This window comes from Paraburkholderia sp. MM5482-R2 (genome assembly GCF_050436125.1).
GTDB classification, from domain to species: domain Bacteria; phylum Pseudomonadota; class Gammaproteobacteria; order Burkholderiales; family Burkholderiaceae; genus Paraburkholderia; species Paraburkholderia tuberum.
The window spans coordinates 3668782-3895019 of record NZ_JBNDLP010000002.1 but is presented as its reverse complement, the minus strand read 5'-3'; the positions used below and the strand labels follow the sequence as shown (position 1 = coordinate 3895019).

The following is a 226238-nucleotide window of genomic DNA, read 5'->3' as shown; positions in this document are numbered from 1 at the left end:
CACGTCGTACTGGATGTTTGCATTGAGCATGTAGATCGCGACTTCCTTAGGGTTGTCGCAAAACACCTGCAGATGCACATCCGAATGCTCGCCGGCCGTACCGCCGAGCACCGCGCCCGTCAGATACGGATTGAACGGCGCGAGCCGCTCCATCCAGTCGACCGCGATCATGCGCAGGCGCCGCAGCAGCGCCGGCTGGCTGTCGCTCTGGAACAGCGACTGATATTCGCGGATTTCTTCTTCGATCTGATCGTTGTCCGGCAGCCATTCGCCGGCAACGCGAGTCTCGCCGACGACCTGCCGGGCCGCCTTGCGCTTCGCGCTGGCGTAATCCAGGCCGTCTTCGGCAATCAGGCGTGCCGCCGCGATTGCGATTTCCTCGCGCACGCGCTGCGGATCGAAATGTGATTTGCGGACCATCCTCGCATGATACTCGATCGAGCCTGCGACGCGGTTCGGCGGCCCGCACGGAGCGGCGCCGGGCGTGGTCGGCACGGGGCAGCGCGCGTCGCGTCGGTTACAATAGGCGTCCTTTGCAGACGGACGTTCCGACCGTCCTGTGGCTCTCTCATCCCTCGCAAGAAATGCCCCCGCGGCACGACAGGCTTATGCATATCCACATCCTCGGCATCTGCGGCACCTTCATGGGCGGTCTCGCGGTGCTCGCGCGCAATGCGGGCCACACGGTGACCGGCTGCGACGCCGGCGTCTATCCGCCGATGAGCACGCAGCTCGAGGCGCAAGGCATCGGTCTGATCGAGGGTTATGACGCGGACCAACTGAACGGCCTGAACGCGGATCTATTCGTGATCGGCAACGTGGTCACGCGCGGCAACCCGCTGATGGAAGCGATTCTGGACCGCGGCCTGCCGTACGTGTCCGGTCCGCAGTGGCTCGGCGAGCACGTGCTGAACGGCAAATGGGTGCTGGCCGTGGCCGGCACGCACGGCAAGACCACCACGAGCTCGATGCTGACCTGGCTGCTCGAAGACGCGGGCCTGAACCCCGGCTTCCTGATCGGCGGTGTGCCGCTCAATTTCGGCGTGTCGGCGCGGCTCACCGATTCGAGCTTCTTCGTGATCGAAGCCGACGAATACGACACCGCATTCTTCGACAAACGCTCGAAGTTCGTCCATTACCGCCCGAAAACGGCGGTGCTGAACAATCTCGAATTCGATCACGCCGACATCTTCCCTGATCTCGCCGCGATCGAAACGCAGTTCCATCATCTGATCCGCACGGTGCCGCGCTTGGGGCGCGTCGTCACGAACGGCCGCGAGGACGCGCTCGAGCGCGTACTGACGCGCGGCTGCTGGAGCGAGGTCGAGCGCTTCGGCGTCCAGGGCGGCTGGGAGATCCAGGCGGCGGAGCAGGGCGTTCCCGTCGACGAACGCTTCGCCGTCTATCACAACGGCGAGCGCGTCGGCGTGGTCGACTGGCAGGTGCAGGGCGAGCATAACCGCCTGAACGCGCTCGCCGCGATCGCCGCCGCGCGCCATGTCGGCGTGCCGCCCGCGCAGGCCGCGAAGTCGCTGTCCGGCTTTCGCAACGTGAAGCGCCGCATGGAAGTGCGTGGCAGCGTCGAGGGTGTGACCGTGTACGACGACTTCGCGCATCACCCCACCGCGATCGAGACGACGGTGGCCGGCCTGCGCGCGCGGGTCGGCCGCGACAACACGCGAATCCTTGCGGTGCTGGAACCACGCTCGAACACAATGAAGCTCGGCATGATGAAAGCGCAACTGCCGGCGAGCCTCGCCGACGCCGATCTCGTGTTCGGCTACGGCGCGCCGGGCGGGCGCGACGCGCTCGGCTGGAACCTCGGCGAAGCGCTCGCGCCGCTCGACGGCAAGGCGCAGGCGTTCGACAACCTCGACGCGCTCGTGAAGGCGGTGGTCCACGCGGCGCGCCCCGGCGACCAGATTCTGGTGATGAGCAACGGCGGCTTCGGCGGCGTGCATCAGAAACTGCTCGACGGTCTTTCGACGCGAGGCGCGTCGTGATTCTGTATCTGCACGGTTTCCGTTCGTCGCCGAATTCGTTCAAGGCGCGCCTGCTCGCGGCGCGTCTCGCCGAGCTGGGCCGCGCCGACGAGTGGTGCTGCCCGATGCTGCCGGTGTCGCCGTTCGAGACCGTGTCGCTCGCCGAATCGCTGGTCGCCGAGGCACGCGCGAAGGGCGATGCGCGGCAGGTGACCGTGATCGGCAGTTCGCTCGGCGGCTACTTCGCCACCCATCTTGCTGAGAAACACGGCTGGCCGGCCGTGCTGCTGAACCCGGCGGTCGTGCCGCAGCGCGACCTGAGCGCGTATCTCGGCGAGCAGCCGTTGTGGCACGGTGGCGGCAGCATCGTCGTCGAGCCGCATCATCTGGATGAATTGCGCGCGCTCGGCGTGGCGTCGATCACGCAGCCCGAACGCTATTATTTGATGGCAGCCACCGGCGACGAAGTGCTCGACTACCGCGAAATGCTCGCGCACTATCCGGGCGCGCGCACCACGCTGATCGAGGGCAGCGACCACGCGATCAGCGAGTTTGCGCAGTATCTCGGCGACGTGCTGGCCTTTTGCGACGCCGAACATGTCGAGCCGCCGGCGCCGCGCGCGGCGGCCTGACGGCACGCAAGGGCGGTGGCATCGAACCCTGCCAGGACGTCAGTCAGAAAGACCCACCGACCGCCACCGCTGGTCGCAAGATTCAACCCGCTGGCACGCGCAGTGCGCGCCGCGGATTCACTATCACGAACAGGTTGCCGTGCCGCGCATGCAGTGATCGATCGCCACAAGGCGTCGGGCGCGACGGCAGATGCAAGTCAGAACGAGAGTATTGAGTGAACGTTTTCTTCGAGGAATCGGGCAGTTTCAAGGCCGGCAGCGTGCTGTCGCGCCAGGGCGACGCGTTTCAGGTCGAGTTGCCGGGCGGGCGGCGCGCGAAGGTGCGCGCGAAGGATGTGCTGATCGAATTCGAGAAGCCCACCGCGGCCGAACTGATGCAGCAGGCCGACGCGTTGGCGCAAGAGATCGATCTGGACTTCCTGTGGGAATGCGCGCCGGACGATGAATTCCCGTTCGCGACGCTGGGCGCCGAGTACTTCGGCGCGAGCTTCGGCGCGATCGAGCGCGCGGCGCTGGTGCTGCGCATGCACGGCTCGCCGGTGTACTTCCGCCGCAAGGGCCGCGGCATGTACCAGCGCGCGCCGCAGGAGCAGCTGAAGATGGCGCTCGCGGGCCTCGAGCGCAAGCGTCAGCAGGCGCTCGTGCAGGCGCAGTACGAGGAAGAGCTGAAGGCAGGCCGTCTGCCTGAAGCGTTCGCGGGCGGCAAGGGGCTCGCGCTCCTGACGAAGCCCGACAAGAACACGATCGAGTACAAGGCGCTCGAGGGCGCCGCGGCCGCGCGCGGCATCTCGCAGGCGCGGCTGATGCTCGAATGCGGCGCGATCGCGTCGCCGCGCGCGCTGCACGAAGCGAAATTCCTGTCCGAGTTCTTCCCGCACGGCACCGGCTTCCCGTCCGTCGCGGCCGCGAACGTGCCCGACGATCTGCCGCAGGCGGACGTCGAGGCGTTCTCGATCGACGACATCACCACGACCGAAATCGACGACGCGTTCTCGGTCGAGCATCTGGGCGACGGCCGTGTGCGCATCGGCGTGCACATCGCCGCGCCGGCGCTCGGCATCCAGCGTGGCGACGACGTCGATGCGATTGCGCGCGCGCGTCTGTCGACGGTCTACATGCCCGGCGACAAGATCACGATGCTGCCCGACAGCGTCGTCGACACCTTCACGCTTGCCGAGGGTGGGTATCGGCCGGCGCTGTCGCTGTACGTGATCGTCAATCGCGAGACGCAGGAGATCGTCGCGAGCGAAACGCGCGCCGAGCGCGTGTTCGTGAAGAACAATCTGCGCCACAACACGCTCGACGAAATCGTCACCGAGAAGGCGCTCGCCGAGGGCACCGGCGAGTATCCCCACAAGGACGATATCGCCGTGCTGTGGCCGTTCGCGCAAGCGCTGTTCGAAAAGCGCCAGACCGCGCGCGCCGGCTACGGCCTGCGCCGCGAAGTGCAGCGCAATACCGACTTCAATTTCTACGTCGACGGCGAGCACGTCACGATTACGCCGCGCCGGCGCGGCTCGCCGCTCGACACGATCGTCGCCGAGCTGGCGATTCTCGCGAACTCGTCGTGGGGCGGGTTCCTGCACGATCACGGCGTGCCGGGCATCTATCGCACGCAGCGCGCGTTCGGCGTGCCGAGCGGCCCGAAGCGCACGCGCATGCAGACCAATGCCGCGCCGCACGAAGGGCTCGGCGTCACGCAGTACGCGTGGAGCACGTCGCCGCTGCGCCGCTACGTCGACCTCGTGAATCAGTGGCAACTGATCGCGTGCGTGCAGCATGGCGTGACCGCCAAGCTCGCCGCGCCGTTCAAGCCGAAGGACGCCGATCTGTTCGCGGTCGTGCAAGGCTTCGACGACACCTACACCGCGTACGCCGACCATCAGCGTCGCATGGAGTACTTCTGGTGTCTGCGCTGGCTCACGCAGGAAAACCGCAAGCAGGTGGTCGCGTCGGTCGTGAAGGGCGATCTCGTGCGTCTCGAGGAAATTCCGCTGCTGCTGCACGTGCCGGGCCTCGGCGTGCATGCGCGCGGCACGCGTTTGCAGATGGAAGTCATGTCGATCGATGAGCTGACGATCGAAGCGTCGGTGCGTCTGTTGCACGTGCTCGATGCACCGACCGTGACGAGCGGCGCCGAAGCCGAAGAAGGCGAGGACGAGAGCGAGGAAGCGTTGCTCGACGCATCCGACGACAGCGCCGAAAGCGAAGCCGAAGCGGAAGCGGAAGCCGAAGCCGACGGCGGCAATCCCAACGACAACCCCAGCGCAGACGAATCCGCGGCGACCGGCGACGGCAACGATGCCGCGAACAACGCCGACAACGCCGACAACGCCGACAACGACCAACACATCACGGAGCCGGGACGATGAGCGGCAACCCAACGCGCGAGCGCTACGCGGTCATCGGCAACCCCGTCGGGCATAGCAAGTCGCCGTTCATCCACGGCCGCTTCGCCGCGCAAACCGGCGAGCCGGTCGAGTACGGTCATCTGCTCGCGCCGCTCGACGCGTTCGTGCCGCACGTGCGCGCGTTCATCGAAGCGGGCGGACGCGGCCTGAACGTGACGGTGCCGTTCAAGCTCGACGCGCATGCATTCGCGAATACGCTGTCGCCGCGCGCGGCGGCGGCCGGCGCGGTGAACACGCTGCGGGTCGACGCCGACGGCATCTACGGCGACAACACTGATGGCTTCGGCCTCGTGCGCGACATCGAGGTGAATCTCGGCGTGTCGCTGAAGGGCGCGCGCATCCTGCTGCTCGGCGCGGGCGGGGCCGCGCGCGGTGTCGTGCTGCCGATGCTCGAGCGCGCACCGCATACGCTGACGATCGTCAATCGCACGGCGCAGAAGGCCGAAGCGCTGGTCGACCAGTTCGCGCAGGCTGCCAGCGGCGCGCACTGCCGTCTGACCGGCGGCAGCGCCCGCGCGATCGAAGCGGGCCAGTACGACGTGATCGTCAACGCGACCGCGGGCAGCCTCGATGCGTCGCTGCCCGAGTGCGACGATCGCGCGTTCGGCAACGGCACGCTCGCCTACGACATGATGTACGGCGCGCATCCGACCATCTTCATGCAGCACGCGGCGAAACTCGGCGCGCGCGGCGCCGACGGACTCGGCATGCTGGTCGAGCAGGCCGCCGAATCGTTCCATGTGTGGCGCGGCGTGCGTCCGGACAGTGCGCCGGTGCTCGCCGAATTGCGCGCGCTGCTGACGGCGCCGTTGCCCGCGTGACGTCGGCACGCGGATAGCACGCACCATGACAGCGACGCGGCGCGCCAGCGGTTCGCGCGGCCAGTCCGGCCCGCTGCGCTGGCTCGCCTGGTTGACCGCGGTCGTGGCCATCGCCTGGCTCGCGACGCAGGCGTACTACTTCGCGCAGATCGCAATCTGGAACGTCGTCAATCCGCGCTCGACTGCGTTCATGCGCTCGGACGCATGGCGTCTGTCGCAGGACCGGCCGGATCTGTCGGTGCAGCGAACGTGGGTGCCGTACGATCAGATTTCGCGCAACCTGAAGCGCGCGATCATCGCGTCCGAAGACGCGAACTTCGTCAACAACAAAGGCTACGAAACCGACGCGATCCTGCAGGCGTGGGAGCGCAACAAGGCGCAGGGCCGGATCGTGCGCGGCGGCTCGACGATCTCGCAGCAGCTTGCGCGCAACCTGTTTCTGTCGCGCGAGAAAAGCTATATCCGCAAAGGCCAGGAGCTGATCATCACGTGGATGCTCGAAACGCTGATGGACAAGCAGCGCATCTTCGAGATCTATTTGAACTCGGTCGAATGGGGCAGCGGCGTGTACGGCGCCGAGGCGGCCGCGCAATACTACTTCAAGACCTCGGCGAGCAAGCTCACGGCCGCGCAGTCGGCGCGGCTCGCGGTGATGCTGCCACGCCCCAGGTATTTCGATGAACACAGGAATTCGGCGTATCTCTCGCAACGCGCGCGCGTGATTGCGCGGCGGATGGGCGCGGCTGAATTGCCGGATTGAAAGAGCCCTCGATCCCGTTGTCCTGCTTCGAAGCCCGCCTCGCGCGGGCTTTTTTGCGTCAGCAGACCGCGACCGCGACAGTTCGCTAAACACTCGATCGCCCACTAAAATCTCACTATATGGACTCAACATTCACATATTGGTGATTCTCAAAAGTCGCCCTACAATCCAAGCCAACATGCATCGCGAGTCGGCGCCCCAGCGCGCCGAAACAGCGAACAGCGACAGAAAAAAACCGGAGACGAGACCGACCATGTCTGGCAGCCAACCACAGCAGCCGCGCGAGCGCGGCGCCGCACCCGTTTCCGCCGTGTTCTCCGGCCCCGCGCGCTAAGCGCAGAAACCATCCGAAGGCGAATCGCCATGAACAAAGCGATGCCCACTCCCGCCGCCAGCGCGGCCGAGGCCGCGCAGGGCTCGAACGGCGGGCCGAACAGCGCCGCGAATCCGGCGCTGAATTCCGCGCCGCGCGAGGCTTCAGCCGTCACCGCCAATGCCGCCGCCAGTGCGTCCGCTACCGCGAGGGCGTCGCGCCCGGTGGCGCGCGCGGCGACCGTCGACGGTCTCGGGCTGCCGGTCACGCTGCTGGAAATCACGCCGCAGCAGGCCGGCACGCAGACGCTGTTGCGCGGCCTTGCGATTCTCGAGGCCGCCGCGGCCGGTGTGCGCGATCTGCGCAGCTTCGGCGCCGCGCTCGGCACGACCCGCAGCACCACGCACCGGCTCGTCAGCAGCCTCGTGCAGGCGCGCTATCTGCGCCAGGTGCAGGGCGGCTATCTGCTCGGGCCGAAGCTGATCGAGCTCGGCACGATCGCGCTCGAACAGATGCCGCTGACGGCCGTCGCGCGTGCGCACCTCGAGTCGCTGGCCGAGCAGACACGCGACACGATCCACCTCGGCGTGCGCGACGGCGACGACGTGCTGTACATCGACAAGATCCCCGGCACGCGCGGCCTCGAAATGCGCTCGCGGGTCGGCCATCGGATGCCGCTCGCGTCGACCGGCATCGGCAAGGCGATGATGCTCGACCTCGCGCCGGACGCATGGCAGTCGCTGTTCGACGCGTCGCGCCGCGCGCTCGCAGGCGTCAGCTTCAAGCCGGACAACCGCCCCGATGCGCCGACCTTCCTGCAGCGCATGACGAACTACGCGGCCGGCGGCTACACGTTCGATCTCGAAGAGAACGAAGCGGCGATCCGTTGCGTCGCGGCGCCGGTGCGCGATGCGTCGGGCGCGATCGTCGCGGCGTTGTCGGTGGCCAGCACGATTTCCTATATGCCGCTCGAACGGATGGACGAACTGATTCCGGTCGTGCAGCGCGAGGCGCGCGCGATTTCGGAAGAACTCGGTTGGCGCGCACCGCGACCGGCCACGCGCAGGATCAAGCGATGAAACAAGCGGGCACCGCCACGCCGGCGAACCACCGGGCGCCCGCCGCGCCCACCTCGGGCGTGAAGCCGGACGCGACCGCCGCCGCCGATACCGCCGCCGTCGATTTCACGCACGCCGCGCTGATCGCGCTCGACTGGGGCACGACGTCGCTGCGCGCCTATCTGTTCGACGCGCACGGTCGCGTGCTGGCGACGCGCGCATCGACGGCCGGCATCATGAATCTGCCGCGTAGCGCGGCCGAGGGCGGCTTCGACGCCGCGTTCGACGACGCCTGCGGCGCATGGCTCGACCATGCGCGCGGCGTGCCGGTGATCGCGGCGGGGATGGTCGGCAGCGCGCAGGGCTGGCTCGAAGCGCCGTATGTCGAGACACCCGCGAACGCCGATGCGCTGGTGGCCGGTATCGTCCGCGTGCAGACCGCGCGCGGTGCGACGCTGCATATCGTGCCGGGCGTGCTGCAACGCGGCGAACTGCCGAACGTGATGCGCGGCGAGGAGACGCAAATTTTCGGCGCGCTCAGCGCGGACGCGGACGGCGTGCACGACGCGGACGGCGTGCACGACGCGAACTCGGTCGACAGCAACGCCCGCTCGCTGATCGGCCTGCCCGGCACGCACGCGAAATGGGCGGTCGTGCAGGCGGAGCGCATCGAGCGTTTTCATACGTTCATGACCGGCGAGGTGTTCGCCGCGCTGCGCGAGCACACGATTCTCGGCCGCACGATGGTCACGCCCGATCGCCCGGATACCGAAGCATTTCTGCGCGGCGTGAACATCGCGCGCGAGCAGGGCCAGGCAGGCGTGCTCGCGACCGTGTTCAGCACGCGCACGCTCGGCTTGACCGGCGCGCTGTCGAGCGAGGCACAGCCGGACTATCTGTCGGGCCTGCTGATCGGGCACGAACTCACCGGCCTCGAAGCGGTCCTCGCGCAGCAAGGCAGCTCGCTCGCGCAGCAGAGTCTGCGGCTGATCGGCAATGACGCGCTGTGCGAGCGCTACCGCCTCGCGCTCGCGCAATTCGGCTGTCTGCGCGCGGAACCGGTGAGGCATGCAACCGAACGCGGCCTGTGGCGCGTCGCCGTCGAAGCGGCGCTCGTCCGGCCGTCCGCCCAGGCGGCGCGCGCAGGCTGACCGGCGGCAGAGCCCTTTACGACGCTCACGAAACAAGGAACCGACATGCAACCACACATCAATCTGCCCGCACCGTACATGCCGCACGCGGGTCTGATCGCCGCGTTCGAAGCCTGTCCGCTGATCGCGATCCTGCGCGGCGTCACGCCCGCCGACGCGGCCGATCACGGTCAGGCCCTGTACGAAGCCGGTTTTCGCATCGTCGAAGTACCGCTCAATTCGCCGCAGCCGTTCGACAGCATCTCGGCGATCCGCAAGGTGCTGCCGGCCGACGCGATCGTCGGCGCGGGCACGGTGCTGCATCCGCTGTTCGTGGACGACGTGAAGGCCGCGGGCGGCGAACTCATCGTGATGCCGCACAGCGATCCGGAAGTCGTGATCGCCGCGAAGGCGCGGGGCCTCGCCTGCGCGCCCGGCGTCGCGACGCCGACCGAGGCGTTCATCGCGCTGAAGAACGGCGCGGACGTGCTGAAGATGTTCCCCGCCGAGCAGCTCGGCTGCCAGGTCGTCAAGGCATGGCGCGCGGTGATCGCCGCGCAGGTGCCGCTCGTGCCGGTCGGCGGCGTCACGCCGGACAACATGGGGCCGTTCCTGAGCGCCGGCGCGAACGGTTTCGGCCTCGGCTCCGCGCTGTACAAGCCGGGCCAGAGCGCGGCGGTGACCGCGTCGCATGCGAAGGCGTTCATCAACGGTCTGCGGATCGCCCGCGCGGGCGCGAAGAAATGAACCGCCTCGCCGGCAAAGCCGCTCTAGTAACCGGCGCCGGGCGTGGCATCGGCGCGGCGATCGCGCTGGCGTTCGCGCGCGAGGGCGCGGCGGTCGTGCTGGCGGAACTCGACCTCGACCTGGCGCAGCGCACGGCCGCGCAGATCGAGGCGGAAGTTGGCACCGGCGCGCGCGCGCTCGCGATTCAGACTGACGTGACGCAACCGGCGTCGGTGCGGCACGCGGTCAGCGAAGGCGAATGCGCGTTCGGCGCGCTCGACATCCTCGTCAACAACGCGGGCATCAACGTGTTCTGCGATCCGCTGACGATGACCGACGCCGACTGGCGGCGCTGCTTCGCCGTTGATCTCGACGGCGTGTGGAACGGCTGTCGCGCGGTGCTGCCGGGCATGGTCGAGCGTGGCGCGGGCAGCATCGTGAACATCGCGTCGACGCACGCGTTCAAGATCATTCCGGGCTGCTTTCCGTACCCGGTCGCGAAGCATGGCGTGATTGGCCTCACGCGCGCGCTCGGCATCGAGTACGCGCCGCGCAACGTGCGCGTGAACGCGATCGCGCCGGGCTACATCGAAACGCAGCTGACGCACGACTGGTGGAACGAGCAGTCCGATCCGGCCGCCGCGCAGCAGGCGACACTCGATCTGCAGCCGATGAAGCGCATCGGCCGCCCGGAGGAGGTGGCGATGACCGCGGTGTTCCTCGCGTCGGACGAAGCGCCGTTCATCAACGCGAGCTGCATCACTGTCGATGGCGGACGCTCGGCGCTGTATCACGACTGAATTCGCATCGCGAAGAGATGCACAGAACACCGGACGACGCGCTGGCCGCGTGTGTCAGACCGGTACAAGAAGACGCGGCCGATTACCTTCTCGTTATCAATTAGTCAGGAGACACGCATTATGAAACGCAGAATTTTCCTCACGCTGGCAGCGGCGGCGGCGGGTGTGCTCTTCAACGCACCGGTCGTACAGGCTGCCGATACGGTCAAGATCGGCTTCCTCGTGAAGCAGCCGGAAGAGCCCTGGTTCCAGGACGAATGGAAGTTCGCCGAGATCGCCGCCAAGCAGAAGGGCTTCACGCTCGTGAAGATCGGCGCGCCGTCGGGCGAGAAGGTAATGAGCGCAATCGATAACCTCGCCGCGCAGAAGGCACAGGGCTTCGTGATCTGCACACCCGACGTCAAGCTCGGGCCGGGCATCGTCGCGAAGGCGAAGGCGGACGGCCTGAAGATGATGACGGTCGACGACCGCCTCGTCGACGGCGCGGGCAAGCCGATCGAAGCGGTGCCGCACATGGGCATCTCGGCGTATAACATCGGCAAGCAGGTCGGCGACGGCATCGCGGCTGAAATCAAGAAGCGCGGCTGGGACATGAAGGACGTCGGCGCGATCGACGTGACCTACGAGCAGTTGCCGACCGCGCATGACCGCACCACCGGCGCAACCGACGCGCTGGTCGCCGCGGGCTTCCCGAAAGCGAACATCGTCACCGCGCCGCAGGCGAAGACCGACACGGAAAACGCGTTCAACGCCGCCAACATCGCGCTGACGAAGAACCCGCAGTTCAAGCACTGGGTCGCTTACGCGCTGAACGACGAAGGCGTGCTCGGCGCGGTGCGCGCGGCGGAAGGCCGTGGCTTCAAGGCCGACAACATGATCGGCATCGGCATCGGCGGTTCGGAGTCCGCGATGAACGAGTTCAAGAAGCCGCAGCCGACGGGCTTCTACGGCACCGTGATCATCAGCCCGAAGCGCCACGGCGAGGAAACCTCGGAACTGATGTACGCGTGGATCACGCAGGGCAAGGAACCGCCGCTGCTGACGCTGACGACCGGCATGCTGGCGACGCGCGACAACGTCGGCGAAGTGCGCGAGAAGATGGGCCTCGCGTCGAAGTAATCGCAACACTTGCGGTGGTATGAAGTACACCGCCGGCGCGTCGCTTTCCCTGCCTATCGCAGGGGACGGCGCGCCGGCGGCGAGAAACGATCTGCGGTAGACAGACGGATGAAGCAAAGGAGGCGAAGTGTCAGCGACGCTACGTTTTGACAATATCGGCAAGGTTTTTCCAGGCGTGCGTGCGCTCGACGGTGTGTCCTTCGACGTCAACGTCGGCCAGGTGCACGGCCTGATGGGCGAAAACGGCGCCGGGAAATCGACGCTGCTGAAAATTCTCGGCGGCGAGTATCAGCCCGATTCGGGCCGCATGATGATCGACGGCAACGAGGTGCGCTTTCCGAGCGCGGCCGCGTCGATCGGTGCCGGCATCGCGGTGATTCACCAGGAACTGCAGTACGTGCCCGACCTCACGGTCGCGGAAAATCTGCTGCTCGGCCAACTGCCCAATGCGCTCGGCTGGGTCAACAAGCGCGAGGCGAAGCGCTTCGTGCGCGAGCGGCTCGCAGCGATGGGCGTCGCGCTCGATCCGAACGCGAAGCTGCGCAAGCTGTCGATCGCGCAACGGCAGATGGTCGAAATCTGCAAGGCGCTGATGCGCAACGCGCGCGTGATCGCGCTCGACGAGCCGACCAGCTCGCTGTCGCACCGCGAGACCGAGGTGCTGTTCAAGCTGGTGCGCGATCTGCGCGCCGACAACCGCGCGATGATCTACATCTCGCACCGCATGGACGAGATCTACGAGCTGTGCGACGCGTGCACGATCTTCCGCGACGGCCGCAAGGTCGCGTCGCATCCGACGCTAGAAGGCGTGTCGCGCGACACGATCGTCAGCGAGATGGTCGGGCGCGAAATTTCGGACATCTATAGCTATTCGGCGCGGCCGCTCGGTGAAGTGCGTTTCGCGGCGAAGGCGATCGAAGGTCATCCGCTCGCGCAGCCGGCGAGCTTCGAGGTGCGGCGCGGCGAGATCGTCGGCTTCTTCGGACTCGTCGGCGCGGGCCGCAGCGAGCTGATGCATCTGGTGTACGGCGCCGAGCATCGCAAGGGCGGCGAACTCATACTCGACGGCAAGCCGATCAAGGTGCGCAGCGCGGGCGAGGCGATTAAGCACGGCATCGTGCTGTGTCCCGAGGATCGCAAGGAAGAGGGCATCGTCGCGATGGCGAGCGTCGCGGAGAACATCAACATCAGCTGCCGCCGTCACTATCTGCGCGCGGGCGTGTTTCTCGATCGCAAGAAGGAGGCGCAGACGGCGGATCGTTTCATCAAGCTGCTGAAGATCAAGACGCCGCATCGGCGGCAGAAGATCCGCTTCCTGTCGGGCGGCAACCAGCAGAAGGCGATTCTGTCGCGCTGGCTCGCCGAGCCCGATCTGAAAGTCGTGATTCTCGACGAACCGACTCGCGGCATCGACGTCGGCGCGAAACACGAGATCTATAACGTGATCTATCAGCTCGCGGAGCGCGGCTGCGCGATCGTGATGATTTCGTCGGAATTGCCGGAAGTGCTCGGCGTGTCCGACCGGATCGTCGTGATGCGCCAGGGCCGCATTTCCGGCGAGCTCGCGCGCAAGGACGCGACCGAACAGTCGGTGCTGAGCCTCGCGCTGCCGCAAAGCTCGACCGCGCTGCCTGAAAACGCGAACGCCGACGCCGCCAACCAGAGCGCGTCGCGCGCGGCCTGAACCTTATCCGGACGCGAGTCCGCAACCCGTGGGGAACGGGGAGGAGTATTGAACATGCAAGCCAGAGAAAACCTCGCGCAGCAGACCGCCAAGAGCGCGGCCGATGCGCTGATTCCGCAGACCGGCGACAAGGCCAAATGGTGGCAGCAGATCACCGAATACAGCCTGATCGTGATCTTCATCCTGATGTTCGTCACGATGTCGCTGACCGTCGATCATTTCTTCTCGATCGAGAACATGCTCGGCCTCGCGCTGTCGATCTCGCAGATCGGCATGGTCGCGTGCACGATGATGTTCTGCCTCGCGTCGCGCGACTTCGACCTGTCGGTCGGCTCGACCGTCGCGTTCGCCGGCGTGCTGTGCGCGATGGTGCTCAACGCGACCAACAGCACGGTCATCGCGATCATCGCGGCGGTCGCGGCGGGCGCGGTGATCGGCTTCGTCAACGGCGCGGTGATCGCTTATCTGCGCATCAACGCGCTGATCACGACGCTCGCGACGATGGAAATCGTGCGTGGCCTCGGCTTCATCGTGTCGCATGGGCAGGCGGTCGGCGTGTCGTCGGATACGTTCATCGCGCTCGGCGGCCTGACGTTCTTCGGCGTGTCGCTGCCGATCTGGGTCACGCTGATCTGCTTCATCGTGTTCGGCGTGATGCTTAACCAGACCGTGTACGGCCGCAATACGCTGGCGATCGGCGGTAATCCGGAAGCGTCGCGGCTCGCCGGTATCAACGTGGAGCGCACGCGCGTCTACATCTTTCTGATCCAGGGTGCCGTCACCGCGCTTGCCGGCGTGATTCTCGCGTCGCGTATCACGTCGGGTCAGCCGAACGCCGCCGAAGGCTTCGAGCTGAACGTGATCTCCGCGTGCGTGCTCGGCGGCGTGTCGCTGTTGGGCGGCCGCGCGACGATCTCCGGCGTCGTGATCGGCGTGCTGATCATGGGTACGGTCGAGAACGTGATGAACCTGCTGAACATCGACGCGTTCTATCAGTACCTGGTGCGCGGCGCGATCCTGCTCGCGGCCGTGTTGCTCGACCAGTTGAAGAACCGCGGCTCGCGCGATTGAGTCGCTTTCACCCCATCCCAAGCACATCCAAGCTCATAAAGGAATCGAACGATGTCGTCTCCGGCCAATGCAAACGCCAGCCTCGCTGACACCGCGTACGCGCGCTATCCGAGCCTCGTCGACCGTACGGTGCTGATCACGGGCGGCGCGACCGGCATCGGCGCATCGTTCGTCGAGCACTTTGCGGCGCAGGGCGCGCGCGTCGCGTTCTTCGATATCGACGCGAGCGCGGGCGACGCGCTCGCCGACCAGCTCGGCGATTCGAAGCACAAGCCGCTGTTTCTGGCCTGCGATCTGACCGACGTCGACGCGCTGCAAAAAGCGATCGCCGACGTGAAGGCCGCGCTGGGTCCGATCCAGGTGCTCATCAACAACGCTGCGAACGACAAGCGCCATCAGATCGGCGACGTGACGCGCGAGTCGTTCGACGCGGGCATCGCCGTGAACATCCGCCATCAGTTCTTCGCGGCGCAGGCCGTGATGGAGGACATGAAGGCCGCGCGTAGCGGCTCGATCATTAACCTCGGCTCGATCAGCTGGATGCTGAAGAACGGCGGCTATCCGGTGTACGTGATGTCGAAGTCGGCGGTGCAGGGTTTGACGCGCGGGCTCGCGCGCGACCTCGGCCACTTCAATATCCGCGTCAACACGCTGGTGCCGGGCTGGGTGATGACCGACAAGCAGCTGCGCCTGTGGCTCGACGACAACGGTCGCCGCCAGATCAAGGAAGGCCAGTGCATCGACGCCGAGCTGATGCCGGCCGACCTCGCGCGCATGGCGCTGTTCCTCGCCGCCGACGACAGCCGCATGATCACCGCGCAGGACATCGTCGTCGACGGAGGCTGGGCGTGAGCGCCAACCCGCGCGTGCAACGGGCCACGCTGCTGCTCGACGCGCAATGCGAGCTCGGCGAAGGCGCGACCTGGTGCGCGAGGAGCGGCCGCTTCTACTGGACCGACATCGAAGGCGCGCGGCTGTGGCGCTACGATCCGGCCGATGGCCGCAGCGATTCGTTCGACATGCCCGAGCGGCTCGCCACCTTCGCACTGTGCGAAAACCCGCGCTACGTGCTGCTCGGGCTCGCATCGCACCTCGCGTTTTTCGATCTGGAGAAGGGCGGCACGCAGCGCATCGTCGACGTCGAGCCCGGTCTCAACACGCGCGTCAACGACGGCCGCTGCGATCGGCAAGGGCGTTTCGTGTTCGGCACCAAGGACGAAAGCGGGCAACGGCAGACGGTCGCCGGCTTTTATCGGTTGAATCACGATCTGTCGCTCGAACGTCTACCGTTGCCAGCGCCGGCGATTTCGAACAGCATCGCATTCAGTCCCGACGGCGCGACGATGTACTACTGCGATTCGCCGACGCGTGAGATCCGCGCGTGCGACTATCGCGCGGACGGCGGCATCGCGAACGATCGCCTGTTCACTCGCCTGACCGATGCGAACGGCATCCCCGACGGCTCGACCGTCGACAGCGACGGCGGCCTGTGGAACGCGCAATGGGGCGGCGCGCGCGTGGTGCGTTACGGTCCCGATGGCGTGGAAACCGAGCGCATCGACGTGCCCACCACGCAGCCGAGCTGCGTCGCGATCGGCGGTGCCGCGCTCGGCCAGGCCACGGGCAGCGCCCAGGGCGAGACGGCGCTCGACACGCTGTACATCACGAGCGCCTACGCCGAGCTCGATGCGACGGCGCGCGCGGCCGACACGCTCGCGGGCGACCTGTTCGTCGCGACGCTCGCGCGGCGCGGTGTTGCGGAGCCGCTGTTCCAGGGCGCGCCTATCTAGCGCAGAATGACGCAGCCCCGGCCGCACGCCGGGGCCGCGATCCTGAAGGTGAAGCAGAAGTCGATGTGGCAGTTTCGGTCCGCGAGCAATACGCCCGCGACCGGCCGGCAACGAATCGGCAACATGCAGTTCGGACTCGAGGCGAATTGGTCACAAAAAGTCGCCCGCCACTCCCGTCAACCCTGACGGCAACGTCCCACGCCTCTCGATGGAGCCAGATATGACTGTTGCGAATCTCGTTTCAGCCTCATCCCCAACCTCTCAAACGCGACGCTCGCGACTCGCCGCGGCGGCCAATCCCGTGCTGGCGGGCCCGAGTACGTCGGCGGTGGCCCTCGGCGAAGGCAGCGCCGGCGATGTCGCGTGCATCACACTCGCCAATTCGCAATTGCGTCTCGATGTCGCGCCGACGCTCGGCGGCGGTGTGACCCGCTTCGACTGGCGCGACGACGGCGCGCTGACGCCGATCTTCCGGCGCTGCAGTCACGTCGGTGTCGATACGCAACCGAACCAGCTGGCCTGCTATCCGCTCTTGCCATACTCGAACCGCATCGGCGGCGGCCATTTCAGCGTGGCCGGGCGGCGCGTCGAGGTGCCGCGCAACCGCGCCGACGAGCCGCTGCCGATTCACGGCGACGGCTGGCTCGCGCAATGGCAGGTGCTCGACGCGGGCCGCGAGCACGTGCGTCTCGCGCTCGACCGCAGCGACGGCAAGCCATACGCGTTCCGCGCGACACAAACCTACACGCTGGACGGCCCAACGCTGGTCGTCTCGCTCGACATCGAAAACGCTGGCCGCGAGACGCTGCCGTTCGGGCTCGGCGTGCATCCGTTCTTCGTGCGCGACGCGGACACCGAGCTGTCGGCGGCGGCCGGCGGCCTGTGGCTCTCGGGCGACGACTGGCTGCCGGTGCGCCACGTGCCGGCGCCCCCCGCGTGGCAGTTCGGCGTCGCGTATCCGCTGCCGGAGACGATCGTCAATCACGCGTTCACCGGCTGGAGCGGCCAGGCGGCAGTGGTGTGGCCGAAGCGCCGTCTGTCGCTGAACATCGCCGCCGACACTGACTATTACGTGCTGTACACGCCGCCCGGCGAAGACTTCTTCTGCTTCGAACCGGTCGATCATCCGATCAATGCAATGAACCTGGCGGGCGGCGCGAGCGAAAACGGCATGACGCTGCTCAAGCGCGGCGAGCGGTTGACGCGCACGTTCCGCTTCACGGTCGAGCGGACTGGACTGCGCTCGATGCCGGGCGGGCGCGGCGCGCGGCGCAGGAAGTAGCCGCAGTCGTAGCCGCCGGGCCGCCGGCCGGACGAACGTCCGAACGGGCGGCCTGGCGCTGCTATCGCCTATGAGGCGCGGGCCGCGCGGTGACCGCCATCGACGGGCGGCGTTCGTGGGACAGGTAAAATACGCGCCTCCTCCGATTACCGGCTCGCCGCGAGACTCACCATGTCCAATTTCATCCAGACACTCAACGACGCCTGGCAGCGCACGAACTCGCTGCTGTGCGTTGGCCTCGATCCCGAGCCCAGCAAGTTCCCGGGTGCGCTCGCGGGCCGCGCCGACGCGATCTTCGAGTTCTGCCGCACGATCGTCGATGCAACCGCGCCGTACGCGTCGTCGTTCAAGCCGCAGATCGCCTACTTCGCCGCGCATCGCGCGGAAGAGCAGCTCGAGCAGCTGATCGCCCACATTCACGCGAACCATCCGGGCCTGCCGGTGATTCTCGACGCCAAGCGCGGCGATATCGGCAGCACGGCCGAGCAATACGCACGCGAGGCCTTCGAGCGCTACCAGGCCGACGCGGTGACGGTCAATCCGTACATGGGTTTCGATTCGATCGAGCCGTATCTCGAGCACGCAGGCAAGGGCGTGATCGTGCTGTGTCGCACGTCGAACGCGGGTGGCTCGGATCTGCAGTTTCTCGAGACAAGCGGTCGGCCGCTGTATCAGGTCGTCGCGCAACTGGCCGCGCAGAAGTGGAATGCAAGCGGCCAGCTTGGGCTCGTGGTCGGCGCGACGTTTCCGAAGGAAATCGAAGTGGTGCGGGGGATCGTCGGCGACATGCCGCTGCTGATTCCGGGCATCGGCGCGCAAGGCGGCGACGTGCAGGCCACCGTGAGCGCCGGACGCACCGCGAACGGCACCGGCATGCTGATCAACTCTTCGCGCGCGATCATCTACGCGGGCAAGGGCGACGATTTCGTGCAAGCGGCCGCGCAGGCCGCGAAGGACACCCGCGACCGGATCAACGCGTTTCGTTGAACCGGCGGGCGATCCCGCGGCGGGCGATCCCGCGGCGGGCGATCCCGCGGCGGGCGATCCCGCGACGACCGGCGCGGCGCGTCAGCGCGCCGGTGCGAGCCGCCCGATCAACCCCGCATGCCGCGGATGCCGCGCCTTCAGCGCGTCCACCTCCGCGAGTTCGAACTCGCTGAATTCGAAACCCGGCGCGACCGTGCAGCCGACCAGCGCGAACGATGCCGGATCGGCGCACTCGGCCGCGAACCACAAGCCGGCCGGCACGACGGCCTGACAGACCGTATCGGGATGAGTGAGCGGATTGCCGAGCCGGTGCGTGACGAGCGCACCGCCGGCATCGTTTTCATCGAGCACGTGGACCAGCAGCGGCTCGCCGGCATAGAAATGCCAGACTTCGTCGGAACGGATCCGATGCCAAGCCGAATGCGCGCCGTCGCACAGCAAGTAATGGATCGCAGTCGACGCCGCACGGGCGTTCCCAACCTCGCTCGGTTCGCCGGCGCGCAGAACATGCGCGGCCGAGCGGTAGGTCTCCGCAAAAAAGCCGCCTTCAGGATGGGGCTTCAGATCGAAGCGGCGGATCAGTTCGTCTGCGATCGCGCGCGAATCCGGCATTGTCGGCCTCCTCGGTGATAGTTAGCCGCCGCTCAATGCTCGCGTTCGTCGAGTAGCGCCAGCAGGCCGCGCAGCGCGTGCGCCGCGGCCTGCACGCGGATCTGGTCGCGGTCGCCCTTGAAAATCTTCGTTTCCACCGACGTGTGCAGCCGGTTGCTCCAACTGAACGACACCATGCCGACCGGCTTGGTTTCCGTGCCGCCGCCGGGGCCGGCGACGCCGGTGATCGACAGCGACACCTGCGCTCGGCTGTTGCGCAGCGCGCCTTCGGCCATCGCTCGTGCGACCGGCTCGCTGACCGCGCCGTGCTTTTCGATCAGTTCGGCCGGCACACCGATCATTTCGCTTTTCGCCTGGTTCGAATACGTGACGAAGCCGCGTTCGAACCAGCCGCTGCTGCCGGAGATGTCGGTGATCGCGGTCGCGACCATGCCGCCCGTGCAGGACTCGGCGGTCACGAGCATCAGGCGCTCGTCGCGCAGACGGTTGCTCACGCGGATCGCAAGCTGGTGAACGACGGAATCGGTAGGCATGGCGTCAGTCAATCCGGAAAACGAAGCCGGCCGGGCGGCGCGGCGAACGGCAGGGGCCGGGCGGCGACCAAAAGAGTCGAACGGTACTCGAACGGTGAACAGGCAGCGCTCAAACCGACATCCGCCACAGCGCAATCACCAGCAACGTAAAAAATGCGGCGATCAGGTCATCGAACATGATGCCAAAGCCACCTTTCAGCCGGCGGTCGAAGTAGCCGATCGGCGGCGGCTTCACCATGTCGAAGAAGCGGAAGATCAGGAACGCCCACACCTGGCCGGTGAGCGTGGCAGGCGTGACCATCAGCAGCACGAGCCAGATCGCGACGATTTCGTCCCACACGACCGCCGACGGATCCTCGACGCCGAGCCGCCTCGCGGTAAAGCCGCACAACGCGATGCCGCCGAGAAAGCCGACGCCGATCAGCACGCCCCATTCGATGACTGTCAGATAACGACTCAGCACTGCGAACGAGGCCCACCCGAGCAGCGTGCCGATCGTGCCCGGTGCGACGGGCGACAGCCCGCTGCCGAAGCCGAGCGACAGAAGGTGGACTGGATGCGACAGCATGAAGCGCGCGGTCGCGCGGCGCGGCTGAGCAGGCTTCGGCGCGCGCGGTCCAGGCGCCTGGGGCGGCTCGCCGCCGAGGAAGTCGTCGGCGGGGCCGAGCGGGGGGTCATTCTGCATGAAAGTGATCGAAACCTTGCAAGGTCAGAGTGAGCGGCGCGCCGCTGGCGTTGCGCCACGCGATGGCCGGGCGGTCGGTGGCCGCCTCCAGTGCGCTTATTGTACCGATGCGGGTGACCGGCACGGCGGCCTTCTGCGCGGCGGCCTCGACCGCGGCGCGCGCGGCGGCGGGCGCGGTGAAGCACAGCTCGTAGTCGTCGCCGCCGGCGAGCGTGCAGCGCTGCTGGACGTCGGGCGGCAGGCGGCGTAGCGCGGCCGAGCGCGGCACCGCATCGACGTCGACGCTCGCGCCCACCGACGAGCGTTCGAGGATGTGCCGCAGATCGCCCGCGAGTCCGTCCGATAGGTCGAGCGCCGCGTGTGCGATGCCGCGCAGCGCGAGGCCGAGCGCGATGCGCGGCTCGGGGCGTTCGAGCGCCCGGCGGAACGTCGCGGCGTCATTCGGGGTGGCGGACCATTCGCCGCGCTGCGCGCCGAGGCCGGCGCGCGCGTCGCCGAGAGTGCCGGAAATCCAGATGTCGTCGCCGGGTTGCGCGGCATCGCGGCGCAAGGCTGTTCGTGGCGGCACGCTGCCGAATACCGTAATGCACAGATTGAGCGGCCCGCCCGTCGTATCGCCGCCGATCAGCTCGCAACCGTAGCGCTCGGCGAGCGCGAACAGGCCTTCGCTGAAACCGGAAAGCCAGGCTTCGTCGGCTTTCGGCAGCGAGAAGGCCAGCGTGAACGCCCGCGGCTGCGCGCCCATTGCGGCGAGGTCAGACAGATTGACGGCAAGCGCCTTGTGACCGAGCGCTTCGGGATCGATATCGGCGAGGAAATGACGGCCTTCGACCAGCATGTCCGTCGATATCGCCAGCATTTCGCCGGCAGGCGGCGCCAGCAACGCGCAATCGTCGCCGATGCCGAGCGTGCCGCCTTCGGCATTGGCGGGCCGCACGGCGGCGGCGCGGCGGGCAAAGAAACGATCGATCAGCGAAAACTCGGAAAGCATGATGGCGGACGGTGAGCGGAGAACGATTGGAGAAATAGCGCGGATCAGGGTGATTGAGCGTGATGCCCCGTCGCAAGCGCCGGACCATCCGGACAACGGGCAACGCGCGCTTTCACGCTGTTTCAGTCGCGGCTGTTGTACCCGTATTGAAGGAATTGCGTAGGCAATTGGGGCTACAATGCCGTCGAACGTCTATTCTAATCTGCCCTCCGAAGCCCGCCTTATGTCGAATCCCGTCAATACCAAACTCCGCGAAGCAGCTCTCGATTACCACGAGTTCCCGACTCCCGGCAAAATCGCGATCGCCCCGACCAAGCAGATGATCAACCAGCGCGACCTCGCGCTGGCGTATTCGCCTGGCGTCGCGTTCGCGTGCGAGGAAATCGTCGAGAGTCCGCTGAACGCCGCGCGCTTCACCGCGCGCAGCAACCTCGTTGGCGTCGTCACGAACGGGACCGCGGTGCTGGGCCTCGGCAACATCGGGCCGCTCGCGTCGAAGCCGGTCATGGAAGGCAAGGCCGTCCTGTTCAAGAAGTTCGCCGGCATCGACGTGTTCGATATCGAGATCAACGAGAACGATCCGCACAAGCTGGTCGAGGTGATCGCCGCGCTCGAGCCGACCTTCGGCGGCATCAACCTCGAAGACATCAAGGCGCCGGACTGCTTCATCGTCGAGCGCGAATGCCGCAAGCGCATGAAGATTCCGGTGTTCCACGACGACCAGCACGGCACCGCGATCGTCGTCGCGGCGGCGGTCACCAACGGCCTGAAGGTCGTCGGCAAGGACATCAAGGAAGTCAAGCTGGTCGCCTCGGGCGCGGGCGCGGCGGCGCTCGCGTGTCTGGACCTGCTGGTCGACATCGGCATGTCGCTCGAAAACATCACCGTGACCGACCTCGCGGGCGTCGTGTACAAGGGCCGCACCGAACTGATGGACCCGGACAAGGAGCGTTTCGCGCGTGAAACCGACGCGCGCTCGCTTGCCGAGGTGATCGAAGGCGCGGACGTGTTCCTCGGGTTGTCGGCCGGCGGCGTGCTCAAGCAGGACATGGTCAAGCAGATGGCCGCCAGGCCGCTGATCCTCGCGCTTGCGAACCCGACGCCGGAAATCCTGCCGGAACTCGCGCTCGAAGTGCGTCCGGACGCGGTGCTGTGCACGGGCCGCACCGACTACCCGAACCAGGTCAACAACGTGCTCGTGTTCCCGTTTCTGTTCCGCGGCGCGCTCGACGCCGGCGCGACGACGGTCACGCGCGAAATGGAAATCGCCGCCGTCAACGCGATCGCCGAGCTGGCGCGCCAGGAGCAGAGCGACATCGTCGCGACCGCGTACGGCATCCAGGATCTATCGTTCGGACCGGAATACCTGATTCCGAAACCCTTCGATCCGCGTCTGATCGTGAAGGTCGCGCCCGCGGTGGCGAAGGCCGCGATGGAATGCGGTGTTGCCGAGCGTCCAATCGAGGACATGGACGCATACGCGCAGCATCTGCAGCAGTTCGTTTATCACAGCGGCACGACGATGAAGCCGATCTTCCAGCTCGCGCGCAGCGTCGAGCCGGAGAAGAAGCGCATCGTGTTCGCGGAAGGCGAAGAAGAGCGCGTGCTGCGCGCGATGCAGATCATCGTCGACGAAAAGCTCGCAAAGCCGATCCTGATCGGCCGGCCGGCCGTGATCGAGCAGCGGATCGCGCGTTATGGCCTGCGGCTCGTCGCGGGGCAGGACTACACGGTCGTCAACACCGATCATGACGAACGTTACCGCGAGTTCTGGCAGGAATACGCGAAGATGATGTCGCGCAAGGGCATCACCACGCAGATGGCCAAGCTCGAGATGCGCCGCCGCACCACGCTGATTGGCTCGATGATGGTCAAGAAGGGCGAGGCGGACGGCATGATCTGCGGTACGGTCAGCACCACGCACCGCCACCTGCACTTCATCGATCAGGTGATCGGCAAGAAGCCCGGCGCGAAAGTCTATGCGGCGATGAACGCGCTGGTGCTGCCGAATCGGCAGATTTTCCTCGTCGATACGCACGTGAACGTCGATCCGACACCGGCCGAGCTGGCTGAGATCACGATCATGGCAGCCGAGGAAGTGCGCCGTTTCGGCATCGAGCCGAAGGTTGCACTCGTGTCGCACTCGAACTTCGGTTCGAGCAACGCGCCGACGGCGCAGAAGATGCGCGATACGCTCGAGATCCTGCGCGAACGCGTGCCGCAGCTGCAAGTTGACGGCGAAATGCACGGCGACGTCGCGCTCGACGCCAACCTGCGCCGCGAGGTATTGCCCGATTCGACGCTCGAAGGCGACGCGAACCTGCTGGTGCTGCCGAACATCGACGCGGCCAACATCTCGTACAACCTGCTGAAGACGGCGGCCGGCAACAACATTGCGATTGGCCCAATTCTGCTCGGCGCGGCCAAGCCGGTGCACGTGCTGACGCCGTCGGCGACGGTGCGCCGGATCGTCAACATGGCGGCGCTGCTGGTCGCGGACGTCAGCGCAACCCGCTAACTGCGCATCGTGATCGGGCCGCGAGAGGCCCGGCGCCGGTTTTCCAACCGGCGTACCTGAAAAAAAAGGCGTGCCCGCAATGGGCACGCCCTCAGGGCAAGCTGGGGATCGCCACCCCGAAAATGGCAATGACACAGCCTTTCGGCTGAGTGGTTACAGGCTCCAACAACCGCAATCGAACGCCTCGGCCAGCGGCCGCTTGCACCGCCCGCACTGCATTCGATCACGATTGAGCTCAGTTTAGCCCGATCGAGCTAAACATTCTGTCAAAAGTCGTCAAAGTCCGCGCCACCGGCTTTTCCGCGGGGTGAGGCGGGGTGCCATCGGCCGTCGAACGTTGATTCCAAAGGCTATTAGCGATACCCTTACGACTTTCATGGTCGTCAAACTCGTGATCTGACAGCGGGGAAACCTGATACATGGCACGCAACTGGTTGCGCATGAAAGGCGTGCTGATCGGTGCCGCCGCACTCTGCGCGTTGTCCAGTTCCGCGCCCGAAGCGCTGGCGCGAGATTACTCGGCGCCAACTGGGGTGGAAGCGCAGGTGGGCACCATCGCGTTGGCGCAATTGCCGCGCGAGGCGGTCGATACGTTGAACCTCATTGCCGCCGGCGGGCCTTACCCGTATCAGAAGGACGGCATCGTATTCGGCAACTACGAACGGGTGCTGCCCGCCCACCGGCGCGGCTATTACCACGAATACACCGTCCCCACGCCTCACGCGCGTAATCGCGGGGCGCGCCGCATCGTCTGCGGAGGTCCGCTACAGCGGACCGACAATTGTTATTACTCGGACGACCATTACACCAGTTTTAACCATATTGTTGAATGACATTGGGATGAACGGCATGAGCGACAACATCTACGCGCACGATTCCGGAGTCGCGACGGATCTTTTCGCGGCCGGCGACGGCAATTTGTTCCAACGCGTCATGAAGATGCGCGCCGACGAGCAGGGTCGCGACAATCAAAGCGAGGCTGCCACGGTGGTTTCATCGAACGAGGAGCCCATGAGCCTTTTCAGGACGGTGCGGCCGAACATCGTGCAGTCGATCCGCGCGTTCCGCGTGCAGGATCTCGCCGACGAGGCCAACCTGCTTGGCCAGCACTTTCTGTATGCGTACTGCGCGAACGCCGCCTCGAAGCAGGAAGTGCTCGAGACGATCGCGACGTCGTTCCTGTTTCCCAAGCATTTCGGCAAGAACTACGACGCGCTCTACGACTGCCTGACCGACCTCGTGCACAAGGCCGGCGCGCAGCCCGGCTTCGTGATCGTGCTCGAACACCTGCCGATCGCGCAGAAATTCGACAAGGAAGGGCGCGAGACGCTGCTCGACGTGTTCCGTGAAGCGGCCGAATTCTGGGCCGAGCGCAAGGTCGCGTTCCGGGTGTTCTACTCGTTCGCTTGAAGTTCGCCGGATTTTCGCCTGTTCAGGCGTAGCTGCTTGAGTCTGACAGTGAACGTCGCGGTATAAACGGCAAAGGCCCGCTAATTGGCGGGCCTTTGCTTTTGTCGCGCTGCTTGGGCAAGCACCCGCTCACCAGCCGCCCCAGCGCGCCGCGAGCCCCGCCAACACTGCGATTCCGGCGGTCTCTGTACGCAGCACACGTGGTCCCAAGCCAATCGCGGTAAAGCCCTGTTCGCCGGCGGCAGCTTCCTCGTCGGCGCAAAGGCCGCCTTCGGGGCCGATCAGCAGCGTCACGCCGCCAGGCGGCGGCGCGTCAGGCAGCGCCGCAAAGCCGATGCTCGCGCGCGGCGATAACAGCAGGCGCAGCTCGTCAGGCGCCGGCTCGCGCGACAGCGTATCGAGCCACGCGCCAATCTCGCACACCGGCATCACGTCCGGAACCCGATTACGTCCGCACTGTTCGCACGACGCCCGCACCACACCCTGCCAGTGCTGCTGCCGCCGCTGCGCGCGCTCGCCGGTAAGCCGCACGATGCTGCGCGCGGTCGCGAGCGGCACGAAGCCCGAGGCGCCGAGTTCGACCGCCTTCTCGATCAGCCAGTCCATCTTGTCGCCGCCGGCGATGCCTTGGGCGAGCGTCAGCCGATACGGCGGCTCGACCTCGATCGCGCGAAATTCGCCGATTTTCACGCGAGCCGCACGACGCTCGACCTCGACGAGTTCGGCGGCGTATTCGCCGCCCTGGCCGTTGAACAACGCCAGGGAATCGCCTGGCTGCAGACGCAGCACGGCCACGTGGCGCACGACGTCGTCGGGCAGTGCGATCACGTCGTCGGCGTAAAGCGGCATATCAACAAAAAAACGGGGCATCGACGGGAGACTCTTGAATTCAGGACAGGTGGCGGGCGAGTGCCCAGCGATAGCCGTCGATATCCTCGACCTGCGCGAAGCGGTCGCCCCAGAACTGGTCCTGTGGCTCGCTCAGCGACTTCGCGCCGGCCGCGAGCGCGCGAGCATACACGGCGTCGACGTCCTCGACATAGACATAGAACGATTGCGGCGCGATCGTGCCCGCGCTTTTCGGCGTCTTCGCGGTCGAGCCGAACGCGCCTTCAGGCGCGAACATCACGATCAGCTGGCCTTGATAGGTCATCTCGACGTGCATGACGACGCCGTCGTCCTGCACGCTGTCGCGCACGTCGAAACCGAACGCCGCCGAGAAGAATGCCGTCGACGCGCGCGCGTCGCGCACCGTCAGATAGGGGGTGAGCCAGGGCACACCGGCGGGGTGGGGGGCGGTCATGGAGTTCTCCGGATCTCGTGAGGCGGCGAGGCCACGGTTGCGGGTTTCGGTCGGGCGCGGCACGCCGGCATCACACGAACCGATTCGCGCAAGGTGTCCGCGCTTCAAAAGGACGACTTCGTCAACGGGCTCAGTTTATCGCGCGCCGATCGCGCCGCCGAGAATAGCCCCGCGTGCAGGGCTGGTTCGTAATGACGCAGCGCATCGATGCCGCGCGCGGCGAGACGCTCGGTGAGCGTGTCGGCGGTGAGCGCGGCGGGGTCGAGCGTGTCGCTGGCGATCGCCATCAGCCATAGCGAGCCGTAGAGCGGCACGAAGGTGCCCAGCGTGCGCACTAGTGCGAACGCGGCGTGCAGATCGCCGAGCAGCGCGGCGATGCGCGGCGCGTGGTGGTACGGCGAGCCGAGATGGAGCGACAGCAACGCATCGGCGCGCAGCACGCGCTTCAACTGCGCGTAGAAGGTCGGCGTGTACAGGCCGGCCGCGGGCGAATCGGGTGGCGTCAGGTCGAATACGACGAGGTCGAACTGCGCGGCCGCGATGTTCGTTGCACCCTGCGTCGCGCGGGCCGCCGCCGCGACGTAGTCCGCCGCATCGCCGATCACCAGCTCGACGCGCGGATCGTCGAACGCACCGCCATGCACCTGCGGCAAATGTCCGCGCGTGAGCCGCACGACCTCGGGATCGAGCTCCGCGACGACGATCCGCTCGATGCCCGGATGCCTGAGCAATTGCCTCGCGGCCCCGCCATCGCCGCCGCCGAGCACCAGCGCCGCGCGCGGCGCCGGATGCGCGAGCGCGGCCGGATGCACCATGCATTCGTGGTAGATGAACTCGTCGCCTGCGGACGTCATCGGACGGCCGTCGAGCGTGAACAGCGCGCCGAGCTGCGGCGTGTCCCAGATCTCGATCGTCTGATAACGGGATTCGACACGCTCGACGAGGCGCGCGTGAGGAAAGCCGTAGACGGCGTCGGGACAAGGCTGGAACAATAGCAGGGCGTTCACGGCGGACGGGCTCGATCGGTAGTGCGGACACACAGCTGCTCGAATTGTAAATGCCGCCGCCTGGCGGTGTGCGTTGAACCACGTGGCCAGGCGGCTTTCCGGCCGGGTAGGGGGTTAGCCTTCTGCTAGAATGTGACGCTTTCAGCCTTGTCCGCTTGCTCTGCCCGTTTCGCGTCTCCTGGCGCCGCATCGTGCGCCGTAGCGAAGTGACCGCCGAGCTTCCGGGCCTCAAGCGCGCCCCCGCTTTCTGACTCTGTCTCCGGACTCGACATGACGACCCCGTCTCCCGCACCCACCTCCCTGATGGCCAACGCGATCCGCGCGTTGGCCATGGACGCCGTTCAAAAGGCGAACTCCGGTCACCCCGGCATGCCGATGGGCATGGCCGAAATCGGCGTCGCCCTGTGGTCGCGTCATCTGCGCCATAACCCGAAGAACCCGCAATGGGCCGATCGCGACCGCTTCGTGCTGTCGAACGGTCACGGCTCGATGCTGCTGTACTCGCTGCTGCATCTGACCGGCTACGACCTGCCGATGGACGAGCTGAAGAACTTCCGCCAGCTCCATTCGAAGACGCCGGGTCACCCGGAATACGGCATCACGCCAGGCGTCGAGACGACCACCGGCCCGCTCGGCCAGGGTCTCGCGAACGCGGTCGGCATGGCGCTCGCCGAATCGCTGCTCGCCACCGAATTCAACAAGCCCGACGCCAGGATCGTCGATCACCACACGTACGTGTTCGTCGGCGACGGCTGCCTGATGGAAGGCATCTCGCACGAAGCCTGCTCGCTCGCGGGCGTGCTGAAGCTGAACAAGCTGATCGCGTTCTACGACGACAACGGCATTTCGATCGACGGCGAAGTGGTGCACTGGTTCCACGACGACACGCCGAAGCGCTTCGAAGCATACGGCTGGAACGTGATCCCGCACGTGGTCGGCCATGACGTCGACGCGGTCGACGCGGCGATCAGGCAGGCGAAGCTGTCGGACAAGCCGACGCTGATCTGCTGCAAGACCGTGATCGGTGAAGGCGCGCCGACCAAGGCGGGCTCGCACGATTCGCACGGCGCGCCGCTCGGCGACAAGGAAATCGCGGCGACGCGCGAAGCGATCGGCTGGAAGTGGGAGCCGTTCGTGATTCCGCAGGAAGTCTACACGGCATGGGACGCGAAGGAAGCGGGCGCGCGCTTCGAAGCGGAATGGGACGAGGCGTTCGCTGCCTACGCGGCGAAGTACCCGCAGGAAGCGGCCGAATTCAAGCGCCGCAGCGCGAAGCAACTGCCGGCCGACTGGAAAGATAAGGCGCAAGCGATCATCGCCGGCGCGAACGAGCGCGCTGAGACCGTGGCGACGCGTAAGGCATCGCAGCAGGCCATCGAAGGCCTGTCGGCCGTGTTGCCCGAACTGCTCGGCGGTTCCGCCGACCTGACCGGCTCGAACCTCACCAACTGGAAGGCCGCCAAGCCGGTGCGCGTGAATGCCGAAGGCCGTGCCGCCGGCAACTACGTGAACTACGGCGTGCGCGAATTCGGCATGAGCGCGGCGATCAACGGCGTCGCGCTGCATGGCGGCTACAAGGCGTTCGGCGGCACGTTCCTGACGTTCTCCGACTACAGCCGCAACGCGCTGCGCGTCGCCGCGCTGATGAAGTCGCCGTCGATCTTCGTGTTCACGCACGACTCGATCGGTCTCGGCGAAGACGGCCCGACCCACCAGTCGATCGAACACGTCGCGAGCCTGCGCCTGATCCCGAATCTGCAAACGTGGCGCCCGGCCGACACGGTCGAAACCGCGGTGGCCTGGACCCATGCGATCGAGCATGAAGGTCCGTCGTGCCTGATCTTCAGTCGCCAGAACCTGCAGTTCAACGAGCGCACCGACGCGCAGATCGCCAACATCGAGAAGGGCGGCTACGTGCTGCGCGACTGGGATGAAGAGATCGTCGCGCGTAAGATCATCCTGATCGCGACGGGCTCGGAAGTCGAACTCGCGATGAAAGCCGTCGAGCCCCTCGCGCGCGAAGGCATCGCCGCCCGCGTCGTGTCGATTCCGTCGACGACCGTGTTCGACAGGCAGGACGCCGAGTACCGCGAACGCGTGCTGCCGCATGGCGTGCGTCGCGTCGCGATCGAAGCGGGCGTGTCGGATTTCTGGCGCAAGTACGTGGGTCTGGAAGGCGGCGTGGTCGGCATCGACACGTTCGGCGAATCGGCCCCGGCAGGCGTGCTGTTCAAGCATTTCGGTTTCACCGTCGAGCACGTGGTGGCGACGGTCAAGGCCGCGCTCGGCTGATGGTTGCGTCGCGTTGCCGTCGTGCCCCTCGTGGCTGCGCGCGGCAACGCACCGAACCGGATGTCCGACCAGGCGAACCTAAACGGATTTTTTAGCCATCAGGAGATAAATCATGACGATTCGCGTCGCAATCAACGGCTACGGCCGGATCGGCCGCAATACCCTGCGCGCCTTCTATGAAAACGGCAAGAAGCACGATATCGAAATCGTTGCCATCAACGATCTGGGCGATGCGAAGACCAACGCCCACCTGACGCAGTACGACACCGCGCACGGCAAGTTCCCGGGCGACGTGTCGGTGGACGGCGACTACCTCGTCGTGAACGGCGACAAGATCCGCGTGCTGGCGAACCGCAACCCGGCCGAACTGCCGTGGGGCGAGCTGGGCGTCGACGTCGTGATGGAGTGCACGGGCTTTTTCACGACCAAGGAAAAGGCGAGCGCGCACATCAAGGGCGGCGCGAAGAAGGTCATCATCTCGGCGCCGGGCGGTAAGGACGTCGACGCGACAATTGTCTACGGCGTGAACCACAACGTGCTGAAGGCGTCGGACACGGTCATCTCGAACGCATCGTGCACGACCAACTGCCTCGCGCCGCTGGTCAAGCCGCTGAACGACAAGATCGGCCTCGTGAACGGCCTGATGACGACGATCCACGCGTACACGAACGACCAGGTTCTGACCGACGTGTACCACGAAGACCTGCGCCGCGCGCGTTCGGCCACGCATAGCCAGATCCCGACCAAGACCGGCGCGGCATCGGCGGTCGGCCTCGTGCTGCCCGAACTGAACGGCAAGCTGGACGGCTACGCAATCCGCGTCCCGACGATCAACGTGTCGGTCGTCGACCTGTCGTTCATCGCCGCGCGCGACACGACGGTCGAGGAAGTCAACGCGATCATGAAGGAAGCATCGGAAGGTGCGCTGAAGGGCGTCCTCGGTTACAACGACGCACCGCTCGTGTCGATCGACTACAACCACAACCCGGCTTCGTCGACGTTCGACTCGACGCTGACCAAGGTGTCGGGCCGACTCGTGAAAGTGTCGAGCTGGTACGACAACGAGTGGGGCTTCTCGAACCGCATGCTGGACACGGCTGTGGCGCTCGCGAACGCGAAGTAAGTTTCGGGTTTCACGCTGCATGAAAAAGCCGCTCTCCGGAGCGGTTTTTTTTCGTCTGCGATTTTTGCCGTCTACGGCGTGGGGAAATAGACGCCGGCGCGCTGTGCGGCGTTCGCGATGTGTGTCTCGATCGCCTTGCCCGCGGCGAGCGAATCGCGGGCCTTCAACGCGTCGAGAATCGCGCGATGTTCGGTGTACGTGGACAGCACCCGCTCGCGCCGGTAGAACGGCATGCGCTGGCTTTCCTGCATGATCTCGGCACTGCTGCGCAGGATCGACTCGATCGCCGCATTGCCCGCGATGCTGACGATGCGCATATGGAACGCGTAGTCGAGCCGAGCTGCTTCGTCGAGTTCCTCGCAGGCGAGCGCGCTTTGCATCGCGGTGATGTTTTCCTCAAGCCACGCGAGGTCGTCGTTGGTGACCGCGAGCACCGCCATGCGCGCGACGAAGCCTTCGAGCGCGTAGCGCATCTGATACGTGTCGGGCAGCGACGACTGCTCGGCGAAGCGCCACGCCTGCGCGTTTTTCGCCTGCGCGCTTTCCACGTAGACGCCCTTGCCAGGGCGGATCACCAGCAGACCAAGCGCTTCCAGTGTGGAAAGCGCTTCGCGCAGTGACGCGCGGCTGATCGACAGTTCATCGGATAGCTGGCGCTGCGCCGGCAGCAGACTGCCCACCGGATAGACGCCCCCCTCGATACGCTCGCGGATGGTCGCGATGGCCGCGTCGGTGACGGTGTGCGGGACGTTTTTCATGAGGGATCGCTCGGTAGCGTGGTCTGACCGCAATTCTAATACTTGCGCGCGAGAAGGCGCGCCGCGCGCCGTCTGAAAACCCGAAATCCGACCCGAAATCGCCGAAAACACAACGGGTAAACACTGCTCGATGAGTCCTTGACGCGGGTATATCGGCTTTCTACTATTCGCCATAACAGTACTGGTCGGACCAGTCTGAACAGAAGTGACCGAGATAACCATCCGCAGGAGGAAGCCGTGTTGAAATTCTTCAATTCGCTATTTGGCCGGGTCGTGATAGCGCTCGTGGCCGGCATCGTGCTCGGTGCCGTGTTTCCGCATTTCGCGCAGTCCTTGCGGCCGCTTGGCGACGGCTTTCTGAAGCTGATCAAGATGGTGATCGGGCCGATCGTGTTCTGCGTGGTGGTGAGCGGCATGGCGCACGCGGGCGATCTGCGCAAGGTCGGCCGCGTGGGCTTGAAGTCGGTGATCTACTTCGAGGCGATGACGACGATCGCGCTCGTGATCGGCGCGGTGCTCGCTTACGCGACGCGTCCTGGTGCAGGGATGAACGTGAACCTGAACTCGCTCGATGCGGCGTCGCTCGCGACCTATACCGAACACGCGAAGAGCCTGAAGGACACAGCGGGCTTCCTGCTGAAGATCATCCCCGACACGGCGATCAACGCGTTCGCGACCGGCGACATTCTGCAGATCCTCGTGTTCTCGGTGCTGTTCGGCTCGGCGCTGTCGCTGCTCGGCAAGCGCGCGCAGCGCGTGAGCGGCTTGATCGATGAGCTGTCGCAGGTGTTCTTCCGCGTGATGGGCTTCATCATCAAGCTCGCGCCGCTCGGCGTGCTCGGCGCGATCGCGTTCACGACCGGCACCTATGGCGTCGAGTCGCTGAAGCAGCTCGGCATGCTCGTGCTGGTGTTCTACGCGAGCTGCGTGGTGTTCGTCGTGCTCGTGCTCGGCGCGGTGATGCGGCTCGCCGGCTTCAGCATCTTCAAGCTGATCCGCTATCTGCGCGAAGAACTGTCGATCGTGCTCGGCACCGCATCGTCCGACGCCGTGCTGCCGCAGATCATGCGCAAGCTCGAATGGATGGGCGTCAAGGATTCGACGGTCGGTCTCGTGATTCCGACCGGCTACTCGTTCAACCTCGACGGCTTCTCGATCTATCTGACGCTCGCCGTGCTGTTCATCGCGCAGGCGACCAACACGCCGCTGTCTATTCATGACCTGATCGTCGTCGTGCTGGTGTCGCTGGTGACGTCGAAGGGCGCGCACGGCATTCCGGGCTCTGCGATCGTGATTCTCGCGGCGACGCTCTCCGCGATTCCCGCGATTCCTGTGCTCGGTCTCGTGCTGATTCTGCCGGTCGACTGGTTTGTCGGCATCGCCCGGGCGCTCACCAACCTGATCGGCAACTGCGTCGCGACGGTGGTGGTCGCCGTGTGGGAAAACGATATCGACAAGGCGCGCGCGCATCGCGTGCTGAATCGCGACGCGGCGCTGCGCTACGTGCCCGTCGTCGACGACACGCTCGTCGAACCCGGTGCGGCCGAACCCGCGCCGGCGGTCTGACGGCTGCGCGGGATCTGGTCTGACCAGACGAACCGGCATTGCTTCCTAGATAGCTCCTCGACCTTTTTCGCAAAGCCGGTGGTTGCCGTGGCGCTGCCGGCTGTTTCTGACCTCTTCGACACCGACCGACATCATGGCCAACCCGATCCTCGACCCGAACGCTCCCGCCTTCACACGCCGCAACATGAACCTCGCCGATCCGCGCCTCGGCGCGAAGGCGCTGTTCGCCAGCGACGAATTCTTCGCGCCGAAAGAGCGCATGCTCGACCCGCAGCCGGCGGTGTTCATCCCCGGCAAATACGACGACCACGGCAAGTGGATGGACGGCTGGGAGACGCGTCGCAAGCGCACGACCGGCCACGACCATTGCGTGATCCGGCTCGCGCGGCCGGGTGTCGTGCATGGGGTCGATCTCGATACGAGCCACTTCACCGGCAATTTCCCGCCGGCGGCGTCGATCGATGCCTGTCATAGCGACGCTGACGTGCCGCCCGAGCACGCCGACTGGCAGCCGCTCGTGCCGGCGACAACGCTACAGGGCAACCAGCATCACTACGTCGAGGTGAAAGACGCGCGCCCGGTCACCCATCTGCGCGTGAATCTGTATCCGGACGGCGGGCTCGCGCGACTGCGCGTGTATGGCCAGCCGCAGCGCGACTGGAGCCGCGTCGAGCGCGGCACGCTGCTCGATCTCGCCGCGATCGAAAACGGCGCGTACCTCGTCGCCGCGAACAACCAGCATTTCGGGCCGGCCTCGCAGATGCTGATGCCGGGCCGTGGCGTGAACATGGGCGACGGCTGGGAAACGCGGCGGCGTCGCGAGCCGGGCAACGACTGGGCGATCGTCGCGCTCGCGCGGCCCGGCGTGATCCGCAAGATCGAAGTCGACACCGCGCACTTCAAGGGCAACTTCCCGGATCGCTGCTCGCTGCAGGCGGCATCGGTGACGGGCGGCACAGACGATTCCCTCGTCACGCAGGCGATGTTCTGGCCGGTGCTGCTCGGCGAACAGAAACTGCAGATGGATCACGTGCACGCGTTCGCGGACGACCTCGCCGCGCTCGGGCCGGTCACGCACGTGCGCTTCAACATCTTCCCGGACGGCGGCGTGTCGCGCCTGCGTCTGTGGGGCGAGATCGCTTAACGCAAGCAACGTCATGGAGCGGCACGCATGAAGATCCTGCAGATGGAACGCCTGACGCGCGCGGCCTTCGCGCCGTTCGGCGACGTGATCGAACTCGACGGCGCGCGTCGTTTTCCGATCAACGGAGGTACCACCGAGCGCTATCACGACCTCGCGCGCGTCGACGTGGTGGAGCAGGGCGGCCGGCCGCTCGTCAGTCTGTTTCGCGCGCAGCCGCGCGCGCTGCCCGTCGAGATCACGATGATGGAGCGGCATCCGCTCGGCAGCCAGGCTTTCATTCCCTTACGCGCGGGCCGATATCTGATGGTGGTCGCGCCGGCCGGCGAGTTCGACGCCGCGCGCATGCGCGCGTTCTGGACCGATGCGTGGCAGGGCGTCAATTACGCGAAAGGGGTCTGGCACCATCCGCTGCTCGCGCTCGATCAGGTCAGCGATTTCATCGTCGTCGATCGCGGCGGCGATGCGCCGAATTGCGACGAATTGCAGTTGGCCAAGCCGTGGCGCCTCGCCTTCGAGCCGAGCGTGGAGCTGGTCGGATAGCGGCGATTGTCGCCGCCTGAATAAAAAAGACCCGGCCGATGCCCATCGGCCGGGTCTTTTTTCTGACTTGCCAGGTCGCGTTCGCAGGCGACCCGCGACGCATCAGTGCTTACGATGCGGACAATTTTCCTTCGTGCACGCCCCATACAGCGCCAGCGCGTGTTCCTGCAGCTTGAAGCCGCGTGCCTTGGCGATGGACTGCTGACGGCTTTCGATTTCGGGGTCGAAAAATTCTTCGACCAGCCCGCAATCGAGGCACACGAGGTGGTCGTGGTGCGACCCCTCGTTCAGTTCGAACACCGCCTTGCCCGATTCGAAATTGCTGCGCGAGAGCAGGCCGGCCTGCTCAAATTGCGTCAGCACACGATACACGGTGGCGAGACCGATATCGAGTTCCTCGTGCAGGAGGTTGCGGTACACGTCTTCGGCGGTCAGGTGACGCACCGGGCTATGCTGGAAAATCTCAAGGATTTTGAGGCGCGGAAGGGTCGCCTTGAGCCCGATGTTCTTGAGATCGGTTGGATTGGTCATGACAAGGGATCCCTAGAGTACAATGCTGGGCTCTCATAGTAATGTGTTTTTGCCGTTCTGGTCATCTTCGATGGAATGAGCGCGGCCCGCAAGCGGGCCCGCACGGTGAGTGAAATGATTTCTAAATCTCAATTGATCTACCGGGGGAGCCGCATGCGGGGTACCTTGATCGCTGTTGCGACTGTCGCGGTTCTTGCCGGATGTTCCACATACGACAGCCTGACCCAGCGCATTGCCCAACGCATTACGCCGTATCGGATTACGGTTGTGCAAGGTAATTTCGTGTCGCAGGAAATGGCCGACCAGATGAAGGTCGGCATGACGCGCGCGCAGGTGCGTCAGTTGCTCGGCACGCCGCTGTTGACCGACATGTTCCACGCGAATCGCTGGGATTACGTGTTCTATTTCAAGCGCGGCTCGACGTCGATCGTGCAGCAGCGTGACTTCGTCGTGTACTTCTCCGGCGACCTCGTGACCCACTGGACGGGCGGCGAGGATCTGCCGACCAATCTCGAATTGCTGGCCGAGATCGACGGCGACCGCCGTGGCCGCAGCCCGAACGCGACGCCGCCGCGCGCGGCGAGCGCGGCCGAGGCCGCCAACGCCGTGGCCGCCAGCGATGCAGCCGCCGCCAGTGCGGCGGCCGCCGCGGCACCGGCTACCGTGGGTACGACGCGCTCGCCGTCGGTCGAAGGCGCCCAGCAGGCCGCCACGCCGTCCATGGACGCCAACGCGGAAGCCGCCCAGGCGGCCAATCGCGCAACGAGCGCGGTGCCGACGCCGAGCCGCGCGCCGTCCGTGCGGTCGGCCGTGCCGCGAGCGAACGCTGGCGGGATCCCGACGCAAGGCCCGACGTCCGGCGGTCAGCCGCAGTTCCAGTTCAAGCGTCCGCCGCCGCCCGCTCAGGAGAACGAAAGCAACCCGGTCGGCCCGACGGGCTCGCAAAGCAGCGGCAGCCCGACGCTGAACACTTCGCCGGCGACGCCGGGAACGAGCAACTGATTTGCTCGTCGGTGTTGTGAGGCGGGCTGCGCGCCACATGTGCGGCGCCCGCCAGATGTGTGTTTGTCCGGCACCAGGCGAAGTCGGAAATGCGCCGCTTGGGCCGCATGAATGTGTTGCCGCGGTTGCCGCGGCAGTGGGTCGCCGCAGCGGGCCGTATCGGTCAGTCACCTGAGCGAGCCGTCCCGGTTGGCCGCCCGCATTGGCTCCAGCAGCGAGCCGGGTGATTTCGCTCCCTGCCGCCGCGTGTCCCTATATCGACCGGGCGCATTCCCCGGCACACTGGTCCGGGCATTCGCCGGGCCGCGTTTGCCGGGCTCCATACCGGTTGACTCTTTTCGAATCTTCATCGTCATGAAAATTGCCATTGCAGGCGCATCGGGCCGGATGGGCCGCATGCTCATCGAAACCGTCCTCAACGATGCCGACGCGACGCTGTCCGGCGCGCTCTGCCGCACGGGCGCTGCGCAGTTTGGCCAGGACGCCGGCGCGTTCCTCGGCAAAGAGACCGACGTGCTGCTGTCCGACGACATCGAGCGTGTGTTCGCCGAATCCGACTACCTGATCGACTTCACGCGTCCCGACGCGACGCTCGCGCATCTCGAAGCCGCGCAGCGCCACGACGTGAAAATGGTGATCGGCACGACCGGCTTCGACAACGCGCAAAAAGCGCAGCTGCGCGCGGCGGCGCAGAAGATCGGCGTCGTGTTCGCGTCGAACATGAGCGTCGGCGTGAACGTCACGCTGAAGCTGCTCGAATACGCGGCGCGGCACTTCTCGACCGGCTACGACATCGAGATCATCGAGGCGCATCATCGTCACAAGGTCGACGCGCCGTCCGGCACCGCGCTGACGATGGGCGAAGTGATCGCCAACGCGCTCGGCCGCAATCTCGACGACTGCGCGATCTACGGCCGCGAAGGCGTGACCGGCGAGCGCGATCCGTCGACGATCGGCTTCTCGGCGATTCGCGGCGGCGATATCGTGGGCGATCATACGGTGCTGTTCGCGGGCATCGGCGAGCGCATCGAGATCACGCACAAATCGGCAAGCCGCCTGGCATATGCACAAGGCGCGCTTCGTGCTGTACGCTTCCTCGAAGGCCACGACAACGGCTTCTTCGACATGCAGGACGTGCTCGGCCTGCGTTGAGCGAAGCCCGTTGCGCAGAGGCGGAGTAGCGCATCCCGAGCGCGCCCTCCCGAAGTCACTTTCCCAAGGCGAGGTCAGATGGCAGGCAGCAGCGGCATCATCCATTACCTGCAAACGAGCGACGCAATCACGCATGGCGTCGCCTATGTGCTGCTGGCCATGTCGATTGCGAGCTGGTGTTTTCTGATCGTCAAGAGCTGGATTCTGACGCGCGCGAAACGCCAGGCCAACCGGGCGATCGCGCGCTTCTGGCAGGCGCCGACGCTCGCCGAAGGCGTCGCCATCCTGCGCCGCACTGATCGTGAGCGCGTGTTCGCGCCGCTCGCCGAAGCGGCGCTGAATGCGGCCGAGGTCGACATTCCGGGCGCGCTGCTCGCGCGCGTCGAGCGCAGCGAACGGGTGCTGCGCGCGCTGCGCCAGGCGCTCAATGCGTCGCAGCGGCGGCTCGAGTTCGGTCAGGTGCTGCTTGCGTCGGTTGGCAGCACCGCGCCGTTCGTCGGTCTGCTCGGCACCGTATGGGGTATCTATCACGCGCTCGGCAGCATCGCGGCGAGCGGGCAGGCGCAGATCGAGAACGTCGCGGGACCGGTGGGCGAGGCGCTGATCATGACCGCGTTCGGTCTGGTGGTGGCGATTCCGGCGGTGCTCGCGTACAACGTGCTGGGCCGCCTCGTGCGGCAATTGTCCGAGGAGTTGGACGGCTTCGCGCACGATCTGCATGCGTACGTGTGCTCCCCAACCGAGCACGCGCCGACGCCTCCGCGCGCGCAGCAGGCGGCGCGCGAGGCGCACCGCTGACTTGTCACGCGCGGCGGGCTCGGCACATCGCGACCTTCCTCGCACGACACACCGCCCATCGCACGGGCAAGCTCAGACGCAAGGAGGCGACATGGCATTCGGCGGACTCGAGAAGAAGCAGACGGCCGCGCCGATGGCCGAGATCAACATGACGCCGCTGATCGACGTGATGCTGGTGCTGCTGGTGATTTTCATCATCACCGCGCCGCTGTTCTCGCACGCGATCCGGCTCGATCTGCCGAAGGTCGCGGCGGCGCCCGCGCGCCAGACCCCGCAAACCATCTCCCTTTCGATCGACGGCGCCGGCAAGCTCTACTGGAACGGCAAGCCGATCACGCTCGCGCAGATGCGCGTGCAGTTCGCCGAGGCCGGCAAGCGGGCGGACCAGCCGGACCTCCAGTTGCGCGCGGAGCGCTCGACGCGCTACGAAGTGATTGCGCAGGTGATGGGCGCCGCGCAGCAGGCGGGGCTCGAGCGGATCGGCTTCGTGACGGACCCGCCGCCGCCCGCCGCGCAGCACTGAGCGCCATCGGGTGCGCACCGCGTTCACGAATCCGGCATACCCAGTCCCGCACCACGCCGCGCGGCGCACCCGTCCGCGAACGGTATAATCAGCCCTTTCCCCGCCGAAGGGGACACGACGCAACGACATTCTGCAGAGCACCGGGCCGGTGCGAAAGCACCGAACCTGGCGATCCCATCACACCATGCACGAAAAATACGTTCCCTCCGACGTCGAAGCCGCCGCGCAAGGGCAATGGCGCGCCGTCGACGCCTACAAGACGACGGAAACCACCGACAAGCCCAAGTTCTACTGCGTCTCGATGCTGCCGTATCCGTCGGGCAAGCTGCACATGGGGCACGTGCGCAACTACACGATCAACGACGTGATGTACCGCTATCTGCGGATGAACGGCTACAACGTGCTGATGCCGATGGGTTGGGATGCCTTCGGCATGCCGGCGGAGAACGCCGCGATGGCCAACAACGTGCCGCCCGCGCAGTGGACCTACGACAACATCGCTTACATGAAGAAGCAGATGCAGTCGATGGGCCTCGCGATCGACTGGTCGCGCGAAGTCGCGACCTGCAGCCCTGACTACTACAAGTGGAACCAGTGGCTGTTCCTTAAGATGCTCGAAAAGGGCATCGCGTACAAGAAAACCGGCACCGTGAACTGGGACCCGGTCGACCAGACCGTGCTCGCGAACGAGCAGGTGATCGACGGGCGCGGCTGGCGCTCGGGCGCGCTCGTCGAAAAGCGCGAAATCCCGATGTACTACATGCGCATCACGCAGTACGCGGATGAACTGCTGAACGATCTCGAAGGCCTCGGCTGGCCCGAGCGCGTGAAGATCATGCAGCAGAACTGGATCGGCAAGAGCTTCGGCGTGAACTTCGGCTTCCCGTATGAAATCGACGGCGAACAGAAGCTGCTGCGCGTGTTCACGACGCGCGCCGACACGATCATGGGCGTCACGTTTTGCGCGATCGCCGCCGAGCATCCGCTCGCCACGCGTCTCGCGCAAGACAAGCCGGAACTGCAGCCGTTCATCGACGAATGCAAGCGCGGTGGCGTCGCCGAAGCCGACGTCGCGACGATGGAAAAGAAAGGCATGGCCACCGGCTTCTACGTCACGCATCCGCTGACGCAGGCGAAGGTCGAGGTGTGGATCGGCAACTACGTGCTGATGACTTACGGCGAAGGCGCGGTGATGGGCGTGCCGGCGCACGACGAGCGCGACTTCGCGTTCGTGAAGAAATACGGTCTGCCGGTAAAGCAGGTCGTCGCGGTCGAGGGCAAGGAATTCTCGACCGAAGCGTGGGCGGAGTGGTACGGCGAGAAGACCGGCACGCTGGTGAACAGCGGCAAGTACGACGGCCTCGCCTACGACGAAGCCGTAGACCGCATCGCCGCCGATCTCAAGGAACTGGGCCTTGGCGACAAGCAGATCACGTGGCGTCTGCGTGACTGGGGCGTGTCGCGCCAGCGTTACTGGGGCACGCCGATCCCGATCATCCACTGCCCGAAGTGCGGCGACGTGCCGGTGCCGGAAAAAGACCTGCCGGTCGTGCTGCCGGAAGACCTGGTGCCGGACGGCACGGGCAATCCGCTCGCGAAGTCCGAAGCGTTCCTGAACTGCACGTGCCCGAGCTGCGGCGGCGCGGCAAAGCGCGAAACCGACACGATGGACACCTTCGTCGATTCGTCGTGGTACTTCTACCGCTACGCGTCGCCGGATGCGAAGACGATGGTCGACGAGCGCACCGACTACTGGGCGCCGATGGATCAATACATCGGCGGTATCGAACACGCGATCCTGCACCTGCTGTACTCGCGTTTCTGGGCGAAGGTGATGCGCGACCTCGGTCTCGTGAAGTTCGGCGAACCGGCGAAGAACCTGCTCACGCAGGGTATGGTGCTCAACGAAACCTATTACCGCGAAAACGAAGCGGGCAAGAAGACCTGGTACAACCCGGCGGAAGTGACCGTGTCGTTCGACGACAAGGGCCGCCCGGTCGGCGCGGTGCTGAACGCTGACGGCCAGCCGGTCGTGCTCGGCGGCGTCGAGAAGATGTCGAAGTCGAAGAACAACGGCGTCGACCCGCAGATGCTGATCGATCAGCACGGCGCGGACACCGCGCGTCTGTTCGTGATGTTCGCGGCTCCGCCCGAGCAGCAGCTCGAGTGGTCGGGTTCGGGCGTCGAAGGCGCGAGCCGCTTCCTGCGTCGCGTGTGGAACTTCGGCTATTCGAACGAAGCCGCGCTGCGCGCGGGCGGCCAGTTGGACGCCGCACGATTCAACGACACCGACAAGGCGCTGCGTCGTGAGATCTATAGCGTGCTGAAGCAGGCCGATTTCGACTATCAGCGTCTTCAGTACAACACGGTGGTATCGGCCGCGATGAAGATGCTCAACGCGCTCGACGGCGCGAAGGGCGCGCAGACCGCCGTGCTGCGTGAAACCTACGGTGTGATGCTGCGCGTGCTGTACCCGGTCGTGCCGCACCTGACGTTCCAGCTATGGCAGGAGCTCGGCTATGCCGACGAATTCGGCCCACTGCTCGACGCGCCGTGGCCGAAGGTCGACGAGAAGGCGCTCGAACAGGCCGAGATCGAACTCGTGCTGCAGGTGAACGGTAAGGTGCGCGGCGCGATCACGGTCGCGAAGGACGCGTCTCGCGAAGCGATCGAGCAGCTCTCGGCCGAGCACGCAATGGTCGTGAAGTTCAGCGAAGGCAAGGCGCCTAAGAAGATCATCGTGGTGCCGGGCCGTCTCGTGAACGTGGTCGTTTGACGTTCCAGGCCCTCATCCGGCAGACGGAGCGCCGCCCGCCCGGCGGCGTTCCTCGGCACCGCGAATCCACTGCGAACCGGGAGCGAATGTGACTCGCAGATCGTTTTTGACGCTCGCTTGCAGCGTAATGATGTTGTCGGCCTGCGGCTTCCAGTTGCGCGGCCAGCAGGACTTCGCGTTCAAGCGCCTCTATGTGGCGGGCGGCTCGCCCGCGGCCATGGCGCGCTTCACGCGCATCGTGCAGGGCGGCAGCGACACCGTGGTGGTCAGCTCGCCCGCCAATGCCGATGCGCTGCTGCAGATCACGCAGAACCGCAACGTCAGCACGCTGACGCTGAATTCGCTGGGCGTCGTCGCCGAGTATCAGCTGAATCTGCAGATGACCTACACGCTGACCGGCAAGGACGGCACCGTGTTGATTCCGGGCAGCGTGATCGCGCTGAACCGCGCGATGACCTATAGCGACCAGTTCTCGCAGGCGAAGGCCGCCGAGTCCGACATCCTGTTCGCCGACATGGAAAACGACGCGGTCGATCAGCTCGTCCGCCGTCTCGGCGTGGTGCGCTCGCTGCATCCGACGCCGGCCGAGGCCGTGCCGGCCATTGTGCCGCGCGCACCGCTGCCGCCGCCGCCGCTGTGAGCATCGCGCCGTTCGTGATTCGTCGAATCTCATTCATCCCGTCAACCGCCAGCCATGCAACTGCGACCTGACGCGCTCGAAGCGCATCTCGCCCGCGGCCTCGCCGGACTGTACGTCGTATACGGCGACGAGCATCTGCTCGCGCAGGAAGCGTGCGATCGCATCCGCGCGGCGGCGCGCGCGGCCGGCTTCACCGACCGCTCGGTGTTCACGGTCGAGCGCGGTTTCGACTGGAGCTCGCTGCTCGGCGCGAGCCAGTCGATGTCGCTGTTCGGCGACCGTCAGCTGGTCGAGTTGCGCATTCCGTCGGGCAAACCCGGTAAGGAAGGCGCCGATGCGCTGAAGGCGCTCGCATCCACCGTCAACGACGACGTGCTGACGATGATTACGCTGCCGCGCCTCGATGCGGCCACGCAAAAGTCGGCATGGTTCACCGCGCTCGCCGACGCCGGCGTCGCGTTGAAGATCGATCCGGTCGAGCGCGCGCAGCTGCCGAACTGGGTCGGGCAGCGGCTCGCGGCCCAGGGTCAGCGCGTCGCAGCCGGCGAGGAGGGGCGGCGAGCGCTCGCGTTCATCGCCGAGCGCGTCGAGGGCAATCTGCTCGCCGCGCATCAGGAAATCCAGAAGCTCGGGCTGCTGTATCCGAACGGCTCGCTGAGCTTCGATCAGGTTCAGGACGCGGTGCTCAACGTCGCGCGCTACGACGTGTTCAAGCTCAACGAGGCGATGCTCGCGGGCGACGTCGGCCGTCTCGCGCGCATGCTCGACGGGCTGCGCGGTGAGGGCGAGGCCGCGGTGCTCGTGCTGTGGGCGGTCGTCGAAGAAGTGCGCACGCTGCTGCGGATCAAGCGCGGCGTCGCGGCCGGCAAGCCGCTCGCGATGCTCACGCGCGAGAACCGCGTGTGGGGTCCGCGCGAACGGCTGATCGGACCTGCGCTGTCGCGCGTCAGCGAAGCGGCGCTCGAGAAGGCACTCGCGCTGGCGGCGCGGCTCGACCGGCAGGTGAAGGGGCTGTCGGGCGGCACGCCGGGTAATCATCGCAACGATCCGCCGCCCGATCCGTGGGACGGCCTGTTCGAACTCGCAATGACGGTGGCGGCGCCGAAACCGTCGGCAGCTTCGCAAGTGCCGCCGCCGCGACCTCGGGTGCCAACGGCGGCGCCGGCGCGGCGGCCAGTCTGAAGCGGCACAGCTGATTCGCGCGAGCGTCGAAGCAGTGGCTGACGCGAGCAATCGTGTACCAACTGCCAGTCGTTCCACACATACAGACCAGCGTGTTTCGCGTGCCACGCGCCGAACGAAACGCATCGGCGAACCTGTGACAGCACAGTGCACCCGCCGCTCGCGTGCGAGCAAAGCCCCGGTACCCGACTTACAATCGCTTGATCTTTCGCTAATCCTGCCCGACCACCGCATGCCAACGTGCGGGGCATCACGAGAATGACCATGGATATCGACCAGTACATGACCGACCTCGGCCAACGCGCCCGTCAGGCTTCGCGCGCGATGGCGCGGGCGTCGACCGCCGCGAAGAATGCGGCGCTTGCGGCCGTTGCCGAGGCGATCGAGCGCGATGCCGATCTGCTGAAGGCCGCCAACGCGCGCGACCTCGAACGCGCCCGCGGCAAGGGCCACGATGCCGCGTTCATCGACCGGTTGACGCTGTCCGACAAGGCGCTGAAAACGATGGTCGAAGGCCTGCGCCAGGTCGCGGCGCTGGCCGACCCGATCGGCGAGATCAGCAATCTGAAGTACCGGCCGAGCGGCATCCAGGTCGGCCAGATGCGCGTGCCGCTCGGGGTGATCGGCATCATCTACGAATCGCGCCCGAACGTGACGATCGACGCGGCGGCGCTGTGCCTGAAGTCCGGCAACGCGGCCATTTTGCGCGGCGGCTCGGAAGCGCTCGAATGCAATACCGCGCTCGCGAAGCTGATCGGCGAGGGCCTCGAAGCGGCCGGTCTGCCGCAGGACGCGGTGCAGGTGGTCGCGACGTCGGACCGCGCGGCGGTCGGCAAGCTCATCACGATGACCGAGTACGTCGATGTGATCGTGCCGCGCGGCGGCAAGAGCCTGATCGAGCGTTTGACGAACGAAGCGCGCGTGCCGATGATCAAGCACCTCGACGGCATCTGCCACGTTTATGTCGACGATCGCGCGGACATGCCGAAGGCGCTCAACGTTTGCGACAACGCGAAGACGCACCGCTACGGCACCTGCAACACGATGGAGACGCTGCTGGTCGCGCGCGGCATTGCGGCCGAAGTGCTGCCGCCGCTGGGCAAGCTGTATCGCGGCAAGGACGTCGAGCTGCGCGTCGATGCGGCGGCGCGCGCGGTGCTGGCCGATGCGGGCGTCGGTCCGCTCGTCGATGCGAGCGAGGAAGACTGGCGCACCGAATATCTCGCGCCGGTGCTCGCGATCAAGGTGGTCGACGGCATCGACGCGGCGATCGAGCACATCAACACGTATAGCTCGCAGCACACCGACGCGATCGTCACCGAAGACCACGACCGCGCGATGCGCTTCCTGCGCGAATAAAAAAAAATAAAAAAGTCGATTCGGCGAGCGTGATGGTCAACGCGTCGACGCGTTTCGCGGACGGCTTCGAGTTCGGCCTCGGCGCCGAGATCGGCATTTCGAACGACAAGCTGCACGCGCGCGGCCCGGTCGGCCTCGAAGGGCTGACGTCGCTGAAATACGTCGTGCTGGGTCATGGCGAAGGCCGTCAATAAAGCACGAATCGAAGCGCCACAACAACAAGGACCACAAGGACCCCCGCCGATGCTTTGGGTAAAGACGTTTCACATCGTATTGATTGCCTCCTGGTTTGCCGGTCTGTTCTATCTGCCGCGCATCTTCGTCAATCTGGCGATGGAAACGGAACCCGCCGCGACGGCGCGTCTTCTGCTGATGGCGCGCAAGCTGTTCCGCTTCATGAGCTTCATTGCCGTGCCCGCGATCGCGTGCGGCCTGTGGTTGTGGCTCGTGATCGGCATCGGCAGCGGGCAGGGCTGGATTCACGCGAAGGTCGGCGTGGTCGTGCTCCTCGTCATCTATCACGCGTATTGCGGCGTGCTGTTGCGCAGGTTCGAGCGCGGCGAGAATCGCCACTCGGACAAGTGGTATCGGATGTTCAACGAGCTGCCGGTGCTCGGTATGCTCGCGGCGGTCGCGCTGGTAGTGATCAAGCCGTTCTGAGCGGCTGACGGCGTTAAGCAGGGCGCTGGAAAAGATCAAAGGGTGGTATGCCGGCTGAATGGCACACCGCCCTTTTGCGTTACCCCGTCGTTTCGCATTCCATCGCAGCGGTTCACCCCTGCGAATCCACCCGCCGCCGGTGGATCACTTCCTTCGTTTGCGCGAGCTTCTCCAGCAGTTCGGGCCCGCGGCTCAGCGCGACGCCGACCGCCAGAATGTCGCCGATCGCCAGATGTGACACCCGCGAGGTCATCGGGGAGAAGATGTCGGTGTCTTCGTCGACGTTCGCAAAGAGGCCCACGGTTGCGAGCCGCGCGAGCGGCGAATTGCCGTGCGTGATCGCGATCACCTTCGCGCCCGCGTTCAGCGCGGCCTTCGCGGCATCGATGATGTCGCGCGTGCGGCCCGTATTGGAAATCGCGACGACCACGTCCCCAGGTCCGAGCAGCGCGGCCGACATCAGAAACGTATGCGGGTCCGAATACGCGACGCTCGGCATGCCGAGCCGAAAGAACTTGTGCTGCACGTCGAGCGCGGCGATGCCTGAGCCGCCCGCCCCGTAGAACTCGATGCGCTTCGCTTGCGCGAGCATGTCGATCGCCGCCGCGACGCTATCCGACGACAGATTGTTGCGCACCTGAATCAGCGCGCCGATCGTCCGGTCGAGCACCTTCGCGGCGACACCCGGCGTCGGCTCGTCGGGCCGCACGTCGCGATAGACGGCGGGCACTTCGCTGGCGATGCCCTGCGCGAGACGGATCTTGAATTCGCGAAAGCCGGAGAAACCGAGCGCGTGGCAGAAGCGCGCGATCGTCGGCTGACTCACGCCCGCGCGCGCGGCGACCTCGGTCATCGACAGATCGAGTACCTCGCGCGGCGCCTCGATCACGTAATCGGCCAGCTTGCGTTCGGACGGGCGCAGCTGGTCGCGCATCTCTTCCACCTGGGACAGCATCATCGGAAAACTCGCACTATGCTGAAGAACGTGTGGACTATATCCGATTGATCGTTGGCGCACAAAAGGTAGGTACAAAAACTACATATCGGCGAGTAAGTGTATTCCCTGGGTTTCTGCTATAAAGCGCTAAGGCGCCGCCAGTAGGGCGACCTGGCGATCCGCGCCATGCGGCGCTGCAACAGAGTTCGTCATTGCGATCGTGTAGTTTTTCTACTAAGATGGCGTCGTTCGATATCACAACCCCGCGATACCGCCAGGTGTCATGCGTGCGCCTGCCGCCAGCGACGAAGGAGCTCCGATGGTTTCCCCGCATTCGCAATTGTTGAAGGTCACGCAACGCGTGATCGAGCGCAGCAAGCCCACGCGCGCAGCGTATCTGGCCCGCATCGAGCATGCGCAGGGGCGCTTTCCGGCGCGCGGCGCGTTGTCGTGCGCGAACCTCGCTCACGGTTTCGCCGGCCTCGAGGGCAACGACAAGCTCGTGATCAAGCAGATTCGCGAGCCGAATATCGGCATCGTGTCGTCGTACAACGAGATGCTGTCGGCGCACGCGCCGTACAAAAACTACCCGGACATCATCAAGCAGGCCGCGCGCGAAAACGGCGGCGTCGCGCAATTCGCGGGCGGCGTGCCGGCGATGTGCGACGGCGTCACGCAGGGCAACGCGGGCATGGAGCTGTCGCTGTTCTCGCGCGAAGTGATCGCGATGAGCACGGCCGTCGCGCTCACCCACAACATGTTCGACGCGGCGCTGTGCCTCGGCATCTGCGACAAGATCGTGCCGGGCCTGCTGATCGGCGCGCTGCAGTTCGGCCATTTGCCGACCATCTTCGTGCCGGCCGGCCCGATGGCAAGCGGCCTGTCGAACGACGACAAAGCCAGGACGCGTCAGCAGTTCGCGACCGGCCAGTGCGGCCGCGACGCGCTGCTCGAAGCGGAAGCGGCCGCCTATCACAGCCACGGCACCTGCACGTTCTACGGCACCGCGAACAGTAACCAGATGCTGATGGAAGTGATGGGCCTGCATCTGCCGGGCTCGGCCTTCGTGCATCCGCACACGCCGCTGCGCGACGCGCTGACCGCGCAGGCCGCGCGCCGCGTGCTCGATCTGACGGTCGAGCGCGGCCACTACATGCCGATCGGCCATGTGGTCGACGAGAAGGCGATCGTCAACGGCATCGTCGCGCTGCTGGCGACGGGCGGCTCGACCAATCACACGCTGCACCTCGTCGCAATCGCGCGCGCGGCCGGCATCGTGATCGACTGGGACGACTTCGACACGCTGTCGCAGGCGGTACCGCTGCTTGCGAAGATCTATCCGAACGGCAAGGCCGACGTGAACCACTTCCACGCGGCGGGCGGCGTCGCGTTCCTCGTGCGCAATCTGCTCGAAGGCGGTCTGCTGCATGAAGACGTGAACACGGTCGCGGGCAAGGGTCTGAAGCGCTACACCGAGGAGCCGAAGCTGCTCGACGGCAAGCTGCAATGGGTGGCAGGTGTCGAGGCGAGCGCGGACACAGCGGTGCTGCGCGGCATCAAGGAGCCGTTCCAGCCGGACGGCGGCCTGCGTCTGATGCAGGGCAAGCTCGGCCGCGGCGTAATCAAGATTTCGGCGGTCGCGGCGCAGCATCGCAAGGTGAAGGCGCCGGCAATCGTGTTCGATTCGCAGGAAGCGGTGCAGGAAGCGTTCGACAAGGGCGAGCTCAAGCGCGACTTCATCGCGGTGGTGCGCTTCCAGGGCGCACGCGCAAACGGCATGCCCGAGTTGCATCGTTTGACGCCGCTGCTCGGTGTGCTGCAGGATCAGGGTTTCCATGTCGCGCTGGTGACCGATGGCCGTATGTCGGGCGCGTCGGGCAAGGTGCCGGCGGTCATCCATCTGTCGCCGGAAGCGTTGCTGCAAGGCCCGATCGGCAAAGTGCGCACGGGCGACATGCTGGTGATCGACGCCGAGGCGGGCGTGCTCGACATCGAAATCGACGCAGCCGAGTGGGCCGAGCGTCCGAACGCCGAGCCGCTGCATCAGGCGGACAACGAAGTCGGCTTCGGCCGCGAGCTGTTCGGCGTGTTCCGTGCGGCGGCGGCGCCGGCGGAGCAGGGCGCGTCGGTGTTCGGCAAGCTGGTCGGCGAGGGCGGCGCGGTCGACGGTCAGCACGGCCACGGCGGCCATCACAAGCACGGCCACGACGGTGACCATCAGCACGGCCATCGATCCAGCGACCATCACACGAGCACCGCGCAAGCCGGCGCGGCGCCGCAGAAACAAGGAGTCTGACTATGACGTCGAAAACAGTAAGCGATATCGTGCGCCTCGGCCCGGTGATTCCGGTGCTCGCGTTCGATACGGTCGAACAGGGCGAACACGTGTCGCGCGCGTTGCACGCGGGCGGCGTGAAGGTGCTCGAAATCACGCTGCGCACGCCGGCGGGCCTCGGCGCGATCGAGCGTGCGTGCGAACTCGCGGACGACATCGTGGTCGGTGTCGGCACGATCACGAAGCCCGAGCATTGCGCCCAGGCGAAGAAGGCGGGCGCGCAGTTCGGCGTGTCGCCGGGTCTGACCAAGGACATGCACAAGGCCGCGCAGGATGTGGGTCTGCCGCTGTTGCCCGGCGTGATGACGCCGTCGGACATCATCCTCGCGCTCGAGCTCGGCTACGAGATCGTCAAGTTCTTCCCCGCACAGCAGGCGGGCGGCGTGCCGATGCTGCAGGCGTTCCACGGCCCGTTCCCGGCGCTGAAGTTCTGCCCGACCGGCGGCATCACGCCGGAAAGCGCGCCGCACTTCCTGTCGCTGCCGAACGTGGTCTGTGTCGGCGGTTCGTGGCTCACGCCGAAGGCCGCGCTCGCCGCGCAGAACTGGGACGAGCTCACGCGCCTCGCGCGCGCCGCGAGCCAGCTGGCGGCACCCGCGCACTAAGCCCCACAACCCAATAGCGCATCGGTCAACTGAACCGGGCCCAGGAGTCTCGTCGATACAGCCGCATCAGGCTGTCGCGCCGAGACTCTTTTTTTACCTGATATGCGTGCTGGATTTGCGCGCGCTTTCTGGAAACAAACAGTAGAATTCAGCGTCCGCGCGGCTAGCCGGGTTTTCAGGCATCGCGCAGGTTGCCGTGAGACGAAGTGCCGGCCGCACCCGCACTCTGAAGTCAATAAACCAAAGGAGGGGCTTCATGGAATCTGCCCACGGCAGCTTGCTGCTGGTCTACGCATTGATCGCGATCGCGCTGCTGATCTTGATGATCACGCGCTTCAAGGTCTATCCGTTTCTCGTTCTGATCATCGTGTCGTTGCTGCTGGGCCTCGTGGCCGGCATGCCGATGCAGACCATCGTCAAATCGTTCGAAACGGGGAACGGCAACACGCTCGGGCATATTGCCATCGTCGTCGGTCTCGGTACGATGCTCGGCAAGATGATGGCCGAATCGGGCGGCGCCGAGCGCGTCGCGACCACGCTGATCAACTGGTTCGGTGAGAAACACATTCACTGGGCGATGATGGTGGTCGCGATCATCGTCGGCTTGCCGGTGTTCTTCGAAGTCGGCTTCGTGCTGCTGATTCCGATCGCGTTCAACGTCGCCAAGCGCACCAACAAATCGCTGCTGCTGGTCGGCCTGCCGATGGTCGCGGGTCTGTCCGTCGTGCACGGGCTGATCCCGCCGCACCCGGCCGCACTGCTCGCCGTGCAGGCGTATCACGCGGACATCGGCAAGACGATCGCCTACGGTCTGATCGTCGGCGTGCCGTGCGCGATCGTCGCCGGTCCGCTGTTCGCGTTGCTGGTGAGCCGTCATGTCCAGTTGCCGAAGGAAAATCCGCTTGCCGCGCAATTTCTGGGCAGCGACGTGAAGGACGCCAACGGCGTGCAAAGTGGTAACGCCGCGAAGGCCGCTGCACCGAAGCGCGAACTGCCGGGCTTCGGCATCACGCTGGTCACGATCCTGTTGCCGGTGGTCCTGATGCTGGTCGGCAGCTGGGCCGACCTGGTCTTCGAGCCGAAGACGCTGCCGAACGATCTGCTGCGCTTCTTTGGCAACACCGACGTCGCGCTGCTGACGGCCGTGCTGGTCAGCTTCTGGACCTTCGGCGCGAGCCGCGGCTTTAACCGCGAGCAGATCCAGAAGTTCTGCGGAGAATGTCTGGCGCCGATCGCGGGTATTACACTGATCGTCGGTGCGGGCGGCGGTTTTGGCCGCGTACTGATGGATAGCGGCATTTCGAAGGAAATCACCAGCGTGGCGACCGCGGTGCATCTGTCGCCGCTGCTGTTCGGCTGGCTCGTCGCGGCGATGATGCGTCTCGCGACCGGCTCGGCCACCGTCGCGATGACGACCGCCTGCGGCATCGTCGCGCCGATCGCGGCGGCGGGCGCGGTGCAGGTGAAGCCGGAACTGATGGTGCTCGCGACCGGCTCGGGCTCGCTGATCTTCTCGCACGTGAACGACGGCGGCTTCTGGCTGATCAAGGAATATTTCGGCATGACGGTGGTGCAGACCTTCAAGACGTGGTCGCTCCTCGAAACCATCATTTCGGTGATGGGGCTGGGCCTGACCTTCGCACTCGCGGCGGTCCTGTAAGGAGTTTCAAATGATTCTGATCGCAATGGGCGTGTCGGGCGCCGGCAAGACGAGGATTGGCGAAATGCTGGCCGAGCGCCTGCATTGCACGTTCACCGACGGCGACGCGTTCCATAGCGCGGCGAACAAGGAGAAGATGCACCACGGCATTCCGCTCACCGACGAAGACCGCTGGCCGTGGCTGAAGACGATCCGCGCGGCGATCGAGGAAAAGCAGAAAGCGGGCGAGACGGCGGTGTTCACGTGTTCGTCGCTGAAGCGCTCGTATCGCGACATTCTGCGTGCCGGCGACAAGGACGTGTGCTTCGTCTACCTGAAGGGTTCGCGCGAGGTGCTCGCGGAGCGTCTCGGGGATCGCACTGGGCATTTCTTCGATCCGTCGCTGCTGCAAAGCCAGCTCGATACGCTCGAGGAGCCCGGTGACGACGAAGCGATCACGGTCAGCATCGATCTGACGCCGGAACAGATCGTCGACGAGGTTCTCAGGCAGGTCGAAGCGCGCTGAGTCGTTGATTGCTTCGCGTTCCAGCTTCGAACGCTGGACGAAAAAAAGCCGCTCCTCGGAGCGGCTTTTTTATGCATTGAAGAAGCTGGGCCAGCCGATCAGCCGATCCGCTTCGCCAGTTCGACGGCCCGGCCGATGTACGAGCCGGGCGTCATCGCGAGCAGGCGGTCCTTCGCGTCCTGCGCAATCGCCAGGCCGCCAATGAAGCTCTGCAGCGCCTCGCGCGTGATGCCCTTGCCGCGCGTGAGCTCCTTCAGCTGCTCGTACGGATTCTCGATGCCGTAACGGCGCATTACGGTCTGCACCGGCTCGGCCAGCACTTCCCAGCAGTTGTCGAGGTCTTCGTTCAGACGCTGCGCATTCACTTCGAGCTTGTCGAGGCCGCGGATCAGCGAGTCGTACGCGAGCAGCGAGTAGCCGAACGCGACGCCGATGTTGCGCAGCACCGTCGAGTCGGTCAGGTCGCGCTGCCAGCGCGACACCGGCAGCTTGTCGGCGAGGTGACGCAACGTGGCGTTCGCGAGGCCGAGGTTGCCTTCCGAGTTTTCGAAGTCGATCGGGTTGACCTTGTGCGGCATCGTCGACGAACCGATTTCGCCGGCCTTCGTGCGCTGCTTGAAGTAGCCGAGCGAGATGTAGCCCCACACGTCGCGGTCCAGATCCAGCAGGATCGTGTTCGCGCGCGAGATCGCGTCGAACAGCTCGGCCATGTAGTCGTGCGGCTCGATCTGGGTCGTGTACGGATTGAACGCGAGCTTCAGACGGTTCTCGACGACGTCCTTCGAGAATGCTTCCCAGTCGAACTCCGGATACGCGGACAGGTGCGCGTTGAAGTTGCCGACCGCGCCGTTCATCTTGCCGAGCAGTTCGACCTTCGCGATCCGCTCGATCGCACGCGCGAGCCGCGCGGCGACGTTGGCGATTTCCTTGCCGAGCGTGGTCGGGCTGGCCGGCTGGCCGTGCGTGCGCGACAGCATCGGCTGGGCGGCGTGCGCGTGCGCGAGCGCAACGAGGCGTTGATGCACCGAGCGCAGCGCCGGCAGGACCACGTGTTCGCGCGCGCCGGCGAGCATCAGGCCGTGCGACGTGTTGTTGATGTCTTCCGACGTGCACGCGAAGTGGATGAACTCGCTCGCGCGCTCCAGTTCTTCATGGCCCTTCACCGATTCCTTCAACCAGTATTCGACGGCCTTCACGTCGTGGTTCGTCACGCGCTCGATTTCCTTGATGCGCGCGGCGTCGTGCGCGGTGAAGCGCTCGGCCAGTTGCAGCAGGAATTGCTCGGACGCCTCGGAGAAGCGCGGCACTTCAGCGAAGCCGGCGCGCGACAGCGCGATCAGCCAGTGGATTTCGACCGTCACGCGATTGCGCATGAAGGCGGCTTCCGAGAGCCAGTCGCGCAGGGCTTCGGTTTTGGCGGCGTAGCGGCCGTCGAGCGGGGAAAGCGCGTTCAGCGCGAACAGGGTGTCGGGGCGGGTGTCGGACATGATGAGGACCGGGTTGAAGCGGTTGAGCGCTCAGCGAGCGGGTCGGGAACGGAGGGAACCGTGGATTTTACCACTGTGACGCGATCGGGCCGCCCGGATGCGTGGGTCGCAATCCGCGCCGCTAGAATGCAGACTTCTTCCCTCTCGACGGCAAGCGCAATCGCATGGAACTGAAATGGCTCGAAGACTTCATTTCGCTCGCGGAAACGCGTAGCTTCAGCCGCTCGGCCGAGTTGCGCCACGTCACGCAGCCGGCTTTCTCGCGCCGCATCCAGGCGCTCGAAGCGTGGCTCGGCACGGAACTGATCGACCGTTCTGTTTATCCGACACGGCTCACGGCGGCCGGTCAGGTGTTCAACGAGCAGGCGCTCGCGATGCTGTCGCAATTCCACGAGGCGCGCGCGCTGCTGCGCGGCCACACGGCGACGCCCCAGGCGACGATCGAATTCGCGGTCCCCCACACGCTGTCGCTCACTTACTTCCCGCGCTGGCTGCAGCGCATCGAGGCGCAGATGGGCCCGATCCACACGCGGCTGCGCGCGCTGAACGTGCACGACGCGGCGCTCTCGCTGGTGGAAGGCGGCTGCGATCTGATGATGGGCTACCACCATCCGAGCCATCCGGTCGCGCTCGATCCGGCGCGCTACGACATGCTGACGCTCGGCCACGAGCCGATCAGCCCGTTCTCGGCGCCGGCCCGCGCGGGGCGGCCGCGTCACACGCTGCCAGGCTCGGCCGATGCGCCCGCGCCGTATCTGTCGTACACGCCGAACGCGTACCTCGGGCGCATGACCGAGGTGATTCTCGCGAACGCGCCGGAGCGCCTGTACCTCGACCGGCTCTACGAAACCGACATGGCCGAGGGGCTCAAGGCGATGGCGCTCGCTGGTCACGGCATCGCGTTTCTGCCGCATAGCGCGGTCGAAGATGCGGTGGCCGAAGGCCGGCTGATCCGCCTCGATCGCGCGACGCGCGGCACGCCCGAAGGGCAACTGACGCTCAGCATGGAAATTCGCCTGTATCGCGACAAGCTCGCCGCGAAAAGCGACGACGCGCGCCAGATTCTCGTGCGCCAGTTGTGGGACGTGGTGTCGGAGGAACTCCGGCAGAGCGCCGCCTGAGCCGCGGCATAAAACTCAAACTCGAACCTGCGTCGCGACGACGCGAATTTGCGGCTTTGCGAACGTTATGCAAGAAAAACATAACGGGATAAGGAAACGGCATTGGATTTCGATACGGCGTTTTTCCACAATGCCCGTACTCGATCAAACGCCGGAGCGTTCATGTCATCCCAGCAACAAGCCGCAGAATCGGTACAAGCCGCCTCAACGTTGCAAGCCGTTCCCTCCTACCTCAATAAGGAAGACCTCGGCCCTTGGGGCAACTATCTGCGCCAGGTCGACCGCGTCGCGCCGTATCTCGGTTCGCTGTCCCGCTGGCTCGAAACCCTGAAACGCCCGAAGCGCATTCTCGTCGTCGACGTGCCCATCGAACTCGACAACGGCACGGTCGCGCACTTCGAGGGTTATCGCGTGCAACACAACGTGTCGCGCGGTCCGGGCAAGGGCGGCGTGCGTTATCACCAGGACGTTACGCTATCCGAAGTGATGGCGCTGTCCGCGTGGATGTCGGTGAAGAATGCGGCGGTGAACGTGCCGTACGGCGGCGCGAAGGGCGGCATCCGCGTCGATCCGCGCACGCTGTCGCGTGGCGAGCTCGAGCGCGTCACGCGCCGCTACACGAGCGAGATCGGCATCATCATCGGACCGAATACCGACATCCCCGCGCCGGACGTGAACACGAACGAGCAGATCATGGCGTGGATGATGGACACGTACTCGATGAATCAGGGCCAGACGGCCACCGGCGTCGTGACTGGCAAGCCGATCACGCTCGGCGGCTCGCTCGGCCGTCGCGAGGCGACCGGCCGCGGCGTGTTCGTGGTGGGCTGCGAAGCGGCTCGCCGCATCGGCTTCGACATCGAAGGCGCGCGTATCGCGGTGCAGGGCTTCGGCAACGTCGGCGGCATCGCCGCGCGTCTGTTCCAGGAGGCGGGCGCGAAGGTCGTCGCGGTGCAGGACCATACAGGCTCGGTGTACAAGTCCACCGGCATCGACGCGGTCGCGCTGCTCGACTACGTCGCGAAGACGGGCGGCGTCGGCGGTTTCCCCGAAGCCGATGCGATCACCGGTGATGAGTTCTGGACCGTCGAGTCGGACATCCTGATTCCGGCGGCGCTGGAAAATCAGATCACCGAAAAAAACGCCGGCAAGATCAAGACCAGGATCATCGTCGAGGGCGCGAACGGCCCGACCACTACGGCGGCGGACGACATCCTGCACGATCGCGGCATCCTCGTGATTCCGGACGTGGTCGCGAATGCCGGCGGTGTGACAGTGTCATATTTCGAATGGGTCCAGGACTTCTCGAGCTTCTTCTGGACCGAGGACGAGATCAACGAGCGCCTCGAGCGCGTGATGCGCGAAGCGTTCGCGGCGGTGTGGCAGGTGTCGAGCGAGCAGAACGTGTCGGTGCGCACGGCTGCGTTCATCGTCGCGTGTAAGCGGATTTTGCAGGCGCGCGAGATGCGCGGCTTGTATCCGTGATGGACCGTGTCCTATCTTGTTTGAAACGGCGGTGACGCGGCCCGGTATCCGGGCCGGGAGGCGCACACCGCCGAAACTTCGTGCATCAACGCGGTCCACAAGACGGCGTGTTTGACCGGCGGGCGGCATCCTATCGATGCCGCCCGCCTTCTCATATGCGCGAAACGGCCGTGCCACGGCGCCGCGAGCCCATCGCGGCGTGCGCGCAACAGAATGGTTAATAGCGATACTTTCAGAAAAATTACTTTGTTACACTGGCGCCGGTTCTTGCCAAGGAGATCAAGATGAAGATTAAAAAAGCTGCGCTGCTGCTCGCGACTCTCGGACTGTTTACGGTTGGCGCGCATGCGCAAGACTCGGGCACACTGAAAAAGATCAAGGATACGGGCGTCATTTCGCTGGGCCATCGCGAATCGTCGATCCCGTTCTCCTATTACGACGAAAAGCAGAACGTGATCGGCTACTCGCAGGATTACGCGATGAAGATCGTCGAGGCCGTCAAGCAGAAGCTGAACATGCCGAACCTGAAGGTGAAGCTCGTGCCGGTCACGTCGCAGAACCGCATTCCGCTCGTGCAGAACGGCACGGTCGACATCGAGTGCGGCTCAACCACGAATAACCTCGAGCGTCAGCAACAGGCCGCCTTCACGAACACGATCTTCGTGATCGGCACGCGCCTGATGACCAAGAAAGATTCCGGCATCAAGGACTTCCCGGACCTGAAGGGCAAGACGGTCGTCACGACCGCCGGCACCACGTCCGAGCGCCTGCTTCGCAAAATGAACCAGGACAAGAACATGGGCATGAACATCATCAGCGCGAAGGATCACGGCGAATCGTTCCTGACGCTGTCGACGGGCCGTGCCGCCGCGTTCATGATGGACGACGCGCTGCTCGCCGGCGAGCGCGCGAAGTCGAGCAACCCGGGCGATTTCGTGATCGTCGGCACGCCGCAATCGCGGGAGGCGTACGGCTGCATGCTGCGCAAGAACGACCCCGACTTCAAGAAGGTCGCCGACGACGCCATCGCGAAGGTGCAAACGTCGGGCGAAGGCGAACAGATCTACAAGCGCTGGTTCGAATCGCCGATCCCGCCGAAGGGCCTGAACCTGAACTTCCCGATGAGCGACGATATGCGTGCGCTGTTCAAGAACCCGAACGACAAGGCAATCGACTAACCGTAGCTGCTTTTTCGACACTTTCGAAACGCTGAACGGAACGGAAGGGGCCACGCGCTTCTTCCGTTTCTTTTTGCCGGAGTCTTGGTCATGTCATATCACTGGAACTGGGGCATTCTGCTGAGTCCCGTCTCCACGGGCGAGCCGACCACCTATCTGGGCTGGCTGTTCTCGGGGCTGCGGGTGACGGTCACCGTGTCGCTGTCGGCATGGGTGATCGCGCTGATCGTCGGCTCGCTCTTCGGTGTGCTGCGCACGGTGCCCAACAAATGGGCGTCGGGCGTCGGCACCGTCTACGTCGCGATTTTCCGTAACATTCCGCTGATCGTGCAGTTCTTCATCTGGTATCTGGTGATACCGGAGCTGCTGCCCGTGTCGATCGGCAACTGGTTCAAGCAATTGCCGCCGGGCGCGCAGTTCTTCTCATCGTCGATCGTGTGTCTGGGCCTCTTCACCGCCGCGCGCGTGTGCGAGCAGGTGCGCTCGGGCATCAACGCGTTGCCGCGCGGCCAGCGCGCGGCCGGTCTGGCGGTAGGCCTCACGCAGTGGCAGACGTATCGCTATGTGCTGCTGCCGGTCGCGTACCGCATCATCGTGCCGCCGCTCACCTCCGAGTTTCTGAACATCTTCAAGAACTCCGCGGTTGCCTCGACGATCGGTCTGCTCGATCTGTCCGCGCAGGCGCGCCAGCTCGTCGACTACACGTCGCAAACTTACGAGTCGTTCATCGCGGTCACGGTCGCATACATGCTGATCAATCTGATCGTGATGCAACTGATGCGCTGGGTCGAAGTGAAGGCCCGGCTGCCCGGCTATATCGGAGGAAAGTGATGCATCATTTCGACTGGAGCGGTATTCCGGGCGCGCTGCCTACGCTATGGACCGGCGCGATCATCACGTTCAAGATCACGCTGATCGCGATCGTATTCGGCATCATCTGGGGCACCATTCTCGCGATGTTTCGACTGTCGCCGATCAAGCCGCTCGGATGGTTCGCGCAGGCTTACGTGACGCTCTTCCGTTCGATCCCGCTCGTGATGGTGCTGCTGTGGTTCTTCCTGATCGTGCCGCAGGTGCTGCAAAGCGTGCTCGGTCTGTCGGCCGACATCGACATCCGGCTCGCCTCGGCGATGGTCGCGTTCTCGCTGTTCGAGGCCGCGTATTATTCGGAGATCATCCGCGCCGGCATTCAGGCGGTGCCGCGTGGTCAGGTCAACGCGTCGTTCGCGCTCGGCATGACCTATGGGCAGGCGATGCGCCTGATCGTGCTGCCGCAGGCGTTCCGCGCGATGGTGCCGCTGCTGCTCACGCAGGGTATCGTGCTGTTTCAGGATACGTCGCTCGTCTACGTGATCAGCCTCGCCGACTTCTTCCGCACGGCTACGAATATTGGCGATCGTGACGGCACGAACGTCGAGATGGTACTGTTCGCGGGCGCGTGTTATTTCGTGATCTGCGTGATCGCGTCGAGCCTCGTCAAAGGTCTTCAGAAAAAGGTCGCAAGATGATCTCTATCAAGAATGTTTCGAAGTGGTACGGCCATTTCCAGGTGCTGACCGACTGCACGACGGAAGTCAAAAAGGGCGAAGTGGTCGTGGTGTGCGGGCCGTCCGGTTCGGGCAAGTCCACGCTGATCAAGACCGTCAACGGACTCGAGCCGTTCCAGAAGGGCGAGATCGTCATCAACGGCCAGTCACTGACCGACAAGAAAACCAATCTGTCGAAGCTGCGCTCGAAGGTCGGCATGGTGTTCCAGCACTTCGAACTGTTTCCGCATCTGTCGATCGTGCAGAACCTGACGCTCGCGCAGGTCAAGGTGCTCGGCCGCTCGAACGACGAGGCGACCGCGAAGGCCCTGAAGCTGCTCGATCGCGTCGGTCTGCGCGCACATGCGGACAAGTATCCGGGGCAGCTGTCCGGTGGTCAGCAGCAGCGCGTGGCGATTGCGCGTGCGCTCTCCATGGACCCGATCGCGATGCTGTTCGACGAGCCGACCTCGGCGCTCGATCCGGAGATGATCAACGAAGTTCTCGACGTGATGGTCGAACTCGCGCAGGAAGGCATGACCATGATGTGCGTGACGCACGAAATGGGCTTCGCGAAGAAGGTCGCGCATCGCGTGATTTTCATGGACAAGGGTTTGATCGTCGAAGACGACCGCAAGGAAGACTTCTTCGCGAATCCGAAGTCGGATCGCGCGAAGGATTTTCTCGCGAAGATTCTGCACTGAGGGTGGGTGCGCAGGCCTCGTTTCGGGGCTCGCGCGGGACGAAAAAAAGCCGCTCCGTGGAGCGGCTTTTTGTTTCGCACGCGTAGGGTGACGCGGCGGCTTACGACTCGAACGCTGCCGTGTCATCGGCGGCTTCGAGATCGGTTTCGCTGTCGGGTGAAAGCGTGGTTGCGCTCGTGCCCACCGCGTGCGCGCCGTTCGACGCCGCGATCGTCGTGGCCGACGCCGATGCGTCGAGTGCCGGATTGCGCAACTTTTCGAGCACCGACTGCGGCACCGGAATATTGGCGCGGCCGATCACGTCGCCATGCTGGAACATCAGCAGATCGCCGGGCTTGAACGCGGTCCACACTTCGTTGTCGGTCAGCGGCTTGGTCGCGATGACTGCGACGCGGTCTTCGGGTGTCGTGTATTTGGCGAAATCGATCGATACGTCCGCGTCGACCAGATGCGCGGTCGAAAACGGCCAGCGACGCACGACGTAATGCAGATGCGTCGAGCAATGCGCGAACAGGGCCTGGCCGTTAGACATCAGGAAATTGAACACGCCGTACTGCGTGATTTCACGCGTGAGCGTCTCGAGCGCGGCGAACAGCTCGTGAAGCGGCGGCTGCTGCGCACCCGGAAAAGCCTTACGCAAACCTTCCAGCAGCGCGCAGAACGAGAGTTCGCTGTCGGTCGTGCCGACCGGCTGATACACGCCGTTCAGTTCCGGCGCGTAAGCCTGCAGATCGCCGTTATGCGCGAAGATCCAGTGACGCCCCCACAGTTCGCGCATGAACGGGTGGCAGTTTTCGAGCAGGATGTGCCCTTGCGTCGCCTTGCGGATGTGCGCGATCGTGTTTTTCGATTTGATCGGATAGCGCTTGACCATCTCGGCGATCGGCGACGTGGCCGACGATTGATGATCGATGAACAAGCGGCACGCCTTGTCTTCAAAGAAAGCGATGCCCCAGCCGTCGGCGTGGTGATCGGTGACGCCGCCACGCGCCGCAAAGCCGGTAAAGGAAAACGTGACGTCCGTCGGCGCGGCGCAGTTCATTCCGAGAAGTTGGCACATGTTGCAGGTGAGCCTGTGAACGGAGTGAGCCGTTACAATGATGATTTCCCAAGCATATCACCGAGCCGGAGACGCCAAATAGCAAAATTGACATGTGTTTGGGCCGCTACAACGCGGTTTGACCGGTCGATCAGCGAGGCGCGCGAAGTCTCGTATTCCTGCCATGACTGCTTCCAACGTTTCCCCCGATGCCATCACACTGGTCCGCCCGGACGACTGGCATCTGCACGTGCGCGACGGCGCGATGCTCGCGGCCGTGCTACCTGACACCGCGCGCCAGTTCGGTCGCGCGATCATCATGCCGAACCTGAAGCCGCCGGTCACGACGACCGCGATGGCGGAGGCATATCGCGAGCGCGTCATCGCCGCGATTCCCGAGGGCGCGAAATTCGAGCCGCTGATGACGCTGTACCTGACCGACAACACGCCGCCCGACGAGATCCGCCGCGCGCGAGAGAGCGGCTTCGTGCACGGCGTGAAGCTGTACCCGGCGGGCGCGACGACGAACTCCGACGCGGGCGTCACCGATCTGATGAAGTGCGCGAAGACGCTGGAAGTGATGCAGGAAGTCGGCATGCCGCTGCTCGTGCATGGCGAGGTGACCGATTCGGACATCGATCTGTTCGATCGCGAAAAGGTCTTCATCGATCGCGTGATGATGCCGCTGCGCCGCGCATTTCCGGCGCTGAAGGTCGTGTTCGAGCACATCACGACGAAGGACGCGGCCGACTACGTCCGCGAAGCGGGCGTCGCGCCGGAACTGCTTGGCGCTACGATCACCGCGCACCATCTGCTGTACAACCGCAACGCGATTTTCCAGGGCGGCATCCGTCCGCATTACTACTGCCTGCCGGTGCTCAAACGCGAGACCCATCGCGTCGCGCTGGTCGAGGCGGCGACCTCGGGCGATCCGCGCTTCTTCCTCGGCACCGACAGCGCGCCGCATCCGAAGGGGCTGAAGGAACACGCGTGCGGTTGCGCGGGCTGCTACACCGCGCTGCACGCGCTCGAGCTCTATACCGAAGCATTCGACAAGGCCGGCGCGCTCGACAAGCTCGAAGGCTTCGCGAGCTTCCATGGTCCGGACTTCTACCGTCTGCCGCGCAATACGGAGAAGGTCACGCTGCGTCGCGAGGAATGGACGCTGCCGGCCGAACTGCCGGCCGGCGATACGCCGGTCGTGCCGCTGCGAGGCGGGGAGTCGATTGGCTGGCGTCTCGTTTGAGGCTGCGGTAGATGCGGGAGCGTGAGGCGGGGCAGCGCGCTGCCAATATTGATAAGGCGGCGAAAGCGGGCTCCGCGGTAGACCATGAAGCCGCGGCGGCCAAAGCTGCGCGCGGCATGGCACCCGAGCCTCTGCCACCGTGCTTCGCCGCGATCGACTGGTCGAAGCCGTGGTTCGCGCAATTCGCCACACGCGGTCAGCGTTGGCAGCAAGCCGCGCTGACCGGCTACGCGGACCTTCTCGCCGCGATGAACGCCGACGCCGCCCAGATGCAACAGGCCACCGGCCGCGGCCAGCCTCTTGCGTTCATCGCGCAGGACGACCTGCCACCGGGTGCCGCGTACGAGGGGCATATAGCGTCGACCGGTTGCGTGCCGACGCGCCACAATCTGCACGACTTCTTCAACGGTTCGATGTGGTTCGCGTTTCCGCGCATCAAGGCGGCGCTGAACGCGCGCCAGTCGGCGGAACTCGACGTGCTCGGCGTCGGCCCGACGCGTGGCGGTGTGCGCGACATGCTGACCCTCTTCGACGAAAACGCGCTGCTGTTCGCTTGCGCCGATTCTTCGCTGAGCGCCGCGCTACGCGGCTTCGAGTGGCAAACGCTGTTTGTCGCGTGGCGCGATGCGTGGGGGCGGAGCTGCGAAGTGCGGTGCTTCGGCCATGCGCTGCTCGAAAAGCTGATCGCGCCGTTCAAGGGCTGCACCGGCCATGCATGGATCGTCGACGTTCCGGCAGAATATTTCGAATGGGACACCCCGACGCGCGACGCATGGCTCGATGAAGCCGTCAGCGCGGCGCTGCTCGGCCCCGACGCTTTGACGAGCCGGATGTTCGCGCCGCTGCCGGTGCTCGGCATTCCGGGCTGGTGGTCCGAGAACGAATCGCCGGCGTTCTACGACGACACGTCCGTGTTCCGCACGGGGCGGCGCAAGTGCTAGGCGCTTCCAAGTTCGGTGTTAAAATTCGCGCCAGCAAAGCAGGCTAGGCAGTCGCGGCCTCGACGGCTTCGGCCAACGAGGGCGAGGAAAGTCCGGACTCCACAGGGCAGGGTGATGGCTAACGGCCATCCGTGGCGACACGCGGAACAGGGCAACAGAAAGCAAACCGCCGATGGCCCGGCGCAAGCCGGGATCAGGTAAGGGTGAAACGGTGCGGTAAGAGCGCACCGCGGCTGTCGCAAGGCAGACCGGCACGGTAACCTCCACCCGGAGCAATTCCAAGTAGGCAGGCGCGCATCTTCGCGATGCAGGACGGGGCCCCCGTCTCGTCTGCGGGTAGGAAGCTTGAGCGCGTCAGTAATGGCGCGCCTAGAGGAATGGCTGCCACGCGGGTCGAGTCTTCGGGCGCGGCGCGTGCACAGAATCCGGCTTATCGGCCTGCTTTGCCGCTGTATAAGGAAAGCCGGCGTCCGTTGGGACGCCGGCTTTTTCATTTAGGGCGGGGTGGCGGCCGTGGCCGCCATCGCTTTCGCGCTCAGAGCGCGACGATGTCGAACGAATGCGTGAGCTCGGCGGTCTTCGCGATCATGATCGACGCCGAGCAGTATTTGTCGTGCGAGAGGTTGATCGCGCGCTCGACGGTCGCCGGGTTCAGATTCTTGCCCGTCACCGTGAAGTGGAAGTGGATCTTCGTGAACACCTTCGGATCTTCGCTCGCGCGCTCGGCCTTCAGCGTCACCGAGCAGCCGGCGATCTCCTGGCGGCTCTTCTTCAGGATCATCACGACGTCGTAGGCGGTGCAGCCGCCGGTGCCGAGCAGCACCATTTCCATCGGGCGCGGCGCGAGGTTGCGTCCGCCACCCTCGGGTGCGCCGTCCATCGCGACCAGATGACCGCTGCCCGTCTCGGCCGCGAACGCCATCCCGTCTTGTCCCATCCAGCTTACTTTGCATTCCATGCTGTCACTCCCACCGCGCATCGCTTTGTCGAGACGGCATTGTAGCCCGGCGTCTGACGATTGGCGCACGCTGAGCGCATCCCGCGTCCATGCACGGTGATTGCTTTCTTGTTGCGGTGCGGAATGGGCGGGTGGTTCCAGAATTCCTCGGACAGTTTAGGGTACTTACTCTAAGGCATGTCTGATGCGATTCGAATTTTTTGGCCTTTAGTGCTTGAGCCAAAAGGAGTTTCGTCAAATGTCCTCCCTGCCTCGAATCTGTCACATTGTGAAAACTAATTTCACAATGCAAATCTTCTTGCGTTGCACAAGGGTGACTCTTATAATTTACTTCATCGTTGCAGCAGTTCTGCAACCTCCGCTGTCTCCTCCACCTCCTCCTTTGGTGGATTAAACCCGAGCCGCTCGTTCGGGTTTTTTTTCGCCCCGTTTGTCAGGCGTTTCGCCCCGTTTCCTGGCCGCTCGCGGCGAGCGCATCGCACGTTTTGACTTGCCAGCACAAATTCCTTTATAATTCAGGGCTTTTCCGCATCCGCGCCCGCGGAAGAAGAACCAGGGAGAGCCTGCACGCGCCTCGATGCGCACACTACAAGCAGGAAAGAACACATTGGGCGCAGCAATTTTTTTGGATCGATCATGAAGACGTTTTCCGCAAAAGCCCATGAGGTGACGCGCGAATGGTACGTGATTGACGCGACGGATAAGGTTCTCGGGCGTGTCGCCAGCGAAGTGGCACACCGTCTTCGCGGCAAGCACAAGCCTGAATTCACTCCCCACGTCGACACCGGTGATTTCATCATCGTCATCAACGCCGGCAAGCTGAAGGTCACGGGCAACAAGGTTACCGACAAGAAGTACTACCGTCACTCGGGCTACCCGGGCGGTATCTATGAAACGACGTTCGGCAAGATGCAGGAACGCTTCCCGGGCCGTGCGCTCGAGAAAGCGGTCAAGGGCATGCTGCCGAAGGGTCCGCTCGGCTACGCGATGATCAAGAAGCTGAAGGTCTACGCTGACGCAACGCATCCGCATTCGGCACAACAGCCGAAGGCGCTCGAGATCGAGATCTAAAGGGAGCCCACATGATCGGTAACTGGAATTACGGCACGGGCCGCCGCAAGAGTGCCGTCGCTCGCGTGTTCATCAAGGCAGGCAAGGGCGACATCGTTGTGAACGGCAAGCCCATCGCCGACTACTTCTCGCGCGAAACGTCGCTGATGATCGTGCGTCAGCCGCTGGAACTCACGAACCACGGTGTCACGTTCGACATCAAGGTCAACGTGACCGGCGGCGGTGAAACGGGTCAAGCAGGTGCGGTTCGCCACGGCATCACCCGCGCGCTGATGGACTATGACGCAACGCTGAAGCCGGAACTGTCGAAGGCTGGCTTCGTCACGCGTGACGCTCGTGAAGTCGAACGTAAGAAGGTCGGCTTCCACAAGGCGCGTCGCCGCAAGCAGTTCTCGAAGCGTTAATCGTTTCGGGCGCGAACCGGCCTTCACGCCGGTTTGCAGCAAAAGCCGCCAACGCCACGCGCGAAGGCGGCTTTTTTTATGGTTCGCCGGCCGGTCTCGTTCGCTCAAGCGGCATCGGCTCGCCTTGCATCGACCTTGCAGCAAGAACCCATTGATTTTGTGGGCTTCAGCACGATATCCGGAACAGCCCTACAATATCGGCTAAAGCTATTTGGAGAGTTCGAATGAACGCAGTCACCGACACCCCCGTGACCGAGATGCCGGCCCCCTTCGTCTTCACCGACGCAGCGGCTGACAAGGTCAAGCAACTGATCGATGAGGAAGGCAACCCGGAGCTCAAGCTGCGCGTGTTCGTGCAGGGCGGCGGCTGCTCGGGCTTCCAGTACGGCTTCACGTTTGATGAAGCGATCAACGAAGACGACACCGTGATGAACAAGAGCGGCGTCCAGCTGCTGATCGACTCGATGAGCTACCAGTACCTGGTCGGCGCAGAGATCGACTACAAGGACGACATCAACGGCGCGCAGTTCGTCATCAAAAACCCGAACGCGAGCACGACCTGCGGTTGCGGTTCGTCGTTCTCGGTCTGAGCGGACAGGCTCTTCGTGCCACAGTGAAAACGGTGCCTCGGCGCCGTTTTTTATTGTTTTCGCGCCGCAGAGGCAACCCGCGACATCAAGAGGCGTGGGTTTTTGTTCGCATCTGCCTTTTCTCAGCGCGGATAAATAGCCCCCAACACCCGCTCCGCGGATGCCCCGGTCACGCTTGGCAGACTGCCCGGCAGACGCGCGATGCAGCGCATCGCGAGCCACGCGAACGCGAGCGGCTCGACCTGGCTCGGCGGCACGCCGAGCGCGTCGGTCGTCATCACGGGCACGCCGCTTACACCACTGTCTTCGAGCGCCTGCTGCAACGCCTTCATGATCTCCGGATTGCGCGCGCCGCCGCCGCACACGTACACGGCCCGCGCATCGGATGCATGCCGCTCAATCTCGCGCGCGACCGTCACCGCGGTCAGCGCGACGAGCGTCGCCTGTACGTCGGCTGGTGCGAGCGCGGAGAACGGCTCGAGCTTCGCATCGAGCCATGCGGTGTTGAACAGATCGCGGCCGGTGCTCTTGGGCGGCTGCTCTGCGAAGAATGGTTCGTCGAGCAACGCGTTCAGCAGCTTGCGATCGACCTGGCCACTCGCCGCGAAATGACCGTTTTCGTCGAATGGCTTGCCGAGCTGGCGCTCGGCCCATGCGTCGAGCAGCGCGTTCGCCGGGCCGCAGTCGAAGCCGCGCACGCCGCCGGTCGCGTTCAGGATCGTGATGTTGCTGATTCCGCCAAGATTGCAGACGACGCGCGTTTCGTCCTTCGCACCGAAGATCGTCGCGTGAAAAGCGGGCACGAGCGGCGCGCCCTGGCCGCCTGCCGCGACATCGCGGCTGCGGAAATCGGCGACCACGTCGATATGCAGCATTTCCGCGAGCAGCGCCGGGTTGTTGATCTGTCGCGTATACCCCTTTTCCGGCCGATGCCGCACGGTCTGCCCATGCACGCCGATCGCACGGACGTCATCGGCCGATACGCGGCTGTCGCGCAGCAGATCGTGGCAGCACACCGTGTAGCGCGTCGCGAGCGCGTTGGCGGCGAGCGCCTCGCGCTCGATCTCGTTGTCCCCCGGCTGTTGCAGCGCGAACAGCGCTTCGCGGATGCCGGCCGAAAAGCCGACGAACGCTTCGGCCAGCACCTCGGGCGGCTTCCCATTGGCAAACCGGACGGCCACGCCGTCCACACCGTCCATGCTGGTTCCCGACATCAGTCCGAAATAGATGCCGTCTGCGGGATCTTGCGCCACGTCGCTGCTCCTGTCGATGTTCATTCCGATTTGTTGTAGCAGATTATCGGCGCAAACGGCGAAGGCGACGCGAGCCGCAACGAATTGGCCCGTCGCGGGGCCGTGCGGGGCGCGTGAGAGGGCGCGGCGGCGCGCATCTATGGGACAATCCTGTTTTTTCGCGACTTCACGTTTCCAGCATGAGCACCGAGTCCACCCAGCCCAATCCCGCTTCCGCCTTCCCGATCACCGACGAAGTCCGTCACGCGCTCGCCGTGACCAGGCGCGGCGTCGACGAACTGCTGATCGAAGACGAATTCGCGCAAAAGCTCGCGCGCAGCGCGGCGACGGCCAAGCCGCTGCGCATCAAGCTCGGGCTCGATCCGACTGCACCCGACATCCACATCGGCCACACGGTCGTGCTGAACAAGATGCGCCAGTTGCAGGACCTCGGCCACACGGTGATTTTCCTGATCGGCGACTTCACGTCGCTGATCGGCGACCCGTCCGGGCGCAACGCGACCCGCCCGCCGCTCACGCGCGAGCAGATCGAATCGAACGCGAAGACCTATTTCGAGCAAGCCGCGCTGGTGCTCGATCGCGACAAGACCGAGATTCGCTACAACAGCGAATGGTCGATGCCGCTAGGCGCCGACGGCATGATCAAGCTTGCGTCGCGCTACACGGTCGCACGCATTCTCGAGCGCGAGGACTTCACGAAGCGCTTCCAGGGCGGCGTGCCGATCTCGATCCACGAATTCCTGTACCCGCTGATGCAGGGCTACGACTCGGTCGCGCTGAACGCGGACCTGGAGCTCGGTGGCACGGATCAGAAGTTCAACCTGCTGGTGGGTCGCGAGTTGCAGAAGCAGTACGGCCAGGAGCAGCAGTGCATCCTGACGATGCCGCTGCTCGAAGGGCTCGACGGCGTCGAGAAGATGTCGAAGTCGAAGAACAACTACATCGGCATCAGCGAAAAGCCGACCGACATGTTCGGCAAGCTGATGAGCATCTCCGACACGCTGATGTGGCGTTACTTCGAACTGCTGTCGTTCCGTCCGATGGACGAAATCGCCGGCTTCAAGCGCGAGGCCGACGCGGGCCGTAATCCGCGCGATTTCAAGGTGATGCTCGGCCAGGAAATCGTCGCGCGTTTCCACTCGCAGGCGGACGCCGAACGCGCGCTCGAGGACTTCAACAATCGCGCGAAGGGCGGCGTGCCCGACGACATCCCGGCCGTGACGCTCGCGGGCGCACCGCTCGCGATCGGCCAGTTGCTGAAGCAGGCGAACCTCGTACCGTCGACGAGCGAGGCGCTGCGCAACATCGAGCAAGGCGGCGTGAAGATCGACGGCGCCGCGGTGTCCGACAAGGGCCTGAAGGTCGAAGCGGGCGAGTACGTCGTGCAGGTCGGCAAGCGCCGTTTCGCGCGCGTGACGCTGACGGCGTGATCGCGCTGATCCAACGCGTGCGGCGCGCCGAAGTGCGCGTCGCCGATCGCGTGACCGGCGCGATCGACGCGGGCCTGCTCGCGCTCGTCTGCGCGGAGCGCGGCGACACCGAGGCCACGGCCGATAAGCTGCTCGCCAAGGTGCTCGGTTACCGCGTGTTCAGCGACGCGGCCGGCAAGATGAACCTGTCGGTGCAGAATCTCGACGGCGCCGGACGCGCGGGCGGCCTGCTGCTCGTGTCGCAGTTCACGCTCGCGGCCGATACCAACAGCGGCCTGCGCCCGAGCTTCACGCCGGCCGCGCCGCCCGACGAGGGCAAGCGCCTGTTCGACTACTTCGTCGCCGCCGCGCGCGCGAAGCATCCGATCGTCGAGACTGGCGAGTTCGGCGCGGATATGCAGGTGTCGCTCGTCAACGACGGGCCGGTCACGTTCTGGTTGCAGACCAACGCGTAAAAGAACGCAAACCGGCCGGTCACGTTCTGGTTGCAGACCAACGCGTAAAAGAACGCAAACGTTCGAGCACGCCGTCGCCGCACGCGGGCCGTGCCGCTGCTTTTTGCGACAATAGTCGCTCGACACAACCGCGAACGGCACCTCTCTCTCATGACGACGCAGATCCTGTTTATCCGGCACGGCGAGACCGACTGGAACCGCATCAAGCGCATTCAAGGCCACATCGACATTCCGCTTGCGACGACCGGCGTCGCGCAGGCGCGACGTCTCGCGCAGCGCCTCGCCGACGAGGCGAAGCAGGGCGCGCGGCTCGACGCGATCTATTCGAGCGACTTGCAGCGCGCGCAGCAGACCGCGCAGCCGATCGGCGAGGCGCTCGGCCTGCCGCTGCAGTCGCGCGAGAACTTGCGCGAGCGCTCGTACGGCGCGTTCCAGGGCCATGACAGCGACGAGATCGCGCTGCGTTTCCCCGACGAATACGCGCAGTGGCAAACCCGCGATCCTGGCTTCGCGCCGCCCGAGGGCGAGTCGCACCGCGTGTTCTACCACCGCATCGTGCATGCGATCGAGCCGCTCGTCGCCGCGCATCCGGGCGGGCGCATCGCCTGTGTCACGCATGGCGGCGTGCTCGACTGCGTGCGCCGCTTTGCAACCGGCATGCGGCTCGAAGCACCGCGCGACTACCCGCTGCTGAACACCAGCCTGAACGTCGTGGATTACGGGGACGGTCGCGCGACGATCGTGTCGTGGGCGGACGTAACGCATCTCGACGCGGGCAGCGCCGACGATGATGGTTTCAGGAAGGGACCGGGGCGGTAAGCAAAGGCGGGCAATGGCCCGAGACGCGTGCCGCAATCAATCCTGCTCCCGCACCGCCGCCGCCGCGCGGCGCCGAGCCCGCTTCGATACTCCATTGACCAGCGCCCAGCGGATCACCGGCGCGACGACCCGCACGCCAGGCCGCGCGAAGGTTCGACGCAGCGCCGCGTGGCGATTCAAGCCGAGCATCGTCTGCGCCCAGTCGGGCAACAGATCGACCCCCGCGTTGAGCATTAGCGTGCCAGCGGGCCGCATCGCGAAGCTCGGTGCCGGCGCGTTCATCAGAATACTCACGACTTCGCGCGTGCGCTCGCTCGCGACGAGCGCGGGCCGCATCGCGAGCAGGTACGCCTCGATCTCGGCGCGCGAGCGCGGAATATCGACGGCGCCGAGCATTTCCGCGATGCGCGCGGTTTCCGCGAAGTATTGATCCTGCGCCGCGACGGACAGCACCGGATTCACATAGCGCAGATGCGCGGTCATGAAGCTCGACACTTCCGCGACGTGTACCCACGTCAGCAGTGCGGGCTCGCTCGCGCGATACGACTGGCCGTCCGGTGCGACGCCGGTCACGTCGAGATGAATGCGCTTCACGCGCTCGATCAGCGCGAGCGCATCGTTCTTGCTGGCGTACGTCGTGCCGGCGATGAACGTCGCCGTGCGACGCAGCCGGCCCAGGATGTCGGTGCGAAAGCTCGAGTGATCCCAAACGCCCGCGAGCGCGAGCGGATGCAGCGCCTGAAGCAGCAGCGCGCTGATGCCGCCCGTCATCATCGACGTGAAGTCGGCGTGGACTTTCCAGCAGACGGAGTCCGGCCCGAACAGGCCGGGGTCGCCCGGCGGCGACGAGTAGTCGAGCACCGGTCCGCTGCCGGTCGTCAGATGCGTGACGCCGGCGGCGAGCTTCGAGCGCAGGCGGTGGGTGAGGCGCTGCGTGACATTGCCGGACGGGTCGCCGGCGGGATTGACAGGTGAACGGTTGGAAGGGCCGGGTTGCTGGGTCTGGTCTGACATCCTGGTCGGCCTCGTCGCGTGACTCAGTTCGTGGAATCCCACAGACCCGGCCGCGCGCTCGCCGAATCCGGCGCGGCCAGTCCGAAATGCCGGTACGTGAGCAGCGTGGCGATGCGGCCGCGCGGCGTGCGCTGCAGGAAGCCCTGCTGGATCAGATACGGCTCGAGCACGTCTTCGATCGTGTCGCGCTCCTCGCCGATTGCCGCCGCGAGATTGTCGACACCAACCGGGCCGCCGTCGAACTTGTACAGGATCGCTTCGAGCAGCTTGCGGTCCATCAGGTCGAAGCCGACCGCGTCGACGTCGAGCATGCTGAGCGCGGCGTCGGCCACCTGCGCGGTGATGTTGCCGTCGGCCTTCACTTCGGCGAAGTCGCGCACGCGCCGCAGCAAGCGGTTCGCGACACGCGGCGTGCCGCGCGCGCGGCGGGCGATTTCGAACGCGCCGTCCGGATGGATCTGCGCGCCGAGCAGCGCGGCCGAACGCGTGACGATGCGCGTGAGCTCCTCGGCGTTATAGAACTCGAGTCGCGCGACGATGCCGAAGCGGTCGCGCAGCGGATTGGTCAGCATACCCGCGCGCGTGGTCGCGCCGACCAGCGTGAACGGCTGCAGATCGAGCTTCACGCTGCGCGCGGCCGGCCCTTCGCCGATCATGATGTCGATCTGATAATCCTCGAGCGCTGGATACAGGATTTCCTCGACGACCGGCGAGAGCCGGTGGATTTCGTCGATGAAAAGAACGTCGTTGGCTTCGAGATTGGTCAGCAGCGCGGCGAGGTCGCCGGCGCGTTCGAGCACCGGCCCCGATGTTTGCCGCAGATTGACGCCCATCTCGCGCGCGATGATGTGCGCGAGCGTGGTCTTGCCGAGGCCCGGCGGCCCGAACAGCAGCACGTGGTCCAGCGATTCGGAACGGCGCCTCGCGGCCTCGATGAAGATTTCGAGCTGGCCGCGCACTTTCTCCTGCCCGACATATTCGTCGAGCTGACGCGGGCGCAGCGCGCGCTCGAACGCTTCTTCGTTCGGCGACACGGGCGTGGCCGCGATGATGCGCTCGGCGGCGAGTTTGTCGGTTTCGATCATGCGGTCATTGTACCGCGCGCGGCTTGGCGCTTAGCCCTTCGACAGCGCCTTCAACGCGAGCTTGATGCCCTCGGACACGCCCGTACCGGCCGGCACGTTCTTGATTGCCGCGAGCGCTTCTTTTTCCGAGTAGCCGAGCGCGAGCAGCGCATTGAGGATGTCGGAGGCGTGGTCGGATGGCGACGCGGCGCCCGCCATCGCGCCGAGGTCGGCGCCGAGCTTGCCCTTCAGTTCGAGCAGCAGCCGCTCGGCGGTCTTCTTGCCGATGCCCGGTACACGCGTGAGGCGCGCGGCGTCCTGCACCGTGACGGTCTGCGCGAGCTCCGCGACGCTCATGCCCGACAGCACCGCGAGCGCCATGCGCGCGCCGATGCCGGAAATCTTCAGCAGCTCGCGGAACGTCGAGCGTTCCTGCGCGGTGCCGAAGCCGTACAGCAGATGCGCGTCCTCGCGAACGATCATCTGCGTGAGCAGCACGATGCGCTCGCCGGTCGATGGCAGGTTGTAGAAGGTGCTCATCGGCACGTCCACTTCATAGCCGACGCCGTTGCAGTCGACGAGCAGATGCGGCGGATTTTTTTCCAGCAGAACGCCGGCAATGCGACCGATCATGGCGGATTAGTTTTCAGAGTCGGATGGGAAAGCGCGAGTGTAGCGCAGCGGATCGGCGGCGCGGGGCATAGTTGCGCTAGCCCACCAGACGCCCGCGCCGCACTCGCAAGCCCTTCTTCGCGAGCGCCGGTGCGATGCCGCCGAGCGTGCTCAGCGTCGAGCCGCCGTGCGCGTGGCAGATGGCCATGCCGAGCGCGTCGGCGGCGTCGGTGCCGGGCACGCCCGCCAGGCTCAGCAGCCGCACGACCATCTGCTGCATTTGCTCCTTGGTCGCGCGGCCATAGCCGACCACCGACTGCTTCAGCTGCAGCGCGGTGTATTCGGCGACCGGCACGCCGCCCGCGACGAGCCCGCAGATCGCGGCGCCGCGCGCCTGGCCGAGCAGCAGCGTCGACTGCGGATTGACGTTGACGAAGACTTTTTCGATGGCCGCCTGATCCGGCGCGTGCTCGCGGATCAGCGTCGAGATGCCCGCGAAGATGGTGCCGAGCCGCGACGGCAGATCGGCGTCGGCGGTGCGGATCACGCCGCTCGCGACGTAGCTCAGTGTGTGGCCGTGTTGTTCGATCACGCCGAAGCCGGTCACGCGCAGGCCGGGGTCGATGCCGAGAATTCTCATGAGGTGCCGCACAAGCGATAAAAACCAGGTGCCTGCGATACTACATCGAATGCGGCGCGCGGCGGCCCGCTGGCAGCATGCTTAGCGGAATAAAAGCTGCTAAAGGCTTTGCGAAGGAGGGCAATCGAGAATGGAGCGCTACCGCAATCTCAGCGGCGACTCGGGTGTCGACGCTTACGAAATCGGCGACGATTTCATCAAGGTGCGCTTTCGGCCGGGCGTCGTGTATTGGTACACAGAGGCGAGTGTCGGCGCCGAACATGTCGCGGTGCTGAAACGTCTCGCGCGGCGGGGCCAGGGTTTGGGCACATACATCAGCCAGCATGCGCAGGTGCGGGACGGTTATGCGCGCAAAGAGCCTGACGATTGAACGCGTCGCCGCGAAACAAAAGGCCCAGCGGGACAACCCGCCGGGCCTGTCTTGCGGCTACCGAACTTCAGCCGATCAATGACGGAAGTGACGCACGCCAGTCAGCACCATCGCGATGTTGTGCTCGTCGGCGGCGCTGACCACTTCGTCGTCGCGCACCGAGCCGCCCGGCTGGATCACGCAGGTCGCGCCTGCCGCGACGACCACGTCGAGACCGTCGCGGAACGGGAAGAACGCGTCCGATGCGACCGCCGAACCGGCCAGCCTCAGACCGGCGTTCTGCGCCTTGATGCTCGCGATGCGCGCCGAGTCCACGCGGCTCATCTGGCCCGCGCCGACGCCGAGCGTCATACCGTTCGCGCAGAACACGATCGCGTTCGACTTCACGTACTTCGCGACTCGCCATGCGAACAGCAGGTCGTCCATTTCCTTCGGTGTCGGATGACGCTTCGTGACGACGCGCAGTTCGCGCGGCTGCACGTTCTTCGAGTCGAGCGACTGCACGAGCAGGCCGCCGCCGACGCGCTTCAGATCGAACGTGTTATGGCCTTCGCCCAACGTGATTTCGAGCAGACGCACGTTCTGCTTCGCCGCGAACACCTGACGCGCTTCGGCGCTGAACGACGGCGCGATCAGCACTTCGACGAACTGCTTCGCCACCGCTTGCGCGGTCGCTTCGTCGACTTCACGGTTGAACGCGATGATGCCGCCGAACGCCGAGGTCGGATCGGTCTGGAATGCTTTCGAATACGCTTCGTGAGCGTCCGCGCCGAGCGCGACGCCGCACGGATTCGCGTGTTTGACGATCACGCAGGCCGGCACGTCGAAGGTCTTCACGCATTCCCACGCCGCGTCGGAGTCGGCGATGTTGTTGTACGACAGTTCCTTGCCCTGCAACTGGTTGTAATTCGCGAGCGCGCCGGCCGGCACCGCCAGGTCGCGGTAGAACGCCGCGCTCTGATGCGGGTTTTCGCCGTAGCGCAGGTCCTGCACCTTGTCGAACGCCATGTTGAAGGTGGCCGGGTACTCGTTGCGCGACGAATGCTGCAACTCGTCGGTCAGGCTCGTCAGGTAGTTCGTGATCGCGCCGTCGTATTGCGCGGTGTGCGCGTACACCTTGGTCGCGAGGCGGAAGTTCGTCTTGTACGACACCGTGTTGCCGTTCGAGCGCATTTCGTCGAGCACGACCGCGTAGTCGGCCGGATCGACCACCACCGTCACGTCGCGGTGATTCTTCGCGGCCGAGCGCAGCATCGTCGGGCCGCCGATGTCGATGTTCTCGATCGCGTCCTCGAGCGAGCATTCTTCCTTCGACACGGTCTGCACGAACGGGTACAGGTTCACGACCAGCAGGTCGATGGTCGGAATGTCGTGCTTCTCGAGCGCGGCCATGTGCTCGGGCAGGTCGCGGCGCGCGAGGATGCCGCCGTGCACCTTCGGATGCAGCGTTTTCACGCGCCCGTCGAGCATTTCCGGGAAACCCGTGTAGTCGGCGACTTCGGTGACGGACAGGCCCGCGTCCGCGAGCAGTTTCGCGGTGCCGCCGGTCGACAGGATCTTGATGCCGAGGTCCGACAGCGATTTGGCGAAGTCGACGATGCCGGACTTGTCGGAAACGGAGATGAGCGCTTGCTTGATCATGATGAAGACGAAAAGCCGAAGGGAAACGTGGCAGGGCGCGAGAAACTACGACGCGCTACAGCAAACCGTGTTGTTGCAGCTTCTTGCGCAGCGTATTGCGGTTGATGCCGAGATACTCGGCGGCCAGCGACTGGTTGCCGCCGGCCTGCTCGAGCACCACTTCGAGCAAGGGTTTTTCCACGCATGAAATGACCATGTCGTAGACGTCGTGCGGATTGGAGCCGTCGAGATCCTGGAAATACACGTCCAGGCTGTCGCGGACAGATTGTTCAATGTTGTTCTTGCTCATGCTGCCAGTCGGTCGGAGTTGTCCTCGCTCTCGCTGTCGAGCCCGGGGTTGCCGGGCGCTTCGTCGACGTAGACGAGGCGGTCTGAGATCGCCTTTTGCGCGTCAAAGAACTCGTTGACGGCGAGGAGTTGTTCGCGCGTGGTGTCCAGCGTATTCATGCGATGCCGGAACAGGTTGGCGCCGGAAAGGCCGCGAGTGTACCAGCCGATGTGCTTGCGCGCAGTGCGGACACCGGTAAATTCCCCGTAAAAAGCGTAGTGATCTTCGAGATGTTCGTTCATCACCTGCTGGATTTCGTCGATGCGCGGCGGCGGCAGCAACTCGCCCGTTTGCAGGAAATGCTCGATCTCGCGAAAGAGCCACGGACGCCCCTGCGCGGCGCGCCCGATCATGATCGCGTCCGCGCCGGTCGCGGCGAGCACCTCGCGCGCCTTTTGCGGCGACGTGATGTCGCCGTTCGCGACGACCGGAATGCGCACCGCCGCCTTTACCGCGGCGATGGTTTCGTACTCGGCGTCGCCGTGGTACAGGTCCGCGCGCGTGCGGCCGTGCACGGTCAGCATCGAAATGCCCGCGGCTTGCGCGAGACGCGCGACGTTCAGCGCGTTTTTGTTCTCGCGATTCCAGCCGGTACGGATTTTCAGCGTGACGGGCACCGCGTCGGGCCCGACGCCGACCGCGTTCACGACGGCCTCGACGATGCGCTGCACGAGCGGTTCGTTTTGCAGCAGCGCCGAGCCGGCCGCGACGTTGCAGACCTTCTTGGCGGGGCAGCCCATGTTGATGTCGATGATCTGCGCGCCGTTCGCGACGTTGTAGCGGGCGGCTTCGGCCATCATCTCCGGGTCCGCGCCGGCGATCTGCACCGCGATCGGCTCGACCTCGCCTTCGTGGTTCGCGCGGCGCATGGTCTTTTCGCTCTTCCACAGCTGCGCGTTCGACGCGACCATTTCCGACACCGCATAGCCCGCGCCGAGCCGTTTGCACAGCTGGCGGAACGGTCGGTCGGTCACGCCGGCCATCGGGGCGACGAACAGGTTGTTACGCAGATTGTGGGGGCCGAGAGGGGGCATGGCGTGAGCGCGCACCGACGACGGGCCAGGATTTGACGATCTTGACAGTCGGCGCAGCGCGAAATGCGAGGGAAAACCGCTATTTTAGCGTTAACGGGTTGCCGGGACTCGCGAACCGAGTCTCGTAACCCGTTAAATCTTCTATGAAAGTCGCCCGGCTCATAGAACCGGGCAGCGATTTCTCGCGCTTAACGGCGCTGGCCGAACATCATCTGCCGGGCGAGCGCGGTTTTGACCGGCGGCACGAATTCGAGTGCGGTCAGGGCGAGGCCGCGCAGTACCGCGAGCGGCGCGAAGTCGACGGTAAAGAGGCGCGCGAGCGTGTCGGTCGAGCCGATCGTCAGGCGCCGGTCGAGCGCGCGGCGTTGCGTGAAGGTGGCGAGCGCGAGCGGGGTCGGGCCTTCGGCCGACAGCGCGTCGACGAGCGCGTGCGCATCGCGCAAGCCCAGATTGAGGCCCTGGCCGGCTACCGGATGCAACGTCTGCGCCGCATTGCCGATCGCGACGATGTGGCCGTTCACCAGCGTGTCGACCGTGTTGAGACCGAGCGGGAACGACGCGCGACCCTTGATGTGCGTAAAGCGGCCCATGCGGCCGCCGAACGCGGCGTCGAGCTCGCGCAGGAACGCTTCGTCGGAAAGCTGCGCGCGGCGCGCGGCTTCGTCGGGCGCGCAGCACCAGACGAGCGCGTAGTCGGCACCACGCACGCCACCCATCGGCAGTAGCGCGATCGGACCTTGCGACGTGAAGCGCTCCCATGCGACGTGCGGCTGCGGCGCGGACACGGTGACCGTGCCGACCAGCGCGGTCTGGCCGTAGTCGCGCGAGCCGGCGCTGTTTTTACCGATGTCGCGTGCGCCGGCGGATTCGTCCGTGGCGCGGCTCGGATTTTTCGCGTGCTTCTGGTCGCCGAACAGGCCGCCCTCGGCGTTGACCAGAATCCGCGTGCGCAACTGGCGCGCGACGCCCGCGGTTTCGATCGGCAGCGTGACGCCGTCGAGCTCCTGAACCGGCGCGCCGGCCGAGGTCGAGCGGAACCAGTGGACCGGCGTCGCATGCACGGCGTCGGCGAGGCCATGCACGATCGAGCCATAGCGCAGCACGTAGCCGAGCGCGGGCAGGCCGTGCTCGCGATGATGGATCAGCGTGCGGCCGAAATGACCGCGTTGCGACACGTGGATGCGCTCGATCGCGGTGGCGTCGGCGGGCCAGCGCAGCGGCTCGAGGATCATCCGGCTGCCGTGCGAGACCGCGATCGCGCGCGGATCGGCGATCGAGTCTTCCGGCTCGCGCGCGTCGACGAGCGCGATCTTCAGCTCGCGCGTCACGCTGCGGCGCGCGAGCCAGCCGGCGAGCGCGAGGCCGACCGGCCCGGCGCCGACGATCGTCACGTCGAAATCGAACCCCTGCTGGTGGGAGGCGGGCCTCAGGATCACCGCCGAGGGAGATGCTTCGTTCATCGCGGATCAGGTCCTCTGTTGATGCGACGCTTGATGGAGGGCTCGTGCTTCCTGCATCAGCGCCTCGATCTCGTCGGCGGCGACCGGCACGTCGCGCGTGATCAGCTCGCAGCCGGTCGGCGTCACGATCGCGTCGTCCTCGATGCGGATGCCGATGTTCCAGTAGCGTTCGGGCACACCCTCGGCCGGGCGGACGTACAAGCCCGGCTCGATCGTCAGCGTCATGGACGCGCGCAGCGTGCGCCACGGCAGCACGCCCGCTTCGTCGCGCGGCGCGCCGCGCTCGCGGTAGTCGCCGCAGTCGTGCACGTCCATGCCGAGCCAGTGGCCGGTGCGGTGCATGTAGAACGGCACGTAGGCGCGCTCGGCGATCACGTCGTCGACCGAGGCGAACTTCGCGCGCGGCACGATGCCGGTGTCGAGCAGCCCCTGCGACAGCACGCGCAGCGCGGCCTGATGCGGATCGTCGAAGCTCGCACCGGCGCGCGTCGCGTCGACGGCGGCCTGCTGCGCTGCCAGCACGATGTCGTACAGCTCGCGCTGCGCCGGCGTGAAACGCCCGCTTGCCGGAAACGTGCGCGTGATGTCGGACGCGTAGCCGTCGAGTTCGCAGGCCGCGTCGATCAGGATCAGCTCGCCGTCGCGCGCGATCGCGTTGCCGGCCGGGTAGTGCAACACGCACGCGTTCGCGCCAGCCGCGACGATCGACGTATAGGCCGGCGCCTGCGCGCCAAACTTGCGGAACGTGTAGAGCAGTTCGGCCTCGAGTTCATACTCGCGGATACCGGGCCGGCACAGCGCCATAGCGCGACGATGCGCGGCCGCTGAAATCTGCGCTGCCCGGCGCATGATCGCGAGTTCGTGGTCGTCCTTGACGAGCCGCATCTCGTCGAGCAACGGCAGCAGGTCGCGCGCGGCCGTGGGCGCAACGGTGCCGCCGCGGCTTTGCGCGCGCACCGCGTCGAGCCAGCCGCGCACCTGCTCGTCGAAATGCGCCGAGGTGCCGAACGCGTAGTGCAGCGCCGGCTTGTCGGCGATGATGCGCGGCAACTGCGTGTCGAGTTCGCCGATCGGGAACGCGGCGTCGAGCCCGAATGCTTCGCGCGCGCCGTCGGGGCCGAAGCGGAAGCCTTCCCATATCTCGCGCTCGACGCTTTTCTCGCGGCAGAACAGCATCGACGCGGGCGCGCCGGGCGCGGCGCTGGCATCGAGCACCAGCAGCGCTTCGGGCTCGGTGAAGCCGGTCAGATAATAGAAGTAGCTGTCGTGGCGGTACGGGTAGTCAGTGTCGCGGTTGCGCAGCGCTTCCGGCGCGGTCGGGACGATGGCGACGCCGCCGCCCGCGGCGCGCAGCGCGGCGAGAACGCGCTCGCGGCGCGTGCGGTAGACGTCGATGGCGATGGTGGGTTCGGTCGGCTGGTTCATCGTGCGATTGTAGCGCCGCGATTCTCCTGGCCCCATTCTCCGCGCAGGACATTGACTCGCTTTGTGCGGCTCCGGACGGCGCGGCGGCCGCCGTCATGTTGCAATCTGTCCACAGCGGCTCGGCGGGCGGTTCGCGAAGATGGCGCCAGCACGCTCGCGGAAGCCTTGGACCACTTATACTTTCGCCGGATTCAGAAAAAGGCAGAAGGTCATGATGAAACTCATCGGTTCGTTCGGCAGCCCGTTCGTGCGCAAAGCACGCATCGTGCTCGCCGATAAGAAGATCGACTACGAACTGGTGCCCGAGAACGTCTGGGCGCCGGATACCCGGATTCACACCTTCAATCCGCTCGGCAAGGTGCCGTGCCTCGTGATGGAAGACGGCGAGGCCGTGTTCGATTCGCGCGTGATCTGCGAGTACGTCGATACGCTGTCGCCGGTCGGCAAGCTGATTCCGCCGTCGGGGCGCGAGCGCGTCGCAGTGCGCTGCTGGGAAGCGCTCGCCGACGGCATGCTCGACGCGGCCGTGCTGATCCGTCTCGAAGGCACGCAGCGCGCGCCCGAGCAGCGCGTGGACGCGTGGCTCGCGCGGCAGCAGCGCAAGATCGACGAAGCGCTGATCGCGATGTCGCAAGGGCTCGGCAGCAAGCCGTGGTGCGCGAGCAATCACTACACGCTGGCCGACATCGCGGTGGGCTGCGCGCTCGGCTATCTGGACTTCCGTATGCCGGAACTGAACTGGCGCGAATCGCATCCGAACCTGGACAAGCACTTCCAGAAGCTGTCGCTGCGGCAGTCGTTCATCGATACGGTGCCGAAGGATTGATGAAGCTCGAACGAGCATGAAAAAGATGCGCCTGCATGTCAGGCGCATTTTTTTTGCGGGTGTCGTGCCTTTGGCGTCGGCGTTACCGCTTGCCGTTGCGTCGCCGCGCGAGCCCCGGTCCGAACGCGAAACCGAACGCGAGCAGCAGCGCCGACACCGCGAGCACCGTGTTGTTGCCGCTCGTCACGTAAGGCGTGTAGCCTGAGGTGCCTTGCACGCGCACGTCGAGCGAACCGACCGTGTAGGGCGTCAGGCGCCCGATCACGCGGCCGTTCGCGTCGATCGCGGCGGTGATGCCGGTGTTGGTTGCGCGCAGCATCGGCCGGCCGGTTTCGAGCGAGCGCATGCGCGCGATCTGCAGATGCTGGTCGAGCGCGATCGTGTCGCCGAACCACGCGAGATTGGTCGAGTTGATCAGCACGCCGGCGGGCGTCGCATTCTCGCGCAGCGTGCGCGCGATCTCCTCGCCGAAGATGTCCTCGTAGCAGATGTTCACCGCGACCGGCTGGTTATGCACCATGAACGGCTTTTGTACCGGCGGGCCGCGGAAGAAATCGCCGAGCGGAATGTTCATCAGATTCACGAACCAGCGGAAGCCCCACGGCACGAATTCGCCGAACGGTACCAGATGGTGCTTGTCGTAGCGATAAATCTCGTGCGAGCCGGGCGTGACGCCGAACAGGCTGTTGGTGTAGTCGACCACCCGGCCGTCCGGCGTGATCGTGCCGCCGATCGCGCCGAACAGCAGCGCGCTGCCGGTCGAATCCGTGAACTGGCGGATCGCGGCCGCGAAGTTCGGCGGAAGCTGCTGCGCGAGCACGGGGATCGCGGTTTCCGGCGTGACGATCAGATCGGCCGGCTTCGACGTGATCATCCGCTGATACTCGTCGACCGCCGCGCGCAAGCCGGCTTCCTCGAACTTCATCTCCTGCTTCACGTTGCCTTGCAACAGCCGCACCGACAGCGCCGCGTTGGCGGGCGTGGTCCACTGCACGAGCGGCAGCAGCAGGCCGATCACGAGCAGCGCGAGCGCGACGCCAGCAGGCACGACGATGGGGGCGATGCGCGTGCCGCGGCCCCGCGCGGCGCGACCGCCGGCGTCATCAGCGGCGCTGGCGTTCGGCTCGAGCGATTCATTCGCCCGCCCGGAGCGCCACGACGGCAGTAGCGCCAGCAACGCCTGCACGATCAACGCGGCCGTCAGCGCAACCATCCAACCGACGCCATATACGCCGACCACCGGCGCAAACCCCGCCAACGGGCCGTCGACCTGCGCATAACCGGTGGCGAGCCACGGAAACCCGGTGAACACCGTGCCGCGCAGCCATTCGCCGATCGCCCACGCGCTTGCAAAGGCGAGCGCGCCGTGCCAGGTCGGCGAGAATGGCGCGCGCTCGTCGGCCGCGCCGTTGCGCGCATGGCCCGCGCAGAACGACCACACCCCCGCGGCGAGCGCCGGATAGACCGCGAGATACAGGCAGAACAGCACGAGCGCCGTGCCGGCGAGCGGTGCCGGCATGCCGCCGTAGAAGTGCATGCTCACATACAGCCACCAGACCCCGCTCACGAAGTTGCCGAAGCCGAACGCGCCGCCCGTCAGCGCGGCGCTTTTCCAGCCGGTGCTGCGCGTGAGCCACGCGAAGAAGAACACGAAGATCGCGAGTTGCAGCCAGCCGCCATGCGGCGTTGGCGCGAACGACAGCGTATTGGCCGCGCCCGCGGCCAGTGCGACGAGGTAGTGCCAGCGCGGCAGCGCGCGGCTGCGCGTGCCGTCTTCGGTGGGAGCGGGAGCGGTGGCGCTCACGCCGCGGTGCGAACGGGAAGTGATCGGGTCGGCCATTGTTGCGCGGTCGGCGTCGGTAGTTGAAAGGGCAACTCAGTAGGCAAACGAGTTGGCAAATGGAGTTGGCAAATGCGCCGGCAATGAAAGCGCGCGGGCGCTCAGGCCGTGCATCGGCCCGAGCCGCCGGCTCAGGTCTGCACGTGCTGTGACTCGCGCTCGCGCTGGCCCGCGAGCGGGTCGCGACGCACCAGCAGCATGTGGATCTGGCGGGCGTCGCCGCGCAGGATCTCGAAGATCAGGTCGTCGAGGCGGACTGTCTCGCCCCGATGCGGCACCCGGCCGAAGTGATGCGTGACCAGCCCGCCGATCGTGTCGACCTCGTCGTCCGAATAATGCGTGCCGAAGGTGTCGTTGAACTGCTCGATCTCGGTCAGCGCGCGCACGCGGAAGCGTCCGTCCGGCGAAGCGATGATGTTGCCGCTCTCCTCGTCGAAATCGTATTCGTCCTCGATGTCGCCGACGATCTGCTCCAGTACGTCTTCGATCGTGATCAGGCCCGCGACGCCGCCGTACTCGTCGACGACCACCGCGAGGTGGTTGCGGTTCACGCGGAAGTCGTGCAGCAGCACGTTCAGCCGCTTCGACTCGGGGATGAACACGGCAGGGCGCAGCATGCCGCGCACGTCGAACTCTTCTTCGGCGTAGTAGCGCAGCAGATCTTTCGCGAGCAGCACGCCGATGATGTTGTCGCGATTGCCCTCGTAGACCGGATAGCGCGAATGCGCCTTGTCCAGCACGTAGGGGATGAATTCAGCGGGATTGTCCGCGATGTTGATCGCGTCCATTTGCGCGCGCGGCACCATGATGTCGCGTGCGCTCAGTTCCGACACCTGGAACACGCCTTCGATCATCGACAGCGAGTCGGCGTCGATCAGGTTGCGTTCGTGCGCGTCCTGCAGAATTTCCAGAAGTTCGGCGCGCGAGTCGGGCTCGGGCGAGATGAAGTCGGTCAGGCGCTCGAGCAGCGAGCGCTTTTCCTGCGGTTTGTCGAGTTGACGTCCGGTATGGCGTCGACTGGGATACGTGTCGTTCATGGTAGTGCGCCCGGCGAGACTGGGCGCGCTGTTGCAGAGCGTTAAGGATACACCAGGCGCATGGCGGAACCGTGTCCCGCCGGGCCCGGCGATGAGCGAAGCCAGGGTGAAACGGCCCCGCCGCGACGGCGGAGCGTGGAATCATCCTAACCGATTACGCGGGCAAAAGCGCTCGCTGGCAAAAAAGTCGCGGGTGGGGTTTTCGCCGAGATGCCGCGGTCACACGGCCGGCTTGCAACGCGCGAGCAGCGCTTCGAGCGCGCGGTCCGGCATGCCGCTTTCGCGCAGCGCGTGCACGGTGCGGCTCACGTAATCGAAGGTCGTGCCGTAGCGGCCGCTCGCACAGCCCAGCACGGTCTGGATGATGTCGTCGCGCAGCTTGCCGGTGTAGCTCGGCACGTCGCGGCGCATCACGAATGCGAGCGCGTCGACGCGCCGGCCGTCCGCGAGCACGCACGGCAGCCACGCGGGACGGTACGAGCCCATCGGCATTTCGCGGCGCCACAGTGCTTCGAGATGCGGCCTCGAGCCATCGGCCGCGAGCCGGAAGGCCATGCCGGTGCACGAGCCGCCGCGATCGAGCGCGAGCACGAGGCCGGGCTGCTCTGGCGTGCCGCGATTGACTCGCGACCACAGATAGAGGCCGCGGTGATAGCCGTGCACCTTCGAGCGCATCGCCTCGACGGTCGGCAGGCCCGGGTTCCAGATCAGCGAGCCATAGCCGAACAGCCACAGATCGCTTTGGCGGTCCCAGCCGCGCAACGTGGATTCGAGCGACGCGCGCAGTTCGTCGTCCGTCAGGAGCCGCGAGTCGCCGAGCACCGGCGGGTAGTCCGGACAGCGCACGGGGATATCGGCTTCGGGGGACGGAGTGCTCACGGTGGGTTCGGGCGGGCTGGCGTCGAGGAGGGGCGGAACGCCTATTGGTAAGGGTCCGGAAAGCCGAGCTTGCCGAGGATTTCGGTTTCGATCGCTTCCATTTCCTCGGCTTCTTCTTCGACCTCGTGGTCGTAGCCCTGTGCATGCAGCGTGCCGTGCACGAGCAGGTGCGCGTAATGCGCGGCGAGCGGCTTGCCCTGCTCGGCGGCTTCCTTCTCGACCACCGGGCAGCACAGAATCAGATCGCCCGTGACCGGATCATGTTCCGATTCGGCATAGGCGAAGGTCAGCACGTTGGTCGCGTAATCCTTGCCGCGATAGGTGCGATTCAGCGTGCGGCCTTCTTCGGCGTCGACGAACCGAACCGTCAGTTCGCCGTCCGCGAACAGCGCCGCCTTGATCCAGCCGGCCACCGTCGCGCGCGGCAGCAGCACCTTGTGTTCCGGCCAGGCTTTGGCGGCGGGGAATTGCAGGCTCAACGTCAGTTTCGGGGTGCGGCTCATGCGGTTTCTTTGCGTGGCATTCCTGGCTCAGTCTTTTTTTTTGCGGCGAGGCGACGCGGGCCTCGCGCTGCTAAGCGCATCGCTTTAGCGCGGATCGACCGCGGCCGGCGACTTCTGCGCATGCGCATCGTACGCCTCCACAATTCGCGCGACCAGCGGATGCCGCACCACGTCCGCGCTCGTGAAACGCGTGAGCGCGATGCCGCGCACGTTCGCGAGCACCTGTTGCGCTTCGATCAGCCCGCTCTTCTGGCCGCGCGGCAGATCGACCTGGGTCGTGTCGCCGGTGACGACCGCCTTCGAGCCGAAGCCGATTCGCGTGAGGAACATCTTCATCTGCTCGGGCGTGGTGTTCTGCGCCTCGTCGAGGATGATGAACGCGTGATTCAGCGTGCGGCCGCGCATGTATGCGAGCGGCGCGATTTCGATCATCTGCCGCTCGAACATCTTCGCGGTTTTGTCGAAGCCGAGCAGGTCGTACAGCGCGTCGTAGAGCGGGCGCAGATACGGATCGACTTTCTGCGCGAGATCGCCCGGCAAAAAGCCGAGCCGCTCGCCCGCCTCGACGGCCGGGCGCGTCAGCACGATGCGTTTGACCTGGTCGCGCTCGAGCGCGTCGACCGCGCAGGCCACGGCGAGATAGGTCTTGCCGGTGCCGGCGGGGCCGACGCCGAACGTGACGTCGTGTGACACGATCTGCTTCAGGTACTCGCGCTGCGCCGGCGTGCGGCCGCGCAGATCCGCGCGTCGCGTGTACAGCTTCGGGCCGTATTCCTCGAAGTCGTCCTCGCTCGCTGTGGCGTCGGCGGGCTGGTCGAACGGGTGATCGGGATTGCCGGCGAAGTGCGCGTCGACGGGGTCGCCATTGCCATTGCCATTGCCGTTGCCATTCGAACGATGACGCACCGGATGACGCACTTCGACGAGCGCGAGCTGGATGTCGTCGACCGACAAAGGCTCGCGCGCGTTGTTGTAGAAGTTTTCGAGCGCGGTGAGCGCGAGTTTCGCGCCGCGCCCGCGGATCGCGATGCGGTGGCCGCGGCGCTGCAGGGTCACGTCGAGCGCCTGCTCGATCTGCCGCAGATTTTCGTCGAGCGGTCCGCAGAGGTTGGCGAGCCGCGCATTATCTTCGCGCGGTGCGGTGAATTCCAGAGGCTGCTGAGTGGTCTTCAAGGCGGTGAGTCGATCCTGTCGGTTGCGGTACTCAGAATGTCGTTCAATGCGTCGTCGCGGCGCTGTCGTCGTGAACCATCACGAGTTCGCCACGCAGCGAGTGTGGATACGCGTGCACGATCTTCACGTCGACCATCTGACCGATCAGCCGTGCATGCGACGCGACCGGCGCCGGGAAATTGACGACGCGGTTGTTCCCGGTGCGGCCCGCGAGCTCGTTCGGGTCCTTGCGCGCCGGGCGCTCGACCAGAATGCGTTCGACCTTGCCGACCATCGCGTGGCTGATGCGCTGCACGTTCTCTTCGATCGTGGCCTGCAGATGCTGCAGGCGCTTGAGCTTCACCTCGCGCGGCGTGTCGTCGTGCAGGTTCGCGGCCGGCGTACCGGGACGCGGGCTGTAGATGAACGAAAAGCTCGTGTCGTACTTCATCTCTTCGACGAGCGCCATCATCTTCGCGAAGTCTTCCTCGGTCTCGCCGGGGAAGCCGACGATCATGTCCGTCGACAGCGACAGGTCCGGGCGGATCGCGCGCAGCTTGCGGATCACCGACTTGTACTCGAGCACGGTGTAGCCGCGCTTCATCGCCATCAGGATGCGGTCGGAGCCGTGCTGCACCGGCAGATGCAGGTGGCTGACGAGCTTCGGTACCTTCGCGTAGGTGTCGATCAGGCGCTGCGTGAACTCCTTCGGATGCGACGTCGTGTAGCGGATCCGTTCGATGCCGGGGAGGTCCGCGACGTATTCGATCAGCGTCGCGAAGTCGGCGATCTCGGTCGAACCCACGGTCAGCGCGCCGCCGAATTTTCCACGATAAGCGTTCACGTTCTGGCCGAGCAGCGTGACTTCGCGCACGCCCTGGTCGGCGAGGCCGGCGATTTCGGTCAGCACGTCGTCGAGCGGACGCGACACTTCCTCGCCGCGCGTGTACGGCACGACGCAGTAGCTGCAGTACTTGCTGCAGCCTTCCATGATCGACACGAACGCGCTCGGACCTTCGACGCGCGCCGGCGGCAGGTGATCGAACTTCTCGATTTCGGGAAACGAAATATCGACCTGCGCGCGGCCGCTCGCGCGGCGCTCGTCGATCATCTGCGGCAGGCGGTGCAGCGTTTGCGGACCGAACACGATATCGACGTACGGCGCGCGCGCGACGATCGATGCGCCTTCCTGACTCGCGACGCAGCCACCCACGCCAATGATCAGATTCGGATTCGCGTCCTTCAGCTCGCGTACGCGGCCGAGGTCGGAGAAGACTTTTTCCTGCGCTTTTTCGCGCACCGAGCAGGTGTTGAACAGGATCACGTCGGCGTCTTCCGGCGTGTCGGTCTTGACGAGTCCTTCAGCGGCACCGAGCACGTCGACCATCTTGTCGGAGTCGTACTCGTTCATCTGGCAGCCAAAGGTCTTTACATAAACTTTCTTGGTCATCGAATTTCGCCGGTCGCAGTGGTTAACCTGGGGGCGTCGTAAAAGGTGAAGGAGGCCGCGGCGCGGGGCAGCGCGGCGCGTGATGGCCGGCTTGCGCGTGTCTTTGCAGCGTAACTGCATATTATAGCCCTTCACGCAACGGGGGTTTCGGCGCTCATTGGCCGGTCCGGCGGCAGTCCCAGCAGGCTTTCCAGTTCATCCGACACCTGCGCGAAGCGCTCGGCGAGGAAATCGAGCAGCACGCGCACGCGCGGCGCCATGAAGCGATTGCGGTGATACAGCGCGTGCAGCGGGGCATCGGGGTAGCGCCATTCCGGCAGCAGGATCTTCAGGCGACCGGCGCGCAGGTCCGCTTCCACGTCCCACATCGATTTGATCGCGATGCCGTAGCCGCGCAGCGCCCATTCGCGCGCGACCGCGCCGTCGTTGGTTTCGCGCGCCGCTTCGAACGGCACGCTGTAGTGCTGCACCTCGTCACCGCGCGTGAAGCGCCATTCGCTGGCCGGCCCCGATGCGGTGCCGAGCACGATGCAGTCGAAATTGGCGAGGTCGAGCGGGTTCTTCGGCTCGCCGCGACGCCCGACGTATTCCGGTGATGCGCACAGCACCCGCCGGTTCGGCGCGAGCCGGCGCGCGACCAGCGAGCTGTCCTGTGGCACGCCGAAGCGGATCGCCAGATCGATGTCCTCCTGCACGAGATTGGCCAGCGCATCCGACAGCGTCAACGCGAACGTCACGTCCGGGTACAGCGCGTTGAATTCGTCGAGCCAGTGCATCAGCAGGTTGCGGCCGAAGTCCGAGGTCGCCGACACCCGCACCTTGCCGCGCACGACGTTCTGGCCCGCTTGCAGCGCGGCTTCGGCGTCGTCGAGCGATTGCAGCGCCTGGCGGCAGCAGTTCAGGTAGAGGCGGCCTTCGTCGGTGAGCCGTAGCTGCCGCGTGGTGCGCTCGAACAGGCGCGCTTTGAGCCTCGCTTCCAGTTTCGCGAGCCGCGCGCTCGCCGCGGCGGGTGTCAGACCCATCTTGCGGCCCGCCGCCGACAAGCTGCCTTGCTGCGCCGCTTCGACGAAGAGGCGGATGTCGCCGAGGTTATCCATCGCTGGCTTTCAAGCAGAATTTGAAAATGCTTCAAATGCTACGCCAATTATCAAATTGGCGTCACGCCGCGACAATGCAGCCGTCGAAACCTCCGCTGCTGTCCTTCGTCATGCAACTCGGTCACGCGACCATCGTCACCGCCGACCTTGATTCCGCCCGACGTTTCTTCTTCGACATCGCCGGGTTCACCGAAGGCGCCCGCCCGCCGTTTTCCGTCGACGGCTACTGGCTGTACGCAAGCGGCCGCCCGGTAGTGCATCTGATCGCCGCGCCGGCTTCCGGCGCGGCGGGCCGCGTCATGCCGCGCATCGATCACATCGCCTGTCGGCTCGATAGCGCCGGCGAATGGCAAGCGTTGCTCGAGCGGCTCGGCGCGCACGACATCGGCTATCAGACCGCGCAGGTGCCGGCGAGCGCCGTGCAACCGGAGCAGCGGCAGCTGTTCGTCGCGCTCGCGCCGGGCGTCGTCATCGAATTCGTGACGGCGGCGCGCCAGGCCCTTCAACCCAAACCCTGATCCCACCTCATTCCCGGAGCGGAAAAATGCCCATGCCATTACTCGCGCTCGCGATTAGCGCCTTCGCCATCGGTACGACCGAATTCGTCATCATGGGCCTGTTGCCCGAAGTGGCGCGCGATCTGGCCGTGTCGATCCCGTCCGCGGGCCTGCTCGTCAGCGGCTATGCGCTCGGCGTCGCGGTCGGCGCGCCACTGCTCGCGGTAGTCACGAGCAGGATGTCGCGCAAGTTCGCGCTGCAGCTGCTGATGGGCGTGTTCATCGTCGGCAATGTGTTGTGCGCGGTGGCGCCGGGTTATTCGGTGCTGATGATCGCGCGCGTCGTGACCTCGTTCGCGCACGGCTCGTTCTTCGGCATCGGCGCGGTGGTCGCGGCATCGCTCGTGCCGGCCGAAAAGCGCGCGAGCGCGATCGCGCTGATGTTCACGGGCCTAACGCTCGCGAACGTGCTCGGCGTGCCGTTCGGCACCTTCATCGGCCAGCAGTTCGGCTGGCGCGCGGCGTTCTGGATCGTCAGCGGCTTCGGCGTGCTGTCGCTCGCGGGCATCAGCGCGCTGGTGCCGAACCGCCACGACACCGGCCCCGCCGGCCTCGCCCACGAAGTGCGCGTGCTGCAAGACCCGCAAGTGTGGAGCGCCCTCGCGATGACGGTGCTCGGCTTCGGGGGCGTGTTCGTCGTGTTCACCTATATCGCGCCGATCCTCGAGCAGGTGAGCGGTTTTTCGCCGCGCGGCGTGACGCTGATCCTCGTGCTGTTCGGCGTGGGCCTGACGATCGGCAACATGGTTGGCGGCAAGCTTGCGGACCGCGCGCTGATGCCGTCGCTGATGGGCATTCTCGCCGCGCTCGCGGTCGTGATGGCGATCTTCGCGCGCACCAGCCATTCGCAAGCGGCTGCCGCGATCACGGTGTTCGTGTGGGGCATCGCGGCGTTCGCGACGGTGCCCCCGTTGCAGATGCGCGTGGTCGAGAAGGCGGCCGCCGCGCCGAATCTCGCGTCGACACTGAACATCGGCGCGTTCAACGTCGGCAATGCAGCGGGTGCGTGGCTCGGCGGTCTCGTGATCAATCACGGCCACGCGCTCGATACCTTGCCGTGGGTTGCCGCCGCGGTCAGCGTCGCCGCGCTGCTGCTGACGTGGTTCGCGGCGCGCATGGATGCGCCGGCGCGCGCGCTCGCGCAAAGCGCGTGAGTCGTCAGTTGCTTGCCTCCGCCATGCTGATAACAGTGTGAAGATAACTTCGTTGGGCGCGGCCAAAGCCGATGCTATCTTGCTTCCACTTACTGCTCTTGCCCCGCCTGGCGGGGCTCTGGAGGCCAATATGCATTCCCCGCTCGCGCTGGTCCGCGATCCCTCTGCCGATGCCGACACCGACGCGGCGCCGCGCTCCGCCGAACCCTTCGATGCGCTCGAACAGCTGGTCGGCGTGAATCTGGCGCGGCTGCGCGCCGAACGGCAGCTTTCGCTCGATGCGCTGGCGCGCGCGTCAGGCGTGTCGCGCGCCATGCTCGCGCAGATCGAGTCGGCGCGCAGCGTGCCGTCGATCAAGGTGCTGTGCAAGGTGGCGGCGGCACTGAAGGTGTCGGTGGCGGCGTTCCTGCGGCGTCACGCGACCAACGGCTTCGCGCATCTGCCGGCCGAGCGCTCGGCCCGCGTGGTCAGCGCGAACGGTTGCTACTCGGTGCGGCCGCTCTATCCCGACGACGAGTCGATCGCCGCCGAGTTTCACGAACTGCGGATCGCCCCGCTGCATACCGAAGCGGGCGTGCGCCGCGCGCCTGGCACGACGGTGAATCTGGTGGTCAGCGACGGTACGCTCGAAGTCAGCGTGCACGACCAGCGTCAACTGCTCGCGACCGGCGACGCGATCGTGTTCGACGCCGACCAGCCGCACAGCCTGCGCAATCCCGGCGACACCGAGGCGCGCGCGTTTCGCGTGACGCTGCGGGCTGAGACGCCGCCGCGCTGGGAAGTGCCGGCCGCGGGCGCCGCACGCGACGAAGCCGCACGCAAAGGTGTGCCGGGTTGAGAATCGACGGCGTCGAGGTTCAAGCGCGGGTCAGGGCGTCGATGCAGGTCCAATGCAATGAGTAGGGTCTTTGTTCGTCGCGCTGCAGCGCTCGCGCGACTGTTGTATGCTTCGCCCGCCGGTCGAACCGGCAATCAGTGCGTCTTCAGGGCGGGGTGAAATTCCCCACCGGCGGTGGGCCGGCAGCGCGACAGCGTGAGCCGGCAAGCCCGCGAGCGCCCGCATCGCTTAGCCTTCGGCATAGCGCAGACAGGAGCGGGGTCAGCAGATCTGGTCAGAAGCCAGAGCCGACGGTCATAGTCCGGATGGAAGAAGATGTGCAGACAGTCATGTGCGTTCCGCGACGCCGCCTGTAGCCTGGGTGGCGTATCAGCGTCCGCTTTCGCGCGGCGCCTGGGCGGCGCGTGTCAGTCTGTTTGCAATGCCCTGAAACGTTTCTCGCCCAACTTTTGCGATGAGCGTTTCAACTATGTCCTTTGCTACTTTTCCTGCTCCGTCGACGATTGCAGACGATGCCTTCGCCGATCTCCCGCTGCTTGCCACCGAAGCCGTTCCGCCGCGTATCGCCGCCGCCTTGCAGGCGCTGCGCGAGGGCCGCGCCGTGGTGCTGCAGGACGACCACGACCGCGAGAACGAAGCCGATCTGATCGTCGCGGCCGAGCGCCTGTCGGTCGAAACGATGGCGCTGCTGATCCGGGAATGCAGCGGCATCGTCTGCCTGTGCCTGCCCGACGACAAGATCCGCGCGCTCGAACTGCCGCCGATGGCCGTCAACAACGAAAGCCGTCACGGCACCGCGTTCACGGTGTCGATCGAAGCGCGCGAAGGCGTCAGCACCGGCGTGTCCGCGCAGGATCGCGTGACCACGATCCGCGCCGCGATCGCCGATACGGCCAAACCCGCCGACATCGTGCGCCCCGGCCACGTGTTCCCGCTGCGCGCGATGCCGGGCGGCGTGCTGGCGCGGCGCGGCCACACCGAAGGCACCGTCGATCTGGCGATTCTCGCGGGCCTGAAGCCGGCCGGCGTGCTGTGCGAACTGATGAACGCCGACGGCACGATGACGCGCGGCGCGGACGTCGAGCGCTTCGCCGCGCAACATGATCTGCCGATGCTGACGATCGCCGAGCTGGTCGAGTTTCGCGAGTCGCTCGCGCAGGTGCGCGAGGGCGCGATGGCCGAGGCTTGACGGGCCATCCATCGAGCGGCACGCGACGCCATGACGCAAAAAGCCGGTTCTTCTTCCGAAGAACCGGCTTTTTTATCGGCGTTGCGCAAAACCGCTACGACTGCTCGTCGCCGAATTCGCCGCGCACGCCCGCCTCGATGAGCGCCGGCAGTTCATCCATATGCTTGATGATTCGCGTGATACCCATCGCGCGCAGCGCATCCGCGTAGCCGTCCGGAATATGGCTCGCGCCGACGAACGCGATCGTCTTCATGCCTGCCGCGCGCGCCGCGTTCAAACCCGCGACGCTGTCCTCGACGACGAGGCAACGCGCCGGCACGACGCCAAGCGTCGTGGCCGCGAACAGATAGACGTCCGGATACGGCTTCGGCCGGGCGACCTGCTCGGCGCTGAACACGCGCTCGCCGAAAATCTGCTGCAGACCCGCGCGCCGTACCGATGCGGCGACGCGCGACATACGGCTGTTCGACACGACCGCTGCCGGCAGCGTCACGCGTTGCAGCGCGTCGCGCACGCCGTGGATCGGACCGAGCGACGCGGCGAGCGCGAGCTCGACGTTACGCTCGATCGTGTCGAGGAAGTTCACAGGCAGCGTGATGTCGAACTGCGTTTCGAGGCCGGCGAGAAAGCGCGAGGTTTGCTGGCCGAACGCGGTTTTGACGACAGGGGCGAAATCGATGCCGGGGAAGGTGGCCGTCAGCGTGTCGAACATCACGCGATCGGCGATGACTTCACTGTCGACGAGCACGCCGTCGCAGTCACAGATGAGGTGGTCGATCATGCCTGAAAAACGGTAAGCGCAAAGCGCGCGGGCGGCGGGTTGCGGGCCCGCGCGCCGGGATGAAAAGCGTCATCATACGTACTTTCGGACCGCGTCCTTTTGGCGTTCTGCGCGCCCGCGGCCTTACGGCGTATCGGCCCAGGCCTTCGCCGCGCGGATCGCGCGCTGCCAGCCATCGAGGCAGGTCCTGACCTCCGCAGGCGGTAGCGCCGGCGTGAAGCGGTGCTCGAGCTTCCACTGGCTTTTCAACTCGTCGATGTCCTTCCAGTAGCCCACCGCAAGACCTGCCAGATAGGCGGCGCCGAGTGCGGTGGTCTCGGACACCTGGGGGCGCACCGTGTCGACGCCGAGGATGTCGGCCTGGAACTGCATCAGCAGATTGTTCGCGCAGGCGCCGCCGTCCACGCGCAACTCGCCGATGCGAATGCCCGAGTCGGCTTCCATCGCCTTCAGCACATCGAGCGATTGATAGGCGATCGAATCGAGCGCCGCGCGCGCGAGATGCGCGGAGGTCGTGCCGCGCGTGACGCCGAACAGCGTGCCGCGCGCATGCGCGTTCCAGTGCGGCGCGCCGAGGCCGGCGAACGCGGGCACGAGATACACGCCGTCGCAATGCGGCACGCCGCGCGCGAGCGTTTCGATTTCCGCCGCGTTCCTGATGATGCCGAGGCCGTCGCGCAGCCACTGCACCACGGCGCCGCCGATGAAGATGCTGCCTTCGAGCGCGTACTCGATACGCTCGCCGATCTGCCAGGCGATCGTCGTGACGAGATTGTTGTTCGATTCGATCGGTTTGGCGCCCGTGTTCATCACGAGGAAGCAGCCGGTGCCGTAGGTGTTCTTGACCATGCCGGACTCGGTGCAGATCTGGCCGAACAGCGCGGCGTGCTGATCGCCGGCGATACCCGCGAGTGGAATCTTCGACGCGAACACGGTGGTCACCGTCGGTCCGTACACCTCCGACGACGGCCGTACTTCCGGCAGCATGCTGCGCGGAATGTCGAGCGCGGCGAGCAGTTCGTCGTCCCACTTCAGGGTGTGGATGTTGAACAGCATCGTGCGCGACGCGTTGGTCACGTCGGTGACGTGCAGCGCGCCCTTCGTGAAATTCCACATCAGCCAGCTGTCGACGGTGCCGAACGCGAGCCGGCCCTGACGCGCTTTTTCGCGCGCGCCTTCGACGTTGTCGAGAATCCAGCGGATTTTGGTCGCCGAGAAATACGAGTCGATCGGCAAGCCGGTCTTCGCGCGCACGCTCGCTTCGAGACCCTGCGCTTTCAGGTCGTCGCAGAAGTCGGCGGTGCGGCGGTCCTGCCAGACGATCGCGTTGTAGATCGGGTGGCCGGTTTCGCGATCCCACACGATCGTGGTTTCGCGCTGGTTCGTGATGCCGATCGCCGCGATCGACGTGCCGTTCATGCCGGCTCGCGTGACCGCTTCGGCGGCGACGCCGGCCTGCGTCGACCAGATTTCCTGCGGATCGTGCTCGACCCAGCCCGGGTGCGGGTAGATCTGCTGGAATTCCTTTTGCGCGGTCGACACGACGTTGCCGCGCCGGTCGAACAGCATCGCGCGCGAGCTGGTGGTGCCTTGGTCAAGCGCGAGAACGTACTGATCCAGCATTGTCTCTTCTCCATGCATGTTACGGATCGCCGGATTGCTGGCCGGCGATGCGAGCGGCGTGTTGTTGTGAGCGGGCCGCCATAGTGTGAGGGCGCGTGCCGGTGTCGTCCAGCCGAAGCTGCGGTGGGGCCGGCCCGGGACGCGCGCATGGTGTGCGCCGTTTCTACGGGCTCGCGCCGTTTGCTTCACCCGGCATTGGCGCCGCGTTGTGTTTGCCGCCGCTTTTGTCGGGGCATCCCAGTTTGCCCGGCCGGGCCGCCTACGCGCTCTGCCGGGCCGGTTCGCGCGCGAACCACGCGTCGATATCGCGCGTAACCTCATCGAGCGTGCCCGGCTCGACGTGCAGGCCGAGCTTCGAGCGCCGCCACAGCACGTCCTGCGCGGTGCGCGCCCATTCGGTATCGCGCAGATAAACCAGCTCGGCTTCGTGCAGTCCCGGCGCGAACTCGGGACCGAGCTCGGCGCGCGAGCGCGCGAGGCCGATCACGCGATTCGCGCGCGTGCCATACGCGCGCGCGAGCCGATGCGCGAGCGACGCCGGCAGCCATGCGTGCTCGCGCGAGAACTCACCGAGGAAGCGATTGAAGTTCGCCTGTGCGATGTCGCCGCCCGGCAGCGGCGCGTCGACGGTCCACGCGGACCCGCCGTGGCGCAGCGCGTCGGTGAGCGTATCGACGGCCTGCTCGGCGAGCTTGCGAAACGTCGTGATCTTGCCGCCGAACACCGACAGCAGCGGCGCCTGTTCCGCGGGCGCGTCGAGTTCGAGCGAGTAGTCGCGCGTGACCGCCGACGGATTGTCCGCGTTCTCGTCCTCCAGCAGCGGGCGCACGCCCGAATAGCTCCAGCGCACGTCGGCCGGCGAGATCTTCTGCCTGAAGTAGCGGTTGATCGAATCGCACAGATACTGCGTTTCGTTGGCGTCGATCGCGACTTGCGACGGGTCGCCGCGATATTCGAGGTCGGTGGTGCCGATCAGCGTGTAGTCGTGCTCGTAGGGAATCGCGAAGATGATCCGCTTATCGGCGTTCTGGAAGATGTACGCGTGGTCGTGCTCGAACAGGCGCCGCGTGACGATGTGGCTGCCCTTGACGAGCCGCACGCTATGCGCCGATGGCCGGCCGAGCGCGCCCTTCAGCAGCTCGCCGACCCACGGGCCCGCCGCGTTCGCGATCGCGGCGGCGCGCACGTCGAGCGTCGTGCCGTCCGCCCGTTGCAGTTGCGCGCGCCACTCGCCGCCGGCGCGCTCTGCGTTGACCAGCTTCGTGCGCGTGAGGATCGTCGCGCCGCGCTCGTGCGCGTCGAGCGCGTTCAGGACGACGAGGCGCGCGTCGTTGACCCAGCCGTCCGAATAAACGAAGCCGCGCTTGATCGTTTCGACGAGCGGCGCGCCGGCCGGATGCCGGCTCATCACGATGCCGCGCGAGCCCGGCAGCAGCTCACGCTTGGCCAGATGGTCGTACAGGAACAGACCCGCGCGGATCAGCCAGGCGGGGCGCAGATCCGGCATATGCGGCATCACGAAGCGCAGCGGCGAGATGATGTGCGGCGCCGCGCGCAGCAGCGTCTCGCGCTCCTGCAGCGCCTTGCGCACGAGCCCGAACTCGCGGTACTCGAGGTAGCGCAGGCCGCCGTGGATCAACTTGGTACTTGCCGACGAGGTGTGCGCGGCCAGATCGTCCTGCTCGCACAGCAGCACCGCCAGGCCGCGGCCGGCCGCGTCGCGGGCGATGCCGGCGCCGTTGATCCCGCCACCGACGACGAGCAAATCATATTTCGTGCCTTGCGTCACCTGGTGAGCCTCTGCATCGAATCTGGGAGTAAGTTGGAAAGCTGATTGAACGAATCATGTTCGTTTTCGAACTTTAATGAACATATTCGAAAAAGTAAAGTTCGCTTCGACCCGAGCGAGCCTTGGGTCGAATGGCACGGGAGTGGCACAACGCGCGACCGCGGACGATACTCTCGGTAGCAGCCATTTCGAGGTGATGTATGCGTGGACTTTTGATGATCGGCGCGGCGGCGCTGCTGGCGGGATGCGTGAGTACGCCGAGTCTGGAAGGGACGAGGGGCGCAACGTCGTTCGAGGCGTTACAGAAGATGTGCTCGCCGCAAACCGTCGACTACGGCAGCGACGCGCAGAACGTCTATGAGACGTTCTTCGATGCCTATGTGGCGAACCGGCGCGGCCGGCTGTCGAACGACGACTTCTGCGCGTTCCAGGCATCGATCGCGCAGCGCCATGCGAGCGAGGCGACGAGCAGCGGTCCGAAGGTGCGCAACCAGTGGGTCGAGTTCTTCAACGAGCAGCGCGCAAGGGCGATCAGCTGGCGTGCGAGTGCCGATCCGACCTTGCGTAACGGGTAAGCAGCAACGGGTTGACCGGCGAGCCGGTTCACTTGTGCGGCGCCAACGCTCCGCGCCACAGCATGCGCAAAAGCTGCGCGAACACGGCTTCACGTGATGGCTTCGGCGCTCCGTCGCCGGCGGAATCGGCCTGTTGCGCGGCCGACGGCGGTAGCTGTTTCGCGAGCGCAAGCATCGTGAAGCCGTGCAGGCTCGTCCAGTACGCATAGCCGATCAGGCGCGGATCGCCTTCGAGAATACCCGCCTCGACGAGCCGCTCGAAGTGCGCTTCCAGCAGACGCCACGCGCGCTGCGACGCCGCGGCCAGTTCAGGGTAAGCGCCTTGCTGTTGCGGCGTCTGATCGAACATCAAACGGTAGGCGTGCGGTTCATCGAGCGCGAAGTCGACGTAGGCCCGGCCGACGGCGCTGTGATCGATGGCGGGGGCGTTCGCGGGGATGCCGCGCGCGGCCGCTTCGAGGCGCGCGGCGAAGCGGTTGAACGCGGCGGCGCGAACCATCGCCAGAATTTCTTCCTTGTCGCGGAAATAGCGATACGGTGTCATCGCGCTGCAGCCGAGCTCCTTCGCCAGCTCGCGCATCGTCACGCCTTGCGCGCCGCGGGTCGCAAATGCGTTTTCGGCGACGCGTCGCATGGCTTCGCGAAACTGCTGGATGTCGTCGGCGGAGAGCGTCTTGGGCATGCGCGAGGGCGGGGAAGTCCGTCGCGTGAATTTACTGTGTAAATGAGATGCGCACAACAAAAGGCCGCGAAGGCGGCCCGCTGTCAGGGAGTTGAACGATACGAGCCCGGCAGTCGCGAGCGAAGCGCGCGGCGCATCCGCCAGGGCGGCGCGGATACGCCGCCAACGGCTCTCGGATCGAACGACAGGGAATCTCAGGAAAAACGTTTGATGGCCCGCAATGCGGTGTCGCCGGTTTCGGTCACGCGCCATTCTTCGTTGCCCGATGCGAGGCGTTCGAGTTGCACCAGTTGGCGTTCGAGCAACGCATCGAGTTCTTCTCGGTCCATTTCGACCTGGTTGGGGGCGTCCTTGACGAGTAACAACGTGGCGAATTCATGCGGACTCAGCATCGTTCTCTCCATGTCAGCAAATTGCGGACAGCCTTGCAGTCGACCGACAGGCCGGGGCGGGGTCCGCTAAGGATCAGGGCGGGAGGTACGGCTTACACGACAGATTCACAAACCGACGCCGTGCGAAACTCGCAACGCACGTTGGGGAACTGGAGTGTAGGCGAGCACCGATGAAACGCCAACCTGGTCCCCGTAAATTTTCCATTTGACAATTGGTCGCGCGATAGGCGGTCCGGCCCCGCAGCCAGATTCTTGATTTCACGCGAGGTTTTGCGTGCACCGCAGCATGGCGGAGATCACCTGGAATTATCCGGCGATATAGATTTGACAATTCGCGGCGTTCAGCGCTTCGGCCATGTCGGCGGCCGGCGCAGCGTCGGTGAACAATGCGTCGATCTGCTCCAGATGTCCCTGGCGAACTAGCGCCGGGCGGCCAAACTTGGAGTGATCCGCGGCGAGGAACACGGTGCGTGCGTGCTCGATGATCGCCTCGGCGACACGCACTTCGCGCGTGTCGAAATCGCGCAGCGTACCGTCCGTTTCGATGCTCGACGTGCCGATGATCGCGAAATCGACTTTGAACTGCCGGATGAAGTCGATCGCCAGTTCACCGACGATGCCCTTATCCCACGGCCGCACGATGCCCCCCGTCACCAGCACTTCGCAATCCGGGTAGCCGCTCATCATGCTCGCGACGTTCAGATTGTTCGTGATCACGCGCAGTCCACGGTGGCGGTTCAGCGCGCGTGCCACTTCCTCGGTGGTCGTGCCGAGGTTGATGAAAAGCGATGCCTGATCGGGAATGTGAGTGGCGACTAGCGCCGCGATGCGTCTTTTCTCTTCATGAAACATGCGCTGGCGCGCGGTGTAGGAGACGTTCTCGGAACTGGTCGGCAGACTGGCGCCGCCGTGATAGCGGCGCAGCAGATTCATATCGGCGAGCCAGTTGACGTCGCGGCGGATCGTCTGCGGGGTGACGTCGAAGTGGCCCGCGAGGTCGTCCACGGTCACGAAGCCGTCGCGTTGCACCCATTCCAGCAATTCCTGTTGCCGGGCGTTGAGAGTCAGGCGGGGGTCTCGTGTCATGTGTCTCGGGTGGTGGCTGTCGTGTCGGCGTGGTCCGTCGCGTTCATCGAGCGGCCGGCAGAAAGCCCGCCGTCGACGAACGCGATTGCGGCTATTGTAAAACCATCGCGCCCCTTGTCCGCCAACTGGCCGCGAACGCTCCGAACCTGCTCGAACCTTCATTCAGGTGCAAGACGCATTTATTCATTTGATAAATGAATTTGTTTTTTGGTGCGCTTCGCGATGCAATCCTGGGTTCCGCGATTTACTTGCCTTACAACCTTTCCCATGATGTCCGGCGATTTTTTCGTGCCGGCCCGCGCTTTCGAGAGTGTTCGACATGACTGGCTTCAGCAACTGGCAAAACCCTTATCCGACGCAACGTCTGCCCGTATTCGCACGCAATATCGTTTCGACCTCGCATCCGCTCGCGGCGCAGGCCGGGCTGCGCATGTTGTGGAAGGGCGGCAATGCCGTCGACGCGGCCATCGCGGCCGCCGCAGCGATGACAGTGGTCGAGCCGGTGTCGTGCGGCCTGGGCGGCGACGCGTTCGCGCTCGTGTGGGACGGCAAGAAGCTGCATGGTCTGAACGCGTCGGGCGTGTCGCCGGCTGCGTGGAACGTCGATTACTTCAAGCGCAAATACGGCGAGGAAAACGGCTTCGCGAAACAGCCGAAGCGTGGCTGGGACGCCGTCACGGTGCCGGGCGTGATCGCCGGTTGGGAAGCGCTGCACCAGAAGTTCGGCAAGCTGCCGTTCGCCGACCTGATGGAGCCGGCCATCGAGATCGCCGAGCGCGGTCACGCGGTGGCGAGCATCGTCGCGTACAAATGGGCTGCCGCGGTGCCGGAACTGAAGGATCAGCCGGGCTTCGCGCAGACCTTCATGCCGCGCGGCCGCGCGCCTGAGGTCAGCGAGCTGGTGCGCTTGCCCGGTCACGCGAAGACGCTGCGCCTGATCGCCGAGCAGGGCCCGCGCGCGTACTACGAAGGCGAGATCGCCGAGCGGATCGCCGCGTTCGCACGCGAAGGCGGCGCCGCGCTGAGCGCCGACGATCTCCGCAACTACCGCGCGGACTGGGTCGAGCCGATCGGCAAGGACTATCGCGGCTACACCGTGCATGAGATTCCGCCGAACGGCCAGGGCATCGCGGCGCTGGTTGCGCTCGGCATCCTCGAGAAGTTCGACGTGAAGTCGCTGAAGGTCGACAGCGTCGAGTCGCAGCATCTGCAGATCGAAGCGATGAAGCTCGCGTTTGCCGACCTGTATCGCTATGTGGCCGATCCGCGGTCGATGGAAGTCACGCCCGAGCAGATGCTCGACGACGCGTACCTGAGCTCGCGCGCGAAGCTGATCGATCCGAAGCGGGCGACGCACTTCGACTTCGGCATGCCGAAGGCGGGCGGCACCATCTACATGTCGGCCGCGGACGAGAGCGGCATGATGGTCAGCTTCATCCAGTCGAACTACATGGGCTTCGGCTCGGGTGTGGTGGTGCCGGACAGCGGCATCGCGCTGCAGAACCGCGGCTGCGGCTTCTCGATGGATCCGAAGTCGCCGAACGTCGTCGAGGGCGGCAAGCGGCCGTTCCACACGATCATCCCGGCGTTCCTCACGCAGCAGGTGAACGGTCAGCAGGAAGCGGTGATGAGCTTCGGCGTGATGGGCGGCGACATGCAGCCGCAAGGCCATCTGCAAACGGTGGTGCGCATGCTCGACTACGCTCAGCAGCCGCAGGCCGCGTGCGACGCGCCGCGCTGGAAGGTCAACCGCGACTTCACGGTCGATATCGAGTCGACGCTCGATCCGAAGACCACCGAGGGCCTGCAGAAGCTCGGCCACACGATCAAGTCGGTCGACGATCCGTACATGGACTTCGGCTCCGGCCAGTTCATCTGGCAACTCGATCGCAACGAGCCGGAGCGCGGCTACGTGGCGGCCAGCGACAGCCGCCGCGACGGTCTCGCCGCCGGCTTCTAGGCCACAACGAGGCGACGCCCGGGGCCGAGGTCCGCACCGGGACTCAGGTCCGACACCCGGGTAACACGTAACCAACGCGCGGCATGGCATATGCCGCGCTATTGCGCGCCCGCCAGCCGCCTCGCAGACCCAGGCGGTGCCGCACCTACCACGGCTATCACGCAGCAGACAGGCAGAAGACCATCATGAATACCCCCGCGTCGCACTCGACGACCGCTTTCCCCCACGCCGCGCCGCTTTCGAAAGCGATGGTGCGGCGGATCGTTTTCTCGTCGTCGATCGGTAACGCGCTCGAGTGGTTCGACTTCCTGGTCTACGGCTACTTCGCGACGATCATCGCGAAACAGTTCTTCCCGATGCAGGACGAGTGGCTGTCGACGCTGCTCGCGATCGCCACTTTCGGCCTCTCGTTCCTGATGCGCCCGCTCGGCGCGGTCGTGCTCGGCGTGTACGGCGACCGCAAGGGCCGCAAGGCGGCGCTCACGCTCGCGATCGCGCTGATGATGGTCGGTACTTTCACGATGGCCGTGATGCCGCCGTTTTCGGCGATCGGTCTCGCGGCGCCGCTGCTGGTGCTGCTGGCGCGGCTCGTGCAGGGCTTCGCGGTCGGCGGCGAGTTCGGCAGCGCGACCGCGTTCATGGTCGAGCACAGCGCGACCCGGCGCGGCTACTACGCGAGCTGGCAGTTCGCGAGCCAGGGTCTCGCGGCGATCACCGCGGCGGCCTTCGGTTCGCTGCTGACCGCGTGGCTGCCGGCCGAGCATCTGAACAGCTGGGGCTGGCGTGTGCCGTTCGTGTTCGGTCTGCTGGTCGGGCCGGTCGGCTACTACATCCGCTCGCATCTCGACGAGACGCCCGAATTCCTCGCATTGCGTGAAGAACGCGCGGCTCGCGAGGCGGCTGGCGAGCACAAGGTCGTCAGCGGAACGAAGGACGCGTCGTTCTCGAATCAGTGGGTCAACCTGCTGCTCGCGATCGGCATGGTTGCGCAGTCGACGGTCGGCGTGTACGTGCTGCAGCTCTACATGCCGCTTTACGCGGTCAAGCAGCTGCATATGGCGGCGGCCGCGTCGTTCGGCGTGGTCGTGCTGAACGGCGGCATGCAGTTCATCTTCTCGCCGATCATGGGCGCGCTGTCCGATCGCATCGGCCGAATTCGCATCATGCTGAGCACGTCGATCCTGATGGGCCTGCTGATCTATCCGATGTTCGCATGGCTGCAGACACATCCGACGATTGGCTGGCTGCTCGTGCTGCAAGGCGTCGCCGGTATTTTCAAGGCCTCGTACTCGGGGCCGATGCCCGCGCTGATGTCGGAGATCTTCCCGACCCAGGTGCGCTCGACTGGCCTTTCAATCGGTTACAGCATCGGCGTGACGATCTTCGGCGGCTTCGCGCCGACCATCGTCGAAACCTTCATTCATTTGACCGGCGACAAACTCGCGCCAAGTTATTACGTCCTGCTTGCGGCGGTGCTTTCGGGCGTATCGCTGATCATCGTCGCGCTGCGCATGCGTCGCGTGCGTCCCATCCCGGGCGACGTCCAACCTGCCTGAGGAAGAGGGGGCCCGCCCAAGGGGGGCCTCCCAAGGGGGGCCTCCCAAGGGGGCCCGCGTAGGGCGCCCGCCCGTGCCCCAACCCCGCCGGGTCTGATGTCTGTCCGAAAAGCCAGCCTTTTGGGCTGGCTTTTTTTGTCTTGCGCACATGTTTTAACACGTTGGAAGATTTCGACTATCTTGAAATCGGAACTGCGTCGATGCGGCATGGTCTGTGCTGTGTGATCTGCATGGTCGGATATCTCCGGCTAAGATGCAGAGTACACGGGCCCAACTCTAATTCACGGCGTTGTATCCGACACGCAGAAACATCACGGCGAGCGCGGTGGCAGTTGCGAAGAACTCCACGGGTCGGTACAGCATGGGAGCAAGACACGATGCACACAGAGCTGAACCATGTCATGCCCTGGCGGATCGAAGACATCGATCTGACGCGCATTGACCGTCAGAAGGCCGCGGCCAACGAGGACCTGCTGCTGTTGTTGTGCGCGGCTTCGTTCATCGAAAGCGGCACCGATCTCTACACCAGCAATCTGAGTACGTTTTTCAACGACGACCCCGAGGTCTCGGCCTGGCTCAACCACGAGTGGGAGCCCGAGGAAATGCAGCACGGCCGGGCGCTGAAGACCTATATCGCGTATGTATGGCCCGAGTTCGACTGGGACACCGCGTTCCGCAATTTCATGGGCGAGTATTCGCTCACGTGCTCGGTCGAGGATTTCGAAAAGACCCGCGCGCTGGAGATGGTCGCGCGTTGCGTAGTCGAAACGGGTACCGCGACGCTGTACCGCGCGATCAACGAGTGCTCGGACGAAGCGGTCCTCAAGCAGATCACCGACAACATCCGCACCGACGAGGTCCGTCACTACAAGCACTTTTTCAGGTACTTCAAGAAGTACAACCGGATCGAGGGCAACGGTCGGCTCGCGGTGCTGGGCGCGTTGATGCGTCGCGTGATGGAAATCAAGAACGAAGATTCGGAGATCGCGTTGCGGCACGTGTTCGCGATTCGCTATCCGGAGCGCGTGCACGACTCCGCGTATAACCGCGAGCGCGCGGCGCGCATCAACAAGCTGGTGCGCCGTAATCTGTCCGCCGACATGTGCGTGAAGATGCTGCTCAAGCCACTCGATCTGCCGGCGCGCATTCAGCCGGGCGTGCATTATCCGCTCGCGAAGATCACGCAGCACGTATTCTTTCGCTGAGCTATCGATCATTGCGCGAGGCATCGGCTGAATGCAGCTGCAACGACCTGACGAAGCGAACCGGAGCCCGCTCATGCGGGCTTTGGTCTTTCCGAGGCATGATGGAGCTCTACCGACTACTTCGACTGGATCGATGGCATGAGCGCTTCCTCCTCCGCATCTACGTCCGCGCGTCCGCTCGAACAGATCGTGTTCGACGAATGGCCGGCCAACGTGCGCGCGTTGTTCGACGGTTCGTCGCTTGCGGACAAGCTGGGCTTCACCGCGTCGCTACTGAGCGTCGATGCGAACGGCCACGTGCGCACATCTCTGCTGAGCGTCGGCGAACTCTATGCGCCCGACTCGCGCACGCTGTGCATCGCGCTATGGCCGCAGGCGCGCGCGACGCGCGCGATCGCGCAAAGCGGGCGCGCGGCGCTGAGCTTCGTCTGCGATGCGGCGTTCTATCAGGTGCAGTTGCGTGTCGCGCCGCTGCCCAGTGTTGCTGGCGACGACAGCGGCCTCGTCTATCTGCTCGGCTCGATCGACACAGCGGAAGCGCAAAGCGTCCGTTATGCGCGCCTCACGGGCGGCATCACGTTCGAATTGCAAGGAGAGGGGAGTGTGGTGCTCGAGCGATGGGAACGGCAGGTCGAGCATTTGAAGCAGGCTGCCGCCGCGAGCAGCCATTAGTCTTCGAGCAGGGAAGCGCTAACGGCTGATGCGCGGGCAGCCTTCAGGCCGCGCGACGCTTAACGGCCACGGGCGCCGTTGCGCGACGGTTGCGCACCACGCGGCGCATCGTTGCGCTTCGCGCCGCCGCCGAGCAACGCGCCCGGATTGCCGTTGTGCGAACGATTGCCCTGCGGCTTGCGCGGCGCATGGTGCGCGGGAGCGCCATCATGCGCGGCGGTACGCGGCCGATCGTCGTGACGCTGCGTATCGCGACGCGGCTGATTGCCATTGCCGGCCGGCTTCGCACCTTGTGGCCGCGGCGTGGGCTGAGCGTTCGACGCAGGCTTGCCCGAACGCTGACCCGTGCCTTGTCCCGAACGCTGACCGGAGCCTTGAGCCGGCTTGGCCGGTGCGCCACCACCAGCACCGCCGTCACGACGCACCGCGCCTTGTCCCTGACGCGGCGAGCGCCCGCCGCCGCCCTGCCCGCGTCGCAGGATCGGCTCCGGCTTCGCGGTCGGGTCCGGCTCGAAACCGGCGATCACTTCCTGCGGGACCGGACGCTTGATCAGCTTCTCGATGTCCTTCAGCAACTGCAGTTCATCGACGCACACGAGCGACACCGCCTCGCCGGTCGCACCCGCGCGACCCGTGCGGCCGATGCGGTGCACGTAGTCTTCCGGCACGTTCGGCAGATCGAAGTTGACCACGTGCGGCAACTGATCGATATCGATGCCGCGTGCGGCGATGTCGGTCGCCACCAGCACCTGCAGCGTACCGTCCTTGAACTCGGCGAGCGCGCGCGTGCGTGCCGACTGGCTCTTGTTGCCGTGAATCGCGAGCGCGCTGATGCCGTCCTTCGCCAGCTGCTCGGCGAGGCGATTCGCGCCGTGCTTGGTGCGCGTGAACACGAGCACCTGGAACCAGCTGTGCTGACGGATCAGATGCGTGAGCAACTCGCGCTTGCGGTCGCGATCGACCGGGTGAATCTTCTGCGCGATCGTTTCGGCCGTCGTGTTGCGGCGCGCGACTTCGATCAGCGCCGGCGAGTCGAGCAGGCCATCGGCGAGTGTCTTGATCTCGTCGGAGAAGGTCGCCGAGAACAGCAGGTTCTGGCGCTTCGGCGGCAGCTTCGCGAGCACGCGCTTGATGTCGTGGATGAAGCCCATGTCGAGCATGCGGTCGGCTTCGTCGAGCACGAGGATCTCGAGATGCGACAGGTCGATGGTCTTCTGCTGCATGTGATCGAGCAGACGGCCCGGCGTCGCGACGACGATATCGATGCCGCGCCTGAGCGCATCGATCTGCGGATTGATGCCGACGCCGCCGAACATCACGGTCGACTTCAGCTTCAGATACTTGCCGTAGGCGCGCACGCTTTCTTCGACCTGTGCGGCGAGTTCGCGAGTCGGCGTGAGGATCAGCGCGCGCACCACGCGCTTGCCGCCGGCGGCCGGCGGCATCGAATTCAGGCGCTGCAGGATCGGCAGCGTGAAGCCGGCGGTCTTGCCGGTGCCGGTTTGCGCGCCGGCGAGCAGATCGCCGCCGTTGAGCACGGCCGGGATCGCCTGAGTCTGGATCGGAGTCGGGCTGGTGTAGCCGAGTTCATTGACAGCGCGGACCAGCGGTTCGGACAAGCCGAGGGAATCAAAAGACATAAAAGCTCTTTGCAATGCAGTGTCGCGAACGGCCCCGCTGGGCCCAAAGGACCCCAACGCGGAAAAACCAGCGCGGCATCGACACGCCCGCATGGGTGTTCGAGGCCGAGGCCCGGTTCCGTTCACGGAGAAATCGGCGGCACGCTCACAGATGTGCCGAATGTTTCAACGCGCTATGCAGACACGTCGACTGGCCTTAAGTTGCAATTCGTCGCCGTGGAATGTCACGCGACATAGCGCGCGACACTGACGAATTGACACAGACTGCCCGCCAGTACGAACAGGTGCCAGATACCATGTCCGTGGCGGATGCGCTCGTCGTTGATGAAGAAATAGATGCCGACGCTATAGATGACGCCGCCGGCCACGAGCCACGCGGTCCCCGCGGCCGGCAACGCCTGCACCAGCGGGTGGACGGCTACGAGCGCGAGCCATCCCATCAACACATACAGCACCATCGACACGCTGCGGGTGCGTCGCCCGAGCGTGAGTTCCTGCACGATGCCGAGGGCAGCGAGCCCCCAGCTCACGCCGAATAACGACCAGCCCCACGGTCCACGCAACGTGACGAGCGTGAACGGCGTGTAGCTGCCGGCGATCAGCAGGTAGATCGCCGAATGATCGCATTTCTGCAGAATCGCCTTCAGACGCGGATGGCTGACGCTGTGATACAGCGTCGAGATCGCATACAGCACGAACAGCATCGCACCATATACGGCGAAGCTGACGACCTTGTACGCGTCGCCGGCGAGCGCGCCCATCGTGACGAGCGCCGCCAGCCCCACCACCGACAGCACGGCGCCGACGAGATGGGTGATGCTGTTCAAACGCTCACCGAAGGGCACAACTCTTTCCTCCTGCACGGTCCCACGAGGGCAACCTCCAACACAAATAGCCCTACATGATACCGGTCCTGAAAAAACGAAGGGCGCGGCCGCGAATTTCGCAGGCCGCGCCCGGGGTGCGTCGAACGCTGCTTAGTCGAGCGGCGCCGAACGCAGGTCGGCCACTTGCTGCGGCGACACGGGCGTGCCGTGGTTGCCCCAGGACATGCGGATGTACGTCACGACCGCTGCGACTTCCTGATTCGACAGAGCTTGCGCGAACGGCGGCATGCCATACGGATGCGGGTTCCCTTCCGTGCTCGGCGGATAACCACCGTTCAGCACCATGCGGATCGGGTTGACCGCCGACGGCATCTGGATCGACTGGTTGTTCGCGAGCGGCGGGAATGCCGGCGGCCGGCCGAGACCGTTATCCTCGTGGCACTTCGCGCAGTTGTCAGCGTAGATCTTCTGACCTTGCTTCAGCAGTTCGCCGCCGAATTTTTCCGAGGTTTCGAGCTGCAGCGGTTCCGGTGCTTCGCTCTTCTGCGGAATCGTCTTCAGGTACGTCGCCATCGCGTTGATGTCTTCGGTCGACAGATACTGCAGGCTGTTGTGAACCACTTCGGCCATCGGACCGAACACCGCACCGCGGCTCGACACGCCGGTCTTGAGCAGGTCGGCGATGTCCTTGAGGTCCCAGTCGCCGAGCCCGGCTTCGCGGTTCGACGTCAGCGACGGCGCATACCAGTTCTGCAGCGGAATCAGGCCGCCCGCGAACGCGGCCGAGTTGACCGGGGCGCCCATCGCATTGATCGACGTGTGGCACATGCCGCAGTGACCAAGGCCTTCGACCAGATACGCACCGCGGTTCCATTCGACCGACTTGGTCGGATCCGGCTTGAACTCGCCTTCACGGAAGAACAGCGTGCGCCAGCCAATCAGCATGTTGCGCTGGTTGAACGGGAATTTCAGTTCGTGCGGACGGCTCGGCACGTTGACCGGCGCGACCGAGCGCAGATATGCGTAGATCGCGTCGGAGTCCGCGCGCGTGACCTTCGTGTAGCTCGTGAACGGGAAGCCCGGATAGAGCAGGCTGCCATCTTTCGAGCGGCCGGTGTGCATCGCGCGATAGAAGTCGTCCTGGGTCCACTTGCCGATGCCGTACTGGTCGTCCGGCGTGATGTTCGGCGTGAACATCGTGCCGAACGGCGTGGCCATCGGCAGGCCGCCCGCGAACGGCAGCCCGCCGCGCACCGTGTGGCAGGCGATACAGTCGCCGGCGCGGGCGAGGTACTCGCCCTTCTTGATCAGGTCGGCCTGGTCCGCGGGCGTTGCCGCCACGGCTGCGCCGCTGCTATGCAGATTGTCGCCGCCCGACCACAGGACGGGAACGAGTGCGGCGGCCGCGACCACGACGACTGCCGAGAGGGCGAACAAAGACTTGTGTTTCATTTGAATGTCTCTCCCGGCGCCTTATTGCGGTTCGCTGCCGCAGGCAAGCGGAGTCTTCAAGGAGCGGGCCGGAGCCGGCACGGGGTTTTGCGGAGCCTGCTGCGTGGAAAGCCAGGCCGCGACGGCGTTCACGTCTTCGTCGCTGAGGCGCGTGGCGATGGTGTGCATGCAGTCCGGCGCGATCGCGTGACGCGTGCCCGAGCGCCATGAACCGAGCTGCGCGCTGATGTAGTCGGCGTGCAGACCGACGAGACCCGGAATTGCCGGTTCCATACCGGTCAGTGCCTTGCCGTGGCAGGCCGCGCAAGCGGGCACCTGCTTCGATGCATCACCGTGCAGCACGATCTGCTCACCGCGCGCGAGCGTGGCGGCCGAGACGGTCGGCTTGGCCGGCGTCGGATACGGCGGGCGCTGCTGCGAGAAGAAGGTGGCGATCTGATGCAGGTAGTCGTCGGAGAGATACGTGACGAGGTAGTTCATCGGCGGGTACCTGCGGCGCCCTTCACGGAAGTTCTGCAACTGATTGAACAGATATTCCGCCGGCTTGCCGGCGAGGCGCGGGAAGTAGTCGTTGTCGGTACCTTGCCCATGCGAGCCATGGCAGGCCGTGCAGCCTTGCACGCGCGCTTCCATCGTGTCGGGGGCCTTCGGTTGAGTCTGCGCTTTCGCTGCGCTATAGACACCCGCGGTGCCGATCAACAGAAGGGCAAGCAACGGGCGGAAGAGGCGTCTTGAAGACACGCGTAACTCCATCGGAATCGGGGACCTGACCGAACTTCGGGCGGCTCGGTGTGAAGGACAGCCGTCGCTGCGGCGACGCAGCATTCTATCATCGAAGGGTAATCGTGACTATTTGCCGCATTAGAGACGGTTCCAGGTGTGACCGCCATGCGACAGTATGTCGCGTTATGCCGGTTTCGGACTTTGGTTGCGTCACGGATCGTGGTCGACGTCTTTGCCTCAAAAATAATCACGGCGCCGTCGCTGCAAGCGTGATGCCGCGTGACGCATTCGATCAAGCCAGGTTGAACCGATCCCCGCGCGCGCCATCGAAGCGTACACTTCCGGGCTCGCCGGCCGTCGTGCAGACGATGCGCCTCGCCGGCCCGCCTATGTTCCGTTCGTTCTCATCCGCTATCGGCCTTACATGAAGCTATTCGATTTCTCCTCGTCGACGCTGCGAGCGTTGATGTCCGGCGCGGTGGCGCTGGCCATGTCGTCCACCGCGTTCGCGCATGCGCATCTGATCTCGAGCGTGCCGGCCGCGAACGCCGACGCCGTCGCGCCTACCGACCTGACGATCCATTTCACCGAGCCGCTCGAGCCCGCATTCAGCAAGATCACACTCGCCGATGCAAGCGGCAAGCCCGCGACGCCGGGCGCGTCGACGGTCGATAGCGCGGACGCCCGCGTGATGCACCTCGCGCTGCCTCAGTTGACGAGCGGCCGCTATGCGGTGCACTGGATCGCGGTGGCCACCGACGGCCATCGTACCCATGGCGACTTCGCGTTCAACGTCAAATGAACTTCGACGGACTGTGGATCGGGCAGGTCGCAATGGCCACGCTCATGAACGTCTCGTTCGGCTTCGCCGTCGGCTCGGCGCTCCTCGGCGCATGGCTCGCGAGGGACGGGCTCCAGCGCACTTCACCGGCGCGTCCGGGCTGGATGCGCGCGCAACGCTCGATGCTCGCGGCCACCATCGTGCTGGTGCTCGCGGATCTCGGCTGGCTCCTGTATCAGGCGGCGTCGATGAGCGGTGTCGGGTTGTCCGCGGCGTTCGGCGTGGTGCCGACGGTGCTGACGCAAACGCATGTCGGCTATGGCTGGAGCGTCGCGTTCGGCGGCGCGCTGGTGCTGCTCGGCACCGCGCTGAGCCATGGCACGGGCATGCTGCGCAATACGCTGCTGTGGCTCGCGGTGCTCGCGATCGCGGCGGGTAAGGCGTCGCTCGGTCACGCGGCCGATGCCGGCGTGGTCTCGGCCGCGATCGGCATGCAGACGCTGCACGTGCTCGCAACGAGCGTATGGGGCGGACTCGCGATGGCCTCCGGCCTGGCGGTGCTGCCGGCGCTCGGGGCATCCACCGCGCGGGGCATGCTGATCCGCACGGCGACCCAGGTGTCGAACGTGACGATCGTCGCGGTCGCGTTGGTGTTGCTGTCGGGCGTCTTCAATGCGGTGCGCGACTCGGGCAGTTCGTTCGAAGCGATTCAGGCGAGCACGTGGGGTCATGTGCTGACGTTGAAGCTCGTGCTGGTCGCGCTCGCGCTGGTGCTCGGCGCGCTGAACCGGACATCGGCGCTGCCACGCCTGCGTCGCACCGCATCGACGATGGATGCGCACACCTTCGTCAACGTGATGTATCTGGAAGCGCTCGTGATGATCGGCGTGTTCGTCGTCGCGGCCGCGTTGTCACACACCGTGCCGGCGTTCGCTGCGCTCGGTTGAACGCGCGGCGCGGCATAGGCGATTGACCAATCGGCGATGGATGCGCGACGGCCGCGCGCGTCCATCGTGCGTCAGTTCTACGACAGCACCCGCGGATGCGCGCCGCATAAAACAGCGCCGCACTGCGAAGCCCGCTTACTCGAAGCCGAGGCGATGACCGAGAATCGGCGCGCAGAACAACGCGATCGCGCAGCCCGCGGCCTTGCCTTCGAGTTCGGCGCCGGCCGCGTGCGAGCCGACCATCTGCGTGAGCAGATCGAAGACCTGCGGCAGGCAGTACAGCACTGCCGCGGCGATAAAGCATTTCCCGACTACCGAGATGTTCCATCCGCGCTCGTACGCGAGCATCGCGCCGATGATGCGCAGCACGCCGAACGCAACCAGCGCGCCGACCGCCGCCTGTTCGCGGATCAGATAGTCAGGAACGAATTCGCCCATGGTGCTCCTCGCTGCATGCGTTGTTGGCATGCATTTCAGCAAGGAGCAGGCCATACGTATGTCCGATACCGAACAAACGTCGCGAAAGCCAGGCGGGATAAGGCTCGGCGGGGAGTGATGCAGGTCGGGGCGGCAGCGCTCGAACGCCGGTTCGAGCCGGCTGGTCCGGGAAGTTACGTTACTGCGACGGCCCGCGCGTCCCGTGGCCCGCCGGCGGCGTTCCGCCTGCTTCGCCCAGGTGTTCAGATCACCATTCGGCGACGCTGCCGTCCGCGTGACGCCACACCGGATTGCGCCAGCGGTGACCGACCTTCGCCATCTCGCGCACTTTCTCTTCGTTGACCTCGATGCCGAGTCCAGGGCCCTGCGGAATCGACACGAAGCCGTCTTCGTACTTGAAGACTTGCGGATTCTTGATGTAATCGAGCAGGTCATTGCCCTGGTTGTAGTGGATGCCGAGGCTCTGTTCCTGGATGAACGCGTTGTAGCTGACCGCGTCGATCTGCAGACAGGTTGCGAGCGCGATCGGGCCGAGCGGGCAATGCAGCGCGAGCGCGACGTCGTAGGCTTCCGCCATCGCGGCGATCTTGCGGCACTCGGTGATGCCGCCAGCGTGCGACGCGTCCGGCTGGATGATGTCGACGTAGCCGCCCGACAGGATGTGCTTGAAGTCCCAGCGCGAATAGAGACGCTCGCCGAGCGCGATCGGCGTGTTGGTCTGATTGACGATGTCGCGCAGCGCCTCGGCGTTTTCCGACAGCACCGGCTCTTCGATGAACAGCAGCTTGTACGGGTCGAGTTCCTTGGCGAGCACCTTCGCCATCGGCTTATGCACGCGGCCGTGGAAGTCCACGCCGATTCCGATGTTCGGCCCGACCGCCTCGCGCACCGCCGCGACGTTGTTGATCACGCCTTGCACCTTGTCGAAGGTGTCGATGATCTGCAGCTCTTCCGAGCCGTTCATCTTGACGGCCTTGAAGCCGCGCTCGACCACCGCGCGTGCGTTGTTCGCGACATCGCTCGGACGGTCGCCGCCGATCCACGAGTACACCTTGATTTTGTCGCGCACCTGGCCGCCGAGCAGCGCGTGCACCGGTACGCCGTGATGCTTGCCCTTGATGTCCCACAGCGCCTGATCGACGCCGGCGATCGCGCTCATCGTGATCGGGCCGCCGCGATAGAAGCCCGCGCGGTACATCACCTGCCAGTGATCCTCGATCAACAGCGGGTCCTTGCCGATCAGATAATCGGACAGTTCCTCGACGGCCGCGGCGACCGTATGCGCGCGGCCTTCCACCACCGGCTCGCCCCAACCGACGATGCCCTCGTCGGTCTCGATCTTGAGGAAGCACCAGCGCGGCGGGACGATAAAGGTTTCGAGCTTGGTGATTTTCATGGTGTGTGTCTCCGGTGTCGATCGAAGTTGGCGCTTACTCCGAACCCATGCAAAGCAGGTCTGCGGGCATGCAAAATTTCGGGGAATTCCATGCTACAACAAAACTGCATTAAAATACTATTAATAGTACTATTTGCCACATAGTGGTGAGATCTGCCGACTTACCGCCGCGTTGCGCGACGGGATCATCAACCGCGAGGAGAAAACCATTACGCACGATCTGCACGGGCGAGTCGCCCAACTGCTGGCGACCGCGATTCTGCGCGGCGACTATGCGCCGGAGTCGATCCTGCCTCGTGAAGCCGAGTTAATGGAGATGTTCGGCGTGAGCCGCACGGTGCTGCGCGAGGCGCTGCGCACGTTGACGTCGAAAGGGCTGATCGAATCGCGGCCGCGCGTGGGTACGCGCGTGCGGGTCAAGTCCGCGTGGAATCTGCTCGATGCCGATCTGCTCGACTGGTATTCACGCGTCGCCGAGCCGATGGCGTTCGCGCTCAAGCTGCAGGAAATGCGCGAGATGATCGAGCCTTATGCCGCCGGCCTCGCGGCCGCCGCGCACACCGACGACACGTTGGGTGCGCTTGCGGCCGCGCATACCGCGATGGTGGCGGCGCGCAACGTCGACGAATGGGTGCGCGCGGATCTGCAGTTCCACCTGCGCGTGCTCACCGCGTGCAGCAACGAACTGCTGATCCCGCTTGGCGCGCTGATCGAGCGCACGCTCGAGGCACAATTGCGGCTCAATGCAAAACGCGCCGATGTGTTCAACGCGTCGCTCGCCGAGCACACGGCGGTGTTCGACGCGATCCGCGCCCGCGATGCCGCCGCGGCGTACGCGGCGATGGCGTCATTGCTCGGCGTGACGCGCGGGCGAATCGAAGGCTAAGACGGACGTCGGCGCATTCGGTCTCAATCCATCGCCGCATGCGCGATCGACGCATCCGGTGCCTTGTGCGACGGCCGGATCAGCAGCAACAGCGGGATGACCAGCAGCGTCGCCACGAACATCAGCTTGAAGTCGTTCAGATACGCGACCATCGCCGCCTGCTGCGTGATCGACGCGTTCAGCGCCGCGATGTCATAGTTCGAGCCGCTGTTGAGCATCGACTGGAGCGCCGGATTGAACGCGGTGACGTTCGCAGCGAGGTCCGCGTGCGAGATCTGCGTGTTGCGCGTCATCAGCGTCTGCACGATCGAAATGCCGATGCTGCTGCCGATGTTGCGCATCAGGCTATAAGTCGCGGTGCCGTCCGCGCGCAGCTCCGGCGACAGCGTCGAGAACGTCAGCGTGGACAGCGGCACGAACACGAGGCCGAGTCCGAAGCCCTGGATCACGCCGGGCCACACGATGTCCGATGCCGATAGCACGATCGTGTACTGCATCATCTGCCACAGCGCGAACGCCGATATCAGGAAGCCGCAGAGCAGCAGCAGCCTCGCGTCGACGCGCTTGAGCAGCCGGCCGGCGATCAGCATCGCGACCATCGTGCCGGCGCCGCTCGGTGCGGTGACGAGGCCCGTGGTCGCGACCGGATAGCCCATCAGGTTTTGCAGCATCGGCGGCAGCAGCGCACGCGTCGCGTACATCACCGCGCCGATCACGAAGATGAACAACGTGCCGGTCGCGAAGTTCGGGTCTTTCAGCAACTTGTACTTGAAAAACGAGCGCTCGCCGATCGTCGCCGTGTGCACGAGAAAGAACGCGAAGCTGATTGCCGCGACGAGCGCCTCGATCACGATCTCGGTCGACGAAAACCAGTCGAGCTGCTCGCCGCGATCGAGCATCGCCTGCAATGCGCCGATCGCGAGGCCGAGCGTGATGAAGCCGAACGCGTCGAACTTCACGTCGTGTTTCGGCTCGCGCGTCGGCAGGAAGCTCGCGACGCCGAACAGCGCGATCGCGCCGATCGGCACGTTGATGAAGAACACCCAGCGCCAGTTGTAGCTATCGGTGAGCCAGCCGCCGAGCGTCGGGCCGAGGATCGGCCCGACCATCACGCCCATGCCCCACACGGCCATCGCCTGGCCCTGCTTTTCGCGCGGGTTGATGTCGAGCAGGATCGACTGCGACAGCGGCACCAGCGACGCGCCGAAGATCCCTTGCAACAGACGCGACACGACGATCTGCGACAGCGTCTCGGAGAGTCCGCACAACGCGGAAGACACGGTGAAGCCGCCGATCGCGATCAGCAGCAGCCGCTTCACGCTGAGGCGATCCGCCAGCCAGCCGGTGAGCGGCGTGGCGATCGCGGCGGCGACGATATAGGAGGTCAGCACCCACGTGATCTCGTCCTGCGACGCGGACAGCGTGCCTTGCATATGCGGCAGCGCCACGTTGGCGATCGTGCTGTCGAGCGTCTGGATCAGCGTCGCGAGCATGATCGAGATCGTGATCATCGGCCGGTTGAGCAGCTCAGTGGCGCTCGTCGACGTGGAGGCGGAAGACATGAATGGTGGGGAGGGTCGATATAGTAAGCATGCTTAGTATATCGTCAATACGGGTTGGCGCTATCGGGAGTTGTGCTGAGGATAGAACGCACACGCAGTCGCGCTGTACGCCGAAGTGCTTCCGTATAATCCGCGCATGAAAACCCAATTCGAAGAGCGCTTCGGCTTTCTGATCTACGACGTCGGCCGGCTGGCGGGCAAGCGGTTCGACGATCTCGCGAGGTCGTCGGTCGATCTGACGCGCGCGCAGTGTCGCGTGCTGGCCTATCTCGGCCACTACGGCGACATCAATCAGGCCCGGCTGGCGGATCTGCTCGAGGTCGCGCCGATCTCGGCGGGCCGGCTGCTGGACCGGATGGAGGAGGGCGGCTGGATCGAGCGGACCGCGAATCCGCAGGATCGCCGCGAGCGCCAGGTGCGCATGACGCCGAAGGCTGAGCGCACGCTCGGCAAGGCGCGCAAGGTCGGCGACGAGGTCGCGCTCGAAGCGCTCAATGGTTTCAGCGATGAAGAAGCGGCGCAGTTGATCGCGCTGCTGCAGCGGGTGCGCGGCAATCTGAGCCGGCTGGTGGATCGCTGAAGCGTCGCGGTGTTGGCGCGACGCCGAAGTCTTTCGCGCGAGCCGGGGTTACGTCGAGCTCGCGCTTCAAATCACGTTATCTGGATTCCGACGCCGGCGTGGCGCCGCTCGGCGGTACCAGCTCGTAACAGCCCGGCGCCACCGCCGTTTTTGCTTTTGTATCCGGTTGCTGCGTATCGATGCATTTGAACGCGCTCTGATCGCGCTGCACGAAGATCGTGTCGGCGGGACCGTTGTTGACCACGGCGACGATCTTGTAGCCGTCCTGCAGCAGCGTCGCGAGCATGGTGGAACTGGCGCGCCATTGACTGTCGGCGGTGCTCGGCGTTTGAGCTTGTGCGATGAGGGCGGCGGTCGTGCCGGCGAGCGTGAGCGCAGCGGTGGTTGCGGCGAGCGCGACGGTGCGGAGCGTCATTAAGGAACCTCTCGAAGTTGCGACGGAATTGCGGAAGGAAGCCGGAGGTGCCAACAAAACCCGCGGCGCTTCACTGCCCATATCCTGCGACGCCGCTGCTCATCGTTCGTTCCATCAGAAACTCGCGCAACGCTCGCTGGCAAGCCATGCTCGCCATCCGCCAAACTCCGAGATATCGGTTCCCGACTGCACGCCATACGGCTCGCAGAGGAAACCGGTAGCCCACGAACCGTCGACGAGTTCGACCTTCCCCAGAACCAGCGGAGACGGAACGGTCGAAATAAACGAGCCGAACTCCGCGCTGGGCATTTCCCACACTTCGACAGCAATTTTTGCGCCGCCATCGGTGACGCGCCACAGGCCTGGACGCCTCGTGCCTTCCGCCGACGCAGGCAGCGCCGACAACCGGTATTGCGCGGCAGTCTGAGTGGCCTGCAAGAGCCGCGCGCGTCGGGCAAGCAGATCGCGGTTGAGGGGCAAACCTTGCATGTGTGCGCCGCAGACCGCGATGCGCATGCGATCGTGGCTCGCCGCGCATCGTTCGCCGCGCGGCTCCGGCTCGACGGTTAGACCTCCGACGCAGTGCACGCCGCTCTTTCGTTGCAGCAGGTCGGCCACACCCAACAGATACTGGTCGGTGAACGCGCGGCCAAAGACGGTCACGCCCCAGGGCAGACCATTCTTCATGAAACCGGTCGGCGCAGCGACGGCGGCATAGTCCAGCAGATTCATGAAGTTCGTGTAATAGCCGAGCAGGGAGTTCGGACCAATGGGGTCGCGCTCCAACTCGTCGAGCGTCACGGCACGCGGATACGTCGGCGTCAGAACGAAATCGAGTGAATCGATCGACGCATCGCAGAGGGCCTTCAATTCCTGCAAGCGGTACTGCGCGCGAAACAGTTCGACCGCGCTCGCGCCGGGTGCCTTCGCCAACACATTGCGAATGACGGGCAAAACCGCAGCGGGTTTCTCCGTCATCAACTCGCCCGCCACGCTGTAACGCTCGGCCACCCACGGCCCCTGATAGAGCAGATTGGCGGTTTCGACAAACGGCGTGAAGTCGATTTCGACAGCTTCACCACCTGCTTCTTCGAGCAACGCGCGCACCTTCGCGAACAGCCCGGGGCTCTCGGAACAGCCGGCGAATTCCAGTTGCGCCGGCACGCCGAACTTGAACGCCGTGGGCTCGCCAAACGCGCGTGCCGTATTCCATTGCGGATTCGCGCGGCTGTATGCATCGCGAGGGTCGGGGCGCGCGCTCAACGCAAGCAGTTCGCTCGCTTCTTCCGCCGTCGCCGTGAAGAACGTCACGCAATCGAGCGTGCGGCACGCGGGCACCACACCAGCGGTGGACAGCAGGCCTTTAGTCGGCTTGAGACCGACGAGATTGTTCAGCGCGGCAGGCACGCGACCGGAACCGGCCGTGTCGGTCCCGAGCGCGAAACTGGCGACGCCGAGCGCGACCGCGAGTGACGACCCCGCGCTCGAGCCGCCCGACGGATAGTCGGGATGCACGCTATTGCGACACTTGCCATACGGCGACCGGGTGCCGTTCAGACCGGTCGCAAACTGGTCGAGATTGGCTTTGCCGAGCGGCACCGCGCCGAGCGCGATCAATTGCGCAACGACGCTCGCCGATCGCGACGGCGTGTACGCGAACGCGGGGCACGCGGCGGTTGTCTGAATGCCGGCGAGATCGATGTTGTCCTTGATCACGAACGGAACGCCATAGAGCGGCAGGCTTTCGACCTCCTGCGTGTCTAGCCAGTCGAGGTAGGGCGCGACTTCATCTTCGGTCAGAAGATGGATGAACAGATTGAACGATGGATTGAGCGCCGCAGCTTTTTCGAGCAGTTCCGCGACGAGCCTGCGCGGTGTGAGCGTTCCATCACGGTATGCGGAGCGAAGTGTCGGGAGGCGAAGATCGAATGACGAGAATGAAGACATGGTTTGCGTCCAGATAATTAGTGACGTTCGACGACGGCGACGCGTTGCCCCGCGCGCACGGGCGAACCCGGCGCCACGTAGATCTCGCCGACCGTTCCGGCGCACGGCGCACACACCGAGATTTCCATCTTCATTGACTCGATGATGAGCAGCACGTCGCCCGCGTCGACCGCGTCGCCGGTTTTCACCTTGACTTGCCAGAGGCTGCCGGCGATCTCGCTGTCCACGGCGACTTCGCCGTCGTGAAGCGGAGCTGACTGAGTGTCTTCGGTGAGCGGCGTCTCGAACGTGACTTCCGAGGTGCCCGCTTCACGCCACCGCTCGCGCTCGGCCTGGAAGGCCGCCTGCTGTCTTGAACGGAACTGCTCGATGCTGGCGGATTCGCTAGCGAGAAACGCCTGATAGTCCCGCAACGAAAGCTCGGACTCTTCAATCCGCAACGGAAAACGCCCAAGCGGAAAGTCCGCGCGGATGCGCAACAGTTCGTCGGCCGATACTTCGTAGAAACGAATCTGGTCGAAGAAGCGCAGCAAATAATGCTGTCCGGCGAAATCCGCGACTTCGCGGTAGCGATTCCACATCTGCAACGTGCGGCCGACGAATTGATAGCCGCCAGGCCCTTCCATGCCATACACGCACAGATACGCGCCGCCGATGCCGACCGAGTTCTCCGCGGTCCACGTACGGGCCGGGTTGTATTTCGTCGTGACCAGCCGGTGACGAGGGTCGAGCGGTGTCGCGACGGGTGCGCCGAGGTACACGTCGCCGAGGCCCATCACCAGATAGCTCGCATCGAAGACGATTTGCCTGACCGCGTCGATGGAGTCGAGGTCGTTGATGCGGCGAATGAATTCGAGGTTGCTCGGGCACCACGGCGCGTTCTTGCGCACGGTAGTCATATATTTTTCGATCGCGAGCTGGCACGCGGGGTCGTCCCATGACAGCGGCAGATGAACGACCCGCGACGGCACGCGCAGATCCTTGTGCAACAAGACCTCGTCCCACGCCCGCGCGACGATGTCGAGCAATCTGACGAGCGGCAGATCCTCGGGCCGGTAGTGGATCTGCAGCGAACGGATGCCCGGCGTGAGATCGATGACGCCAGTCAGATGCTTCGCTTCGAGGGACTGCATCAGCGCATGTCCGCGAAACCGTGCCACGAGGTCGAGTTCCGCTGGACCGATCTCGAGCAGCAGATGTGTGTCGCCGGATACACGCGCGACGAGTCTGTCGCGGTCCGTCCCGGTATCGAGCACGATCGGCGACGTCAGCGATGCTCTTCTTTCGCTCGGCGCACTTGGTGCAATCTCGAGGCTCTCCAGTTCTCGACGACGCTCACGCGCAGCCTCACGCGCTTGTTCGACTTCGACGGGCGCGAAACGGATCTTGTCGCCTGCTTTCAGCTGGCCGATCTGCCAGAGGTCCGCCTCGATGATCGTCACCGGACAGACGAAGCCGCCGAGACTCGGGCCGTCGGGTCCGAGAATCACGGGCATGTCGCCGGTAAAGTCGACGGCGCCGACCGCGTACGGATTGTCGTGAATGTTCGACGGATGCAGTCCAGCCTCGCCGCCGTCCTCGCGCGCCCACTCGGGTTTCGGTCCGATCAGGCGCACGCCGGTACGGCTGGAGTTGAAGTGAACCTCCCACTCGGTGTCGAGCAGCTGCGCGATATAGCGGGCGCTGAAGTATTCGGGTGCGCCGTGCGGGCCATAGATCACGCGAACGGTGCGCACGCCGTCGAGCGTCGGCGCGTCGACGAGCGCCGCGCCGGCTTGCGCATCGCCGAGCGGATAAAGATGCAGCACGTCGCCCGCGCGGATCGCGCGGCCGCCATGTCCGCCGAACTGGCCGAGCGTAAAGGTGCTGCGGCTGCCGAGATACAGTGCGACGTCGAAGCCGCCGCGCACGCACAGATAAGCGCGCGCGCCCGCGCCGCGTATCGTGCCGAGCGCAAGCGTCGAACCCGCCGGCACATGGAGGCTCGTGTTCAGCGGCTGAGCGACATCGTCGAGCAGCACCGGAACCTGCGCGCCGGTGATGGCGACCACGGCATCCGTGTTGAAGCGCAGCGTCGGCCCGCTCATCGTGACTTCGAGAGCGGCGGCGTCGGCCGCATTGCCGAGCAGGCGATTGCCGAGCCGCATCGCCCGGTCATCCATCGGCCCCGACGGCGGGATGCCGACTGCCCAGTAGCCCAGGCGGCCGGGATAGTCCTGCACCGTCGTCTGCGTGCCGCCGCTGATGACTTCGACCGTGCTGGCCCGATACCTGAGCCCTTCGAGACATCGAGTCCACGGTTCGCCCGACGCAAACGGCCGGTCGCGCAGAATCTGGCGCAGATAGTCGCGATTGGTCTCGACGCCGTAGAGTCGGGTGTTGCGCAGCGCAGCGTCGAGCGCATCGCGCGCTTCATCGCGAGTCGGCGACCACGCGATCACTTTCGCGAGCATCGGGTCGAAGTAAGGCGGCACTTCGCAACCGGCCTCGATCCATGTATCGATGCGCAATGCGCGCCCGTCAGCGTGCGGGAACGCGACCTCGGTCAAGAGGCCCGGACTCGGTTTGAAATCACGCCCCGGATCTTCCGCGTAGAGTCGCGCCTGGATCGCGTGCCCTCGCGGCGTTAGACTCGCCGCCAGGTGCTTCAGCGGCGCGAGCGTGCCGGCCGCCAGTTCGATCATCCAACGCACGAGGTCGACGCCCCACACCTGTTCGGTGACGCCGTGCTCGACCTGCAGACGCGTATTGACTTCGAGGAAGTAGAACTGTTCGGCGGCGCTGTCGTACACGAATTCGACGGTGCCGGCGGAGCGATAGTCGACGGCTTTCGCGAGCTTGACCGCTGCCTCGCAGAGCGCGGCCTGAATGCCGTCCGGCAGGCAGGGGGCGGACGTTTCCTCGAGCACCTTCTGATTGCGCCGCTGCACCGAGCAGTCACGCACGCCAAGCGCGAGCGCGTCGCCTTTGCCGTCGCCGAATACCTGCACTTCCAGATGCCGCGCCCGTTCGATGTACTTCTCCAGAAACACGCCGGCATCGCTGAAATTGTTTTCGCCGAGGCGCTTCACGGCATCGAAATGGGCGCCGAGTTCGTCGGCGTTCCAGCACACCCGCATGCCGATGCCGCCGCCGCCCGCGGTGCTCTTCAGCATCACCGGATAGCCGATGGCCTGTGCCGCCGCGAGCGCCGCCGGCAAGTCCGCGAGCAGCCCGGTGCCTTCGAGCATCGGCACCCCTTCGTTGGCCGCGATTTCGCGGGCCGTGTGCTTGAGGCCGAACGCGCGAAGCTGCGCGGGTGTCGGTCCGATGAACGCGATGCCGGCCGCTTCGCAGGCTTCGCCGAACGCCGCGTTCTCCGATAAGAAGCCGTAGCCGGGATGGATCGCCTGCACGCCTTCGCGACGCGCAATCGCGAGGATCTTGTCCACGTCGAGATAAGTCAGCGCGGCCGGACCCTCGCCGAGCGCATGCGCGACAGGCGCTTCGCTGACGTGGCGGCTCGCTCGGTCGGCTTCCGCATAGATGGCGACGCCGGTGACGTCGAGTTCGCGCAACGTCCTGAGAATGCGGCACGCGATAGCGCCGCGATTGGCGATCAGAATCTTCTCGAACATGGAAGGTGTGTTGATTCGAAGGCGGGCCGTCCCGCCGTGGGAATGGCCGGCCGTGGTCGTCCACGGCCGAAGTCGCGTCAGCGATGCGTCTGGGTCAGGTCTTCCCGCGTACGGCTGAAGTACCGGCCCGAGCGAACCAGCATGAGGAGAAAAAGCCAGTGGCGGATGCGCTTCAATTCCATATCAGCAGCTCCGCGGGCGTCGGGTTGTAGGCGTTGCACGGATTGTTCAGCTGCGGGCAGTTGGAGATCAGTACGATCACGTCCATCTCCGCGCGCAATTCGACGTATTTGCCCGGCGCGGAAATGCCGTCTTCGAAGCTGAGCCCGCCCGTGGCCGTGACCGGCACGTTCATGAAGAAGTTGACGTTCGCGCCGATGTCCTGCTTCGACAGGCGGCCGTCATGTGCGCAGGCACGCAGGAAGTTGTCGCGGCAGCTGTGCATGTAGCGCTTCTCCAGTGCGTAGCGCACCGTGTTGCTTTCCTGCGCGCAGGCGCCGCCGAGCGTATCGTGGCGGCCGCACGTGTCGGCGACGATCGTCAGCATCGGCTTGCCGAGGTTCGAATACAGCACCGAGCCCGTCGTCAGGTAGAGGCTTTTTTGCCGGCGCAACGTGCGTTGCGGGTCGAAGCGCTCGCGCGGATCGGCGAGGCTGTAGAACAGCGTGTCGACCGCCTGGTTGCCTTCGAGATCGACGATGCGCAGCGTTTGCCCGGCCTTCACCTCGTGAAGCCACGGCTCGCCGGCGGCGAGTGTCTCGCGATAGACCGCGGTTTCCGGACGTTTGTCGCTGACGATAAGCGTGCTGGTCATAAGCGTGGCCTTCGCTCAAAGAAAGAAGCGTTCTGTGTTGATGAAACCGCGTGCGTTCTCTTCGCATGCGGTGCGGCAAACTTCGGCGACCTCGGGCCGCGCGTCGCTCAACTCGAGCTTGACGGGCCTCGGCGCGTACTCGGGGTTCGGGTCGAGCGGGTGCTGGATCGCGGTGAGCACGACGAGCGTGTTCATCGGTGCGTAGAGTTCGACGTAGTTGCCGGCTTTTGAGTTTCCTGGCACGAAACTGAGAACGCCGTCCTCGCTGACATCGACACGGCTGAACAGATTGAGCGTCATCAGCAGGTCAGTGATGCCGAGTCCCCACTTGCCCATTTCGACGAGCAGGTTGTCCGTGCCGTTGCGATAGAACGCGTTGCGCAGCTCCTGGTAGCGGCCCGCGCCGTATCGTTCGCGAACCTCGTCGGCATTCGACACACCGCCGATGCTGTCGTGCCAGCCACAGGTATCCGCGACGATCGCGGCAAGCACGCGGCCCATGTCGGAGTACAGGCAGTGCCCGACCGTGAGCCTGGCCGTGTGCTGGCACTTCAACGAATCCGGCAGATTGAGCCGTTCGCTCTTTTCCGTCGCGTTGACCATCATCACGCTGACGTTCGCACCGCCGCGCAGGTCGGTAATGCGCAGTGATCGACCACGCTTGACGATCAGCGACGTATGGCCGCCGCCTGGGACGGTTTCTTCAAGCAATAAGGTCGTATCTGAGTTCATACCTGAGTTCCCTTCAGTCGGAGACCAGTTCGATATGCGATGCGCCTCGCACGGCAGCCTCGGCGATCTGCACGGCGGACATGGAATCGCGGCTACGGTCGAGCGCAATGTTGTAGGTGATGCGCGCGCCATAGGCGCCCGGCGCCTGCGGGTCGACGCGCACCTTGTCGAAAACCAGCACGCGGCTTCCCAACGTGAAGCCTTCTTTCAGGTCATGCGTGACCATGAAGATCGTGAGCTTCGCTTCGCGCCACAGGTCGGAGAGCAGCTCATGCATGTCCTTGCGGATGCCGGGGTCGAGCGCGCCGAACGGTTCGTCGAGCAGCAGCACGCGAGGCTTCATCATCAGCGCTTGCGCGATCGCGAGGCGTTGCTGCATGCCGCCCGACAGTTGCTGCGGAAACTTGTTCAAGGCCGCGCCCAGACCGACGCGCTCGAGCATGGCCGCTGCGTCGTCTCGCGCCACGCGCCGACGGGCACCGAATAGCCGGCCGGTGAACTTCGCCTGTGGAAGCTCCAGCCCCAGCATCACGTTGCGCAACACGCTCAGATGGTCGAACACCGAGTAGCGTTGAAACACGACGCCGCGATGCCTGTCCGGTTCGCCGGGCAGCGGCTTGCCGTCCAGCAGGATCTCGCCGCGCGTCGCGCGCTCCTGACCCAGCAGCAGGCGCAGAAACGTCGACTTGCCGCAGCCGGACGCGCCGACCATCGAACAGAACTCGCCTTCCTTGACGGTCAGATTCAAACGCTCGAGCACGACCTGGTCGCCGTACTCTTTCCAGACGTTGCGGACTTCGATCATCGCGCGCCTCCGTACCACGGGAAGCACCATTGCGTGATCCGGCGCAGCAGCTCGTCGGTGAGCCATGCGAGCAGCGTGATCCACGCGACGTACGGCAGGATCAGATCCATCGACAGATAGCGGCGCACGAGAAAGATGCGGTAGCCGAGGCCATCGGTCGACGCGATCGCTTCGGCGGCGATCAGAAAGAGCCACGCCGCGCCGAGAGAAAGACGCGTCGCCGCCAGCAGGCGCGGCAGCAGTTGCGGCAGCACCAGACGCAGAATCAGCGTCCAGCTGGTGGCGCCGAGCGTCTGCGCCTTGACCCACAGCTCGGCCGGAATCTCGCGGGCGCGAGCATGCAGATCGCGAATGATCACCGGCGTGATGCCGACGACGATCAGCACGACCTTCGACAACTCGTCGAGCCCGAACACGATGAACAGGACCGGCAGCACCGCCAGCGGCGGCACCATTGAGATCACGGTGATGAATGGCGACAGCGTCGCGCTGACGAGCGGCAACGAACCGGTCGCGATCGCGGCCACCAGTGCGATCACGGCACTGACGACAAGGCCGATGCCGAGCCGCCGCAAGCTCGACAGCGTGTCGGTCCACAACAGATACTCGCCGGTGCGCTTGTCCTCGGTGAAGGTGGCCGACCTCACCGCGTCGCTCATTTGCGCCGCGCTCGGCAGCAGCTTGTCATCGGGATTGAGCGAGAGTCGCATCGAGGACCCGGTGAAGTAGACCGCGAACAGCACGACGAACGGCAGCAGAAGCAGCATCAAGCCGCCGATCCGGCTCGGATGTCGATTGATGAGTCGCATGGTGAGCACCTGGTTGGAAAGCTGCGATGCGAGCCCGCGATAGCGAGCCCCTGGCGAGTGCCTGGAAGGTCCGTGTCAGAGCTTGCCCGCGGCCGCCATCGCGACGTAGGTCGGATCGAAACGCAGCTTGACGTTGTTCTTGTTGCCGACCACGACGCCCTTGTCGAACGCCATGCCGACCGCGTCCGCGCTCTTCGCGTCCTGTCCGAGCAGGCCGTGATCGAAAGAGAACTTCGCGACGCGCGTCATGATCTTCGGCATGTCGGCGCTGGTGACGAAGTCGAGCGCGGCTTGCGGCGAATAGAAGAGGGCGGTCGTCGCCAGTTGGCCCTTGAAGTTGGCGAGATCGGTGCCCGAGGCCTTCGCCATCGCGCTCAGCGCGGACGTGCTGGCCGCGGAGTCGGTGTGCATCAGCGCGACCATTTCGAACCATGCACCGGTCAGCGCTTTGCCGAGGGCGGGGTTCTGCTGCAACGTCTTCGTGTTGACGACCATCATGTCCATGATTTCGCCGGGGATCTTGCTGGAGTCGAAGACTTCGCTGACGTTCGGCTGCGCCTTCAGATCGGCGAGCATCGGATTCCAGGTGACCGCGTTGTGAACCGTGGGGGTCGCGAATGCGCCCGAGATGTCGGCATCCGAGGTGTTCACGACCTTGAGGTCGCGCTCGCTCATGTGAGCGCTTTCGAGCGCGCGTGCGAGCAGGTAGTGGGAGACGGAAAACTGCACGAGGTTGACCTGTTGGCCCTTCAGGTCGGCGATCTGCTTGCCCTTGCCCTTCATCAGCACGCCGTCGTTGCCGTTCGAATAGTCGCTGACGATCAGGGCCGTCGAATCCACGCCGCCGGAGGCGGGAATCGTGAGCGCATCCATGTTGGTCATCGCGCAGCCATCGAACTTGCCGGCCGTGTACTGATTGATGGACTCGACGTAGTCGTTCAGCTGCACGACGTCGACATTGATGCCGTATTTCCTGGCCCATTTGGACACGATGCCCTGGGTTTTCGCCTCACCCCACGGCATCCAGCCGGCGTAGATGGTCCAGCAGACCTTGAAGTCGTTGCGGCCCGCGGCGAACGTGGGGCTCGAGGCGAAGGTGGCGAGGGAGACGGCGGCAATGCCAAGACAGCGAACGAGCTTGAACATGGGTTGACCTCGGAGGGGACGGTTAGCGACGGCAGGGAGCAGCGCAAACATCGCGTTCTCTCCCGGGCTTTTGTCCCGCCGTGTAACCTCGCCTGAGGTCGACAGCTCTCGGACCAGCACCTGCGTGAAGCAGGCCGGAACCCTAGCCGTCCATTTCCAGATTGTCTGTCGAACCGGAGGTTGCGCCGGCTCCTTGCGCGCTCTTTAAAGCGGGAAGTGTGCCAGGGGCCATACCGCGGGTTGGTCGTTAGCTTTGTGCGGCGAAGGGCAAGTTTTTGCCCTGGGGCGGGGAAGGTGTGCACTGATGTGTGTCAGGGAGTGCACTCGATTCGGGCGTGAGAGGACGGGTATCCGACTCAGCGATGCCAGACAAGATGCAACGGTTGTAGCGGGCTGCCTTGCTGCTCGCATGCGTCTGCGCCGTTCGAACGTGTTATCTGATGCCATCCCTATCGAATGCGAAACGAACCGCAAGTCAATGTCGTCCGGCAGATTCCACGCAGCGTGTGGGTTCTAGGATGTGTGAGTCTTTTCATGGACATCTCTTCCGAAATCATCCACAGCCTGCTGCCGATGTTTCTGCTGGCAAGCCTTGGCGCCGGCGCCGGCACGATTGGGCTCATCGAGGGCATCGCGGAGGCCACGGCCCAGATGGTCAAGGTGTTTTCGGGAACGCTGAGTGACTACCTCGGCAACCGAAAGTGGCTCGCCGTAGCAGGGTATTCGCTCGGCGCAATGAGCAAGCCGCTTTTTGCCATTGCGTCGTCGGTTGGAGTCGTGGTGACGGCGCGCGTCATTGACCGTGTCGGCAAGGGCATTCGCGGTGCGCCTCGCGATGCACTCATCGCGGATGTCACGCCGCAGCACCTGCGTGGCGCGGCCTTCGGCCTGCGCCAGTCGCTCGATACGGTCGGTGCGTTCCTCGGACCGCTGCTGGCCGTTCTCATCATGCTGATATGGGCAGATAATTTTCGGCTTGCTTTCTGGCTTGCCGTCATTCCCGGCGTGCTCGCGGTCGCGCTGTTGACGTTTGGTATCACGGAGCCTGAGCACGAGCCTCGCGCCAAAAGAAGCAATCCTGTGCGGTGGCAGAGTCTCAGGGAGCTTGGTTTGGACTACTGGTGGGTCGTAGGGATAGGCGCCGTTTTTGCGTTGGCGCGATTCAGCGAGGCTTTTCTGGTGCTTCGTGCGATGGGCAGCGGCGTACCGATTGCGATCGTTCCGCTCGTCATGGTGGCAATGAATGTCGTCTACGCGCTGTCCGCTTATCCGTTCGGGAAGCTCGCGGACACGATGCGGCATACGCGGCTGCTGATAGGTGGTCTGATCGTGTTGATTGGCGCCGACCTCGTGCTTGCACACGGCACCCACTGGGGCATAGTCGTCGTAGGCGTAGCGCTGTGGGGGCTGCACATGGGGATGACGCAAGGCCTGCTCGCTACGATGGTCGCGCACACGGCACCTGCGCATCTGCGCGGGACTGCGTTCGGTTTCTTCAATCTGCTGAGCGGCATCGTGACGCTGGTTTCGAGCGTTATCGCAGGCCAGTTGTGGGAACGTCTGGGCGCAGCCACGACCTTTTATGCGGGCGCAGCCTTCGGTCTGATGACCGTGGTGCTGCTGCTCTTTCACCCGACACCGGCTCAATCTCTTCACGACCTGAGCTAACGTGGCATAGCCGGGGTATCCATCTGGAAAATGCGCGCATTGTTGCCGCTATTTCCCCAACGTTGAGTGGTGTGTCGCGGCGTCTGCCTGAACTCGGATGCCCATCGGTCGTCAGGCTTCGTGGCAGCGTTTCAAAACAAAAAAGCCGCTGTCCTTGTGGGACAGCGGCTTTTTCTTGAAGCTGGTGGCGAATCAGGGACTCGAACCCCGGACCTGCGGATTATGATTCCGTCGCTCTAACCGACTGAGCTAATTCGCCGAAAGAAGCGAGATTATGCTGGGGCCACCGGAGGCTGTCAACCCCCGGCTCACAACTTTTTCAGATGGCTCCGGCTGTCGGTCCACTCAATCCTTCGCGTAGATATCCGAGTCCTTGGTTTCGCGCACGAACAGCATGCCGATCACGAAGGTGACCAACGCGATGATGATCGGATACCAGAGCCCCGAGTAGATGTTGCCCTTCGCCGCGACGATCGCGAACGCGGTGGCCGGCAGGAAGCCGCCGAACCAGCCATTGCCGACGTGATACGGCAGCGACATCGACGTATAACGGATACGCGTCGGGAACATCTCGACCAGCATCGCCGCGATCGGCCCGTAGACCATCGTCACGTAGATCACGAGGATCGTCAGGATCACGATGCTCATCGGCCAGTTGATCTGAGCCGGATCAGCCTTCGGCGGGTAGCCGGCGGCCTTCAGCGTCGCGGCGAGCGTCTTCTCGAACGTCTTGGCTTGCTCCTTCGCGTCGCCGGCGCGGCCGTCGAACGTGTTGACGACCGTATCGCCCACGCGGATCTGCGCGATCGTGCCGGCAGGCGCCGCGACGTTGTCGTAGTTCAGGCCGGCTCGCGACAGCGCGCCCTTCGCGATGTCGCATGAGCTCGTGAACTTCGCCGTGCCCACCGGGTTGAACTGGAACGAGCACTCGGCCGGATCGGCGATCACGACGATCGGCGACTTCGCGGTTGCCGCTTCGAGCGCCGGGTTCGTGTAGTGTGTGAGCGCCTTGAACAGCGGGAAGTAGGTGAGTGCGGCGATCAGCAGGCCGGCCATGATGATCGGCTTGCGGCCGATGCGATCCGACAGCGAGCCGAAGAACAGGAAGAACGGCGTGCCGATCAGCAGCGCGAGCGCGATCATGATGTTGGCGCTCGAGCCGTCGACCCTCAGCGTCTGCGTGAGGAAGAACAGCGTGTAGAACTGGCCCGTGTACCAGACGACAGCCTGGCCGGCCGTCAGGCCGAGCAGCGCGATAATCACGACCTTCAGGTTCTTCCATTGGCCGAACGCTTCGGAAAGCGGCGCCTTCGAGGTCTTGCCCTCGGCCTTGATGCGCGCGAACACCGGCGACTCATGCAGTTGCAGGCGAATCCATACCGACACCGCGAGCAGCAGGATCGACACGACGAACGGAATGCGCCAGCCCCAGGCGCCGAAGGCGTCTTCGCCCATGAACGTGCGAATGCCGAGAATCACGAGCAGCGACAGAAACAGACCGAGCGTGGCGGTGGTCTGGATCCATGCGGTGTAGAAGCCGCGGCGGTTCGCCGGCGCGTGTTCGGCCACGTAGGTCGCGGCGCCGCCATACTCGCCGCCGAGCGCGAGACCCTGCAGCAGGCGCATCGCGATGAAGAGCACCGGCGAAGCGATGCCGATCGCCGCGTAGCCCGGCAGGAAGCCGACGAGGAACGTCGACAGGCCCATGATGATGATCGTGATCAGGAACGTGTACTTGCGCCCGACCATGTCGCCGAGCCGCCCGAATACGATCGCGCCGAACGGCCGCACCGCGAAGCCCGCCGCGAAGCTGAGCAGCGTGAAGATGAACGCCGCGGTCGGATTGACGCCGGAGAAGAAGCTCTTGCTGATGAAGGCCGCAAGCGAGCCGGCCAGATAGAAGTCGTACCACTCGAAAACCGTACCCAGCGACGATGCGAAGATCACCCGCTTCTCATCGCGCGTCATCGGCACGCGCGAGATTTGCCCGCCAACGGTAGCCATATTGTCGTCTCCAATATTGATATATCCACGGATCGCCGGCACAGGCGTTCCCGTGCAACCGATTATTGGAGTGGAAACTTACGGCGTTCTGACTCGGTGCCTGAACTTGGGGTAGTCCGGTAAGCCGACGAATAGGCGTTCAATTTCCGTGAATGTGCTGGTATGTTCGCGCAACCCACGCTGAAATATCTCAAAAAAACGCTGACCGTCAAGCCGACGATAGAGGCGCGTTAGGGTAAGTCCCGCCCCGTTCGAGCACGTGCAAGCTGACGCGCACCAGTGTGCCGGCGAGCCGCGGCGACTCCTGGTAGACGTTGTCGTCGATGGCGAGCTCGCCGCCGTGCATTGCCGCAATCTCGCGCACGATCGCGAGGCCGAGGCCGCTGCCGTCGCCCTCGCGGCCCAGAATCCGGTAAAAGCGCTCGACCACACGCGAGCGCTCGCTGGCCGGAATGCCGAGCCCGGTGTCCTCGACTTCCAGATGTACGAGCCGCGCGGGGGCGTCGTGCCGCACGCGCACGGTGATGCGGCCGCCCGCCGGCGTATAGCGGATCGCGTTGTCGATCAGGTTCGACAGCATTTCACGCAGCATCACCGGATTGCCGGCGACTTCGACCGGCTCGTCGGGCGCTTCGTAGCCGATGTCCATCTGCTTCGCGAGCGCGGCCTGCACCCATTCGCGCACCGCGCTGCGCGCGAGTTCGCCGAGTTCGAGCGGCGTGAAGATCTGCCCCGACCGACGGTTCTCCGCGCGCGCCAGCGCGAGCAATTGCGTGACGAGCCGCGCGGCCTGCTCGGAGCTCGTCGCGATCTGTTCGAGCGAGCGACGAACCTCGGCCGACGCGTTCTGGCGCAGCGCGAGCTCGGCCTGGGTGCGCAGGCCGGCCAGCGGCGTTTTCATCTGATGCGCGGCGTCGGCGATGAAGCGCTTCTGCAGCTCCATGTTCTGTTCGAGGCGCGTGAGCAGATCGTTGAACGACGTGACGAGCGGCTCGATTTCCGGCGGCGCGCGGCGCGCTTCGAGCGGCGACAGATCGTCCGGCCGGCGCGCGCGGATATGCGCCTGCAGCGCATGCAGCGGCTCGAGCCCGCGCGACAGTCCGAACCACACTAGCAGGATCGCGAGCGGCAGGATCACGAACTGCGGCAGGATCACGCCCTTGATGATGTCGTTGGCGAGCTGGCTGCGCTTGTCGAGCGTTTCGGCGACCTGCACGAGCACGGCCTGCGCGCCCGGCGTCTGCGGAAACTCGACGGTCGTGTAGGCGACGCGGATGTCGTTGCCGCGCAGCACGTCGTCGCGGAATTCGACGAGGCCCGGTGGCGGGCGGTCCTCCTCGTGCGGCAGCGGCATGTCGCGCTCGCCGGCCACGAGCTCGCCGCGCGTGCCGAGCACCTGAAAGAACACGCTGTCGACGTTGTCGGCACGCAGGAAATCGCGCGTCGACTCGGGCAGCGACAGCTCCGCGACGCCATTGACCGGATGGATCTGGCGCGCGAGCACGTAGGCGTCGGTTTCGAGCGCGCGGTCGAACGGCCCGTTCGCGATCGACTTCGCGACCAGATAGGTGACCGCGAGGCTCATCGGCCACAGCAGCAGCAGCGGCGCGAGCATCCAGTCGAGAATTTCGCCGAACAGCGAGCGCGGACGCGCTTCGGCGGCGGCTTCGGTTTCGTCGGGCGGGGCGAACGGATTGGCGTAGCGCGCGTCGCGCGCCTCGTCGAGGTCCGCAGCGTGCGCCGTGGCGCGATCAGCGCGTGCGGACATCGCTGGCCTCTATTTGTAGTGGTGGCTCGCCGGCATCGCGGTGGGCGACGGCGCGGTGGACGATTGTGCCGCTTGTGCCGCTTGTGCCGCTTGTGCCGTCTGAGGCTCGGAGCCGGCCGGGGTGGCGGGCGCGCTCGCATTCGCCGGCGGCGCCGCTTTTTCGAGACAGTAGCCGAGCCCGCGCACGGTGATGATGCGCACGCCGCTCGGCTCGATCTTCTTGCGCAGCCGGTGCACGTAGACTTCGATCGCGTTGTTGCTGACTTCCTCGCCCCATTCGCATAGATGGTCGACGAGCTGCTCTTTCGAGACCAGCCGGCCGATCCGTTGCAGCAGCACTTCGAGCAGCCCGAGTTCGCGCGCGGACAGATCGATCGCCTGGTCGTTGACGTAGGCGATGCGGCCCACCTGATCGAACGACAGCGAGCCATGCCGCACGACGGTCGGGCCGCCGCCCGCGCCGCGCCGTGTCAGCGCGCGCACGCGCGCTTCGAGTTCGTTCAGCGCGAAGGGCTTGGCCATGTAATCGTCGGCGCCGAGGTCGAGGCCTTTGACGCGTTCGTCGACGCTATCGGCGGCGGTCAGGATCAGCACGGGCAGGTTCGAATTGCGCGCGCGCAGGCGGCGCAGCACCTCGAGCCCGGACATGCGGGGCAGGCCCAGATCTAGGATCAATAGGTCGAACGTCTGCATTGACAACGCGGTATCGGCTTCTACGCCGCTTTTCACGTGATCGACCGCATAGGCCGATTGGCGGAGTGATCGAACCAGACCATCCGCGAGTATGCTGTCGTCTTCGGCAATCAGAATTCGCATGATGCGCCAGCCTGGCTTTGCCGGCACCGCGGGGTTGCCCCGGCGCGCAGCGGTCTCCGAACATTATTGTGGGTAGTTGGGGCGATGCGACAGTAAAAGATGCGCGTTCGCATCACAATCGCGCTTGCCAAAACTACTGTTTTTTTATACAGTGTCTGCGTTTCGTGTGATGTCCTGGAGATTCCGCTCAATTCGAGCGGAACCACGGGTGCACACCTGCCTCAGACGCCGTTCATCATAGCAAAGGACGATTCATGGAAGAAAGCAAGAAAGGCTCGGCTGGACTGACTGCTGAAAAGAGCAAGGCTCTCGCCGCCGCGCTCGCGCAGATCGAAAAGCAGTTCGGCAAAGGGTCGGTCATGCGGCTCGGCGCAGGTGAGGCAGTCGAAGACATCCAGGTGGTCTCCACCGGATCGCTCGGCCTCGACATTGCACTGGGCGTCGGCGGTTTGCCGCGTGGCCGGGTGGTCGAAATCTACGGTCCGGAATCGTCCGGTAAAACCACGCTGACGCTGCAGGTCGTCGCCGAAATGCAGAAGCTCGGCGGCACCGCGGCGTTCATCGACGCGGAACACGCGCTGGACATTCAATACGCGGGCAAGCTCGGCGTGAACGTCGCCGACCTGCTGGTCTCGCAGCCGGACACCGGCGAACAGGCCCTCGAAATCGCCGACGCGCTGGTGCGCTCGGGCTCGATCGACATGATCGTGATCGACTCGGTCGCGGCGCTGGTGCCGAAGGCGGAAATCGAAGGCGAAATGGGCGACTCGCTGCCGGGTCTGCAGGCGCGTCTGATGTCGCAGGCGCTGCGCAAGCTGACCGGCACGATCAAGCGCACGAACTGCCTCGTGATCTTCATCAATCAGATCCGCATGAAGATCGGCGTGATGTTCGGCAACCCGGAAACCACCACGGGCGGTAATGCGCTGAAGTTCTACGCGTCGGTGCGTCTGGACATTCGCCGCATCGGCTCGATCAAGAAGAACGACGAAGTGATCGGCAACGAAACCCGCGTGAAGGTCGTCAAGAACAAGGTGGCGCCGCCGTTCCGTGAAGCGATTTTCGACATCCTGTACGGCGAGGGCATCTCGCGTCAGGGCGAAATCATCGACCTCGGCGTGCAGGCGAAGATCGTCGACAAGGCCGGCGCATGGTACAGCTACAGCGGCGAGCGGATCGGTCAGGGCAAGGACAACGCGCGTGAATTCCTGCGCGAAAATCCGGATATCGCTCGCGAAATCGAGAACCGTATCCGCGAATCGCTGGGCGTTACCGCGATGGCGAACGCCGTGACCGGCGCGGACGCTGAAGTCGCGGGCGAAGAAGAGTAAGCATCAAGTGATACGCAAAGGCCGGCCGCTGTCCGGTTTCGACTCCGGACGCTATCCGGACGGCCCGCGCGACGCGGCGGACGGATCGCCTGAGTCCGGCGATCCGTTCGAACCGTTCGAACCGTTCGACGCACATGACCGCGCCGCGGGCCGCGGCCCGCAGCGTACGCGGTCTGCGCCCGCTGCAGCGTCGTCCAGCCGGGATTCCTCCGGACTCGATTCCCCAATCCCCTCCGAGGTCACCTACACCCGCTCGCGTCGCCAACCCGGCGAAGAGAAGCCGGGCCAGTCCGACAAAGACGACAACAGAAAATCCCAACGCCCCGCCCGTTCGCTGAAAGCGCGCGCGCTCGGCTATCTGTCGCGCCGCGAATATAGCCGCGCCGACCTCGCCCGCAAGCTGAAGCCTTACGTCGAGGAAACCGATTCGCTCGACACGGTGCTCGACGCGCTGCAGGCCGAAAACTGGCTATCCGACTCGCGCTTCGCGGAAAGCCTGATCCATCGGCGCGCATCGCGGCTCGGCACGAGCCGCATTCTCGGCGAACTGAAGCAACACGCGCTCAACCCGGCGCTCGTCGAAGAGGCGAGCGTGCAATTGCGCGAAACCGAACTCGCGCGCGCCCAGGCGGTCTGGCGCAAGAAGTTCGGCCAGTTGCCGCAAACGCCGGCCGAGCGCGCGAAGCAGGCGCGCTTTCTCGCGTCGCGCGGCTTCTCCGGCGCGACGATCGGCAAGATCCTGAAGGGTATCGACGACATCGGGGACGGCGACTAACACGCCAGTCTCGACGGGTAGGGCAATTACCGCGCCATAACCTGGCGCCAGGCCGTGCGCAATCGGGGCTGTCCCAAATACCCGTTATGCTAAACTCCAGAAGTTTTCCAATCCGGCCTTTCCTTCCCGCATGTCGCTCTCCCCGCCAGTGTCCCGTCAGTTGCGTCATCGTCGCGCAATCAGAGCGGAAGCTTACGAGCGAGCCGATGGCCTGTGGGATGTGGAAGCGTGCCTGACCGACGAAAAGCCACGCGATGTGGCGCTTGCGTCGGGTGTCCGGCCCAATGGTCAGCCGATCCATGAACTCTGGCTTCGCATCACCATCGATCGCAAGCTCAATGTCGTCAACGCCGAGGCGTCGTCCGACTGGGTGCCCTATCCAGGGTTGTGCCAGGCCAGCAATCCCGCCTACCGTGCCCTCATCGGGCTCAATCTGTTCCACAACTTCCGTCGCGATGCTGCCCGTTTGCTGGCCGGCACGGCCGGTTGCACGCATCTCACCGAGCTGTGCGCGATCCTGCCGACCGCCGCGATCCAGGCGTTCGCCGGCGACGTATGGAACACCGATGACGGCACGCCGGGCGCGAACGCGGGTTCCGGAGACGAATCGTCCAACGGCACAGGCGAGCATTCCAACGACAAACCGCCATTCCAGCTGGGACGCTGCCACGCGCTGCGTTTCGACGGCGAGGCGGTGAAACAGTTTTATCCGCGCTGGTATGGTCATGCACCGCGTCCGGCGGAACGCGCGGCCCCGTCGGACGGCGCGGCGGCCCGCGAACGAAGCGGCGACGCGTCGGCCTGAACGGCGGCAACGGAATCGAAGTTCTATCCAACTCTCAGACTGAAGGGAATCACGCATGAAGATTCACGAGTACCAGGGTAAGGAAATCCTGCGGAAATTCGGCGTCGCGGTACCGCGCGGCAAGCCGGTCTTCTCGGTGGATGATGCGGTCAAGGCCGCTGAAGAGCTGGGCGGCCCGGTGTGGGTCGTGAAGGCTCAGATCCACGCGGGTGGCCGTGGCAAGGGCGGTGGCGTCAAGGTCGCCAAGTCGCTGGAACAGGTTCGCGAGTACTCGAACCAGATCCTCGGCATGCAGCTCGTCACGCACCAGACCGGTCCGGAAGGCCAGAAGGTGAACCGCCTGCTGATCGAAGAAGGCGCCGACATCAAGAAGGAACTGTATGTCGGTCTCGTGATCGATCGCGTTTCGCAGAAGATCGTCGTGATGGCGTCGAGCGAAGGCGGCATGGACGTCGAAGAAGTCGCGGAAAAGACGCCTGAGCTGATCCACAAGGTTGCCGTCGATCCGTCGACTGGCCTGAAGGACTCGGAAGCAGACGACCTCGCGAAGAAGATCGGCGTGCCCGACGCTTCGATCCCGCAAGCTCGCGCGATCCTGCAAGGCCTGTACAAGGCATTCTGGGAAACCGACGCATCGCTCGCCGAAATCAACCCGCTGATCCTGACCGGTGACGGCAAGGTCATCGCACTCGACGCGAAGTTCAACTTCGACTCGAATGCGCTGTTCCGTCACCCGGAAATCGTCGCGTACCGCGATCTGGACGAAGAAGATCCGGCTGAAATCGAAGCGTCGAAGTTCGACCTCGCGTACATCTCGCTCGACGGCAACATCGGCTGTCTGGTGAACGGCGCCGGCCTCGCAATGGCAACGATGGACACCATCAAGCTGTTCGGCGGCGAACCGGCGAACTTCCTCGACGTCGGCGGAGGAGCTACGACCGAGAAGGTCACCGAAGCGTTCAAGATCATGCTGAAGAACCCGAACCTGACCGCGATTCTGGTCAACATCTTCGGTGGCATCATGCGCTGCGACGTGATCGCGGAAGGCGTGATCGCGGCGTCGAAGGCCGTGTCGCTGAAGGTGCCGCTCGTGGTCCGCATGAAGGGCACGAACGAAGACCTGGGCAAGAAGATGCTCGCCGAATCCGGCCTGCCGATCATCTCGGCGGACAGCATGGAAGAGGCGGCTCAGAAGGTCGTCGCGGCTGCTTCGGGCAAGGCGTAAGCCAGCTGTCCACGGCGCATTTACCAGCTCATTTGCCAGGTTTACGAGTGGCGGCGCGCAAGCGACACAGGCGTGAAGCATCGCGCCGAGTGGCGCTACCGCGCGACGCCAAACGAACAGAGGTCAATACATGTCGATTCTGATCAACAAAGACACCAAGGTCATCACGCAGGGCATCACCGGCAAGACCGGTCAGTTCCACACGCGTGCTTGCCGTGAATACGCAAACGGCCGCGAAGCGTACGTCGCGGGCGTGAACCCGAAGCGCGCCGGCGAAGATTTCGAAGGCATCCCCATCTACGCGAGCGTCGCTGAAGCCAAGGCTGAGACGGGCGCGACCGTGTCGGTGATTTACGTTCCGCCGGCAGGCGCTGCCGCCGCAATCTGGGAAGCAGTCGAAGCCGACCTGGATCTCGCAATCTGTATCACGGAAGGCATTCCCGTCCGCGACATGATCGAGATCAAGGACCGTATGCGTCGCGAAAACCGCAAGACGCTGCTGCTCGGACCGAACTGCCCGGGCACGATCACGCCGGACGAGCTGAAGATCGGCATCATGCCGGGTCACATCCATCGCAAGGGCCGCATCGGCGTCGTGTCGCGTTCGGGCACGCTGACGTACGAAGCAGTCGGCCAGCTTACCGCGATCGGCCTCGGCCAGTCGTCGGCAGTCGGCATCGGCGGCGACCCCATCAACGGTCTGAAGCACATCGACGTGATGAAGATGTTCAACGACGATCCGGATACGGACGCCGTCATCATGATCGGCGAAATCGGCGGTCCGGACGAAGCGAACGCTGCTGAGTGGATCAAGGACAACATGAAGAAGCCGGTGGTTGGCTTCATCGCTGGCGTCACGGCGCCTCCGGGCAAGCGCATGGGCCACGCCGGCGCGCTGATCTCGGGCGGTGCGGACACCGCCGAAGCGAAGCTGGAAATCATGGACGCGTGCGGTATCAAGGTCACGAAGAACCCGTCGGAAATGGCGCGTCTTCTGAAGGCGATGCTGTAAATCGAATTCGCGTGCCGTTGGCGCGCGATTTTGTTACGCTTACGAACTCCTTTCGTGAGCGGGCGGTCCCGAAAAGCGGGGGAGTGCAGACTCCCCCGCTTTTTTTTCCGCGCTTGCGCCGCGGTTCTGCCCGCGCCGTCGATTTTTTCTTATGCTTTTTTCCATGCTCGAATTCTTCACGACCCTCCATTGGGGCTCGGTCTTTCAGATCATCGTCATCGACGTTCTGCTCGGCGGCGACAACGCGGTCGTGATCGCGCTCGCCTGCCGCAACCTGCCGCAGTCGCAGCGCGTGCGTGGGATCGTGTGGGGGACCGCCGGCGCGATCGCGCTGCGCGTCGTGCTGATCGCGTTCGCGGTCGTGCTGCTCGACGTGCCGTTCCTGAAGTTCGCGGGTGGCTTGCTGCTGCTGTGGATCGGCGTGCGCCTGCTCGCGCCGGCGCACGACGCTCACGACAACGTGAAGCCGGCCGACAAGCTGATCTCGGCGGTGAAGACGATCATCATCGCGGATGCGGTGATGAGCGTCGACAACGTGATCGCGATCGCGGGCGCGGCCGAAGCCGCGGAGCACGAGCACCGGTTGGCTTTGGTGATCTTTGGCCTCGTCGTGAGCATTCCGCTGATCGTGTGGGGCAGCCAGCTGATTCTGAAGCTGCTCGATCGCTTTCCGGGCATCGTACTGTTCGGCGCGGGCCTGCTCGGCTGGATCGCGGGTGGTCTGATGGTCAACGACCCGGCCGGCGACCGCTGGCCGATCCTCGACACGCCAGTCGCCGAATACGGGATGAGCATCGCGGGCGCGCTGTTCGTCGTGATCGTCGGTTATCTGTTGAAGCGCCGTAACGCGAAACGTGCGGCGGTGTGAGCATGGTGCTGACGGTGCATCGCTGCCTGATTCGTGATGCCGTCCGAATGCAAGCCTGGCCATCCGGCTGACTGTGACGCGCGAGCTTCGCTCGCTACGATTGAAACGCCTGTTCCCGATCCACGGGCCAGGCGTTTCTCGTATCAGGAGTCTGCCGATGATCGTTACCCTGCCATATTCCCCATACTCTCAATCGACGCAATCCACGCGTAGGTCGCGCCGCGCACGCTGGCGCGCGAGCTGGTTCGCGCGCATCTGCCGCCGCTGCGGCGTCGGCTTCACGCTGATCGAGTTGATGATCGTGCTCGCGATCGTCGGCGTGATCGCGGCCTACGCGATTCCCGCGTATCAGGACTATCTGGCGCGCAGCCGGGTCGGCGAGGGCTTGTCGCTCGCGGCGTCGGCGCGGCTCGCGGTGGCCGAAAACGCCGCGAGCGGCAACGCGTTCAGCGGCGGTTATGCGTCGCCGCCCGCCACGCGCAACGTCGAGTCCATCCAGATCGACGACGACACTGGTCAGATCACGATCACGTACTCGACGCGTGTCGCGCAGGCCGGCGCAAACACCATGACGCTGGTGCCGTCGGTCCCGGACAACGTCGATGCGCCGAGCGCGCGAGTCGCGTTGAGCAAGGACGCGGTGCAGACCGGCGCGCTGACGTGGGAATGCTTTGCGAGCGGCAAGAGCGCGTCGTCGTTGCCGGCGCCGGGTTCGGGGCCGATGCCAAGCGAAGCACCGACGCTCGCCGCGAATCTGGCGCCGCCCGAATGCCGTTCATAAGGGGCAAATGAGTGAGTGAACGAGACAGCAGCCGAGCGCTGACTGGATGAGTCGAAGCCACAACGTAAAGGGCTGATTTTCAGCCTATTTCGGCCGGACCGGCGCACAGTGCAACGAAATTTTTGTATAGTGCGCCGGTTGCTGACGCCCACTGTTGATTCGATGCCCACCCCTTTCGCACGCTACCTGTCTCTCGTACTGCTGGCTCTTGCGTTGATCCTGCCCTACGCGGTTGCCAACCATACGTATCCGATCCCAACCTTCTACGCCGAATTCACCTCGCTCGCGCTGTTTCTGCTGACCGGGGCGGCCGTCGTGCTGCTGGTCGCGACCACCCGGCCGCGCGTGAGCTTCGCGTCGCCCACGGTCGCGCTCGTACCCTTGCTGTTCGGCCTCGTGCTGGTCGTGCAGACGCTGGTGCTGCCGGTCGCGGAGCCATCGATGAACTGGCTCGGCGCGGGCTTCCTGCTCGCTGCGTGGATGGCCGTGCATGTGGGCTACGGCTTCACGCGCGTGAAGCTCGACGAGACCGCGTTGCGCTGGGCGGCGGGGGCGTTGATCGTCGGCGGTCTGTTCGCGGTGTTCAGTCAGGTGATCCAGCTGTTTCACCTCGAGGCGCGCGTGGCTCCGCTCGTCGTCGCGTATAACGTGACCGTCGAGCGCCGGCCGTTCGGCAACATGGCGCAGGCGAACCACCTCGCGACGTATATCGCGTTCGCGATGGCGGGCGCGCTGTATCTCGTGCAGACGCGGCGCATCGCGGTGCCGATCTGGCTGCTCGTGTCGACGATTTTCTCGGTCGGCCTCGCGCTGACCGTGTCGCGGGGTCCATGGCTGCAGATGGGCGTGATCGTCGTGGCCGGCTTCTGGATGGCCTTCGCGCAGACTCGCAACGAAGCGCAATTGCGCCGTAGCAACCGTGAATGGCTGTTGCCGATCGCGCTCGCGGTGCTGTTTTTCGTGGTCAATGCGCTGATCCGCTGGGCCAACGTGCGCTATCACCTCGAACTCGGGCAGTCGGCGGCCGAGCGCTTCCAGGATGCCGGCCAGATCGCGCCGCGCCTCGCGCTGTTGAAATACGGCTGGACGATGTTCAAGCAGCATCCGCTGCTCGGCGTCGGCTGGGGCGAATTTCCGAGCCATCAGTTCGAGCTCGTCAAGCAGCTGGGCGGCGTCGAAATCGCCAACAACTCGCACGACATTTTCGTCGACCTGCTCGCGAAAACCGGTCTGATCGGTCTCGCGATCGTGCTCGTGGGTCTCGTCGCGTGGCTCGTGCGCGTCGTGCGTGCGCCGCAAAGCGCCGCGCGCGTGTTCGGCATCGCGCTGATCGGCGTGCTGACGATGCATGCGCTCGTCGAGTATCCGCAGCAGTACATGTTCTTCCTGTTGCCCGCGATGTTCGTGTTCGGCCTGCTCGAAACACGGCCGTTGCGCGCGGTGCCGGCGAATCTGTCGCTCGGTGCGTTCGCGGTGGTGGTGTTCGGCGGACTCGCCGCGCTGTATCCGGTGTATCGCGACTATGCGCGCGCCGAGGTGCTCTACTACGGCGCGCGTCCGGCCGAGCAGTACGGCGCCGATCCGTCGTTCCTGTTCGGCGCGTGGGGCGAATACGGTCTCGCGACGCTGCAGCCGATGAATCCGCTGAACCTGCAGCGCAAGCTCGCGATGCACAAGCAGGCGATCGCGCTGTTGCCGGGCGAGACGGTGCTGCGTCGCTACGCCGTGCTGCAGGCGCTGACCGGCGATACCGCGGCGGCGCTCGATACGGTCGAACGCTTGCGGATCTTCGCCGAGGAATTGAAAGACTGGCCGGCGCAGCTCGGTTATCTCTACCAGCTCGTCGACGAGCAGAAGTCGCTCGCGGGCTTCAAGCAGCAGTTGGTGAAGCGCTACGGCACACCGGCGGCCGATGCGACGCCGGATGACGACAGTGACGACGATTGATCGGACCGCGGAAGCTCAGGCGTGCTGGCGCCGCGGCTTCCTCCCTTCAAAGTTCAAAGCTCGGAATACTTCGCGGCCGTGCCTTTCGCCTTGTCGATGGGGTAGCGTGCTTCGTTCAGCTTCAGTTTTTCCGCTGCCGCGTCGACGAGATCGAAGCCGGCGGTATGGGCGACCAGCAGCAGATACATGAACACGTCGGCGCACTCGTGCCTGAGGTTCGTCGATTGCGCGGGATCGCCAAGCAGCGCGTCGATCTGCGCATCGGTCTTCCACTGAATCGTCTCCAACAGCTCGCCGGCTTCGATGCCGGTGGAGACGATCAGGTTGCGCAGCGTGTGAAACTGCCGCCAGTCGCGCGCGTCGCGAAACGCCAGTAGCTGCTCGAGCAGTTCGTCGATGGTCATGTTGCTATCCGGATAGTTGTCGAACCGCACGTCAAGCTTGCGCCACCCAATCCCCCGACTTCCCGCCATGCTTTTCCAGCACCTTCACATCGGTGATGGTCATGCCGCGATCCACCGCCTTGCACATGTCTGGATGCCGTTCACAGCCTTGCGTGCCGGTCTTATAAATCAATGACTTGAGGCCTGCGATCTCTTCGAACTTGACCAAATTGGTTAATGAATCTGGACAGCGCTTGGACAGGACTTGGACGACAATCCTGACTACGCCGGTCGCAACTTTACCTGACCGTCTCGGCTCACGGTAGATGAAATGGTGCGCCAAAGACGCCAGCTTGCGACGGACCCCGGGGCACGCACCGATGAGCGGCGGCATACTGCACAGGCACTAATGTGGCCGGTGCTTTGACAGAAATTCATGCCATCTTCTGTTCACTCGCGTCCGCGTAGCTTCAGAAAAGACGTGTTAGGCGTGGTGCCTATTGTGTCGATTCACTTGCTCATTTCGTAGGCGTGCGCAAGAATCGCACAGCACACAAACAACCAAAATTTGCATCGGGGAAGGTTATGCTCAAACGAACATTGCTGTGCCTTTTCTTGCCAGTGGTACTTGTTGGATGCGCTAACCCATACGCGCAGTACTACAACGACAGGACTGGCGGAATTGACATCACGAAAGCAACCGGAGTCATCGTCAGTCACAATCCACCAGTTGTACTGCGCGGTAGCGATCCAGAGACGGACTATCAGGCGATGTTTGGCGATGGCTTCAGACTGTTGGGCTACTCGTCCTTTAACGGGAAGGAAGCATCTGAGCGCCAAGTGAAGCAGCAAGCCGAAACCGTAAAGGCGGACCGGGTTCTTGTGTATGCGAAATACTCGGGCACCGAACGGAGCGTTGTGCCGCTGACGCTGCCTAATACCGCAACTGCGACGACCAACTATTATGGTTCGGGTGGCTATGGCAGCGCGACGACGACCGTGAACGGTACGACGACCACAATGCTACCGGTCTCTGTTCGGCGATACGACCAAATGGCTACATTCTGGATCAGAGCTATTCCGAATCCAATTCTTGGTATTGACATGCGTGACTTGACGCCGCAGCAACGGGCTACTTTTCAGACGAACAAAGGCGTGACAGTGAATGCAGTGCAGAAAGACACGCCTGCGTACAATGCCGATTTGCTAAAGGGTGATGTTCTGAAGTCTGTTGAATCGGTTGAAGTTACTGACGGACACGAACTACAGCGATTGCTTCAGAAACTCGCGGGCCACCAGGTGAAAATCGAATTTCTTCGAGATGGAAAGTTACTTGCCAAATCAGTGAAGCTTAATTCGGTTCAATAAATGTAGCCGAATGCGGGCCATTGCACGATATACCGACCTTCATGGCTTCGCAACTATTTAGGTCTATGGCCGATAATATGATGATACGGCTCATAGCGATGGTAATTTCCGGGACGGGGAAACGTTATGAAAGTAGCTTTTGCGGCACTACTGGTTTCGGTGGCGTCTATTTCTGCCATCGCTCAAAGTGCATATGAAGGGCAGATTAATGGAGAATTCCACGGGTGGGACGGTGAGACGATTTACAAACTAATGGACGGGCATGTGATTCAACAGTCCGCCTATCACTACCATTACCACTACGCGTATTCGCCAAACGTAATAATCTTCCAATCGAAGTCGGGCGGTTACAAGGTGCAGGTAGAAGGAGATGACGATCAGCCGGTTCCTGTGAGCGTCCTAAAGTAGCTGGACCAGCGCGGCTTACAGTCAATTCACACTGGGAAAAATATGCAAACGGCATCCCCTGCACCGAAGGTCTTTGTCAGTCATGCAAGCGAAGATAAGCAGCGCTTCGTCATCCCGTTCGCCACCGCGTTGAGGTCGCGCGGCATCGATGCATGGGTGGATAGATGGGAGATGTTGCCTGGCGATAGCCTAGTGTCCTGAGTTAGAAGTTCGTTGAATCAATTCTCTGTTCTTTCCGGAATGACAAAGTGCTGATTAAAAAGTCGCTCGGACTCGCGCAGTCCTTCTTCCGTAAAGATCACGGACTTCGTCTTGTTGACTGGGTCTTCGATGAGGCCTCGTTCATGGAGCCGGTTCAGCACATCCCAGTCGAAGCCCTTCCATGCACGGTATCGGTCATGCAGGGTCAGGTAGAGGAGCGCGAGGGAAACTTCATCAATTGCGTCGGTATTGATATTCATGATGCTCCTGCCGCAGCCTTGCGGACGCGCACACAAAACCGTTCGAGGCTGGCCAGGATCTCATCGGCCGACTTGCTCCAGACAAACGGTTTGGGGTTCGCGTTATAGACATCCAGATAATGACGGATCGCGTCTTCGAGTTGACGTGTCGACCGATGCGTACCGCGTCGAAGGTATTTTTCAGTGAGCGCGGCAAACCATCGTTCGACCTGGTTAAGCCACGACGCCGAGGTGGGTGTGAAGTGAACATGGAAGCGAGGATGACGAGCGAACCAGGCTTTGATCGAGGGCGTTTTGTGCGTGCCATAGTTGTCCATTACCAGATGCACCTCCAGGTAAGACGGCACGCTGGCTTCGATGGTGCGCAGAAAGCGCACAAATTCGCTGCTGCGATGGCGCCGATGTACCTCGCCGATTACTTCACCAGTAGCGATGTCCAGCGCCGCGAACAGGGTGGTCGTACCGTGGCGCATGTAATCGTGGGTACGTCGCTCAGGGATGCCGGGTGCCAACGGCAACATGGGTTGCGTGCGATCGAGCGCCTGAATCTGGCTCTTCTCGTCCACGCACAGCACCATGGCCTTGAGCGGCGGGTCCAGGTAAAGCCCGACGATATCCCGCACCTTGTCGACGAACATCGGATCGCTGGAGAGCTTGAACGTCTCCTGCCGATGCGGTTGCAAGCCAAAAGCACGCCAGATTCGTGTGACCGCCGTCTGCGACAATTTCATTTCGCGAGCCATCGTGCGCGTGCTCCAGTGAGTCGCTCCGACAGGCACGGACTCGAGCGTCTTCGCGATGACCGCATCGACGCGCGCGTCATCAATCGTCCTCGGTGCGCCGGGCCGTGGTGCATCAAGCAGGCCGTCCACACGATGGCTCACGAATCGCGCCCGCCACTTCGAAACCGTTTGCTGTGTGACCCGCTGTTTCGCCGCAACTGTCTTGTTGTCCATGCCATCGGCACAGGCCAACACGATGCGCGCCCGCAATGCCAGGGCCTGCGCGGTCTTGCGTCGCATCGTCAGCGCTTGCAGGTCTTCGCGCTCCGAATCGCTCAGCACGAGTTCCCCTTTGGACCGTCCACTCATCGTTGCCTCCGCGTATCAAGTGCTACACAGGACACTTTAGTACGTGATCGGCATCATTCAATGAATTTTTAACTCAGGACACTAGTAGACAAAATATTCGAGGAAGGGCTGAAGGAAGCCGCTGCGGTCGTGATCGTTCTTTCCACGGTCAGCGTGACGAAGCCTTGGGTCCGTGAGGAACTCAACGCGGCTGTCGTCAAGCGAATTGAGAAAGGGACCAAAATCATTCCCATAGTTCTGGATGGTTGCGACGTTCCCGAAGCTCTGCGGTCCCTGCTATGGGAACCAGTGAGGGATGTGGATGACTTTGGAGACGGTCTTAGTCGGGTCGTGGATGCGGTGTTCGGACATACAGCAAAACCGCCCATCGGAGCTGCGCCAGCGTATATCGCCACTCCGGCAGTGCCGACTATAAACGGACTAAACACTGCCGACAGCCTTGTCTTGAAGACCTTATACGACGAATTCTTGGAGCGTGGACGGGACTACGTTTCGCCCAATGTTGTCATTGATGCAACGGGCAGCAAGGACCTCGACGTTTCGATTGTTTCTGAAAGTCTCGGCGTCTTGGAGCATCAGGGATTGATTGAATTGCTGAAACATCTAGGACCGGGACCATATCACGCACGTATCCAGCCATATGGCGTTTCGGTAATGCTTGGCGATCAAGAACCGCCCTTGGTGCGTCAGGTGGGACTCAGTATTGTGAATGACAATCTTACTCAGTCGCCTGAAATTGCGAAGGCGCTTGATCTGTCATTGCCGCTGGTGAATTACGCGATTGATCGGTTGGAAGGCTCAGGGCATCTGAAGGCATCGAAATCGATGGGCGGTTCAGTATTTGTGCACAACGTCAACCCGGCGCTTCGACGGGCACTCGCATCATAGTGGCTGTGGATCTTGCCTATAAGGTCTGATTCTCATAACGTGACACGGAATGACCGCGTGGCCGATTACTCGAAAAACATAATTGAAAGATTGACGAACCGGGGGCCGAATGTCGGCTACTGCGCGATCTGCCGGGCGCATGGCCCTCTAACGAAAGATCATGTCCCACCGAAGGGCTGCGGGAATATCAACGATTCAGTAATCAGCCACGTCTACGGGAACAGCCCGGAGAAGCCAGGCAAGCCGGTTTTGTCGCAGGGTGGGTCGCATTTCCGAACGATATGCGGGCGGTGCAATAACACGCTGCTTGGCACGGAGTACGATCCGGCTTTGAGCGATGTCGTCCACGCCATTGAGGCGTATTTTCAACGGGCGTCAGTTAGTCGGCTGGCCTTACCGCGAATGCAGCTATTTGACTACCAACCGAACCGCTTCCTTCGTTCCGTGCTTGGACATCTCTTGGCCGCAAACGCGGTTCCCGACGTGGCGGCGAAGGATCGTGCCATTCCGCTGGATGACGCGCTCAGGGCGTATGTCCTTGATCCTTCGAAAAGTTTGTCGGGTGAGATTTGCATCTACTATTGGTTCTATCCGTATCGACGACGGGTCGTCATGAAGCACTCGGCGATGGGATTCTTTGGTGGGAACGGGGCGACGATATACGGACACGTCTTCAAGTTCTTCCCGTTTGGTTTCTGGATCGTGTGGGACGAACAGGGCGACCGCAGCAACCAATTCAACCTTCGCCGACTTGCTGATTCATCGCCGCTCATATCAGCATCTTCTCGTTTGGTGCTAGACCTGTCGCCGGTACAGCCACTCAACTTTCCGGAAGCGCCCACTGACAGTGGTATGTGGCTTGTGACGGACTACCTGGTCTCACAGGCAGAGGATCGAACGAGACCGATTATGCCGATCTAAGCTGGCTCTCTGATCGAACGCTAATGTCTAGCACCAGGTTCAGCCGGACGGCAGTAGATAGGATTTTTTTGTGATATCGGACGCGCTGGCGGTGTAACTCGTCGGCGATGGTCTACTAATACACACGGGGATTACATGTTTGCGATTGCGCCGACCGATCTTGACTGGTTTGAGCGGCTTAGAGCCGCGCCAATAGGCCGTTTCGTAAATTTTTGGACACCGACACCTTGGGGTGTGAAAGGTCTTGGAAAGGGAGAGCGACTGTATTTCATGTTAAAGGCACCGGTGCGCAGGATCGGTGGCTACGGCATCTTTAGTCGCTATGTGGACATGACGGCAGAGGCGGCATGGGACGCCTATGGGCTGGGGAACGGTGTAGATAGTCAAGCGGATTTGGTTGCTAAGATCGGGGGATTTGCGCACAAACGAGCGAAGGGGCACGTCCCGACTGTCAATCCCGTAATTGGATGCATCGAGTTGGAAGACGTTGTTATGTTCGACGACGACCGCTTCCTTGTTCCAGAGACGTTCGGTCATCTCTTTCCGCCGCAGATCGTCAAATTCAAACGCTTCCCTGAGCCAGATGGCTTTGCGGCCCACATCGGCGGGAGTGCAGCAACGAAGCCGTTCGAGATGGTAACGGGCCTCGTGAATCGCAAGCCGTCTCAACGCAAGGACCGGAAGGGGCAATCCGCGTTTCGCCAGCGCATACTTCGCAACTACGACCATCGCTGCTGCGTCTACGGCGAATCGGTTGTGGAGTTACTGGAAGCCGCTCATATCCAGCCTTACATCAACGAACAAAGCAATCATCCCCAGAACGGCCTCTGTCTGCGGGTGGATTTACATCGATTGTTTGATGAAGGGTTGCTGGCAGTTACGGATGAGTTCACTTTGAAGGTAAGTCCGCGACTTGCGGGCACGTCCTACGCCGAATTGGAGGGGAGGAAGCTGACGCTCCCCGCGCACCCGTCCGCATGCCCGTCCAGCGAGGCTTTGGCGTCTCATCGAGAGAGCTTCCGATAATCAGAGTTCGGAATATTTCGCGGCGGTTCCTCTTGCTTTGTCCACTGGGTAGCGTTCCGCATTCAGCCTGAGCTTTTCTGACGCTGCATCGAGGAGATCGAACCCCGCCGTATGGGCGACTAGCAAAAGGTAGATGAACACATCCGCGCATTCATGCTTGATGTTGTTTGCTTGTGTCGGATCGAGGAGGAGGGCTTCAATCTCTGAATCGGTCTTCCACTGTATCGTCTCCAGTAGCTCACCGGCCTCAATGCTGGTGGAGACAATCAGATTGCGGAGAGTATGAAATTGCTGCCAGTCGCGGGCGTCGCGGAAGTCCAGCACTTGCTTCAGCAGATCGTTGATTGTCATACCTTCTACCCTGATAATTTCTAGGCCCACGCATTCGCGTCTTGTGACATGGGAGCGGCACATCATTGTGCCCGAATCCAGTGGTGCGTTATCGTTGTTGCCTGTTGCCTGTTGCCTGTTGCCGACGAACCATTGGTGACTGCAGGTGGTGACTGCAGGTGGTGACTGCAGGTGGTGACTGCAGGTGGTGACTGCAGGTGGTGACTGCAGGTGATGACTGCAGGTGGTGACTGCAGGTGATGACTGCAGGTGATGACTGCAGGTGGTGACTGCAGGTGATGACTGCAGGTGGTGACTGCAGGTGATGACGGCTGGGTCGTTGGTCCGCCAGTCCAATACATTGTTCGACCGGATGGTATCGCCGCGACTGTGATGGGGCACCCACGAAGCGGAGCGCCTGTCAAGAATTTGATTGACAGATGTGGGCGATTCAGGCATAATGCGTATTACTGAGTTTTGACTTCGTTCACGCCTTTGGCTGAACAACACTGAGCGGCTTCTGCCGCAACGCTCGACTGTTCTGGTCAAGCGCTATATGAAATCCCTTTAGCAGTACCCAAGCCGTTCTCGGACTTATTGTATCGTCGCATCCCGCATGGCGTTCGTGCGCCTGATGAGACGCCGTCCGGGAGTTCAATCTAACAGTGGTTTCCTTACCGTCCGTTGACATCGTCGCGTCTGCGATGTCAACTCGATCAGGATTCCGAATCACAAGAGTGCATTAGCACATAAAGAAATGTTGTTTTGTAATTCATATGTAACCCTCTTCCAGTCGCCGTCTGGCACTGGGTTCTTCGCAATCGCGTTCTCCCAAGGTGCTGAATGATGTCGGCGCTTACTCTCCAACAAAAGCCGGTTGCCTTGGGTGTCAACTTCGACGGTATTCCCGCATCACTGAAAGAGCGCCCGCAGTGGGTCCTGTGGCGATGGCAGTACGACAGTGAAAGTGAACGCTGGACGAAGCCACCACGGCAATCCGATGGTCGGTATGCAAAGACAAGCGATCCCGATACGTGGACTACGTTCGATGATGTTCATCGTGCATACCTCGACGGCGACTTCGACGGCATTGGCATTGTTCTTCGCGATGATCTGGTAGGCATCGACCTTGACCATGTTATCGATGAATCGGGCGAACTCATACCGCTGGCTGCCGAGATCGTCGAACGTTTCCGTGGCGCATACATGGAAAAGTCGCCAAGCGGCGACGGTCTGCACATTTTCACCCACGGAAATTTTCTCCGATTCGGCAAGGGCGCTGAACACAAGAACATCGAATGCTACGGCGAACGCGGCAGCCGCTATTTCACGGTTACAGGCCATGAACTAAGCGACGAGGCCGACATCTCCGATCAGCAGGACGCCCTTGACTGGCTGTACGAGACGCATTTCCGTAAACCTACGGCGGCGGATGCGAAATCGCCAACCCATGTCGATGGTGGCGTCGCCACGCTATTGGATGACGCGGTCATTCTGGCAAACGCAGCGCAAGTCGGTGACGGCAAACGATTCCGCAAACTGTTTGATGACGGTGATTTCTCCGATTACGCGAGTCAGTCAGAAGCGGACCTAGCGCTTGCGAACATGTTGGCCCGTGCGACGCAGGACGGCGAGACTCTCGACCGGCTGTTCAGGGTGTCGGGGCTATTCCGACCTGAGAAGTGGGACAAACCGCATTCCGACGACGGCCAAACCTACGGCCAGACAACCGTCGCCAAGGCACTGACGGGCAAGAATGCGGCGAAGTCAGTCGAAGCTGCTGCACCCCGCACGGGCCGGTTCGTTCGCGCTGCCGATGCGATGACCGAAACGCACACTGTTGAGTGGCTGATTGACGGCGTCATGGAACAAGGCACGTCCTGCATGCTGTTCGGCGCTTCGGGCAGCGGCAAGAGCTTTGTTGCAATTGATTGGTCGTGCTGCATTGCGACCGGCACTGACTGGCATGGTCAAGATGTCGAACCGGGTGCCGTTTTCTACATCGTAGGTGAAGGTCAGAAGGGCTTTGGACGACGGTTGACAGCGTGGCAGATGAAGAACAAGGTGTCGTTGCAGACGGCGCCGCTCTACCTATGGCAGTCTCCGATCCCCCTGTCTAACCCTGATAGTGTGAAGTGGCTGGCTGCTGAGATTGCGAAGGTCGCATCCCCGAACAATCCGCCGCGAATGATCGTCATCGACACACTGGCGCGAAACATCGGTAACTCAGACGAGAATAGCAACCGGGACATGGGGCTTCTCATGAACCTGCTTGATACTCATCTGCGACTTCCTTTCAATGCGTCTGTCGTCATTGTCCATCACTCAGGGAACGGCGACAGAGATCGGTTGCGTGGTGCATCCGGCCTGACTGGTGCAGTGGACTATGAGTATCGCGTGGACCGGAAGGGCGATGCCCGTGCTTTAGTCTGCAAGAAGAACAAAGAAGGTGAAGAAGGCGAAGATCGGCAGTTTCGGATCGAGCGCGTCCCGCTTGACGGCAATATTTCGTCTGCTGCCCTTGTTATGCTCGATGCGCCATCGAAGAACGCTGCTGGTGTGAAACTGCGTGCACCGTCAATCACGTGCCTTTCGATATTAAAAGAAATGACGAATGTCTGCGGTGTTGTGCCAGATGACGACTTGCAGAAAGCCCTTGGCTTGTCGTGTCCGGGACTCGTTGTTCCCAAAGATAAGTGGAAGGACCAATCTATCGACGCTGGCATCACAAAGGTTCCGACCGACGATGCCAAGCGCAAAGCGTTTCAACGTGCCTTTGACCAGTTGGTGGACGAAGCCAATCTTGTTGGAACCCACGGCGACTGCGTCTGGGCGAAGTAATGCGTGCGGACAACCGGACAGGTCGGCGAAACACGTTGTCCGCCGGTTTGATTTGCGGCCTAGTTTGGACGGACAAGGACACACCCCTATAAGGGGTGCCCTGTCGTCCATAGGTGAAGAAATGAAAAAGATTTTTTCTTTTCTCTGTGGCTTAACAAAAGAGTGGCCGCGCGTCCTGTCCGTCGCTTCGATTCCTTTCCCGGTCTTCTCAACCGGTGCTCCGCGAAGCGCCGCGACCGTAGGAAGCGTTACATGGTCGTCAACCGGTCCGGTTATGCTGATGAAGACGCTGAGCGGCGGCAGTGTTAGCAGTTGAGGATGTATCCGTCAGCAATCGTCCATGCCATAGTCAGCAGTTTGACGGCATCTGTCCCCGATGCTGCGTGCCTGAACTTGGCCGAGATACGGCGATCCGGTACTTGTGCCGGTTCGGGATGGACCATGCCATCTACGAAGTATCTGTATGTCATTTGAATGGCCGACAGTCGGTTGGTCAACTTTGATCGTCGGAAGGCAACGGACATTGCACCGAGATCAGCCGCTTTCTTGCAACCGCAAGCTGTTCGGTCGTGAACAGATCGCGCCATCGCCTCTGAAGTACCAAATACTCGACACTGAGACGAAGATTTTCCCGGCCTCTCAGGAAGAGTTGCGTAAAGCCCTCAGATGGATTGCTGGTCGCCAGAAGCCGGTTAGCCGTTTCCTTTCCGCCATGTTCATTCACCATGCGAAGAAAGTAGGCTGCCCGGTATGGTGGCTTCAGTTTTAGGGCACCGTGGTAGATGCCGTGCATTGCTTGGTCGAAATCTTGGGGCGTTCCTTGAGACATGTTTTCTCGCTTCGCTGTTGTCCGATGACGTATTGCTACCGATCCAAGATCGGATTTATCGCGCCGGTGGGTTTTCTATACGGAAGTAGGTAAGGCTGCGAATAGGTGTGCCGTCCTTCTCGTATCGCCCAAAGCCCCATACATCGGAGCGTTGTTGAAGGACGACCCATACGAAAAGACCAAAGCATTTGCCGGATTCGACTTCGTCGTTCTCGCATGCCTTGCGATAGATCGGTTCATAGACGGTGCGGGACCAATCGTTGCCCGGAATCCATCCTGCAGTGTGTACCGTGCCATCGCTGAGGCGCGAATTGAGCTTGTCCACGATGGCATCGTATTCAGCCGTAGAAAGTCGTTCCGTCCAACGGCGAAAATCCTTTTCATGCGGGACTTCGATGATGTACTTGCCCGCGTCGATGGAATAGAGCATGTGAGATTTGAATAAGTTGAATGTTTTCTGGCGTTGCCCCGGCTACCGTAAAGGCATCGTGCGTCGTTCAAGCCTTTCTGTATATTGCGTGGTTCGATGCTGTTTTACGAACGAACACGAGACCGAAGGCTTCGGCGTTCGCGCGAACGTGCTTTCCGAAAGTTAAGCGGGTCGTTCTGTCCAGCACTTCCCAGTCTTTGAAGCCGACGACTTGGGGAATCTCAAATTCCATCGTTGATGGTAGCGATTTAAGGTTGTCCCGCAGGATGTTACTTACATGATCCAGTGGCGTCAGCGTTCGACCGACATTGGCTTCTAGGATTTCGAGAATCGAACTTACCGGATCGGCTTGCTCTCGCGCCCACCGTTCGAGGTCGCCCGTCAGGTTCAACTTAACTTCCATGCACCTATCTCCGATGTCCACTTCATAGAAGTATCATAGATGTTCACAGAAGTTCTGTCTACTACTGATCCTTCATAGAAGTTCAATGAGGCGCAGGTACGCCGAACGTTCGGATGGGTGTGGTCTAAGCGAACCTGTGCGGTTCCGGTTCGGAAAGCGCGATCTTTCGACCTTAACCGAACCGGATCATGCGAACTACTCAATCAGGTATGAGCACCGGTATCAAGCCAGCCTGGCTAGATGCATCTTGGGGGGCTTGCCGCAGTAGAAAAGACTCCCATCGGTCAGACAGCGCCGCCAGATCGGGGCCAGACGTGCGGTTCACGAAAAGGGGCGTGCCGTCAAATGCTTCGTAGCCCGCTGCCAACACGTCGGGATGCAACTTGACGGTCAGGTTCGAGGGATCGATTGCCAGTAGATCGAGATCGAAGAGGGTGTGCAGGTCACTTCTCAGTAGGAGTCCGTTGTGCGCTCCGTTGTCATTCGTCTCGGCGTATGGCCGGATGTGGGCTGCCTCAACTAGCACAGAAAACTTGCAACCGCTAATCTGACAGGCAGCACCATACCGAGCAAAAAGCCGATTCCGAAACTTTGCCTGCCCGCGTCTCTGATTCACTTCCCGAAGTACCCGTCTTCGCGCTTCGATGACGGAGTGCGGTGGATCGTCGTCCGTACCGTTGTTCACGGTATCGATGTCGATGCTGGTGACGAACTTCTTCACCAACGCGTTGCAATCGGGATCATCGCGCAACCACGGTTCGATCTGCGCCAAGTCGATTTCTTTAATCGACATCTGGTCGTTGGGCCGGACTACCGCGGCAGCCAACCGATCCAATGTCAGACCGGACGGCGCTGATTGGAACGTCTCACCGTAGTGCGCAGCGAATGTTTCAACCGTCACTTTTTCACGTGCCGGTTCCACGAATTCGTGCCGGTTCCGGCACACCCACGGCGGTTCGATTGTCGTTCGATGCTTGATGTCGCTGACGGCACAGACTGGACAACGCTGCCGCTCCTTCTCACCCTTTGCGAGTTCAATGTCGGTGATCTGCGCGACGCCAAGCACGCCCAATGATGAACGAATGACGACCACGTCGTTCTTCGAGACTTGTTGGTGATTGGCGACGAAACTATCGTACCGATAAACCTGTGAAGGATCGTCCTGATAGCCAGTGTTTCCGCCGTATTGTCGGGCGCCATCAACGGCGAGTAGGGACCATGCGCGTGGGTTGTTCATCGTTGTACTGGTATATGTTTCAGTTGATCGTCTAGGGCACGCAACTACGCTGAGAAGCACATTAACTGTGCCGAATTAACCCTGAACCTAGCCGCGTTTAATCTCATCGATCAAGTGCGAATTTCCAACAAGTAGCATTTGCCGGATTCCGTAATTCTCTCGAAGCCACTTTGCATGGTGTCGGAAATAATCCATGTCATCTCCGTCTCCCCAGACAGTATTATCAATAAAGCCGGTAGATTCGGCAATTCTCTGAATCTGATCTCGAAGGTCTCTGATCGAAAGCATTGATTCAGGATCATCAAAGCATTGTTCGAGAGTTCGTTGCATGAAGTCTGATAGGCGAGATGGATCGCGGCTTATGACGTCCGGAGAATGCCAACTGATGTCGGTTCCCGTTTCCGAGTAGGCGTAGTAATGGTTGTGATCTAAGACGCGTTCATGCGGGGGGATCGAAACATGCTCTCGCAAGAAGGGTACGGCACCAAACCTACTTACCCAGCGATGCGTGTGGACTTCGTGGTAAAGCCGATAATAAAATGGATCGACTAGGAAGCGATTCGAGTTTTCAAATAAGGTGTTGTAATACGTTGATTTGTCTAAAAGAAGGGGGGCAACATAAATTCCGCGTGTGTTTGGCGGATTTTCATATGCCAACAAGATGTTGTGCTGAAGGTCATTAGCAGTTTCAGCTTGTTTATGTAGCTGGAAGAAAAGCGTCGGATTATCTTCAAGGCCATTGTTGACGCGAAACTCGCGAATAGTTTCGAGTGGACTTCGGTTCTTTCTGTTTGACGGCTTTACAAGCGAGGCAGGATGAAGTCCTTGCGATTTCTTAAATTGCAGGTAAATTGCAATTCCACGATCAAACAGCTTGTCAGCGCCAGTCACCTGTTCATCGATGTCCAGCAGTCTGAACGGGGTTTACCTCCGGTGGTGTACACCAACCCATGAAGGATGCGACATCAGCCTCAATCTGCTTTTCTGAAAGATTTCCGTTGATGATGTACGCGGGCGTTCTGGTCATTGAATTCTCTTTTTTGTTATGGAAGTCATTTCTTGTATGACCAATCATTCTACGCGACCGCTGCGCCGTCGTTGCGGCTATCCAACGTTATGGGTGCGAAACGGGGGGCGTCACGCTTACCAATACAAACGACCATGTTTCGACAACCATCGGTTTCTGACGTGTCCGAAATCGAGCACTGACGGACACCCATGCACGCGGTGTACGAAAATTAGCTTGTAAACCTTGTGTACGCCTGGTAGGATTCGTACTCCCATTTCGGACATGAACAGGTGCCAATGACAAGACTCTTCGCTTACTGCCGTGTATCGACCGTCGATCAGACGACGGAGAATCAAATACAAGAAATCGAAGCTGCCGGATTCACAGTTGCGAAGCAGCGAGTCATTGCGGAAACAGTATCTGGGTCGGTTCCGGCATTCGAGCGGAAGGGTTTCGCGAAGCTGGTGGATCGACTGGAACAATCTGACATGCTCATTGTGACTAAGCTTGATCGGCTCGGCAGAAACGCGATGGATGTCCGCGCAACGGTCGAGCGACTAGATGCCATCGGTGTTCGGGTTCATTGCTTGGCGCTTGGCGGCGTGGACCTGACAAGTGCCGCAGGAAAGATGACGATGGGCGTTATCAGCGCGGTTGCTGAGTTTGAACGCGATCTTCTTATCGAACGCACGCAAGCGGGACTTCGACGTGCCAAGCAAGAAGGAAAGACGTTTGGCAGACCCTCAGCGTTGACGGAAGCGCAGCGGATGCTTGTGGCGGAAAAACTAGCTGATGGTGTATCCGTCGCTCAGATCGCCCGCGACCTGAAAACTAGCCGCCAGACCATCATGCGGGCACGTGCCAATATGACCGGTGCGACCCTCTCGGCGAATGCCAACGCCGCAAAACAAGGTCAACTCGACCGGGACGGCGTACCGTGCGCACTGATCGACTGGTCGGACCGTCGCGCAACGCGCTGAACATGATGACCTGCTGCCGAGCAAGCGGGTCCGCCCGGCACGTATTCACTGTTTCCCTTGGATTTATCTCATAACCCGGCTTCGGCCATCAGCGCTGACATCGTGGTGCCGAGCGCATCGGCGATCCGCTTTAGGGTAAGCAGGGCTGCCGCATTGTCGCCACGTTCGACTCTTCCTAGATAGCTCACGTCAACTTCCGCTGAAAGCGCGAGTTGTTCTTGAGACCATTCGCGTGCTTGGCGTAGACGACGGATGGCCGCACCAAGGGCTATCAGTGTTGGATTCTGGCGGTGGCTGCTGAGATTTGGCACATCACGCATGGTCAAGATATGATGCCGCTTCATCTAGGGTACATGTACCTTATTTTAGGTTTCGGTAAAAAAGAGGGCGGGAAGAGGTTCAAAAACTCTCTCGATAAAGAAGCAGGCCAAACTCAAGGGGATCCGATGAAATGTATTTTTTGTGCGGAAACGATTCAAGACGAAGCCATCAGGTGCAAGCACTGCGGCGGGGACATAGGAGCAGCAGTCGCCGCAGCACGCGCGGCGGCGGACGAAGATAAGAGAAACCGCAAAGATGCAAAGCATATCGGCATCTTGGGCTTCATCCTGTTTGGTGCGGTTGGCGTGCGGGCGTTCATGACGGTGGGACCGACATGGGCTGCTATCTGTGCGGTCTTCGGGGTCGTTTATCTGCTGCTTGGACCGCGTGCGTGGAAGATGGGGGACGCGGTTCGGAAGGACGACAAGCCCGATCTGATTATTGCGGCGAATCACGCCGAACTTATAGATCAAAAAATGTATTGGGACCTTGGTCCGCAGTTGATCGTCTCGGGCTTCTTGTTTGTCGCGATGGCGCTTGGCCTGTACTTCGTGCTTCCTGTTCAAGAAGTCGTGTTTGGCCTGCAGCAAAATCAGCCTGTCAGTGCAGCCCCGGTTCCAGAGAACCAAGCGCCGGATGAACGGGCTACCAGTACGTCTGCGAGTAGCGGTGGGGCGGCGCAAGACATCCCGCAGGCTTCCGGCACAGGTCCATCGACTTCATCTCTTCCGTCGCAAGAGACGCTGACGACGGCCACAACGCCGAAGCCGGAAACGGCATCGGAACCGACGACCGCGACTCAACCTCAGGCGGATCAAGCTGAATCTGTAGACGCGAGTTTTCCGTGTTCGAAAGCGTCTACGGATACGGAGCGTTTGATATGTTCAAGTGCTGAAACCGTAAGTGCCGACAAAGAATTGGCCGCAGCCTACGCACAAGCACGCAGCCGTACCGGCAATCCGGCTGCGCTAAAGGAAATTCAGCGTGCGTGGATCACCGAATATCGGGATACGTGCAAAGATACCGCTTGTCTTCTCCGGGCGATGACAGCGCGGACACAGGAACTTTCTGCGATCTAACGTTGCCGCAGTGAAGCTGCATGACAGAAGCCGCCACTAAGGCGGTTTTTTCTTTGGTAGCCAGTGCGCTTCTCATTGATCTCGGCTTTGCGGGAATGCGAGTAGGAGCGAACGACCGAAAAGAGGGAAACACAGATGAGTTCAGCAACGAGTTTCATGGACATACGCGCCTGTGACGATCCCCGAATCGGCGGGTTGATTGGGCTACTGGTTGGCGATGCACTCGGCGTGCCATTCGAGTTCACACCATCCCAACGAATTCCGGCGCGACATCTGATCGAGATGACACCGCCCGTTGGCTTCCATCGTGCACATGTTGGCGTGCCGACCGGAACTTGGTCCGACGACGGTGCACAAGCATTGTGTTTGCTTGCCAGTCTCCAAGACAACGGTCGTCTAATCCTCAGCGACTTCGCCAGTCGGCTGCTGCGGTGGCTGGATAACGGTTACATGGCGGTGGACGGTCAGGTATTTGATGTCGGTATCCAGACTCGCGAAGCCTTATCGAGACTGCGTGACGGTGCGTCACCTTGTGAGTCTGGTGGAAGTGACGAATGGAGCAACGGCAATGGCGGCTTAATGAGGGTGCTGCCGCTTGCCCTATGGCATGTTGGGACCGACGAAGCACTCGTTCATGACGCTCATCTGCAATCGGTGCCGACGCACGCCCATCCGCGTTCCCTCGTTGCGTGTGCGTTCTATGTGTTGGTCGCGAGGGCGTCTCTGCGCAAGGTCACGGACCCTTGGTCATGGGCGGACCAACGTCTCGACGTGATATACAGCGATTGGTCGGATGAGCGGGAGCGGGCTGCGCTTCGGGCCGAACTGGACGTGCTGAGAGGCTTTCCGAAGACCGATCAGCCACGCGGGACTGGATACGTGCTGGACACCATATGGTCCGCACGTCGGGCGCTGGAAGAAAAATCGTTTGAAGACGTGGCGCGATCCGCAATTCTTTTCGGGAACGATACCGACACGACAGCGGCTGTAGCGTGCGGACTGGCCGGGATCAAGCTCGGTATCGACGGCATCCCGGCTCGATGGCTGGAACAATTGCGAGGGTATGAGATTGTCGAGCGAATGATAGATCGGTTGGTTCGGCACGACGACATCGAACGTCATTAAACTCGACGCAGTCGTAACTCAACAAGCGAGACGCCAATACTATGCTGACGGGATACTCGGACGAAGTACGGTACCACCCTTGGGTCGGGGATCAATATTGGCAGCAAGAACAGCGCTGGCTGATTCTCGGAGAGTCGAGCTATCAGTTGCACCCTACCGATACGATGGCGGTGCCGGACATGATCCGAGCGCATTGCGGTGATGCGACCGTCGGCTTTGAAAAAGGCACGTATCGAGTATGCGCCGCCGCCGAGCGGTTGATGAGCGGGCGCAACGAGCTTGATCCGGCGAGGTTCTGGCAGAAGGTAGCCTTCTACAACTATGTGCTTGAGAGCATGGCAGATTCGAAGGCCCGCCCGACGACCCTTCAATACCGGCAGTCCCTTCCGGCTTTCAACGAGGTTGTCTGTGAACTCAAACCACACGTCGTTCTCGTTCTAGGTATCAAACTATGGGATGCACTGCCCGGTGAGCGCGAAGGCTGGCAGAAAGGGCCGGAACTTGAAGTTTCGATGCCAACCAATTCGAGAAAACTTAGCCTTTGGACAGCGAACGTTGAGCGCCCACTCAAGCACCACATCTTCAAGTGCTTTCCTGTCGCTCATCCGTCAAGCCGGGGCTTCAAGGCAGACGCATGGAAGGACTGGATGATTGCGGCAAAGGCCACCGTTGCCGCACAGATAGGTCGGTAGGGGACGACTACTATGCCGAAGGCTAGCGCATTTTCATACCGCCTCTTCATCGACGACATCCGTGACCCCATCGACGCCGACTGGCGCATCGCACGCACGTCAGGCGAAGCAATCAGGATGCTGGAAGACCTTGGCTGCCCGAGTGAAATCTCGTTCGATCACGACCTTGGCGGCGACGACACCGCCATGTATGTTGTTAGGCGTCTGATCGACCTTGATCTGGATGCTGCTGGCACCTTTATCCCGACAAACTTCATCTATTCGATCCATAGCGCGAACCCGGTCGGACGAGAGAACATTCAAGGGCTGCTCGGTCAGTATCTGGCCGTTCGGGAGAATCCGTAAGGATGCGTCATTGCGCGAGTTGGTCAGCTTGCCGGCAACCGATTGCGTAACCTAGCGTCTGATGTATGCCACTCTTAGGTGGTGACTTGCGCAGAGAGAGACCGGAGTTGATGTCATCGCGAGTGATAGACGACGGCTGCCACCTGATATTCTTTGCACGCACATTACAACAGTCATGGCGGAACAGTTCCGCCATCTGCACAACAGGGCATCAAGACCTATGGACAGGCAACTATTCGGAACGATTGAAACGCGCCCCGGTAAAGCAAATGTGATGATGTGCTTCGACGAGGACAGGCCAGACGAAATCATGCTTCATTGGTGGGGCGTCGCTGGTGAGCCGACAGTGGCGGCGCTAGGCCGCCGCGTCTCGCAAGAAGGCGACGTTTCAGAATATCAGGCCATCAGGCTTTTCTCGCATGATGAACGAGGTCAAGTGATTGAGCCACCAGTCGATGAAGACACTCGACGACTGCTGCGATCGACTCGGGCAAGTCTGAAAGCTACCCGCACAGGACTAAGGGGTACTTGGCTAGATGCAGATGGACCCGGTGGAAAGATTTCGTTGAAACCGCTTCCGTCGAACGGCGGAATTGCCGACATCCGGCAGTGCGGTTCGTGGGACGAATTCAAGCGGTGGGCGGGCGAGGTGCGGGCGCAAGGTGCTGTTGCGTTTCGCGGGCATGGATCGCACCAGTTTAGATTAGAAACGAGTCTGTACCGGTCGGGCAGAACGCGGTTAAACAGGTATTGTGCAGAGACGTTGCCGGTCTTCCACTCGCACGTGGAAGCTGTAACTAATCGCCGCATCAATCTTGGAGATTCGCTTGACTACTCGATGCTGCTTGGTTTGGCACAGCATCATGGTTTGCCGACGCCGCTGCTTGACTGGACGGGGTCGCCGTACATCGCGGCATTCTTCGGTTTCGCCGATGCGTTAGAGAATCGGTCGTCGCGGTCGAGAGACACCCGCGTGCGTGTCTATGCGTTGACCCGAGCATTTGTCGAACGGTTTTCACCGCCAATCGTGACTGTTCCATTCCTTGAGCCGTACATGTCGTTCCTATATGTTTCTCCAAGAGACAATCCCCGGCTGTACGCCCAGCAAGGACGCTTCCTCGTTTCCAATGTCGGAAACATTGAACAGTTCATCTGCAACATCGAACGACATGAAAATGTGCGGTATCTGATGGCCGCAGAGGTCCCAGCGGCGTTTGCGTCCGAAGCGTTGGGCGATCTCGCGTTCATGGGAGTAACTGCGGCCACCTTATTCCCCGGGTTAGATGGAGTCTGCCGGATGTTGCGGCATGCCATGACCTTTGAAACCACTTCGCTGCCAACGCCGGGGAAGCCGAACGACGGGAGTGAATCAAGCGATTCCGCGTGAATCCTCGCCCGAAAAACCAAGGTGGCGCGGTCCATAGTGTTTTCGATAGGCGAGTAAAGCGGACAGGCGGTTATAGAATCGCAAGGTGTCGGCAAGATAATGAAAGAAAGCTGGCAACAATTCTGTAGACCATCCGGGGACCATCATGAAAACCAAATTGATTGCCGTCTGTTGCTTGTGCCTGATTTCCAGCGTTGCATTTGCGCGGGGTAGCAGCTTTGGTGGCGGACACAGTAGCTACCACTCAAGCAGCAGCGGTGAACACTACCGGCGCGCGTCAAGCAAGTTGTCGCCTCACTCATGCAGCCAGAGGCTGTTTATTTGCGCTGATCGACGCCATCTCGACGACTGAGTCGCGTTCGGGGTTAAGCGTCACGGCACCAACCGGTGTCCAGTTGCGCGTGTGGCGCGACCAGCGGGCCGGATTGCGCTCGCGGGCCCTCTCGTACAGTGCATGCCGAGCGGCGAGAAGCGCACGATCGTCACCGGCGTGACGCTGCGCAGGCGTCACGTAGTGGATGCCACTATGACGATGCTCGAAGTTGTACCACTGCACGAAGCCGGCAGCCCAGGTGCGAGCAGCGTTCAGGTCCTCGAAGCCTGTGACCGGAAACTCCGGCCGGTACTTCGCGGTTCGGAACAGCGCCTCGGCATAGGCGTTGTCGTCGCTGACCCGGGGGCGCGAGTACGACGGCTTGATGCCCAGCCAGTGCAGCATCGCCAGCACGGTAGTGGCCTTCAGCGTCGCCCCGTTATCGCCGTGCAGCACCGGCCGGGCCTCAAGGGCGGCAATGCCTTCGGAGAGCGCCGTACGACGTACGAGATGAGCAGCGTGTTCGGCCGCGTCGCTGTCGTGCACCTCCCAGCCGACAATCTTGCGGCTGTACAGGTCCAGAATCAGGTACAGGTGGAACCATCGCCCTGTGACCGTTGCCGGCAAATAGGTCATGTCCCAGCACCACACCTGGCGCGGCGCGGTTGCAACGTGCGTGGTCGGCGGCCGGCCGCTCGAAGGAGTTCTGGCACGGCCACGGCGCCTCATCTGCCCATGCTCGCGCAGCACGCGTGCAAAGGTCGATTCGCTGGCGATATACACGCCTTCGTCAGCCAGCATCGGCACGATGCGCGCCGGTGGCATGTCGGCAAAGCGCGGCTCGCTGGCTACGCGCAGCACGTTTTCCCGCTCCTGCGGGCTCAAGGTGTGCGCGGGCAGCAGGCGCATCGCGCCGGGCCTGGCGTCGCCAGTGACGAGCCCTTGATTGGCCCTCCAGCGCTGCAGGGTACGCACGTCGATTCCGGCCACCTCGCAGGCCAGGCGCAACCGTGCGCCAGCCAGTCTTGCCGAATCGATTTCCCGGGCCAGGAACTGGCGATCTTCGAGGCCGATCATTCGTCCTCGCCCTTGTCCGTGTTGAAGATCGCCCCGAGTTTTTTTGAAAGAACCAGCAATGCGGCTGCCTCGGCCAGTGCTTTCTCCTTGCGCCGCAGTTCGCGTTCCAGTTCCTTGATGCGACGCTGGTCCTGCTTCGTCTGCTGTGGACTCGCACGGGCCTCTTCGGGCTCGGCCAGCGCCTGCGTGGCCGCTTGCCGCCACTGCGCCAGTTCCTGCGGATACACGCCATGCTCGCGGCACCACGCATTGCGGGCCGTCTCGTCCATCGCTGCCGTGCTCAACACCGCTTCGAAACGCGCGGCCGCTGTCCATGCCCGCTCGCGAGCGGGCATGGACAGCGCATCACTGCGCCAGCGCTCCAGCGTCTGCGCGCCCACACCGATCTCTCGCGCAACCTCTTCCACTGATGCGCTCTCCGGCGGCAGCAACCGCGCCACTGCTCTGTCCTTGAATGTCTTTCCGTAACGCGCCAACTTGTTCTCTCTTTATCGCCCCCAGATTCCAATTTTATCCAGGCGACAACCATTGTGACGCGGGGGGCTACGTCAGCGGCTACACGCGTAGCAACGGCACCTACGTTGCGGGACATCACCAAACCAATCCGAACGGGACGAAGTACGATAACTGGTCGTCGAAAGGGAACGTGAATCCCTATACCGGCAAAGAAGGGACCGTCGATCCGTCCAAGTGAAGTGTGACTATCTTCGGGGCGTCGGTTTGGTCGAACCGCTGCTTTCTTCATTCTAGGTAGTCCGCATAAGATGAGTGACACGGCAAGCACGTTAGAATTTTCGCATCGCTTCAAGTTTGCAGACTGGCCGAACCCTTCCATTCCAGTATTGGCGGCAGGCGTATACGCGATCTGGCACGACGACGCTTTTATCTACTGCGGGATGTCAGGAAGGGAGTTCGAGAAAGCTCAACTTGCGCAGCGAAAGAAATATGGTCTTGTGACACGATTGGCAAGTCATGCGTCAGGAAGACTCAGCGGCGACCAGTTTTGTGTGTATGTGGCGAATCGACTTGTCCTTCCTAGCTTGGGGTTGGACGAGTTACGAAAGTTCGCATCCGGTGAAAATACGCTGGATCGGCTGACCAAGGCGTACATTCACCGCCACTTCGAATATCAGTTTGGGGTCGTTGATTCGAGTAAGCGGGCTTATGAACTGGAAATGCGGATTCGGTCCGGGACTGTCTTCGGGGTCAAGCCGCTCTTGAATCCGGCTTGAAGGAAGCTATCCCGCGATTCGCGGTGTCGGTCAAACTGCTACGCCGTCACAACAATGATTTATGCAGATGTTTAATCTTTTGATCGACACCAGCGTCTGGCTGGACCTTGCGGCAGATGCGAAGCAGACGCCGTTGCTGGACCTACTGGAACGTTTGCTTTCGGACGGACAGTTGACGCTGCTAGTACCGCGCATCGTTGTCGATGAATTCCATAAAAACCGTGACCGGGTTGCCAAATCAAGCGCGAAGAGCCTTTCGGCACACTTCGATCAAGTGAAGAGCGCCATCCGCAAGGCTGATGGCGACAACCGGCAAAAGGGCCGCGTGCTGGACTACCTGTCAGACTTAGGGCACCGTATTCCCATCTTGGGTGGTGCTGCGGACAGCGTTCTGACGCGGATCGCTGCGATCCTGTCCGCATCAACCATCATTGAAGCAACTGATGCAGTTAAGGTTCGGGCGGCAGACCGTGCGTTGCATCGAAAGGCTCCGTGCCATCATGAAAACAAGAACTCGATGGCTGACGCTGTGCTGATCGAAACGTACTTCGAGTGTGTGCGAACGATGGGAAGGACGGGCCAGCGGTTCGCATTTGTAACGCATAACAAGCACGACTTCAGTATCGTCAACGGAAATCAGAAACTGCCACACGTAGACTTCGCTGCTTCGTTCTCGAAGATCAAGTCCATGTACTTCATCAACTTGGCCGAGTGCTTGCGACGTATCGACCCGATGCGGGTTACCTATGCGATGTGGGAGCAGGAATGGGACCAAGAGCCGAGAAGTCTTTCGGAGATGTTAGATGCTATGGACCGGCTGACGACGCAGGTCTGGTACAACCGGCACAAGTACCTTGCGTGGCAGGTTGAGAAAGGCAAGCATAAGATCGTCAGTCGCGAGGAATGGACCCGAAAGAAGCTGAACGGCCAGAACCATACCGTCGAGGACATTTGGAAGGGTGCGCTGAAGTCCGCCAAGAAGGCGGAGCGAAAGCTGGGCGAAGGAAACTATGGTCCTTGGTCTGACTTCGAGTGGGGGATGATTAACGGTAAGCTTTCCGCCCTGCGATGGATGCTTGGCGAAGATTGGGACGAGTTGTACACGTAGCCGGTCGATCCGGGGAAGACTTTGCTTTGACCCGTTACCACGTAGGCAACGGGTCCCACCACGCCAATATCTTCCTGCGATTCAGCCGAGCTTTTGAGCCAACTCAGTTGCAGACGGATGGTAGTACCGCTTCAACATCGCCAAGCTGCGATGCCCGGAGACAGCAGCCAGTTCGATGACGTTCGGCAACTTCTGCGCCAGACGCGTAATCGCCATATGTCGAAGGTCGTGCCAATGGAAGTCGGCGATCCTTGCTCGTTTGCACGCCTTTCTGAAAGCCGCATGCAGGGTGTTGCCCTTGACCGGAATGACTCTGCCTTCGATGGGTCGTGGAAGGCCGACCAACGTGGCGACAGCCTTCTTGGACAACGGAACCGTTCGTGCTGTTCCGTTCTTGGTCATTGGTAAATGCGCGGTCTGGGCTTCGACGTTGACGTTCGACCACCGCAGTTCAACCAGTTCTCCGCGTCGCATACCTGTTTCCAAGCTCAGGATTGTTGCCGGAAGCAACCATACGCTTCGCCGTCCGGTCGGGACCATTGCCGCAAGCAGTCGGGCTTCTTCGTCGGCGGTGAGTACACGATCTCGGCCTTGGGGTGACGGCGGTTTGCGGATTAACGCGACAGGGTTCGCGACGTTGATGTCCCATTCGCGACGTGCATGATTAATGATCGCCGACAGATAGGCCAGTTCCCGAATCACGGTGGCTGGTTTTACCTTCTGTAGCCGTTCGTCGCGGTAAGCGGCAAGCGCTTTAGGGGTCAGTGCCGCCATGCTGAGTTTCGCGATTCTGCTACGGCAGGTCGCACGAAGTCGCGATTTTTCGTCCGCTGCGCCTCGCTGTGTCGGGAAAACGTCAGTGATGTAACGCTCGATGATGTCTTCGAGAGTATTCGCTTCTGCTTCACTGCGACTGACGAAGCTCCCGCGATCCATCTCGGTTTCGACGGATCGCGCCCATCGTTCTGCATCGGCGCGGACGTTGAACGACTTTGTTTCAGCCGGGTATCCCGCACGGCAAATGCGTGCTTGCCACTTGTTACTTCTTTTTCGGATCGATGCCATTTCCCGTCTCCAACTTGGACAGAATTTGGACAAGATCGATTTTTCGTATGCCAGCAGTCAGATTTGTAACGATTCTGTCAGGCGATGGTTTCATCGCACAATCACGCGAAGCGTCGAACTAAGACTTAAACAACAACGACTTAACCCTGCGCCACCCAATCCCCCGACTTCCCGCCGTGCTTTTCCAGCACCTTGACATCGGTGATGGTCATGCCGCGATCCACCGCCTTGCACATGTCGTACACGGTCAGCAGCCCGATCTGCACGGCGGTAAGCGCCTCCATTTCGACGCCCGTGCGTCCAAACGTCTCGACCTGGACCGTGCAATGCACGCCGGGCATCTGCTCGTCGAGTTCGAAATCGGCCTTCACGCGTGTCAGCGCGAGCGGATGACAGAGCGGAATCAGATCGGCGGTGCGCTTCGAGGCCTGGATCGCCGCGATCCGCGCGACGCCGATCACGTCGCCCTTTTTGGCGTTGCCGTCGCGGATCAGCGCGAACGTGTCGGGCAGCATGCGGATCGAGCCACGCGCGATCGCGATGCGCCTCGTCTCCTGCTTGCCGCCGACGTCCACCATATGCGCGTCACCGGCCGCATCGAAATGAGTGAGTTCAGGCATGGTTGACTCCTTCAGAGGGCGCCTATCATAGCAGTGCGGCGCGGCCTCGAATCGTCGCGGCGACTGATTCCACTTGCGCTGTGTCGTGCGCTGAGTTTTGCCTCGTACGCGTCCTGCGACGCCCTTGCCCGTTATCTTAGTCCAGGCCACGCGCGGCGTTTTCGACTTCGTCAGACCGGCTTCGCGTTGCATCCAAAACGATTCCTCGCTGCGGCGCTATCCGTCGCGCTCGCGATGCCGCCGGGCGCGCTCGCGCAATCGGCGGGCGGGGCGGCCACCGTGCCGGGAACGTCATCGTCATCGTCCGAGGCGCCGCTCGTGAGCGGCCCGAGCGACGCGCATGCCGATCCGATCCTGCCGCCCGACATCGCGCGCGGCGTGTTCGGCACCTACGGCGGCGCGCAGAGCCGCTTTTCCAATGGCGGCGGTAGCGGTGGCACTGGCGGCAAAACCGGCAGCAACGACTCGCGCGCGCCGATCGTCGCGCAGCAGTTGCCCGATCTCGGCAGCGGCGGCGCCGGCTCGCTGAGTCCACAGGCCGAACGCAAGCTCGGCGAGCGCGTGATGCGTGAGATACGCCGCGACCCCGACTATCTCGACGACTGGCTCGTGCGCGACTATCTCAATTCGGTCGCCGTCAAGCTCGCGGCAGCGGCCAGCGCGCTGTACATCGGCGACTATCGTCCGGATTTCGAGCTGTTCGCGGTGCGCGACGCGCAGATCAACGCCTTTTCGCTGCCGGGCGGTTTCATCGGCGTGAACACGGGGCTGAACGTGACGACGCAGACGGAGTCCTAGCTCGCGTCGGTGCTGGGTCACGAGATGGGGCACGTGCTGCAGCGGCACATCTCGCGGATGATCTCGAACGGCGAGCGCGGCGGCTACGCGGCGCTCGTCGGTGTGCTGTTCGGTGTGCTGGCAGGCGTACTCGCGCATAGAGGCGACCTCGGCAGCGCGATCGCACTCGGCAGCGAGGCGTATGCGGTCGACAGCTAACTGCGCTTCTCGCGATCGGCCGAGCAGGAGGCGGACCGCGTCGGTTTTCTGCTGCTCGCCGGCGCCGGTTACGATCCCTACGTGATGCCCACGTTCTTCCACCGGCTCGACCGCGCGGCGATGAACGAAAACGGCATTCCGGCCTACGCGCGCACGCACCCGCTGACCGTCGAGCGGATCGCCGACATGGAGGACCGCGCGCGGCGCGCGCCGTACCGGCAACCGCATCAGGATCCCGAGTACGGCTTCGTGCGGGCGCGCTCGCGTCTGTTGCAGGACCATTCGCGCAGCGAATACGCGGACGAGATTTCGCGATTGCGCTCGGAAATCGAGGACCGCACCGCGCTGAACGTCGCGGCGAACTGGTACGGCATCGCTTACGGGCAGCTGCTGCCCGAGCGCGATTCGCCGAGCCTCGACGTGCTCGCGACCGACATCGCACGGAGTGCCGGTCACACCGACGAAGCCGCGCGTCTCGCCGAGCTCGCGCAGAAGCGCTGGCCGCAATCGAACGCGGCGATCGACATGCATATCCGCACGCGGTTCACGCTGCATCGCTTCACCGACGCGCAGACGCTCGCGAAGCAGGAGACCCGGGCGCATCCCGATCAACCCGCGTGGTGGCTCTATCTCGCGCAGGCGAGCGCGGGCAGTGGCGATGCATTGACGCAGCATCGCGCGATGGCGGAGAAGTTCGCGCTGGAGGGCGCGTGGCCATCGGCGATCCGGCAGCTGAAGGACGCGCGCGACCTGAAGACGATCGGCTATTACGACCTCGCGACCGTCGACGCGCGCCTGCACGAGATGGAGAGCCGATACAAGGAGGAGCGGCTCGACGAGAAAGGGTAAGGTGGACGTGAACGCGCGCCGCTGCGCGCGTCAGACCTGCGCCGCCGGGCTCGCGACGAAGCCAAAGCGCGCGGCCACCTGATCGCGTCGCACGCTTTGCAGCGGCAAGGCGCGCTGAACACTCCAGTGGAACGCACCGCTCAATGAGCCATCGTCGGCGAGCGTCGCGTGATCGGAGAAGAGCTCGAGGTCGTGATCGTGCAGCACCGCGATACGTGCTGGCTGCGAGCGATCGGCAAACAGAATGCCGCCGTCTTCATCCGCGAACACCGCCGTCGGCTCGAACGCGCCGCCGCCCTGGTCGTGCAGCGCGAGCGTTCCATCCGCGTGCGCGGACAATCTGACCACCCACGGCGTATAAGCCAGCTCGACATACACGCGCTGTGGTCCGTTCTGAAAAAACCACTGCCCGCGCTCATCGGCCTCGTAGTTCCGGTTGATGAAGCCAAGCAGCGCCTCATGCCGGATCGGCACGCCGGGCGCGCCGCTCGCCTGGGCCGCTTCGTCGCGCATGCGCCAGTTGCCGCGGCGGTCGAGCATCAGCCAGCCGGTGCAGCTCGGCACGTTCGGCCATTTGGCGAGCGCCTGTTTGACGATGTCATCCATGATCGACGTGTCGCTCCAGATAGCCGAACACGCGCCGCGACAGCCAGTCGATGCGGCCCGGGAACGGCCCGGTCATGAAGCCCGCGTGGCCGCCGTGCTCAGGCTGATAAAGCTCGACCGCCGCCGACACCTCGTGCCGCGACGGCAGCGCTTCGGCCGGCAGGAACGGGTCGTTGCGCGCGTTGAGCACGAGCGTCGGCACCTGAATGTGCGGCAGCAGCGGGCGGGTGGTTGCGGTGCTCCAGTAGTCGTCGGTATCGCGAAAGCCGTGCAGCGGCGCGGTCACGACGTTGTCGAACTCGTACATCGTGCGGCTCGCGAGCATCGCGTCGCGATCGAACAGGCCTGGGAACTGCTCGAGCTTCTGGTTGGCCTTGTGTTTCAGCGTCTTCAGGAAGCTGCGCGTGTAGACGAGGCCGAAGCCCTGCGACAGCGCGCGGCCGCCCGCATGGACGTCGATCGGTGTCGAAATCGCGGCAGCGGCGGCTACCACCCGCGCCGCATCGGCCTGCCGCTCACCGAGCCAGCGCAGCAGCACGTTGCCGCCGAGCGACACGCCCGCCGCGACCACCGGCCCGCGATGCGCGGCGCGCAGGCGGCGCAGGATCCAGTCGACCTCGTTGCTGTCGGCGAGATGGTAGAAGCGCGGCAGCCGGTTCAGCGGGCCGCTGCAACTGCGAAAGTGCGGCACCACGCCGTGCCAGCCATATTCGCGCGCGGCGGCCATCAGCGCGACCGCGTAGTGCGACGACGAGCTGCCTTCCAGGCCGTGAAACAGCACGAAGAGCGGCGCGGCGTCGGTGGGCGGAGTATCGTGCGCGACCCAGTCGAGATCGATGAAATCGCCGTCCGGGGTGTCCCAGCGCTCACGGCGAAACGATACCGCGGGGCGGCGCGCGAACAGCGACGGGACGATCGTCTGCACATGCCGGTTCGGCAGCCAGAGCGGCGCGCGGTACAGCAGCTCGACGGCCGCCTCGACGGCGGCCGCCACCTTGGCGGGGGCCGTACCGGAGGAAGCGGGTTTATGTGGCGTCGAACTCATACCGGCGGAAAAGCGAGAAAACCTGATTCTGAATCTGTCGTGGTGCCGCGCGTCAGTGCAGCGGGCCCTGGCCATGCCGCATCTTCGTTGCGAACTGGCTGGCGGTCTCGTTCGGCATCGGGCTTGCGTGAATATGCGCAATGCGCCATTCGCCGCGTTCATGGACCATCACGTAGGTGGTGAAGACCATCGCGGGCGTGGCGGTCGGGTCGGCCGGACGATGTGCTTCGGCAATCGCATAGACGACGGTGCCGAGGCTGTCGTAGACGCGGATGTCGAGCGGCTCGATCGACACCGGCAGCGCTTCGAGCTGGACCTGCAAGCCATTGCGAATGCTCTCGAGGCCGTGCAGATGCGAGCCGTCCGCGCAGATGCAGCTGACGAACTCCTCGTCGATCCACAAGCCCATCAAGCTGTCGATATTGACCTCGGCGACGGCCTGATAGTAGGCGTTCAGGGTATCGGCGGCGGCTTCGAAGATATGGGCAAAACGTGGCATGGCTTGTCAGTCTCTTGTGCGCGGCGCGCGGTTGCGGGTCTGCGGTAGCGGGACGGTCCAGAGCGCCGGACCATCGCCCCCGGCGTCAGCTTGCCCGTGCCGCAAGGCGCGAACATGACGCGACGCGCTCGGGGCGTGCGGTGTTGCGTGCAAGTACCAGTCGGCTCAGCGCTGCGCGAGCAGCATGCCGCGCAAATCGCCGAAAACCTGCTCGGCGCTCAGCTGCTTCAGACAGTTCAGATGACCGAGCGGGCACTCGCGCTCAAAACAGGGGCTGCATTCGAGATGAAGCCATTGTACCTTCGCGAGCTCGGACAAGGGCGGGGTGTGGCGCGGATCGGTCGAACCGTAGACGGCCACGAGCGGGCGGCGCAGCGCGGCGGCGACGTGCATCAGTCCGGAGTCGTTGGTGACGACCGCGTTGGCCCGCGAGATCAGCGCGCAAGCCTCGCCGAGTGCGGTCTGGCCGCAGAGGTTGCGCACGTTCGGCGCTTTCTCGGCGATCGCCTGCGCGAGCGGCGCGTCTTTCGGCGAACCGAGCGCGACGATTTGCGTGTACGGGAACGACTGGCCGACCATCTGCGCGAGCGACGCGAAGTGCTCGGGCGGCCAGCGCTTCGCGGGACCGTATTCGGCGCCGGGGCAGAACACCAGCAGCGGCACGCGCGTATCGAGATTGAAGCGCGCCGACACGCGCGAGGCCTCGTTCAGGTCCGTGTCGAGGCGCGGCATCGGCAGATCTTCGGGGACCTTGGCGCCTGGCGCATAGGCGAGGGCGGCGTAGTGGCCGACCATCGGCGGGCGGGCGTCCTTGCGCGGATTCGCGTGACGCACGTTCAGCACGCCGTAGCGACTCTCGCCGGTGTAGCCGATGCGCAGCGGAATGCCCGCCAGCCACGGAATCAGCGCCGACTTGAACGAATTCGGCAGCACGTAGGCCGCGTCGTAGCCGACGTCGCGCAGATCGCTCGACAACTGCCAGCGGCGCAGCATCTGCAGCTTGCCGTGGGCGAGATCGGTCGCGTAGACGTCGCGGATTTCCGGTATGCGTTCGAGCACGGGTGCGACCCAGCTGGGCGCGACCGCGTCGATGACGATGCGCGGATGCAATTTCACGAGGCGCGCAAACAGCGGCTGCGCCATCAATGCGTCACCGATCCAGTTCGGTGCGATAACCAACGCGCGACGCATCAGAGTGAGTGTCCGGTGTCGATAACAAGCGCCGCGCGCGCGATGCGCGCGGCACTCGGATAGGTAAATGGGGAAAGCGGAAAGCCGCACGGCGCGATGCCGTTTGGCCACACGCGCCGCGATGGCGGCGCGGCGGCGGTGCGGCCGCACGGGTCGTGCGGTCGAGCCTGCGGCGCGGCGAGCGCGTGATTCAAAACGCGCGCCTCGTGCCGTGCAAGCTGGCTCAGAACCGCTCGATGCGTTGGATCAATGGCCCTTGATCACTTCGCCGTCGCGCAGCTTGTAACGCGTGCTGCAATACGGGCAACGCGCTTCGCCGTGCGACACGTCGATGAAGACGCGCGGATGCGCGCTCCAGCGCGGCATGGCCGGGTTCGGACAATACGCCGGCAGATCTTTTGCCGACAGTTCGACCAGCGGCATTTCCTTGATTTCGCTCATGAGACTTTCTCTTTGTATGCGGGGTGCTTGCAGTGCGCCGCCGTTGGGCTGCGCGGGGCATCTCGAAACGTCGCTCAGATCTTCGTGAGCCAGTGCGCGTATTTCGCGCTCCTGCCGTTCGCGACGTCGAAGAAAGCCGACTGCAGCTTTTCGGTGATCGGGCCGCGCGCGCCAGCGCCGATCGTGCGGTTGTCGAGCTCGCGGATCGGCGTGACTTCGGCCGCCGTGCCGGTGAAGAACGCTTCGTCGCAGGTATAGACTTCGTCGCGCGTGATGCGCTTTTCGATCACCTGCAGGCCCATGTCGCGCGCGAGCGTGATGACGGTGTCGCGCGTGATGCCGTCGAGGCACGACGACAGATCAGGCGTGTACAGCTTGCCGTTGTTGACGAGGAAGAAGTTCTCGCCCGAGCCTTCCGACACGTAGCCGTCGACGTCGAGCAACAGCGCTTCGTCGTAGCCGTCGGCGATCGCTTCCTGGTTCGCGAGGATCGAGTTCACGTACCAGCCCGACGCCTTCGCGCGCACCATCGACACGTTCACGTGATGGCGCGTGAACGACGACGTCTTTACGCGGATGCCCTTGGTGATGCCGTCTTCGCCAAGGTATGCGCCCCACGGCCACGCGGCGATCGCGACGTGAATCGTGTTGCCCTTGGCCGACACGCCGAGCTTTTCCGAGCCGACCCAGATGATCGGGCGCAGATAGCACGACTCGAGCTTGTTCTGGCGGACCACTTCGCGCTGCGCGGCGGCGAGCGTTTCATGGTCGAACGGCACGGCCATCTGGAAGATCTTCGCCGAGTTCAGCAGGCGCTTGGTGTGCTCCTGCAGGCGGAAAATCGCGGTGGCGCCGTCGGCCGTCTTGTAAGCGCGCACGCCCTCGAACACGCCCATGCCGTAGTGCAGCGTATGGGTGAGCACGTGGATTTTGGCATCACGCCACTCGATGAGCTTGCCATCCATCCAGATCTTGCCGTCGCGGTCGGCCATTGACATACGGTTCTCCAGCAGGTGCGTTATGAGGTGCGGCCATGAGCGCAGGACATAGCCGGGAGCGCTATTTTAGCGTCTTTTGCACACACCACGGGCATTTGGGCGCACCCCGGACGCTATAATCCAGCGCACGCATAAATCAAATCCGGATGCGCCAGCGGGTGGTCTCGCAAGCTGGCGCCGACCTGGCCTTCTTGACGGCGTTTCCTGCGCCCGCACCCTTCGCCCGATGCTCGCTCGACTGTCCGACACCGATCGCCGCGCTTTTCGTGAAGGCGCGCGCGCCTATGCCCCCACGCTGATGGCGATTTTTTCCTGGGGCCTCGTGACCGGCATCGCGATGAGCAAGTCCGTGCTGACGCTGCCCCAGGCGCTCACGATGTCGCTGCTGTGCTACGCCGGATCGTCGCAGCTGGCGGTGTTGCCGCTCCTCGCCGCGAAGCTGCCGGTGTGGACCGTGCTGCTGACCGCGGCGATGGTCAACACCCGCTTCGTGATCTTCAGCGCCGGCCTCGCGCCGCACTTCTCGTATCTGTCGATGTGGCGGCGCATCGTGCTGGGCTATTTCAACGGCGACGTGATCTATCTGCTATTCGTCAAGAAGAGCTTTCCGACCGGCTACGTGCCGGGCAAGGAGGCATACTTCTGGGGCATGGCGGTATCGAGCTGGCTGTCGTGGCAGGTGTCGTCGATCATCGGCATCCTGCTCGCGAGCCTGATTCCGGACAACTGGGGGCTCGCGCTGGCCGGCACGCTCGCGCTGCTGCCGGTGATGGTGTCGTCGATCGCCACCCGCTCGACGCTGGTCGCGGTCAGCGTGGCCGGCATCGTGTCGCTGCTCGCGCTCGATCTGCCGTACCGGCTGGCGTTGCTGCTCGCGGTGATCGCGGCGATCGCGGCCGGCAGCGCGGCCGACCTGATGATCGAGCGCGCCGACCTGCGCCGCATTCGTGGCGTGAACGATCGCGCCGGAGACTCCCGATGACCACCACGCAAATCTGGCTCGCCATTTTCGGCATGACCTTCGTCACCGCGCTCACGCGCGCGATGTTCCTGATCGGCGGCGAGCGCACGGTACTGCCGGCGCGCGTGCAGAAGATGCTGCGCTACGCGCCGGCCGCCGCGCTCGCCGCGGTGGTGGTGCCCGACGTGCTGACGACGTCCGATGGGCTGTCGTTCGCGCCTTCCAACCATGAGCTTTACGCGACGCTCGCCGGCCTCGGCTGGTTTTTGTGGCGGCGCACCATGCTCGGCACGATCGTGACCGGAATGGTCGTATTCACGCTGATGCGCGTCTTCCTGTGAGGGCCGGGCCCGGGGTGCGGCGATGAATGCTACGCCGCGGCATCCGCGGCCTTGCGATCAAATCCGCGACATTCGCTGTGTCGCGGATCAGAAGGCCGTTGGGATCAGTTAAAATGCCTTTTCCGGGTTGAGCGCGCCGCGGCAAGGCGCCTGGTGCCGCGGCCGGCCGCCGGCGCCCGATCCCGCGGAGCCGTTGGGCCGAAGCGCTGGAGTTCGCTGCGCCTCGTCCCCGCGCGCTGACCGTCACCGCCTTCTCATCAACTCGCATACTCAAGCCCATGAACAAGGTATTGCGTCTCTCCGACCTGATCGCCGAAGGCAAGCTGTCCGGCAAACGCGTGTTCATCCGCGCCGATCTGAACGTGCCGCAGGACGATCAAGGCAACATCACCGAAGACACCCGCATCCGCGCTTCCGTGCCGGCCATCAAGGCCGCGCTCGACGCCGGCGCCGCGGTGATGGTCACCTCGCACCTTGGCCGTCCGACCGAAGGCGACTTCAAGCCGGAAGATTCGCTCGCACCGGTGGCGAAGCGTCTCGCGGAGCTGCTCGGCCGCGACGTGCCGCTCGTCGCGAATTGGGTCGAAAACGGCGTGAACGTCGCGCCGGGCTCGGTCGTGCTGCTCGAAAACTGCCGCGTCAACAAGGGCGAAAAGAAAGATTCCGACGAGCTCGCGCAGAAAATGGCCAAGCTCTGCGATATCTACGTGAACGACGCGTTCGGCACCGCCCACCGCGCCGAAGCGACTACGCACGGCATCGCGAAGTACGCGCCGGTTGCCTGCGCGGGTCCGCTGCTCGCCGCTGAGCTCGAAGCGCTCGGCAAGGCGCTCGGCGCACCGAAGCGTCCGCTCGTGGCGATCGTCGCGGGCTCCAAGGTGTCGACCAAGCTGACCATCCTGAAGTCGCTCGCGGAGAAGGTCGACCAGCTGATCGTTGGCGGCGGCATCGCCAATACGTTCATGCTCGCGGCCGGCCTGAAGATCGGCAAGTCGCTCGCCGAAGCCGATCTGGTCGACGAAGCGAAGGCGATCATCGACGCGGCCAAGGCCCGCGGCGCCTCGGTGCCGATCCCGACCGACGTCGTCACGGCCAAGGAGTTCTCGCCGAGCGCGAAGGCAGAAGTAAAGGCCGTCGCCGATGTGCAGGACGACGACATGATCCTCGACATCGGCCCGGAAACGGCCAAGGTGCTCGCCGCCCAACTCGAGAAGGCCGGCACGATCGTGTGGAACGGCCCGGTCGGCGTGTTCGAGTTCGACCAGTTCGGCAACGGCACGAAGACGCTCGCGGACGCGATCGCGCGCTCGGCGGCGTTCTCGATCGCAGGCGGCGGCGATACGCTCGCGGCAATCGCCAAGTACGGCATCCACGACCAGGTGAGCTACATTTCCACGGGCGGCGGCGCATTCCTCGAGTTCCTCGAGGGCAAGAAGCTGCCGGCGGTAGAAGTTCTGGAATCGCGGGCTTAACGTGGCGACGCGCTCCCCAGCGGCGAAGTCGACCAAGGCGCGTGGCGTGAAAGCGCAGCGCGGTAGCGCGGCAACGCCGGCAGGGGAGCGCCCGACACGCGCGGCCGCTGCGTCGGCAGCGGCCGGACAGGACGTGGCTGCCGAAGCGCCGATAGCGCCCACGGCCACCGAACCGGCGCTAGCCGCCGGAGCGCCCGCGGGACCGGTTGCAGCGCATGCTCCGACCGGCGACGCGGAGCAGCCCCCAACGGCACAGGTCGAAGCTGCTCAACGCGATTCGGCCCAGCCGGAACAGCCTTCCGGCAAGCAGGGCAGCAAATCTCCGGCGCGCGAGGCGCCGCTCTCGAATACCGCATCACCCGCATCACCCGCATCACTCCACAAAGCGACACCGGCCACAACCGGCGCGCGACCCCAGGCAGCATCTTTCGATGCGCGAACTCCGCAGCAGCCCCGCAGCGCTCTTACCAGCGATCCTATCCAGACGAGGAGACTCATGCATCGCGCCACCAAGATTGTCGCTACTATCGGTCCGGCTTCCAGCACGCCGGAAATCCTGCTGCAAATGATTCAGGCGGGATTGGACGTGGTGCGGCTCAATTTCTCACACGGCACCGCGGACGACCATCGCCAGCGCGCCGAATTCGTGCGCGAGGCGGCCCGCCAGGCCGGCCGCGAAGTCGCCATCATGGCTGACCTGCAAGGCCCGAAAATCCGAGTCGGCAAATTCGAGAACGGCCGCACGACGCTCGTCACCGGCAATCCGTTCGTCCTCGATGCCGACTGCGAGCTCGGCAACGACGAGCGCGTCGGCCTCGACTACAAGGATCTGCCGCGCGACCTGAAGCCGGGCGACGTACTGCTGCTCAACGACGGCCTGATCGTGCTGAACGTGCAGCGCCTGATCGGCAACGAGATCCACACGGTCGTGAAGATCGGCGGCGAGCTGTCGAACAACAAGGGCATCAACCGCCAGGGCGGCGGTCTGTCGGCGCCCGCGCTGACCGCCAAAGACATGGAGGACATCCGCACGGCGATGTCGCTCGGCGTCGATTTCGTCGCGGTGTCGTTCCCGAAAAACGCGACCGACATGGAAATGGCCCGCCAGCTCGCGAACATCGCCGGCGCGCCGTACGGCATCAAGCCGAAGATGATCGCGAAGATCGAGCGCGCGGAAGCGATTCCGGCGCTGCAAGGCATCCTCGACGCGTCGGACGGCATCATGGTCGCGCGTGGCGATCTGGCTGTGGAAGTGGGCAATGCCGCGGTGCCGGCGCTGCAAAAGCGCATGATCCGGATGGCGCGCGAATCGAACAAGTTCGTGATCACCGCGACGCAAATGATGGAGTCGATGATCCACGCGCCGGTGCCGACCCGCGCGGAAGTGTCGGACGTCGCCAACGCGGTGCTCGACGGCACGGACGCGGTGATGCTGTCGGCGGAATCGGCGGCGGGCAAGTACCCGGTGCAGACCATCGAGACGATGGCCGCGATTTGCGTCGAAGCGGAAAAGTCCGAGCAGTCGGAGCTCGACAAGGACTTCCTCGACCGCACGTTCACGCGGATCGACCAGTCGATCGCGATGGGCGCGCTGTTCACCGCCTATCACCTGGGCGCCAAGGCCATCGTCGCGCTGACCGAATCGGGCTCGACCGCGCTGTGGATGTCGCGTCACTGGACCCACGTGCCGATCTTCGCGCTGACGCCGCGCGTCGGCAGCGAACGGGCGATGGCGCTGTACCGCAACGTGACGTCGCTGCATCTGGACACCAACACCGACCGCGACACGGCGCTGCAGCAGGCGCTCGAAACGGTGGTCGGCAAGGGCTACGCGTCGCACGGCGACATGGTCGTGCTGACGGTCGGCGAGCCGATGGGTCAGGCGGGCGGCACCAACACGTTGAAGATCGTGCGGGTCGGTGAACCGTACTGATCAGGCAGGACTGCTCGATCGGCACGGGCTCGATTGAGCGAAGCAGGGCGGCGAAACCCGTACGGTCCATGTGCGACGGCGCACCAAAGCGCCGCTGTCATCGCGGGAACGCCGCCTGCTTCGCGATAAAATCGCCGCAAAAGATGCCGACGGCAAAAGAATTCGTTTCAATCTAAGGAGTTTCAGCATGCCTCTCGTATCAATGCGTCAACTGCTGGACCATGCTGCGGAAAACGGCTATGGCCTTCCGGCATTCAACGTGAACAATCTGGAGCAGGTGCAGGCGATCATGGCCGCGGCCGACAAGGTCAACGCCCCAGTCATCATGCAGGCGTCGGCCGGTGCGCGTAAGTACGCGGGCGAGCCGTTCCTGCGTCATCTGATCGAAGCGGCGGTCGAGTCGTATCCGCACATTCCGGTCGTGATGCACCAGGACCACGGTCAGTCGCCGGCGGTCTGCATGGCGGCGATTCGCAGCGGCTTCACCAGCGTGATGATGGACGGTTCGCTCGAAGCCGACGGCAAGACGGTCGCATCGTACGAGTACAACGTCGAAGTGTCGCGCAAGGTCGTCGAGGCGGCGCACTCGATCGGCGTCACCGTGGAAGCGGAGCTGGGCGTGCTCGGTTCGCTCGAAACGATGAAGGGCGACAAGGAAGACGGCCACGGCGCCGAAGGCACGATGACGCGTGAACAACTGCTGACCGATCCGGAGCAGGCCGCCGACTTCGTCAAGCTGACCCAGTGCGACGCGCTGGCCATCGCGATCGGCACCTCGCACGGCGCCTACAAGTTCAGCAAGAAGCCGACGGGAGATATTCTCTCGATCCAGCGCATCAAGGAAATCCATCAGCGCATTCCGAACACGCACCTCGTGATGCACGGCTCGTCGTCGGTGCCGCAGGAGCTGCTCGCGGAAATCCGCGAATTCGGCGGCGACATGAAGGAAACCTACGGCGTGCCGGTCGAAGAAATCCAGGAAGGCATCCGTCACGGCGTGCGCAAGGTCAACATCGATACCGACCTGCGTCTGGCGATCACGGGCGCGATCCGCCGCTACATGGCGACCAACCCGGGCAAGTTCGATCCGCGCGATTACCTGAAGCCGGCGCGCGAAGCGGCGATGAAGATCTGTATCGACCGTTACATGCAATTCGGCTGCGAAGGCCAGGCTGGCAAGATCAAGCCGGTTTCGCTTGATAAAATTGCGCAGAAGTACAAGTCGGGCGAGCTCGCGCAAGTCGTCCGTTAAGCTGTAGTTTTGGCTCCGCGCCTGGCCGTTTGGCCAGGTTGTCGTCCGATCGCCGTTCCCGCATCATCGGGGGAACGGCGTTTCCCTTTTGTTCCGGTCACATTTTTTGCACCACTTTTAGCGAACCACGACGATGTCTACCCTCTACGAATCCACGCTCCGCTCGCTGCCGCTGCTCGGCCGCGGCAAAGTCCGCGACAACTATGCCGTGGGCAACGACCAGTTGCTGATCGTCACGACCGACCGTCTGTCGGCGTTCGACGTGATCATGGGCGAGCCGATTCCGAACAAGGGTCACGTGCTCAACGCGATGGCCAACTTCTGGTTCGAGAAACTGAAGCACGTGGTGCCGAACCACCTGACGGGCGTCGCGCCGGAGTCGGTGGTCGCGCCGGACGAAGTCGAGCAGGTCAAGGGGCGCGCGGTGGTCGTTAAGCGTCTCGAGCCGATCCTCGTCGAAGCGGTGGTGCGCGGCTATCTGGCCGGCAGTGGCTGGAAAGATTACCAGGCCACCGGTTCGGTCTGCGGCGTGCAACTGCCGCCGGGTCTGCAGAACGCGCAGAAGCTGCCCGAGCCGATCTTCACGCCGGCCGCCAAGGCCGAGATGGGCCACCACGACGAAAACATCACCTACGACGAGATGGAGCGCCGCATCGGCACCGAACTGTCGGCCACGATCCGCGACATTTCGATCCGTCTGTATAAGGAAGCCGCTGATTACGCGGCCACGCGCGGCATCATCATTGCGGACACGAAGTTCGAATTCGGTCTGGACAACCAGGGCAAGCTGTACCTGATGGACGAGGCGCTGACCGCCGATTCGTCGCGCTTCTGGCCGGCGGACCAGTACCGGGTCGGCACGAACCCGCCATCGTTCGACAAGCAGTTCGTGCGCGACTGGCTCGAAACCCAGCCGTGGAAGAAAGAGCCGCCGGCGCCGAAGCTGCCGGACGACGTGGTCGCGAAAACGGGCGAGAAGTACCAGGAAGCGCTCGAGCGCCTGACCGGCCACAAGCTCGACTGATGTGATCGCGCGCGCCGTGCCAGGCGCGCATCGCCGGGAAACAAGGAAGCCGTAAGATGAGTGAAGCACAAACCGCCCATACGCATGATGCGCCGGTCGTCGGCGTATTGATGGGCTCCAGTTCCGACTGGGAAGTGATGAAAAACGCCGTCGCGATTCTGCAGGAATTCGGCGTGCCGTACGAAGCGAAGGTCGTGTCCGCGCACCGCATGCCCGACGAAATGTTCGCCTATGCTGAAAGCGCGCGCGAGCGCGGCATTCGCGCGATCATCGCGGGTGCGGGCGGCGCCGCGCATCTGCCGGGCATGCTGGCCGCGAAGACCACGGTGCCGGTGCTTGGCGTGCCGGTCGCGAGCAAGTATCTGAAGGGCGTCGATTCGCTGCATTCGATCGTGCAGATGCCCAAGGGTGTGCCGGTCGCGACGTTTGCGATCGGCGAGGCGGGTGCCGCGAACGCGGCGCTGTTCGCGGTGTCCCTGCTCTCCGGCACCAGCGCCGAATACGCGGACAAGCTCGCTGCATTCCGTGTGCGCCAGAACGAAGCGGCTCACGCGATGGTATTGCCGGCGCTGTAAGCGCGCTGGTTGTTTTATAAGACGTCTCCTGTCCGACCCCCGGCCGGATGCCCGCCGCTCGCTGTGCGAGCGCGACGCGTATCCGGCCGCGACCGACCACCAAGATGAACCCTGACAACACACCGGTTTCACCGATTCTGCCCGGCGCATGGCTTGGCATGGTCGGTGGCGGCCAGCTCGGCCGCATGTTCTGTTTTGCCGCCCAGGCGATGGGCTATCGCGTCGCCGTGCTCGACCCGGACGAAACCAGCCCGGCCGGCGCGGTCGCCGATCGCCACCTGCGCGCGGCCTACGGCGACGAAGCGGCGCTGACCGAACTCGCGCGGTTGTGCGCGGCGGTGTCGACCGAATTCGAGAACGTGCCGTCCGCGAGCCTCGACTTTCTCGGCAAGACCACCTTCGTGAGCCCGGCGGGGCGTTGCGTCGCCGTCGCGCAGGACCGGATCGCCGAGAAGCGCTTTATCGCGTCGTCGGGTGTGACGGTTGCGCCGCACGTCGTGATCGAGTCGTCGGATGCGCTTGCGGCGCTGGGCGATGGCGAGCTCGAAGCGGTGCTGCCCGGCATCCTGAAAACGGCGCGCATGGGTTACGACGGCAAAGGCCAGATTCGCGTGCGCAACGCCGAGGAAGTGCGCGAGGCGCATGCGTCGCTCGGCGGCGTGCCGTGTGTGCTCGAGAAGCGCCTGCCGCTGAAGTTCGAGGTGTCGGCGCTGATCGCGCGCGCGGCGAGCGGGGCGTCGGTGGTCTATCCGCTCGCGCAGAACACCCATCGCGACGGCGTGCTGTCGCACACCATCGTCCCCGCGCCGGACGCGTCGCCGGTGCTCGTGCAGCAGGCTCAACAGGCCGCGCTGCAGATCGCCGAGAAGCTCGGCTACGTCGGCGTGCTGTGCGTCGAATTCTTCATTCTCGAAGACGGCTCGCTGGTCGCCAACGAAATGGCGCCGCGCCCGCATAACTCCGGCCACTACACGGTCGACGCGTGCGCGACGAGCCAGTTCGAGCAGCAGGTGCGCGCGATGACCAGCATGCCGCTCGGCGACACGCGCCAGCATTCGCCGGCGGTGATGCTGAACATCCTCGGCGACGTGTGGTTTCCGGACGGTCCGAAGCGCGCGGCGGTCACGCCGCCGTGGCAGGAAGTCGCCGCGATGCCGTCAGCGCGCCTGCATCTGTACGGCAAGGAAGAGGCGCGTTGCGGCCGCAAGATGGGCCACGTGAACTTCACCGCGCCGACCCTCGAAGAAGCCCGCACCGCGGCGCGCGATTGCGCGCGGCTGCTGCACATCGCCACCAGCTGACGCGCGCGCCATGCCGGATCAACTGAAACCCGCCGAGGACGCTACCAACGCGTTGCCGGTCAGCGCCGCGCAGATCGAGCACGCGGCGGCCTTGCTCGACGCGGGGGGGCTGGTCGCGTTTCCGACGGAAACCGTGTACGGCCTCGGCGGCGATGCCGAGAACCCGGACGCGGTCGCGCGCATTTACGCGGCGAAGGGGCGGCCGGCCAATCATCCGGTGATCGTGCATCTCGCGCCGCATGGCGATCCGAACTACTGGGTCGAGTATTTGCCGGCGGATGCGCAGCGTCTGATCGACGCGTTCTGGCCGGGACCGCTCACGCTGATCCTCAAGCGCGCTGCGCGCATTCCGGCGGCGGTCAGCGGCGGGCAGGACTCCGTGGGACTGCGCTGCCCGTCGCATCCGGTTGCGCAGGCGTTGCTCGATGCATTCAGCGCGTTGCGCGGCGGGCATGGCGGCGTCGCCGCGCCGTCGGCGAACCGCTTCGGGCATGTGAGCCCGACCACCGCGCAGCATGTGCGCGACGAGTTCGGCAGCGCGATTCATGTGCTCGATGGCGGCGCGTCGGATGTCGGTATCGAGTCGACGATTCTCGATCTGTCGCGCGGCTTTCCGGCGCTGCTGAGGCCCGGTCGCGTGACGCCGCAGGATATCGCCGACGTGCTCGGCGAGGCGCCGCGTCTGCCCGACGGGTCGGACGCGACCGCGCCGCGCGCGTCGGGCACGTTGAAAGCGCATTACGCGCCGCGCACGCCGCTCGTGCTGCTGCCATTCGGCGAGCTCGAGCCGCTTCTCGCGGTGCGCGAGCCGGGCGAGCGCGTCGCGCTGGTCGCGCGCGCGTCGCGTGCGGGACAGTGGGCCGATGTCGACGGCGTGCATTTCGTCGCCGCGCCGGAAGATCCGCACGTCTATGCACGCGAGCTCTACGGCTTGCTACGCGCGCTCGATCGCGCGAACGTCACGCGGATTCTGATCGAGAAGCTGCCCGATACGATCGAATGGATCGCGGTCAACGATCGGCTCGGGCGCGCGGCGGCGGCGTTCGAAGCGCAGCACTGACGCAATCGGCTCGCTGCGCTGCATGGCACGGCCACCGGAAAAAGCAAAGGCCCGGCTCGTTCAACGAGCCGGGCCTTTTGCCATCTAGCCAGCCTTAGCGACGCCGGTTAGCTGTCATGTCAATACCGCTAACCCCACGGCCAACGCCGCGTTACTTGCCAAGCCCGCTAGCAGCGATCTGCGTCTCGACCTGCTGTGCGAACAGCGCTTGCAGATGCGTGGTCGGATGCACGAGGTCGGCGAACATGTAGCTCTGGTCTGCGCCGGCCACCGTGTAGGTTTGCGGCGAGCAGAACAGCGACGACGCAAGCGCGCTGCCGAAGTCCGCCGCCGTCTGGCCGGAGGCGAGCACGCTCGGATTGTTCGTCGCGTACGTGGTCGCGCTTTGGGCCATCGACGTCAGGTTACACGCGGTGCCCGTATTCGACACGGTGAAACCGAGCGACTGATAGTTCTGCAACGTCTGGTCGATCCACGCGAATGCGCTCACGTAGATGACCTGCTTGCTCGACGCGAGGCCTTGCTGCAGCACGCCGTTGTAGGTCTTGACGAGCGCGTTGATGAGCGCCTGGCCTTGCGCGCCCGCGGCGAGACCTTGCGGCGTCTGCGCGATGTCCGGCACGTCCGACACCACCACGTGCGTCGCGCCCGACGCGACGACCTTCTGCACCGTGCCGACGAACGTGGTCGCCGCGGTGGCGATGTCCTGCAGCGCGGCCAGCGTGGCCGTCTGCGACGCGGCGGCGGCCGCCGTCTGCGCGTCGGCCGGGGTACCGCCGTTCAGGAGCGCCTGCGTCGCCGCTGCCGTTCCGGCAGCCGAGACCGCTTGGACCGCGACGAAGATGTCGTTCGCGCCGCCGTTCATCAGCACGAGCTGGTTCGAATTGAAGCTGTTATTGTGCCCGGCCAGATACTCGGCGACCTGCGTCGTGACCGGCACCGTCGTCGCGGCCATGTTGTTCGGCGCGTAGCCTTCGCCCGGCTGCAGATCGACACGCGAGCCGCCCTGCGCGTAACCGAGGCCGCCCGTCGCGGTGAGCGGCATGCCGAAGCCGCCGACGTACGCGGCGGTGAGCGTGCCGCCGTAGTACTCGGCGACCTTCTGCGTCCAGACCTCACCCGGATTCGTCGTGAAGCGGCCGCCGCCCGTGCCGACGTTCGCCTGGACCGCCGGCATGTATGTGCCGACATCCGACAGGCTGTCGCCGAATGACACGACCTGCAGCGTGACGCCCCCCGGCGGCGTGTTGCTGCTGCTCGAACTATTGTTGTCGCTGCCACCGCCGCATGCCGCGAGCGCGGCGAACGCTGCGCTCGCCACTGCGATCTGCGTGACGCGCAACCATTGCTGTTTCTTCGAAGCGGTTTGATTCATGTTGACTGCATCTCCTCGTATGTGTGGCCCTTGATGCCATGTGTTGCAGGCGGCGTCCACCGCGTTGGCGGCGTGACGACAGCTTACAGAATCTTCTACGGCCTGCGCGATGTCCGAAGCGCGACCGTATGGTTTGAGTTCAAGCCGGCTCCCTTCGCGCGCTGCGCATGATAAGCGGCGGCCCAGGCGGGCGGCGCGAACAGCGCACGCCATTTGTTGCGCCAGCCGCGCACGCTCGCGAAGTCTGCGGCCATCGATGCCCATTCGTGAAACGTCGCCTTCAGCGGGTTGTACGTATGCAGCGGCTCGGCGATGCCGTACCGCGGCGCCTCGTGCGGGTCTTCTTCGATGTAGCTGCCGAGCAGGCGATCCCAGATCACCAGTACACCTGCGTAATTGCGATCGATGTAGCGATCGTTGCGCGCATGATGCACGCGATGGATCGACGGCGTATTGAACACGTATTCGAGCCAGCCGAGCTTGCCGATCGCCTGCGTGTGCACGAAGAACTGGAAGCCGAGATTGATCAGCACGATCGCGACGATCTGCTTCGGAGCAAAGCCAGCAATGGCGAGCGGAATCCAGAACACCCACATGCCGGCGATCGGGTACATCAGGCTCTGGCGGAACGCGGTCGAAAAATTCATCCGCTCCGACGAGTGATGCACGACGTGGGCGGCCCACAGCCAGCGCACGCGATGACTGCAGCGATGAAAGAGGTAATAGAGCAGGTCCTGCGCGACGAACAGCACGACGAACGACAGCCACGTCGCCGGCCATGTATGAAAGCGGTAATGCTCGTAGAAAAACGCGTAGACAGGGATGATCGCGAGCCACGCGAGCTTGTCGGCGGCCTGCTGCAGCAGCGCGAGCGCGGCGTTGCACAGCGTGTCGCGCCAGCTGTAGAGCCGCTCGGCCGGGCGCGTGCGGCTCACGTGCCACGCCTCCCAGCCGATGCAGGCAAGAAAGACGGGCGCCATGGCGAGCAGCAGCAATTCGGCATCGAATTGCATCTTGTCTCCCTTCCTGGTCCCTGACCGCCGCGCGGTACGCGGCGGGTGGTGTCGTTATCGTTCGTGAGGTCGCGCGGTCTGCACGACCGGCGCCCTGCGCGGCAAGCCCGTGATGTCGCGCGCCGCATGCTGCCCGACAGCGTACACGGTTAGGAGCTTGCCGCGCGCGGCATCGCTAGAAGGAATACTCAGTGGCTGCCGCGCTTGCGCGGGTTTTTCCTGGGCTTCTCGCGCGCTTCCTCGATGGGCGCGGAAACCTTCGTAAAGCCCTGCGACGGGCCTTCGTACACCCATTCGAGCAGCGCGTCGTGCGCGGCGCGCGCCGCTTCCGAATGCGGATCGTTGATCAGGCTGACGACGACATAACTGTTGCCGTCGGCCGACGCGACGTAGCCGGCGATCGCGCGTACGTCGCGCAGCGTGCCGGTCTTGATGTGCGCGTTGCCGCCCGCGCCCTGGCTGGTCAGGCGATTGCGCATCGTGCCGTCGACACCGGCGATCGGCAGCGAGTCGACGAACACCTGCGCGACTGGGCTCGCGTTCGCGCGTTGCAGAACATCGGCGAGCGCGAGCGCGGTGATGTGTTCGTCGCGCGACAGGCCCGAGCCGTTATCGAGCGACAGGTATTCGGTGTTCAGGCTGTCGCGCGTCAGGAAAGCTTCGACCGCGTGCGCGGCTTTCGCGGGCGTGGCGGGCGGCCTTTCCTCGGCGGCGCCGATTGTCAGGAACAGGTTGCGCGCCATCGTGTTGTTGCTGAACTTGTTGATGTCGCGAACGATGTCCGACAGCATCGGCCCCTCGTGCCTGGCGACGAGCTTCGCGCCGGCGGGCACCGCGCCTTCGCGGGTCGCGCCCGTGAATGTGCCGCCGGTTTGCTGCCACAGCGCGAGGAAGCCGCGCGCGAAGAACGTCGAGTGGTCGAGCACGGCGACGTTGATCGTGCGCGCGTCGCAGCGCACCGGAAAATCGCCGATGAACGACGCGACGAGAGTGCCGTCAGGCTCCGGCGTGACGGTCGGCGTCGGCAACTCGCCCCGGCATGGGCCGCTCGTCGCACGCAACTGGTTGTCGATGCGTAGTTGCGCGAGCGCGGGCAGCACGTCGATCGCCACCGTGCCATCGGGCGACGGCGTCAGCGTGAACGACAGCGATTTGAACGCGTACAGCAGCGGATCGGGGCCGACGTTGTACGGCGCGTTCACGTCGTCGTCGAACGCGGGCAGGTCGCGAGTCGACGGATCGAAGTAGCGCTTGTCGAGCACCAGCGCGCCGTCGATACCGTTGATGCCCGCCTTGTGAATCTTCTGCACGAGGTCGATCAGTTCTTCGGGCACGAGCTTCGGGTCGCCGGTGCCCTGGATGTACAGATTGCCGTGCAGCACGCCGCTCGCGTCGAGCGGGCCGTCCGCGTACGCGCTGGTGCGCCAGCGGTAACCGGGACCGAGGATCGACAGGCCCGCGTAGGTGGTGACGAGCTTCATGGTCGAGGCGGGCATCATCGGCTTGCCGGCGTTCAGCGCGAGGATCGGCGTGCGATCGCCGACCTTTTCGACGACCACGCTGATCGACGACAACGGCACGTGCGCGCGCTGCAGACCGACCATCACCGGCTGCGGCAGTACCGTCGTGACGTTGACGCTCGGATGCGTGGCCTTGACGCGTGCCTCCCCCGTCAGCGGCAGCAGCGTGCCTGCGCCGAGCGCGGCGGCGCAGAGCCAGACGGCCGCGCGCGGCACGACGCGGTTAGGCATGAAGGCTGCGCGATCGAACATACGGCGCGAGTGCAGCGCCATACGGCGTGCGACGGAAGACAGAAAAGGGTGCGTCATGAACGGGTGAACGGGCAAACGGACGAGCAGGATTTCAAGGTGTGCGGCGAGCGGCGTGCGCCGTGCGCGGGACGATGGAACGGCAAGCTGGGCGCCTAGACGGCGCGGTAGCGCGCCGCAGTCTACCCGACGGCCGTCGCGCGACGCAAAGCGCCCATTGTAGTGACATCCCGCGAGGCTGCGGTGAAAAAAGCGCCACACGCCGCACGGGTCGGAAGCGGGCGCTAGAATGCGGCATCATCAAATGTTTTGGAACGGACAACCATGCGCATCCTGCTAGTCGAAGATGACCGGATGATCGCCGAAGGCGTGCGCAAGGCGCTGCGCGGTGAAGGCTTTGCCGTCGATTGGGTCGAGGACGGCGAAGCGGCGCTGCGCGCGGCGGCGGCCCAACCTTACGACCTCGCGTTGCTCGACCTCGGTCTGCCCAAGCGCGACGGTCTCGAGGTGCTGCGCGCACTGCGTGCGCGCGGCCATGCGCTGCCGGTGCTGATCGTCACCGCGCGCGACGCGGTCGCCGATCGTGTCAAAGGCCTCGACGCCGGCGCTGACGATTACCTTGTCAAACCTTTCGATCTCGACGAGCTCGGTGCGCGGATGCGCGCACTGATCCGGCGCCAGTCCGGCCGCAGCGATTCGACGATTCGCCACGGCAATTTGACCCTCGATCCCGCGTCGCACCAGGTGACGCTCGATGGCGCCCTGGTCGCGCTATCCGCGCGCGAATTCGCGCTGCTCGAGGCGCTGCTCGCGCGACCCGGCGCGGTGCTGTCCAAGAGCCAGCTAGAGGAAAAGATGTATGGCTGGGGCGAGGAGATCGGCAGCAACACTGTCGAGGTCTATATCCACGCGCTGCGCAAGAAGCTCGGCGCCGATCTGATCCGCAACGTTCGCGGGCTTGGCTACATGATCGCGAAGGACGCCTGAGCCGATGCGCTCGATTCGCCGACAACTGTTGTTCTGGCTGCTCGCGCTCGTGCTGCTCGGCGTCGGCATCGCGGGCTGGCTGATCTACCGGCAGGCACTCGCCGAAGCGAACGAGCTGTTCGACTACCAGCTCGAGCAGATCGCCGCGGCGCTGCCGGCGGAACCGTTCTCGCAGGTGCTCGGCCGCGATACCGGCGACGAGGGCATCGTGCTGCAGATCTGGAACCGCAACGGCATGCTGATGTATTACTCGCGGCCGCGTGCGCCGCTCGCGCCGCGCGCCGAACTCGGTTTTTCGACCGAGCGCACCGACCGCGGCGAATGGCGCGTATATGGCGCGATCGTCGGCGACAACGTCGTGCAGCTCGCGCAGCCGCTGTCGGTGCGCAACCGGCTCGCCGCCAATGTCGCGCTGCGCACGCTGTGGCCGCTGATCGTGCTGCTGCCGCTGCTCGGACTCGCGGTATGGGTGATCGTCGGTCGCGGGCTGCGGCCGCTGCGGCGCGTGACGAGCGCGCTCGACACCCGTCATCCCGAAGCGCTGGATCCATTGCCTGATCAGCGCCTGCCGCTCGAAGTGCGGCCGCTCGTGCGTGCGCTGAACGGGCTGCTGCAGCGGCTCGCGACCGCGCTCGATATCCAGAAGGCGTTCGTCGCCGATGCCGCGCACGAATTGCGCACGCCGCTCGCCGCGGTACAGATTCAGGCGCAACTGGTCGCGCGCGCGAAGGACGACACAGCCCGCAGCGAGGCGCTCGTCGATCTGCAGGCCGGTGTCACGCGCGCGACGCGCCTCGCCGAGCAACTGCTCGCGCTCGCGCGCGCCGAGCCGGACGGCGCCGCCGGCGCAGTGATGCTCGATCTGCGCGAGCTGCTGCAGGAGTGCGTCGCGACCTACGCGCCGCTCGCGATGAATCGCGGCGTCGACCTCGGCATCGAGGCGAGCGAGGCCGCCAGCGTGACCGGCGACGCCGAAGCGCTGCGCGTGATGTTCAACAACCTCGTCGACAACGCGACCAAGTACACGCCGCGTGGCGGCCGCGTCGACGTCAGCCTGCGTGTCGAGGACGGCCATCCGGTCGTGCGGATCGCCGATAGCGGCCCCGGTATCGATCCCGCCGATCGCGAGCGCGTGTTCGACCGGTTCTATCGCGCGGGAGCGGGCGCGAATCGCGCGCGCACCGACGTGGCGGGCAGCGGCCTCGGTCTCGCGATCGTGCGTCGGATTGCCACCCAACATCATGCGCAAGTGTCGCTCGATGACTCGCCGGCCGGTGGTTTGCAGGTCATCGTACGCTTCTGATCATGGTGATTTACTGTTCGGCCAACGCCGGCGTTCGTGCTGGCGCGGCGGCGCCGTAGCGGCCGGTCCGATAAGGTTCCCATGATCTGGCGCTGCTTAAGACTCTTTTAAGTGATGCCCCTTACGCTCCTCGACATCCCAAGTCACTTTCTCCAGTCAGGAGCTCATGATGAACGCGAAAACCTTGTCCCGCGGCGCCGTTGCGGTAGCTGTGGCCGCTGCGCTTTCAGCCGGCTATGTGGCGGGCCATCGCGACGTGCCAGCACCGCAGATCATCTCGCCGGCGCAAGCCGCCGCGATGATGCCAGCCGAAGCAGCCGCCAAAACCGGTATCCCCGATTTCTCCGGGCTCGTCGAGACCTACGGTCCGGCCGTCGTCAACATCAGCGCGAAGCACGTGGTCAAGCAAACCGCGATGCGTGGTAATGGCGGCAACCTCAACGGCAACCAGCTGCCGATCGATCCGAACGATCCGTTCTATCAGTTCTACAAGCGGTTCTTCGGCGGCGTGCCCGGCATGCAGGGCGGCGACGGCGGAGACGCGCCCGACCAGCCGAGCGCGAGCCTCGGCTCGGGCTTCATCATCAGCAATGACGGCTACATTCTGACGAACGCGCACGTGGTCGATGGCGCGAACGTCGTCACCGTGAAGCTCACCGACAAGCGCGAATTCAAGGCGAAGGTGGTCGGTGCCGACAAGCAGTCCGACGTCGCCGTGCTGAAGATCAACGCGAGCGATCTGCCGACGGTGAAGATTGGCGATCCGCGCCAAAGCAAGGTTGGTCAGTGGGTCGTCGCGATCGGCTCACCGTACGGCTTCGACAACACCGTGACCTCGGGCATCATCAGCGCGAAGTCGCGTTCGCTGCCTAACGAGAACTACACGCCGTTCATCCAGACCGATGTGCCGGTGAACCCTGGCAACTCGGGCGGTCCGCTCTTTAATCTGCAAGGCGAAGTGATCGGCATCAACTCGATGATCTACTCGCAGACGGGCGGCTTCCAGGGCCTGTCGTTCGCGATCCCGATCAACGAGGCGATCAAGGTCAAAGACGATCTCGTCAAGACCGGTCACGTGAGCCGCGGCCGCCTCGGCGTCGCAGTACAAGGCTTGAACCAGACGCTCGCCGAGTCGTTCGGCATGCAGAAGCCGCAAGGCGCGCTGGTCAGCTCGGTCGACGCCAACGGGCCAGCGGCCAAGGCTGGCTTGCAGCCGGGCGACGTGATCCTGTCGGTGAATGGCGACGAAGTGAGCGATTCGACGGATCTGCCGGCGAAGATCGCAGGTCTCGCGCCGGGCAGCTCGGCGACGCTGAAAGTGTGGCGCGATAAGGCCAGCAAGGACGTGAAGGTGACGATCGGCTCGTTCTCGGACGCAAAGGTTGCGTCGGCGAACAAGACCGATCAGCAGACCCAGTTGCAAGGCCGTCTCGGCGTCGCGGTGCGGCCGCTGACGCCGGAAGAGAAGAGCAGCGCGTCGGTGTCGCACGGTCTGCTCGTACAGCAGGCAGGCGGCGCGGCGGCGAGTGCCGGCATCCAGGCGGGCGACGTGATTCTCGCGGTCAATGGCCGTCCGGTCACGAACATCGATCAGCTGAAGCAGATGATTTCGGGCGCAGGCAACAGCATTGCGCTGCTGATCCAGCGGGATAACGCGCAGATTTTCGTGCCCGTAGATCTCGGCTGATCCAGTATCCGGGCGGTTCGAACGGATCGCCCATCCCAGTTTGAGCTGTAGTAGCGATTGCCGGTCCTTTGCATTTACTGCAAGGACCGGTTTTTTTTCGCCTGTCCGCCCCGTGCTACGGGGAGCAGCGCGGACAGGGCGAAACGCGCCACGCGGCTTGTTGCCACGGTCGCGCATGCCCAGTCGACGCAACCGGATGGTTGGCACGCAGGTTGCTTCGACCTTGATTTGGGCCTGTTCGGGGACTGGGCAAGGACTGCAACAAGGAGAGCGAACCGATGAAAACCCAACGCAATCAGCAAAGGATCGTAGCCGTCGCGCTGTGCGCGGCGCTCGCGCTCGGACTGGCGGGCGGTGCGTACGCGCAGCAGGCGGGCGTGACCGGTGGCTCGACGACCGACAACACCAGCGCGGGCAACACCAACGGCGGCGGTCTGCCGCAAGTCCAGCAGCAGGGCGACGTGTCGTACGTGTCGGGCGGCGTCGGCCTCGACGAATCGAGGGCGTTGCGACAAGCGCAAAGCCAGTGGCCACTGACGTTGCGCTTCACCGGACCCAACGCCGAGTTTCTCGCGGATGTGCACGTGCGTATCGTCGATGCCCATAACGGCGAAGTGCTGAACACGACGTCGCGCGGACCGTTCATGCTGGTGCGCTTGAGCCCCGGCCGCTATACGGTGCACGCGAAATACAACGACAGCGAGCAAACCCGCTCGGTTAGCGTGCCGGCGCACGGCAACGTCAAATCCGCGTTCATCTGGAACGCGAAGTAACGGGTCGATCGGTCCGCCGCCGCGCAGCAAGCTTGCGCAATCGGCCGAAGTTTGGCCGATAATGAAGCCACGGGCAGCTCCCGTGGCTTTGCCGTTCCGGCGGCAACAGCCGGCAGTGCAGCACCCACCCCATCACGGAGCCTGGACATGAGCGATGCGTCGACATCTGCGGGACGGCTGGACGGCCATACCATCGTGATCCGCGACAACGGTCACCGCGTGCGCGTGATTCACGGCGGCGTGACGATGGCCGACACCAAGGCCGCGCTGACGCTATCGGAGACCGGCCTCGCCGACGTGTTCTATTTCCCGCGCGAGCACGTGAACATGGCCCGGCTCGAACGCTCGACGCACACGTCGCATTGTCCGTTCAAGGGCGACGCGTCGTACTTCCATCTGCGCACCGAAGATGGCGTGATCGAGAACGCGGTGTGGTGCTACGAGGCGCCGTTCGAGCCGGTCAGTCGCATCAAGGGCTATCTCGCTTTTTACGCATCGCGCGTCGACCGCATCGATCAGACGTCCTGATCCCGCAGTCGGCGCGTTCATCGGGGAGGTTGTCATGGAACTGAACGACGCGTTACGGATTCCGCTGGCGCCGTCCGAGGTCTGGGACGCGTTGCAGGACCTCGCGCTGTTGCGTGCCAGCCTCGACAACTGCGAGTCGTTCGTGCGTCTCGCCCACGGCGAATACGCGCTGACGATGACCGTGCCGCTCGGCCCGTTGCGCGCGCATTATCAGGCGCGCGCGCACGTCGCCGGCCAGGATTCCGGCCCGGCGGACGCGCAGCGCCGCACCATCAACTTCAAGGCCTTGGCCGAGGGCATCGGCGCGTTGCGCGGTCAGATCGAAGTGCGTTTGCGCGCGGACGAGGGGCGGGAGCGCGGCACGCGCATCGACTACACACTGTGGGCAACGTCGTCGGGACCGCTAGCCGAGCTGCCGACGCGCCAGCTCGAGAACGCCTTGCGTCAGATCGCCGACGATTTTTTCGCCGAGTTCGACGCCGTCGTGCGCGCCAAGCACGGCAAAGGGCCGAACCGCGCGCGTGGCACGGCGCCGCGTCGCCAGTACGTGTTTTTGCGGCCGATCACGCTCGGCGGCATCGCGCGGCGAGCGCGCATCGAGCACAGCCATGCGCTGTCGGGGCGCGCGGCGAGCGCGTCGCATAGCTGGTCGCATCACGAGCCGGGTCAGCATGTCGTGCCGTACTGGGCGTGGGCTGGGATGATCTTTCTGGTCGCACTATTGTTGTATGTCGCGCGCTGGTTCAGCGAGCATTGAGGCCGCGAGCCGCGCGCAGCCCCTGATGGAACGCGCGACAGACATCCCCGCGCGACTACGAAATCCCGGTGACGCACTACGAAATAGCGGTGCTCCCGCCGCCTTCATCTAATCCCCGCGAAACCCCCGCCGCCACGCGCTCGGCGACGTGCGAAACGCGTCCGCGAAATGCTGCCGCAGCGATGCGGCCGAGCCGAATCCGGCGCTCGCCGCGATCGCTTCGACCGACCCGTCGGTGCTTTCCAGCAGCTGTTGCGCACGCGCGAGCCGCTGCGCGAGCAGCCACGCGCCGACGGTGGTGCCGGTCGCGAGCCGGAAGCGCCGCGTGAAGGTGCGGCGGCTCATCAACGCGCGCGCGGCGAGCGTGTCGAGCGTATGCGGCGTGGCCAGGTTGCCGCTCACCCAGTCGAGCAGGCCGGACAGGCGATCGCCGCGCGGGTTCGGCGGCATCGGCTGCTGCACGTATTGCGCCTGGCCGCCCTGGCGATGCGGCGACACGACCAGCCGGCGCGCGACGTGGTTCGCCACCCGCGCGCCGCAGATCTTGCGCAGCACGTGCAGGCAGCAGTCGAGGCCGGCGGCGGTGCCGGCCGAGGTCAGCACGTTGCCGTCGTCGACGTACAGCACGTCGGCGTCGAGCCGCACGCGCGGGTAGCGGCGCGCGAAGTCGTCGGCCCAGGCCCAGTGCGTCGAAGCGGGCCGTCCATCGAGGATGCCCGCGGCGGCCAGCACGAAAGCGCCGAGGCACAGGCCGACGAGCAGCGCGCCGCGCGCATGCGCGGCCCTCAGCGCGTCGAGCAGCGCGGCGGGCGGGGTTTCGGCGGGATCGCGCCAGCTCGGCACGATGATCGTCTGCGCGTCGGCAAGCGCTTCGAGTCCGTGTATGACCGCGATCGAGAAGCCCGCGGTCGTCGCGAGCGCGCCTGTCTCCGCGGCGCAGACGCGGAAGTCGAAGTCGGGAACACCGCCGCCGCGACGGTCCTCGCCGAACACGACGCACGGCACCGACAGATGGAACGGGCTGATGCGGTCGAACGCGACGACGGCGACGACGTGGCGCGGCGCCTGATCGGAGACGTCGTCGGAAGATGCGAAGGTGGTCATGCCGGGCGCCTCATGAAAGCCATAAGTATGGCCCGATTCTAGCGAAGGTTGTCATTCGGGCCGCTGTCGACAGGCGGGCAGCGGAGCAACAATGCCGTCATTGCCGTTGCGCCGCGGCCACCGCGCTGTGCGCGCACCATCGACCGCTTTTTCTGACAAGGAGCCTTGCCATGAGCACACCCGCGCCGCGCCGTGCGCTGATCGTCATCGACGTGCAGAACGAATACGTGAGCGGCGACCTGCCGATCGAATTTCCGGACGTGCGCACGTCGCTCGCCAACATCGGTCGCGCGATCGATGCAGCGCGCGCCGCCAGCGTGCCGGTCGTGATCGTGCAGAACGTCGCGCCCGCCACCTCGCCGCTGTTCGCGCGCGGCAGCGCGGGCGCGGAACTGCACACGGTCGTGAGCTCGCGCGCTCATGATCATTTCGTCGAGAAGTCGCTGCCGAGCGCATTCGCTGGGACCGATCTGGGCGACTGGCTCGCCGCCCGGCAGATCGATACGCTGAGCGTCACCGGCTACATGACCCACAATTGCGATGCCTCGACGATCAACCACGCGGTGCATGCTGGCCTCGCCGTCGAGTTCCTGCACGACGCAACCGGCTCGGTGCCGTATGAAAACAGCGCGGGCTTCGCGAGCGCGGAGGAGATTCATCGCGTGTTCAGCGTGGTGCTGCAGTCGCGCTTCGCGGCGGTCGCGAGCACCGATCAATGGATCGCGGCGCTAAAGAGCGGCGCGCCGCTCGATCGCGGCAACATCTATGCGTCGAATCAGGCGGCGCGAGCGCGCCGGGCGGTTGCCTGAACCCGGCGCAGGGGCGGTGGTCCGGTCCAAAAACAGAAACGGGCGGTTCACCGAACCGCCCGCTGTTCCAATCCGTCACCCTCGCGCGCCTTCTACGCCGCCTTCCTGCGCAACGCCGGACTCAGGCGCAAGGCGTCGAACATCGCTTCCACCATCTGCTGCGCATGCGCGCCGAAGTCGGTCGCGTCGGGCAAAAACAGCATGTCGCGCAACGAGCCGCCGACGAACGCGTGGACCATCGCCGCGGCAAGCTTCGTGTCGAGGTCGGCGGGCATCTGGCCTTTGGAGATCGCATTGCGCAGACCGCCCTCGATCTTCGCGAGCCCCTCGCGCATATTGGTCTGATACCGTTCCATCACCGGCCCCATGTCTTCGACCAGCTCGCACTTCAGAAACAGGATGTCGAACACGCGGCGGCGGCGCGGATCGTTGGCGGTGTCGCGCAGGCAGACGATGCAGACTTCCATCAGTCGCCCGAGCGGGTCAGCTTCGTTGGGATCGAGCGACGCCGCCTTCAGTTCGTCGAGCGGCAGCAGCACGCGGTCGAACATTTCGGTGAACAGCTCGCTCTTATGCGCGAAATGCCAATAAATGGCGCCGCGCGTGACGCCCGCGGCCTGGGCGATATCGGCCAGCGACGTGCGCGATACACCCTTCTCGAAGAAGACCAGTTCGGCCGCGTCGAGAATCCGGTTGCGCGTCTCCAGCGCCTCTTCTTTGGTTCTTCTGACCATATTGGTGTAGCCTGCGCTGATCCTGGGGTTTATGCGGACAGTTTTAAGTCAGTCTGATGACGCTTTGACTACTTCTGAAGCGAATTGCGACGCGAATCTGCGGTACCCCAGCCTCGGAAGATATAAATGCACTTTTACATGCATTCATGAATGTATATATAATAGCACCCCACGATCGGATAGCCCAAGCCGTGACGAGCGGTTAATATCCGTCACTGTTGCCTTTCGAAAGCGCTTTCGCGGCCGCCAAACGGCGGCGTTGCGCGGCATTCCCCGGTATGGCGCATTCGTAGCAGGGTGCCTGCAGGCGCAGGTTTGCATCCATGGGCTTCCGGTCGAGCGTCGCGAGACGCTTGTGTGCGCTGTCGTCCCCGGGGTAGGGATGCGCGCACTTTTTCATTACTCAGTCTTTGACAGAGGTCGCTCCATGCGCGTCGAACGGGTTCCATTCCGCTTAATCAGTGCCGCGACGGCTGCCATCTTGCTGGCGGCGTGCGGACCAAAACAATCTGCCCCGCCGCCACAGACGCCCGAAGTCGGCGTCGTCACCCTCCAGCCGACGACCGTGCCCGTCGTCACCGAACTTCCCGGCCGTACCAGTGCCTTCCTCGTCGCGCAGGTGCGCGCGCGGGTCGACGGCATCGTGCTGCGCCGTGAGTTCACCGAGGGTAGTGAGGTCAAGGCCGGCCAGCGTCTGTACAAGATCGATCCGGCGCCGTACATCGCGTCGTTGAACAACGCGAAGGCATCGCTCGCGAAGGCGCAGGCGAACCTGGTGACGACCACCGCGCAGGCCAATCGCTACAAGGTGCTGGTCGCGGCGAACGCGGTCAGCAAGCAGGACTACGACAACGCGGTCGCCGCCGAAGGCCAGGCCGCCGCCGACGTCGCCGCGGGCAAGGCCGCGGTCGATACCGCGCAGATCAACCTCGGCTATACCGACGTGACCTCGCCCGTGACCGGCCGGATCGGCGTGTCGCAGGTCACGCCGGGCGCATTCGTGCAGCAGAGTGCGGCCACGCTGATGGCCACGGTCCAGCAGCTCGACCCGGTGTACGCCGACCTCACGCAATCGAGCCTCGAAGGTCTGAAGCTGCGCCGCGACATGCAGGAAGGGCGTCTCAAGACGACCGGCCCGGGCGCCGCGCAGGTCACGCTGGTGCTGGAAGACGGCCGCGTCTACTCCGAGAAGGGCAAGCTGCAGTTCACCGACGTGACCGTCGACCAGGGCACCGGCTCGGTCACGGTGCGCGCGATCTTCAAGAACCCGAACCACGTGCTGCTGCCGGGCATGTTCGTGCGCGCGAAGATCGACGAGGGCGTCAACCAGAACGCGCTGATCGTGCCGCAAGTCGGCGTCACGCACGACCAGAAGGGTCAGCCCACCGCGCTCGTCGTCGGCAACGACAACAAGGTCGAGCTGCGTCAGCTCGTCACCTCGGGCACCTTCGGCTCGTACTGGGTGGTCTCGGACGGCCTGAAGCCGGGTGACCGCGTGGTCGTCCAGGGCACCGACAAGGCGCGTCCCGGCCAGCAGGTCAAGCCCGTGCCGGCGCAGCTGCCCGGCAACCCGGCTTCCGAGGCCGCCGCAAACGGCGCCCAGACAGGTCAACCCGCGGCTCAGCCTGCCTCCGCCGCTTCGGGCGCGTAATAACAGGGAGCCCGCCTCATGGCAAAGTTCTTTATTGATCGCCCGATTTTTGCATGGGTGATCGCCATCATCCTGATGCTCGCGGGTATCGCGTCGGTGTTCACGCTGCCGATCGCGCAATACCCGACCATCGCGCCGCCGTCCATCCAGATCAGCGCAACCTATCCGGGTGCTTCGGCGAAGACGGTGGAAAACACCGTTACGCAGGTGATCGAGCAGCAGATGAGTGGTCTTGACCACCTGCTGTACCTCGCGTCGACCTCGGACGACTCAGGCACGGCCACCATCACGCTGACGTTCGCGGCCGGCACCAACCCTGACATCGCGCAGGTGCAGGTGCAGAACAAGCTGCAGCTCGCCACGCCACTGCTTCCGCAAGCGGTGCAGCAGCTCGGCACCAAGGTCACGAAGTCGAGCAGCAGCTTCCTGATGGTGATGGCGTTCGTGTCGACCGACGGCAGCATGAACAAGTACGACCTCGCGAACTACGTGGCGTCGAACATTCAGGATCCGATCAGCCGTATCGACGGCGTGGGTACGGTGACGCTGTTCGGCTCGCAGTACGCGATGCGGATCTGGCTCGACGCGAACAAGCTGAACAACTTCGGCCTGACGCCGCTCGACGTCTCCTCCGCGCTGCAGGCGCAAAACGTGCAGGTCGCGGGCGGCTCGCTCGGCGGTACGCCGTCGGTGCCGGGGCAGGTGCTGCAGGCCACGATCACGCAGGCCACGCTGCTCAATACGCCCGAGCAGTTCGGCAACATCCTGCTGAAGGTGAACCAGGACGGCTCGCAGGTGCGTCTGCGCGACGTGGCGCGCGTCGAACTGGGCGGCGAAAACTACAACTTCGACACCAAGTACAACGGTCAGCCGACGGCAGGCTTCGGTATCCAGCTGGCCACGGGCGCGAACGCGCTCGCCACCGCGAAGGCGGTGCGCACGAAGATCGCCGAACTGTCGAAGTACTTCCCGCACGGTCTGGTGGTGCAGTACCCGTACGACACGACGCCGTTCGTGCGCCTGTCGATCGAGGAAGTGGTCAAGACGCTGCTCGAAGGTATCGTGCTGGTGTTCCTCGTCATGTACCTGTTCCTGCAGAACCTGCGCGCCACGCTGATCCCGACGATCGCGGTGCCGGTGGTGCTGCTCGGTACCTTCGCGATCATGAGCGTGGTCGGTTTCTCGATCAACGTGCTGTCGATGTTCGGTCTCGTGCTCGCGATCGGCCTTTTGGTGGACGACGCGATCGTGGTGGTGGAAAACGTCGAGCGGGTGATGCAGGAGGAGGGCTTATCGCCTCGCGAGGCAACCCGCAAGGCGATGGACCAGATCACCGGCGCGCTCGTTGGCGTGGCGCTCGTGCTGTCGGCGGTGTTCGTGCCGGTGGCGTTCTCGGGCGGCTCGGTGGGTGCGATTTACCGGCAGTTCTCGCTGACGATCGTCGCGGCGATGGTGCTGTCCGTGCTCGTCGCGCTGGTTCTGACGCCGGCGCTGTGCGCGACGATCCTGAAGCCGATTCCGAAGGGTCATCACGAAAAAGCCACCGGCTTCTTCGGCTGGTTCAACCGTACCTTCAACACCAGCCGCGACAAATACCACTCTGGCGTGCACCACGTGATCAAGCGCTCGGGCCGCTGGCTCATCATCTACATGGTGGTGATCTTCGCGGTGGGGCTGTTGTTCGTGCGTCTGCCGAAGTCGTTCCTGCCTGACGAAGACCAGGGCACGATGTTCGTGCTGGTGCAAACGCCGTCGGGTTCCACGCAGGAAACCACCGCGCGCGCGCTGAAGGACGTGTCGGACTACCTGCTGAACGACGAAAAGGCGATCGTCGAATCGACCTTCACGGTGAACGGCTTCAGCTTCGCGGGTCGTGGCCAGAACGCGGGTCTCGTGTTCGTGCGGATGAAGGACTACGCGCAGCGTCAGCACGCGGACCAGAAAGTGCAGGCACTGGTTGGGCGTCTGTTCATGCACTTCAGCAGCTACAAGAACGCGGTCGTGTATCCGGTCAATCCGCCGTCGATTCCTGAACTCGGCACCGCGGCGGGCTTCGACTTCCAGCTGCAGGACCGCGGGGGTCTCGGTCACGCGAAGCTGATGGAAGCGCGCAACATGCTGCTCGGTCTGGCGGCGAAAGATCCGACGCTCGCGCAGGTGCGTCCGAACGGCCTGAACGATACGCCGCAGTTCAAGGTGAGCATCGACCACGAGAAGGCTTCGGCGCTCGGCGTGTCGCTTGCCTCGATCGACCAGACGTTCTCGATCGCTTGGGCCTCGTCGTACGTGAACAACTTCCTCGACACGGACGGCCGGATCAAGAAGGTTTACCTGCAGGGCGACGCACCGTTCCGGATGAAACCGGAAGACGTGAATGCCTGGTTCGTGCGCAACGGCGCGGGCGCGATGGTGCCGTTCTCGGCCTTCGCGAGCACCGAGTGGACCTACGGTTCGCCGAAGCTCGAGCGCTACAACGGTATTTCGTCGGTGGAAATCCAGGGTGCGGCCGCGCCGGGCAAGTCGACCGGTCAGGCGATGGCGGCGATGGAACAGATCGTCACCAAGCTGCCGGCGGGAGTCGGCTACGAGTGGACGGGTCTGTCGCTGCAAGAGCGTCAGTCGGGTTCGCAGGCGCCAATCCTGTACGGCATCTCGATTCTCGTCGTGTTCCTGTGTCTCGCGGCGCTGTATGAAAGCTGGTCGATCCCGTTCTCGGTGATCATGGTGGTGCCGCTCGGCGTGATCGGCGCACTGCTGGCCGCGACGCTGCGCGGGCTCGAGAACGACGTGTTCTTCCAGGTGGGTCTGCTGACCACCGTGGGTCTGTCGGCGAAGAACGCGATTCTGATCGTGGAATTCGCACGAGAACTGCAGCAGGGTGGAGGCATGGGACCGATCGAAGCCGCGCTCGAAGCGGCGCGTCTGCGGTTGCGTCCGATCCTGATGACCTCGCTCGCGTTCATTCTCGGCGTGCTGCCGCTCGCGATCAGTAACGGCGCGGGGTCGGCCAGCCAGCACGCGATCGGTACCGGCGTGATCGGCGGCATGTTGACGGCGACCTTCCTCGCGATCTTCATGATCCCGATGTTCTTCGTCGTGATTCGCGCGAAGTTCGGCGGTGAGAAGGAAGACCCGGATGAGGCGCTGCGCCACTATGAACAGCACCATCCGCACGATCCGCAAGGCGGCGCGGCGGGTGGCACGACCGACGGGTCGGATGGCAATGGCTCGGGCAAGGATGGGCATTGAGATGCAAAAACACTCTTTGATTGCAGTAGCGGTCGCGCTGCTCGCCGCGGGTTGCACGCTGGCGCCGCACTACCAGCGGCCCGCCGCGCCCGTGACGGCGACTTTCCCGACGGGCGGCGTGTACGACCAGCAGCCGGGCGCGCAGGGCGCGCGCGGCGCGAACGGCCTGGCTGCCGGCGACATCGGCTGGCGCGACTTCTTCGTCGATCCGCGTCTGCAGCAGCTGATCGAAATCGCGCTGAAGAACAACCGTGATCTGCGTGTGTCGGTGCTGAACATGCAGGCGTCGGCGGCGCAGTACCGTATCGTGCGCGCGGGCCTGTTCCCGACGCTCGACGCCGCGGCTTCGCAAAGCCGGCAGCGCACGCCGCGCGATCTGCTGGCGTTGCCCAACGGCCCGACGATTAGCAACACGTATTCGGTGGGCTTGAACGCGTCGTGGGAAATCGACTTCTTCGGGCGCGTGCAGAGCCTTAAGGATCAGGCGTTGGCCACGTACCTCGGCACCGCGCAGGCGCGCAAGTCCGCGGAAATCGCGCTGGTGTCGCAGGTGGCGAACCAGTACATGACGGTGCTGGAACTGGACGATCTGCTGAAGGTCACGCAGAACACGCTGAAGACGGCGCAGGAGTCGTTTCGGATCACCAAGCTGCAGTTCGACAACGGCACCGGTTCGGAACTCGATCTGCGCCAGTCGCAAACGGTTGTCGAAACCGCGAGCGCGGACCTGCAGGCGCAGATGCGTTTGCGGGCTCAGGCTGACAACGCGCTGGTGCTGCTGATCGGCGAGCCGTTGCCGGCTGATCTTGCGCCAGGCCTGCCGCTGAGCGACCAGAGCCTGCTCACGGATATTCCGGCGGGCCTGCCGTCCGATCTGCTGACGCGCCGTCCCGACATCATGGAGGCCGAGGAAAATCTGCTCGCGGCCAACGCGAACATCGGCGCGGCGCGCGCCGCGTTCTTCCCCAAGGTCACGCTGACCGGCAGCGCCGGCACGCTGAGCCCGACGCTCGGCGGGCTGTTCAAGCCGGGTTCGGCGGCGTGGAGCTTCGCACCGTCGATCACGCTGCCGATCTTCGAGGGCGGTCAGAACATGGCCAACCTCGATCTCGCCAACATCGAGAAGAACGTGCAGATCGCCACGTATGAAAAGGCGATCCAGACGGCCTTCCGCGAAGTGGCGGACGGGCTGGCCGCGCGCGGCACGTACGACGAGCAGATCGCGGCGCTCGAGCGGGATGTCGCGGCCGAGCAGCGCCGGCTGGATCTGTCGACCCTCCGTTATACGAACGGTGTCGACAGCTATCTTTCGGTGCTGACCGCGCAGACCTCCTTGTACGTGGCTCAGCAGGCGCTGGTCACCGCGCGCATGGAACGTCTGCAGAACCTGGTCACGCTGTACCAGGCGCTCGGCGGCGGCTGGATCGAGCACAACGGCGACCAGCCGCGTCCCGCCGACGCGCCGGTCGACTACGGTGCGGCGAGCGCACCGGTCGCGGCTTCGGCGGCGACGGCAGGCTAAGCGCTGCGGCTCGACGAACCGCTGAAGTGAAGCAAAAACGCCACGGCATGCCGTGGCGTTTTTGTTGATTCGCGGCGTTCGGTGCCGCTCGCCGCATCATCGCTGCATCAAAAGCTCAATGCAGATCCGCCGCCCGCAGCATCTCGTTGCTCTGCGGTGCGCCGCCCGCGCTGGCGTCGAGATCGTGCCCGGCGCGGCGAAGCTCGCTCTTCGCCTTCTTCTCGCTCTTCACGCCGTTGAAGATCAGGTTCAGCGCGACCGCCGACACCGACGCGAGCAGAATCCCGCTATGTAGCAGCGGCGACAACGCCGGCGGCAGTTGCGAGAAGAAGTGCGGCGAGACGACCGGCACGAGGCCGAGCCCGATGCTGACCGCGACGATGAAGAGGTTGTGCTGATTCCTCACGAAGTCGACGCGCGACAGCACCTTGATGCCGTTCGCCGCGACCATGCCGAACATCACGATGCCCGCGCCGCCGAGCACGAACGCCGGCACCGACGCGACCACCTGCGCCATCTTCGGGAAGAGGCCGAGCAGCACGAGGATCACGCCGCCCATCGCGCACACGAAGCGGCTCTTCACGCCGGTCACGCCGATCAACCCGACGTTCTGCGAGAACGACGTATGCGGGAACGAGTTGAAGATGCCACCGATCAGCGTGCCGAGACCGTCGACGCGCAAGCCACGCACCAGCGTTTTCTGATCGACCGGACGATCGACCATGTCGCCGACCGCGAGAAACATGCCGGTCGATTCGATGAACGTGACGAACATCACGGTGACCATCGTCGCGATCGACAGCGCATCGAAGTGCGGCAGACCGAAGTGGAACGGCATCACGAAGCCGACCCACGGCGCGTGCATGACGCCGTCCAGGTTGACGCGGCCGAGCATCAGCGCGATCGCGAAGCCCGCGACGATGCCGAGCAGCACCGAGATATTGGCGACGAACCCCCTGGCAAACTTGTTGATCAGCAGGATCAGCGTCAGCACGAGCAGCGCCAGGCCGAGATAGACCGGATTGCCGTAGTCGGGATTGCCGACACCGCCGGCCGCCCAGTTGATGCCGACCTCCATCAGCGACAGGCCGATCACCGAAATCACGACGCCGATCACGACCGGCGGGAAGAAGCGCAACAGCTTGCCGACCGCGGGCGCGAGCAGAATGCCGATCACGCCGGCCGCGATCGTCGAGCCGAAGATGTCGAGGATGCCGAGCGAAGGATTGGTGCCGATCGCGACCATCGGGCCGACGGCCGCGAACGTGCAGCCCATGATGACGGGCAGGCGGATGCCGAAGATCCACAGTCCGAGCGTCTGGATCAGCGTGGCGATGCCGCAGGAAAACAGATCGGCGCTGATCAGGAAGGCGACCTGGTCTTTCGGCAGCTTCAGCGCCGCGCCGATGATCAGCGGCACCGCGACCGCGCCAGCGTACATGACCAGCACGTGCTGGATGCCGAGAGTGAGCAACTGGCCCGCCGGTAGGCGCTCGTCGCACGGGTGAACCGCGTTCGCTTGCATATCGTCTGTCTCCACCATCTCGTTTTGGGATGACTCCAAGGTATCGGGGACGAAAAGTCGCAACAAGACCATACGTGGCTATTCCGGCATTCCCGGGGGCGATATGCAGAGACCTGTTTTGAAAGGCAAATTAAAGCCACGCGTGGGACGGATCGGCCGTCGGATGCCAGAGAACCCTATGCAGTGGGGGCCGCGGGCGGTGCATGGCGTGCGCGGCGCGGGTTCGTCGCGCGAGGGGATATGTGTGAGAATCAATGACGTGTATCACGCTTCACGCATAGTCCTGTTTTGATGACGCTCGCAGCACGGCGGGGTTAACCCGCGAATGGTTTTTTTCGCGTGTTTTCCGAGCCGTTTGTTCAACGTTCGCGACGTCTGTGCAGCGCTTCGCCTTTGAGCTTCGCTTTCCCACTTCGTCGCCAGTCTCGCTGGCTCCTTCTTCACCTCGTTTCAACGTCCCTGCGCTCATGAGTTTTCTCGGCATCGATCTCGGCACCGGCTCCCTGAAAGCGGCAATCGTCGACGAACATGGACGCGAGCAGGCGGTATCGAGCGTCGCTTATGCGCTCGTTACGCCGCACGCGGGTTGGGCCGAAATCGACGTCGAGACGTGGTGGAACGCGCTCGTCCATGCGATGGCGGGCCTGCCGCGCGAGCTGCGTGACGGCGTGCGCGCGATTGGCTTCTCTGGCCAGATGCACGGCGTCGTGCTGCTTGATGCAAACGGCGCAGCGGTGCGGCGCGCAATGCTGTGGCCCGACTCGCGCGCGCTCGCCATGCTCGACGCGTGGCCCGAGCCGCAACCGAATCCGGTCGCGCCCGGCATGGCCGGACCGCTGCTGCGCTGGCTCGTGCTGCAAGAACCGGAAGCCGCGCGCCGCACGCGCTGGGCGCTGCAGCCGAAGGACTGGCTGCGCGTCGCGCTCGGCGGCGCGTGCGTGACCGATGCGTCCGACGCGTGCGCGACCGCGCTCGCCGATCCCGCCGGCGCGTGGGACACGGCGCTGCTGCAACGCCTCGAGATTCCGTCTGAGTGGTTCGCGCCTGTGGCGCCGTCGTATGCGGCGGCGGGCGCGCTGTCGCCGCAGGCCGCGCAGGCACTTGGCTTACGGGCCGGTATCGTGCTCGCAGCCGGCGCCGCGGATACGCCGTGCGCGGCGCTCGGCAGCGGACTCGTGCGTGACGGCGACGCGCTGCTGACGACCGGCACCGGCGGACAGATCGTCGTGCTCGCGAACGACGAGCCTGCGCCGCTGAAGGGCTTGCATCGCTATCGCGCGGCGAGCGATCACTGGTATCGGATGGCGGCGATGCAGAACGTCGGCATCGCGCTGGAGCGGGTGCGCGGGTGGCTGTCGTTTGGGTGGGCGGAGGCTTACCGAGAGGCATTTGACGATGCGGCTGATGCAAGCGCTCATGCCGCCGCTGAAGTGGCGTCGACGCTGAGCTTCCTGCCGTACCTGACCGGCGAGCGCACGCCGTGGCTGAACCCGCAGGCGCGCGGGGGCTGGCTCGGTTTGTCGCTCGAGCATACGCGCGGCGCGATGATGCGTGCCGCGTTCGAGGGCGTCGCGTTCTCGTTGCGCGCGGGGCTCGACGCGATTCGCGCGAGCGGCGCGCCGGTGACGGCGCTCAAGCTCGCGGGCGGCGGCTCCGTCGATGCGCGCTGGCGACAACTGCTCGCCGATGCGCTCGACGTCGACCTGCATGCGGTCGATTGCCCGAACGCGGCGCCGCGCGGCGCGGCGATCCTCGGCGGTCTCGCGTGCGGCCACTGGCAGACGCGCGATCTCGCCGCGCTCGCGCCGGGCGCGACGCGCGTCGCGGGTCCACGCGGCGATGCGGCGCTCGCTGAACGCTATGCGCGCTTCGTCGATCTGTATGTCCGGGTCGAGCCGTGGTTCGGTGGTAGCGCGCGGTGCGAAGCGCAGTGACAGCGACGGCGTTGAACACGGTGCCGAGCGCAGCCATCGGCGACGCAGCCTTCACGCACTATGCAATACCATGACGCTTTTCGCGCGCCACGCAGTCGCCGGCACGCGATGCCATTTCGCATTCACGCACTCACGGACTCACGGACTCACAGGAGCATTGACGATGAAGACCAAAGCAGCAATCGCATGGAAAGCCGGCGCCCCGTTGACGATCGAGGAAGTCGATCTCGAAGGTCCGCGCGCCGGTGAAGTCCTGATCGAAGTGAAGGCGACGGGCATCTGCCACACCGACTACTACACGCTGTCGGGCGCCGATCCCGAAGGCATCTTCCCGGCGATTCTCGGCCACGAAGGCGCGGGCGTGATCGTCGATGTCGGGCCGGGCGTCGGCACGCTGAAGAAGGGCGATCACGTGATTCCGCTCTACACGCCCGAATGCCGTCAGTGCAAGTTCTGCCTGTCGCGCAAAACGAATCTCTGCCAGGCGATCCGCGCGACGCAGGGCAAAGGTCTGATGCCCGACGCGACCTCGCGCTTCTCGCTCGATGGCAAGCCGCTGTTTCACTACATGGGCACGTCGACGTTCTCGAACTACATCGTCGTGCCGGAGATCGCGGTCGCGAAGGTGCGTGAAGACGCGCCGTTCGACAAGATCTGCTACATCGGCTGCGGCGTGACGACCGGCGTCGGCGCGGTCGTGTATTCGGCGAAGGTCGAGGCGGGTGCGAACGTGGTGGTGTTCGGGCTCGGCGGTATCGGGCTGAACGTGATTCAAGGCGCGAAGATGGTCGGCGCGGACAAGATCATCGGTGTCGATCTCAACCCGGGCCGCGTCGAGCTAGCGAAGAAGTTCGGCATGACGCACTTCATCAACCCGAACGAAGTCGAGAACGTCGTCGATCACATCGTGCAGCTGACCGACGGCGGCGCCGACTACTCGTTCGAATGCATCGGCAACGTGAAGGTGATGCGCCAGGCGCTCGAATGCACGCACAAGGGTTGGGGGCAGTCGTTCATCATCGGCGTCGCGGCGGCGGGCGAGGAGATCAGCACGCGGCCGTTCCAGCTGGTGACGGGCCGCGAGTGGAAGGGCTCGGCGTTCGGCGGCGCGCGAGGCCGCACCGACGTGCCGAAGATCGTCGACTGGTACATGGAAGGCAAGATCAATATCGACGATCTGATTACGCACCGTCTGCCGCTCGAGCGCATCAACGAGGGCTTCGAGCTGATGAAGAAGGGCGAGTCGATCCGCTCGGTCGTGCTCTACTAAGCGAGGAGCGTCGCGATGCTCGAACTACTATCGTCGCACGCCTGCCACGGCGGCGAGCAGCGCTTTTACCGGCACGAGTCGCGCACCGTCGGTCTGCCGATGCGCTTCTCGGTCTATCTGCCGCCGCAGGCGTTGCAGGGCAATGCGAAGGTGCCCGCGCTGTTCTACCTAGCGGGGCTGACCTGCACCGAAGAGACCTTCGCGATCAAGGCCGGCGCGCAGCGCTTCGCGGCCCGGCACGGCATCGCGCTGATCGCGCCGGATACGAGCCCTCGCGGCGCGGGCGTGCCAGGCGAGAGCGATGCGTGGGACTTCGGCGTCGGCGCGGGCTTTTATGTCGACGCGACCGAGCAGCCGTGGGCGCGGAACTACCGCATGTACTCGTACGTGCGCGACGAGCTGCGCGAAACGGCGCTTGCCAACCTGCCGATCGATGGCGCGCGTCTCGGCATCTTCGGTCATTCGATGGGCGGGCACGGCGCGCTGATGCTCGCGCTGCGAAATCCGGACATTTATCGGTCGGTGTCGGCGTTCGCGCCGATCGCGGCGCCGATGCGTTGTCCCTGGGGCGAGAAGGCGTTTAGCGGTTATCTCGGCGAGAACCGTGAAGCGTGGAAGCAGTACGACGCGAGCGAGCTGGTTTCGCACGCGACGCACAAGTTCGCGGAAGGGATTCTCGTCGATCAGGGGCTCGCGGATCAGTTCCTGCCCAGGCAGCTCAATCCCGACGTATTCGAAGCGGCGTGCAAGGCCGCGGGTCAGCCACTGACGTTGCGCCGGCATGCGGGTTACGACCACGGCTACTACTTCATCTCGACGTTCGTCGAGGATCATCTCGCGCATCACGCGAAGGTATTGCTCGGCTGAACAACGTCGTAAAACGCGGGGCAAAAAAACGGCGGCACTTCATGTGCCGCCGTTTTTTCATTTGATCGGCGTAAGCGCCGCTCAATGCCGCTTCAACAGACTCCCGCCATACACCACCGCCGACAGCGCGGTGATCCAGAAGCTCGTCGGGCAATCGGTATAGAACGCGAGCGTCAGCCCGAGCCACGCCTGCGCGAGCGCGAACACGGCCGCGAGCACGAGACCCGTCGACAGCCGCGTGCTCAGGTTCTGCGCGGCGGCGGCCGGCCCCACCATCAGCGTGAACACGAGCAGCACGCCGACGATCTGCGTGCAAGCGGCGACGGCCAGCGCGGCGATCGCGAGAAACAGCACCGACACGCGGCGCAGCGACACGCCCTTCGCTTCGGCCAGCTCCGGTTGCAGCGACGCGAACAACAGCGGCCGCATGATGGCCGCGAGCGCGGCCAGACTGACGACGCCCAACGCCGCGAGCACACCGAGCGTCGCTGCATTGACGCCGAGCACGTTGCCAAACAGCAGCGCCGTCACCTGCGTCGCGTAGGCGGTGAAGAAATGCAGAAACAGCAGCCCAAAGCCGAGCGACAAGGAAAGGATTACGCCGATCGCGACGTCGCGGCCGGCGAGCCGCTCGCCGAGCGCGCCCATGCCCACACCGGCCGCGAGCGTGAAGCCGATCATCCCCCAGAGAGGCGAGATGCCGATCAGCACCGCACCGGTCGCGCCGGTGAAGCCGACGTGCGACAGCGCGTGGCCCGCGAACGTCTGTCCGCGCATCACGAGAAAATAGCCGACCACGCCTGCCAGCACCGCGACGATCCCCGAGGCCGCGAAGGCGTTCACCATGAAATCGTATTCAAACATCGTGCGTGTGTCCGTCGCGTGAGTCTTGCGGGTCTGGATGACTGTGTGAGTGGCTGTGCGAATGCGTATGTCCGCCGTCCTCGTCGTGTTCGTGCCCGTGATCGTGCTTCTCGACTTCGACGCCGCCCGACATCACGAAGATGCGGCCGTTCACGCGCATCACGTCGATCGGCGAGCCGTACAGACGCGACAGCACCGGCCGTGTGATCACTTCGTCGACGGTGCCGAGCGCCGCGACGCCGCTGCCGAGATACAGCACGCGATCGATCGAGTTCAGCAGCGGATTGAGTTCGTGCGCGGAGAACAGCACCGCGATGCCGAGCTCCTGCTGCACGCGCCGCACCAGTTCGACGACGCTCTTCTGGTGATGCGGATCGAGACTGATCAACGGTTCATCGAGCAGCAGCAGTTTCGGATTGCCGAGCAGGCATTGCGCCAGCAGGAGCCGCTGCCGTTCGCCGCCCGACAACTCCGACAGTGGCCGCTTCGACAGAGTCGTCCCGCCGACGAGCTCGAGCACCCGATCGACGTCCGCGCGCGTTTTTGCATCCGCATGCGGCAAGCCCCAGCGATGACCATCGGCTGCCATCGCGACCAGATCGCGGCCGCGCACGCGACGGCCGGCGAGCGCGCTGCGCGTCTGCGGCATATAGCCGATCGACGCGTTGCCGCGCTCGACCGGCTGCCCGAGCACGCGGATCGCGCCGCCCGCGGCCGGCACGAGGCCGAGCACCGCGCGCATCAGCGTCGTCTTGCCCGCGCCGTTGGGCCCGAGCACGCCGATGAACTCGCCCTGGTTCACGACGAAGCTGGTGTCGCGCAGGATCGTGCGGCCGCCCAGATCGAGCGTCACGTTGTCGAGTTCGAGCACGGGCCGGTCGCCGCGCGCGGTGGGTGCGCCTGATTGCGCACCTGCTGGCGTTTGATGGCCAGTCGGAATCATGGAGCCTTGCCTTTCGCGCTCGCGCTGGTCGCGCCGATCGCGCCGTTCGTGTCACCCGCCGCGAGCGCTTTCTGCAACGCATCGAGCTGCGTCAGCATCCACGTCTGATAGGTCTTGCCGGGCGGCAGGGTTTCGGTGACGCTCATCGTCGGTACCTTCGATTGTTGCGCGAGCTTTAGCATGCGTTTGGTCAGCGCCTCGGTGGCCTGGCTGTTATAGATCAGCACGCGCACGCGCCGCTCGCGCAGATCGCGTTCGAACGCGGCGATATCGGCCGCGCTCGCTTCGGTGTCGTTCATCGTGGCGAGCTGGAAGCGCTGGTTGCGCATGGCGAGGCCAATCGCGTCAGACATATAGCCGAACACCGGCTCCGTCGCCGTGACCGGCAAGCCCGCATAGCGGCCGTGCAGCTCGGCGACCTTCGCGTCGATCGGCTTCAGCGAATCGAGAAACTTCGCGAGGTTCGCATCGTACGCCGGCTTGTGCGCCGGGTCAGCAGCGCCGAGTGCGTCGCAGACCGCGCGCGCGACTTTCGGCATCGTCGCCGGGTCGTACCACAGGTGCGGATTGTCGCCGCCTTTTTTGCCGACGAGGTCGGCCGCGATGATCACCGTGCGATGCGCGCCTTTCGACGCGGCCAGCAGCTTCACCATCCACGGATCGTAGTCGGCGCCGTTGTAGACGACGAGGCTCGCATGCTGTAACGCGCGCGCGGTGGCCGGGCTCGCTTCGAACAGATGCGGGTCCTGGTCCGGGTTGCTGAGGATGCTGGTCACGTCGACGCGATCGCCGCCGAGTTGCCGGACCACGTCGCCATAAAAGTTCTCCGCGGCGACGACCGGAATTTTCGCGTCGGCGGCGAACGCGTTGTGGCCGAAGCCGAGCGCCGCGATCGCGAGCAGGCAGGTGCACAGATGGGTGCGCACAGACATCGAACGCTTCAGCGCGCGGTGCGCTCTAGACAACATCGAACCGATTGTTTTCATCGTTGTTTCCTGCTGGGTGAGAGTTGAATCAGCCACTCGCGGTGGCAAGGCCAAATACGGGGTGGCACGGGGTGGTGCTTAGCGCGGCGCCGCGCATCTGATCACGACGAATTGCCTGCTGCGCCGCCGGCGCCGCCAGGCTTCGCCGCTCGCGCACATGGCCCGCACAGTCCACTTAGCTCGATCACCTGACGATGCACCTCGAAGCCATGCGCGGGTGAGCTGTGCGACAGGCGGTCGGCGAGCTCGTCGCCGGGAATCTCGACAGTCGCGCCGCAACCGTCGCACATCAGGAACTGGCTGCGATGCGGCACGCCGATTTCGCAGCAGGCGACGAACGCGTTCTTCGATTCGATCCGGTGCACGAAGCCGTGCGCGACGAGGAAGTCGAGCGCGCGATAGACGGTGGTCGGCGACATGCGACCGCGCTCGGGGGCGAGCGCGTCGAGTAACTCGTACGCGCCGACCGGCCGCTCGCTCGCGACGATCGCCGCGTACACCTGGCGGCGCAGCGGCGTCAGCGCGAGCCCCTGCGCCGCGGCGTGCGCGTCCGCATGCGCGAGCCGCATGGCGTGCTGTTCGGCGAGCGAGGTAGTCATCGGCGTGAATCTCCTGACATGGCGGCCCCCGAGCGGGCTGCAAGGTCGAAATGATATAACGTAGCGCGATTTTTTGTCAGCGGTGCGAATCCTCGCACGACGGCACGCAGCGAACGCGTCGTGGCGACCCATCGCGCAATGGGCTTGCTCCTGCCGCGCTGCACCATCGAAATTCGTCCGCGTGCCTTGACATGATCCGGTCCGTATCCGATCATTCGATCACTAGCCGAGCAATTGTTCGCGTGATGAGCGTTCGCTCACCGCGCGCCAAAATGTAAAAACGAAGCGGAGACAGGCAGTGGCACGATTGCAGGACAAAGTCGCCATTCTGACGGGCGCGGCCAGCGGTATCGGTGAAGCGGTAGCCCTGCGCTATCTCGACGAGGGCGCGCGCTGCGTGCTGGTCGACGTGAAGCCGACCGACAGCCTCGGCGGCGCGCTGCGCGGCATCTACGGCGAGCGCGTGTTGAGCGTCAGCGCCGACGTCCGGCGCCGCGAGGACATCGAGCGCATCGTCACGAGCACGCTCGGCTGTTTCGGCCAGATCGACATCCTGTTCAACAATGCGGCGCTGTTCGACATGCGCCCGCTCCTCGACGAATCCTGGGACGTGTTCGACCGCCTGTTCGCGGTCAACGTGAAGGGCATGTTCTTCCTGATGCAGGCGGTCGCGCGGCAGATGGTCGAGCAGGGCCGCGGCGGCAAGATCATCAATATGTCGTCGCAGGCCGGGCGGCGCGGCGAGGCGCTCGTGTCGCACTACTGCGCGACCAAGGCGGCGGTGTTGAGCTATACGCAGTCCGCGGCGCTCGCGCTCGCGCCGCATAAGATCAATGTGAACGGCATCGCGCCGGGCGTCGTCGACACGCCGATGTGGAACGAGGTCGACGCGCTGTTCGCGCGCTACGAGAACCGGCCGCTCGGCGAGAAGAAGCGCCTCGTCGGCGAGGCCGTGCCGCTCGGCCGCATGGGCGTGCCCGACGACCTGACCGGCGCCGCGCTGTTCCTCGCGTCGGCCGATGCCGACTACATCACCGCGCAGACGCTGAACGTCGACGGCGGCAACTGGATGAGCTGAATAAAGAGCAGGGAGCGGGCACGTTGACTGCTCTGAGCGGCGCGTCATTCCGTCAAACGAACGCAGCATCACATAACGTACGAGAAAGGAGACAACGATGAAACCAGCTTTCAAATTCGTGCTGAAGGCGGCCGGTGCCGGCGCGGCCACCTGCTTCGCGCTGAGCGCATCGGCGGCGACGGTGACGATCGCGACGCTGAACAATCCGGACATGATCGAGTTGAAGAAGCTGTCGCCCGCGTTCGAAAAAGCGAATCCGGACATCAAGCTGAACTGGGTGATCCTCGAGGAAAACGTGCTGCGTCAGCGCGCGACGACCGACATCACGACCGGCAGCGGCCAGTTCGACGTAATGACGATCGGCGCGTATGAAACCCCGCAATGGGGCAAGCGCGGCTGGCTCGCGCCGATCACCAACCTGCCGGCGAGCTATGACCTCAACGACGTCGTGAAGACGGCCCGCGACGGCCTGTCCGCGAACGGCCAGCTGTACGCGCTGCCGTTCTACGTCGAAAGCTCGATGACCTATTACCGCAAGGATCTGTTCGACAAGGCCGGTCTGAAGATGCCCGACCAGCCGACCTACGACCAGATCGCCCAATTCGCCGACAAGCTCACCGACAAGTCCAAGGAGCAATACGGCATCTGCCTGCGCGGCAAGGCGGGCTGGGGCGAGAATATGGCGTACGCCACGACGGTCGTGAACACCTTCGGCGGCCGCTGGTTCGACGAGAAGTGGAACGCGCAGCTGACCTCGCCGGAATGGAAGAAGGCGATAACGTTCTACGTCGATCTGCTGAGGAAGGACGGTCCTCCGGGAGCGAGCTCGAACGGCTTCAACGAAAACCTGACGCTGATGTCGTCGGGCAAGTGCGCGATGTGGATCGACGCGACGGTCGCGGCCGGCATGCTCTACAACAAGCAGCAGTCGCAGATCGCCGACAAGGTCGGCTTCGCGGCCGCGCCGATCGAGGTCACGCCGAAGGGCTCGCACTGGCTGTGGGCGTGGGCGCTCGCGATTCCGAAGTCGTCGAAGCAGCAAGATGCGGCGAAGAAGTTCATCGAGTGGTCGACCTCGAAGGAGTACATTGAAATGGTCGCGAAGGATGAGGGCTGGGCCTCGGTGCCGCCGGGCACGCGCGAGTCCACCTACGCGCGCCCCGAGTACAAGCAGGCCGCGCCGTTCGGCGACTTCGTGCTAAAGGCGATCCAGACCGCCGACCCGGATCATCCGACCTTGAAGCCGGTCCCGTACACGGGTGTGCAGTTCGTCGGAATTCCCGAATTCCAGTCGTTCGGCACGGTGGTCGGGCAGAGCATCTCCGGCGCGATCGCCGGTCAGATGACGGTCGACCAGGCACTCGCGGCCGGCAACGCGGCCGCGAATCGCGCGGTCAAGCAGGCGGGTTATCAGAAGTAACCCGGCAGGTCCGCCGCATCGACCGATGCGGCTCATGCAGCAGGGCGGCCGTTCGTCTGCGCCCGATGCGATGCGGCGCGTGTCGTGCGCCATTCAGGCACGGCACGCCGCGTCGCACATACGCGGCTCCGGCGAACGCTCCGCGCATTACCGAACAGGTGGTCCATCATGCGTCCTTTGCGCCTACCTCTGATGCAAACCCGTCCCCAGACAGAAAAAGAACGCGAGGAGCGTAAGGCCAATTCGGCCCGCTGGCTCGTGGCGCCGTCGGTCGGCGTGCTCGTGCTGTGGATGGTCATTCCGCTGGCGATGACGATCTGGTTCTCGTTCTCGCACTACAACCTGCTCAATCCCGATCTGCGCGGCTTCGCCGGCTTCGACAACTACCGCTATCTCGCGACCGATCCGTCGTTCGGTCCGTCGATCGCGCATACGATCGAACTGATCGTGTGGGTGCTCGTGATCACCGTGGGCGGCGGCGTGCTGATGGCGATCCTGTTCGATCGCAAGTTCTACGGGCAGGGTGTGGCCCGCCTGCTCGCGATCGGCCCGTTCTTCGTGATGCCGACGGTCAGCGCGCTGATCTGGAAGAACATGATCCTGCACCCGGTGTACGGCCTCGTCGCGCAGGGCATGCGCGCGCTCGGCATGCAGCCGATCGACTGGTTCGCCGACTATCCGCTCACCGCGGTGATCATGATCGTCGCGTGGCAGTGGCTGCCGTTCGCGTTCCTGATCCTGTTCACGTCGATCCAGTCGCTCGATCAGGAGCAGAAGGAAGCCGCGAAGATCGACGGCGCCGGTCCGTTCTCGATGTTCTTCTACATCACGTTGCCGCACCTGCGACGTGCGATCGCGGTCGTCGTGATGATGGAGACGATTTTCCTGCTGTCGATCTTCGCCGAGATCTATACGACCACGGGCGGCGGTCCGGGCAACGCGACCACCACCCTGTCGTACCTGATCTTCGCGCTGGGCCTGCAACAGTTCGACGTCGGTCTCGCCTCGGCGGGCGGTATTCTCGCGGTCGTGCTGGCCAATATCGTGTCGATCTTCCTCGTGCGGATGCTCGCGAAGAACCTGAAAGGGGAGTACGAAAAATGAGCCACGTTGCCTCCACTACGGCATCGACGACGCAGCCGGTCGCGGTGCCGACCAAATCGCCGTTCGACACGATTCGTCGCGGCATTCCCGGCGTGATCGCGTGGCTCGTCGCGCTGCTGCTGTTCTTCCCGATCTTCTGGATGACGATCACCGCGTTCAAGACCGAGCAGCAGGCCTATGCGTCGTCGCTGTTTTTCGTGCCGACGCTCGACAGCTTCCGCGAGGTGTTCGCGCGCAGCAACTACTTCGCGTTCGCGTGGAACTCGATACTGATCTCGGTCGGCGTCACACTGCTGTGCCTGATCCTCGCGGTGCCGTGCGCGTACGCGATGGCGTTCTTCCCGACGCGCCGCACGCAGAAAGTGCTGCTGTGGATGCTGTCGACGAAGATGATGCCGTCGGTCGGCGTGCTGGTGCCGATCTATCTGCTGTGGAAAAACACCGGCCTTCTGGATACCGTGTCGGGCCTGATCATCGTCTACACGCTGATCAATCTGCCGATCGCGGTCTGGATGGCGTTCACGTACTTCGCCGAGATTCCGCGCGACATTCTCGAAGCCGGGCGCATCGACGGCGCGGCGACGTGGCAGGAGATCGTCTATCTGCTGATGCCGATGGCGCTGCCCGGGCTCGCGTCGACCGCGCTGTTGCTCGTGATCCTGGCGTGGAACGAGGCGTTCTGGAGCATCAACCTGTCGAGCTCGAACGCGGCGCCGCTGACCGTGTTCATCGCGTCGTATTCGAGTCCTGAAGGTTTGTTCTGGGCCAAGTTGTCGGCCGCTTCGTTGCTGGCGGTCGCGCCGATCCTGATCGTCGGCTGGCTGTCGCAGAAGCAGTTGGTGCGCGGGCTCACGTTCGGGGCCGTCAAATGACGGCTGGCCCGGGCATCGCGCGCTATGCGTTGATTTGCGATTGCGACGGCGTGCTGATCGACAGCGAAGCGGTGGCCGCGCGCATGCTGGTGCGCGAACTCGAGGCGCGCTGGCCCGGCATCGACGCCGCGCCGGTCGTGCTGCCGCTGCTCGGGCTGCGCATCGAGCGCGTGTTGCAGGACACCGCGACTCAGCTCGGCAAACAGCTCGGTGCCGACGATATCGATGCGATCCGCCGCGCGGTCGAAGCGGCGGCGATCGAGGCGCCCGCCGTCGATGGCATCGAGATGGCGCTGACCCAGGTGCCGCTCGTCAAAGGCTGCGCGAGCAATAGCTTCCGGCCCTACGTCGAGACGGTGCTGGCGCGCACGGGCCTGAAGCGTTTCTTCGGCGAGCGGCTGTTCTGCGCCGACGCGGTGCCGAATCCGAAGCCCGCGCCGGACGTGTACCTGGCGGCGGCGCAAGGCTTCGGGCTCGCGCCGGGTGCGTGCCTCGTCGTCGAGGACAGCGTGACCGGCGTCACGGCGGCGGCCACGGCGGGCATGGCGGTGCTGGGGTTTATCGGCGGCGGTCATGCGAGCGATGCGCAGATCGATCGATTGCACGCGGCGGGCGCGCGTCATGTGTTCGAGGACATGCGGCAGTTGCCCGACCTCGTCGCGCAATGGACGCTCTCCGCGACGGCCGCGGCGCCATGAGCGCACGAATGCACGCGACACGACACGGCATCAGGTAGCAGCACGAAGTAACGAGCAGCATCGAACAGCATTACACGGAGACACATCATGGCAAGCGTAACCTTGCGCGACATCAGAAAGGCCTACGACGACAACGAAGTGATGCGCGACATCAATCTCGACATCGCCGATGGCGAGTTCGTCGTGTTCGTCGGGCCGAGCGGTTGCGGCAAATCGACCCTGATGCGGATGATCGCGGGCCTCGAGGACATCACGGGCGGCGATCTGAACATCGACGCCGTGCGCATGAACGACGTGCCGCCGGCCAAGCGCGGCATCGCGATGGTGTTCCAGTCGTACGCGCTGTATCCGCACATGACGCTGTACGACAACATGGCGTTCGGCCTGAAGCTTGCCGGCGCGAAGAAGCCGGAGATCGACTCAGCCGTGCGCAACGCGGCGAAGATCCTGCACATCGACCATCTGCTCGATCGCAAGCCGAAGCAGTTGTCGGGCGGGCAGCGTCAGCGCGTCGCGATCGGCCGCGCGATCACGCGCAAGCCGAAGGTGTTTCTGTTCGACGAGCCGCTGTCGAATCTCGACGCCGCGCTGCGCGTGAAGATGCGCCTAGAGTTCGCACGCCTGCACGACGAGCTGAAGACGACGATGATCTACGTGACGCACGACCAGGTCGAGGCGATGACTTTGGCCGACAAGATCGTCGTGTTGTCGGCGGGCAATCTGGAGCAGGTCGGCAGTCCGACGATGCTGTATCACGCGCCGGCGAACCGCTTCGTGGCCGGCTTCATCGGCTCGCCGAAGATGAACTTCATGGAAGGCGTCGTGCAGTCGGTGTCGCATGACGGCCTCTCGGTGCGTTACGAGACCGGCGAGACGCAGCGCGTGTTGGTCGAGCCGGGCGCGGCCAAGCAGGGCGACAAGGTGACGGTCGGCATCCGCCCCGAGCATCTGCACGTCAGCACGACCGAGGATGGTATCGAGGCACGCACGATGACGGTCGAATCGCTCGGCGATGCCGCGTATCTGTACGCGGAGTCGAGCGTCGCGCCCGATGGTTTGATCGCGCGGATTCCGCCGCTCGAACGGCATGCGAAGGGCAATACGCAGAAGCTGGGCGCGACGCCCGAGCATTGCCATCTGTTCGACAGCGAAGGCAAGGCGTTCCAGCGCAAGATTGTTGAGGTGCTGGCGGCGTGATCGCGATGACGCATTGCATAAGCAGGCGGTGCGCGCAAGGCGCTGTCCGCGGAAGGAGTTAGGCGCGTTCGCTTCCCAAGGTGAAACGAACGCACGAAAAACCTACCGGACGGCGGGGAGTCGTCCGGTTCGGGGAAAACGAGGTTACTCGCTCATGAGACGCTTAAGTTCATTGAGAAAAGACTCGGTGGTGTGTCCCCACAGTGTCGGATCAAAACCCGCTCCATAGCCTGTTTCGAACGCAGAATCCAGATCGGTCGAGTGCTCATCCATGAACGAATTGATTTCACGAATCAAATCCGAATATGTGTGGGGACTGTCCTTCTTGTAACAAGCCACGATTTCAGCAATGGTTTCGCCAAACAGGTCAAAATCCTGACCAAAATACACGTGGAATATGCGGCGCATCGCCGGGTAGCGTTCGGGCGACATCGTTTCCCTTCAGTCAATGTAAGCGGTAAGCACGTAATATGACATGCCATTATAGGGTTCGTACTTTAGAAAGACTGTAACCCTGTTCATCTTCGTTAGCTTTCCTGTTGCCCTCGATATCCCATATCCAACGTCACCCGCGACGTGCTTAATCAGTGTGAGAGTAATATCTCGCGTCGGATTCTGCGCCCACGTGCGGATTCTACCTACGTTTGAAGACATAACTTCCGATATAGCCCATTCCGCAGTCCCGCGGCTTGTGAACGACGACACGATTTTCCGCTTCGGCTCATTTACCAATCTTTCCCGCAACTGCGCTTCGGTCCGTCCGACATGTTTCAAGAGCGTATGTCCACCGATCCGGCTGCCCGCCTTCGCCTCATGCATGTCCAGGTTGATCCGGCCCATCGTGACGCGCGCAGCGCGTGCCGCCTTGATCGAGCCGGCAAAGCCGAATGGCACGGCGATATCGAGCGACAGGCCGATATTGTTCGCCATGTCGGGGCTCGCCCTCATCGCTTCAGCGAGTTTCGTCGTGCCCTGCTGGGTCAGCGTGGCCGTATCCTGACCAGTCCAGACCTGCCGCAGGCCCGCCGCCGCCGAGTCCGAACCATGTACCCCGAACACGACACACCCGGCTTTGCTCGCCATCGTCGGGTCGGGCAAAACGCACAGCGCACCCGCACCGACCATTTCCAGCACGCCGCCGACGAGCTGTAACCCGCCCCAAAGCCGGTTGGAAAGCATCTCGGTCTGGCTGATCGACTGGCGGGATAGCACGGCCGCGAGTTGCGGAGCGCTCAGTACAACCTTCACTCCGTCGGCATTATCTGCACCGGGCATATCGAACCCCTCTGATGTTTTTATGGGGTTCCGATGCTGCCGTGCGGACCGTCTCTCAAGATTCGGACGACTCCGAATTTTCCGTAGCCCGATGCACGAGACCCGTTCTGCATCAAGCAGGAATAGCCGCAGCATGATGCTCGCCGTGACTGTTTCGTCATAACGGCGCTACAGGCAGGGAATCGACATTTGATTCGGGTACTGTGATAAGTAGTGGAGATGGTCAATATTTCTGTATCTGGCTTGAAGATGAAGACTGATTTGGCAAGCGAGTAGACAATCGCTCTGGATAGATTAAACAGAAGGCACGCTTCTTCTGCGGGCGCTTTTTTATGCCTTGCGTTGAAAGAATCATGCGTGTCAAAGGCACGCACTGCAGATCGTCAAGCGTGAGCGGTGCTTGCGGGCGTTGACGCGATAGAGCGCGACCGGCACGCATTCGAAACTCACGCCTCCAACGCCGCCCGCGCACACAACTCATCGGTCACGAGCCCCGACAACCACCCCCCCTTGAGCACCGCGATCAGCGCCTCGCGCTTGCGCAGCCCGCCCGCGAAGCCGATGGTCGGCCGGCGTGGCGGCGTGTCGAGCGCGATGCTCGTCACGCGTCGGCCGGTCGGCGATTCGACGTGCGCGCCGGCCGCATCGATCGGCAGGCCGAGCATTTCGGCGACCGCGCCGTTCTGCATCAACTCGTTCACCTCGCCTTCCGTGATGAAGCCGTCCTCGTGCAACGGACAGGTCATCCCAATGTTGCCGATGCCGACGAACGCGACATCGGCCTGCGCCGACAGCGATTCGACGATCCGATAGAGACGGTGATTGCACCACTGTGCGCGCTCGGCCTCGCTGTCGGCGAGCAGCGGCGCGGGCAGCAGAAAATGCTTGCCCCCGGTCTTTTCCGAAATGTGCAGCGCGACGTCGTAACGGTTCGAGGAGCCGTCCTGCGCGATCGCGCCGACCATCGATACCAGCCGATGCTGCGGACGGTCTAGCTGCGCGATCTGATCGACCGCGGCCTTCAGCGTGCGGCCGCTGCTGACCGCGACGACCATCGGCTTTTCCTCGCTCAGATAGCGCTCCATCACCTGCGCGCCGGCCACCGCAAGCTTGCGGTCGACTTCCTCGGGCGTATCGCCGTCGATCGGCACGATCTCGCATAGGCTAAGGCCATAGCGCTTCGACAGCTGATCGGCGAGCGACAGGCAATCAGCGAGCTTGTGATCGACCCGCACGCGGATCAGGTTCTTTTCGACCGCGAACGCGACGAGCCGCTGCGCGACCGGCCGCGATACCTGCAGCTTCTCGGCAATTTCGTTCTGGGTATTGCCCGCGACGTAATAAAGCCACGCGGCGCGTGTGGCGAGATCGAGTTTTTCTGTGGACCTGGGCACGATGAGGTTTCGGTTGAAGTGCGCCGATGATAGCGGCCGGCGGCGCGTCTGTCGCGCGGGCCGGCCGCGGTTGACGCTCAGGCGAGCGGTGCGCGCGCGGGATCGAACAGCGGCCGTACGTGTCGATACAGCGCGCGATACGCTTCGAGCCGGGTGCGCAATTGCGCGTGGCGGCGCGGATTCGGCGTGAACTCCTTTTCGACAGGCGGCTTGGTCAGCACGGTGGCCGGCTCGCCACCGGCGGCGAGCCAGCCGAGACGCGCCGCGCCGAGCGCCGCGCCGGTTTCGCCGCCGCCGTGCTTGACGGTGACGGTGTCGAGCGCATCGGCGAGCAACTGGGCCCAGTAGTCGCTGCGTGCGCCGCCGCCGAGCAGCGACAACACCTTCGCCTCGGTGCCGGCCGCGCGCAGCGCGTCGAGGCCGTCGGTCAGCGCGAGCGTCACGCCTTCGAGCACCGCGTAGCCGAGCAGCGCGCGGTCGGTTGCGTGAGTCATGCCGAAGAATACGCCTTGCGCATAGGGGTCGTTGTGCGGCGTGCGCTCGCCCGACAGATACGGCAAAAAGAGCGGCGCGGTGGTCAAGGCCTCGGCGGGCAGCGCCTCGATTTCGGCGAGCAGCGTCGGCTCGTCGGTCGACGTCAGCTTGCAGACCCAGCGCAAACAGCTCGCCGCCGACAGCACCACGCTCATCTGATGCCAGCGGTCCGGGATCGCATGACAGAACGCGTGCACGGCGGAGGCCGGGTTCGGGCGGAAGCTGTCGCCGACCACGCACAGCACGCCCGAGGTGCCCAACGACACGAAGCCGTCGCCCGGTTGCGTCGCGCCGATGCCGATCGCGCTGGTCGCGTTGTCGCCGCCGCCGGCCGCGACGATCACGTCGTCGCGCAGGCCGAATTCGCGCGCGAGTTCCGCCAGCAGCGTGCCGGCCGGCGCGCTGCCTTCGCGCAGCGCCGGCATCTGCGCGCGCGTCATGTTGCAGGCAGCGAGCAGCGAATCGGACCAATCGCGTTTCGCGACGTCGAGCCACAATGTGCCGGCCGCGTCCGATGGATCGGACACCTTGCCGCCCGTCAGTTGCAGGCGCAGATAGTCTTTCGGCAGCAGCACGCAGGCAGTCCTCGCGAAAATCTCCGGCTCGTGACGCGCGACCCACAGCAGCTTCGGCGCCGTGAAACCGGGCATCGCCAGATTGCCGGCGACGCTGTGCAGTTCCGGCGCGCGCTCGGTCAGCTCCGCGCACTCCTTGTCACTGCGCATGTCGTTCCACAGGATCGCGGGCCGCAGCACGCGGTTTTCCGCGTCGAGCAGCACCGCGCCGTGCATCTGCCCCGACAGGCCGATGCCGCGAATCCGCGCGAATTCGTCGGGATGACGCGCGCGCAACGCGGCGAGCGCCGTGCGCGTGCCGGCCCACCAGTCTTCGGGATTCTGCTCGGCCCAGCGCTGGTGCGGACGCGAAACGGTGAACGGCGAGCCTGCGGTGCCGATCACGCGGCCGTCGGAGGCGAGCAGCAGAACTTTCACTTCGGACGTGCCGAGGTCGATGCCTAGGTACATGGGAGCGAAACCTTCGTCGTTGGGGATGCGCTACTTTAGCGGTTCATCGCGCGCGCTGTCATGCGCATTAAGCCTGGCTAGTCGCGCCGCGTTCGGCGAGCCATGCGTCGACCCGCGCGAGCGCGCCCGCGAGCGCCGCTTCGAGCTCGGGCGTCTGCGCCATGCCGCCCCACAGCAGCCGGTCGGCGGCGAATGCGCGCAGCGGATCGGGCGCCGTGAAAAAGGCGTGCGCGACGCGCTCGTCCATCACGCCGTCCTGATACGCGTAGGGCAGCTTGCCCGTGTGCCAGCGTTCCAGAAAGCGGAAGAACAACGCGGGCAGCATCGCGCTCGCCGCCGGCGTGACGCCGCGCTCGAAGCATTCGGCGAGTGTCGGCGCGATGAAGCCGGGCAACTTCGAGAAGCCATCGGCGGCGACGCGCTGGTTCGTGTCGAGGATATGCGGGTTGCTGAAGCGCTCGAGCACGACGTCGCGATAGCGTTCGAGATCGAGCGGACTCGGTGTCAGACACGGGATCACGTCCTCGGTCACGTAGTCGTACGCGAACTGGCGGATGTCGGCGTCGAGCGTGCCTTCGTGGATGTAGTTCAGGCCGACCAGCGTGCCCGCCCACGCGATGCAGCTATGCGTCGCGTTGAGAATGCGGATCTTCGCTTCCTCGTACGGCAGCACCGAATCGACGAGTTCCGCGCCGACCTTCTCCCAGGCCGGCCGTCCCGCGATGAAGCGGTCTTCGATCACCCACTGGATGAACGCCTCGCCCATCACCGGACTCGCGTCGTCGACGCCGGTCGCGGCCTTCACGCGCTCGCGCACGTCGGGCGTCGGACGCGGCGTGATGCGATCGACCATCGAACACGGGCATGACGTGTTGTCGTCGAACCATTGCGCGAGTTCGTTCGCGCCGCGTCGTTCGAGAAACTCGCTCATGCCCGCATGAAAGCGCTCGCCGTTGCTGCGCAGGTTGTCGCAGGTCTGCAGCGTGACGGGTCCCGCGCCGCGCTTCACGCGCGCGTCGAGAATCGCCGCGAGCGCGCCGTAGATCGTCGTGTGGCCGCCGGCGAGGTCGGCGGCGAGATCGGCATTCGCGGTGTCGAGCCGGTCGTGTTCGTCGAGGTAATAGCCGCCTTCGGTCACGGTGAACGCGATGATCTTGCAAGCCGGATCGGCGCCCGCGTCGATCAGTCCGTCGAGGCTTTCGCTCCACGGCAGCACGCGCTCGATCGAGCGGATCGTCTCGTAGGCGCGCTCGCCTTGCGGCGTGACGGTTTCGAGCGTGTAGACGCCGTTCTGCGCGGCGAGCGCTTCGAGCACCGGGTTCATGTCGCCGCGGATATTGCCCACGCTCAGCGACCAGCGCGGCTCGCCGGCCGTGCTCGCTTCGTTCAGCCGGTGCAGATACCACGCCTGATGCGCGCGATGAAACGATCCCGCGCCGATGTGCAGGATCACGTGTGCGGCCGCGCCGCTGCCTTGCCCGCTGTTCATGTTGTGTCTCCAAAAACTTGTCCGCGGCGCTCGCGGCGCGCGTTCTGTGCGTGCAGAGCATTTGCTCTGTATGTGAGCGAATGATCGTACCCGGAGAAACGAAAGTCAAGGCAAGGGGGCGGGCTTTTGATGGCGCAGCGCGGCATGGGCGATGCGCCGGCGGCAGCGGCGAGCAACCGAGGCGAGAAAACGAGTCGCGCCGCTCATATTGCATTGCATCAAATTTGACCGCGCACGCGTCGGGGCTAACCCGAATACAAAAAAGTATCGGTCCGCGGTTTCTTTTAAAGTGGTCGCCAACGCGTTTGGCGGTTACTTTTCGCTTTACAAGATCAAGATCGGCGGTGCCTCCCGCGCGCCGCTTCATGGAGGCAGACAGTGCAACCTGATCTCGAAATCGTGGCCGTACGCCACGACGAATCGTTCAAAGTGTGGTCGCATGGCTATCCGTATCGCACGGTGCGCTGGCACTTTCATCCGGAGTACGAAATCCATCTGATCGTCGCGACGACCGGCAAGATGTTCGTCGGCGATCACATCGGCAGCTTCGCGCCCGGCAACCTCGTGCTGATGGGGCCGAACCTGCCGCACAACTGGGTCAGCGACGTGCCCGAAGGCGAGAGCGTCGCGCAGCGCAATCTGGTCGTGCAGTTTGGCCAGGAGTTCGTATCGAACTGTCTCGAGAGTTTTCCGGAGTGGCGTCAGGTCGAGGCGCTGCTCGCCGATGCGCGTCGCGGCCTGTCGTTCGGCCTGGAGACATCCGCGCAGATCAAGCCGCTCTTTCTCGAACTGCTCGCGGCGCGCGGGCTGCGCCGGCTCGTGCTGTTCATGTCGATGCTCGAGATCCTGATCAACGCGCCGGATCGCGAGACGCTCGCGAGTCCCGCTTATCAGGCCGATCCGACCAGCTTCGCGGCGACCCGCATCAATCACGTGCTCGCGTATATCGGCAAGAACCTCGCGAACGAGTTGCGCGAGTCGGAGCTTGCGCAACTCGCCGGCCAGAGCGTCAGCGCGTTTTCGCGTTATTTCCGCCGCCATACCGGGCTGCCGTTCGTGCAGTATGTGAACCGCATGCGCATCAATCTCGCGTGCCAGTTGCTGACCGACGGCGAACTGAGCGTGACCGACATCTGCTTCAAGGCGGGCTTCAACAACCTGTCGAATTTCAACCGGCAGTTTCTTGCGATGAAGGGCATGGCGCCGTCGACGTTTCGCCGTTATCAGCAACTGAACAATGCGAGCCGCGATGCTTCCGAGCAGGCGGCCGCGCATGGCAGGGGCATCGACAACGCGCCGGCGATCGTGCTCGCGCCGGGCTTGTCGCGTAGCGGCGTCGCGTACCCGGTCACATAGTGCCCATCCGGTAGTTCACAGCTTTATTCCACTCGCGTTTCAACACGCATCGATCGCGCTGTGCGCCCACAGCGCGACGGGGCGTGCTCACTTCAAAAAATGGAGACAACCATGAAGCCGTCTACTCTTTCGCTTAACCCTTCGATGATGTTCGCGCGCCGTGTCGCCGCGCTCGCGTTCGGTTTGTCGCTAGTCGCTGTGTCGGCCGCGCAGACCGCGCAGGCCGCGCCGCTGAAAATCGGCATGACGTTCCAGGAACTGAACAACCCGTACTTCGTGACGATGCAGAAAGCGCTGAACGACGCGGCCGCGTCGACTGGCGCGACGGTCATCGTCACCGACGCGCATCACGACGTCAGCAAGCAGGTCAGCGACGTCGAAGACATGCTGCAAAAGAAGATCGACATCCTGCTCGTCAATCCGACCGACTCGACCGGCATCCAGTCGGCGGTCATGTCGGCGAAGAAGGCGGGCGTCGTCGTGGTCGCGGTCGATGCGAACGCGAACGGTCCGGTCGATTCGTTCGTCGGCTCGAAGAACTACGACGCGGGCGTGATGGCGTGCGACTACCTCGCGAAGTCGATCGGCGGCAGCGGCGAAGTGGCGATTCTCGACGGCATTCCGGTCGTGCCGATTCTCGAACGCGTGCGCGGCTGCAAGGCGGCGCTCGCGAAGTCGCCGGGCGTGAAGCTCGTCGATACGCAGAACGGCAAGCAGGAACGCGCGACCGCGTTGTCCGTCACCGAGAACATGATCCAGGCGCATCCGAATCTGAAGGGCGTGTTCAGCGTGAACGACGGCGGCTCGATGGGCGCGCTGTCGGCGATCGAATCGTCGGGCAAGGACATCAAGCTGACGAGCGTCGACGGCGCACCGGAAGCGATCGCCGCGATCCAGAAGCCGAATTCGAAATTCGTCGAGACGTCTGCGCAATTCCCGGCCGACCAGGTGCGCATCGCGCTCGGCATCGCGCTCGCGAAGAAGTGGGGCGCCAATGTGCCGAAAGCGATTCCGGTCGACGTGAAGATGATCGACAAGAGCAACGCCAAGGGCTTCAGCTGGTAATGCAAGCGCAGGCCGCCGCGTATGGAGATCACACGCGGCGGCCGCGGCGGAGGAACACGCGATGGACACGATTCTGAAGCTCGACAACATCAGCAAGAGCTTTCCCGGCGTGAAGGCGCTGCAAGGCATTCACCTCGAGATCGCGCGCGGCGAGATTCACGCGCTGCTCGGCGAGAACGGCGCGGGCAAGTCGACGCTGATGAAGATTCTGTGCGGTATCTACCAGCCCGACGAAGGCACGATCACGCTCGACGGCCAGCAACGCCACTTCGCGAACTATCACGACGCGGTGGCCGCAGGCGTCGGTATCGTGTTTCAGGAGTTCAGCCTGATTCCGTATCTGAACGCGGTGGAGAACATGTTTCTCGGCCGTGAATTGCGCAACCGCTTCGGTCTGCTCGAATGCGGCAGAATGCGGCGCGCGGCGACGCGGATTTTTGAGCGGCTTGGCGTAGCGATCGATCTGTCGGTGCAGATCCGGGAACTGTCGGTAGCGCAGCAGCAGTTCGTCGAAATCGGCAAGGCGTTGTCGCTCGATGCGCGCGTGCTGATTCTCGACGAACCGACCGCGACGCTGACGCCCGCCGAGGCGGCGCATCTGTTCACGATCATGCGCGAGCTGAAGCAGCAGGGCGTCGCGATGATCTTCATCTCGCACCACCTCGAAGAGATTTTCGAGGTGTGCGACCGCATCACGGTGCTGCGCGACGGCCAGTACGTCGGCACGACCGAGGTCGCGCAATCCGACGTGAGCCGGCTCGTGCAGATGATGGTGGGACGCCGCATCGAAAGCAGCTTTCCGCCGAAGCCGACGCCGCGCGCCGACGCGAAGGTCGTGCTCGACGTCGTGCGCTTGCAGCTGTTCAAAGACAGCCCCGAGCTGAGCTTCACGCTGCGCGAGGGCGAGATTCTCGGCTTCGCGGGACTCGTCGGTTCGGGGCGCACCGAGACCGCGCTCGCGGTGATCGGCGCGGACCGTGCGTACGCGAAGGAAATTCGCGTCAACGGCGCGGCCGCGAAGCTCGCCGATCCGGCTGATGCGCTGCGCGCGGGCGTCGGCATTCTGCCCGAGAGCCGCAAGACCGAAGGGCTCATTACCGAGTTCTCGATCAAGCAGAACATCTCGATCAACAACCTCGGCAAGTACCGGTCGCTACGTTTCTTCATCGACCAACGTAGCGAAGCGCGCGCGACCGCCGACATCATGAAGCGCGTCGGCGTGAAGGCCCCAACGATGCACACCGAAGTCGCGACGCTGTCGGGCGGCAATCAGCAGAAGGTCGTGATCGCGCGCTGGCTCAATCACCACACCAACATCCTGATCTTCGACGAACCGACGCGCGGCATCGACGTCGGCGCGAAGGCCGAAATCTATCTGCTGATGCGCGAACTGACCGCGCGCGGCTACTCGATCATCATGATCTCGTCCGAGTTGCCGGAGATCGTCGGCATGTGCGACCGCGTCGCCGTATTCCGGCAGGGCCGCATCGAAGCGCTGCTCGAAGGCGACGCGATCGAATCGAATGCCGTGATGACCTATGCGACCGCCGGTTCGGCTGGAGCCTCTCATGAACATGCCTAATCCTTTCTCTTCGCCGAAA

The 226238-nt window shown here is 64.2% G+C and carries 209 protein-coding genes, 1 tRNA gene, 1 other RNA gene, 4 pseudogenes and 2 riboswitches (2 of these 217 only partly in view); of the genes and pseudogenes, 124 read left to right on the top strand and 91 right to left on the bottom strand.

The features are described 5' to 3' along the window. A protein-coding gene (locus OKW37_RS20850) for a UDP-N-acetylmuramate--alanine ligase (protein WP_090801898.1) crosses the window boundary here: on the bottom strand, positions 1-420 show its 5' portion. 231 nt of this gene lie to the left of the window's left edge; the window shows 420 of its 651 coding nt (coding positions 1-420); the start codon lies at positions 418-420; the stop codon falls past the left edge of the window. A 188-nt stretch (positions 421-608) separates the two neighbouring features. Here OKW37_RS20850 and mpl point away from each other — a divergent pair, with 188 nt between their 5' ends. The 16 genes from mpl to pyrF all read left to right on the top strand — a co-directional run bounded on the left by mpl (position 609) and on the right by pyrF (position 18566). Next, positions 609-2003, top strand: coding sequence for a UDP-N-acetylmuramate:L-alanyl-gamma-D-glutamyl-meso-diaminopimelate ligase (mpl, locus tag OKW37_RS20845; RefSeq protein WP_184050987.1), 1395 nt, complete (start codon positions 609-611; stop codon positions 2001-2003). Beyond that, positions 2000-2614 (top strand): YqiA/YcfP family alpha/beta fold hydrolase, encoded by a 615-nt coding sequence (locus tag OKW37_RS20840; RefSeq protein ID WP_429408285.1) that lies wholly within the window; start codon positions 2000-2002, stop codon positions 2612-2614. Before mpl ends, OKW37_RS20840 begins: the two co-directional genes overlap by 4 nt. Before the next feature lie 215 nt (positions 2615-2829). Beyond that, positions 2830-4986: a ribonuclease catalytic domain-containing protein gene (locus OKW37_RS20835; protein ID WP_429408287.1), complete on the top strand. Its 2157-nt coding sequence runs from the start codon at positions 2830-2832 to the stop codon at positions 4984-4986. Then, positions 4983-5846, top strand: coding sequence for a shikimate dehydrogenase (gene aroE, locus OKW37_RS20830; RefSeq protein WP_429408289.1), 864 nt, complete (start codon positions 4983-4985; stop codon positions 5844-5846). Before OKW37_RS20835 ends, aroE begins: the two co-directional genes overlap by 4 nt. 25 nt (positions 5847-5871) lie before the next feature. Further along, positions 5872-6606 carry a monofunctional biosynthetic peptidoglycan transglycosylase gene (gene mtgA, locus OKW37_RS20825; protein ID WP_184050979.1) on the top strand — a complete coding sequence of 245 codons (735 nt, stop codon included), beginning with the start codon at positions 5872-5874 and terminating at the stop codon, positions 6604-6606. A gap of 363 nt (positions 6607-6969) precedes the next feature. Next, positions 6970-7998, top strand: coding sequence for an IclR family transcriptional regulator (locus tag OKW37_RS20820; RefSeq protein ID WP_429408291.1), 1029 nt, complete (start codon positions 6970-6972; stop codon positions 7996-7998). Beyond that, the gene (locus tag OKW37_RS20815) at positions 7995-9128 is read left to right on the top strand and encodes a 2-dehydro-3-deoxygalactonokinase (protein ID WP_429408293.1); all 1134 of its coding nucleotides are present in this window, start codon (positions 7995-7997) and stop codon (positions 9126-9128) included. The genes OKW37_RS20820 and OKW37_RS20815 overlap by 4 nt, the downstream gene beginning before the upstream one ends. Before the next feature lie 45 nt (positions 9129-9173). Continuing rightward, the gene (locus tag OKW37_RS20810) at positions 9174-9854 is read left to right on the top strand and encodes a 2-dehydro-3-deoxy-6-phosphogalactonate aldolase (protein WP_429356159.1); all 681 of its coding nucleotides are present in this window, start codon (positions 9174-9176) and stop codon (positions 9852-9854) included. Beyond that, positions 9851-10633: an SDR family oxidoreductase gene (locus OKW37_RS20805; RefSeq protein ID WP_429408295.1), complete on the top strand. Its 783-nt coding sequence runs from the start codon at positions 9851-9853 to the stop codon at positions 10631-10633. The genes OKW37_RS20810 and OKW37_RS20805 overlap by 4 nt, the downstream gene beginning before the upstream one ends. Positions 10634-10753: 120 nt before the next feature. After that, entirely contained in the window at positions 10754-11752 is a 999-nt protein-coding gene (locus OKW37_RS20800) for an arabinose ABC transporter substrate-binding protein (RefSeq protein WP_184058495.1), read from the top strand. Positions 11753-11879: 127 nt separating this feature from the next. Continuing rightward, complete coding sequence (gene araG, locus OKW37_RS20795) at positions 11880-13436, top strand: L-arabinose ABC transporter ATP-binding protein AraG (protein WP_429509908.1); 1557 nt, start codon at positions 11880-11882, stop codon at positions 13434-13436. A gap of 54 nt (positions 13437-13490) precedes the next feature. Continuing rightward, on the top strand, positions 13491-14507 hold the full coding sequence (gene araH / locus OKW37_RS20790; protein ID WP_184022903.1) for an L-arabinose ABC transporter permease AraH: 1017 nt from the start codon (positions 13491-13493) through the stop codon (positions 14505-14507). 51 nt (positions 14508-14558) lie between these two features. Then, positions 14559-15359: an SDR family NAD(P)-dependent oxidoreductase gene (locus tag OKW37_RS20785; RefSeq protein ID WP_184058491.1), complete on the top strand. Its 801-nt coding sequence runs from the start codon at positions 14559-14561 to the stop codon at positions 15357-15359. Continuing rightward, a complete protein-coding gene (locus tag OKW37_RS20780) occupies positions 15356-16297 on the top strand; it encodes an SMP-30/gluconolactonase/LRE family protein (protein WP_429408298.1) in 942 nt (313 codons plus the stop codon). The genes OKW37_RS20785 and OKW37_RS20780 overlap by 4 nt, the downstream gene beginning before the upstream one ends. A 220-nt stretch (positions 16298-16517) precedes the next feature. Beyond that, positions 16518-17579, top strand: coding sequence for an aldose 1-epimerase (locus tag OKW37_RS20775; RefSeq protein WP_429408300.1), 1062 nt, complete (start codon positions 16518-16520; stop codon positions 17577-17579). Positions 17580-17750: 171 nt separating this feature from the next. Beyond that, the gene (gene pyrF, locus OKW37_RS20770; RefSeq protein WP_184058485.1) at positions 17751-18566 is read left to right on the top strand and encodes an orotidine-5'-phosphate decarboxylase; all 816 of its coding nucleotides are present in this window, start codon (positions 17751-17753) and stop codon (positions 18564-18566) included. Between the two features lie 81 nt (positions 18567-18647). Here pyrF and OKW37_RS20765 read toward each other — a convergent pair whose 3' ends face one another. The 4 genes from OKW37_RS20765 to thiL form a co-directional block, all read right to left on the bottom strand. Next, the gene (locus OKW37_RS20765) at positions 18648-19178 is read right to left on the bottom strand and encodes a cupin domain-containing protein (protein ID WP_429408302.1); all 531 of its coding nucleotides are present in this window, start codon (positions 19176-19178) and stop codon (positions 18648-18650) included. A gap of 32 nt (positions 19179-19210) precedes the next feature. Then, entirely contained in the window at positions 19211-19711 is a 501-nt protein-coding gene (locus tag OKW37_RS20760) for a CinA family protein (protein WP_429408304.1), read from the bottom strand. 109 nt (positions 19712-19820) lie between these two features. Further along, complete coding sequence (locus OKW37_RS20755) at positions 19821-20396, bottom strand: phosphatidylglycerophosphatase A family protein (RefSeq protein ID WP_429408306.1); 576 nt, start codon at positions 20394-20396, stop codon at positions 19821-19823. Beyond that, a complete protein-coding gene (gene thiL / locus OKW37_RS20750) occupies positions 20386-21387 on the bottom strand; it encodes a thiamine-phosphate kinase (RefSeq protein ID WP_184050951.1) in 1002 nt (333 codons plus the stop codon). The genes OKW37_RS20755 and thiL overlap by 11 nt, the downstream gene beginning before the upstream one ends. Positions 21388-21565: 178 nt before the next feature. Between thiL and OKW37_RS20745 the strand changes: the two genes are divergently transcribed. From OKW37_RS20745 to OKW37_RS20735, 3 genes are all read left to right on the top strand, one after another. After that, a complete protein-coding gene (locus tag OKW37_RS20745) occupies positions 21566-23905 on the top strand; it encodes an NADP-dependent malic enzyme (protein WP_429509906.1) in 2340 nt (779 codons plus the stop codon). A 419-nt stretch (positions 23906-24324) separates the two neighbouring features. Then, entirely contained in the window at positions 24325-24738 is a 414-nt protein-coding gene (locus OKW37_RS20740) for a ribonuclease (RefSeq protein ID WP_090801868.1), read from the top strand. Between the two features lie 16 nt (positions 24739-24754). Then, positions 24755-25315 (top strand): barstar family protein, encoded by a 561-nt coding sequence (locus OKW37_RS20735; protein ID WP_184050947.1) that lies wholly within the window; start codon positions 24755-24757, stop codon positions 25313-25315. Between the two features lie 129 nt (positions 25316-25444). On the opposite strand, the gene OKW37_RS20730 is transcribed toward OKW37_RS20735, so the two are convergent. From OKW37_RS20730 to speE, 3 genes are all read right to left on the bottom strand, one after another. Next, complete coding sequence (locus tag OKW37_RS20730) at positions 25445-26185, bottom strand: 16S rRNA (uracil(1498)-N(3))-methyltransferase (RefSeq protein ID WP_184050945.1); 741 nt, start codon at positions 26183-26185, stop codon at positions 25445-25447. 19 nt (positions 26186-26204) lie between these two features. Further along, entirely contained in the window at positions 26205-26618 is a 414-nt protein-coding gene (locus OKW37_RS20725) for a VOC family protein (RefSeq protein WP_090801864.1), read from the bottom strand. Positions 26619-26722: 104 nt separating this feature from the next. Further along, positions 26723-27625, bottom strand: coding sequence for a polyamine aminopropyltransferase (gene speE, locus OKW37_RS20720; RefSeq protein WP_429408309.1), 903 nt, complete (start codon positions 27623-27625; stop codon positions 26723-26725). Positions 27626-27895: 270 nt separating this feature from the next. On the opposite strand from speE, the gene tkt reads away from it, so the two are divergent. Both tkt and gap read left to right on the top strand, forming a co-directional pair. After that, entirely contained in the window at positions 27896-29917 is a 2022-nt protein-coding gene (tkt, locus tag OKW37_RS20715; RefSeq protein WP_429408311.1) for a transketolase, read from the top strand. 112 nt (positions 29918-30029) lie between these two features. Further along, the gene (gene gap / locus OKW37_RS20710) at positions 30030-31040 is read left to right on the top strand and encodes a type I glyceraldehyde-3-phosphate dehydrogenase (RefSeq protein WP_008923882.1); all 1011 of its coding nucleotides are present in this window, start codon (positions 30030-30032) and stop codon (positions 31038-31040) included. Positions 31041-31111: 71 nt separating this feature from the next. Here gap and OKW37_RS20705 read toward each other — a convergent pair whose 3' ends face one another. Continuing rightward, on the bottom strand, positions 31112-31798 hold the full coding sequence (locus OKW37_RS20705; protein WP_090801859.1) for a FadR/GntR family transcriptional regulator: 687 nt from the start codon (positions 31796-31798) through the stop codon (positions 31112-31114). Between the two features lie 237 nt (positions 31799-32035). On the opposite strand from OKW37_RS20705, the gene OKW37_RS20700 reads away from it, so the two are divergent. The 3 genes from OKW37_RS20700 (at position 32036) to OKW37_RS20690 (ending at position 35048) form a co-directional block, all read left to right on the top strand. Then, positions 32036-33364, top strand: a complete 1329-nt coding sequence (locus OKW37_RS20700; RefSeq protein WP_090801858.1) for a C4-dicarboxylate transporter DctA — start codon at positions 32036-32038, stop codon at positions 33362-33364. Between the two features lie 133 nt (positions 33365-33497). Next, a complete protein-coding gene (alc, locus tag OKW37_RS20695) occupies positions 33498-34508 on the top strand; it encodes an allantoicase (RefSeq protein WP_429408313.1) in 1011 nt (336 codons plus the stop codon). A gap of 27 nt (positions 34509-34535) precedes the next feature. Next, positions 34536-35048 carry an ureidoglycolate lyase gene (locus OKW37_RS20690; RefSeq protein ID WP_429408315.1) on the top strand — a complete coding sequence of 171 codons (513 nt, stop codon included), beginning with the start codon at positions 34536-34538 and terminating at the stop codon, positions 35046-35048. A gap of 102 nt (positions 35049-35150) precedes the next feature. Here the strand turns inward: OKW37_RS20690 and fur are convergent, their stop codons facing one another. Then, on the bottom strand, positions 35151-35579 hold the full coding sequence (gene fur / locus OKW37_RS20685; protein WP_013090534.1) for a ferric iron uptake transcriptional regulator: 429 nt from the start codon (positions 35577-35579) through the stop codon (positions 35151-35153). Between the two features lie 153 nt (positions 35580-35732). Here fur and OKW37_RS20680 point away from each other — a divergent pair, with 153 nt between their 5' ends. From OKW37_RS20680 to OKW37_RS20640, 9 genes and pseudogenes are all read left to right on the top strand, one after another. Further along, a complete protein-coding gene (locus OKW37_RS20680) occupies positions 35733-36581 on the top strand; it encodes an outer membrane protein assembly factor BamE (protein ID WP_429408505.1) in 849 nt (282 codons plus the stop codon). Between the two features lie 354 nt (positions 36582-36935). Beyond that, complete coding sequence (gene dapB, locus OKW37_RS20675) at positions 36936-37733, top strand: 4-hydroxy-tetrahydrodipicolinate reductase (RefSeq protein ID WP_429408317.1); 798 nt, start codon at positions 36936-36938, stop codon at positions 37731-37733. 78 nt (positions 37734-37811) lie between these two features. Then, on the top strand, positions 37812-38531 hold the full coding sequence (locus OKW37_RS20670; RefSeq protein WP_184058458.1) for a MotA/TolQ/ExbB proton channel family protein: 720 nt from the start codon (positions 37812-37814) through the stop codon (positions 38529-38531). Between the two features lie 91 nt (positions 38532-38622). Continuing rightward, positions 38623-39054, top strand: a complete 432-nt coding sequence (locus OKW37_RS20665) for an ExbD/TolR family protein (protein ID WP_429408319.1) — start codon at positions 38623-38625, stop codon at positions 39052-39054. A gap of 184 nt (positions 39055-39238) precedes the next feature. Beyond that, complete coding sequence (leuS, locus tag OKW37_RS20660) at positions 39239-41830, top strand: leucine--tRNA ligase (RefSeq protein WP_429408320.1); 2592 nt, start codon at positions 39239-39241, stop codon at positions 41828-41830. Between the two features lie 88 nt (positions 41831-41918). Beyond that, positions 41919-42470 carry an LPS assembly lipoprotein LptE gene (gene lptE, locus OKW37_RS20655; RefSeq protein WP_176078962.1) on the top strand — a complete coding sequence of 184 codons (552 nt, stop codon included), beginning with the start codon at positions 41919-41921 and terminating at the stop codon, positions 42468-42470. Between the two features lie 54 nt (positions 42471-42524). Then, complete coding sequence (gene holA, locus OKW37_RS20650; RefSeq protein WP_429408321.1) at positions 42525-43652, top strand: DNA polymerase III subunit delta; 1128 nt, start codon at positions 42525-42527, stop codon at positions 43650-43652. 264 nt (positions 43653-43916) lie between these two features. Beyond that, a pseudogene (locus OKW37_RS20645) lies at positions 43917-45205 on the top strand (glutamate-5-semialdehyde dehydrogenase). A 49-nt stretch (positions 45206-45254) separates the two neighbouring features. Then, the gene (locus OKW37_RS20640) at positions 45255-45671 is read left to right on the top strand and encodes a CopD family protein (protein ID WP_090801840.1); all 417 of its coding nucleotides are present in this window, start codon (positions 45255-45257) and stop codon (positions 45669-45671) included. A gap of 112 nt (positions 45672-45783) precedes the next feature. On the opposite strand, the gene OKW37_RS20635 is transcribed toward OKW37_RS20640, so the two are convergent. Further along, positions 45784-46629 carry a MurR/RpiR family transcriptional regulator gene (locus tag OKW37_RS20635; protein ID WP_090801838.1) on the bottom strand — a complete coding sequence of 282 codons (846 nt, stop codon included), beginning with the start codon at positions 46627-46629 and terminating at the stop codon, positions 45784-45786. A gap of 298 nt (positions 46630-46927) precedes the next feature. Here OKW37_RS20635 and edd point away from each other — a divergent pair, with 298 nt between their 5' ends. From edd to OKW37_RS20615, 4 genes are all read left to right on the top strand, one after another. Beyond that, entirely contained in the window at positions 46928-48904 is a 1977-nt protein-coding gene (gene edd / locus OKW37_RS20630; protein ID WP_429408325.1) for a phosphogluconate dehydratase, read from the top strand. 2 nt (positions 48905-48906) lie between these two features. Next, positions 48907-49548 (top strand): bifunctional 4-hydroxy-2-oxoglutarate aldolase/2-dehydro-3-deoxy-phosphogluconate aldolase, encoded by a 642-nt coding sequence (gene eda / locus OKW37_RS20625; RefSeq protein ID WP_090801837.1) that lies wholly within the window; start codon positions 48907-48909, stop codon positions 49546-49548. A 256-nt stretch (positions 49549-49804) separates the two neighbouring features. Then, positions 49805-51208 (top strand): gluconate:H+ symporter, encoded by a 1404-nt coding sequence (locus tag OKW37_RS20620; protein ID WP_184050914.1) that lies wholly within the window; start codon positions 49805-49807, stop codon positions 51206-51208. 10 nt (positions 51209-51218) lie between these two features. Further along, on the top strand, positions 51219-51713 hold the full coding sequence (locus OKW37_RS20615; RefSeq protein WP_429408327.1) for a gluconokinase: 495 nt from the start codon (positions 51219-51221) through the stop codon (positions 51711-51713). A gap of 98 nt (positions 51714-51811) precedes the next feature. On the opposite strand, the gene purB is transcribed toward OKW37_RS20615, so the two are convergent. Beyond that, positions 51812-53200, bottom strand: coding sequence for an adenylosuccinate lyase (gene purB, locus OKW37_RS20610; protein WP_429408329.1), 1389 nt, complete (start codon positions 53198-53200; stop codon positions 51812-51814). A gap of 164 nt (positions 53201-53364) precedes the next feature. On the opposite strand from purB, the gene OKW37_RS20605 reads away from it, so the two are divergent. The 6 genes from OKW37_RS20605 to OKW37_RS20580 all read left to right on the top strand — a co-directional run bounded on the left by OKW37_RS20605 (position 53365) and on the right by OKW37_RS20580 (position 59214). Continuing rightward, positions 53365-54321: a LysR family transcriptional regulator gene (locus tag OKW37_RS20605; RefSeq protein WP_018421792.1), complete on the top strand. Its 957-nt coding sequence runs from the start codon at positions 53365-53367 to the stop codon at positions 54319-54321. 162 nt (positions 54322-54483) lie between these two features. Continuing rightward, the gene (locus tag OKW37_RS20600) at positions 54484-55806 is read left to right on the top strand and encodes a Glu/Leu/Phe/Val family dehydrogenase (protein WP_184022933.1); all 1323 of its coding nucleotides are present in this window, start codon (positions 54484-54486) and stop codon (positions 55804-55806) included. A 284-nt stretch (positions 55807-56090) separates the two neighbouring features. Continuing rightward, positions 56091-56984 carry a glutamate/aspartate ABC transporter substrate-binding protein gene (locus tag OKW37_RS20595; protein ID WP_090801828.1) on the top strand — a complete coding sequence of 298 codons (894 nt, stop codon included), beginning with the start codon at positions 56091-56093 and terminating at the stop codon, positions 56982-56984. Between the two features lie 90 nt (positions 56985-57074). Next, positions 57075-57815 carry an amino acid ABC transporter permease gene (locus tag OKW37_RS20590; protein ID WP_184058438.1) on the top strand — a complete coding sequence of 247 codons (741 nt, stop codon included), beginning with the start codon at positions 57075-57077 and terminating at the stop codon, positions 57813-57815. After that, positions 57815-58492 (top strand): glutamate/aspartate ABC transporter permease GltK, encoded by a 678-nt coding sequence (gltK, locus tag OKW37_RS20585; RefSeq protein ID WP_018421788.1) that lies wholly within the window; start codon positions 57815-57817, stop codon positions 58490-58492. The genes OKW37_RS20590 and gltK overlap by 1 nt, the downstream gene beginning before the upstream one ends. Next, a complete protein-coding gene (locus tag OKW37_RS20580) occupies positions 58489-59214 on the top strand; it encodes an amino acid ABC transporter ATP-binding protein (RefSeq protein ID WP_090801826.1) in 726 nt (241 codons plus the stop codon). Before gltK ends, OKW37_RS20580 begins: the two co-directional genes overlap by 4 nt. A gap of 100 nt (positions 59215-59314) precedes the next feature. On the opposite strand, the gene OKW37_RS20575 is transcribed toward OKW37_RS20580, so the two are convergent. Beyond that, positions 59315-60274 carry a class II glutamine amidotransferase gene (locus OKW37_RS20575; protein ID WP_184050901.1) on the bottom strand — a complete coding sequence of 320 codons (960 nt, stop codon included), beginning with the start codon at positions 60272-60274 and terminating at the stop codon, positions 59315-59317. A gap of 163 nt (positions 60275-60437) precedes the next feature. Here OKW37_RS20575 and pyrC point away from each other — a divergent pair, with 163 nt between their 5' ends. The 3 genes from pyrC (at position 60438) to rnpB (ending at position 62889) form a co-directional block, all read left to right on the top strand. Continuing rightward, on the top strand, positions 60438-61499 hold the full coding sequence (gene pyrC, locus OKW37_RS20570) for a dihydroorotase (protein ID WP_429408332.1): 1062 nt from the start codon (positions 60438-60440) through the stop codon (positions 61497-61499). Between the two features lie 11 nt (positions 61500-61510). Further along, complete coding sequence (locus OKW37_RS20565) at positions 61511-62440, top strand: DUF3025 domain-containing protein (protein WP_429408334.1); 930 nt, start codon at positions 61511-61513, stop codon at positions 62438-62440. A gap of 35 nt (positions 62441-62475) precedes the next feature. Further along, positions 62476-62889: RNase P RNA component class A (gene rnpB / locus OKW37_RS20560), an RNA gene on the top strand. An 86-nt stretch (positions 62890-62975) separates the two neighbouring features. Here the strand turns inward: rnpB and OKW37_RS20555 are convergent. Next, positions 62976-63398 (bottom strand): OsmC family protein, encoded by a 423-nt coding sequence (locus tag OKW37_RS20555; RefSeq protein WP_026226035.1) that lies wholly within the window; start codon positions 63396-63398, stop codon positions 62976-62978. 636 nt (positions 63399-64034) lie between these two features. Between OKW37_RS20555 and rplM the strand changes: the two genes are divergently transcribed. The 3 genes from rplM to erpA all read left to right on the top strand — a co-directional run bounded on the left by rplM (position 64035) and on the right by erpA (position 65463). Beyond that, complete coding sequence (gene rplM, locus OKW37_RS20550) at positions 64035-64469, top strand: 50S ribosomal protein L13 (protein WP_090801822.1); 435 nt, start codon at positions 64035-64037, stop codon at positions 64467-64469. Between the two features lie 11 nt (positions 64470-64480). Beyond that, on the top strand, positions 64481-64873 hold the full coding sequence (rpsI, locus tag OKW37_RS20545) for a 30S ribosomal protein S9 (protein WP_011489810.1): 393 nt from the start codon (positions 64481-64483) through the stop codon (positions 64871-64873). A gap of 224 nt (positions 64874-65097) precedes the next feature. Next, positions 65098-65463 (top strand): iron-sulfur cluster insertion protein ErpA, encoded by a 366-nt coding sequence (erpA, locus tag OKW37_RS20540; RefSeq protein ID WP_027198818.1) that lies wholly within the window; start codon positions 65098-65100, stop codon positions 65461-65463. 122 nt (positions 65464-65585) lie between these two features. Here the strand turns inward: erpA and OKW37_RS20535 are convergent, their stop codons facing one another. After that, entirely contained in the window at positions 65586-66716 is a 1131-nt protein-coding gene (locus tag OKW37_RS20535) for an anhydro-N-acetylmuramic acid kinase (RefSeq protein WP_184051084.1), read from the bottom strand. A 179-nt stretch (positions 66717-66895) separates the two neighbouring features. Here OKW37_RS20535 and tyrS point away from each other — a divergent pair, with 179 nt between their 5' ends. From tyrS to OKW37_RS20520, 3 genes are all read left to right on the top strand, one after another. Next, positions 66896-68146 carry a tyrosine--tRNA ligase gene (gene tyrS, locus OKW37_RS20530; protein WP_429408336.1) on the top strand — a complete coding sequence of 417 codons (1251 nt, stop codon included), beginning with the start codon at positions 66896-66898 and terminating at the stop codon, positions 68144-68146. Next, positions 68143-68601, top strand: coding sequence for a D-aminoacyl-tRNA deacylase (gene dtd, locus OKW37_RS20525; RefSeq protein WP_184022941.1), 459 nt, complete (start codon positions 68143-68145; stop codon positions 68599-68601). The genes tyrS and dtd overlap by 4 nt, the downstream gene beginning before the upstream one ends. 150 nt (positions 68602-68751) lie before the next feature. Next, positions 68752-69420, top strand: coding sequence for a histidine phosphatase family protein (locus tag OKW37_RS20520; protein ID WP_429408338.1), 669 nt, complete (start codon positions 68752-68754; stop codon positions 69418-69420). A gap of 36 nt (positions 69421-69456) precedes the next feature. Here the strand turns inward: OKW37_RS20520 and OKW37_RS20515 are convergent, their stop codons facing one another. The 4 genes from OKW37_RS20515 to ruvC form a co-directional block, all read right to left on the bottom strand. After that, positions 69457-70434 (bottom strand): oxygenase MpaB family protein, encoded by a 978-nt coding sequence (locus OKW37_RS20515; protein ID WP_184058428.1) that lies wholly within the window; start codon positions 70432-70434, stop codon positions 69457-69459. Between the two features lie 23 nt (positions 70435-70457). Continuing rightward, on the bottom strand, positions 70458-71519 hold the full coding sequence (gene ruvB, locus OKW37_RS20510) for a Holliday junction branch migration DNA helicase RuvB (protein WP_429408340.1): 1062 nt from the start codon (positions 71517-71519) through the stop codon (positions 70458-70460). A 30-nt stretch (positions 71520-71549) separates the two neighbouring features. Then, positions 71550-72131, bottom strand: coding sequence for a Holliday junction branch migration protein RuvA (ruvA, locus tag OKW37_RS20505; RefSeq protein WP_187609960.1), 582 nt, complete (start codon positions 72129-72131; stop codon positions 71550-71552). A 76-nt stretch (positions 72132-72207) separates the two neighbouring features. Continuing rightward, a complete protein-coding gene (gene ruvC / locus OKW37_RS20500) occupies positions 72208-72750 on the bottom strand; it encodes a crossover junction endodeoxyribonuclease RuvC (RefSeq protein ID WP_090801813.1) in 543 nt (180 codons plus the stop codon). 130 nt (positions 72751-72880) lie between these two features. Here ruvC and OKW37_RS20495 point away from each other — a divergent pair, with 130 nt between their 5' ends. Beyond that, entirely contained in the window at positions 72881-73120 is a 240-nt protein-coding gene (locus tag OKW37_RS20495) for a hypothetical protein (RefSeq protein WP_429408342.1), read from the top strand. A gap of 75 nt (positions 73121-73195) precedes the next feature. Here OKW37_RS20495 and purH read toward each other — a convergent pair whose 3' ends face one another. From purH to OKW37_RS20470, 5 genes are all read right to left on the bottom strand, one after another. Beyond that, positions 73196-74761 carry a bifunctional phosphoribosylaminoimidazolecarboxamide formyltransferase/IMP cyclohydrolase gene (purH, locus tag OKW37_RS20490; protein ID WP_429335308.1) on the bottom strand — a complete coding sequence of 522 codons (1566 nt, stop codon included), beginning with the start codon at positions 74759-74761 and terminating at the stop codon, positions 73196-73198. Positions 74762-74816: 55 nt separating this feature from the next. After that, positions 74817-75050: a Fis family transcriptional regulator gene (locus tag OKW37_RS20485; RefSeq protein WP_008919619.1), complete on the bottom strand. Its 234-nt coding sequence runs from the start codon at positions 75048-75050 to the stop codon at positions 74817-74819. Further along, positions 75047-76123: a tRNA dihydrouridine synthase DusB gene (gene dusB / locus OKW37_RS20480; RefSeq protein ID WP_090801809.1), complete on the bottom strand. Its 1077-nt coding sequence runs from the start codon at positions 76121-76123 to the stop codon at positions 75047-75049. The genes OKW37_RS20485 and dusB overlap by 4 nt, the downstream gene beginning before the upstream one ends. A 188-nt stretch (positions 76124-76311) precedes the next feature. Continuing rightward, complete coding sequence (locus OKW37_RS20475; protein ID WP_429408344.1) at positions 76312-77583, bottom strand: UbiH/UbiF/VisC/COQ6 family ubiquinone biosynthesis hydroxylase; 1272 nt, start codon at positions 77581-77583, stop codon at positions 76312-76314. A gap of 6 nt (positions 77584-77589) precedes the next feature. Continuing rightward, a complete protein-coding gene (locus OKW37_RS20470) occupies positions 77590-79008 on the bottom strand; it encodes an aminopeptidase P N-terminal domain-containing protein (RefSeq protein ID WP_429408346.1) in 1419 nt (472 codons plus the stop codon). Between the two features lie 211 nt (positions 79009-79219). Between OKW37_RS20470 and OKW37_RS20465 the strand changes: the two genes are divergently transcribed. Next, positions 79220-79834: a glutathione S-transferase C-terminal domain-containing protein gene (locus OKW37_RS20465; protein ID WP_018421769.1), complete on the top strand. Its 615-nt coding sequence runs from the start codon at positions 79220-79222 to the stop codon at positions 79832-79834. A gap of 82 nt (positions 79835-79916) precedes the next feature. Here the strand turns inward: OKW37_RS20465 and lnt are convergent, their stop codons facing one another. The 7 genes from lnt to OKW37_RS20430 form a co-directional block, all read right to left on the bottom strand. Then, complete coding sequence (gene lnt / locus OKW37_RS20460) at positions 79917-81674, bottom strand: apolipoprotein N-acyltransferase (protein WP_429408348.1); 1758 nt, start codon at positions 81672-81674, stop codon at positions 79917-79919. A 131-nt stretch (positions 81675-81805) separates the two neighbouring features. Then, positions 81806-82711 carry an HlyC/CorC family transporter gene (locus OKW37_RS20455; protein ID WP_184058413.1) on the bottom strand — a complete coding sequence of 302 codons (906 nt, stop codon included), beginning with the start codon at positions 82709-82711 and terminating at the stop codon, positions 81806-81808. Between the two features lie 219 nt (positions 82712-82930). Then, positions 82931-83590 (bottom strand): gamma-glutamylcyclotransferase, encoded by a 660-nt coding sequence (locus tag OKW37_RS20450; protein ID WP_090801802.1) that lies wholly within the window; start codon positions 83588-83590, stop codon positions 82931-82933. A gap of 41 nt (positions 83591-83631) precedes the next feature. Then, a complete protein-coding gene (gene ybeY / locus OKW37_RS20445; RefSeq protein ID WP_429408350.1) occupies positions 83632-84093 on the bottom strand; it encodes an rRNA maturation RNase YbeY in 462 nt (153 codons plus the stop codon). A gap of 84 nt (positions 84094-84177) precedes the next feature. After that, positions 84178-85266, bottom strand: coding sequence for a PhoH family protein (locus OKW37_RS20440; protein WP_429408352.1), 1089 nt, complete (start codon positions 85264-85266; stop codon positions 84178-84180). 43 nt (positions 85267-85309) lie between these two features. Then, a complete protein-coding gene (miaB, locus tag OKW37_RS20435; RefSeq protein WP_184058408.1) occupies positions 85310-86695 on the bottom strand; it encodes a tRNA (N6-isopentenyl adenosine(37)-C2)-methylthiotransferase MiaB in 1386 nt (461 codons plus the stop codon). A gap of 131 nt (positions 86696-86826) precedes the next feature. Further along, complete coding sequence (locus OKW37_RS20430) at positions 86827-87792, bottom strand: LysR family transcriptional regulator (RefSeq protein WP_429408354.1); 966 nt, start codon at positions 87790-87792, stop codon at positions 86827-86829. A gap of 110 nt (positions 87793-87902) precedes the next feature. Here OKW37_RS20430 and OKW37_RS20425 point away from each other — a divergent pair, with 110 nt between their 5' ends. From OKW37_RS20425 to ribB, 4 genes are all read left to right on the top strand, one after another. After that, positions 87903-88310: a VOC family protein gene (locus tag OKW37_RS20425; protein WP_429408507.1), complete on the top strand. Its 408-nt coding sequence runs from the start codon at positions 87903-87905 to the stop codon at positions 88308-88310. A 26-nt stretch (positions 88311-88336) separates the two neighbouring features. After that, on the top strand, positions 88337-89503 hold the full coding sequence (locus tag OKW37_RS20420) for an MFS transporter (RefSeq protein ID WP_187616440.1): 1167 nt from the start codon (positions 88337-88339) through the stop codon (positions 89501-89503). A 130-nt stretch (positions 89504-89633) separates the two neighbouring features. Beyond that, complete coding sequence (locus OKW37_RS20415) at positions 89634-90341, top strand: helix-turn-helix domain-containing protein (RefSeq protein ID WP_429404447.1); 708 nt, start codon at positions 89634-89636, stop codon at positions 90339-90341. A gap of 137 nt (positions 90342-90478) precedes the next feature. Then, positions 90479-90662, top strand: a riboswitch (FMN riboswitch). A 148-nt stretch (positions 90663-90810) separates the two neighbouring features. After that, positions 90811-91530 (top strand): 3,4-dihydroxy-2-butanone-4-phosphate synthase, encoded by a 720-nt coding sequence (gene ribB, locus OKW37_RS20410; protein ID WP_176078967.1) that lies wholly within the window; start codon positions 90811-90813, stop codon positions 91528-91530. A gap of 94 nt (positions 91531-91624) precedes the next feature. Here ribB and OKW37_RS20405 read toward each other — a convergent pair whose 3' ends face one another. The 3 genes from OKW37_RS20405 to glpD all read right to left on the bottom strand — a co-directional run bounded on the left by OKW37_RS20405 (position 91625) and on the right by glpD (position 95723). Beyond that, positions 91625-92311 carry an HAD family hydrolase gene (locus OKW37_RS20405; RefSeq protein ID WP_429404449.1) on the bottom strand — a complete coding sequence of 229 codons (687 nt, stop codon included), beginning with the start codon at positions 92309-92311 and terminating at the stop codon, positions 91625-91627. Positions 92312-92434: 123 nt separating this feature from the next. Next, positions 92435-93934 (bottom strand): glycerol kinase GlpK, encoded by a 1500-nt coding sequence (gene glpK / locus OKW37_RS20400; protein WP_429404451.1) that lies wholly within the window; start codon positions 93932-93934, stop codon positions 92435-92437. A 259-nt stretch (positions 93935-94193) separates the two neighbouring features. Next, the gene (gene glpD / locus OKW37_RS20395) at positions 94194-95723 is read right to left on the bottom strand and encodes a glycerol-3-phosphate dehydrogenase (protein ID WP_429404453.1); all 1530 of its coding nucleotides are present in this window, start codon (positions 95721-95723) and stop codon (positions 94194-94196) included. Positions 95724-95923: 200 nt separating this feature from the next. Here glpD and OKW37_RS20390 point away from each other — a divergent pair, with 200 nt between their 5' ends. Beyond that, positions 95924-96298, top strand: coding sequence for a hypothetical protein (locus OKW37_RS20390; RefSeq protein WP_429404455.1), 375 nt, complete (start codon positions 95924-95926; stop codon positions 96296-96298). 28 nt (positions 96299-96326) lie between these two features. Here OKW37_RS20390 and OKW37_RS20385 read toward each other — a convergent pair whose 3' ends face one another. The 3 genes from OKW37_RS20385 to OKW37_RS20375 all read right to left on the bottom strand — a co-directional run bounded on the left by OKW37_RS20385 (position 96327) and on the right by OKW37_RS20375 (position 98458). Beyond that, the gene (locus OKW37_RS20385; RefSeq protein WP_429404457.1) at positions 96327-96980 is read right to left on the bottom strand and encodes a TetR/AcrR family transcriptional regulator; all 654 of its coding nucleotides are present in this window, start codon (positions 96978-96980) and stop codon (positions 96327-96329) included. A gap of 194 nt (positions 96981-97174) precedes the next feature. Then, positions 97175-97372 carry a hypothetical protein gene (locus OKW37_RS20380; RefSeq protein ID WP_167368606.1) on the bottom strand — a complete coding sequence of 66 codons (198 nt, stop codon included), beginning with the start codon at positions 97370-97372 and terminating at the stop codon, positions 97175-97177. A 306-nt stretch (positions 97373-97678) separates the two neighbouring features. Next, positions 97679-98458 carry a DeoR/GlpR family DNA-binding transcription regulator gene (locus OKW37_RS20375; RefSeq protein ID WP_429404459.1) on the bottom strand — a complete coding sequence of 260 codons (780 nt, stop codon included), beginning with the start codon at positions 98456-98458 and terminating at the stop codon, positions 97679-97681. 319 nt (positions 98459-98777) lie between these two features. Here OKW37_RS20375 and ggt point away from each other — a divergent pair, with 319 nt between their 5' ends. The 4 genes from ggt (at position 98778) to OKW37_RS20355 (ending at position 103851) form a co-directional block, all read left to right on the top strand. After that, positions 98778-100418 carry a gamma-glutamyltransferase gene (gene ggt, locus OKW37_RS20370; protein WP_429404461.1) on the top strand — a complete coding sequence of 547 codons (1641 nt, stop codon included), beginning with the start codon at positions 98778-98780 and terminating at the stop codon, positions 100416-100418. A 185-nt stretch (positions 100419-100603) separates the two neighbouring features. Beyond that, on the top strand, positions 100604-101974 hold the full coding sequence (locus tag OKW37_RS20365; protein WP_429404462.1) for an MFS transporter: 1371 nt from the start codon (positions 100604-100606) through the stop codon (positions 101972-101974). Positions 101975-102351: 377 nt separating this feature from the next. Then, complete coding sequence (locus OKW37_RS20360; RefSeq protein WP_026226031.1) at positions 102352-103179, top strand: ferritin-like domain-containing protein; 828 nt, start codon at positions 102352-102354, stop codon at positions 103177-103179. Positions 103180-103317: 138 nt separating this feature from the next. Beyond that, the gene (locus OKW37_RS20355; RefSeq protein ID WP_429404464.1) at positions 103318-103851 is read left to right on the top strand and encodes a hypothetical protein; all 534 of its coding nucleotides are present in this window, start codon (positions 103318-103320) and stop codon (positions 103849-103851) included. Between the two features lie 59 nt (positions 103852-103910). Here OKW37_RS20355 and OKW37_RS20350 read toward each other — a convergent pair whose 3' ends face one another. The 4 genes from OKW37_RS20350 to OKW37_RS20335 all read right to left on the bottom strand — a co-directional run bounded on the left by OKW37_RS20350 (position 103911) and on the right by OKW37_RS20335 (position 108523). Continuing rightward, complete coding sequence (locus OKW37_RS20350) at positions 103911-105491, bottom strand: DEAD/DEAH box helicase (RefSeq protein ID WP_429404466.1); 1581 nt, start codon at positions 105489-105491, stop codon at positions 103911-103913. Between the two features lie 224 nt (positions 105492-105715). After that, positions 105716-106336, bottom strand: a complete 621-nt coding sequence (gene trhA, locus OKW37_RS20345; RefSeq protein WP_035471054.1) for a PAQR family membrane homeostasis protein TrhA — start codon at positions 106334-106336, stop codon at positions 105716-105718. Between the two features lie 132 nt (positions 106337-106468). Further along, positions 106469-107770, bottom strand: a complete 1302-nt coding sequence (locus OKW37_RS20340; RefSeq protein ID WP_429404468.1) for a c-type cytochrome — start codon at positions 107768-107770, stop codon at positions 106469-106471. A gap of 21 nt (positions 107771-107791) precedes the next feature. Further along, positions 107792-108523, bottom strand: a complete 732-nt coding sequence (locus OKW37_RS20335; protein WP_429356121.1) for a c-type cytochrome — start codon at positions 108521-108523, stop codon at positions 107792-107794. Positions 108524-108917: 394 nt separating this feature from the next. On the opposite strand from OKW37_RS20335, the gene copC reads away from it, so the two are divergent. Together copC and OKW37_RS20325 are read left to right on the top strand one after the other, a co-directional pair. Next, positions 108918-109295, top strand: coding sequence for a copper homeostasis periplasmic binding protein CopC (gene copC / locus OKW37_RS20330; RefSeq protein ID WP_090801770.1), 378 nt, complete (start codon positions 108918-108920; stop codon positions 109293-109295). Next, positions 109292-110221, top strand: coding sequence for a CopD family protein (locus OKW37_RS20325; protein ID WP_429404471.1), 930 nt, complete (start codon positions 109292-109294; stop codon positions 110219-110221). Before copC ends, OKW37_RS20325 begins: the two co-directional genes overlap by 4 nt. Before the next feature lie 135 nt (positions 110222-110356). On the opposite strand, the gene OKW37_RS20320 is transcribed toward OKW37_RS20325, so the two are convergent. Then, on the bottom strand, positions 110357-110659 hold the full coding sequence (locus OKW37_RS20320; RefSeq protein WP_090801767.1) for a hypothetical protein: 303 nt from the start codon (positions 110657-110659) through the stop codon (positions 110357-110359). 247 nt (positions 110660-110906) lie between these two features. After that, positions 110907-112055: a galactonate dehydratase gene (dgoD, locus tag OKW37_RS20315; protein WP_090801766.1), complete on the bottom strand. Its 1149-nt coding sequence runs from the start codon at positions 112053-112055 to the stop codon at positions 110907-110909. Between the two features lie 172 nt (positions 112056-112227). On the opposite strand from dgoD, the gene OKW37_RS20310 reads away from it, so the two are divergent. Continuing rightward, positions 112228-112941: a FadR/GntR family transcriptional regulator gene (locus OKW37_RS20310; protein ID WP_429404473.1), complete on the top strand. Its 714-nt coding sequence runs from the start codon at positions 112228-112230 to the stop codon at positions 112939-112941. Positions 112942-112964: 23 nt separating this feature from the next. Here the strand turns inward: OKW37_RS20310 and OKW37_RS20305 are convergent, their stop codons facing one another. Beyond that, entirely contained in the window at positions 112965-114434 is a 1470-nt protein-coding gene (locus OKW37_RS20305; RefSeq protein WP_260321050.1) for a DHA2 family efflux MFS transporter permease subunit, read from the bottom strand. Positions 114435-114639: 205 nt separating this feature from the next. Between OKW37_RS20305 and OKW37_RS20300 the strand changes: the two genes are divergently transcribed. Then, complete coding sequence (locus tag OKW37_RS20300; RefSeq protein WP_184050828.1) at positions 114640-115083, top strand: MarR family winged helix-turn-helix transcriptional regulator; 444 nt, start codon at positions 114640-114642, stop codon at positions 115081-115083. 76 nt (positions 115084-115159) lie between these two features. Here the strand turns inward: OKW37_RS20300 and OKW37_RS20295 are convergent, their stop codons facing one another. The 8 genes from OKW37_RS20295 to OKW37_RS20260 all read right to left on the bottom strand — a co-directional run bounded on the left by OKW37_RS20295 (position 115160) and on the right by OKW37_RS20260 (position 125368). Continuing rightward, a complete protein-coding gene (locus OKW37_RS20295; protein WP_429408357.1) occupies positions 115160-115498 on the bottom strand; it encodes a hypothetical protein in 339 nt (112 codons plus the stop codon). Between the two features lie 114 nt (positions 115499-115612). Next, positions 115613-117445 (bottom strand): allophanate hydrolase, encoded by a 1833-nt coding sequence (atzF, locus tag OKW37_RS20290; RefSeq protein ID WP_429404475.1) that lies wholly within the window; start codon positions 117443-117445, stop codon positions 115613-115615. Positions 117446-117462: 17 nt separating this feature from the next. Further along, on the bottom strand, positions 117463-121062 hold the full coding sequence (gene uca / locus OKW37_RS20285) for an urea carboxylase (protein WP_429404477.1): 3600 nt from the start codon (positions 121060-121062) through the stop codon (positions 117463-117465). A 172-nt stretch (positions 121063-121234) separates the two neighbouring features. After that, positions 121235-121876, bottom strand: coding sequence for an urea amidolyase associated protein UAAP2 (locus tag OKW37_RS20280; RefSeq protein WP_184022979.1), 642 nt, complete (start codon positions 121874-121876; stop codon positions 121235-121237). A 15-nt stretch (positions 121877-121891) separates the two neighbouring features. Then, entirely contained in the window at positions 121892-122608 is a 717-nt protein-coding gene (locus OKW37_RS20275; protein ID WP_429404480.1) for an urea amidolyase associated protein UAAP1, read from the bottom strand. A 13-nt stretch (positions 122609-122621) separates the two neighbouring features. After that, positions 122622-123413 carry an ABC transporter ATP-binding protein gene (locus tag OKW37_RS20270; RefSeq protein ID WP_429404482.1) on the bottom strand — a complete coding sequence of 264 codons (792 nt, stop codon included), beginning with the start codon at positions 123411-123413 and terminating at the stop codon, positions 122622-122624. Then, positions 123410-124222 (bottom strand): ABC transporter permease, encoded by an 813-nt coding sequence (locus OKW37_RS20265; RefSeq protein WP_429404484.1) that lies wholly within the window; start codon positions 124220-124222, stop codon positions 123410-123412. The genes OKW37_RS20270 and OKW37_RS20265 overlap by 4 nt, the downstream gene beginning before the upstream one ends. Before the next feature lie 75 nt (positions 124223-124297). Then, positions 124298-125368: a putative urea ABC transporter substrate-binding protein gene (locus OKW37_RS20260; protein ID WP_429356113.1), complete on the bottom strand. Its 1071-nt coding sequence runs from the start codon at positions 125366-125368 to the stop codon at positions 124298-124300. 57 nt (positions 125369-125425) lie between these two features. Next, a riboswitch (guanidine-I (ykkC/yxkD leader) is annotated at positions 125426-125525 on the bottom strand. A gap of 299 nt (positions 125526-125824) precedes the next feature. On the opposite strand from OKW37_RS20260, the gene OKW37_RS20255 reads away from it, so the two are divergent. Continuing rightward, entirely contained in the window at positions 125825-127036 is a 1212-nt protein-coding gene (locus OKW37_RS20255; RefSeq protein WP_429509903.1) for an MFS transporter, read from the top strand. Positions 127037-127218: 182 nt separating this feature from the next. Here the strand turns inward: OKW37_RS20255 and OKW37_RS20250 are convergent. The 4 genes from OKW37_RS20250 to OKW37_RS20235 form a co-directional block, all read right to left on the bottom strand. Continuing rightward, a tRNA-Met gene (locus tag OKW37_RS20250) sits at positions 127219-127295 on the bottom strand. Positions 127296-127381: 86 nt separating this feature from the next. Further along, complete coding sequence (locus tag OKW37_RS20245; protein WP_429404486.1) at positions 127382-129040, bottom strand: MFS transporter; 1659 nt, start codon at positions 129038-129040, stop codon at positions 127382-127384. A gap of 208 nt (positions 129041-129248) precedes the next feature. Further along, complete coding sequence (locus OKW37_RS20240) at positions 129249-130808, bottom strand: sensor histidine kinase (protein WP_090801746.1); 1560 nt, start codon at positions 130806-130808, stop codon at positions 129249-129251. Positions 130809-130817: 9 nt separating this feature from the next. Continuing rightward, entirely contained in the window at positions 130818-131624 is an 807-nt protein-coding gene (locus tag OKW37_RS20235) for a response regulator (protein ID WP_429404488.1), read from the bottom strand. Between the two features lie 254 nt (positions 131625-131878). Here OKW37_RS20235 and recA point away from each other — a divergent pair, with 254 nt between their 5' ends. The 8 genes from recA (at position 131879) to OKW37_RS20195 (ending at position 140368) form a co-directional block, all read left to right on the top strand. Next, positions 131879-132955, top strand: coding sequence for a recombinase RecA (gene recA, locus OKW37_RS20230; RefSeq protein WP_018421721.1), 1077 nt, complete (start codon positions 131879-131881; stop codon positions 132953-132955). A 7-nt stretch (positions 132956-132962) separates the two neighbouring features. Further along, positions 132963-133730: a recombination regulator RecX gene (gene recX, locus OKW37_RS20225; RefSeq protein ID WP_429404490.1), complete on the top strand. Its 768-nt coding sequence runs from the start codon at positions 132963-132965 to the stop codon at positions 133728-133730. Positions 133731-133860: 130 nt separating this feature from the next. Beyond that, positions 133861-134535, top strand: coding sequence for a DUF2889 domain-containing protein (locus OKW37_RS20220; protein ID WP_429404492.1), 675 nt, complete (start codon positions 133861-133863; stop codon positions 134533-134535). 55 nt (positions 134536-134590) lie between these two features. Beyond that, positions 134591-135760, top strand: coding sequence for an ADP-forming succinate--CoA ligase subunit beta (gene sucC, locus OKW37_RS20215; RefSeq protein ID WP_013090442.1), 1170 nt, complete (start codon positions 134591-134593; stop codon positions 135758-135760). Positions 135761-135890: 130 nt separating this feature from the next. Then, positions 135891-136772: a succinate--CoA ligase subunit alpha gene (gene sucD / locus OKW37_RS20210; protein ID WP_184058350.1), complete on the top strand. Its 882-nt coding sequence runs from the start codon at positions 135891-135893 to the stop codon at positions 136770-136772. A 163-nt stretch (positions 136773-136935) separates the two neighbouring features. Then, positions 136936-137640, top strand: a complete 705-nt coding sequence (locus tag OKW37_RS20205) for a TerC family protein (RefSeq protein ID WP_429408359.1) — start codon at positions 136936-136938, stop codon at positions 137638-137640. Positions 137641-137797: 157 nt separating this feature from the next. Continuing rightward, positions 137798-138421 (top strand): pilin, encoded by a 624-nt coding sequence (locus OKW37_RS20200; protein WP_429404494.1) that lies wholly within the window; start codon positions 137798-137800, stop codon positions 138419-138421. 162 nt (positions 138422-138583) lie between these two features. Further along, the gene (locus OKW37_RS20195; protein ID WP_429404496.1) at positions 138584-140368 is read left to right on the top strand and encodes a PglL family O-oligosaccharyltransferase; all 1785 of its coding nucleotides are present in this window, start codon (positions 138584-138586) and stop codon (positions 140366-140368) included. 53 nt (positions 140369-140421) lie between these two features. Here the strand turns inward: OKW37_RS20195 and OKW37_RS20190 are convergent, their stop codons facing one another. Together OKW37_RS20190 and moaC (OKW37_RS20185) are read right to left on the bottom strand one after the other, a co-directional pair. Then, a complete protein-coding gene (locus OKW37_RS20190) occupies positions 140422-140772 on the bottom strand; it encodes a nucleotide pyrophosphohydrolase (RefSeq protein WP_090805453.1) in 351 nt (116 codons plus the stop codon). 31 nt (positions 140773-140803) lie between these two features. After that, a pseudogene (moaC, locus tag OKW37_RS20185) lies at positions 140804-140902 on the bottom strand (cyclic pyranopterin monophosphate synthase MoaC); the annotation flags it as partial. 434 nt (positions 140903-141336) lie between these two features. Between moaC (OKW37_RS20185) and OKW37_RS20180 the strand changes: the two are divergent. The 3 genes from OKW37_RS20180 (at position 141337) to OKW37_RS20170 (ending at position 142728) form a co-directional block, all read left to right on the top strand. Then, positions 141337-142119, top strand: a complete 783-nt coding sequence (locus tag OKW37_RS20180; protein ID WP_429404498.1) for a PDZ domain-containing protein — start codon at positions 141337-141339, stop codon at positions 142117-142119. 126 nt (positions 142120-142245) lie between these two features. Next, the gene (locus tag OKW37_RS20175; RefSeq protein ID WP_429404500.1) at positions 142246-142527 is read left to right on the top strand and encodes a hypothetical protein; all 282 of its coding nucleotides are present in this window, start codon (positions 142246-142248) and stop codon (positions 142525-142527) included. 42 nt (positions 142528-142569) lie between these two features. Next, positions 142570-142728, top strand: a complete 159-nt coding sequence (locus OKW37_RS20170) for a toll/interleukin-1 receptor domain-containing protein (protein WP_429404502.1) — start codon at positions 142570-142572, stop codon at positions 142726-142728. A gap of 17 nt (positions 142729-142745) precedes the next feature. Here the strand turns inward: OKW37_RS20170 and OKW37_RS20165 are convergent, their stop codons facing one another. Both OKW37_RS20165 and OKW37_RS20160 read right to left on the bottom strand, forming a co-directional pair. Then, complete coding sequence (locus tag OKW37_RS20165) at positions 142746-142988, bottom strand: DUF6429 family protein (protein WP_090812276.1); 243 nt, start codon at positions 142986-142988, stop codon at positions 142746-142748. Further along, the gene (locus tag OKW37_RS20160; RefSeq protein ID WP_184069115.1) at positions 142985-144079 is read right to left on the bottom strand and encodes an IS630 family transposase; all 1095 of its coding nucleotides are present in this window, start codon (positions 144077-144079) and stop codon (positions 142985-142987) included. Before OKW37_RS20160 ends, OKW37_RS20165 begins: the two co-directional genes overlap by 4 nt. Positions 144080-144172: 93 nt before the next feature. On the opposite strand from OKW37_RS20160, the gene OKW37_RS20155 reads away from it, so the two are divergent. The 3 genes from OKW37_RS20155 (at position 144173) to OKW37_RS20145 (ending at position 146914) form a co-directional block, all read left to right on the top strand. Continuing rightward, entirely contained in the window at positions 144173-144967 is a 795-nt protein-coding gene (locus OKW37_RS20155; protein WP_429509927.1) for a TIR domain-containing protein, read from the top strand. Positions 144968-145024: 57 nt separating this feature from the next. After that, positions 145025-145888: a hypothetical protein gene (locus OKW37_RS20150; RefSeq protein WP_429404504.1), complete on the top strand. Its 864-nt coding sequence runs from the start codon at positions 145025-145027 to the stop codon at positions 145886-145888. A gap of 135 nt (positions 145889-146023) precedes the next feature. Beyond that, positions 146024-146914: an HNH endonuclease gene (locus OKW37_RS20145; protein ID WP_429404506.1), complete on the top strand. Its 891-nt coding sequence runs from the start codon at positions 146024-146026 to the stop codon at positions 146912-146914. On the opposite strand, the gene OKW37_RS20140 is transcribed toward OKW37_RS20145, so the two are convergent. Next, positions 146915-147265, bottom strand: coding sequence for a nucleotide pyrophosphohydrolase (locus OKW37_RS20140; protein WP_429404508.1), 351 nt, complete (start codon positions 147263-147265; stop codon positions 146915-146917). It lies immediately after the preceding gene. 825 nt (positions 147266-148090) lie between these two features. Here OKW37_RS20140 and OKW37_RS20135 point away from each other — a divergent pair. After that, positions 148091-150085, top strand: coding sequence for an AAA family ATPase (locus tag OKW37_RS20135; RefSeq protein WP_429509901.1), 1995 nt, complete (start codon positions 148091-148093; stop codon positions 150083-150085). Between the two features lie 493 nt (positions 150086-150578). Here OKW37_RS20135 and OKW37_RS20130 read toward each other — a convergent pair whose 3' ends face one another. From OKW37_RS20130 to OKW37_RS20110, 5 genes are all read right to left on the bottom strand, one after another. Beyond that, positions 150579-150914 carry a hypothetical protein gene (locus OKW37_RS20130; protein WP_429404512.1) on the bottom strand — a complete coding sequence of 112 codons (336 nt, stop codon included), beginning with the start codon at positions 150912-150914 and terminating at the stop codon, positions 150579-150581. Between the two features lie 55 nt (positions 150915-150969). Then, complete coding sequence (locus OKW37_RS20125) at positions 150970-151344, bottom strand: hypothetical protein (protein WP_429404514.1); 375 nt, start codon at positions 151342-151344, stop codon at positions 150970-150972. Positions 151345-151411: 67 nt separating this feature from the next. Beyond that, positions 151412-151747: a hypothetical protein gene (locus OKW37_RS20120; RefSeq protein WP_429404516.1), complete on the bottom strand. Its 336-nt coding sequence runs from the start codon at positions 151745-151747 to the stop codon at positions 151412-151414. Between the two features lie 199 nt (positions 151748-151946). Continuing rightward, complete coding sequence (locus OKW37_RS20115) at positions 151947-152984, bottom strand: HNH endonuclease (protein WP_429404518.1); 1038 nt, start codon at positions 152982-152984, stop codon at positions 151947-151949. Positions 152985-153071: 87 nt separating this feature from the next. Continuing rightward, entirely contained in the window at positions 153072-153875 is an 804-nt protein-coding gene (locus OKW37_RS20110) for a hypothetical protein (RefSeq protein ID WP_429404520.1), read from the bottom strand. A gap of 414 nt (positions 153876-154289) precedes the next feature. Between OKW37_RS20110 and OKW37_RS20105 the strand changes: the two are divergent. Continuing rightward, a pseudogene (locus OKW37_RS20105) lies at positions 154290-154859 on the top strand (recombinase family protein); the annotation flags it as partial. A 182-nt stretch (positions 154860-155041) separates the two neighbouring features. Here the strand turns inward: OKW37_RS20105 and OKW37_RS20100 are convergent. Next, positions 155042-155317, bottom strand: coding sequence for a helix-turn-helix domain-containing protein (locus OKW37_RS20100; RefSeq protein WP_429509900.1), 276 nt, complete (start codon positions 155315-155317; stop codon positions 155042-155044). Here OKW37_RS20100 and OKW37_RS20095 point away from each other — a divergent pair. From OKW37_RS20095 to OKW37_RS20075, 5 genes are all read left to right on the top strand, one after another. Then, positions 155303-156373, top strand: a complete 1071-nt coding sequence (locus OKW37_RS20095) for a lysozyme inhibitor LprI family protein (protein ID WP_429404522.1) — start codon at positions 155303-155305, stop codon at positions 156371-156373. The genes OKW37_RS20100 and OKW37_RS20095 overlap by 15 nt on opposite strands. A 135-nt stretch (positions 156374-156508) precedes the next feature. Continuing rightward, positions 156509-157498 (top strand): ADP-ribosylglycohydrolase family protein, encoded by a 990-nt coding sequence (locus OKW37_RS20090; protein ID WP_429404524.1) that lies wholly within the window; start codon positions 156509-156511, stop codon positions 157496-157498. Positions 157499-157539: 41 nt separating this feature from the next. After that, positions 157540-158190: a hypothetical protein gene (locus OKW37_RS20085; RefSeq protein ID WP_429404526.1), complete on the top strand. Its 651-nt coding sequence runs from the start codon at positions 157540-157542 to the stop codon at positions 158188-158190. A gap of 12 nt (positions 158191-158202) precedes the next feature. After that, on the top strand, positions 158203-158535 hold the full coding sequence (locus OKW37_RS20080) for a cyclic-phosphate processing receiver domain-containing protein (protein ID WP_429404528.1): 333 nt from the start codon (positions 158203-158205) through the stop codon (positions 158533-158535). A gap of 220 nt (positions 158536-158755) precedes the next feature. Continuing rightward, positions 158756-159922, top strand: coding sequence for an FRG domain-containing protein (locus OKW37_RS20075; RefSeq protein WP_429404530.1), 1167 nt, complete (start codon positions 158756-158758; stop codon positions 159920-159922). A gap of 298 nt (positions 159923-160220) precedes the next feature. Here the strand turns inward: OKW37_RS20075 and OKW37_RS20070 are convergent. Then, positions 160221-161788, bottom strand: a protein-coding gene (locus OKW37_RS20070; protein ID WP_429402993.1) for an IS3 family transposase whose coding sequence is annotated in 2 segments (ribosomal slippage) — positions 160221-161350 and positions 161350-161788 — 1569 coding nt in all. Because the reading frame shifts where the segments join, the coding sequence is not laid out codon by codon here. A 288-nt stretch (positions 161789-162076) separates the two neighbouring features. Between OKW37_RS20070 and OKW37_RS20065 the strand changes: the two genes are divergently transcribed. Beyond that, a complete protein-coding gene (locus OKW37_RS20065) occupies positions 162077-162544 on the top strand; it encodes a hypothetical protein (protein WP_429404532.1) in 468 nt (155 codons plus the stop codon). Positions 162545-162611: 67 nt separating this feature from the next. Further along, positions 162612-163652: a PIN domain-containing protein gene (locus OKW37_RS20060; RefSeq protein ID WP_429404534.1), complete on the top strand. Its 1041-nt coding sequence runs from the start codon at positions 162612-162614 to the stop codon at positions 163650-163652. An 81-nt stretch (positions 163653-163733) separates the two neighbouring features. Here the strand turns inward: OKW37_RS20060 and OKW37_RS20055 are convergent, their stop codons facing one another. Together OKW37_RS20055 and moaC (OKW37_RS20050) are read right to left on the bottom strand one after the other, a co-directional pair. Continuing rightward, positions 163734-164717, bottom strand: a complete 984-nt coding sequence (locus OKW37_RS20055) for a tyrosine-type recombinase/integrase (protein ID WP_429404536.1) — start codon at positions 164715-164717, stop codon at positions 163734-163736. A gap of 140 nt (positions 164718-164857) precedes the next feature. Then, positions 164858-165337, bottom strand: a complete 480-nt coding sequence (gene moaC / locus OKW37_RS20050) for a cyclic pyranopterin monophosphate synthase MoaC (RefSeq protein WP_429404538.1) — start codon at positions 165335-165337, stop codon at positions 164858-164860. Positions 165338-165523: 186 nt separating this feature from the next. Between moaC (OKW37_RS20050) and OKW37_RS20045 the strand changes: the two are divergent. Beyond that, positions 165524-167182 (top strand): annotated as a pseudogene (locus OKW37_RS20045) (M48 family metalloprotease). 30 nt (positions 167183-167212) lie between these two features. Here OKW37_RS20045 and OKW37_RS20040 read toward each other — a convergent pair. The 6 genes from OKW37_RS20040 to OKW37_RS20015 all read right to left on the bottom strand — a co-directional run bounded on the left by OKW37_RS20040 (position 167213) and on the right by OKW37_RS20015 (position 171962). After that, complete coding sequence (locus tag OKW37_RS20040) at positions 167213-167788, bottom strand: DUF2946 family protein (protein ID WP_429404540.1); 576 nt, start codon at positions 167786-167788, stop codon at positions 167213-167215. Next, positions 167781-168833: a hydrolase gene (locus OKW37_RS20035; RefSeq protein WP_429404542.1), complete on the bottom strand. Its 1053-nt coding sequence runs from the start codon at positions 168831-168833 to the stop codon at positions 167781-167783. Before OKW37_RS20035 ends, OKW37_RS20040 begins: the two co-directional genes overlap by 8 nt. A 52-nt stretch (positions 168834-168885) precedes the next feature. Beyond that, entirely contained in the window at positions 168886-169332 is a 447-nt protein-coding gene (locus OKW37_RS20030) for a nuclear transport factor 2 family protein (protein ID WP_018421709.1), read from the bottom strand. A 165-nt stretch (positions 169333-169497) separates the two neighbouring features. Further along, complete coding sequence (gene waaF, locus OKW37_RS20025; protein WP_429404544.1) at positions 169498-170523, bottom strand: lipopolysaccharide heptosyltransferase II; 1026 nt, start codon at positions 170521-170523, stop codon at positions 169498-169500. Between the two features lie 246 nt (positions 170524-170769). Beyond that, positions 170770-170964: a zinc-finger domain-containing protein gene (locus tag OKW37_RS20020; RefSeq protein WP_008920434.1), complete on the bottom strand. Its 195-nt coding sequence runs from the start codon at positions 170962-170964 to the stop codon at positions 170770-170772. Between the two features lie 74 nt (positions 170965-171038). Beyond that, positions 171039-171962 carry a branched-chain amino acid transaminase gene (locus OKW37_RS20015; RefSeq protein WP_429356103.1) on the bottom strand — a complete coding sequence of 308 codons (924 nt, stop codon included), beginning with the start codon at positions 171960-171962 and terminating at the stop codon, positions 171039-171041. A gap of 226 nt (positions 171963-172188) precedes the next feature. Between OKW37_RS20015 and OKW37_RS20010 the strand changes: the two genes are divergently transcribed. The 9 genes from OKW37_RS20010 to OKW37_RS19970 all read left to right on the top strand — a co-directional run bounded on the left by OKW37_RS20010 (position 172189) and on the right by OKW37_RS19970 (position 181881). Then, positions 172189-172944: an AzlC family ABC transporter permease gene (locus OKW37_RS20010; RefSeq protein ID WP_184058334.1), complete on the top strand. Its 756-nt coding sequence runs from the start codon at positions 172189-172191 to the stop codon at positions 172942-172944. After that, positions 172941-173264 carry an AzlD domain-containing protein gene (locus tag OKW37_RS20005; protein ID WP_184058332.1) on the top strand — a complete coding sequence of 108 codons (324 nt, stop codon included), beginning with the start codon at positions 172941-172943 and terminating at the stop codon, positions 173262-173264. Before OKW37_RS20010 ends, OKW37_RS20005 begins: the two co-directional genes overlap by 4 nt. A 278-nt stretch (positions 173265-173542) precedes the next feature. Further along, positions 173543-174736, top strand: a complete 1194-nt coding sequence (locus OKW37_RS20000) for a phosphoglycerate kinase (protein WP_184058330.1) — start codon at positions 173543-173545, stop codon at positions 174734-174736. Positions 174737-175232: 496 nt separating this feature from the next. Continuing rightward, a complete protein-coding gene (gene pyk / locus OKW37_RS19995; RefSeq protein WP_018421702.1) occupies positions 175233-176669 on the top strand; it encodes a pyruvate kinase in 1437 nt (478 codons plus the stop codon). 187 nt (positions 176670-176856) lie between these two features. Then, positions 176857-177921: a class II fructose-bisphosphate aldolase gene (gene fba, locus OKW37_RS19990; protein ID WP_184058328.1), complete on the top strand. Its 1065-nt coding sequence runs from the start codon at positions 176857-176859 to the stop codon at positions 177919-177921. 133 nt (positions 177922-178054) lie between these two features. After that, the gene (locus tag OKW37_RS19985; RefSeq protein WP_184058326.1) at positions 178055-178945 is read left to right on the top strand and encodes a phosphoribosylaminoimidazolesuccinocarboxamide synthase; all 891 of its coding nucleotides are present in this window, start codon (positions 178055-178057) and stop codon (positions 178943-178945) included. Positions 178946-179001: 56 nt separating this feature from the next. Further along, positions 179002-179520 carry a 5-(carboxyamino)imidazole ribonucleotide mutase gene (gene purE, locus OKW37_RS19980; protein WP_018421699.1) on the top strand — a complete coding sequence of 173 codons (519 nt, stop codon included), beginning with the start codon at positions 179002-179004 and terminating at the stop codon, positions 179518-179520. Between the two features lie 104 nt (positions 179521-179624). After that, positions 179625-180821, top strand: a complete 1197-nt coding sequence (locus OKW37_RS19975) for a 5-(carboxyamino)imidazole ribonucleotide synthase (RefSeq protein ID WP_429404548.1) — start codon at positions 179625-179627, stop codon at positions 180819-180821. A 10-nt stretch (positions 180822-180831) separates the two neighbouring features. Continuing rightward, positions 180832-181881, top strand: coding sequence for an L-threonylcarbamoyladenylate synthase (locus OKW37_RS19970; RefSeq protein WP_429404550.1), 1050 nt, complete (start codon positions 180832-180834; stop codon positions 181879-181881). 151 nt (positions 181882-182032) lie between these two features. Here the strand turns inward: OKW37_RS19970 and OKW37_RS19965 are convergent, their stop codons facing one another. From OKW37_RS19965 to dacB, 3 genes are all read right to left on the bottom strand, one after another. Beyond that, positions 182033-183256, bottom strand: coding sequence for an SGNH/GDSL hydrolase family protein (locus OKW37_RS19965; protein ID WP_429404552.1), 1224 nt, complete (start codon positions 183254-183256; stop codon positions 182033-182035). 95 nt (positions 183257-183351) lie between these two features. After that, a complete protein-coding gene (locus OKW37_RS19960) occupies positions 183352-184269 on the bottom strand; it encodes a sterol desaturase family protein (protein ID WP_429404554.1) in 918 nt (305 codons plus the stop codon). Between the two features lie 188 nt (positions 184270-184457). Further along, the gene (gene dacB, locus OKW37_RS19955) at positions 184458-186098 is read right to left on the bottom strand and encodes a D-alanyl-D-alanine carboxypeptidase/D-alanyl-D-alanine endopeptidase (RefSeq protein WP_429404556.1); all 1641 of its coding nucleotides are present in this window, start codon (positions 186096-186098) and stop codon (positions 184458-184460) included. Between the two features lie 264 nt (positions 186099-186362). Between dacB and OKW37_RS19950 the strand changes: the two genes are divergently transcribed. The 6 genes from OKW37_RS19950 (at position 186363) to OKW37_RS19925 (ending at position 192073) form a co-directional block, all read left to right on the top strand. Then, entirely contained in the window at positions 186363-187025 is a 663-nt protein-coding gene (locus tag OKW37_RS19950) for a response regulator (protein WP_027198735.1), read from the top strand. 4 nt (positions 187026-187029) lie between these two features. Continuing rightward, complete coding sequence (locus OKW37_RS19945; protein WP_184058313.1) at positions 187030-188328, top strand: ATP-binding protein; 1299 nt, start codon at positions 187030-187032, stop codon at positions 188326-188328. Between the two features lie 169 nt (positions 188329-188497). Beyond that, positions 188498-190015 carry a DegQ family serine endoprotease gene (locus tag OKW37_RS19940; RefSeq protein ID WP_184058614.1) on the top strand — a complete coding sequence of 506 codons (1518 nt, stop codon included), beginning with the start codon at positions 188498-188500 and terminating at the stop codon, positions 190013-190015. Between the two features lie 278 nt (positions 190016-190293). Continuing rightward, positions 190294-190788, top strand: coding sequence for a carboxypeptidase regulatory-like domain-containing protein (locus tag OKW37_RS19935; RefSeq protein ID WP_184058311.1), 495 nt, complete (start codon positions 190294-190296; stop codon positions 190786-190788). Positions 190789-190935: 147 nt separating this feature from the next. After that, complete coding sequence (locus tag OKW37_RS19930; protein WP_184058309.1) at positions 190936-191316, top strand: DUF427 domain-containing protein; 381 nt, start codon at positions 190936-190938, stop codon at positions 191314-191316. Between the two features lie 34 nt (positions 191317-191350). After that, complete coding sequence (locus OKW37_RS19925; RefSeq protein ID WP_018421687.1) at positions 191351-192073, top strand: CoxG family protein; 723 nt, start codon at positions 191351-191353, stop codon at positions 192071-192073. A gap of 108 nt (positions 192074-192181) precedes the next feature. Here OKW37_RS19925 and OKW37_RS19920 read toward each other — a convergent pair whose 3' ends face one another. Continuing rightward, positions 192182-193177, bottom strand: coding sequence for a helix-turn-helix domain-containing protein (locus tag OKW37_RS19920; protein WP_429404560.1), 996 nt, complete (start codon positions 193175-193177; stop codon positions 192182-192184). Between the two features lie 170 nt (positions 193178-193347). Here OKW37_RS19920 and OKW37_RS19915 point away from each other — a divergent pair, with 170 nt between their 5' ends. Then, positions 193348-193986 carry a cysteine hydrolase family protein gene (locus OKW37_RS19915; protein WP_184058304.1) on the top strand — a complete coding sequence of 213 codons (639 nt, stop codon included), beginning with the start codon at positions 193348-193350 and terminating at the stop codon, positions 193984-193986. Positions 193987-194078: 92 nt separating this feature from the next. Here OKW37_RS19915 and OKW37_RS19910 read toward each other — a convergent pair whose 3' ends face one another. Next, on the bottom strand, positions 194079-194720 hold the full coding sequence (locus OKW37_RS19910) for a TetR family transcriptional regulator (RefSeq protein ID WP_184058302.1): 642 nt from the start codon (positions 194718-194720) through the stop codon (positions 194079-194081). A gap of 427 nt (positions 194721-195147) precedes the next feature. Here OKW37_RS19910 and OKW37_RS19905 point away from each other — a divergent pair, with 427 nt between their 5' ends. The 3 genes from OKW37_RS19905 to OKW37_RS19895 are packed head-to-tail and all read left to right on the top strand — an operon-like array spanning position 195148 to position 201142. Next, positions 195148-196371, top strand: a complete 1224-nt coding sequence (locus tag OKW37_RS19905) for an efflux RND transporter periplasmic adaptor subunit (RefSeq protein WP_184058300.1) — start codon at positions 195148-195150, stop codon at positions 196369-196371. 18 nt (positions 196372-196389) lie between these two features. Then, on the top strand, positions 196390-199620 hold the full coding sequence (locus OKW37_RS19900) for an efflux RND transporter permease subunit (protein WP_184058298.1): 3231 nt from the start codon (positions 196390-196392) through the stop codon (positions 199618-199620). Between the two features lies 1 nt (position 199621). Continuing rightward, on the top strand, positions 199622-201142 hold the full coding sequence (locus tag OKW37_RS19895; RefSeq protein ID WP_184058296.1) for an efflux transporter outer membrane subunit: 1521 nt from the start codon (positions 199622-199624) through the stop codon (positions 201140-201142). Between the two features lie 115 nt (positions 201143-201257). Here OKW37_RS19895 and OKW37_RS19890 read toward each other — a convergent pair whose 3' ends face one another. Then, complete coding sequence (locus OKW37_RS19890; protein WP_429404564.1) at positions 201258-202667, bottom strand: nucleobase:cation symporter-2 family protein; 1410 nt, start codon at positions 202665-202667, stop codon at positions 201258-201260. A gap of 467 nt (positions 202668-203134) precedes the next feature. On the opposite strand from OKW37_RS19890, the gene OKW37_RS19885 reads away from it, so the two are divergent. The 3 genes from OKW37_RS19885 to fghA all read left to right on the top strand — a co-directional run bounded on the left by OKW37_RS19885 (position 203135) and on the right by fghA (position 206738). Beyond that, positions 203135-204601 (top strand): xylulokinase, encoded by a 1467-nt coding sequence (locus OKW37_RS19885; RefSeq protein WP_429404566.1) that lies wholly within the window; start codon positions 203135-203137, stop codon positions 204599-204601. Between the two features lie 163 nt (positions 204602-204764). Then, positions 204765-205871, top strand: coding sequence for an S-(hydroxymethyl)glutathione dehydrogenase/class III alcohol dehydrogenase (locus OKW37_RS19880; protein ID WP_184023024.1), 1107 nt, complete (start codon positions 204765-204767; stop codon positions 205869-205871). Between the two features lie 15 nt (positions 205872-205886). After that, the gene (gene fghA, locus OKW37_RS19875; protein ID WP_429404568.1) at positions 205887-206738 is read left to right on the top strand and encodes an S-formylglutathione hydrolase; all 852 of its coding nucleotides are present in this window, start codon (positions 205887-205889) and stop codon (positions 206736-206738) included. A gap of 81 nt (positions 206739-206819) precedes the next feature. Here the strand turns inward: fghA and OKW37_RS19870 are convergent, their stop codons facing one another. From OKW37_RS19870 to OKW37_RS19855, 4 genes are all read right to left on the bottom strand, one after another. Continuing rightward, positions 206820-207602 carry a metal ABC transporter permease gene (locus OKW37_RS19870; protein WP_429404570.1) on the bottom strand — a complete coding sequence of 261 codons (783 nt, stop codon included), beginning with the start codon at positions 207600-207602 and terminating at the stop codon, positions 206820-206822. Beyond that, positions 207595-208545 (bottom strand): ABC transporter ATP-binding protein, encoded by a 951-nt coding sequence (locus OKW37_RS19865; protein WP_429404572.1) that lies wholly within the window; start codon positions 208543-208545, stop codon positions 207595-207597. Before OKW37_RS19865 ends, OKW37_RS19870 begins: the two co-directional genes overlap by 8 nt. Further along, positions 208542-209477: a metal ABC transporter solute-binding protein gene (locus tag OKW37_RS19860; protein WP_409259251.1), complete on the bottom strand. Its 936-nt coding sequence runs from the start codon at positions 209475-209477 to the stop codon at positions 208542-208544. Before OKW37_RS19860 ends, OKW37_RS19865 begins: the two co-directional genes overlap by 4 nt. Before the next feature lie 155 nt (positions 209478-209632). Beyond that, positions 209633-210130, bottom strand: a complete 498-nt coding sequence (locus OKW37_RS19855; RefSeq protein WP_429404574.1) for a Fur family transcriptional regulator — start codon at positions 210128-210130, stop codon at positions 209633-209635. Between the two features lie 298 nt (positions 210131-210428). Between OKW37_RS19855 and OKW37_RS19850 the strand changes: the two genes are divergently transcribed. The 6 genes from OKW37_RS19850 to OKW37_RS19825 all read left to right on the top strand — a co-directional run bounded on the left by OKW37_RS19850 (position 210429) and on the right by OKW37_RS19825 (position 216499). After that, positions 210429-211208 (top strand): L-iditol 2-dehydrogenase, encoded by a 780-nt coding sequence (locus OKW37_RS19850; protein WP_184006440.1) that lies wholly within the window; start codon positions 210429-210431, stop codon positions 211206-211208. Positions 211209-211305: 97 nt separating this feature from the next. Next, positions 211306-212628, top strand: coding sequence for an ABC transporter substrate-binding protein (locus tag OKW37_RS19845; RefSeq protein ID WP_184058281.1), 1323 nt, complete (start codon positions 211306-211308; stop codon positions 212626-212628). Positions 212629-212796: 168 nt separating this feature from the next. Continuing rightward, on the top strand, positions 212797-213732 hold the full coding sequence (locus OKW37_RS19840) for a carbohydrate ABC transporter permease (protein WP_429404577.1): 936 nt from the start codon (positions 212797-212799) through the stop codon (positions 213730-213732). Continuing rightward, positions 213729-214604 (top strand): carbohydrate ABC transporter permease, encoded by an 876-nt coding sequence (locus tag OKW37_RS19835; RefSeq protein ID WP_184058279.1) that lies wholly within the window; start codon positions 213729-213731, stop codon positions 214602-214604. The genes OKW37_RS19840 and OKW37_RS19835 overlap by 4 nt, the downstream gene beginning before the upstream one ends. Continuing rightward, on the top strand, positions 214601-215302 hold the full coding sequence (locus OKW37_RS19830; protein WP_184058277.1) for an HAD family hydrolase: 702 nt from the start codon (positions 214601-214603) through the stop codon (positions 215300-215302). Before OKW37_RS19835 ends, OKW37_RS19830 begins: the two co-directional genes overlap by 4 nt. An 87-nt stretch (positions 215303-215389) precedes the next feature. After that, positions 215390-216499 (top strand): ABC transporter ATP-binding protein, encoded by a 1110-nt coding sequence (locus OKW37_RS19825; protein ID WP_429404580.1) that lies wholly within the window; start codon positions 215390-215392, stop codon positions 216497-216499. Between the two features lie 144 nt (positions 216500-216643). On the opposite strand, the gene OKW37_RS19820 is transcribed toward OKW37_RS19825, so the two are convergent. The 5 genes from OKW37_RS19820 to dalD all read right to left on the bottom strand — a co-directional run bounded on the left by OKW37_RS19820 (position 216644) and on the right by dalD (position 222216). Beyond that, on the bottom strand, positions 216644-216931 hold the full coding sequence (locus tag OKW37_RS19820) for a contact-dependent growth inhibition system immunity protein (protein WP_184023033.1): 288 nt from the start codon (positions 216929-216931) through the stop codon (positions 216644-216646). A 9-nt stretch (positions 216932-216940) separates the two neighbouring features. Then, positions 216941-217774: an RNase A-like domain-containing protein gene (locus tag OKW37_RS19815; RefSeq protein WP_187616385.1), complete on the bottom strand. Its 834-nt coding sequence runs from the start codon at positions 217772-217774 to the stop codon at positions 216941-216943. Positions 217775-218220: 446 nt separating this feature from the next. Next, positions 218221-219168 (bottom strand): sugar-binding transcriptional regulator, encoded by a 948-nt coding sequence (locus OKW37_RS19810; protein ID WP_184058271.1) that lies wholly within the window; start codon positions 219166-219168, stop codon positions 218221-218223. A gap of 77 nt (positions 219169-219245) precedes the next feature. Then, positions 219246-220727: a xylulokinase gene (gene xylB / locus OKW37_RS19805; RefSeq protein ID WP_429509897.1), complete on the bottom strand. Its 1482-nt coding sequence runs from the start codon at positions 220725-220727 to the stop codon at positions 219246-219248. A gap of 67 nt (positions 220728-220794) precedes the next feature. After that, a complete protein-coding gene (gene dalD / locus OKW37_RS19800; RefSeq protein ID WP_184051481.1) occupies positions 220795-222216 on the bottom strand; it encodes a D-arabinitol 4-dehydrogenase in 1422 nt (473 codons plus the stop codon). 378 nt (positions 222217-222594) lie between these two features. On the opposite strand from dalD, the gene OKW37_RS19795 reads away from it, so the two are divergent. The 4 genes from OKW37_RS19795 to OKW37_RS19780 form a co-directional block, all read left to right on the top strand. After that, entirely contained in the window at positions 222595-223572 is a 978-nt protein-coding gene (locus tag OKW37_RS19795; RefSeq protein WP_429404583.1) for an AraC family transcriptional regulator, read from the top strand. 111 nt (positions 223573-223683) lie between these two features. Beyond that, positions 223684-224637, top strand: a complete 954-nt coding sequence (locus tag OKW37_RS19790; protein ID WP_184051485.1) for a substrate-binding domain-containing protein — start codon at positions 223684-223686, stop codon at positions 224635-224637. A 61-nt stretch (positions 224638-224698) separates the two neighbouring features. After that, positions 224699-226219, top strand: coding sequence for a sugar ABC transporter ATP-binding protein (locus OKW37_RS19785; protein ID WP_429404586.1), 1521 nt, complete (start codon positions 224699-224701; stop codon positions 226217-226219). Then, positions 226206-226238: the start of an ABC transporter permease gene (locus OKW37_RS19780; protein ID WP_184058264.1), read on the top strand. The gene runs 975 nt beyond the window's last position; 33 of the gene's 1008 nt are visible here — the first part of the coding sequence; its start codon is at positions 226206-226208; its stop codon lies off the right edge, out of view. Before OKW37_RS19785 ends, OKW37_RS19780 begins: the two co-directional genes overlap by 14 nt.

What these genes read in the sequence shown, in the direction of transcription:
- pyrF (WP_184058485.1), top strand. Translation starts at nt 17,751, where the DNA reads ATGTCCAATTTCATCCAGACACTCAACGACGCCTGGCAGCGCACGAAC.
- thiL (WP_184050951.1), bottom strand. Translation starts at nt 21,387, where the DNA reads ATGCTTTCCGAGTTTTCGCTGATCGATCGTTTCTTTGCCCGCCGCGCC.
- OKW37_RS20365 (WP_429404462.1), top strand. Translation starts at nt 100,604, where the DNA reads ATGAATACCCCCGCGTCGCACTCGACGACCGCTTTCCCCCACGCCGCG.
- OKW37_RS19840 (WP_429404577.1), top strand. Translation starts at nt 212,797, where the DNA reads ATGCGTCCTTTGCGCCTACCTCTGATGCAAACCCGTCCCCAGACAGAA.
- OKW37_RS19815 (WP_187616385.1), bottom strand. Translation starts at nt 217,774, where the DNA reads ATGCCCGGTGCAGATAATGCCGACGGAGTGAAGGTTGTACTGAGCGCT.
- gltK (WP_018421788.1), top strand. Translation starts at nt 57,815, where the DNA reads ATGCATCATTTCGACTGGAGCGGTATTCCGGGCGCGCTGCCTACGCTA.
- OKW37_RS20725 (WP_090801864.1), bottom strand. Translation starts at nt 26,618, where the DNA reads ATGACCGCCCCCCACCCCGCCGGTGTGCCCTGGCTCACCCCCTATCTG.
- OKW37_RS19945 (WP_184058313.1), top strand. Translation starts at nt 187,030, where the DNA reads ATGCGCTCGATTCGCCGACAACTGTTGTTCTGGCTGCTCGCGCTCGTG.
- OKW37_RS20030 (WP_018421709.1), bottom strand. Translation starts at nt 169,332, where the DNA reads ATGCCACGTTTTGCCCATATCTTCGAAGCCGCCGCCGATACCCTGAAC.
- OKW37_RS20455 (WP_184058413.1), bottom strand. Translation starts at nt 82,711, where the DNA reads ATGAACGACACGTATCCCAGTCGACGCCATACCGGACGTCAACTCGAC.
- OKW37_RS20000 (WP_184058330.1), top strand. Translation starts at nt 173,543, where the DNA reads ATGAACAAGGTATTGCGTCTCTCCGACCTGATCGCCGAAGGCAAGCTG.
- ruvB (WP_429408340.1), bottom strand. Translation starts at nt 71,519, where the DNA reads ATGATCGAAACCGACAAACTCGCCGCCGAGCGCATCATCGCGGCCACG.
- OKW37_RS20085 (WP_429404526.1), top strand. Translation starts at nt 157,540, where the DNA reads ATGCTGACGGGATACTCGGACGAAGTACGGTACCACCCTTGGGTCGGG.
- OKW37_RS19855 (WP_429404574.1), bottom strand. Translation starts at nt 210,130, where the DNA reads ATGACTACCTCGCTCGCCGAACAGCACGCCATGCGGCTCGCGCATGCG.
- OKW37_RS19790 (WP_184051485.1), top strand. Translation starts at nt 223,684, where the DNA reads ATGAAGCCGTCTACTCTTTCGCTTAACCCTTCGATGATGTTCGCGCGC.
- OKW37_RS20090 (WP_429404524.1), top strand. Translation starts at nt 156,509, where the DNA reads ATGAGTTCAGCAACGAGTTTCATGGACATACGCGCCTGTGACGATCCC.
- OKW37_RS20575 (WP_184050901.1), bottom strand. Translation starts at nt 60,274, where the DNA reads ATGTGCCAACTTCTCGGAATGAACTGCGCCGCGCCGACGGACGTCACG.
- OKW37_RS20255 (WP_429509903.1), top strand. Translation starts at nt 125,825, where the DNA reads ATGCGAAACGAACCGCAAGTCAATGTCGTCCGGCAGATTCCACGCAGC.
- OKW37_RS19785 (WP_429404586.1), top strand. Translation starts at nt 224,699, where the DNA reads ATGGACACGATTCTGAAGCTCGACAACATCAGCAAGAGCTTTCCCGGC.
- ruvC (WP_090801813.1), bottom strand. Translation starts at nt 72,750, where the DNA reads ATGAGAATTCTCGGCATCGACCCCGGCCTGCGCGTGACCGGCTTCGGC.
- OKW37_RS20095 (WP_429404522.1), top strand. Translation starts at nt 155,303, where the DNA reads ATGATGCCGCTTCATCTAGGGTACATGTACCTTATTTTAGGTTTCGGT.
- OKW37_RS20240 (WP_090801746.1), bottom strand. Translation starts at nt 130,808, where the DNA reads ATGTCCGCACGCGCTGATCGCGCCACGGCGCACGCTGCGGACCTCGAC.
- dgoD (WP_090801766.1), bottom strand. Translation starts at nt 112,055, where the DNA reads ATGAAAATCACCAAGCTCGAAACCTTTATCGTCCCGCCGCGCTGGTGC.
- OKW37_RS20125 (WP_429404514.1), bottom strand. Translation starts at nt 151,344, where the DNA reads ATGCTCTATTCCATCGACGCGGGCAAGTACATCATCGAAGTCCCGCAT.
- dapB (WP_429408317.1), top strand. Translation starts at nt 36,936, where the DNA reads ATGAAAATTGCCATTGCAGGCGCATCGGGCCGGATGGGCCGCATGCTC.
- OKW37_RS20320 (WP_090801767.1), bottom strand. Translation starts at nt 110,659, where the DNA reads ATGGGCGAATTCGTTCCTGACTATCTGATCCGCGAACAGGCGGCGGTC.
- OKW37_RS20175 (WP_429404500.1), top strand. Translation starts at nt 142,246, where the DNA reads ATGAAAGTAGCTTTTGCGGCACTACTGGTTTCGGTGGCGTCTATTTCT.
- OKW37_RS20335 (WP_429356121.1), bottom strand. Translation starts at nt 108,523, where the DNA reads ATGGAGTTACGCGTGTCTTCAAGACGCCTCTTCCGCCCGTTGCTTGCC.
- alc (WP_429408313.1), top strand. Translation starts at nt 33,498, where the DNA reads ATGGCCAACCCGATCCTCGACCCGAACGCTCCCGCCTTCACACGCCGC.
- OKW37_RS19845 (WP_184058281.1), top strand. Translation starts at nt 211,306, where the DNA reads ATGAAACCAGCTTTCAAATTCGTGCTGAAGGCGGCCGGTGCCGGCGCG.
- OKW37_RS20190 (WP_090805453.1), bottom strand. Translation starts at nt 140,772, where the DNA reads ATGACCATCGACGAACTGCTCGAGCAGCTACTGGCGTTTCGCGACGCG.
- OKW37_RS20140 (WP_429404508.1), bottom strand. Translation starts at nt 147,265, where the DNA reads ATGACAATCAACGATCTGCTGAAGCAAGTGCTGGACTTCCGCGACGCC.
- OKW37_RS20810 (WP_429356159.1), top strand. Translation starts at nt 9,174, where the DNA reads ATGCAACCACACATCAATCTGCCCGCACCGTACATGCCGCACGCGGGT.
- OKW37_RS19830 (WP_184058277.1), top strand. Translation starts at nt 214,601, where the DNA reads ATGACGGCTGGCCCGGGCATCGCGCGCTATGCGTTGATTTGCGATTGC.
- OKW37_RS19960 (WP_429404554.1), bottom strand. Translation starts at nt 184,269, where the DNA reads ATGCAATTCGATGCCGAATTGCTGCTGCTCGCCATGGCGCCCGTCTTT.
- OKW37_RS20275 (WP_429404480.1), bottom strand. Translation starts at nt 122,608, where the DNA reads ATGAACTCAGATACGACCTTATTGCTTGAAGAAACCGTCCCAGGCGGC.
- OKW37_RS19835 (WP_184058279.1), top strand. Translation starts at nt 213,729, where the DNA reads ATGAGCCACGTTGCCTCCACTACGGCATCGACGACGCAGCCGGTCGCG.
- purE (WP_018421699.1), top strand. Translation starts at nt 179,002, where the DNA reads ATGAGTGAAGCACAAACCGCCCATACGCATGATGCGCCGGTCGTCGGC.
- OKW37_RS19920 (WP_429404560.1), bottom strand. Translation starts at nt 193,177, where the DNA reads ATGACCACCTTCGCATCTTCCGACGACGTCTCCGATCAGGCGCCGCGC.
- glpK (WP_429404451.1), bottom strand. Translation starts at nt 93,934, where the DNA reads ATGCTGGATCAGTACGTTCTCGCGCTTGACCAAGGCACCACCAGCTCG.
- OKW37_RS20765 (WP_429408302.1), bottom strand. Translation starts at nt 19,178, where the DNA reads ATGCCGGATTCGCGCGCGATCGCAGACGAACTGATCCGCCGCTTCGAT.
- rplM (WP_090801822.1), top strand. Translation starts at nt 64,035, where the DNA reads ATGAAGACGTTTTCCGCAAAAGCCCATGAGGTGACGCGCGAATGGTAC.
- ruvA (WP_187609960.1), bottom strand. Translation starts at nt 72,131, where the DNA reads ATGATCGGTCGCATTGCCGGCGTTCTGCTGGAAAAAAATCCGCCGCAT.
- OKW37_RS20035 (WP_429404542.1), bottom strand. Translation starts at nt 168,833, where the DNA reads ATGAGTTCGACGCCACATAAACCCGCTTCCTCCGGTACGGCCCCCGCC.
- OKW37_RS20100 (WP_429509900.1), bottom strand. Translation starts at nt 155,317, where the DNA reads ATGAAGCGGCATCATATCTTGACCATGCGTGATGTGCCAAATCTCAGC.
- OKW37_RS19860 (WP_409259251.1), bottom strand. Translation starts at nt 209,477, where the DNA reads ATGTCTGTGCGCACCCATCTGTGCACCTGCCTGCTCGCGATCGCGGCG.
- gap (WP_008923882.1), top strand. Translation starts at nt 30,030, where the DNA reads ATGACGATTCGCGTCGCAATCAACGGCTACGGCCGGATCGGCCGCAAT.
- OKW37_RS20425 (WP_429408507.1), top strand. Translation starts at nt 87,903, where the DNA reads ATGCAACTCGGTCACGCGACCATCGTCACCGCCGACCTTGATTCCGCC.
- OKW37_RS20145 (WP_429404506.1), top strand. Translation starts at nt 146,024, where the DNA reads ATGTTTGCGATTGCGCCGACCGATCTTGACTGGTTTGAGCGGCTTAGA.
- OKW37_RS20355 (WP_429404464.1), top strand. Translation starts at nt 103,318, where the DNA reads ATGAGCGCTTCCTCCTCCGCATCTACGTCCGCGCGTCCGCTCGAACAG.
- OKW37_RS20755 (WP_429408306.1), bottom strand. Translation starts at nt 20,396, where the DNA reads ATGCAGAATGACCCCCCGCTCGGCCCCGCCGACGACTTCCTCGGCGGC.
- OKW37_RS20060 (WP_429404534.1), top strand. Translation starts at nt 162,612, where the DNA reads ATGTTTAATCTTTTGATCGACACCAGCGTCTGGCTGGACCTTGCGGCA.
- xylB (WP_429509897.1), bottom strand. Translation starts at nt 220,727, where the DNA reads ATGTACCTAGGCATCGACCTCGGCACGTCCGAAGTGAAAGTTCTGCTG.
- OKW37_RS20375 (WP_429404459.1), bottom strand. Translation starts at nt 98,458, where the DNA reads ATGACACGAGACCCCCGCCTGACTCTCAACGCCCGGCAACAGGAATTG.
- OKW37_RS20135 (WP_429509901.1), top strand. Translation starts at nt 148,091, where the DNA reads ATGTCGGCGCTTACTCTCCAACAAAAGCCGGTTGCCTTGGGTGTCAAC.
- OKW37_RS20165 (WP_090812276.1), bottom strand. Translation starts at nt 142,988, where the DNA reads ATGAATATCAATACCGACGCAATTGATGAAGTTTCCCTCGCGCTCCTC.
- OKW37_RS20605 (WP_018421792.1), top strand. Translation starts at nt 53,365, where the DNA reads ATGGAACTGAAATGGCTCGAAGACTTCATTTCGCTCGCGGAAACGCGT.
- OKW37_RS20325 (WP_429404471.1), top strand. Translation starts at nt 109,292, where the DNA reads ATGAACTTCGACGGACTGTGGATCGGGCAGGTCGCAATGGCCACGCTC.
- OKW37_RS19925 (WP_018421687.1), top strand. Translation starts at nt 191,351, where the DNA reads ATGGAACTGAACGACGCGTTACGGATTCCGCTGGCGCCGTCCGAGGTC.
- eda (WP_090801837.1), top strand. Translation starts at nt 48,907, where the DNA reads ATGACGTCGAAAACAGTAAGCGATATCGTGCGCCTCGGCCCGGTGATT.
- fba (WP_184058328.1), top strand. Translation starts at nt 176,857, where the DNA reads ATGCCTCTCGTATCAATGCGTCAACTGCTGGACCATGCTGCGGAAAAC.
- OKW37_RS20485 (WP_008919619.1), bottom strand. Translation starts at nt 75,050, where the DNA reads ATGAGCAAGAACAACATTGAACAATCTGTCCGCGACAGCCTGGACGTG.
- dalD (WP_184051481.1), bottom strand. Translation starts at nt 222,216, where the DNA reads ATGAACAGCGGGCAAGGCAGCGGCGCGGCCGCACACGTGATCCTGCAC.
- miaB (WP_184058408.1), bottom strand. Translation starts at nt 86,695, where the DNA reads ATGACCAAGAAAGTTTATGTAAAGACCTTTGGCTGCCAGATGAACGAG.
- OKW37_RS20420 (WP_187616440.1), top strand. Translation starts at nt 88,337, where the DNA reads ATGCCCATGCCATTACTCGCGCTCGCGATTAGCGCCTTCGCCATCGGT.
- OKW37_RS20270 (WP_429404482.1), bottom strand. Translation starts at nt 123,413, where the DNA reads ATGATCGAAGTCCGCAACGTCTGGAAAGAGTACGGCGACCAGGTCGTG.
- OKW37_RS20595 (WP_090801828.1), top strand. Translation starts at nt 56,091, where the DNA reads ATGAAGATTAAAAAAGCTGCGCTGCTGCTCGCGACTCTCGGACTGTTT.
- OKW37_RS20470 (WP_429408346.1), bottom strand. Translation starts at nt 79,008, where the DNA reads ATGAACCAGCCGACCGAACCCACCATCGCCATCGACGTCTACCGCACG.
- rpsI (WP_011489810.1), top strand. Translation starts at nt 64,481, where the DNA reads ATGATCGGTAACTGGAATTACGGCACGGGCCGCCGCAAGAGTGCCGTC.
- OKW37_RS20120 (WP_429404516.1), bottom strand. Translation starts at nt 151,747, where the DNA reads ATGGAAGTTAAGTTGAACCTGACGGGCGACCTCGAACGGTGGGCGCGA.
- OKW37_RS20265 (WP_429404484.1), bottom strand. Translation starts at nt 124,222, where the DNA reads ATGCGACTCATCAATCGACATCCGAGCCGGATCGGCGGCTTGATGCTG.
- OKW37_RS20515 (WP_184058428.1), bottom strand. Translation starts at nt 70,434, where the DNA reads ATGTCAGACCAGACCCAGCAACCCGGCCCTTCCAACCGTTCACCTGTC.
- OKW37_RS20005 (WP_184058332.1), top strand. Translation starts at nt 172,941, where the DNA reads ATGACCACCACGCAAATCTGGCTCGCCATTTTCGGCATGACCTTCGTC.
- OKW37_RS19910 (WP_184058302.1), bottom strand. Translation starts at nt 194,720, where the DNA reads ATGGTCAGAAGAACCAAAGAAGAGGCGCTGGAGACGCGCAACCGGATT.
- OKW37_RS19940 (WP_184058614.1), top strand. Translation starts at nt 188,498, where the DNA reads ATGAACGCGAAAACCTTGTCCCGCGGCGCCGTTGCGGTAGCTGTGGCC.
- OKW37_RS20200 (WP_429404494.1), top strand. Translation starts at nt 137,798, where the DNA reads ATGATCGTTACCCTGCCATATTCCCCATACTCTCAATCGACGCAATCC.
- OKW37_RS20040 (WP_429404540.1), bottom strand. Translation starts at nt 167,788, where the DNA reads ATGGATGACATCGTCAAACAGGCGCTCGCCAAATGGCCGAACGTGCCG.
- dusB (WP_090801809.1), bottom strand. Translation starts at nt 76,123, where the DNA reads ATGCCCCCTCTCGGCCCCCACAATCTGCGTAACAACCTGTTCGTCGCC.
- OKW37_RS20295 (WP_429408357.1), bottom strand. Translation starts at nt 115,498, where the DNA reads ATGACGCTCCGCACCGTCGCGCTCGCCGCAACCACCGCTGCGCTCACG.
- copC (WP_090801770.1), top strand. Translation starts at nt 108,918, where the DNA reads ATGAAGCTATTCGATTTCTCCTCGTCGACGCTGCGAGCGTTGATGTCC.
- OKW37_RS20665 (WP_429408319.1), top strand. Translation starts at nt 38,623, where the DNA reads ATGGCATTCGGCGGACTCGAGAAGAAGCAGACGGCCGCGCCGATGGCC.
- OKW37_RS19870 (WP_429404570.1), bottom strand. Translation starts at nt 207,602, where the DNA reads ATGTTTGAATACGATTTCATGGTGAACGCCTTCGCGGCCTCGGGGATC.
- OKW37_RS19890 (WP_429404564.1), bottom strand. Translation starts at nt 202,667, where the DNA reads ATGCAAGCGAACGCGGTTCACCCGTGCGACGAGCGCCTACCGGCGGGC.
- OKW37_RS20815 (WP_429408293.1), top strand. Translation starts at nt 7,995, where the DNA reads ATGAAACAAGCGGGCACCGCCACGCCGGCGAACCACCGGGCGCCCGCC.
- OKW37_RS20705 (WP_090801859.1), bottom strand. Translation starts at nt 31,798, where the DNA reads ATGAAAAACGTCCCGCACACCGTCACCGACGCGGCCATCGCGACCATC.
- OKW37_RS19930 (WP_184058309.1), top strand. Translation starts at nt 190,936, where the DNA reads ATGAGCGATGCGTCGACATCTGCGGGACGGCTGGACGGCCATACCATC.
- OKW37_RS19895 (WP_184058296.1), top strand. Translation starts at nt 199,622, where the DNA reads ATGCAAAAACACTCTTTGATTGCAGTAGCGGTCGCGCTGCTCGCCGCG.
- edd (WP_429408325.1), top strand. Translation starts at nt 46,928, where the DNA reads ATGGTTTCCCCGCATTCGCAATTGTTGAAGGTCACGCAACGCGTGATC.
- OKW37_RS19950 (WP_027198735.1), top strand. Translation starts at nt 186,363, where the DNA reads ATGCGCATCCTGCTAGTCGAAGATGACCGGATGATCGCCGAAGGCGTG.
- OKW37_RS20580 (WP_090801826.1), top strand. Translation starts at nt 58,489, where the DNA reads ATGATCTCTATCAAGAATGTTTCGAAGTGGTACGGCCATTTCCAGGTG.
- mtgA (WP_184050979.1), top strand. Translation starts at nt 5,872, where the DNA reads ATGACAGCGACGCGGCGCGCCAGCGGTTCGCGCGGCCAGTCCGGCCCG.
- OKW37_RS20245 (WP_429404486.1), bottom strand. Translation starts at nt 129,040, where the DNA reads ATGGCTACCGTTGGCGGGCAAATCTCGCGCGTGCCGATGACGCGCGAT.
- OKW37_RS20495 (WP_429408342.1), top strand. Translation starts at nt 72,881, where the DNA reads ATGGAGCGCTACCGCAATCTCAGCGGCGACTCGGGTGTCGACGCTTAC.
- OKW37_RS20015 (WP_429356103.1), bottom strand. Translation starts at nt 171,962, where the DNA reads ATGTCAATGGCCGACCGCGACGGCAAGATCTGGATGGATGGCAAGCTC.
- OKW37_RS20075 (WP_429404530.1), top strand. Translation starts at nt 158,756, where the DNA reads ATGGACAGGCAACTATTCGGAACGATTGAAACGCGCCCCGGTAAAGCA.
- OKW37_RS20600 (WP_184022933.1), top strand. Translation starts at nt 54,484, where the DNA reads ATGTCATCCCAGCAACAAGCCGCAGAATCGGTACAAGCCGCCTCAACG.
- uca (WP_429404477.1), bottom strand. Translation starts at nt 121,062, where the DNA reads ATGTTCGAGAAGATTCTGATCGCCAATCGCGGCGCTATCGCGTGCCGC.
- OKW37_RS20785 (WP_184058491.1), top strand. Translation starts at nt 14,559, where the DNA reads ATGTCGTCTCCGGCCAATGCAAACGCCAGCCTCGCTGACACCGCGTAC.
- OKW37_RS20130 (WP_429404512.1), bottom strand. Translation starts at nt 150,914, where the DNA reads ATGTCTCAAGGAACGCCCCAAGATTTCGACCAAGCAATGCACGGCATC.
- OKW37_RS20640 (WP_090801840.1), top strand. Translation starts at nt 45,255, where the DNA reads ATGCTTTGGGTAAAGACGTTTCACATCGTATTGATTGCCTCCTGGTTT.
- purH (WP_429335308.1), bottom strand. Translation starts at nt 74,761, where the DNA reads ATGATCAAGCAAGCGCTCATCTCCGTTTCCGACAAGTCCGGCATCGTC.
- OKW37_RS19915 (WP_184058304.1), top strand. Translation starts at nt 193,348, where the DNA reads ATGAGCACACCCGCGCCGCGCCGTGCGCTGATCGTCATCGACGTGCAG.
- OKW37_RS20405 (WP_429404449.1), bottom strand. Translation starts at nt 92,311, where the DNA reads ATGATCGACCACCTCATCTGTGACTGCGACGGCGTGCTCGTCGACAGT.
- OKW37_RS20170 (WP_429404502.1), top strand. Translation starts at nt 142,570, where the DNA reads ATGCAAACGGCATCCCCTGCACCGAAGGTCTTTGTCAGTCATGCAAGC.
- OKW37_RS20195 (WP_429404496.1), top strand. Translation starts at nt 138,584, where the DNA reads ATGCCCACCCCTTTCGCACGCTACCTGTCTCTCGTACTGCTGGCTCTT.
- OKW37_RS20690 (WP_429408315.1), top strand. Translation starts at nt 34,536, where the DNA reads ATGAAGATCCTGCAGATGGAACGCCTGACGCGCGCGGCCTTCGCGCCG.
- OKW37_RS20615 (WP_429408327.1), top strand. Translation starts at nt 51,219, where the DNA reads ATGATTCTGATCGCAATGGGCGTGTCGGGCGCCGGCAAGACGAGGATT.
- OKW37_RS20390 (WP_429404455.1), top strand. Translation starts at nt 95,924, where the DNA reads ATGCGTGGACTTTTGATGATCGGCGCGGCGGCGCTGCTGGCGGGATGC.
- leuS (WP_429408320.1), top strand. Translation starts at nt 39,239, where the DNA reads ATGCACGAAAAATACGTTCCCTCCGACGTCGAAGCCGCCGCGCAAGGG.
- OKW37_RS20590 (WP_184058438.1), top strand. Translation starts at nt 57,075, where the DNA reads ATGTCATATCACTGGAACTGGGGCATTCTGCTGAGTCCCGTCTCCACG.
- OKW37_RS20280 (WP_184022979.1), bottom strand. Translation starts at nt 121,876, where the DNA reads ATGACCAGCACGCTTATCGTCAGCGACAAACGTCCGGAAACCGCGGTC.
- sucD (WP_184058350.1), top strand. Translation starts at nt 135,891, where the DNA reads ATGTCGATTCTGATCAACAAAGACACCAAGGTCATCACGCAGGGCATC.
- OKW37_RS20360 (WP_026226031.1), top strand. Translation starts at nt 102,352, where the DNA reads ATGCACACAGAGCTGAACCATGTCATGCCCTGGCGGATCGAAGACATC.
- OKW37_RS20555 (WP_026226035.1), bottom strand. Translation starts at nt 63,398, where the DNA reads ATGGAATGCAAAGTAAGCTGGATGGGACAAGACGGGATGGCGTTCGCG.
- OKW37_RS19965 (WP_429404552.1), bottom strand. Translation starts at nt 183,256, where the DNA reads ATGAATCAAACCGCTTCGAAGAAACAGCAATGGTTGCGCGTCACGCAG.
- OKW37_RS20680 (WP_429408505.1), top strand. Translation starts at nt 35,733, where the DNA reads ATGCGGGGTACCTTGATCGCTGTTGCGACTGTCGCGGTTCTTGCCGGA.
- purB (WP_429408329.1), bottom strand. Translation starts at nt 53,200, where the DNA reads ATGTCCGACACCCGCCCCGACACCCTGTTCGCGCTGAACGCGCTTTCC.
- OKW37_RS20160 (WP_184069115.1), bottom strand. Translation starts at nt 144,079, where the DNA reads ATGAGTGGACGGTCCAAAGGGGAACTCGTGCTGAGCGATTCGGAGCGC.
- erpA (WP_027198818.1), top strand. Translation starts at nt 65,098, where the DNA reads ATGAACGCAGTCACCGACACCCCCGTGACCGAGATGCCGGCCCCCTTC.
- OKW37_RS20520 (WP_429408338.1), top strand. Translation starts at nt 68,752, where the DNA reads ATGACGACGCAGATCCTGTTTATCCGGCACGGCGAGACCGACTGGAAC.
- OKW37_RS20565 (WP_429408334.1), top strand. Translation starts at nt 61,511, where the DNA reads ATGCGGGAGCGTGAGGCGGGGCAGCGCGCTGCCAATATTGATAAGGCG.
- tyrS (WP_429408336.1), top strand. Translation starts at nt 66,896, where the DNA reads ATGAGCACCGAGTCCACCCAGCCCAATCCCGCTTCCGCCTTCCCGATC.
- OKW37_RS20055 (WP_429404536.1), bottom strand. Translation starts at nt 164,717, where the DNA reads ATGGCATCGATCCGAAAAAGAAGTAACAAGTGGCAAGCACGCATTTGC.
- dacB (WP_429404556.1), bottom strand. Translation starts at nt 186,098, where the DNA reads ATGACGCACCCTTTTCTGTCTTCCGTCGCACGCCGTATGGCGCTGCAC.
- OKW37_RS20010 (WP_184058334.1), top strand. Translation starts at nt 172,189, where the DNA reads ATGCTCGCTCGACTGTCCGACACCGATCGCCGCGCTTTTCGTGAAGGC.
- OKW37_RS20180 (WP_429404498.1), top strand. Translation starts at nt 141,337, where the DNA reads ATGCTCAAACGAACATTGCTGTGCCTTTTCTTGCCAGTGGTACTTGTT.
- sucC (WP_013090442.1), top strand. Translation starts at nt 134,591, where the DNA reads ATGAAGATTCACGAGTACCAGGGTAAGGAAATCCTGCGGAAATTCGGC.
- waaF (WP_429404544.1), bottom strand. Translation starts at nt 170,523, where the DNA reads ATGCGTCGCGCGTTGGTTATCGCACCGAACTGGATCGGTGACGCATTG.
- OKW37_RS20805 (WP_429408295.1), top strand. Translation starts at nt 9,851, where the DNA reads ATGAACCGCCTCGCCGGCAAAGCCGCTCTAGTAACCGGCGCCGGGCGT.
- OKW37_RS20635 (WP_090801838.1), bottom strand. Translation starts at nt 46,629, where the DNA reads ATGATGCTGTCCCAGGTGGAAGAGATGCGCGACCAGCTGCGCCCGTCC.
- lnt (WP_429408348.1), bottom strand. Translation starts at nt 81,674, where the DNA reads ATGGCCGACCCGATCACTTCCCGTTCGCACCGCGGCGTGAGCGCCACC.
- OKW37_RS20745 (WP_429509906.1), top strand. Translation starts at nt 21,566, where the DNA reads ATGCCGTCGAACGTCTATTCTAATCTGCCCTCCGAAGCCCGCCTTATG.
- OKW37_RS19825 (WP_429404580.1), top strand. Translation starts at nt 215,390, where the DNA reads ATGGCAAGCGTAACCTTGCGCGACATCAGAAAGGCCTACGACGACAAC.
- OKW37_RS20350 (WP_429404466.1), bottom strand. Translation starts at nt 105,491, where the DNA reads ATGTCTTTTGATTCCCTCGGCTTGTCCGAACCGCTGGTCCGCGCTGTC.
- OKW37_RS20020 (WP_008920434.1), bottom strand. Translation starts at nt 170,964, where the DNA reads ATGAGCGAAATCAAGGAAATGCCGCTGGTCGAACTGTCGGCAAAAGAT.
- OKW37_RS20235 (WP_429404488.1), bottom strand. Translation starts at nt 131,624, where the DNA reads ATGCGAATTCTGATTGCCGAAGACGACAGCATACTCGCGGATGGTCTG.
- holA (WP_429408321.1), top strand. Translation starts at nt 42,525, where the DNA reads ATGCAACTGCGACCTGACGCGCTCGAAGCGCATCTCGCCCGCGGCCTC.
- OKW37_RS20740 (WP_090801868.1), top strand. Translation starts at nt 24,325, where the DNA reads ATGGCACGCAACTGGTTGCGCATGAAAGGCGTGCTGATCGGTGCCGCC.
- OKW37_RS19900 (WP_184058298.1), top strand. Translation starts at nt 196,390, where the DNA reads ATGGCAAAGTTCTTTATTGATCGCCCGATTTTTGCATGGGTGATCGCC.
- ybeY (WP_429408350.1), bottom strand. Translation starts at nt 84,093, where the DNA reads ATGAGCCGCACCCCGAAACTGACGTTGAGCCTGCAATTCCCCGCCGCC.
- OKW37_RS20760 (WP_429408304.1), bottom strand. Translation starts at nt 19,711, where the DNA reads ATGCCTACCGATTCCGTCGTTCACCAGCTTGCGATCCGCGTGAGCAAC.
- fur (WP_013090534.1), bottom strand. Translation starts at nt 35,579, where the DNA reads ATGACCAATCCAACCGATCTCAAGAACATCGGGCTCAAGGCGACCCTT.
- OKW37_RS19935 (WP_184058311.1), top strand. Translation starts at nt 190,294, where the DNA reads ATGAAAACCCAACGCAATCAGCAAAGGATCGTAGCCGTCGCGCTGTGC.
- OKW37_RS19985 (WP_184058326.1), top strand. Translation starts at nt 178,055, where the DNA reads ATGTCTACCCTCTACGAATCCACGCTCCGCTCGCTGCCGCTGCTCGGC.
- OKW37_RS20300 (WP_184050828.1), top strand. Translation starts at nt 114,640, where the DNA reads ATGAAAACCCAATTCGAAGAGCGCTTCGGCTTTCTGATCTACGACGTC.
- OKW37_RS20620 (WP_184050914.1), top strand. Translation starts at nt 49,805, where the DNA reads ATGGAATCTGCCCACGGCAGCTTGCTGCTGGTCTACGCATTGATCGCG.
- OKW37_RS19970 (WP_429404550.1), top strand. Translation starts at nt 180,832, where the DNA reads ATGCCGGATCAACTGAAACCCGCCGAGGACGCTACCAACGCGTTGCCG.
- OKW37_RS19905 (WP_184058300.1), top strand. Translation starts at nt 195,148, where the DNA reads ATGCGCGTCGAACGGGTTCCATTCCGCTTAATCAGTGCCGCGACGGCT.
- OKW37_RS19820 (WP_184023033.1), bottom strand. Translation starts at nt 216,931, where the DNA reads ATGTCGCCCGAACGCTACCCGGCGATGCGCCGCATATTCCACGTGTAT.
- fghA (WP_429404568.1), top strand. Translation starts at nt 205,887, where the DNA reads ATGCTCGAACTACTATCGTCGCACGCCTGCCACGGCGGCGAGCAGCGC.
- ggt (WP_429404461.1), top strand. Translation starts at nt 98,778, where the DNA reads ATGACTGGCTTCAGCAACTGGCAAAACCCTTATCCGACGCAACGTCTG.
- OKW37_RS19885 (WP_429404566.1), top strand. Translation starts at nt 203,135, where the DNA reads ATGAGTTTTCTCGGCATCGATCTCGGCACCGGCTCCCTGAAAGCGGCA.
- araH (WP_184022903.1), top strand. Translation starts at nt 13,491, where the DNA reads ATGCAAGCCAGAGAAAACCTCGCGCAGCAGACCGCCAAGAGCGCGGCC.
- tkt (WP_429408311.1), top strand. Translation starts at nt 27,896, where the DNA reads ATGACGACCCCGTCTCCCGCACCCACCTCCCTGATGGCCAACGCGATC.
- OKW37_RS20380 (WP_167368606.1), bottom strand. Translation starts at nt 97,372, where the DNA reads ATGCTGAGTCCGCATGAATTCGCCACGTTGTTACTCGTCAAGGACGCC.
- OKW37_RS20385 (WP_429404457.1), bottom strand. Translation starts at nt 96,980, where the DNA reads ATGCCCAAGACGCTCTCCGCCGACGACATCCAGCAGTTTCGCGAAGCC.
- ribB (WP_176078967.1), top strand. Translation starts at nt 90,811, where the DNA reads ATGTCCTTTGCTACTTTTCCTGCTCCGTCGACGATTGCAGACGATGCC.
- OKW37_RS20080 (WP_429404528.1), top strand. Translation starts at nt 158,203, where the DNA reads ATGCCGAAGGCTAGCGCATTTTCATACCGCCTCTTCATCGACGACATC.
- OKW37_RS20430 (WP_429408354.1), bottom strand. Translation starts at nt 87,792, where the DNA reads ATGGATAACCTCGGCGACATCCGCCTCTTCGTCGAAGCGGCGCAGCAA.
- OKW37_RS20220 (WP_429404492.1), top strand. Translation starts at nt 133,861, where the DNA reads ATGTCGCTCTCCCCGCCAGTGTCCCGTCAGTTGCGTCATCGTCGCGCA.
- moaC (WP_429404538.1), bottom strand. Translation starts at nt 165,337, where the DNA reads ATGCCTGAACTCACTCATTTCGATGCGGCCGGTGACGCGCATATGGTG.
- pyrC (WP_429408332.1), top strand. Translation starts at nt 60,438, where the DNA reads ATGACTGCTTCCAACGTTTCCCCCGATGCCATCACACTGGTCCGCCCG.
- OKW37_RS19865 (WP_429404572.1), bottom strand. Translation starts at nt 208,545, where the DNA reads ATGATTCCGACTGGCCATCAAACGCCAGCAGGTGCGCAATCAGGCGCA.
- OKW37_RS19975 (WP_429404548.1), top strand. Translation starts at nt 179,625, where the DNA reads ATGAACCCTGACAACACACCGGTTTCACCGATTCTGCCCGGCGCATGG.
- OKW37_RS20775 (WP_429408300.1), top strand. Translation starts at nt 16,518, where the DNA reads ATGACTGTTGCGAATCTCGTTTCAGCCTCATCCCCAACCTCTCAAACG.
- OKW37_RS20465 (WP_018421769.1), top strand. Translation starts at nt 79,220, where the DNA reads ATGATGAAACTCATCGGTTCGTTCGGCAGCCCGTTCGTGCGCAAAGCA.
- OKW37_RS19880 (WP_184023024.1), top strand. Translation starts at nt 204,765, where the DNA reads ATGAAGACCAAAGCAGCAATCGCATGGAAAGCCGGCGCCCCGTTGACG.
- recA (WP_018421721.1), top strand. Translation starts at nt 131,879, where the DNA reads ATGGAAGAAAGCAAGAAAGGCTCGGCTGGACTGACTGCTGAAAAGAGC.
- OKW37_RS20820 (WP_429408291.1), top strand. Translation starts at nt 6,970, where the DNA reads ATGAACAAAGCGATGCCCACTCCCGCCGCCAGCGCGGCCGAGGCCGCG.
- OKW37_RS20670 (WP_184058458.1), top strand. Translation starts at nt 37,812, where the DNA reads ATGGCAGGCAGCAGCGGCATCATCCATTACCTGCAAACGAGCGACGCA.
- mpl (WP_184050987.1), top strand. Translation starts at nt 609, where the DNA reads ATGCATATCCACATCCTCGGCATCTGCGGCACCTTCATGGGCGGTCTC.
- OKW37_RS20260 (WP_429356113.1), bottom strand. Translation starts at nt 125,368, where the DNA reads ATGTTCAAGCTCGTTCGCTGTCTTGGCATTGCCGCCGTCTCCCTCGCC.
- OKW37_RS20735 (WP_184050947.1), top strand. Translation starts at nt 24,755, where the DNA reads ATGAGCGACAACATCTACGCGCACGATTCCGGAGTCGCGACGGATCTT.
- OKW37_RS20340 (WP_429404468.1), bottom strand. Translation starts at nt 107,770, where the DNA reads ATGAAACACAAGTCTTTGTTCGCCCTCTCGGCAGTCGTCGTGGTCGCG.
- aroE (WP_429408289.1), top strand. Translation starts at nt 4,983, where the DNA reads ATGAGCGGCAACCCAACGCGCGAGCGCTACGCGGTCATCGGCAACCCC.
- OKW37_RS20800 (WP_184058495.1), top strand. Translation starts at nt 10,754, where the DNA reads ATGAAACGCAGAATTTTCCTCACGCTGGCAGCGGCGGCGGCGGGTGTG.
- OKW37_RS20115 (WP_429404518.1), bottom strand. Translation starts at nt 152,984, where the DNA reads ATGAACAACCCACGCGCATGGTCCCTACTCGCCGTTGATGGCGCCCGA.
- OKW37_RS20305 (WP_260321050.1), bottom strand. Translation starts at nt 114,434, where the DNA reads ATGCTCGCGACGCTGATCCAGACGCTCGACAGCACGATCGCCAACGTG.
- OKW37_RS20065 (WP_429404532.1), top strand. Translation starts at nt 162,077, where the DNA reads ATGAGTGACACGGCAAGCACGTTAGAATTTTCGCATCGCTTCAAGTTT.
- OKW37_RS20730 (WP_184050945.1), bottom strand. Translation starts at nt 26,185, where the DNA reads ATGCCCCGTTTTTTTGTTGATATGCCGCTTTACGCCGACGACGTGATC.
- pyk (WP_018421702.1), top strand. Translation starts at nt 175,233, where the DNA reads ATGCATCGCGCCACCAAGATTGTCGCTACTATCGGTCCGGCTTCCAGC.
- OKW37_RS20415 (WP_429404447.1), top strand. Translation starts at nt 89,634, where the DNA reads ATGCATTCCCCGCTCGCGCTGGTCCGCGATCCCTCTGCCGATGCCGAC.
- OKW37_RS20475 (WP_429408344.1), bottom strand. Translation starts at nt 77,583, where the DNA reads ATGAACGAAGCATCTCCCTCGGCGGTGATCCTGAGGCCCGCCTCCCAC.
- OKW37_RS20205 (WP_429408359.1), top strand. Translation starts at nt 136,936, where the DNA reads ATGCTCGAATTCTTCACGACCCTCCATTGGGGCTCGGTCTTTCAGATC.
- atzF (WP_429404475.1), bottom strand. Translation starts at nt 117,445, where the DNA reads ATGTCTTCATTCTCGTCATTCGATCTTCGCCTCCCGACACTTCGCTCC.